This is a genomic window from Metapseudomonas boanensis (genome assembly GCF_042232855.1).
Lineage (GTDB): Bacteria > Pseudomonadota > Gammaproteobacteria > Pseudomonadales > Pseudomonadaceae > Metapseudomonas > Metapseudomonas boanensis.
Window position 1 is genome coordinate 1,546,858 of sequence record NZ_CP113889.1, and the last position, 225,955, is coordinate 1,772,812.

General features: G+C 63.5%; 215 protein-coding genes and 1 other RNA gene (2 of these 216 running past the window's edge). 97 read left to right on the forward strand and 119 right to left on the reverse strand.

Features of this window, described 5'->3' with window-relative positions; genetic code table 11:
* Positions 1–138, forward strand: partial view of a multiheme c-type cytochrome gene (locus tag OXH74_RS07035; protein WP_375740627.1) — the end only. 2,172 nt of this gene lie to the left of the window's left edge; the window shows 138 of its 2,310 coding nt (coding positions 2,173–2,310); its start codon lies beyond the left edge, outside the window; its stop codon occupies positions 136–138.
* A gap of 106 nt (positions 139–244) precedes the next feature.
* Positions 245–553: a DUF2388 domain-containing protein gene (locus OXH74_RS07040; RefSeq protein ID WP_375740628.1), complete on the forward strand. Its 309-nt coding sequence runs from the start codon at positions 245–247 to the stop codon at positions 551–553.
* Positions 554–1,037: 484 nt separating this feature from the next.
* On the opposite strand, the gene gcvP is transcribed toward OXH74_RS07040, so the two are convergent.
* The 9 genes from gcvP to OXH74_RS07085 form a co-directional block, all read right to left on the reverse strand.
* Positions 1,038–3,914 carry an aminomethyl-transferring glycine dehydrogenase gene (gene gcvP / locus OXH74_RS07045; protein ID WP_375740629.1) on the reverse strand — a complete coding sequence of 959 codons (2,877 nt, stop codon included), beginning with the start codon at positions 3,912–3,914 and terminating at the stop codon, positions 1,038–1,040.
* Positions 3,915–3,977: 63 nt separating this feature from the next.
* Positions 3,978–4,367, reverse strand: a complete 390-nt coding sequence (gene gcvH / locus OXH74_RS07050; protein WP_375740630.1) for a glycine cleavage system protein GcvH — start codon at positions 4,365–4,367, stop codon at positions 3,978–3,980.
* A 43-nt stretch (positions 4,368–4,410) separates the two neighbouring features.
* Positions 4,411–5,493 (reverse strand): glycine cleavage system aminomethyltransferase GcvT, encoded by a 1,083-nt coding sequence (gene gcvT / locus OXH74_RS07055; protein WP_375740631.1) that lies wholly within the window; start codon positions 5,491–5,493, stop codon positions 4,411–4,413.
* 156 nt (positions 5,494–5,649) lie between these two features.
* Complete coding sequence (locus OXH74_RS07060) at positions 5,650–7,269, reverse strand: ABC transporter permease (RefSeq protein WP_375740632.1); 1,620 nt, start codon at positions 7,267–7,269, stop codon at positions 5,650–5,652.
* A gap of 71 nt (positions 7,270–7,340) precedes the next feature.
* Entirely contained in the window at positions 7,341–8,342 is a 1,002-nt protein-coding gene (locus OXH74_RS07065; protein ID WP_375740633.1) for an extracellular solute-binding protein, read from the reverse strand.
* A gap of 311 nt (positions 8,343–8,653) precedes the next feature.
* Positions 8,654–9,871 (reverse strand): 2-octaprenyl-3-methyl-6-methoxy-1,4-benzoquinol hydroxylase, encoded by a 1,218-nt coding sequence (locus OXH74_RS07070; RefSeq protein ID WP_375741577.1) that lies wholly within the window; start codon positions 9,869–9,871, stop codon positions 8,654–8,656.
* A gap of 52 nt (positions 9,872–9,923) precedes the next feature.
* A complete protein-coding gene (ubiH, locus tag OXH74_RS07075; RefSeq protein ID WP_375740634.1) occupies positions 9,924–11,108 on the reverse strand; it encodes a 2-octaprenyl-6-methoxyphenyl hydroxylase in 1,185 nt (394 codons plus the stop codon).
* 1 nt (position 11,109) lies between these two features.
* Positions 11,110–12,444: a Xaa-Pro aminopeptidase gene (gene pepP / locus OXH74_RS07080; protein WP_375740635.1), complete on the reverse strand. Its 1,335-nt coding sequence runs from the start codon at positions 12,442–12,444 to the stop codon at positions 11,110–11,112.
* A 44-nt stretch (positions 12,445–12,488) separates the two neighbouring features.
* Positions 12,489–13,043, reverse strand: a complete 555-nt coding sequence (locus OXH74_RS07085; protein ID WP_375740636.1) for a YecA family protein — start codon at positions 13,041–13,043, stop codon at positions 12,489–12,491.
* A 202-nt stretch (positions 13,044–13,245) separates the two neighbouring features.
* Between OXH74_RS07085 and OXH74_RS07090 the strand changes: the two genes are divergently transcribed.
* The 4 genes from OXH74_RS07090 to OXH74_RS07105 all read left to right on the forward strand — a co-directional run bounded on the left by OXH74_RS07090 (position 13,246) and on the right by OXH74_RS07105 (position 14,593).
* Positions 13,246–13,452, forward strand: coding sequence for a TIGR02449 family protein (locus OXH74_RS07090; RefSeq protein WP_375740637.1), 207 nt, complete (start codon positions 13,246–13,248; stop codon positions 13,450–13,452).
* Entirely contained in the window at positions 13,452–13,766 is a 315-nt protein-coding gene (locus tag OXH74_RS07095) for a cell division protein ZapA (protein WP_215372127.1), read from the forward strand. The genes OXH74_RS07090 and OXH74_RS07095 overlap by 1 nt, the downstream gene beginning before the upstream one ends.
* Before the next feature lie 34 nt (positions 13,767–13,800).
* Positions 13,801–13,980, forward strand: a non-coding RNA gene (gene ssrS / locus OXH74_RS07100) — 6S RNA.
* A 7-nt stretch (positions 13,981–13,987) separates the two neighbouring features.
* Positions 13,988–14,593, forward strand: coding sequence for a 5-formyltetrahydrofolate cyclo-ligase (locus tag OXH74_RS07105; protein ID WP_215372129.1), 606 nt, complete (start codon positions 13,988–13,990; stop codon positions 14,591–14,593).
* 39 nt (positions 14,594–14,632) lie between these two features.
* On the opposite strand, the gene OXH74_RS07110 is transcribed toward OXH74_RS07105, so the two are convergent.
* Positions 14,633–14,764: a hypothetical protein gene (locus OXH74_RS07110; protein ID WP_285899527.1), complete on the reverse strand. Its 132-nt coding sequence runs from the start codon at positions 14,762–14,764 to the stop codon at positions 14,633–14,635.
* A gap of 202 nt (positions 14,765–14,966) precedes the next feature.
* On the opposite strand from OXH74_RS07110, the gene OXH74_RS07115 reads away from it, so the two are divergent.
* The gene (locus OXH74_RS07115) at positions 14,967–15,416 is read left to right on the forward strand and encodes an EVE domain-containing protein (RefSeq protein WP_375740638.1); all 450 of its coding nucleotides are present in this window, start codon (positions 14,967–14,969) and stop codon (positions 15,414–15,416) included.
* Positions 15,417–15,467: 51 nt separating this feature from the next.
* Complete coding sequence (locus OXH74_RS07120; RefSeq protein WP_375740639.1) at positions 15,468–17,312, forward strand: diguanylate cyclase; 1,845 nt, start codon at positions 15,468–15,470, stop codon at positions 17,310–17,312.
* Here the strand turns inward: OXH74_RS07120 and OXH74_RS07125 are convergent.
* On the reverse strand, positions 17,303–17,710 hold the full coding sequence (locus OXH74_RS07125; RefSeq protein WP_375740640.1) for a flagellar basal body-associated protein FliL: 408 nt from the start codon (positions 17,708–17,710) through the stop codon (positions 17,303–17,305). The two genes, OXH74_RS07120 and OXH74_RS07125, sit on opposite strands and share 10 nt — an antisense overlap.
* 193 nt (positions 17,711–17,903) lie before the next feature.
* On the opposite strand from OXH74_RS07125, the gene OXH74_RS07130 reads away from it, so the two are divergent.
* A complete protein-coding gene (locus OXH74_RS07130; RefSeq protein ID WP_375740641.1) occupies positions 17,904–18,881 on the forward strand; it encodes an NADPH:quinone oxidoreductase family protein in 978 nt (325 codons plus the stop codon).
* Positions 18,882–19,006: 125 nt separating this feature from the next.
* On the opposite strand, the gene OXH74_RS07135 is transcribed toward OXH74_RS07130, so the two are convergent.
* The 4 genes from OXH74_RS07135 to trxA all read right to left on the reverse strand — a co-directional run bounded on the left by OXH74_RS07135 (position 19,007) and on the right by trxA (position 23,424).
* Positions 19,007–19,975 carry a CDP-6-deoxy-delta-3,4-glucoseen reductase gene (locus OXH74_RS07135; RefSeq protein ID WP_375740642.1) on the reverse strand — a complete coding sequence of 323 codons (969 nt, stop codon included), beginning with the start codon at positions 19,973–19,975 and terminating at the stop codon, positions 19,007–19,009.
* Positions 19,975–21,441 carry a 4-hydroxy-3-polyprenylbenzoate decarboxylase gene (ubiD, locus tag OXH74_RS07140; RefSeq protein WP_375740643.1) on the reverse strand — a complete coding sequence of 489 codons (1,467 nt, stop codon included), beginning with the start codon at positions 21,439–21,441 and terminating at the stop codon, positions 19,975–19,977. The genes OXH74_RS07135 and ubiD overlap by 1 nt, the downstream gene beginning before the upstream one ends.
* Positions 21,442–21,571: 130 nt before the next feature.
* A complete protein-coding gene (gene rho, locus OXH74_RS07145; RefSeq protein ID WP_215372145.1) occupies positions 21,572–22,831 on the reverse strand; it encodes a transcription termination factor Rho in 1,260 nt (419 codons plus the stop codon).
* A 266-nt stretch (positions 22,832–23,097) separates the two neighbouring features.
* Positions 23,098–23,424, reverse strand: a complete 327-nt coding sequence (trxA, locus tag OXH74_RS07150; protein ID WP_375740644.1) for a thioredoxin TrxA — start codon at positions 23,422–23,424, stop codon at positions 23,098–23,100.
* A 364-nt stretch (positions 23,425–23,788) separates the two neighbouring features.
* Between trxA and ppx the strand changes: the two genes are divergently transcribed.
* On the forward strand, positions 23,789–25,291 hold the full coding sequence (gene ppx, locus OXH74_RS07155; RefSeq protein ID WP_375740645.1) for an exopolyphosphatase: 1,503 nt from the start codon (positions 23,789–23,791) through the stop codon (positions 25,289–25,291).
* A gap of 52 nt (positions 25,292–25,343) precedes the next feature.
* Here the strand turns inward: ppx and ppk1 are convergent, their stop codons facing one another.
* Positions 25,344–27,584 carry a polyphosphate kinase 1 gene (gene ppk1 / locus OXH74_RS07160; RefSeq protein WP_375740646.1) on the reverse strand — a complete coding sequence of 747 codons (2,241 nt, stop codon included), beginning with the start codon at positions 27,582–27,584 and terminating at the stop codon, positions 25,344–25,346.
* Between the two features lie 20 nt (positions 27,585–27,604).
* Positions 27,605–28,618 carry a porphobilinogen synthase gene (hemB, locus tag OXH74_RS07165; RefSeq protein ID WP_375740647.1) on the reverse strand — a complete coding sequence of 338 codons (1,014 nt, stop codon included), beginning with the start codon at positions 28,616–28,618 and terminating at the stop codon, positions 27,605–27,607.
* Between the two features lie 226 nt (positions 28,619–28,844).
* On the opposite strand from hemB, the gene OXH74_RS07170 reads away from it, so the two are divergent.
* A complete protein-coding gene (locus OXH74_RS07170) occupies positions 28,845–29,402 on the forward strand; it encodes a DedA family protein (protein WP_375740648.1) in 558 nt (185 codons plus the stop codon).
* Here OXH74_RS07170 and OXH74_RS07175 read toward each other — a convergent pair whose 3' ends face one another.
* Positions 29,403–30,638 carry a sterol desaturase family protein gene (locus OXH74_RS07175; RefSeq protein ID WP_375740649.1) on the reverse strand — a complete coding sequence of 412 codons (1,236 nt, stop codon included), beginning with the start codon at positions 30,636–30,638 and terminating at the stop codon, positions 29,403–29,405. It lies immediately after the preceding gene.
* Positions 30,639–30,755: 117 nt separating this feature from the next.
* On the opposite strand from OXH74_RS07175, the gene OXH74_RS07180 reads away from it, so the two are divergent.
* From OXH74_RS07180 to OXH74_RS07190, 3 genes are all read left to right on the forward strand, one after another.
* Positions 30,756–31,586: a dienelactone hydrolase family protein gene (locus OXH74_RS07180; protein ID WP_375740650.1), complete on the forward strand. Its 831-nt coding sequence runs from the start codon at positions 30,756–30,758 to the stop codon at positions 31,584–31,586.
* A gap of 13 nt (positions 31,587–31,599) precedes the next feature.
* Positions 31,600–32,256 carry an isoprenoid biosynthesis glyoxalase ElbB gene (elbB, locus tag OXH74_RS07185; RefSeq protein ID WP_375740651.1) on the forward strand — a complete coding sequence of 219 codons (657 nt, stop codon included), beginning with the start codon at positions 31,600–31,602 and terminating at the stop codon, positions 32,254–32,256.
* Positions 32,257–32,389: 133 nt separating this feature from the next.
* Positions 32,390–32,860 (forward strand): thioesterase family protein, encoded by a 471-nt coding sequence (locus OXH74_RS07190; RefSeq protein ID WP_215372165.1) that lies wholly within the window; start codon positions 32,390–32,392, stop codon positions 32,858–32,860.
* Between the two features lie 6 nt (positions 32,861–32,866).
* Here OXH74_RS07190 and OXH74_RS07195 read toward each other — a convergent pair whose 3' ends face one another.
* The 5 genes from OXH74_RS07195 to OXH74_RS07215 form a co-directional block, all read right to left on the reverse strand.
* The gene (locus OXH74_RS07195) at positions 32,867–33,319 is read right to left on the reverse strand and encodes a YaiI/YqxD family protein (protein ID WP_215372168.1); all 453 of its coding nucleotides are present in this window, start codon (positions 33,317–33,319) and stop codon (positions 32,867–32,869) included.
* A 62-nt stretch (positions 33,320–33,381) separates the two neighbouring features.
* Entirely contained in the window at positions 33,382–35,271 is a 1,890-nt protein-coding gene (locus OXH74_RS07200) for an FTR1 family protein (RefSeq protein ID WP_375740652.1), read from the reverse strand.
* A 130-nt stretch (positions 35,272–35,401) separates the two neighbouring features.
* Positions 35,402–36,034: a homoserine/homoserine lactone efflux protein gene (gene rhtB / locus OXH74_RS07205; protein ID WP_215372172.1), complete on the reverse strand. Its 633-nt coding sequence runs from the start codon at positions 36,032–36,034 to the stop codon at positions 35,402–35,404.
* Between the two features lie 76 nt (positions 36,035–36,110).
* Positions 36,111–36,650 carry a mechanosensitive ion channel family protein gene (locus OXH74_RS07210; protein ID WP_215372175.1) on the reverse strand — a complete coding sequence of 180 codons (540 nt, stop codon included), beginning with the start codon at positions 36,648–36,650 and terminating at the stop codon, positions 36,111–36,113.
* A complete protein-coding gene (locus OXH74_RS07215; RefSeq protein ID WP_375740653.1) occupies positions 36,650–38,560 on the reverse strand; it encodes an ATP-binding cassette domain-containing protein in 1,911 nt (636 codons plus the stop codon). The genes OXH74_RS07210 and OXH74_RS07215 overlap by 1 nt, the downstream gene beginning before the upstream one ends.
* A 51-nt stretch (positions 38,561–38,611) precedes the next feature.
* On the opposite strand from OXH74_RS07215, the gene OXH74_RS07220 reads away from it, so the two are divergent.
* A complete protein-coding gene (locus OXH74_RS07220) occupies positions 38,612–39,076 on the forward strand; it encodes a TIGR02444 family protein (RefSeq protein WP_215372180.1) in 465 nt (154 codons plus the stop codon).
* Here the strand turns inward: OXH74_RS07220 and OXH74_RS07225 are convergent.
* The 3 genes from OXH74_RS07225 to OXH74_RS07235 all read right to left on the reverse strand — a co-directional run bounded on the left by OXH74_RS07225 (position 39,073) and on the right by OXH74_RS07235 (position 41,535).
* Positions 39,073–40,086, reverse strand: coding sequence for an AlgP family protein (locus OXH74_RS07225; RefSeq protein ID WP_375740654.1), 1,014 nt, complete (start codon positions 40,084–40,086; stop codon positions 39,073–39,075). The two genes, OXH74_RS07220 and OXH74_RS07225, sit on opposite strands and share 4 nt — an antisense overlap.
* Before the next feature lie 240 nt (positions 40,087–40,326).
* On the reverse strand, positions 40,327–40,797 hold the full coding sequence (rsd, locus tag OXH74_RS07230; protein WP_215372185.1) for a sigma D regulator: 471 nt from the start codon (positions 40,795–40,797) through the stop codon (positions 40,327–40,329).
* A 246-nt stretch (positions 40,798–41,043) separates the two neighbouring features.
* A complete protein-coding gene (locus OXH74_RS07235; protein WP_215372187.1) occupies positions 41,044–41,535 on the reverse strand; it encodes a disulfide bond formation protein B in 492 nt (163 codons plus the stop codon).
* A 108-nt stretch (positions 41,536–41,643) separates the two neighbouring features.
* Between OXH74_RS07235 and OXH74_RS07240 the strand changes: the two genes are divergently transcribed.
* Entirely contained in the window at positions 41,644–42,720 is a 1,077-nt protein-coding gene (locus OXH74_RS07240; protein ID WP_375740655.1) for a PQQ-dependent sugar dehydrogenase, read from the forward strand.
* 193 nt (positions 42,721–42,913) lie between these two features.
* Here the strand turns inward: OXH74_RS07240 and OXH74_RS07245 are convergent, their stop codons facing one another.
* From OXH74_RS07245 to OXH74_RS07270, 6 genes are all read right to left on the reverse strand, one after another.
* Positions 42,914–44,164: a heme biosynthesis protein HemY gene (locus OXH74_RS07245; protein ID WP_375740656.1), complete on the reverse strand. Its 1,251-nt coding sequence runs from the start codon at positions 44,162–44,164 to the stop codon at positions 42,914–42,916.
* Complete coding sequence (locus tag OXH74_RS07250) at positions 44,161–45,288, reverse strand: uroporphyrinogen-III C-methyltransferase (RefSeq protein ID WP_375740657.1); 1,128 nt, start codon at positions 45,286–45,288, stop codon at positions 44,161–44,163. Before OXH74_RS07250 ends, OXH74_RS07245 begins: the two co-directional genes overlap by 4 nt.
* Before the next feature lie 16 nt (positions 45,289–45,304).
* Positions 45,305–46,075, reverse strand: coding sequence for a uroporphyrinogen-III synthase (locus OXH74_RS07255; protein WP_375740658.1), 771 nt, complete (start codon positions 46,073–46,075; stop codon positions 45,305–45,307).
* Entirely contained in the window at positions 46,072–47,010 is a 939-nt protein-coding gene (gene hemC / locus OXH74_RS07260; protein WP_375740659.1) for a hydroxymethylbilane synthase, read from the reverse strand. The genes OXH74_RS07255 and hemC overlap by 4 nt, the downstream gene beginning before the upstream one ends.
* Positions 47,011–47,282: 272 nt before the next feature.
* Positions 47,283–48,029 carry a LytTR family DNA-binding domain-containing protein gene (locus OXH74_RS07265; protein ID WP_215372200.1) on the reverse strand — a complete coding sequence of 249 codons (747 nt, stop codon included), beginning with the start codon at positions 48,027–48,029 and terminating at the stop codon, positions 47,283–47,285.
* A complete protein-coding gene (locus tag OXH74_RS07270; RefSeq protein WP_375740660.1) occupies positions 48,026–49,108 on the reverse strand; it encodes a sensor histidine kinase in 1,083 nt (360 codons plus the stop codon). The genes OXH74_RS07265 and OXH74_RS07270 overlap by 4 nt, the downstream gene beginning before the upstream one ends.
* 218 nt (positions 49,109–49,326) lie before the next feature.
* Here OXH74_RS07270 and argH point away from each other — a divergent pair, with 218 nt between their 5' ends.
* The 4 genes from argH (at position 49,327) to OXH74_RS07290 (ending at position 54,397) form a co-directional block, all read left to right on the forward strand.
* On the forward strand, positions 49,327–50,721 hold the full coding sequence (argH, locus tag OXH74_RS07275) for an argininosuccinate lyase (RefSeq protein ID WP_215372204.1): 1,395 nt from the start codon (positions 49,327–49,329) through the stop codon (positions 50,719–50,721).
* A gap of 60 nt (positions 50,722–50,781) precedes the next feature.
* A complete protein-coding gene (locus OXH74_RS07280) occupies positions 50,782–51,057 on the forward strand; it encodes a hypothetical protein (RefSeq protein WP_375740661.1) in 276 nt (91 codons plus the stop codon).
* 139 nt (positions 51,058–51,196) lie between these two features.
* Positions 51,197–51,439 (forward strand): TIGR02647 family protein, encoded by a 243-nt coding sequence (locus OXH74_RS07285; protein WP_215372209.1) that lies wholly within the window; start codon positions 51,197–51,199, stop codon positions 51,437–51,439.
* Between the two features lie 108 nt (positions 51,440–51,547).
* Positions 51,548–54,397: a class I adenylate cyclase gene (locus OXH74_RS07290; protein ID WP_375740662.1), complete on the forward strand. Its 2,850-nt coding sequence runs from the start codon at positions 51,548–51,550 to the stop codon at positions 54,395–54,397.
* Positions 54,398–54,425: 28 nt separating this feature from the next.
* Here OXH74_RS07290 and rnk read toward each other — a convergent pair whose 3' ends face one another.
* From rnk to OXH74_RS07310, 4 genes are all read right to left on the reverse strand, one after another.
* Positions 54,426–54,833, reverse strand: coding sequence for a nucleoside diphosphate kinase regulator (gene rnk, locus OXH74_RS07295; RefSeq protein WP_215372213.1), 408 nt, complete (start codon positions 54,831–54,833; stop codon positions 54,426–54,428).
* A 143-nt stretch (positions 54,834–54,976) separates the two neighbouring features.
* Positions 54,977–55,180 carry a DUF1289 domain-containing protein gene (locus OXH74_RS07300; protein ID WP_215372215.1) on the reverse strand — a complete coding sequence of 68 codons (204 nt, stop codon included), beginning with the start codon at positions 55,178–55,180 and terminating at the stop codon, positions 54,977–54,979.
* Complete coding sequence (gene cyaY, locus OXH74_RS07305) at positions 55,161–55,493, reverse strand: iron donor protein CyaY (protein ID WP_375740663.1); 333 nt, start codon at positions 55,491–55,493, stop codon at positions 55,161–55,163. Before cyaY ends, OXH74_RS07300 begins: the two co-directional genes overlap by 20 nt.
* A gap of 10 nt (positions 55,494–55,503) precedes the next feature.
* Positions 55,504–56,547, reverse strand: coding sequence for an AraC family transcriptional regulator (locus OXH74_RS07310; RefSeq protein ID WP_375741578.1), 1,044 nt, complete (start codon positions 56,545–56,547; stop codon positions 55,504–55,506).
* Positions 56,548–56,707: 160 nt separating this feature from the next.
* On the opposite strand from OXH74_RS07310, the gene OXH74_RS07315 reads away from it, so the two are divergent.
* The 6 genes from OXH74_RS07315 to OXH74_RS07340 are packed head-to-tail and all read left to right on the forward strand — an operon-like array spanning position 56,708 to position 61,285.
* Positions 56,708–56,848, forward strand: coding sequence for a lipoprotein (locus OXH74_RS07315; protein ID WP_375740664.1), 141 nt, complete (start codon positions 56,708–56,710; stop codon positions 56,846–56,848).
* A gap of 14 nt (positions 56,849–56,862) precedes the next feature.
* Positions 56,863–58,110, forward strand: coding sequence for a diaminopimelate decarboxylase (gene lysA, locus OXH74_RS07320; protein ID WP_375740665.1), 1,248 nt, complete (start codon positions 56,863–56,865; stop codon positions 58,108–58,110).
* Positions 58,111–58,120: 10 nt separating this feature from the next.
* Positions 58,121–58,951: a diaminopimelate epimerase gene (dapF, locus tag OXH74_RS07325; RefSeq protein WP_375740666.1), complete on the forward strand. Its 831-nt coding sequence runs from the start codon at positions 58,121–58,123 to the stop codon at positions 58,949–58,951.
* Complete coding sequence (locus OXH74_RS07330) at positions 58,948–59,655, forward strand: DUF484 family protein (protein WP_375740667.1); 708 nt, start codon at positions 58,948–58,950, stop codon at positions 59,653–59,655. The genes dapF and OXH74_RS07330 overlap by 4 nt, the downstream gene beginning before the upstream one ends.
* A 30-nt stretch (positions 59,656–59,685) precedes the next feature.
* Entirely contained in the window at positions 59,686–60,615 is a 930-nt protein-coding gene (xerC, locus tag OXH74_RS07335; protein WP_375740668.1) for a tyrosine recombinase XerC, read from the forward strand.
* Positions 60,581–61,285, forward strand: a complete 705-nt coding sequence (locus OXH74_RS07340; protein ID WP_215372228.1) for an HAD family hydrolase — start codon at positions 60,581–60,583, stop codon at positions 61,283–61,285. Before xerC ends, OXH74_RS07340 begins: the two co-directional genes overlap by 35 nt.
* A 221-nt stretch (positions 61,286–61,506) precedes the next feature.
* Here the strand turns inward: OXH74_RS07340 and sutA are convergent, their stop codons facing one another.
* From sutA to glnK, 4 genes are all read right to left on the reverse strand, one after another.
* Positions 61,507–61,827: a transcriptional regulator SutA gene (gene sutA, locus OXH74_RS07345; RefSeq protein WP_215372231.1), complete on the reverse strand. Its 321-nt coding sequence runs from the start codon at positions 61,825–61,827 to the stop codon at positions 61,507–61,509.
* Positions 61,828–61,903: 76 nt separating this feature from the next.
* Positions 61,904–62,329: a secondary thiamine-phosphate synthase enzyme YjbQ gene (locus tag OXH74_RS07350; protein WP_375740669.1), complete on the reverse strand. Its 426-nt coding sequence runs from the start codon at positions 62,327–62,329 to the stop codon at positions 61,904–61,906.
* A 131-nt stretch (positions 62,330–62,460) separates the two neighbouring features.
* Complete coding sequence (locus OXH74_RS07355) at positions 62,461–63,777, reverse strand: ammonium transporter (RefSeq protein WP_375740670.1); 1,317 nt, start codon at positions 63,775–63,777, stop codon at positions 62,461–62,463.
* 34 nt (positions 63,778–63,811) lie between these two features.
* On the reverse strand, positions 63,812–64,150 hold the full coding sequence (glnK, locus tag OXH74_RS07360; protein ID WP_003457590.1) for a P-II family nitrogen regulator: 339 nt from the start codon (positions 64,148–64,150) through the stop codon (positions 63,812–63,814).
* A 409-nt stretch (positions 64,151–64,559) separates the two neighbouring features.
* Here glnK and OXH74_RS07365 point away from each other — a divergent pair, with 409 nt between their 5' ends.
* The 6 genes from OXH74_RS07365 to OXH74_RS07390 all read left to right on the forward strand — a co-directional run bounded on the left by OXH74_RS07365 (position 64,560) and on the right by OXH74_RS07390 (position 71,496).
* Complete coding sequence (locus OXH74_RS07365; RefSeq protein WP_215372237.1) at positions 64,560–64,820, forward strand: accessory factor UbiK family protein; 261 nt, start codon at positions 64,560–64,562, stop codon at positions 64,818–64,820.
* A gap of 283 nt (positions 64,821–65,103) precedes the next feature.
* Complete coding sequence (locus OXH74_RS07370; RefSeq protein ID WP_375740671.1) at positions 65,104–66,807, forward strand: AMP-binding protein; 1,704 nt, start codon at positions 65,104–65,106, stop codon at positions 66,805–66,807.
* A 101-nt stretch (positions 66,808–66,908) separates the two neighbouring features.
* On the forward strand, positions 66,909–68,420 hold the full coding sequence (locus OXH74_RS07375; protein ID WP_375740672.1) for a CoA-acylating methylmalonate-semialdehyde dehydrogenase: 1,512 nt from the start codon (positions 66,909–66,911) through the stop codon (positions 68,418–68,420).
* Positions 68,421–68,543: 123 nt separating this feature from the next.
* Complete coding sequence (gene mmsB, locus OXH74_RS07380; protein ID WP_375740673.1) at positions 68,544–69,440, forward strand: 3-hydroxyisobutyrate dehydrogenase; 897 nt, start codon at positions 68,544–68,546, stop codon at positions 69,438–69,440.
* Positions 69,441–69,509: 69 nt separating this feature from the next.
* Entirely contained in the window at positions 69,510–70,661 is a 1,152-nt protein-coding gene (locus OXH74_RS07385) for an acyl-CoA dehydrogenase family protein (protein ID WP_375740674.1), read from the forward strand.
* 154 nt (positions 70,662–70,815) lie between these two features.
* A complete protein-coding gene (locus tag OXH74_RS07390; protein ID WP_375740675.1) occupies positions 70,816–71,496 on the forward strand; it encodes a TetR/AcrR family transcriptional regulator in 681 nt (226 codons plus the stop codon).
* Here the strand turns inward: OXH74_RS07390 and OXH74_RS07395 are convergent.
* Positions 71,478–72,428 carry a LysR family transcriptional regulator gene (locus tag OXH74_RS07395; RefSeq protein ID WP_375740676.1) on the reverse strand — a complete coding sequence of 317 codons (951 nt, stop codon included), beginning with the start codon at positions 72,426–72,428 and terminating at the stop codon, positions 71,478–71,480. The genes OXH74_RS07390 and OXH74_RS07395 overlap by 19 nt on opposite strands.
* A gap of 165 nt (positions 72,429–72,593) precedes the next feature.
* Here OXH74_RS07395 and OXH74_RS07400 point away from each other — a divergent pair, with 165 nt between their 5' ends.
* The 3 genes from OXH74_RS07400 to OXH74_RS07410 all read left to right on the forward strand — a co-directional run bounded on the left by OXH74_RS07400 (position 72,594) and on the right by OXH74_RS07410 (position 77,170).
* Positions 72,594–74,090 carry a YifB family Mg chelatase-like AAA ATPase gene (locus OXH74_RS07400; RefSeq protein ID WP_375740677.1) on the forward strand — a complete coding sequence of 499 codons (1,497 nt, stop codon included), beginning with the start codon at positions 72,594–72,596 and terminating at the stop codon, positions 74,088–74,090.
* Between the two features lie 123 nt (positions 74,091–74,213).
* Entirely contained in the window at positions 74,214–76,190 is a 1,977-nt protein-coding gene (betT, locus tag OXH74_RS07405; RefSeq protein WP_375740678.1) for a choline BCCT transporter BetT, read from the forward strand.
* A gap of 164 nt (positions 76,191–76,354) precedes the next feature.
* Positions 76,355–77,170 carry a redoxin family protein gene (locus tag OXH74_RS07410; RefSeq protein WP_375740679.1) on the forward strand — a complete coding sequence of 272 codons (816 nt, stop codon included), beginning with the start codon at positions 76,355–76,357 and terminating at the stop codon, positions 77,168–77,170.
* On the opposite strand, the gene OXH74_RS07415 is transcribed toward OXH74_RS07410, so the two are convergent.
* Positions 77,167–78,084, reverse strand: a complete 918-nt coding sequence (locus OXH74_RS07415; RefSeq protein WP_375740680.1) for a LysR substrate-binding domain-containing protein — start codon at positions 78,082–78,084, stop codon at positions 77,167–77,169. The genes OXH74_RS07410 and OXH74_RS07415 overlap by 4 nt on opposite strands.
* 137 nt (positions 78,085–78,221) lie before the next feature.
* On the opposite strand from OXH74_RS07415, the gene OXH74_RS07420 reads away from it, so the two are divergent.
* A complete protein-coding gene (locus tag OXH74_RS07420) occupies positions 78,222–79,616 on the forward strand; it encodes a NorM family multidrug efflux MATE transporter (protein WP_375740681.1) in 1,395 nt (464 codons plus the stop codon).
* Here OXH74_RS07420 and OXH74_RS07425 read toward each other — a convergent pair.
* Both OXH74_RS07425 and OXH74_RS07430 read right to left on the reverse strand, forming a co-directional pair.
* Positions 79,563–81,023 (reverse strand): hypothetical protein, encoded by a 1,461-nt coding sequence (locus tag OXH74_RS07425; protein ID WP_375740682.1) that lies wholly within the window; start codon positions 81,021–81,023, stop codon positions 79,563–79,565. The genes OXH74_RS07420 and OXH74_RS07425 overlap by 54 nt on opposite strands.
* Before the next feature lie 151 nt (positions 81,024–81,174).
* Positions 81,175–82,824 carry a putative bifunctional diguanylate cyclase/phosphodiesterase gene (locus OXH74_RS07430; RefSeq protein ID WP_375741579.1) on the reverse strand — a complete coding sequence of 550 codons (1,650 nt, stop codon included), beginning with the start codon at positions 82,822–82,824 and terminating at the stop codon, positions 81,175–81,177.
* 284 nt (positions 82,825–83,108) lie between these two features.
* Here OXH74_RS07430 and rep point away from each other — a divergent pair, with 284 nt between their 5' ends.
* Entirely contained in the window at positions 83,109–85,121 is a 2,013-nt protein-coding gene (gene rep, locus OXH74_RS07435) for a DNA helicase Rep (RefSeq protein ID WP_375740683.1), read from the forward strand.
* Positions 85,122–85,178: 57 nt separating this feature from the next.
* On the forward strand, positions 85,179–85,751 hold the full coding sequence (locus tag OXH74_RS07440; protein ID WP_375740684.1) for a xanthine phosphoribosyltransferase: 573 nt from the start codon (positions 85,179–85,181) through the stop codon (positions 85,749–85,751).
* Between the two features lie 81 nt (positions 85,752–85,832).
* On the opposite strand, the gene OXH74_RS07445 is transcribed toward OXH74_RS07440, so the two are convergent.
* From OXH74_RS07445 to dadA, 5 genes are all read right to left on the reverse strand, one after another.
* Positions 85,833–86,255: a c-type cytochrome gene (locus OXH74_RS07445; RefSeq protein WP_349814428.1), complete on the reverse strand. Its 423-nt coding sequence runs from the start codon at positions 86,253–86,255 to the stop codon at positions 85,833–85,835.
* A 130-nt stretch (positions 86,256–86,385) separates the two neighbouring features.
* Complete coding sequence (locus OXH74_RS07450) at positions 86,386–86,934, reverse strand: cupin domain-containing protein (protein WP_375740685.1); 549 nt, start codon at positions 86,932–86,934, stop codon at positions 86,386–86,388.
* 184 nt (positions 86,935–87,118) lie between these two features.
* Positions 87,119–88,186 carry an alanine racemase gene (gene alr / locus OXH74_RS07455; protein ID WP_375740686.1) on the reverse strand — a complete coding sequence of 356 codons (1,068 nt, stop codon included), beginning with the start codon at positions 88,184–88,186 and terminating at the stop codon, positions 87,119–87,121.
* 59 nt (positions 88,187–88,245) lie between these two features.
* Positions 88,246–88,599 (reverse strand): RidA family protein, encoded by a 354-nt coding sequence (locus OXH74_RS07460; protein WP_375740687.1) that lies wholly within the window; start codon positions 88,597–88,599, stop codon positions 88,246–88,248.
* Positions 88,574–89,872 (reverse strand): D-amino acid dehydrogenase, encoded by a 1,299-nt coding sequence (dadA, locus tag OXH74_RS07465; RefSeq protein ID WP_375740688.1) that lies wholly within the window; start codon positions 89,870–89,872, stop codon positions 88,574–88,576. The genes OXH74_RS07460 and dadA overlap by 26 nt, the downstream gene beginning before the upstream one ends.
* A 157-nt stretch (positions 89,873–90,029) precedes the next feature.
* Between dadA and OXH74_RS07470 the strand changes: the two genes are divergently transcribed.
* Entirely contained in the window at positions 90,030–90,518 is a 489-nt protein-coding gene (locus OXH74_RS07470) for an Lrp/AsnC ligand binding domain-containing protein (RefSeq protein WP_016495366.1), read from the forward strand.
* 99 nt (positions 90,519–90,617) lie between these two features.
* Positions 90,618–91,940, forward strand: coding sequence for an NAD(P)/FAD-dependent oxidoreductase (locus tag OXH74_RS07475; protein WP_375740689.1), 1,323 nt, complete (start codon positions 90,618–90,620; stop codon positions 91,938–91,940).
* 47 nt (positions 91,941–91,987) lie between these two features.
* Here OXH74_RS07475 and OXH74_RS07480 read toward each other — a convergent pair whose 3' ends face one another.
* On the reverse strand, positions 91,988–93,139 hold the full coding sequence (locus OXH74_RS07480; RefSeq protein WP_215372276.1) for an MFS transporter: 1,152 nt from the start codon (positions 93,137–93,139) through the stop codon (positions 91,988–91,990).
* A 138-nt stretch (positions 93,140–93,277) separates the two neighbouring features.
* Positions 93,278–94,771, reverse strand: a complete 1,494-nt coding sequence (locus tag OXH74_RS07485; protein ID WP_215372278.1) for an aldehyde dehydrogenase — start codon at positions 94,769–94,771, stop codon at positions 93,278–93,280.
* Between the two features lie 230 nt (positions 94,772–95,001).
* Between OXH74_RS07485 and OXH74_RS07490 the strand changes: the two genes are divergently transcribed.
* Both OXH74_RS07490 and OXH74_RS07495 read left to right on the forward strand, forming a co-directional pair.
* Positions 95,002–96,342, forward strand: a complete 1,341-nt coding sequence (locus OXH74_RS07490) for an aspartate aminotransferase family protein (protein ID WP_375740690.1) — start codon at positions 95,002–95,004, stop codon at positions 96,340–96,342.
* A gap of 14 nt (positions 96,343–96,356) precedes the next feature.
* The gene (locus OXH74_RS07495) at positions 96,357–96,722 is read left to right on the forward strand and encodes a cupin domain-containing protein (RefSeq protein ID WP_215372282.1); all 366 of its coding nucleotides are present in this window, start codon (positions 96,357–96,359) and stop codon (positions 96,720–96,722) included.
* A 166-nt stretch (positions 96,723–96,888) separates the two neighbouring features.
* Here the strand turns inward: OXH74_RS07495 and rpmG are convergent, their stop codons facing one another.
* Positions 96,889–97,044 (reverse strand): 50S ribosomal protein L33, encoded by a 156-nt coding sequence (gene rpmG, locus OXH74_RS07500; RefSeq protein WP_215372284.1) that lies wholly within the window; start codon positions 97,042–97,044, stop codon positions 96,889–96,891.
* A 10-nt stretch (positions 97,045–97,054) separates the two neighbouring features.
* Positions 97,055–97,291 (reverse strand): 50S ribosomal protein L28, encoded by a 237-nt coding sequence (gene rpmB, locus OXH74_RS07505; RefSeq protein ID WP_039806568.1) that lies wholly within the window; start codon positions 97,289–97,291, stop codon positions 97,055–97,057.
* A gap of 361 nt (positions 97,292–97,652) precedes the next feature.
* Between rpmB and OXH74_RS07510 the strand changes: the two genes are divergently transcribed.
* A complete protein-coding gene (locus OXH74_RS07510) occupies positions 97,653–99,230 on the forward strand; it encodes an ABC transporter substrate-binding protein (protein ID WP_375740691.1) in 1,578 nt (525 codons plus the stop codon).
* On the opposite strand, the gene radC is transcribed toward OXH74_RS07510, so the two are convergent.
* The gene (gene radC, locus OXH74_RS07515) at positions 99,227–99,901 is read right to left on the reverse strand and encodes a DNA repair protein RadC (RefSeq protein ID WP_375740692.1); all 675 of its coding nucleotides are present in this window, start codon (positions 99,899–99,901) and stop codon (positions 99,227–99,229) included. The two genes, OXH74_RS07510 and radC, sit on opposite strands and share 4 nt — an antisense overlap.
* A 135-nt stretch (positions 99,902–100,036) precedes the next feature.
* Between radC and coaBC the strand changes: the two genes are divergently transcribed.
* The 5 genes from coaBC to OXH74_RS07540 all read left to right on the forward strand — a co-directional run bounded on the left by coaBC (position 100,037) and on the right by OXH74_RS07540 (position 105,792).
* Positions 100,037–101,245, forward strand: coding sequence for a bifunctional phosphopantothenoylcysteine decarboxylase/phosphopantothenate--cysteine ligase CoaBC (coaBC, locus tag OXH74_RS07520; RefSeq protein WP_375740693.1), 1,209 nt, complete (start codon positions 100,037–100,039; stop codon positions 101,243–101,245).
* Positions 101,246–101,251: 6 nt separating this feature from the next.
* A complete protein-coding gene (dut, locus tag OXH74_RS07525) occupies positions 101,252–101,707 on the forward strand; it encodes a dUTP diphosphatase (RefSeq protein WP_375740694.1) in 456 nt (151 codons plus the stop codon).
* A gap of 1,234 nt (positions 101,708–102,941) precedes the next feature.
* Positions 102,942–104,339: a phosphomannomutase/phosphoglucomutase gene (algC, locus tag OXH74_RS07530; RefSeq protein ID WP_375741580.1), complete on the forward strand. Its 1,398-nt coding sequence runs from the start codon at positions 102,942–102,944 to the stop codon at positions 104,337–104,339.
* A gap of 21 nt (positions 104,340–104,360) precedes the next feature.
* Positions 104,361–105,266 carry an acetylglutamate kinase gene (gene argB, locus OXH74_RS07535; RefSeq protein WP_215372295.1) on the forward strand — a complete coding sequence of 302 codons (906 nt, stop codon included), beginning with the start codon at positions 104,361–104,363 and terminating at the stop codon, positions 105,264–105,266.
* An 82-nt stretch (positions 105,267–105,348) separates the two neighbouring features.
* Entirely contained in the window at positions 105,349–105,792 is a 444-nt protein-coding gene (locus tag OXH74_RS07540) for a thioesterase family protein (RefSeq protein WP_215372297.1), read from the forward strand.
* Position 105,793: 1 nt separating this feature from the next.
* On the opposite strand, the gene OXH74_RS07545 is transcribed toward OXH74_RS07540, so the two are convergent.
* Complete coding sequence (locus OXH74_RS07545) at positions 105,794–106,387, reverse strand: DUF4124 domain-containing protein (RefSeq protein ID WP_375740695.1); 594 nt, start codon at positions 106,385–106,387, stop codon at positions 105,794–105,796.
* Positions 106,388–106,410: 23 nt separating this feature from the next.
* Positions 106,411–107,052: an orotate phosphoribosyltransferase gene (pyrE, locus tag OXH74_RS07550; RefSeq protein WP_375740696.1), complete on the reverse strand. Its 642-nt coding sequence runs from the start codon at positions 107,050–107,052 to the stop codon at positions 106,411–106,413.
* Positions 107,053–107,132: 80 nt separating this feature from the next.
* Here pyrE and OXH74_RS07555 point away from each other — a divergent pair, with 80 nt between their 5' ends.
* On the forward strand, positions 107,133–107,912 hold the full coding sequence (locus OXH74_RS07555) for an exodeoxyribonuclease III (RefSeq protein WP_280289145.1): 780 nt from the start codon (positions 107,133–107,135) through the stop codon (positions 107,910–107,912).
* 105 nt (positions 107,913–108,017) lie between these two features.
* Here the strand turns inward: OXH74_RS07555 and OXH74_RS07560 are convergent, their stop codons facing one another.
* Together OXH74_RS07560 and rph are read right to left on the reverse strand one after the other, a co-directional pair.
* A complete protein-coding gene (locus tag OXH74_RS07560) occupies positions 108,018–108,383 on the reverse strand; it encodes a DUF4870 domain-containing protein (RefSeq protein ID WP_375740697.1) in 366 nt (121 codons plus the stop codon).
* 25 nt (positions 108,384–108,408) lie between these two features.
* Positions 108,409–109,128: a ribonuclease PH gene (rph, locus tag OXH74_RS07565; protein ID WP_215372308.1), complete on the reverse strand. Its 720-nt coding sequence runs from the start codon at positions 109,126–109,128 to the stop codon at positions 108,409–108,411.
* Between the two features lie 138 nt (positions 109,129–109,266).
* On the opposite strand from rph, the gene OXH74_RS07570 reads away from it, so the two are divergent.
* The 6 genes from OXH74_RS07570 (at position 109,267) to OXH74_RS07595 (ending at position 114,592) form a co-directional block, all read left to right on the forward strand.
* Positions 109,267–110,130 carry a YicC/YloC family endoribonuclease gene (locus OXH74_RS07570; protein ID WP_375740698.1) on the forward strand — a complete coding sequence of 288 codons (864 nt, stop codon included), beginning with the start codon at positions 109,267–109,269 and terminating at the stop codon, positions 110,128–110,130.
* Positions 110,131–110,142: 12 nt separating this feature from the next.
* The gene (gmk, locus tag OXH74_RS07575) at positions 110,143–110,763 is read left to right on the forward strand and encodes a guanylate kinase (RefSeq protein WP_215372312.1); all 621 of its coding nucleotides are present in this window, start codon (positions 110,143–110,145) and stop codon (positions 110,761–110,763) included.
* Positions 110,764–110,885: 122 nt separating this feature from the next.
* Positions 110,886–111,149, forward strand: a complete 264-nt coding sequence (gene rpoZ, locus OXH74_RS07580; protein ID WP_215372315.1) for a DNA-directed RNA polymerase subunit omega — start codon at positions 110,886–110,888, stop codon at positions 111,147–111,149.
* Between the two features lie 60 nt (positions 111,150–111,209).
* Complete coding sequence (spoT, locus tag OXH74_RS07585; RefSeq protein WP_375740699.1) at positions 111,210–113,318, forward strand: bifunctional GTP diphosphokinase/guanosine-3',5'-bis pyrophosphate 3'-pyrophosphohydrolase; 2,109 nt, start codon at positions 111,210–111,212, stop codon at positions 113,316–113,318.
* 99 nt (positions 113,319–113,417) lie between these two features.
* Positions 113,418–113,798, forward strand: coding sequence for a RidA family protein (locus tag OXH74_RS07590; RefSeq protein ID WP_215372320.1), 381 nt, complete (start codon positions 113,418–113,420; stop codon positions 113,796–113,798).
* Between the two features lie 59 nt (positions 113,799–113,857).
* Positions 113,858–114,592, forward strand: coding sequence for a hypothetical protein (locus OXH74_RS07595; protein ID WP_375740700.1), 735 nt, complete (start codon positions 113,858–113,860; stop codon positions 114,590–114,592).
* On the opposite strand, the gene OXH74_RS07600 is transcribed toward OXH74_RS07595, so the two are convergent.
* The 3 genes from OXH74_RS07600 to OXH74_RS07610 all read right to left on the reverse strand — a co-directional run bounded on the left by OXH74_RS07600 (position 114,575) and on the right by OXH74_RS07610 (position 116,933).
* Positions 114,575–115,204 carry a LysE family translocator gene (locus OXH74_RS07600; protein WP_375740701.1) on the reverse strand — a complete coding sequence of 210 codons (630 nt, stop codon included), beginning with the start codon at positions 115,202–115,204 and terminating at the stop codon, positions 114,575–114,577. The genes OXH74_RS07595 and OXH74_RS07600 overlap by 18 nt on opposite strands.
* Before the next feature lie 68 nt (positions 115,205–115,272).
* On the reverse strand, positions 115,273–116,073 hold the full coding sequence (locus OXH74_RS07605; protein WP_375740702.1) for an AraC family transcriptional regulator: 801 nt from the start codon (positions 116,071–116,073) through the stop codon (positions 115,273–115,275).
* A gap of 2 nt (positions 116,074–116,075) precedes the next feature.
* Positions 116,076–116,933, reverse strand: coding sequence for an SDR family oxidoreductase (locus OXH74_RS07610; protein ID WP_375740703.1), 858 nt, complete (start codon positions 116,931–116,933; stop codon positions 116,076–116,078).
* Positions 116,934–117,138: 205 nt separating this feature from the next.
* Here OXH74_RS07610 and exbB point away from each other — a divergent pair, with 205 nt between their 5' ends.
* From exbB to OXH74_RS07640, 6 genes are all read left to right on the forward strand, one after another.
* A complete protein-coding gene (exbB, locus tag OXH74_RS07615) occupies positions 117,139–118,110 on the forward strand; it encodes a tonB-system energizer ExbB (RefSeq protein WP_375740704.1) in 972 nt (323 codons plus the stop codon).
* A gap of 3 nt (positions 118,111–118,113) precedes the next feature.
* Positions 118,114–118,539, forward strand: coding sequence for a TonB system transport protein ExbD (gene exbD / locus OXH74_RS07620; RefSeq protein ID WP_375740705.1), 426 nt, complete (start codon positions 118,114–118,116; stop codon positions 118,537–118,539).
* A complete protein-coding gene (locus OXH74_RS07625; RefSeq protein WP_375740706.1) occupies positions 118,536–119,279 on the forward strand; it encodes an energy transducer TonB in 744 nt (247 codons plus the stop codon). The genes exbD and OXH74_RS07625 overlap by 4 nt, the downstream gene beginning before the upstream one ends.
* 84 nt (positions 119,280–119,363) lie before the next feature.
* Positions 119,364–120,302: a hydrogen peroxide-inducible genes activator gene (locus OXH74_RS07630; protein ID WP_215372358.1), complete on the forward strand. Its 939-nt coding sequence runs from the start codon at positions 119,364–119,366 to the stop codon at positions 120,300–120,302.
* Positions 120,299–122,374 (forward strand): ATP-dependent DNA helicase RecG, encoded by a 2,076-nt coding sequence (recG, locus tag OXH74_RS07635; protein WP_375740707.1) that lies wholly within the window; start codon positions 120,299–120,301, stop codon positions 122,372–122,374. The genes OXH74_RS07630 and recG overlap by 4 nt, the downstream gene beginning before the upstream one ends.
* 91 nt (positions 122,375–122,465) lie before the next feature.
* Positions 122,466–123,869 (forward strand): HDOD domain-containing protein, encoded by a 1,404-nt coding sequence (locus tag OXH74_RS07640; protein WP_375740708.1) that lies wholly within the window; start codon positions 122,466–122,468, stop codon positions 123,867–123,869.
* A gap of 101 nt (positions 123,870–123,970) precedes the next feature.
* Here the strand turns inward: OXH74_RS07640 and OXH74_RS07645 are convergent, their stop codons facing one another.
* The 5 genes from OXH74_RS07645 to OXH74_RS07665 all read right to left on the reverse strand — a co-directional run bounded on the left by OXH74_RS07645 (position 123,971) and on the right by OXH74_RS07665 (position 126,689).
* Complete coding sequence (locus OXH74_RS07645; protein ID WP_375740709.1) at positions 123,971–124,363, reverse strand: helicase; 393 nt, start codon at positions 124,361–124,363, stop codon at positions 123,971–123,973.
* A gap of 134 nt (positions 124,364–124,497) precedes the next feature.
* A complete protein-coding gene (locus tag OXH74_RS07650; RefSeq protein ID WP_016495401.1) occupies positions 124,498–124,770 on the reverse strand; it encodes an HU family DNA-binding protein in 273 nt (90 codons plus the stop codon).
* A 187-nt stretch (positions 124,771–124,957) separates the two neighbouring features.
* Entirely contained in the window at positions 124,958–126,106 is a 1,149-nt protein-coding gene (locus OXH74_RS07655; RefSeq protein ID WP_375740710.1) for an NAD(P)/FAD-dependent oxidoreductase, read from the reverse strand.
* A gap of 69 nt (positions 126,107–126,175) precedes the next feature.
* Complete coding sequence (locus tag OXH74_RS07660) at positions 126,176–126,343, reverse strand: rubredoxin (RefSeq protein WP_375740711.1); 168 nt, start codon at positions 126,341–126,343, stop codon at positions 126,176–126,178.
* Between the two features lie 178 nt (positions 126,344–126,521).
* Complete coding sequence (locus OXH74_RS07665) at positions 126,522–126,689, reverse strand: rubredoxin (protein WP_215372372.1); 168 nt, start codon at positions 126,687–126,689, stop codon at positions 126,522–126,524.
* 174 nt (positions 126,690–126,863) lie between these two features.
* Between OXH74_RS07665 and OXH74_RS07670 the strand changes: the two genes are divergently transcribed.
* Together OXH74_RS07670 and ubiA are read left to right on the forward strand one after the other, a co-directional pair.
* Positions 126,864–127,418, forward strand: a complete 555-nt coding sequence (locus OXH74_RS07670; protein ID WP_215372511.1) for a chorismate lyase — start codon at positions 126,864–126,866, stop codon at positions 127,416–127,418.
* A gap of 172 nt (positions 127,419–127,590) precedes the next feature.
* Positions 127,591–128,481 (forward strand): 4-hydroxybenzoate octaprenyltransferase, encoded by an 891-nt coding sequence (ubiA, locus tag OXH74_RS07675; RefSeq protein ID WP_375740712.1) that lies wholly within the window; start codon positions 127,591–127,593, stop codon positions 128,479–128,481.
* Between the two features lie 30 nt (positions 128,482–128,511).
* On the opposite strand, the gene OXH74_RS07680 is transcribed toward ubiA, so the two are convergent.
* The gene (locus tag OXH74_RS07680; RefSeq protein ID WP_375740713.1) at positions 128,512–128,898 is read right to left on the reverse strand and encodes a hypothetical protein; all 387 of its coding nucleotides are present in this window, start codon (positions 128,896–128,898) and stop codon (positions 128,512–128,514) included.
* Positions 128,899–129,133: 235 nt separating this feature from the next.
* On the opposite strand from OXH74_RS07680, the gene phoB reads away from it, so the two are divergent.
* From phoB to OXH74_RS07695, 3 genes are all read left to right on the forward strand, one after another.
* A complete protein-coding gene (phoB, locus tag OXH74_RS07685) occupies positions 129,134–129,823 on the forward strand; it encodes a phosphate regulon transcriptional regulator PhoB (RefSeq protein ID WP_215372379.1) in 690 nt (229 codons plus the stop codon).
* A gap of 37 nt (positions 129,824–129,860) precedes the next feature.
* A complete protein-coding gene (phoR, locus tag OXH74_RS07690) occupies positions 129,861–131,165 on the forward strand; it encodes a phosphate regulon sensor histidine kinase PhoR (RefSeq protein WP_375740714.1) in 1,305 nt (434 codons plus the stop codon).
* Between the two features lie 98 nt (positions 131,166–131,263).
* Entirely contained in the window at positions 131,264–132,604 is a 1,341-nt protein-coding gene (locus OXH74_RS07695; protein WP_375740715.1) for a hemolysin family protein, read from the forward strand.
* A gap of 109 nt (positions 132,605–132,713) precedes the next feature.
* On the opposite strand, the gene OXH74_RS07700 is transcribed toward OXH74_RS07695, so the two are convergent.
* From OXH74_RS07700 to OXH74_RS07735, 8 genes are all read right to left on the reverse strand, one after another.
* Positions 132,714–133,610: a peptidoglycan DD-metalloendopeptidase family protein gene (locus OXH74_RS07700; protein ID WP_375740716.1), complete on the reverse strand. Its 897-nt coding sequence runs from the start codon at positions 133,608–133,610 to the stop codon at positions 132,714–132,716.
* A gap of 103 nt (positions 133,611–133,713) precedes the next feature.
* Complete coding sequence (locus tag OXH74_RS07705) at positions 133,714–134,619, reverse strand: response regulator (protein WP_375740717.1); 906 nt, start codon at positions 134,617–134,619, stop codon at positions 133,714–133,716.
* A 141-nt stretch (positions 134,620–134,760) separates the two neighbouring features.
* Positions 134,761–135,489 (reverse strand): phosphate signaling complex protein PhoU, encoded by a 729-nt coding sequence (gene phoU / locus OXH74_RS07710; protein WP_375740718.1) that lies wholly within the window; start codon positions 135,487–135,489, stop codon positions 134,761–134,763.
* Between the two features lie 131 nt (positions 135,490–135,620).
* The gene (gene pstB, locus OXH74_RS07715; protein WP_215372393.1) at positions 135,621–136,454 is read right to left on the reverse strand and encodes a phosphate ABC transporter ATP-binding protein PstB; all 834 of its coding nucleotides are present in this window, start codon (positions 136,452–136,454) and stop codon (positions 135,621–135,623) included.
* Between the two features lie 103 nt (positions 136,455–136,557).
* Entirely contained in the window at positions 136,558–138,174 is a 1,617-nt protein-coding gene (pstA, locus tag OXH74_RS07720; protein ID WP_375741581.1) for a phosphate ABC transporter permease PstA, read from the reverse strand.
* A 172-nt stretch (positions 138,175–138,346) separates the two neighbouring features.
* Positions 138,347–140,632 (reverse strand): ABC transporter permease subunit, encoded by a 2,286-nt coding sequence (locus tag OXH74_RS07725; protein ID WP_375740719.1) that lies wholly within the window; start codon positions 140,630–140,632, stop codon positions 138,347–138,349.
* 212 nt (positions 140,633–140,844) lie between these two features.
* Complete coding sequence (locus OXH74_RS07730) at positions 140,845–141,816, reverse strand: phosphate ABC transporter substrate-binding protein PstS family protein (RefSeq protein WP_215372403.1); 972 nt, start codon at positions 141,814–141,816, stop codon at positions 140,845–140,847.
* A 260-nt stretch (positions 141,817–142,076) separates the two neighbouring features.
* Positions 142,077–143,366 (reverse strand): MFS transporter, encoded by a 1,290-nt coding sequence (locus OXH74_RS07735; protein WP_215372405.1) that lies wholly within the window; start codon positions 143,364–143,366, stop codon positions 142,077–142,079.
* A gap of 275 nt (positions 143,367–143,641) precedes the next feature.
* On the opposite strand from OXH74_RS07735, the gene OXH74_RS07740 reads away from it, so the two are divergent.
* Positions 143,642–144,049 carry an acyl-CoA thioesterase gene (locus OXH74_RS07740; RefSeq protein ID WP_016495420.1) on the forward strand — a complete coding sequence of 136 codons (408 nt, stop codon included), beginning with the start codon at positions 143,642–143,644 and terminating at the stop codon, positions 144,047–144,049.
* Positions 144,050–144,181: 132 nt separating this feature from the next.
* Here OXH74_RS07740 and OXH74_RS07745 read toward each other — a convergent pair whose 3' ends face one another.
* From OXH74_RS07745 to OXH74_RS07760, 4 genes are read right to left on the reverse strand one after another with little or no spacing between them, the layout of a single operon-like run.
* Entirely contained in the window at positions 144,182–145,378 is a 1,197-nt protein-coding gene (locus OXH74_RS07745; RefSeq protein WP_375740720.1) for an ABC transporter permease, read from the reverse strand.
* Entirely contained in the window at positions 145,378–146,589 is a 1,212-nt protein-coding gene (locus OXH74_RS07750) for an ABC transporter permease (protein WP_375740721.1), read from the reverse strand. Before OXH74_RS07750 ends, OXH74_RS07745 begins: the two co-directional genes overlap by 1 nt.
* Positions 146,589–147,272 carry an ABC transporter ATP-binding protein gene (locus OXH74_RS07755; RefSeq protein WP_375740722.1) on the reverse strand — a complete coding sequence of 228 codons (684 nt, stop codon included), beginning with the start codon at positions 147,270–147,272 and terminating at the stop codon, positions 146,589–146,591. Before OXH74_RS07755 ends, OXH74_RS07750 begins: the two co-directional genes overlap by 1 nt.
* Positions 147,269–148,426 carry an efflux RND transporter periplasmic adaptor subunit gene (locus OXH74_RS07760; protein WP_375740723.1) on the reverse strand — a complete coding sequence of 386 codons (1,158 nt, stop codon included), beginning with the start codon at positions 148,424–148,426 and terminating at the stop codon, positions 147,269–147,271. Before OXH74_RS07760 ends, OXH74_RS07755 begins: the two co-directional genes overlap by 4 nt.
* Positions 148,427–148,853: 427 nt before the next feature.
* On the opposite strand from OXH74_RS07760, the gene OXH74_RS07765 reads away from it, so the two are divergent.
* Positions 148,854–149,753: a D-hexose-6-phosphate mutarotase gene (locus OXH74_RS07765; RefSeq protein ID WP_375740724.1), complete on the forward strand. Its 900-nt coding sequence runs from the start codon at positions 148,854–148,856 to the stop codon at positions 149,751–149,753.
* 92 nt (positions 149,754–149,845) lie between these two features.
* Here the strand turns inward: OXH74_RS07765 and OXH74_RS07770 are convergent, their stop codons facing one another.
* The 4 genes from OXH74_RS07770 to purE all read right to left on the reverse strand — a co-directional run bounded on the left by OXH74_RS07770 (position 149,846) and on the right by purE (position 152,387).
* A complete protein-coding gene (locus OXH74_RS07770) occupies positions 149,846–150,382 on the reverse strand; it encodes a DUF3299 domain-containing protein (RefSeq protein ID WP_375740725.1) in 537 nt (178 codons plus the stop codon).
* Between the two features lie 85 nt (positions 150,383–150,467).
* Positions 150,468–150,713: a GlsB/YeaQ/YmgE family stress response membrane protein gene (locus tag OXH74_RS07775; RefSeq protein ID WP_375740726.1), complete on the reverse strand. Its 246-nt coding sequence runs from the start codon at positions 150,711–150,713 to the stop codon at positions 150,468–150,470.
* 93 nt (positions 150,714–150,806) lie between these two features.
* Positions 150,807–151,892, reverse strand: a complete 1,086-nt coding sequence (locus OXH74_RS07780) for a 5-(carboxyamino)imidazole ribonucleotide synthase (RefSeq protein ID WP_375740727.1) — start codon at positions 151,890–151,892, stop codon at positions 150,807–150,809.
* Between the two features lie 3 nt (positions 151,893–151,895).
* On the reverse strand, positions 151,896–152,387 hold the full coding sequence (purE, locus tag OXH74_RS07785) for a 5-(carboxyamino)imidazole ribonucleotide mutase (RefSeq protein WP_375740728.1): 492 nt from the start codon (positions 152,385–152,387) through the stop codon (positions 151,896–151,898).
* Positions 152,388–152,648: 261 nt separating this feature from the next.
* Here purE and adhP point away from each other — a divergent pair, with 261 nt between their 5' ends.
* Together adhP and OXH74_RS07795 are read left to right on the forward strand one after the other, a co-directional pair.
* Positions 152,649–153,671 carry an alcohol dehydrogenase AdhP gene (adhP, locus tag OXH74_RS07790; protein WP_375740729.1) on the forward strand — a complete coding sequence of 341 codons (1,023 nt, stop codon included), beginning with the start codon at positions 152,649–152,651 and terminating at the stop codon, positions 153,669–153,671.
* A 376-nt stretch (positions 153,672–154,047) separates the two neighbouring features.
* Positions 154,048–155,064 (forward strand): fimbrial protein, encoded by a 1,017-nt coding sequence (locus OXH74_RS07795; protein ID WP_375740730.1) that lies wholly within the window; start codon positions 154,048–154,050, stop codon positions 155,062–155,064.
* A 96-nt stretch (positions 155,065–155,160) separates the two neighbouring features.
* Here the strand turns inward: OXH74_RS07795 and OXH74_RS07800 are convergent, their stop codons facing one another.
* Positions 155,161–156,087, reverse strand: a complete 927-nt coding sequence (locus tag OXH74_RS07800) for a LysR substrate-binding domain-containing protein (protein ID WP_375740731.1) — start codon at positions 156,085–156,087, stop codon at positions 155,161–155,163.
* A 178-nt stretch (positions 156,088–156,265) separates the two neighbouring features.
* Between OXH74_RS07800 and aspA the strand changes: the two genes are divergently transcribed.
* On the forward strand, positions 156,266–157,690 hold the full coding sequence (gene aspA / locus OXH74_RS07805; RefSeq protein ID WP_375740732.1) for an aspartate ammonia-lyase: 1,425 nt from the start codon (positions 156,266–156,268) through the stop codon (positions 157,688–157,690).
* A gap of 154 nt (positions 157,691–157,844) precedes the next feature.
* Here aspA and OXH74_RS07810 read toward each other — a convergent pair whose 3' ends face one another.
* Positions 157,845–159,311, reverse strand: coding sequence for a PLP-dependent aminotransferase family protein (locus tag OXH74_RS07810; RefSeq protein WP_375740733.1), 1,467 nt, complete (start codon positions 159,309–159,311; stop codon positions 157,845–157,847).
* 100 nt (positions 159,312–159,411) lie between these two features.
* Here OXH74_RS07810 and OXH74_RS07815 point away from each other — a divergent pair, with 100 nt between their 5' ends.
* The 3 genes from OXH74_RS07815 to OXH74_RS07825 are packed head-to-tail and all read left to right on the forward strand — an operon-like array spanning position 159,412 to position 161,209.
* Positions 159,412–160,047: an FMN-binding negative transcriptional regulator gene (locus OXH74_RS07815; RefSeq protein WP_375740734.1), complete on the forward strand. Its 636-nt coding sequence runs from the start codon at positions 159,412–159,414 to the stop codon at positions 160,045–160,047.
* A gap of 20 nt (positions 160,048–160,067) precedes the next feature.
* Positions 160,068–160,520 carry a GNAT family N-acetyltransferase gene (locus OXH74_RS07820; protein WP_375740735.1) on the forward strand — a complete coding sequence of 151 codons (453 nt, stop codon included), beginning with the start codon at positions 160,068–160,070 and terminating at the stop codon, positions 160,518–160,520.
* A 14-nt stretch (positions 160,521–160,534) separates the two neighbouring features.
* Positions 160,535–161,209, forward strand: a complete 675-nt coding sequence (locus tag OXH74_RS07825; protein WP_375740736.1) for a GNAT family N-acetyltransferase — start codon at positions 160,535–160,537, stop codon at positions 161,207–161,209.
* 160 nt (positions 161,210–161,369) lie between these two features.
* Here OXH74_RS07825 and OXH74_RS07830 read toward each other — a convergent pair whose 3' ends face one another.
* Positions 161,370–162,188, reverse strand: coding sequence for a helix-turn-helix transcriptional regulator (locus tag OXH74_RS07830; protein WP_215375523.1), 819 nt, complete (start codon positions 162,186–162,188; stop codon positions 161,370–161,372).
* Positions 162,189–162,379: 191 nt separating this feature from the next.
* Here OXH74_RS07830 and OXH74_RS07835 point away from each other — a divergent pair, with 191 nt between their 5' ends.
* The gene (locus OXH74_RS07835) at positions 162,380–163,825 is read left to right on the forward strand and encodes an alanine/glycine:cation symporter family protein (RefSeq protein ID WP_375740737.1); all 1,446 of its coding nucleotides are present in this window, start codon (positions 162,380–162,382) and stop codon (positions 163,823–163,825) included.
* Between the two features lie 96 nt (positions 163,826–163,921).
* Entirely contained in the window at positions 163,922–164,905 is a 984-nt protein-coding gene (locus OXH74_RS07840) for an asparaginase (protein WP_375740738.1), read from the forward strand.
* 257 nt (positions 164,906–165,162) lie between these two features.
* Here the strand turns inward: OXH74_RS07840 and oadA are convergent, their stop codons facing one another.
* Both oadA and OXH74_RS07850 read right to left on the reverse strand, forming a co-directional pair.
* Positions 165,163–166,968 carry a sodium-extruding oxaloacetate decarboxylase subunit alpha gene (gene oadA, locus OXH74_RS07845; RefSeq protein WP_375740739.1) on the reverse strand — a complete coding sequence of 602 codons (1,806 nt, stop codon included), beginning with the start codon at positions 166,966–166,968 and terminating at the stop codon, positions 165,163–165,165.
* Between the two features lie 16 nt (positions 166,969–166,984).
* Entirely contained in the window at positions 166,985–168,400 is a 1,416-nt protein-coding gene (locus OXH74_RS07850; protein WP_375740740.1) for an acetyl-CoA carboxylase biotin carboxylase subunit, read from the reverse strand.
* A gap of 208 nt (positions 168,401–168,608) precedes the next feature.
* On the opposite strand from OXH74_RS07850, the gene OXH74_RS07855 reads away from it, so the two are divergent.
* Complete coding sequence (locus tag OXH74_RS07855) at positions 168,609–169,556, forward strand: LysR family transcriptional regulator (RefSeq protein WP_215376219.1); 948 nt, start codon at positions 168,609–168,611, stop codon at positions 169,554–169,556.
* Here OXH74_RS07855 and OXH74_RS07860 read toward each other — a convergent pair.
* On the reverse strand, positions 169,498–169,713 hold the full coding sequence (locus OXH74_RS07860; RefSeq protein ID WP_375740741.1) for a PA3496 family putative envelope integrity protein: 216 nt from the start codon (positions 169,711–169,713) through the stop codon (positions 169,498–169,500). The two genes, OXH74_RS07855 and OXH74_RS07860, sit on opposite strands and share 59 nt — an antisense overlap.
* 157 nt (positions 169,714–169,870) lie before the next feature.
* A complete protein-coding gene (gene hexR, locus OXH74_RS07865; RefSeq protein ID WP_215375544.1) occupies positions 169,871–170,737 on the reverse strand; it encodes a transcriptional regulator HexR in 867 nt (288 codons plus the stop codon).
* 175 nt (positions 170,738–170,912) lie between these two features.
* Between hexR and zwf the strand changes: the two genes are divergently transcribed.
* Positions 170,913–172,337 carry a glucose-6-phosphate dehydrogenase gene (gene zwf / locus OXH74_RS07870; protein ID WP_251702082.1) on the forward strand — a complete coding sequence of 475 codons (1,425 nt, stop codon included), beginning with the start codon at positions 170,913–170,915 and terminating at the stop codon, positions 172,335–172,337.
* Between the two features lie 172 nt (positions 172,338–172,509).
* On the forward strand, positions 172,510–173,859 hold the full coding sequence (gene yegQ / locus OXH74_RS07875; protein WP_375740742.1) for a tRNA 5-hydroxyuridine modification protein YegQ: 1,350 nt from the start codon (positions 172,510–172,512) through the stop codon (positions 173,857–173,859).
* Between the two features lie 106 nt (positions 173,860–173,965).
* On the opposite strand, the gene OXH74_RS07880 is transcribed toward yegQ, so the two are convergent.
* Entirely contained in the window at positions 173,966–176,842 is a 2,877-nt protein-coding gene (locus OXH74_RS07880; RefSeq protein ID WP_375741582.1) for a putative bifunctional diguanylate cyclase/phosphodiesterase, read from the reverse strand.
* A gap of 212 nt (positions 176,843–177,054) precedes the next feature.
* Between OXH74_RS07880 and uvrD the strand changes: the two genes are divergently transcribed.
* The 3 genes from uvrD (at position 177,055) to OXH74_RS07895 (ending at position 180,965) form a co-directional block, all read left to right on the forward strand.
* A complete protein-coding gene (gene uvrD / locus OXH74_RS07885; RefSeq protein WP_375740743.1) occupies positions 177,055–179,235 on the forward strand; it encodes a DNA helicase II in 2,181 nt (726 codons plus the stop codon).
* Positions 179,236–179,425: 190 nt separating this feature from the next.
* The gene (locus tag OXH74_RS07890; protein ID WP_375740744.1) at positions 179,426–180,001 is read left to right on the forward strand and encodes a TetR/AcrR family transcriptional regulator; all 576 of its coding nucleotides are present in this window, start codon (positions 179,426–179,428) and stop codon (positions 179,999–180,001) included.
* 112 nt (positions 180,002–180,113) lie between these two features.
* Entirely contained in the window at positions 180,114–180,965 is an 852-nt protein-coding gene (locus tag OXH74_RS07895; RefSeq protein ID WP_375740745.1) for a Tim44 domain-containing protein, read from the forward strand.
* A gap of 228 nt (positions 180,966–181,193) precedes the next feature.
* On the opposite strand, the gene OXH74_RS07900 is transcribed toward OXH74_RS07895, so the two are convergent.
* Entirely contained in the window at positions 181,194–181,658 is a 465-nt protein-coding gene (locus tag OXH74_RS07900; protein WP_215375565.1) for an aminoacyl-tRNA deacylase, read from the reverse strand.
* Between the two features lie 222 nt (positions 181,659–181,880).
* Between OXH74_RS07900 and OXH74_RS07905 the strand changes: the two genes are divergently transcribed.
* Positions 181,881–182,288, forward strand: coding sequence for an SMI1/KNR4 family protein (locus OXH74_RS07905; protein WP_375740746.1), 408 nt, complete (start codon positions 181,881–181,883; stop codon positions 182,286–182,288).
* Between the two features lie 18 nt (positions 182,289–182,306).
* On the opposite strand, the gene OXH74_RS07910 is transcribed toward OXH74_RS07905, so the two are convergent.
* The 3 genes from OXH74_RS07910 to OXH74_RS07920 all read right to left on the reverse strand — a co-directional run bounded on the left by OXH74_RS07910 (position 182,307) and on the right by OXH74_RS07920 (position 185,748).
* Positions 182,307–184,070, reverse strand: a complete 1,764-nt coding sequence (locus tag OXH74_RS07910) for a cation:proton antiporter (protein WP_375740747.1) — start codon at positions 184,068–184,070, stop codon at positions 182,307–182,309.
* Between the two features lie 164 nt (positions 184,071–184,234).
* Positions 184,235–184,900 (reverse strand): GntR family transcriptional regulator, encoded by a 666-nt coding sequence (locus tag OXH74_RS07915; RefSeq protein WP_215375574.1) that lies wholly within the window; start codon positions 184,898–184,900, stop codon positions 184,235–184,237.
* Between the two features lie 68 nt (positions 184,901–184,968).
* Positions 184,969–185,748, reverse strand: a complete 780-nt coding sequence (locus OXH74_RS07920; protein ID WP_375740748.1) for an SDR family NAD(P)-dependent oxidoreductase — start codon at positions 185,746–185,748, stop codon at positions 184,969–184,971.
* 122 nt (positions 185,749–185,870) lie between these two features.
* Here OXH74_RS07920 and OXH74_RS07925 point away from each other — a divergent pair, with 122 nt between their 5' ends.
* From OXH74_RS07925 to OXH74_RS07940, 4 genes are all read left to right on the forward strand, one after another.
* Entirely contained in the window at positions 185,871–187,262 is a 1,392-nt protein-coding gene (locus OXH74_RS07925) for an aspartate aminotransferase family protein (protein ID WP_375740749.1), read from the forward strand.
* Between the two features lie 109 nt (positions 187,263–187,371).
* Complete coding sequence (locus OXH74_RS07930; protein ID WP_375740750.1) at positions 187,372–188,739, forward strand: glutamine synthetase family protein; 1,368 nt, start codon at positions 187,372–187,374, stop codon at positions 188,737–188,739.
* Between the two features lie 50 nt (positions 188,740–188,789).
* Positions 188,790–189,590, forward strand: a complete 801-nt coding sequence (locus tag OXH74_RS07935) for a substrate-binding periplasmic protein (protein ID WP_375740751.1) — start codon at positions 188,790–188,792, stop codon at positions 189,588–189,590.
* A gap of 130 nt (positions 189,591–189,720) precedes the next feature.
* Complete coding sequence (locus tag OXH74_RS07940) at positions 189,721–190,203, forward strand: acyl-CoA thioesterase (RefSeq protein WP_375740752.1); 483 nt, start codon at positions 189,721–189,723, stop codon at positions 190,201–190,203.
* A gap of 2,052 nt (positions 190,204–192,255) precedes the next feature.
* On the opposite strand, the gene OXH74_RS07945 is transcribed toward OXH74_RS07940, so the two are convergent.
* From OXH74_RS07945 to OXH74_RS07955, 3 genes are all read right to left on the reverse strand, one after another.
* Entirely contained in the window at positions 192,256–192,726 is a 471-nt protein-coding gene (locus OXH74_RS07945; RefSeq protein ID WP_375740753.1) for a copper chaperone PCu(A)C, read from the reverse strand.
* A gap of 69 nt (positions 192,727–192,795) precedes the next feature.
* The gene (locus OXH74_RS07950) at positions 192,796–194,169 is read right to left on the reverse strand and encodes a PepSY-associated TM helix domain-containing protein (protein ID WP_375740754.1); all 1,374 of its coding nucleotides are present in this window, start codon (positions 194,167–194,169) and stop codon (positions 192,796–192,798) included.
* A 133-nt stretch (positions 194,170–194,302) separates the two neighbouring features.
* A complete protein-coding gene (locus OXH74_RS07955) occupies positions 194,303–194,686 on the reverse strand; it encodes a DUF2946 domain-containing protein (RefSeq protein ID WP_375740755.1) in 384 nt (127 codons plus the stop codon).
* A 213-nt stretch (positions 194,687–194,899) separates the two neighbouring features.
* Here OXH74_RS07955 and OXH74_RS07960 point away from each other — a divergent pair, with 213 nt between their 5' ends.
* Both OXH74_RS07960 and OXH74_RS07965 read left to right on the forward strand, forming a co-directional pair.
* Positions 194,900–196,435: a diguanylate cyclase gene (locus tag OXH74_RS07960; protein WP_375740756.1), complete on the forward strand. Its 1,536-nt coding sequence runs from the start codon at positions 194,900–194,902 to the stop codon at positions 196,433–196,435.
* Positions 196,436–196,481: 46 nt separating this feature from the next.
* Positions 196,482–196,886: a DUF3301 domain-containing protein gene (locus OXH74_RS07965; protein ID WP_375740757.1), complete on the forward strand. Its 405-nt coding sequence runs from the start codon at positions 196,482–196,484 to the stop codon at positions 196,884–196,886.
* Here the strand turns inward: OXH74_RS07965 and blaOXA are convergent.
* The gene (blaOXA, locus tag OXH74_RS07970; protein ID WP_375740758.1) at positions 196,883–197,668 is read right to left on the reverse strand and encodes a class D beta-lactamase; all 786 of its coding nucleotides are present in this window, start codon (positions 197,666–197,668) and stop codon (positions 196,883–196,885) included. The genes OXH74_RS07965 and blaOXA overlap by 4 nt on opposite strands.
* Positions 197,669–197,699: 31 nt before the next feature.
* Positions 197,700–198,578, reverse strand: a complete 879-nt coding sequence (locus OXH74_RS07975; protein WP_375740759.1) for an alpha/beta fold hydrolase — start codon at positions 198,576–198,578, stop codon at positions 197,700–197,702.
* Between the two features lie 57 nt (positions 198,579–198,635).
* Between OXH74_RS07975 and OXH74_RS07980 the strand changes: the two genes are divergently transcribed.
* From OXH74_RS07980 to OXH74_RS07990, 3 genes are all read left to right on the forward strand, one after another.
* A complete protein-coding gene (locus OXH74_RS07980) occupies positions 198,636–200,462 on the forward strand; it encodes an ATP-binding protein (RefSeq protein WP_375740760.1) in 1,827 nt (608 codons plus the stop codon).
* Positions 200,447–201,787, forward strand: a complete 1,341-nt coding sequence (locus OXH74_RS07985) for a sigma-54-dependent transcriptional regulator (RefSeq protein WP_375740761.1) — start codon at positions 200,447–200,449, stop codon at positions 201,785–201,787. The genes OXH74_RS07980 and OXH74_RS07985 overlap by 16 nt, the downstream gene beginning before the upstream one ends.
* Before the next feature lie 400 nt (positions 201,788–202,187).
* A complete protein-coding gene (locus OXH74_RS07990; RefSeq protein ID WP_215375620.1) occupies positions 202,188–203,495 on the forward strand; it encodes an MFS transporter in 1,308 nt (435 codons plus the stop codon).
* A 206-nt stretch (positions 203,496–203,701) separates the two neighbouring features.
* Here OXH74_RS07990 and OXH74_RS07995 read toward each other — a convergent pair whose 3' ends face one another.
* Entirely contained in the window at positions 203,702–204,667 is a 966-nt protein-coding gene (locus tag OXH74_RS07995; protein WP_375740762.1) for a CobW family GTP-binding protein, read from the reverse strand.
* 79 nt (positions 204,668–204,746) lie between these two features.
* On the opposite strand from OXH74_RS07995, the gene OXH74_RS08000 reads away from it, so the two are divergent.
* The gene (locus tag OXH74_RS08000) at positions 204,747–205,091 is read left to right on the forward strand and encodes an NADH:ubiquinone oxidoreductase (RefSeq protein ID WP_375740763.1); all 345 of its coding nucleotides are present in this window, start codon (positions 204,747–204,749) and stop codon (positions 205,089–205,091) included.
* 127 nt (positions 205,092–205,218) lie between these two features.
* Here OXH74_RS08000 and OXH74_RS08005 read toward each other — a convergent pair whose 3' ends face one another.
* Genes OXH74_RS08005 through dksA form a run of 3 tightly spaced genes read right to left on the reverse strand, consistent with a single transcriptional unit; the run spans position 205,219 to position 207,498 of the window.
* A complete protein-coding gene (locus tag OXH74_RS08005) occupies positions 205,219–205,863 on the reverse strand; it encodes a DUF1826 domain-containing protein (RefSeq protein ID WP_375740764.1) in 645 nt (214 codons plus the stop codon).
* Positions 205,863–207,068 (reverse strand): zinc metallochaperone GTPase ZigA, encoded by a 1,206-nt coding sequence (gene zigA / locus OXH74_RS08010; protein WP_375740765.1) that lies wholly within the window; start codon positions 207,066–207,068, stop codon positions 205,863–205,865. The genes OXH74_RS08005 and zigA overlap by 1 nt, the downstream gene beginning before the upstream one ends.
* 10 nt (positions 207,069–207,078) lie before the next feature.
* Positions 207,079–207,498: an RNA polymerase-binding protein DksA gene (gene dksA / locus OXH74_RS08015; protein ID WP_375740766.1), complete on the reverse strand. Its 420-nt coding sequence runs from the start codon at positions 207,496–207,498 to the stop codon at positions 207,079–207,081.
* A gap of 70 nt (positions 207,499–207,568) precedes the next feature.
* Between dksA and folE2 the strand changes: the two genes are divergently transcribed.
* On the forward strand, positions 207,569–208,459 hold the full coding sequence (gene folE2 / locus OXH74_RS08020; protein WP_375740767.1) for a GTP cyclohydrolase FolE2: 891 nt from the start codon (positions 207,569–207,571) through the stop codon (positions 208,457–208,459).
* Here the strand turns inward: folE2 and cfaB are convergent.
* Entirely contained in the window at positions 208,450–209,637 is a 1,188-nt protein-coding gene (gene cfaB, locus OXH74_RS08025; RefSeq protein WP_375740768.1) for a C17 cyclopropane fatty acid synthase CfaB, read from the reverse strand. The genes folE2 and cfaB overlap by 10 nt on opposite strands.
* A 554-nt stretch (positions 209,638–210,191) precedes the next feature.
* Here cfaB and OXH74_RS08030 point away from each other — a divergent pair.
* Both OXH74_RS08030 and OXH74_RS08035 read left to right on the forward strand, forming a co-directional pair.
* Entirely contained in the window at positions 210,192–211,826 is a 1,635-nt protein-coding gene (locus tag OXH74_RS08030) for a multicopper oxidase family protein (protein WP_375740769.1), read from the forward strand.
* Positions 211,823–212,464, forward strand: coding sequence for an SCO family protein (locus OXH74_RS08035; protein WP_375740770.1), 642 nt, complete (start codon positions 211,823–211,825; stop codon positions 212,462–212,464). The genes OXH74_RS08030 and OXH74_RS08035 overlap by 4 nt, the downstream gene beginning before the upstream one ends.
* Positions 212,465–212,588: 124 nt before the next feature.
* Here the strand turns inward: OXH74_RS08035 and OXH74_RS08040 are convergent, their stop codons facing one another.
* Positions 212,589–213,125 (reverse strand): GntR family transcriptional regulator, encoded by a 537-nt coding sequence (locus OXH74_RS08040; protein WP_375740771.1) that lies wholly within the window; start codon positions 213,123–213,125, stop codon positions 212,589–212,591.
* Between OXH74_RS08040 and OXH74_RS08045 the strand changes: the two genes are divergently transcribed.
* Positions 213,093–213,824, forward strand: a complete 732-nt coding sequence (locus OXH74_RS08045; protein WP_375740772.1) for an aspartate aminotransferase family protein — start codon at positions 213,093–213,095, stop codon at positions 213,822–213,824. The genes OXH74_RS08040 and OXH74_RS08045 overlap by 33 nt on opposite strands.
* Positions 213,825–213,959: 135 nt before the next feature.
* Here the strand turns inward: OXH74_RS08045 and glmS are convergent, their stop codons facing one another.
* The 13 genes from glmS to OXH74_RS08110 form a co-directional block, all read right to left on the reverse strand.
* Complete coding sequence (gene glmS / locus OXH74_RS08050; protein ID WP_215375667.1) at positions 213,960–215,795, reverse strand: glutamine--fructose-6-phosphate transaminase (isomerizing); 1,836 nt, start codon at positions 215,793–215,795, stop codon at positions 213,960–213,962.
* A gap of 16 nt (positions 215,796–215,811) precedes the next feature.
* Complete coding sequence (locus OXH74_RS08055) at positions 215,812–216,579, reverse strand: DeoR/GlpR family DNA-binding transcription regulator (protein ID WP_215375670.1); 768 nt, start codon at positions 216,577–216,579, stop codon at positions 215,812–215,814.
* 114 nt (positions 216,580–216,693) lie between these two features.
* Complete coding sequence (glmU, locus tag OXH74_RS08060) at positions 216,694–218,058, reverse strand: bifunctional UDP-N-acetylglucosamine diphosphorylase/glucosamine-1-phosphate N-acetyltransferase GlmU (RefSeq protein ID WP_375740773.1); 1,365 nt, start codon at positions 218,056–218,058, stop codon at positions 216,694–216,696.
* A gap of 97 nt (positions 218,059–218,155) precedes the next feature.
* Positions 218,156–218,581, reverse strand: a complete 426-nt coding sequence (locus tag OXH74_RS08065) for a F0F1 ATP synthase subunit epsilon (RefSeq protein ID WP_215375676.1) — start codon at positions 218,579–218,581, stop codon at positions 218,156–218,158.
* Positions 218,582–218,624: 43 nt separating this feature from the next.
* On the reverse strand, positions 218,625–220,001 hold the full coding sequence (atpD, locus tag OXH74_RS08070) for a F0F1 ATP synthase subunit beta (protein WP_215375680.1): 1,377 nt from the start codon (positions 219,999–220,001) through the stop codon (positions 218,625–218,627).
* Positions 220,002–220,031: 30 nt separating this feature from the next.
* Positions 220,032–220,892 (reverse strand): F0F1 ATP synthase subunit gamma, encoded by an 861-nt coding sequence (gene atpG / locus OXH74_RS08075; RefSeq protein ID WP_215375683.1) that lies wholly within the window; start codon positions 220,890–220,892, stop codon positions 220,032–220,034.
* A 50-nt stretch (positions 220,893–220,942) separates the two neighbouring features.
* Entirely contained in the window at positions 220,943–222,487 is a 1,545-nt protein-coding gene (gene atpA, locus OXH74_RS08080) for a F0F1 ATP synthase subunit alpha (protein ID WP_215375686.1), read from the reverse strand.
* A 21-nt stretch (positions 222,488–222,508) separates the two neighbouring features.
* Complete coding sequence (locus OXH74_RS08085) at positions 222,509–223,045, reverse strand: F0F1 ATP synthase subunit delta (RefSeq protein ID WP_215375689.1); 537 nt, start codon at positions 223,043–223,045, stop codon at positions 222,509–222,511.
* Positions 223,046–223,057: 12 nt separating this feature from the next.
* On the reverse strand, positions 223,058–223,528 hold the full coding sequence (locus OXH74_RS08090) for a F0F1 ATP synthase subunit B (RefSeq protein ID WP_215375692.1): 471 nt from the start codon (positions 223,526–223,528) through the stop codon (positions 223,058–223,060).
* A 49-nt stretch (positions 223,529–223,577) separates the two neighbouring features.
* On the reverse strand, positions 223,578–223,835 hold the full coding sequence (gene atpE / locus OXH74_RS08095) for a F0F1 ATP synthase subunit C (protein ID WP_003457994.1): 258 nt from the start codon (positions 223,833–223,835) through the stop codon (positions 223,578–223,580).
* A 194-nt stretch (positions 223,836–224,029) separates the two neighbouring features.
* Positions 224,030–224,899 (reverse strand): F0F1 ATP synthase subunit A, encoded by an 870-nt coding sequence (gene atpB / locus OXH74_RS08100; protein WP_215375697.1) that lies wholly within the window; start codon positions 224,897–224,899, stop codon positions 224,030–224,032.
* A 16-nt stretch (positions 224,900–224,915) separates the two neighbouring features.
* A complete protein-coding gene (locus OXH74_RS08105) occupies positions 224,916–225,323 on the reverse strand; it encodes a F0F1 ATP synthase subunit I (RefSeq protein WP_215375702.1) in 408 nt (135 codons plus the stop codon).
* 147 nt (positions 225,324–225,470) lie between these two features.
* On the reverse strand, positions 225,471–225,955 hold the 3' portion of the coding sequence (locus OXH74_RS08110; RefSeq protein WP_375740774.1) for a ParB/RepB/Spo0J family partition protein. Its footprint extends 388 nt past the window's final position; the window shows 485 of its 873 coding nt (coding positions 389–873); its start codon lies beyond the right edge, outside the window; the stop codon is at positions 225,471–225,473.

The window sequence follows — 225,955 nt, forward strand, 5'->3', positions numbered from 1 at the left end:
CGTGAGCCCGCCAACCGCGAAGCGCGCCTGGCGCTGATCAACTATTGGCGCGAGGCCGGGCAGATCCAGAAGGTGCAGGCGCTGCTCGCAGAACTGGAACAACTCAACCCGGACGATCCTTCACTGCGTCGCGAATGAACCGGAGCGCAGGCTGGCGCTACGCGCCGGCTGGCGATTTGCTGGAACTCAACGCCGGGCAGATGAATCTGATACGCGAGTCCACCTGTGTTTTGGAGTTGTTCCCATGCGTACTCGACTTTTTGCAGCGACCCTGGCCCTGATCGCCATTCCCGTCGGCTCGGCGATGGCCGACGACGACTTCTGGAAGAGTGTCATTTCCTCCGGCGCGACGACCGCGTCCACCTACGTCACCTTCAAGGACGACAAACTCATCGTCGCGGCCCAGGACGATGCCAGCAGCTTTGTGGCCAGCGGCGGCGAAATTCGCGGCCCGTACCTGGAGGCTGCGCTCAAGCAGATTCGCTCGGAAAACCCGGGTCTCCAGGCCAGCGACGAAGAGCTGGCCAGCGCGATCCTCGCGACCGAGAAGTGATCCCCGGAGCGCCAGCCAGGCCTGAGCATGCGGGCGTTTAACCACAGACTCGACGGAATGAGAGCCGGGCTGCCCCATAGTGCAGGCACCTCGATCACTACGGAGGCAGTTTCTTGCTCCGCTGAGTGCTTCAGGTCAGTGTGAATCTCTCGGCACACTGGCCTTGCGCCTGTGCTTCGGTGCGAACCTGGTCATTCTTGCCTGGCCATTGCCCGACGAGCTTTCGTAAAGGACCTAGTGGCCTGTCTGGTTAATTCGTTTATCTATCGCGGTCTTTGCAGGCTGCTTGCACTTCCCTCATCCGAACGCGGCCCGCCCCCTCTCCCGGAGGGAGAGGGGGGACCAGCGCTTGCTCGGATTAAAGTCAACGAACTTAGCCAACAGGACACCAGTGGCCCTGATTATCGAAGGGGCAGGCATCCAAAAAGGTTGACGCAGGCCAGGAACCGGCCTGCGGTAGCGAGCACTCCCGTGAATACGCATGTCACTCCCGGTACTCGTCCACTGGCACGCAGGCGCAGAACAGATTGCGGTCGCCGTAGACGTTGTCCACCCGGTTCGCCGATGGCCAGTACTTATGCGCGCGGGTATGCGCGGAGGGGGTCACGGCCTCTTCGATGCTGTACGGGCGCTCCCACACGCCAATGACATCCGCCAGAGTATGCGGCGCACGCTTGAGCGGGTTGTCCTCGGCCGGCCAGTCGCCGGCCTGGACCTTGGCGATCTCTGCACGAATGCTCAGCATCGCCTCGATGAAGCGATCCAGCTCGTGTTTGTTCTCGCTCTCGGTCGGTTCGATCATCAGCGTGCCGGGCACTGGGAAGGACATGGTCGGGGCATGGAAGCCGTAGTCCATCAGGCGCTTGGCCACGTCCTCCTCGGTGATGCCGGTTTCTGCCTTGAGCGGACGCAGGTCGAGGATGCATTCATGGGCCACGCGACCATTGCGACCGCTGTAGAGCACCGGGAAGGCATCGCCTAGCTGCTTGGCCAGGTAGTTGGCACTGAGGATCGCCACCTCGGTGGCATCGGCGAGCTCGGGCCCCATCATGGCGATGTACATCCAACTGATCGGCAGGATGCTGGCGCTACCCCAGGGTGCCGCGCTGACCGCGCCGTTCTCAGGGTTGGGCCCCTTGAGTTCGATTACCGGGTGATTGGCGACGAAGGGCGCCAGGTGCGCGCGCACACCGATCGGTCCCATGCCGGGTCCGCCGCCGCCGTGGGGGATGCAGAAAGTCTTGTGCAGGTTCATATGCGAGACGTCGGCACCGATGTCCGCCGGCCGAGCCAGGCCGACCTGCGCATTGAGGTTGGCGCCGTCCATGTACACCTGCCCGCCCTGGCTGTGGATAACCTCGCAGATCTCGCGGATGCCCTCTTCGTACACACCATGGGTCGAGGGGTAGGTCGCCATCAGGCAGGACAGTTGGCCGCCAGCCTCAGCGGCTTTGCGCTTGAGGTCCTCGAGGTCGACGTTACCCTCGGCGTCGCACTCGACGATGACCACACGCATGCTCGCCATCTGCGCCGAGGCCGGGTTGGTGCCGTGGGCCGAAGCCGGGATCAGGCAGATGTTGCGGTGCCCTTCGCCACGGCTCTCGTGGAAACGGCGAATCGCCAACAGACCAGCGTACTCGCCCTGGGCACCGGAGTTGGGCTGCATGCAGATGGCGTCGAAACCGGTGATGGCGCGCAGCCAGGCTTCCAGCTCGTCGATCATCAGGCTGTAGCCCAGTGCCTGGTCGCGTGGAACGAAGGGGTGCAGATGGGCGAATTCCGGCCAGGTGATAGGGATCATCTCGCTGGTGGCGTTGAGTTTCATGGTGCAGGAACCGAGCGGAATCATCGCCTGGTTCAGCGCCAGATCCTTGTTCTCCAGTTGCTTGAGGTAGCGCAGCATCTCGGTTTCGCTGTGGTGGGCGTTGAACACCGGATGGCTGAGGTAGTCGCTGGTCCGTGCGAGGTCGGCCGGAATGCCGGGAACGATCACCGCTTCGTCTAGCTCAGCGACGCTGAGGCCGTGGTCGGCGCCGAGGAAGATGCAGAACAGCTGCTCGACGGTCTCGGGTGTGCTGGTTTCGTCGAGGCTCACACCCAGCTTGCCGCGACCGAGGATGCGCAGGTTGATGCGCGAGGCCTTGGCCGACTCGATGATGGCAGTCTGGCTGCCGCCCACGTCCAGGGTCAGGGTGTCGAAGTAATACTGGTTGTCGCGATGCACGCCCTTGCGCGCCAGGCCCTCGGCGAGGATCGCAGTGAGCCGGTGCACGCGCTGGGCGATGCGTTTGAGCCCCTCCGGACCGTGGTAGACGGCGTAGAAGGCGGCGATGTTGGCCAGCAGCACCTGTGCAGTGCAGATGTTGGAGTTGGCCTTCTCGCGGCGAATGTGCTGCTCGCGGGTCTGCAGGGCCATGCGCAGGGCCACATTGCCGCGCGCATCCTTGGAGACACCGATGATGCGCCCGGGCATGGCGCGTTTGAATTCGTCGCGGGTGGCGAAGAAGGCTGCGTGCGGACCGCCGTAACCCATGGGCACACCAAAGCGCTGCGCGGAGCCGAATACCACATCGGCGCCCAATTCGCCAGGCGGGGTCAGCAGCAGCAGGCTGAGTAGATCGGTGGCGACGCAGACCAGGGCCTGTTGCCCGTGCAGGTGCGCGATCAGCGGACGCAGATCGCGAATCTCTCCGTGGGTATCGGGGTACTGCAGCAGGGCTCCGAACACCTGGTGCTGCGCGAGGTTATCCACAGCGTCGATCACCAGCTCGAAGCCGAAAGCATCGGCGCGGGTCTGCACCACCGAGATGGTTTGCGGGTGGCAATCCTCGTCGACGAAGAACAGGTTGCTCTTCGACTTGGCCACCCGCTTCGACAGGGCCATGGCCTCTGCGGCGGCGGTGGCTTCGTCCAGCAAGGAGGCACTGGCGAGATCGAGGCCAGTGAGATCGATGGTCAGCTGCTGGAAGTTCAGCAGCGCTTCCAGGCGCCCCTGGGCGATCTCCGGCTGATAAGGCGTGTAGGCCGTGTACCAGCCGGGGTTTTCCAGCACGTTGCGCAGGATCACGGTCGGCGTGATGGTGCCGTAATAACCCATGCCGATCAGGCTGGTCCAGACCTGGTTCTGTCCGGCATATCCGCGCAGCTTGGCCAGGGCACCCTGCTCGTCCAGCGCTGCCGGTAGCTCCAGCGTGCGATTGAGGCGGATTGCCGGAGGCACCGTCTGCACGATCAGCTCGTCACGGTTCGCCAGGCCAAGCTTCTCGAGCATGGCCTGCTGTTCGCGTTCGTCCGGGCCAAGATGCCGGCGAAGGAAGGCGTCGGGCTGGTGGAGCTGGGACAACGAGGGCGTCTGGGACATGTTCGTGGCCTCTAGAAAACACAAAGCCTCGACTAGCGAGGCTTTGAAAGGATAGCGGGAGAATCAGCTATCGGCGTCGGCGGCTGCCTTGTAAGCGGCAGCGTCGAGCAGTTTGTCGAGCTCGGCGACGTCGCTCGGCTTGACCTTGAAGAACCAGCTGCCGTAGGGGTCGCTGTTGACGCTCTCAGGGGCGTCGCTGACGGCGTCGTTTACCGCGATCACTTCACCGCCGATCGGCGAGTAGATGTCGGAGGCGGCCTTCACCGACTCCACCACGCCTGCTTCCTGACCGGCAGCGAGGGTCTTGCCAACTTCCGGCAGCTCGACGAAAACCACGTCGCCCAAGGCTTCCTGGGCATGGTCGGTAATGCCGACGGTGACGGTGCCATCGGCTTCCAGGCGGGCCCATTCGTGACTGGGGGCGTAACGCAGTTCAGCGGGAATGTTGCTCATAGTGAGGTCCTCAGAGACTTTGGCGGATGGCCCGCCTGAAAATTTAGATCAAGGCTTTGCCATTGCGCACGAAGTTCGCTCGCACGACACGCACCGGATACCACTTGCCACGGATTTCCACCTCGGCGCGCTCACCGGTCGCCGCCGGCACTCGGGCCAGGGCGATGGATTTACCGAGGGTAGGCGAAAAACTGCCGCTGGTGATTTCGCCTTCGCCAACGCCCTCAACTCGCACCACCTGGTGGGCACGCAGCACGCCGCGCTCCTCAAGCACCAGGCCGACCAGCTTGCTGGCCACACCGGCATCACGCTCGGCCTCCAGGGCCTTACGGCCGATGAAATCGCGATCAGCCGGCTCCCAGGCGATGGTCCAGGCCATGTTGGAGACCAGTGGCGATACCGCTTCGGTCATGTCCTGGCCGTAGAGGTTCATCCCGGCTTCAAGGCGCAGGGTGTCACGGGCGCCAAGGCCGATGGGGGCGATGCCGGCACCGACCAGTTCACTGAAGAAGCCGGCTGCCTGATCGGCGGGCAGCATGATCTCCAAGCCGTCCTCGCCGGTGTAGCCAGTGCGGCAGATGAACCAGTCGCCCTCGGGCAGTCCCTGAAAGGGTTTGAGCTCGTGGATCAGCGCGGCGCGCTCGGTGCTCACCAGCTCGGCGGCCTTGGTCCGGGCGCTGGGTCCCTGGATGGCCAGCATGGCCAGTTCCACGCGCTCGCGGAGCTGGACATCGAAGCCCTGGCTACGCGCCTCCAGCCAGGCCATGTCCTTGTCGCGCGTCGCAGCATTGACCACCAGGCGGTAGCCGAAATCGGTGAGGTAGACGATGAGGTCGTCGACGATGCCGCCCTGCTCGTTGAGCATGGGGCTGTAGAGGGCCTTGCCAAGCACCTGCAGGCGCCCGACATCGTTCGCCAGGAGGATCTGCAACCAGGCCTTGGCCTGAGACCCGCTGACATCGACCACGGTCATGTGGGAGACGTCGAAGACGCCACAATCGCGGCGCACCTGATGGTGCTCCTCAACCTGGGAACCGTAGTGCAACGGCATGTCCCAGCCGCCGAAATCGACCATCTTGGCTCCCAGTGCCACGTGCTGGTCGTGCAGTGGAGTGCGCTGTCCCATGGGTTTCTCCTTCCGGGCTTGGCGAAGATGCGGTGGGCCGTCCTGGCCGGCTGGGCGGGTTGCCGCAGCGTGGTTCTGACGGGGTGGGCCGCAACGAATGGCGCGCATTGTAGCCGCAAGGTCGGAGACTGGACACTCCGGCCGGCGGCCGGTGATTCAGTGGCCGATTCGTCGCGCCGAGCGGCGTATCAGGCTGATTACCGGCAGCAGGCCAACCAGCACCAGCGTCAGCGCCGGCAGCGAGGCGCGGGCCCATTCGCCTTCGCTGGTCATCTCGAAGATGCGAACGGCCAGAGTGTCCCAGCCGAACGGACGCATCAGCAGGGTGGCCGGCATTTCCTTGAGTACGTCGACGAACACCAGCAGCGCCGCGCTGAGGGCGCCCGGCACCAGCAACGGAACGTAAACGCGGAAGAACAATCCGCTGCCGCCGACACCGAGGCTGCGTGCGGCCTCCGGCAAGGAAGGACGAATCCGCGCCAAGCTTCCTTCCAACGGGCCGTAAGCCACCGCCATGAAGCGCACCAGATAGGCCAGCAGCAAGGCCAGCAGGCTGCCCAGCAAGAGCGGCTTGCCGGCACCGCCGAGCCAGCTGGACAGTGGGATCACCAAGTGGGTGTCGAGGTAACTGAACGCAAGCATGATGGAAACCGCCAGCACAGAACCCGGCAGCGCGTAGCCGACATTGGCCAGCCCTACCGCCGCGCGGACGGGCCGGGTCGGCGCCAGGCGTCGGGCGAACGCCAGCAACAGCGCCACGCAGACCGTGATCAGCGCTGCCATGCCACCCAGGTAGAGGGTGTGCAGGATGAGTCCGGCGTAGCGCTCGTCGAGGTCGAAGCGGCCACGCTGCCAGAACCACACCAGCAGTTGCAGCACAGGGATGACGAAGGCACAGGCGAATATCAGGCCGCACCAGGTGCTGGCTGCCAGGGCCTTGACTCCCTTCAGCGGGTACAACGCCTTGCCCCGGGGACGCTCGCTCGCCGGCCGACTGGCACCGCGCGCACGACGTTCGCCGTAGAGCACCAGGCAGACGCCGAGCAGCAGCAGGCTGGCCAGTTGCGCGGCGCTGGCCAGGCTGAAGAAGCCGTACCAGGTCTTGTAGATGGCCGTGGTGAAGGTATCGAAGTTGAACACCGCCACCGCACCGAAATCCGCCAGGGTTTCCATGACCGCCAGCGCAAGGCCTGCACCAATGGCCGGACGCGCCATTGGCAGTCCCACGCGCCAGAAGGCCTGCCAGGGCGACTGGCCAAGCACGCGCGCCGCCTCCATCAAGCCCTTGCCCTGGGCCAGGAAGGCACTGCGCGCCAGCAGGTAGACGTAAGGGTAGAAAACCAGCACCAATACCAGAATGACGCCGCCCGTGGAGCGTACACGCGGCAGCCGCAGCCCGCTGCCGAACCATTCGCGTAGCAAGCTTTGAACCGGGCCGGCAAAGTCGAACAGACCAATGAAGACAAAGGCCAGAACATAGGCCGGTATCGCGAAGGGCAGCATCAGCGCCCAGTCCAGCCAACGCCGCCCCGGAAAATCACAGAGGCTGGTGAGCCAGGCCAGACTGACACCGAGCAGGGTCACGCCGACCGAAACGCCCAGCACCAGCACCAGGGTGTTGCTCAGGAGCCGCGGCATCTGGGTATCCCAGAGGTGGGTCCAGATCTCGCCATCCACTTCACCCCAGGACAGCACGAGCACGCTAAGCGGGAGCAGTACCAGGACGGCGACGGCAAAGCTGATGGGATACCAGCGAAGCTGGGCGGAATGGGCCACGCGGAACCTCTCGGATCAAAACCAGACGCCCCGGATTAACCGGGGCGCCGAGTATGAAGTAGGAACCTCGATCAGTTCCAGCCGACGCGGTCCATCATCTTGATGGCTTCGGCCTGGCGTTTGCCGGCCACCTCCACTGGAATGCTGTCGGCCTTGAAGGTGCCCCAGGCGGCGACCTCGGCAGATGGTTTGACGGCCGGGTTGGCCGGGAACTCCTGGTTGATGCTGGCGAACAGGCCCTGTGCCTCGTCGGTGGTCATCCACTCCACCAGGGCCTTTGCAGCTTCCGGATGCGGGGCATGCTTGGTCAGGCCGATGCCGGACAGATTGACGTGCACGCCACGATCGGCCTGGTTCGGCCAGAAGATCTTCACGCGCAGGTCCGGGTTCTCCTTGTGCAAGCGGCCGTAGTAGTAGGTGTTGACGATGCCGACGTCGCACTGGCCAGCGTCCACGGCCTGGATCACCGCGTTGTCGTCGGCGAATACGTCGGTGGCCAGGTTATTCACCCAGCCTTTGAGAATCTCTTCGGCCTTGGCGGCGCCGTGGGTCTCGATCAGTGTCGCAGTCAGCGATTGGTTGTAGACCTTCTTGGCGGTCCGCAGGCACAGGCGGCCTTCCCAGTTCGCGTCGGCCAGGGCCTCGTAGGTCGACAGTTCCTCGGGTTTGACGCGCTCGGTGGAGTACACGATGGTCCGTGCACGCAGCGACAGGCCGGTCCAGCCTTGAGTGCTGGAGCGGTACTGGGAAGGAATATTGGTCTCGATCACCTTGGAGGTGAACGGCTGCAGGATACCCATCTGCTCGGCCTGCCAGAGGTTACCGGCATCGACGGTGAGCAGCAGGTCGGCCACGCCGTTCTCGCCTTCGGCCTTGATCCGCTGCATCAGCGGGGCTTCCTTGTCGGTGATGAATTTGATGGGCACGCCAGTCTTGGCGGTATAGGCGTCGAACACCGGTTTGATCAGCTCGTCGATGCGCGAGGAATAAACCACCACCTCGTCGGCAGCCTGGACCGATGTGGCAGCGGCGGTCAGCGCCAGCAGCGCGAAGAGGGATTGACGTACCTGCATTGCGGGAGCCTCTGGATAGCAACGAAGGCCTGAATGATAGTCAACCTCAGTTGCGGACAGAAGCGGTTTTTACGTCGGGGGTGTTTCCATTTTTCTCCCCTCTCGCTGAGAGAGAGGGGATCGGTCCAGATCCCGGCGAGGCCTTCCCTGTGTTCAAGAGCGACTTGAACGAAGAACAAGATACAAGGTTGGTGCAGGGCAAAGCGAAGCCCAACCAGCAGCTCTGCGGAATACGCTTTGGCTTGGCTGAAGCCTCCCTCACCCCAACCCTCTCCCGGAGGGAGAGGGAGCTGCTCGTGCAGGCCCGAACCTCAGGCCCGAGCCAGCTCTGGCAAGTCACCGGAAAGCCCCAGCGCCTGGCGCACGAACATCGCCTTGGCCTCGGGCATGCCGTCGACCCATTTCAGGCCGCTGTTGCGGAGCCAGCGTACGGGTAGCGGGTCAGCCTGGAAAAGGCGTTCGAAGCCCTCCATGGCCGCCATCATGGCCAGGTTGTGCGGCATGCGGCGGCGTTCGAAGCGGCTCAACACACGCTCATCGGCCAGGCGCTCGCCGCGACCGATGGCATGCAGCAGCACTTCAGCGAGCACCGCAGCATCGAGGAAACCCAGGTTGACACCCTGCCCCGCCAGCGGATGGATGGTATGGGCAGCATCGCCGATCAGCACCAGGCCTTCCTCCACGTAACGCTTGGCATGGCGCTGGCGCAGCGGGATGCACAGCCGCGGATCGGCGGCCAGCACCTCGCCAAGACGCCATTCGAAGGCCTTGCCGAGCGCCTGGCAGAACGCCGCATCGTCCAGTGCCATCAGGCGTTCGGCTTCTGCCGGAGTGGCCGACCAGACAATCGAGCACCAATGTTCGTCGCCTTCCCGGTCGAGCGGCAGGAAGGCCAGCGGACCGTCATCGGTGAAGCGCTGCCAGGCGGTACGCTGGTGCGGTTCGGCGCAGCGCACGCTGGTGACGATGGCGTGGTGCAGGTAATCCCACTCACGGGTGGCGCAACCGGCGAGACGACGCACGGCCGAGTTGGCGCCGTCGGCCGCCACCACTAACGGCGTGCGCAGCTCGCGGCCATCCACCAGGGTCAGCAGCCAGTCATTGCCGGAACGGCGCAGGCGCTCCAGGCGCGAGCCGGGCATCAGGCCGATGTCGGTGTCATGCAGTGGCTCCATCAATGCATCCTGCACGACACGGTTCTCGACGATGTGACCAAGCACTTCGGCATGCACGCTGGATGCGGAAAAGTGAATCTGCCCGGTGCCTGAGCCATCCCAGACGTGCATGTCGCTGTAGGGACTGCTGCGCCGCGCCTCGACACCGCGCCAGGCTCCCAGCCGCCCGAGAATCCGCTGGCTGGCAGCGGACAACGCGCTGACCCGCGGTTCGAAGGACGCCGCGCGATCGAAGGGTTTGACGCTGAGGGGGCTGCCGTCGATCAGCAGGATGTCCAGGCTGCTGTCTTTGAGGGCAAGTGCCAGGGCACTGCCGACCATGCCGGCGCCGACGATGATCAGATCCGCTCGCATTTCCATATCAGGCCTGATGGCTCCCGTTTAGTCCGAATCGAGGCAAACCCGGTCAACCCGGGCGAGTCCCCAGGCCCATGGCCTGGCGGGCGAACCAGCGTTTCGCCGGTGGCAGCAGGTCGAGGCCGAGCAGGCCCAGGTTGCGACCAGCGGTAAGCAGCGGTTCGGCGTTGGAGAACAGTCGGGTCACCTGGTCGGAAAAACCCACCGTCAGTTGCTGGTCCAGCCGCTGGCGTTGCAGGTAACCCTGCAGCGTGGCGAAGTCGCCCAGCGGTGCCGCGCCGGCCAGCAGCGTCTCAGCCAGGGCCAGGGCGTCACGCAGCGACAAGTTGTAACCCTGACCGGCGATCGGGTGCAGGCTGTGGGCGGCGTTGCCGAGCACCACCAAGTGCGAGCGCACTTGCTCCTCGGCCTCCACCAGTTCCAGCGGATAGAGGTTCCGCGCACCGACCTGCTGGAAAGCGCCGAGGCGATAGCCAAAGGCATCCTGCAGCTCATCGAGGAAGCGCCGCTCATCGAGCTTGGCGAGGCGCTCCGCATCGTTGCCGGGGCGACTCCAGACCAGCGCACAGCGGTTTCCCGGCAGCGGCAGCAAAGCCATTGGGCCAGCGTCGGTGAAGCGTTCGAAGGCCTGGCCACGATGGGCCTCAAGCGGGCTGACGTTGGCGATCAGCGCCGTCTGGCGGTAAGGCGTGCGCCGTACGCCGATGCCCAGCTGCTCACGCAGACTGGAGCGGCCACCGTCAGCGAGGATAGCCAGGGCGCAGTCGAGCTCGGTTTCGTCATTCAGGGTCAGGCGGTAGCCGTCCTCCAGGGCCTGCATGCGGGCGACCTCGGCCGGGCAGTGCCAGCTGACCACCTCGCTGTCCAGCGCCTGCCAGAGACACTGGCCCAGCCAGGCGTTTTCCACCACATAGCCCAGTGCCGGGACGCCCTCCTCAAGCGCCGAGAGACGCGCCGCGCCGAAGCGCCCGCGATCGGACACCTGGATCTGCAGGATGGGCTCGGCGCGCCGCGCGATGTTCTGCCAGAGGCCGAGGCGCTCGTAGATCTGCCGGCTGCCGAACGACAGCGCAGAAGATCGCGCGTCGTAGCTCGGCTGGAAGCTGTCGCCGGGGGCGAAGGGCTCGATCAGGACGATCTTCCAGCCCCGCGCCCGGGCGCCGTCCTGCAGGGCCAGGGCGAAACTGGCGCCGACCAGGCCTCCACCAATGATCGCAATCTGGTTCCGGTGCATGTCAGGCAGCCTGGGACCGCGCTGCAGCCATCAGCGCCTCGATCTCGGCGACGGTCTTGGGCACGCTGCCGGTAAGGATCTCGCAGCCCGTGCGGGTCACCACCACATCGTCCTCGATGCGCACACCGATGCCGCGCCATTTCTTCGGCACGTTCTGGTTGTCCGCACCGATGTAGATGCCCGGCTCAACGGTCATGGCCATGCCGGGTTCCAGCACGCGCCATTCGCCGCCGACCTTGTAGTCGCCGACGTCGTGCACGTCCATGCCCAGCCAATGGCCGGCGCGGTGCATGTAGAAAGCCTTGTAGGCTTCGCTGGCGATCAGCTCATCAACCTCGCCCTTGAGCAGACCCAGCTCCACCAGGCCGGAGGTGATTACCCGCACCGTGGCTTCATGGGCCTCGTTCCAGTGCTTGCCAGGGGCGATCTGCTCGAACGCCGCCTCCTGCGACTTGAGCACCAGCTCGTAGATCGCCTTCTGCTCAGGGCTGAAGGTGCCGCTGACCGGGAAGGTGCGGGTGATGTCACTGGCGTAGCAATCGAGCTCGCAGGCGGCGTCGATCAGTACCAGGTCGCCATCCTTGAGCGGCGCGTCATTCTCGCGGTAGTGCAGGATGCAGGCGTTCTTGCCGGCGGCGACGATGGAGCCATAGGCCGGCATCTTCGCCCCGCCACGGCGAAACTCGTATTCCAGCTCGGCTTCCAGGTGGTATTCGTAGAGTCCGGCACGCGCGGTCTGCATGGCGCGAACATGAGCGCGGGCGGATACCTCCGACGCCTCGCGCATCACCTTCACCTCGGCCGCAGACTTGTACAGGCGCATGTCATGCAGCAGGTGGTCGAGGGCGACGAACTCGTTCGGCGGCTGAGCGCCCTGGCGAGCCTTGGAGCGGATCACGTTGACCCACTCCATCAGGTGCTGGTCGAACTCGGTGTTGGTACCGATGGAGTAGTAGACGCGGTTGCGCCCTTCGATCAGCCCGGGAAGGATGTCGTCGATATCGCCAATGGGGAAGGCATCGTCCGCGCCGTACTCACTGATCGCGCCGTCCTGGCCCGCACGCAGGCCATCCCAAAGCTCACGCTCGGGATCACGTTCACGACAGAACAACACATACTCGCCGTGCTCGCGACCGGGGATCAGTACCAGCACTGCTTCCGGCTCGGGGAAGCCGCTGAGGTACTGGAAATCGCTGTCCTGGCGGTAGACGTGCTCGACGTCGCGGTTACGGATGTAGACCGGCGCCGCAGGCAGGATGGCGATGCTGTTGGCCTCCATCTCGGCCATCAGCGCCTTGCGCCGGCGAGCGTACTCGGACTTCGGGATACGGGTCATGCGCGCTCCTTCTCGACGGGCGCCGTAGCGCCCGCGACACGGGTTCAATGCAACGAGGGTTTCGGCACCGGCGCAGCCGCCTTGGCGCACTCGGTAAACAGCAGCAGCGGGGCGACGCGCAGATACTCCATCACCTCCATGTAGTCGGACTCGCCGTCGTCGGAGTCCTCGAGTGCGCTCTGCACCTGGGCAATCGACGCGAGGTCCTGCAGCACTTCGACGGCCTCACCGGACAACGCACCTTCACGCGCGGTCAGGCCGAAGCCACCGAGGAAGCCCTGGCACCATTGGCCCAGCGCGGCAGCTCGCTCGGTCAGGGGCACATCGTCGCCCGGGAGCAGGAGCACGACAGCCATCTCGGTGCCGGTAAGCTCGGCCTTGACCATTTCCTGGAGGCCGATCAGGGCCTGGCGCACGTTGTCCTGCGGAGCGCTACCGAGCAGCTCGGCGGCATCCTCCAGCCAGGGCTCGGGCTCGAAGCCAGCACCAGCACAGCTGCGACCGAGCAGCATGCCGTGCAATTCGGCAGGGGAAACTGGCTGACCACTGGTGGCGAGCAGTGCGGAAAAAGCAGCGTAAGGGGAGTTCGAACTGGGCATGGTGGCTAGGCGCCAGAAGGCGCAATCACTAGAATGGAGGCCTCGTATCCTAGCAGCCTGGCGCGGTGAAGGCAGCATCGGTCGCCCGGGTACCCGCCCCGACGATTGAGTGTGCAATGTGTCATGCCAGCCGCCGACGGGTTTGACCCATCCCCGCGCCGGTCCTATATAGTCCCGGTCACTCCCAATCAAGTAGACGCCCATGGAAGACGCCGAACTGCATGCGCTGACCACCAAGCTGGAACTGCTGATCCAGCGAGTCGAGCAGCTGAAGGCCCAGAACCGGCTCCTGCTTGCCAGCGAGAAGGCCTGGCGCGAAGAGCGCGCCCATCTGATCGAAAAGAACGAAATGGCCCGGCTGAAGGTCGAAGCGATGATTTCGCGCCTCAAAGCCCTGGAGCAGGATTAATGAGCCAGTCCAATACCGTCACCGTCCACATCCTTGACAAGGAATACTGCATCGCCTGCCCGGCGGACGAGCGCGCCAACCTGGAAAGCGCAGCCCGTTACCTGGACGGCAAGATGCGAGAGATCCGTTCCAGCGGCAAAGTGATCGGCGCAGATCGCATTGCCGTCATGGCCGCTCTGAACATCACCCACGACCTGCTGCATAAGCAGGAGCGCCTAGATCAGGAGGCCACCTCCACCCGGGAGCACGTGCGTGACCTGCTCATGCGGGTCGACCACGCGCTCGCCGCTGATCCGGACAGCCAAGAAGCCTGACGCCAGAGCCATTGCTTGGGGTATACTCGCGGCCAGCTCCCTGGTGTGTTGGCCAGTCGGTGACGTCCCTGAGCCGATACGCACAACCACGGGGGGTGCATGTTGGGGCCGGTGTGCATGTCCGCCTGACGGAAAGCCTTAACGCCTCCTGCATCCTCCACCTTGAACTTTCGGGTTCAAGGGCTAACCCGACAGCGGCACAACCGGGGAGTCTTTTTTTCATGATCAGCGCCGGCAATCTCTCCCGCCAGGCACTGCGCCGCCTGCTTCGCCAGGCTCGACGCGCACTTACCCCCACTCAGCAGAAGCAGGCCGCCAAGGCACTCTACCGCCAGCTCGCGCAGGATCCGCTATTCCGCCGCTCCCGCCATGTCGCGCTGTACTTGCCGACCAATGGCGAGATCGACCCGCGCCCGCTGCTGCGTGAAGCGCAACGCCGGGGCAAGCGGACCTACCTGCCCGTCTTGAACGCATGGCCGGCCGAAAAGATGGTCTTCCAGCGCCTGCATCCTGGGGAAAAACTGCGAAAGAACCGCTTCCGCATCCTCGAGCCGCGCGCCAATCCGGCGCTGCAGCGCAAGGTCTGGGCACTGGACCTGGTCATGCTTCCGCTGGTCGGGTTCGACGAGCAGGGCGGTCGCCTGGGCATGGGCGCCGGCTTCTACGACCGCAGCCTGGCTTATCTGGCGCGACGCAAGCAATGGCGCAGCCCCACCCTGCTGGGGCTGGCGCATGAGTGTCAGAAGGTCGACAGGCTGGAACTCGCGAGCTGGGACGTAGCCTTGCAGGCGACGGTAACGGACAAGGGGTGGTACGAGAGGCGCTGATGCGCACACCGCGATCCTTGCGGTGCGCACCAGGTGGAATCAGGGCTGCTGGGTCACGATCGTGGGTTCGCTGCTCTGGCGCTCCCACAGGCTCTGCGTGTAGCCGGTAGTAACCACGCCCAAGCCGAAAATAATGACCAATACCCAGAGAATGTCTGGCTTGCGTTTCATCGATTGCCTCCCCCTTGCAGGCAAACTTCGCACGATGACCGATTGCGATTTGTTGTTTTGGTAGGCCGTGCGGCGGCGATCAGCTTAAAGTGCGGCATTCTCAGGCAACGTGATCGAACACGCAATTTATGATGCCAACCGGCCGACAGCCGGGCCAAGCTTTGATGTCCGCAGAAATGACTTACGAGCAGGAGCAAAGTTCATGCCTTATTGGCTGATGAAGTCAGAGCCCGACGAGCTCTCCATCCATGACCTCCAGCGGCTCGGCACAGCGCGCTGGGATGGCGTGCGCAACTACCAGGCGCGCAACTTCCTTCGCGCGATGCAGCCCGGCGACCTGTTCTTCTTCTACCACTCCAGTTGCCCCGAACCGGGCATTGCCGGAATCGCCCGCCTCATCGGGGAGCCGTATCCGGACCCGACTGCACTGGACCCGCAAAGCCACTACCACGACGCCAAGGCCAGCGCGGAAAAGAACCCCTGGAGCGCGCGCGACGTGGAGTTCGTCGAGGCCTTCGCTCGTGTGATCCCCCTCGCCCGCCTGCGCGAACAGGCAGTCCTGGCGGGTATGCCGCTGGTGCAAAGAGGCAGCCGCCTGTCAGTGATGCCGGTCACCGAAGAAGAATGGAGCGGCGTGCTCGCATTGCGTTGAGTCGCCCATGGCCCTGTGCTATGACGAAGCTGTATTCCCAGGGGCTTGCCGATGCTGCATTCACCTCCCGTTTGGCTGCTACGACTGGCACTGGCCCTGTTGCTCCTGGTCCTGTCAGGCACCAGCCTGCTGCTCTTCCAGCAAATGGAGCGCGCCCAGCAGGACGCCATCGGGGAACGTGTCGGATTCCAGGCCAGGACCCTGGCCATCCGACTGGAAAACAGTCTGACCGATGAGGTCGAAGCCCTGCGCCGCATGGCGCTGCTATGGAACCATCGCGGACGCATCCCCCATGATGAGTGGATGCTGGAAGCCCAGTTCGCCCTGGACCACTTCCAGGGCTATCAATCCATCCAGTGGCTGGACTCCACCCTGAAGCTCCGCTGGGTGCAGCCGCTCAAGGGCAACGAGGCAGCCCGCGGCTTCCGCCTGACGCCCAACCACCCCAATTTCAACCTGGCCATGCAGGCCAAGGCCAGTGGCCAGCCACAGCTCTCCAATAGTGTCGAGCTGGTTCAGGGGGGGCGCGGCTTCGTCCTGTACACACCGCTCTATATCGCCAACGACCAAAATGCGCAGACATTTGACGGCTTCCTCCAGGGCGTGTTTCGCGTCGAGCGCCTGATGGACAAGCTTCTCGAGGGCCTGGACAACGAAGATTTCAGCGTTCGCCTGCTGGAATCCGGAAAACCGCTATATCACCGTGAGCGCCCCCAGAGTCTGAACGAGCTCGAGCAGCAGGTCCCACTGCACCTGCTGAACAATCGCCATTTCGCGCTGCAGCTCAGCCCCACCTCCGCGCTGGTCAAGCAACTCAGCTCGCCCCTGCCCCGCTTCGTCTTCGGTGCCGGACTGCTCACCAGCCTGCTGCTGGTCGCTGCCCTGGCCCTGGCCCTGGAGAACGCGCGGCGCGCCGATGCCTTGCAAACGGGCTATCGACGGCTCAACCAGGAGGTCAGGCAACGCGAGGAAGCCGAGCAGGAGCTACGCGAAAGCCGCGAGCGCCTGCAACTGGTCCTGGATTTGACCGACTCCAGTCGGGACGGGCTGTTCATCCTCGACCTCGCCAGCCGGGACGTGCTGCACATGAACCAGGCCACTTACAGCAGCCTGGGCTACAGCGCCGAAGATTTCCGCCAGCGCCTGAAGGACGACCCTGAACACTTGCTGCCAGGCTTCCACGCCTGGCTGGAGAGCGTCCATCAGGCCCATCTGGATAAGCAGTCCACCATCTTCCAGCGCGAAATGCGACGCAGCGACGGCAGCCTGCAGGCAGCCGAGATCAGCGCCCAACTGGTCAAGCGCAACGGGCGCGAGTACCTGATCGGCGTCTCGCGAGACAATCGCGAACGGCTCGAACTGGAAGCGCGGCTGCAGCGGCTGTCGCATCAGGATGGCTTGACCGGGCTGTACAACCGACGCCATTTCGACCGTCAGCTAAGCGGCGAATGGCGACGCCTGCGCCGAGTCGGCGCGCCGCTGGCCCTACTCATGCTGGACGTGGACCATTTCAAAGCCTTCAACGATCGCCTGGGTCACCAGGCGGGCGACGATGCATTGCGCCGAGTCGCCGTGGTCCTTCAGGAGAGCCTCCAGCGAGAAGGCGATGTGGCCTGTCGTTACGGTGGCGAAGAGTTCGCGATCATCCTCGCCAACACCTCGGAACAGGGTGCGCTGAATGTGGCCGAGCGAGTCAGACAACAGGTCGAGATGCTGTGCATACCGCACCCGGACGGTATCGATGGCCGGCTGACCCTGAGCATCGGGATTGCGGTGTCAGACCCCGCACGCGAGGAGCAACCCGACAGCCTCGTTGCGCGTAGTGACGCTGCGCTCTACCGGGCCAAGCACGAGGGGCGCAATCGCACCTGCCTGTGGGGGCCGAATCAGGGCTGAAAGATCAGGTTGTTGAACAGCAGGTCATCCACCAGCGGCTGCCCTTCCTCGCTGTGCAGGACCTGCTGGACCTGCTTGAGCGCCTCCTGGCGGAGTTGCTCCTTGGCCTCGGGAGAACCCAGCGTCTCATCGGTCTGCTGTGAAAACAGCATAATCAGTTGGTTGCGAATCAACGGCTCGTGACGGGTAACCTTGATCTCGGCATCAGTGCTGGCGACACGCAGCGAGATATCCGCCTTGTAGTACTTCAGACGCGGCCCGATGCCATAATTGCCCACCAGCGACGGGACCAGGTCGATATAGGCGACCTTGGGCGCCTCGTCCCCTTTGGGCTCTTCCTCAGCCATGGCCAACAGGGGAAGGGTCAGGGCCAGCAGTAATGCAGTCAGTCTTTTCACCAGGGTCATTCCTCGGGACGAATGGCGCCTAGCATAGCCACAGCCGCCAGCGGGCCCAAGACCGAATGTTTATGCCGCCCTATCAGATCCGGGCATGCTGATTGACCCTAAAGGCCCGCCACCTACACTGCAAGGCCATGCGCCCGGGACCAAAGATTGCGGGCACACTTGCCCAACGCCCAGGAGCCTCCCGATGAAAGCCGTCCTCTGCAAAGCCTTCGGGCCCGCCGACACGCTGGTGCTGGAAGAAATCGCCAGTCCGGAACTGAAAAAGAACGAGATTCTGATCGACGTCTTTGCTGCCGCCGTCAACTTCCCCGATACGCTGATCATCGAAGGCAAGTATCAGTTCAAACCGCCCTTCCCCTTCTCGCCGGGCGGCGAAGCGGCCGGCATCGTCGCGGCAGTAGGTGAAAAGGTCAGCCATCTCAAGCCGGGCGACCGTGTGATGGCGCTGACCGGCTGGGGCAGCTTCGCCGAGCAGGTTGCCGCGCCGGCATACAACGTGATGCCGATTCCCAAGGGAATCGACTTCAACACCGCGGCTGCGTTCGGTATGACCTACGGCACCTCGATGCATGCGCTCAAACAGCGCGCGAACCTGAAGGCGGGCGAGACACTGCTGGTGCTTGGCGCATCGGGTGGTGTCGGGCTGGCCGCTGTTGAAATCGGCAAGGCCATGGGCGCGCGCGTGATCGCTGCGGCCAGCAGTGCGGACAAGTTGGCGGTAGCCAAGGCAGCCGGCGCCGACGCGCTGATCAACTACAACGAAGAGAACCTCAAGGAACGCGTGAAGGAACTTACCGGTGGCCAGGGCGCGGACGTGATCTACGACCCGGTGGGCGGAGACCTGTTCGACGCCGCAATCCGCAGCATCGCCTGGAATGGCCGCCTGCTGGTAGTGGGCTTTGCCAGCGGGCGTATCCCGGAACTGCCGGTGAACCTCGCGTTGCTCAAGGGTGCGTCGGTGGTCGGCGTGTTCTGGGGCTCCTTCGCCCAGCGCCAGCCCCAGGACAACCTGGCCAACTTCCAGCAGCTGTTCGCTTGGTACGCCGAAGGCAAGCTGAAGCCGCTGGTGTCCCAGACCTTCCCCCTCGAGCGTGCGGCCGACGCCATCAACGCCCTGGCCACGCGTCAGGCTGTGGGCAAGGTGGTGGTGGAGGTGCGCTGAGGCAGATCCATAGGGCACGCCACGCGCACCAATGGCTCCGAGAAGGAGTGCAGGTGCGCGCACGCATCCTACGAAGCACCAAGATTGAAGGCCGCCCTCCGGCGGCCTTTGTCATTTACGAGGCATCAGGCCCTAGGCGCATAGGCGAACACATCCGCGCGCATCTGATGGGCATCCATGCCGGCCGCCACCAACGCATCCAGAGTGGCGTAGACCATGGCGGGAGAGCCGCTGGCGTAGACGTGCAGTGACTTGAGATCGGGGAAATCCTCGCAAACCGCCTCATGCAGCAAGCCGCAGCGCCCGGTCCAGCCGCACTGGTCGCTGACTACCTGGTGCAGGCTGAGGTTGTCCAGTTCCTGCCACTCGGCCCAATGCGTCAACTCGTAGAAATCTTCCGGCAGGCGCACACCCCAGTAGAGATGCACTGGGTGCTTGAAGCCCGCTGCGCGGCAATGCTCGATCAAGCTGTGCATCTGCGCCATACCCGTGCCTGCTGCAATCAGCACCAGTGGGCCATTCGGCAATTCGGCGAGGTGGGTATCGCCGAAGGGCATGCGCACGCGCGCCATGCCGCTGCGTTGCAGTTGCTCGATCAAGGCCTGGGCGCTGGGTTCGCGGGCAAGGATGTGCAGCTCAAGGTCGCGCCCCTGCCATGGTGCCGAGGCCAGCGAAAACGCAGCGCAATCGCCACTGTCGCGCTCGATCAGAAGGTACTGCCCGGCGTGATAGCGCGGCAGTTTCCCCGCCGGGGTCCGCAAACGGACCCGCCAGACATCGCCGCCCACCGGCACACACTCGCTGAGCTGGCAGTTGAGCTCGCGCTCCGGCAGCTTGCCCGGCGCCAGCACACCATCCCAATGCAGCACGCAATCCTCGAGGGGTTCGGCCAGACAGGTGAAGAGCTCGCCCTGGCTCAGTTCGACGCCGTTCTGGCGGACTCGTCCCTCCACCAGCAGAGCGGCGCAGATATGGCAGTTACCATTGCGACAGCTCTGCGGGCAGTCATAGCCGAGGCGGCGCGCGGCATCGAGGATGCGCTCGCTGGGAGCCGCCTCGATGATTGCGCCGGAGGGTTGCAGGGTGACACGCATCACTCGATTCCCAAAGATGACCAGAGTTCGTCGACGCGACGCTTGACCGCCTCGTCCTGGACGATCGCCCTGCCCCATTCGCGATTGGTTTCGCCCGGCCACTTGTTGGTGGCGTCCAGGCCCATCTTCGAACCCAACCCAGAGATCGGCGAAGCGAAATCGAGGTAGTCGATCGGCGTATTGTCGATCATCACCGTATCGCGTTTGGGGTCCATGCGCGTGGTGATGGCCCAAATCACATCGTTCCAGTCCCGCGCATTGACGTCGTCGTCGGTAACTATGACGAACTTGGTGTACATGAACTGTCGCAGGAACGACCACACGCCCAGCATTACGCGCTTGGCGTGCCCCGGGTACTGCTTCTTCATGGTCACCACCGCCATGCGGTAGGAGCAGCCTTCAGGCGGCAGGTAGAAGTCGGTGATCTCGGGAAACTGCTTTTGCAGGATCGGCACGAAGACTTCGTTCAGCGCCACGCCGAGGATTGCTGGCTCATCCGGCGGCCGCCCGGTGTAGGTGCTGTGGTAGATCGGCTTCTGCCGGCGAGTGATGCGCTCCACGGTGAACACCGGGAAGCGGTCGACTTCGTTGTAGTAGCCGGTGTGGTCGCCATAGGGACCTTCGTCTGCCATCTCGCCGGGGTAGATCAAGCCCTCCAGGACGATTTCGGCAGTGGCCGGGACCTGCAGGTCATTACCCAGGCACTTCACCAACTCGGTGCGGTTGCCGCGCAGCAGACCAGCGAAGGCGTACTCGGAGAGGCTATCGGGAACCGGGGTGACAGCGCCCAGGATGGTCGCCGGGTCCGCGCCCAGGGCAACGGCCACCGGGAACGGCTGACCAGGGTGTTTCTCGCACCACTCACGGTAGTCGAGCGCACCGCCACGGTGGCTCAGCCAGCGCATGATGACCTTGTTGCGGCCAATCACCTGCTGGCGATAGATGCCGAGGTTCTGCCGATCCTTGTTCGGGCCACGGGTTACCGTCAGACCCCAGGTGATCAGCGGGCCCACGTCGCCGGGCCAGCAGGTCTGCACTGGCAGTTTCGACAGGTCGACATCGTCGCCTTCCTCGACCACTTCCTGGCAGGGGCCATCCTTTTGCACCTTCGGTGCCATGGCAATGACTTTTTTGAAGATCGGCAGTTTCGACCAGGCGTCCTTCAGCCCCTTGGGCGGCTCGGGCTCCTTGAGAAAGGCTAGCAGCTTGCCGATCTCGCGCAGCTCCGAAACCTCTTCGGCGCCCATGCCGAGCGCAACGCGCCCAGGTGTGCCGAACAGATTGCCAAGCACCGGGATGTCATAGCCCGTGGGTTTCTCGAACAGCAGGGCCGGGCCCTGCTTGCGCAGGGTTCGATCACAGATCTCAGTCATTTCCAGCACAGGCGATACCGGGACGCCAATGCGTTTCAGCTCGCCACGCTTTTCCAGGCCGGTGATAAATTCGCGCAAGTCGCGATACTGCATGCTTGAGCCTCTTGGGGCGTGCAGGTCGGGGCGCAAAGTTTAGCGCCGAACTGGGTTATTCAGAAGGTCAAAGCGCTATTACGGAAACACAAAGGCCGGGTTTCCCCGGCCCTTGCGGCATATCCAAGACTTACTTGCGTCGCATCGACAGGAAGAATTCTTCGTTGGTCTTGGTGTCTTTCAGTTTGTCGAGCAGGAACTCGATGGCGGCGATTTCGTCCATCGGGTGCAGCAGCTTGCGCAGGATCCACATGCGCTGCAGCTCGTCCTCGGCGGTCAGCAACTCTTCACGGCGGGTGCCGGAGCGGTTGATATTGATCGCAGGGAATACGCGCTTCTCGGCGATTCGACGGTCAAGCGGCAGCTCCATGTTGCCAGTGCCCTTGAACTCTTCGTAGATCACCTCGTCCATCTTCGACCCAGTCTCGACCAGCGCGGTAGCGAGGATGGTCAGCGAACCACCTTCCTCGATATTGCGCGCGGCACCGAAGAAGCGCTTGGGCTTCTCCAGGGCATGGGCGTCGACACCACCGGTGAGTACCTTGCCGGAGCTCGGGATCACGGTGTTGTAGGCACGCGCCAGGCGGGTGATGGAGTCCAGCAGGATGACCACGTCCTTCTTGTGCTCGACCAGGCGCTTGGCCTTCTCGATCACCATTTCGGCAACCTGCACGTGGCGGGTTGGCGGTTCGTCGAAGGTGGAGGCAACCACTTCGCCGCGCACGGTGCGCTGCATCTCGGTCACTTCTTCCGGGCGCTCGTCGATCAGCAGGACGATCAGGTGGCACTCCGGGTTGTTGCGGGTGATGTTGGCCGCGATGTTCTGCAGCATGATCGTCTTGCCCGCTTTCGGCGGCGCCACGATCAGGCCACGCTGGCCCTTGCCGATCGGCGCACACAGGTCGATCACGCGGCCGGTGAGGTCTTCGGTGGAGCCGTTACCGGCCTCCATCTTCAGGCGCTCATTGGGGAACAGGGGCGTGAGGTTCTCGAACAGGATCTTATTCTTGGCGTTCTCCGGTCGGTCGTAGTTGATCGAGTCGACCTTGAGCAACGCGAAGTAGCGCTCGCCCTCTTTCGGCGGGCGAATCTTGCCGACAATGGTGTCGCCGGTACGCAGGTTGAAGCGGCGGATCTGGCTGGGCGAAACGTAGATATCGTCGGGGCCGGCCAGGTAGGAGGAGTCGGCGGAGCGCAGGAAGCCGAAGCCGTCCTGGAGAATCTCCAGCACGCCGTCACCGGATATCTCCTCGCCGCTCTTCGCGTGCTTTTTCAGCAAGGCGAAGATGATGTCCTGCTTGCGCGAACGGGCCATGTTCTCCAGGCCCATGGCTTCGGACATTTCCAGAAGTTCGGCAATCGGCTTTTGCTTGAGTTCGGTCAGATTCATAGGAATGACGTAGATAGATATGGAGAGAGGAAAGCATTGAGCTTTGGAGGCCGCGCCGCCGAGAAGGCGACAGGATCGCTGTGCTTATTCGAGTTAGGAGTGCGTCGGCGACGGCATGCAGGGGGCTGCGTAGATGAAGCAGCGGTCCGAATGTAACACCAGTGCAACGGGTCGTCTAGTAGTGAAGTACGAAAAAGCCCCACTCAAGGCGGGGCTTTTTCGTACGATTCGATCACGTTCAGGCGACGCACAGGCCGCCCTGGCAATCAGATGTTGGCGTCAAGGAAAGCCGCCAGCTGGGACTTGGAGAGAGCCCCTACCTTGGTGGCCTCGACGTTGCCGTTCTTGAACAGCATCAGGGTCGGAATGCCACGCACGCCATACTTCGGCGGGGTGTCCTGGTTCTCGTCGATGTTCAGCTTGCAGACCTTCAGTTTGCCCTGGTAATCCTTGGCGATTTCGTCGAGGACCGGCGCAATCATCTTGCACGGACCGCACCACTCGGCCCAATAGTCGACCAGCACCGCGCCTTCGGCACTAAGCACGTCCTGCTCGAAGCTGGCATCGGTGACGTTGGTGATGAACTCGCTCATGGAAAATCTCCGTGGTTCGGAAGCAAAAAAGTGGAGCCATCATAGCCCGGCTTTCAGATGACCGAAAGCCGAGGGCGATTGAGCTTGCCTATGGCTGTACGGGTAAAAACTGATCGAGCGGCGATTGCGCGTCAATTTCCTTGACGACGATCAGGCCCCGATACACGACCAACAGGCAACCTTGGCCCACACTCGCAGGTTACAGCCCGCCTATAGTGAGCTCTGCAAGCCAAATTCCAGAGACCCGCACCAGCCGCAGTCCTGTCCCGCCAACAGAGCTAGTGGTACTGACGTACCGCTATTCACGTTGGCTCGACAAGGCAACCGTGGCAGGATTGCGCGGTTCAGCCTCGAGACCCAGACCATGCCCGATATCCCTGCCGAAACCCCATCCCTGATCGCTGCCATTGACCTTGGCTCGAACAGCTTCCACATGGTGCTGGCCAAGGTCGACCATGGTGAGATCCGCATTCTTGAGCGGCTGGGGGACAAAGTGCAGCTGGCTGCCGGCCTGGATGAGGAGCGCAACCTGAGCGAAGAGGCTATCCAGCGCGGCCTCGACTGCCTGCGCCGCTTCGCCCAGTTGATCATCGGCCTGCCGGAGGGTTCCGTACGGATCGTCGGGACCAACGCCCTGCGCGAGGCTGTGAACCGCAGCGAGTTCATCCGCCGCGCCGAGGAAATCGTCGGCCACCCGGTAGAGGTCATCTCCGGGCGTGAGGAAGCCCGCCTGATCTACCTCGGCGTCTCCCATACCCTGCCCGACAACCCCGGACGTCGGCTGGTCGCTGATATCGGCGGCGGCAGCACCGAGTTCATCATCGGCCAGCGCTTCGAATCGCAACTACGGGAAAGCCTGCAGATGGGCTGCGTCAGTTACACCCAGCGCTATTTCCGCGACGGCAAGATCACGCCGGCACGTTATGCACAGGCCTATACGGCCGCGCGCCTGGAACTCATGGGCATCGAGTACAGCCTGCGCCGCCTCGGCTGGCAGGAGGCCGTTGGCGCATCCGGCACCATCCGCGCGGTGGGCCTGGCGATCCAGGCCGCCGGTCTCGGCGGTGGCGAAATCAACCCTGAAGGCTTGGCCTGGCTGAAGCGCAAGATCTTCAAGCTAGGTGAGGTGGACAAACTGGAACTGGAGGGCATCAAGCCTGATCGCCGTCCGATTTTCCCCGCTGGCCTGGCGATCACCGAAGCGATCTTCGAGGCGCTCGAACTCAAGCAAATGACCCATTCCGAGGGCGCACTGCGCGAAGGCGTGCTGTATGACCTGCTGGGCCGCCACCACCATGAGGATGTTCGCGAGCGCACGCTGAGTGCACTGATGGAACGCTGCCATGTGGACATCGAGCAGGCGGCACGGGTCGAAGCGAAGGCCCTGAAGGCCCTGGAGGAAGTGGCATCCAGCTGGGAGCTGGACGACGACTGGCACCGCGACCTGCTGTTGTGGGCTGCACGCGTTCACGAGATTGGCATGGACATCGCCCATTACCACTACCACAAGCACGGTGCCTACCTGATCGAGCATTCCGACCTGCCCGGTTTCTCCCGCCAGGACCAGCAGATGCTGGCGCTACTGGTGCGCGGCCACCGCCGCAACATCCCCAAGGACAAGTTCGCCGAGTTCGGCGACGAAGGCACCAAACTGCTGCGCCTGTGCGTGCTGCTGCGCTTCGCCATTCTCTTTCACCACATCCGCGGTACCTCGGCCATGCCCCAGGTGAAACTGAAGGCCGATGGCAACATCTTTGCCGTGCAGTTCCCCAAGGGCTGGCTGGAGGCAAATCCGCTGACCCAGGCCGATTTCGAGCAGGAGGCCCAGTGGCTGAAGCGCATCGACGTGGTGCTTAAGGTCAGCTGACCGCAGCTGCAACGAATAACGGGGCCCAAGGGCCCCGTTATTCATGGCTGGCTCAACGCACGCTGATCGGCGGGTTGGTCAGCTTGTCCAGCAGGAGCATCTGGGCATTGCGCGAGTTCTGGTTGCCGCTCGGGCTGTTGCGCAGATAGCGGCCGTCCGGTTGCAGCACCCAGCTCTGGGTGTTGTCGGCGATATAGGCTTCCAGCTCTTTCTTCACGCGGGTAAGCAGCTTCTTGCCCTCGACCGGGAAGCAGGTCTCGACGCGCATGTCGAGGTTGCGTTCCATCCAGTCGGCACTGGAGAGGTACATCTTCTCGTCACCGCCGTTGAGGAAGTAGTAGATGCGGCTGTGTTCGAGGAAGCGGCCGATGATCGAGCGCACCTGGATGTTGTGCGACACCCCCGGGATGCCCGGGCGCAGGCAACACATGCCGCGCACCACCAGGTCGATGCGCACACCGCTCTGGCTGGCCTTGTATAGGGCGCGAATGACCTTCGGATCGGTCAGCGCGTTGACCTTGACCATGATGTGCGCAGGCTTGCCTTCACTGGCGTGCAGGGTCTCGCGGGCGATCATGTCGAGGATGGTCTTCTTCAGCGTGAAGGGCGCATGCAGCAGCTTCTTCATACGCAAGGTCTTGCCCATGCCGATCAACTGGTTGAACAGCTTGTGCAAGTCTTCGCAGAGGGCATCATCGGCGGTCAGCATGCTGTAGTCGGTGTACAAGCGCGCGTTGCCGGCGTGGTAGTTGCCAGTGCCGAGGTGCGCATAGCGGCGCAGCTCGCCGTTTTCGCGACGGAGGATGAGCATCATCTTGGCGTGGGTCTTGAAACCGACCACACCATAGATCACCACCGCACCTGCCTGCTGCAGGCGGCTCGCCAGTTGCAGGTTGGACTCTTCGTCGAAGCGCGCACGCAGCTCGATCACCGCGGTGACTTCCTTGCCGTTGCGCGCGGCCTCCACCAGGGAGTCGACGATTTCCGAGTTGGCACCGGCGCGATACAAGGTCTGCTTGATCGCCAGGACGTTCGGGTCCTTGGCCGCCTGGCGCAGGAAGTCCACCACCGGGGTGAAAGACTCGAAGGGATGCAGAAGCAGGATGTCCTGCTTGCCAACCACGTTGAACAGGTTCTCGGCTTTCTGCAGCAATTTGGGAATCACTGGGGTGAAGGTGGCGTGCTGCAGCTCCGGATGGCTTTCCAGGCCAGTGATGCTGAACAGGCGGGTCAGGTTCACCGGACCATTGACCTGGTACAGCTCACTTTCCGCCAGGCCGAACTGCTTGAGCAGATAGTCGGACAGGTTCTTCGGGCAGGTGTCGGCCACTTCCAGGCGCACCGCATCGCCATAGCGACGGGAGAACAGCTCGCCGCGCAGGGCGCGGGCCAGGTCGTCGACATCCTCGGTGTCCACCGAGAGGTCGGCGTTACGGGTCAGACGGAACTGGTAGCAGCCCTTCACCTTCATGCCAGGAAACAGGTCGTCGGCATGGGCGTGGATCATCGAGGAGAGGAAAACGAAGTTATCCCCGGCCCCGCCGATGTCCTCTGGCACGCGAATGACCCGCGGCAGTAGGCGCGGAGCGGGGATGATCGCCAGACCGGAGTCACGGCCGAAGGCGTCGACCCCCTCAAGCTCGACGATGAAGTTGAGGCTCTTGTTCACCAACAACGGGAAGGGGTGCGTCGGGTCCAGGCCGATGGGGGTGATGATCGGCGCGATCTCGTCGCGGAAGTAACGACGCACCCAGCTCTTCAGCTTCGCGGTCCAGTAGCGACGGCGAATGAAGTTGACCTGGTGCTTGGCCAACTCGGGCAACAGGATGTCGTTGAGAATGGTGTACTGCCGCGCCACCTGCTCGTGCACCAGCTCGCTGATGCGTGCCATCACCTGGTGCGGCAGCAGGCCGTCAGCGCCGGCCTGCTCACGGGCGAAGGTGATCTGTTTCTTCAACCCGGCAACGCGAATCTCGAAGAATTCGTCCAGGTTGCTGGAGAAGATCAGCAAGAACTTCAGACGCTCGAGAAGTGGATAGGACTCGTCCAGCGCCTGCTCCAGCACGCGGATGTTGAACTGCAGCTGGGACAGTTCGCGATGGATGTACAGGCTGCTGTCATCCAGGCTGGGCACCACCAGCGGGGCGGGGGCCGGCGCGGGCGCAGGTGCAGGTGCAGGTGCAGGGGCAGCGACGGGCGCCACCAGAGCCTCCTGAGGCGCCGGCTCAGGGGTGATCTGAGCCTCGGCAACGGGTTCTAGCAATGCGCTGGGATTGAGTCCTTCGGTGTTCATCTGCAGTTCCTGGGGGGAGTTCAGGCTCCCGTCTTGAGCATTTCTGCGGCGCGTTTGGCGAAGTAGGTGAGAATGCCATCAGCACCGGCGCGTTTGAAGGCCACCAGGGATTCGAGGATGACCGCCTCGCTCAGCCAGCCGTTCTGGATGGCGGCCATGTGCATGGCGTACTCGCCGCTGACCTGGTAGGCAAAGGTCGGCACGCGGAATTCATCTTTCACCCGGCGCACGATATCAAGGTACGGCATGCCCGGCTTGACCATCACCATGTCGGCACCTTCGGCCAGGTCGGCCGCCACTTCATGCAGGGCTTCGTCGGTGTTGGCCGGGTCCATCTGGTAGCTGGCCTTGTTGCCCTTGCCGAGGTTGGCGGCCGAGCCGACGGCATCGCGGAAGGGGCCGTAGTAGGCGCTGGCGTACTTGGCCGAGTAGGCCATGATGCGCACGTTGGGGAAGTCGGCCAATTCCAGAGCTTCGCGGATGGCTTGGATGCGACCGTCCATCATGTCGGATGGCGCCACTACCTGAGCGCCGGCTTCGGCGTGGGACAGCGCCTGCTTGACCAGCGCATCGACGGTGATGTCGTTCTGCACGTAGCCGTTGTCGTCGAGGATGCCGTCCTGGCCGTGGGTGGTGAAGGGGTCCAGGGCCACGTCGCTGATCACACCCAGCTCCGGGAAGCGCTCACGCAGGGCGCGAATGGCACGCTGGGCGATACCCTCCGGGTTCCAGGCCTCGGCGCCATCGAGGGACTTCTTCTCCAGCGGCGTCACCGGGAAGAGCGCCAGCGCCGGAATACCCAGGTCCACCCATTCGGCGGCTTCTTCGAGCAGCAGGTCTATGGACAGGCGCTCCACCCCGGGCATCGAGGGCACGGCTTCACGGCGGTTTTCGCCATCGAGCACGAACACCGGCAGGATCAGGTCATCGACCGTCAGGACGCTCTCGCGCACCAGGCGACGGGAGAAGTCGTCACGACGATTACGGCGCAGTCGGGTGGCGGGGAACAGGCGGTTGGCGGGGGTAAAGCTCACAGCAAACTCCAGGGCCCGGATCGGACGCAGTCTGACAATATAAGCTCCGATTATGACCGAATGGTAACAATCCGCGACAGCGACCCTTGGTCGCGTTAGCACGGCCCACGTCAGGCGCCGCAAGGGACAGCCAGCCGACGACGGATCCGCTCCGGGGAGCCAGAAGCTTTTCCCCAGACGCCATCCCGGTTAGGCTGCGCGTTCATTTCGCTGCCCAGCCCATTCCATGCTGCAACAAGCTCTTCAGGATTTCGGCTACCTCGCCCTCTTCCTCGGCACCTTCTTCGAGGGTGAGACCATCCTGGTCCTGGCCGGGTTCCTCGCCTTCCGCGGTTATATGGACATCAACTACGTGGTGGCCACAGCCTTCTTCGGCAGCTATGCCGGGGACCAGCTGTGGTATTACATGGGACGCCACAAGGGCCGCCAGCTCCTGGCCCGCCGGCCACGCTGGGAGGCGATGGGCGAACGTGCGCTCAGGCACATTCGCCGCCATCCGGACATCTGGGTTCTCAGCTTCCGTTTCGTTTATGGGCTGCGCACCGTCATGCCAGTGGCGATCGGCCTGTCCGGTTACCCTCCACTGCGCTACCTGATCCTCAATGGCATCGGCGCCATCATCTGGGCGCTGGCCCTGGGCTTTGCCGCTTTCCACTTCGGCGCCGTGCTCGAGGGCATGCTGGGCAATCTGAAGCGCTATGAGCTGATGGTCCTTGGCGGCCTGCTGGCAATCGGTGGGATGCTTTGGTTGCGCCGCCGATTGCGCAGCAATGGCCGGCGCTGATCAGAGCACCAGCGCCGTTTTTCGCCGAGGCAAGCCAAACAGTCCGGCCAGGCTGACCAGGCTGTAGGCCAGCAACAGCCATGCAGCGATGGCTCCGAATGGCAACAGCCCCAGGTCCATGGCCAACCAGAGCACAGGCCAATTCGCCAGCAGGCGAGCCAGTTCCAGGGCACACGCCCAGGGGCGGTTCTCCAGCCAGGCACCGATCACATAAAGACCGAACGCCATCCAGGCCAGCCCCAGCCACATTGTTCCGCTGACCAGTTCAGCCCCCCTGCCCAACAGATAAGTACCCGCCACCACGTAGGGCACAAATTGCAGCACGGCGTAACACGTCTGCCCCAGCCCCAGGGGCACCTCGAATTTGACGAACTGTCCGAGGTCCGGCTTGGCCTGTGGATACTTCGCGGCCACGTCCGCCGGCCGCCAGCCGGTGCGCATGAACCAGATGCGCAGCTTGTCCCAACGGGACTCGGCACGCATCGCGTCGTGCCACAGATGCACATAGAACTGCAGGTTGGCCCACAGCGGATTCCAGCTGGCCAGCGGTGTGGTCACACCGAAGACCACCGGGTCTTCGGTCAGCTCCTCCTGGAAAGTGCCGAACAGCCGGTCCCAGAGAATGAACACCCCGCCGTAGTTGCGATCCATATAAACGGGATTCTGCGCATGGTGCACCCGATGATTGGACGGCGTGATGAACCCCCACTCGAACCAGCCGAGCTTCGGCACATGGCGGGTATGCACCCAGAACTGGTAGAGCAGGTTCAATGCGCCCACAGTGAGAAAAACCAGCGGCGGCACGCCGACGATGGCCATCGGCAGGTAGAAGATCCAGCCCAAGAGGAAGCCGGTACTGGTCTGCCGGAGGGCAGTGGACAGGTTGTACTCCTCACTCTGGTGGTGCACCGAGTGGGCTGCCCAGAGCACATTACGCTCATGCCCGAGGCGGTGGTTCCAGTAGTAGCAAAAATCGTAGAAGACGAACGCCAGCAGCCACATCCACAGGCTCTGCGCCGACAGATCGAACAACGCCAGGTGCTGCCAGGCAATACTGTAGGTCAGCAGGCCCAGCCCCTTGGTCAACAAGCCACTGGTGGTGGACAGCACCCCCGCGCCGAGGCTGCTAAGCGTGTCGGCGGTGCGGTAATTGCGCATCCCGCGCAAGCGGTCGGCCAGCAGTTCGAGCCCGATCAGCAGGAAGAAGAAAGGCACTGCGTAGAAGATGTAATTCATGGGCCTGCCATATCGTTATGCGTATCCAAGGACTAGGATTGCTCGTTAGGATGCTACCCCGCAGCCGGGCCAGGCCCTCGGCATGGCGTGCCAACACAACCGGCATATGACGACAGCATGCGCAGACTCCTGAAGCCCCTACTGATCTTCCTGACAATCGCCGCTGGCGTCGCCCTGCTCGGGCTTTACCCCTATCGCAATGCTCTCTGGCCTCAGGCGGCCGACCTCGACGCCGCCAGCGCCCGCTTGGCGCCGCACCTGACGCTGCGCGCACCTGTCGGCAAGGGCCCCTTCCCTACGGTGTTGGTGTTCCACGGCTGCAGCGGCCAGAGCCCCGGATTCGTCAAGAACGTGACCAGCTGGCTGCTGCCGGCCGGTTATGCCGTGCTCTTCGTCGACAGCCATGCCGCCCGTGGCATCAACGACTGGCACCCGGTCTGTGACGGCAAGCAGTTATGGGGCAACGAACGCGCACTTGACGTGTATGCCGCCCTGGCCCTGGCCCATGGCTATCCGGAAATCGACCAGCAGCGCCTGGCCCTGCTCGGTTACTCCCATGGCGGCTGGACCATCCTCGACGCGCTGGCTTACGACGGCGCCGCCGGCCACGGTTTCCCCGCCACTGGCAAGGCGACGCTGGGTGGCGTGCGAGGCGTCGTTGCCTTCTACCCCTACTGCGGCTTCCCGGCGCATCTGCGTGACGGCGTGGGCAACACGGCGCCCGTCCTGATGTTCCTTGCCGGCAAGGACAGCGTCACCGATCACCAGCAATGCCTGTCCGCGCTCGACAGCCTGGACGGCGGCCGATTGCAACTCGTGCAGTACGGCAATGCCGACCATGTCTTCGACCAGCGCAGCGACTTGAATACCTACCAACCCGGGCTGGCCCAGGATGCCCAGCGGCGTACGCTGGCCTTCCTGCGGGAAACCCTCGGCCCCACCCCATGACCTGGAGATACCTATGACCAAGAAAGTTGCCGTGATCCTGTCCGGCTGTGGCGTATACGACGGCGCAGAAATCCACGAGAGCGTGATCGCCCTGCTGCGTCTGGATCAACGCGGCGCAAAGGTGCAGTGCTTTGCACCGAACATTGCCCAGCACCATGTGATCGATCACACCACCGGCGACGAAATGCCGGAAAGCCGCAACGTCCTGGTGGAGTCGGCGCGCATCGCCCGCGGCGAAATCAAGGACGTGCGCGAACTGAAGGCCGAGGACTTCGATGCGCTGATCGTGCCCGGCGGATTCGGCGCTGCGAAGAACCTTTCCGACTTCGCCCTCAGTGGTGCCAGCTGCACAGTGCAGCCCGACGTGCTGGCCGCAGCCCGTGGCTTTGCTGAAGCGCACAAGCCGGTTGGCCTGATCTGCATCTCCCCGGCCCTGGCGGCGAAGATCTATGGCGCGGGCGTCTCCTGCACCATCGGCAACGACGCCGGCACTGCCGCCGCCCTCACCGAAATGGGTGCCCAGCACGTCGAGTGCGAGGTCAGCGAGATCGTCCAAGATGAGAAGCGCAAGCTGGTGACCACCCCGGCCTACATGTTGGCTCAATCGATCAGCGAGGCCGCCGCAGGCATCAACAAGCTGGTCGACCGCGTGCTCGAGCTGACGCACTGACCACCCTGGACGGGCAGTTCACGCTGCCCGTCCGCGTGCCGATCCGGCCAATCCTCCAGCCACTCCCGCCAAGCCACTGGCACAGCACCTCATCCTGCGGCAGCGTCGGGCAATCGGGCATACAGGAGGCACCATGACCCCATCCGACTTCACCCTCACCCCTGAGCTTCATCAGGCCGTGAGCGGCTTCTTCGAACGCATTCCGTTCAATCGCGTGCTGGGGATCCAGTTGGGCGAGATGTCCACCGAGAAGGTGGTCATGCACCTGCCGATGAAGGACGAGCTGATCGGCAACTTCGTGCACGGCATTCTCCACGGAGGGGTGATTTCCAGCCTGCTCGATGTAGTAGGAGGCGCAATGGCGCTGATCGGCGCCTTCGAACGCCATCAGCACTTGACCGGCACGGAGCGCATGGCTCGGCTGTCCAAGCTCGGCACCATTGACCTTCGGATCGACTACCTGCGGCCCGGGCGTGGCAAACACTTCACCGCCACCGCCGTACTGCTGCGCTCAGGCAACAAGGTTGCGGTGGTGCGCTCGGAACTGCACGCGGATGACGGCACTCTGGTTGCGGTCGGGACCGGCACCTACCTCTGTGGCTAGGCAGGATCAGCTACGGCTGAGGCGCGTCAGCACTCGGTCGAGGGCATTGGCGAAAGCCTGGCGATCGCGCTCGCCATAGGCGGCCTGGCCGCCGCCCATCTGCCCCTGATCACGCAGGTCCGTCAGCAGATTGCGCACCGCCAGGCGCTCGCCCATGTTGCGCTCATCGAACTCCTTGCCGCGCGGGTCCAGCGCCGCCACGCCTTTCTTGATCAGACGATCGGCCAGCGGCACATCACTACAGATCACCAGCTCCCCGGGCATGGCGCTTTCCACCAGATAGTCATCGGCCGCATCCGGGCCGCTGGGCACGACGATCAGGCGCACGCACGCAAAAGCCGGCTTGACCTGACTCTGCCCGGCCACCAACAGCACCTCGAACTTGCGCTTCAAGGCGAACTTGATCACCTGGTCCTTGGCCGCCCGAGGGCAGGCATCGGCATCGATCCAGACACGCATGCTCGGCTTCACACCTTTCACAAACAGACAGGGCGAGGAGTATGCCACTCCCCGCCACCGGCTCAAGCCTGCGCCGTGCTCCGCTCGCGCAGCCGGCTGCGACCATAGAGCATGGCGATGGTCAACAGCGCCAGGCCCTGGGCCGACAGGCTGTAAGCGTCAGGATGGATACCTAGCCAGTCGAACTCGAAGAACGGCACCGGACGCGTGCCCAGGACACCTGCCTCCTGCAGGGCGGCTACACCATGGCCGGCAAATACCACGGACAGGGCGCAGAGCAGTGCCGCGTTGGCGCTGAAAAAGGTCCCCAGCGGCAACTTCGCCGAGCCACGCAGAATGATCCAAGCCAGCCCCACCAGCAGCACCAGCGCGGTCAAGGCCCCAGCCACCACCATGCCATGGCCGGCCGGACCCGCCTGCAGCCAGAGAGTCTCGTAGAACAGGATCACTTCGAATAGTTCGCGATACACCGAGAAGAACGCCAGCACCGCGAACCCAAAGCGTCCGCCGCCAGTGATCAGGTTCCGCTGGATGTAGTTCTGCCACGCCGCCGCATGGCGTCGGTCATGCATCCACACGCCGAGCCAGAGCACCATGACGGCAGCGAACAAGGCCGTGCAGCCCTCCATCAGCTCGCGCTGAGCGCCACCGACATCGATTACGTAAGCGGCCAGCGCCCATGTGCCAACACCTGCCAACAGCGCTACGCCCCAGCCGATATGCACACTCCGGGCGGCATGTTCCTGGCCGGTATTGCGCAGGTACGCAAGGATAGCGGCCAGCACCAGGATGGCCTCCAGCCCTTCACGCAGGAGGATCAGCAGGCTGGAGAAGAAACTCAGGGAGCCGCCAAGAGCATCGCCATCCAGGAGTTCGGCGGACTTGCCCAGCTCAGCCTTGGCCTGCTCCAGAAACTGCGCCGCCTTGCCAACCGGCTGGCGATCCTGCAGGGCTTGGCGGTAGGCCATGAGGGCGCGCTCGGTGGTCTTGCGCTGTGCCGTATCGAGGTTATCGAGGGAGTTCTCCACCAGCTCGAAACCTTCCAGGTAAGCCGCCACCGAGAGGTCGTAAGCCTGCTCCGCATCACCGGTGCGATAAGCCTTGAGGCTCTGCTCCAGGGTCGCTTGGGTATGCCCGATAAGCTCCTTGGGCCCGCGCTGCTGCAGCGGCGGCTGGGCGCGTTGCGCACGGAACAGGGCTATTGCCTCGACGCCCTGGTTGGCACCGATCTCCTCCGGCGTACGTCCCGCCAGCTCTGCCAGCGAGATGGGCGCACCTTTCACGGCAGCATCGGCACTGAAGCCGGCAATGTAGCTGGCCAGGTCCCAGCGCTGCCGATCATCCAACTGGTCGGCGAACGCCGGCATATCGGTGCCTTCGACACCGAGGCCGATGGTGTTGTAGAGGTCATAGAGGCTCAGCCGGTCAAGCCTGGCCTGGTCGCGCAGGTTGGCCGGCGGGGGCTCCAGGCCAACCCCTGCCGGTCCATCACCAGCACCCATGTCGCCATGGCAGACGCTGCAATGCTGGGCATACAGCGGCGCGCCGCGTGCAGGGTCAGGCGTAATGGCCGGTATCTGACTGACGTCGTAGGCCGCGGCCAGATGAGCGGCCAATTGGCGCGTCTGACGAGCCACCTTGTCACCCTCCTGACGAGCTTCGACGGCTTGGCGCAGGCTCGCCACGCCGGATACCAGGTCCCTCTGTTCGGTGCGCGCCGGCAGGGCCACGATCAGGCCCTGCAGGACGCCAAGAAATTCAAGTTGTTCGCGGTACTCGCCCTGATCAATCACGTCGCCATTGGCGACAGTGGCCGGGTAGTCGGCACCGATATAACCCAGTAGATGCAGCGCCTGAGCGGCGCCGTCGGCCGGATCGGCCAGGAGGTTGAAGCTGCAAATGGCCAACAACGGCAGTAGCAGGCAGCTGAGAAGCCGGGAAAACGGGAACATGTTTCAATCTCAAATGAGAATGGGGATCGAGATTGTTACGCTCCCAACAATTCAGCTCAACCCCCAATTTCCACGTCCCTTGTGACGCTTTGCCGCAACGCCCCTCTGAAACGATGCCAGCAAGGCCGTGCTAGACGGTGGCGCGACGCACGGTGGCCAGCAAGGCTGCGGCACCGACGAACAACGCGGCAAAACTGCGATTCATCATCCGCTGTTGGCGCGGCGTCCGCAGCAGCCGCAATACGCGGGCAGCCAGGCCGGTGTAGCCGGCCATCACGATCAGGTCGACGGTGATCATGGTCGCGCCCATGACCAGGTACTGTTCAACCAGAGGTGCATGCGGATCGATGAACTGCGGCAGCACCGCGAGCATGAAGACGATGGCCTTGGGGTTGCTGAAGTTGACCAGGAAGCCGCGCAGCACCAGCGTCAGCGGGCGCCCCAGGGGACGTTCGGCGGAATCGTCGGCGAGGTCGCTCGGCAGCGCCTGCCATTGCTTCAAGGCGAGGTAAACGAGGTAGACCACGCCGAACCATTTGATCAGACTGAAGGCCAGGGCCGAAGCCGCGAGGATGGCGCCGACGCCGGCCGCGACAATGGCGATCTGCAAGGCCAGGCCCAACTGCAGGCCGATGGCGTTCCAGTAGCCGCGCCAGAAACCATATTGCAGGCCGGACGACATGGAGGCGATGGCACCGGCACCCGGTGACAGGCTGATCACCCAGCAGGCGACCAGAAAAGCGAGCCAGGTTTCGAGCGCCATGGCACTTACCTCGGAAATGAAAAAGGGCAGGCCGCACAGCCTACCCCTTGTCATCCGTACTGCACAGAGCCTTGCGTCAGCGCCAGCGGCGCACAGCCTTCTGGAAGAACAGGCTGTTGGGCACCTGAACCATGGCACCGTGATTGTCCGTACCGAGGTCTTCCAGGGTGGTGTAGAAGAGGTTGATGGAGACCACACGCCCCTTCACCCCCAGCTTGTCAGCGCTTTCCACCACTTCCACCGTATCGCCCAGGCGGAACGGGCCGAGGGAGAAGATCAGCACCGCGCAGAACATGTTCGACAGCACGCTCCATATAGCGAAGAACGCCACCGCAGCAACGGCGGTGAAGCCGGTGAGCGCCGCCCAGAGCACCTCGGCGGAAACGCCAAAGCGCTCCAGCACCAACATGAAGGCACTGCCCAGGATGATCCAACGCAGCAGCCCGCGCAGCGGCAGCAACAGCTCCTGCGGCAGCTGCGGGTAGCGCGCACCCAGGCGGGAGATGCCACGAGTGACGATGCGCTGAACCAACCAGGCCAACAGTAGAATCAGCAATACCTGGGCGGCGCGGATCAGCGGTTCGCTCCAGGCGGTGAGGAGTTGCAGTTCATCCATCAATCGGCTGCCTCCAACTGACGCTGCAGTTCCTCCAGGCTCTCCAGGGCTTCCAGCCAGCGTTCTTCAAGCTCGGCTTCACGACCTTTCAATTTCGCTTGCTCAGCCAGCAGGTCGCGCAGCTCGTCCTTGCACGCGACTTCGTAGAGGGCGGAATCGCCCAACCGGGTCTCGATCTCGGCGAGTTTCTCGTGCACCTTGCCGAGCTCTTTTTCCAGCTTCTCCGCCTCGCGCTTGTGCGGGGCCAGCTGCTGGCGAAGGGCGGCGGCAGCCTGACGCTGCGCGCGCTTATCGGTCTTGTCCGGGCTTGCTGTCGCCGATGCAACCGGGGCCTGCCGCGCACGGAAATCCACCAGCCAGCGCGCGTAGTCGTCGAGGTCGCCATCGAACGGCTGTACGCGACCGTCGGCCACGAGCAGGAACTCGTCCGTGGTGCTCTTGAGCAGGTGCCGGTCGTGGGACACTACCAGTACAGCACCGGCAAAATCCTGCAGGGCCATGGTCAGGGCCAGGCGCATTTCCAGATCGAGGTGGTTGGTCGGTTCGTCAAGTAGCAGCAGGTTGGGCTTCTGCCAGGCGATCAGGGCCAGGGCCAGGCGCGCCTTTTCGCCACCGGAGAAGTTCAGCACTGGCTCGTCGCAGCGGTCGCCACGGAAGTCGAACCCACCCAGGAAGTCGCGTAGGGTCTGCTCACGCTCGCCCGGCGCGATGCGTTGCAGGTGCAACAGCGGGCTGGCCTGCGGGTCCAGGGCATCCAACTGGTGCTGGGCAAAATAGCCAATGGCCAGGTTTTCGCCGCGCGCCAGACGCCCGCCGAGCGGCTCGAGCTCGCCGGCCAGGGTCTTGATCAGCGTCGACTTACCGGCTCCATTGGGGCCCAGCAGACCAATACGTGCACCCGGCACCAGTTGCAATTTGACCTGTTCGAGCACGGCCTTTGAGCCGTAACCCAGGCGACCTTCCGCAAGGTCGAGCAACGGGCTGGAGACCTTGTCCGCCTCACGGAAGCTGAAGTCGAAAGGCGAGTCGACGTGGGCCGGCGCCAACTCTTCGAGGCGTTCCAAGGCCTTGATCCGGCTCTGCGCCTGGCGGGCCTTGGTGGCCTTGGCCTTGAAACGGGCGATGAAGCTCTCCATGTGGGCCCGCTGCGCCTGCTGCTTCTCGTAGACCTGTTGCTGCTGCGCAAGGCGCTCGGCGCGGGTGCGCTCGAAGGCCGAGTAGCCGCCGCGATAGAGCGTCAGCTTGCGTTGCTCGAGATGCGCTACATGGTCGACGACGGCGTCGAGGAAGTCCCGGTCATGGGAGATCAGCATCAGGGTGCCGGGGTAACTCTTGAGCCACTCTTCCAGCCAGAGGATGGCGTCCAGGTCAAGGTGGTTGGTCGGTTCGTCGAGCAGCAGCAGCTCGGACGGACACATCAGCGCTTGCGCGAGGTTCAGACGCATCCGCCAGCCACCAGAGAAGTCGCCGACGCGGCGATCCATCTGCTCTGCGGTGAAACCCAGACCGGCCAGCAGCTTGCGGGCACGGGCATCGGCAGTGTAGCCATCGGCGCTGTCCAGCTCGATGTGCAGGCGGGCGATGGCGGTACCGTCGTGGCCTGCCTCGGCCTCGGCCAGCGCTCGCTGGACCTGACGCAGGTGCAGGTCGCCGTCGAGGACGTAGTCCACTGCCAGACGTTCGAGGTTGTCCACTTCCTGGCGCATGTGGGCAATGCGCCAGTCAGGCGGCAGGCGGCAATCACCGGCGTCCGGCCCCAGCTCGCCGCGCAGTAACGCGAACAGGCTGGATTTGCCAGCGCCATTGGCACCGATCAGGCCGACTTTCTGGCCGGCATGTAGGGTCAGCTCAGCGCCTTCTAGCAGGCGCTGCGGACCACGCTGTAGAGTGAGGTTTTGCAGTCGAATCATGATGGCGGCGGAGTGTACCAGCTTCGCCGCACCGTCGCCCGGGGGAGCGCAATGCCTTCAGACCTGTGGACCTTTTCCCTGAAGCTCTATGCCCGCCCTGGTATCGAGCAAGCCTGCCTGTACCTGCAGGATCAGGGCGCTGACATCTGCCTGCTGCTATGCGCCTGCTGGCTTGGACGACGCGGCACCCCCTTCGAGGAGACCTACCTGGACACCCTCGAGCAACTTGCCGGACCTTGGCAGGAAAGCGTCGTGGGTCCACTGCGGGCCCTGCGTCAGGAGTGGCGTGCAGAAGCGCAAGTGGATAGCGCACTGGCGACGTTGCGCAAACGAGTCAAGGAGCTGGAGCTGGATGCGGAGCGCGAGCTGCTGACGCGCCTGGAGCAGGCCGCACAACTCTGGCCGCGAGCAACGGCGGACGACCTGGGCGAATGGCTGCTCAACAGCGCCCCAGCGCTGGAGAAGTCAGGCCACGACGCGCTTGATCAACTGCGCGCCGCGGCCTTTGCGCTTTAGTTCGACGACGAAGTCGGTGCAGCGCTGTTGCCACTGGCCGACGCAACGCTGGCAACCGGCGCAGCTGCGGCGACAGGTGCCGGAGCAGGAGCGGCAGGTGCGGGAGCCGATGCAGGAGCTGCGGGCTTCACTGCGGGTGCCGGAGCGGCGGCCTTGGTGGCGGGCTCGGATTTCTTGGCCGCTGGCTTGGCCGGCGCTTTCTTGGCAGCAGGTTTCGCAGCACTGGCCGCAGGTGCGGTTTTAGCTGCCGGCTTGGCGGCTGGGGCAGCAGGCTTGGCTGCAGTCTTGGGTGCTGCCTTGACAGCAGGCTTGGCGGCAGCGGTCTTGGCGGCAGGTTTGGCTGCAGCAGCCTTGGCTACCGGTTTAGCCGCTGGCTTGGCCGCAGGTTTCGCCGCAGCAGCCTTGGCTACCGGTTTAGCCGCTGGCTTGGCTGCAGGTTTGGCCGCAGCAGCCTTGGCTACCGGTTTGGCCGCAGCAACCTTGGCCACCGGCTTAGCGGCTGGCTTGGCTGCAGGTTTGGCGGCAGCAGTCCTGGCCACCGGTTTGGCTACTGGCTTGGCAGCAGCCTTGGGAGCTGGTTTGGCGGCGGCTTTCGCGGCTGGTTTGGCTTCACGAGCAGTCAATGCTTTGGCAACCGCCTCTTTCACCTTGCCGACGCCTTGGGCGAGTTTCAGACTTTCCTGAGCGTCACGCTTGAGTTGGCCGATGTAGTCGCGGGTCTCGGACTGACGAGCCTTGAGGGCTTCCAACAACTCCTCCAGCTCTGCAATTGCGTCCTTGGCCTTGACTTGCGCCTTGGCCTTTCCGGCCTTGGCAGCATCCTGCAACTTGGCACGGGCAGCATGGAGTTTTTCCTGAGTCTTGCCGCGCTGTTTTTCCAGCTTGGTCAGCAGCTTTTCAGCATCGACCATGGCTTGGCTGCAAGCGCTTTCAAGGTGTTCAAGCAGGCTATGGGACAGTTGGTGCAACAGGTGCAGCGGAGTGCTGACGGGCTTCTTCTTGGCCGACATGGTATGCCTCCTGGCGGGCGTTATTTGGCCCATACTAGTCGCCATATCGCCTAGTCGCCAGAGCCGGCGCCACTGCAGATCACTTAGGCATTCGCCAGGTGATCTGCACGCACAAAAAACGCCCCCGAAAAGCATCCGGTCATTGACTGGCGAGTGCAGCCATAAACGGCCATGCGGGCGGGCGGGAATGCGTTCAGGAAGGGAGCCCGGCGACGTCTCCGTACCGGGCCGCTGGCCAGCTCAGACCGGCAAGGCGCTCTGGCCTTGATGGGCGTTGTGCAGCACTTCGATCAGGCAGTCTTCCAGTTCGAAACGCTCGTGGAGCAGCTGGCCCAGGTTGTTGAGCTCGGAGGTCAGGCAGATGTCGCGGCAATCGCCGTTATCGCAGCGATCGTTGAACGCCAGCGCGACTTCGGTAATGGCCTCGATGCGCGGATAGATCTGCTTGGCAAGCTCAAGGCCTCGCTGGTCACCGAATGCCTTGGCTTCATTCAGCAATTGTTCGTAGACCTCGAAGTGGCCGGCGGAAACGTAGTCGACGAGGACTTCGCAAAACCTCTGCAGGTCTTGCTCATTGGCACTGGGGGCCTGTGGTTTGTCGCTCAATGAACGGAACACCTTGACCAGTTCCTGGCGCTCCTGCAACCAGCGATCGATCAGCCGGTGCACGCCACCCCATCGTTCCTGAGCGTTCTGGCAACTTTCAAGCATGGTGACGACCTCACTTCCCTAATTCGGTAATGCCGTTATACGTCTGCTCCGAGACGGTTTTTTGTCGACCGGTGCAAGATCATGGGAAGACGACACCAAAACGGCAAGTTTCCGGCGTCGTGTGCGGGCCAGATTATGCCCGCCGGGCAGTGCCTTCAAGGCATCACCGCGAAAAAATTCATACATGCGTTTGATCGGTGGCCCGCGCCCTGTCTGGCTCGCGGCATGGCCATCACTTGGGTCAAATCAGGCGCGGCGAAGCATCTGGAACAGGGCGAAGAGAATGCAGCCGGCAAACGCGAGCAGGCTCCACTCCGGAATGCTCATACCGAAGAGCGTCCAGGTTACTTCCGCGCAATCGGCGGTGCCATGCAGCATCAGCCTGACGATGTCCTGGAAGGGCAGCGCCTCCATCATGTAATCAAGGCTTGGCAGGCACGCCGGCAGTTGATCAGCCGGAATTCCCTGCAGCCAGACCTGGCGGCCGGCTGAAGCCGCTCCGCCCGCCGCGAAGAGCAACGCCAAGCCGGCGTAAACGCGTCGGCCACGCGCTTGCGGACCGTGCAGTGCGGCAACCAGGCAGACCAGACCGAAGGCGATGATGAAAACTCGCTGAACGATGCACAGTGGGCAGGGCTCGAGCCCAAGCGCATGCTCGAGGTATAGCGCGCCCCCCATTACGGCGACACAACCAAGGAATGCAATCAGGAACAGCGAACGCGGGCTGGCCAGGGACATGGCGGCTCCGTTGGGTGATGAGAAAGGCCGATACGGTAGAGGAAAGCGCCCCAGCCTTTCAAGGCGAGTGTCTAGGCTGTTTCGGGCAGCCCTCAGGAGACCACGCTCATGTACAGGCTACTTTTTGCCTTGCTCCTACTTCCACTTCTGGCGAGCGCCGGGCTCCCCCTGGAGCGCATTCGGCTTCCTGAAGGTTTCCGCATAAGCCTGGTCACCGATGAACTGCCCAACGCCCGAGAGATGGCCTGGGGAGCCCATGGGACCTTATTTGTCGGCAGCAACGCCGCCGGCAAGGTCTATGCACTGGAACCCGCCAGCGGGCGGGTCCGGGTGGTTGCAAGCGGCCTGCAGTTGCCCGTTGGCGTCGCCTTCAAGGATGGTGACCTGTATATCTCGGCCGTCAGCCAGATCCTGCGCCTGCGTGAGATCGAGTCGCGGTTGGACGCGCCCCCCGAACCCGAAGTGGTCCGCGGTGACTTCCCTCGCGAAACCCATCACGGCTGGAAGTTCATCGCCTTCGGCCCCGACGGCAAGCTCTACGTGCCGGTCGGCGCACCTTGCAACGTTTGCGCGAAGGACCCAGAACGTTACGCCACCATCCACCGCATGAACCCCGATGGCACTGAGCTGGAGCTCGTCGCACGGGGAGTGCGCAATACCGTGGGCTTCGACTGGCATCCGCAGACCGGGGAGCTGTGGTTCAGCGACAACGGCCGCGACCTGATGGGTGATGACGTGCCGGATTGTGAGCTGAACCGGCTGACCCGTCTCGGTCAGCACTTCGGCTTTCCCTTTTGCCATGCAGGCAATGTCGCTGATCCGAGGTTCTCTCAGCGCCCTTGCAGCGACTTTGTCGCCCCGGTCGCCAGGCTCGGTCCCCACGTTGCGCCGCTGGGTATTCGCTTCTACACGGGCCGGCAATTCCCAAAGGAATATCGGAACAATCTCTTCATCGCCGAGCATGGTTCTTGGAACCGCAGCGAAAAGATCGGATACCGCATCAAGCGCGTCGAGCTCAACGAAAACGGAAGCCTCAAGCGCCAGACGGTATTCGCCGAGGGCTGGCTGGAAGACGGGGATGTGTGGGGGCGTCCGGCGGATGTGCTGGTCGCCCCGGATGGCGCGCTGCTGGTCAGCGATGACTACGCCGGTGCCATCTACCGTATCGAGTACGTGGGGCGCTGAGCCTGACGTTAGGCAGGCCTGTGGCCTGCTTGGCGAATAAATTCGCCCTCACAGGAAAGGCGCACCCTGCACAACGGCGGCCGGCTTAAGTCACCCCTCTCCTACCGAGAGGGGTGGCCGGGGTGAGGGACGTTGGGCTGACAGGCCGTCGCCCGCCTCGCGAATGAGTTCGCCCACTGGGCTGCAGCCGGGATCAGGCAATTCGCTCGGTCGGCAAAGGCAAGACGGGCAAACGCTGATCGAGCAGGCCAAGGCCTTCCTGGAACAGCTGGTTGCTGCGCTCCACCTCGCCCATCTGCGACAGCAACCGCGCGAGTTCAGCGCAGGTTTCAGGATCGCGCTTGAAGCTCAGGCTGCTTTCGAAATACTCCCGCGCCTTGCCCCACAATTGATTGCGCAGGCACAGGCGGCCCAGGGTCAGGAGCAAGGCGCTTTCGCTGGGATGCTCCTTGAGCCAACCTTCGGCCGTCTGCAGCTGGCGAGCCGCATCGCGGCCGCGCAGCAGGCCGTAGAGGCGCACCAGGGCGCTGTCGTAGCTGCGTTTGATGGCATTACGAACAGCCTCTTCGGCCTCTTCCTGCGCACCCAGCCGACGCAGCTGCTCGGCAAACGCCAGGACCAGTCGGGGTTCGTTGCGCTGGCTGGAGGAGAGCTGCTGCCAGGCCTGGGTCAATGGCTGCAGTGCGATTTCACCCTTGTTCAGGCCCTCTTCTCCCGCCTGGTGCAGACGAGCACTCCAGACCCGGAGCTCCAGTTCCGCCAGTTGCGCTTCAGGCAATGCCTTCTCCTTGCGCAGGTCAGGCAACAGACCGACCAGTGCGGACCAGTCGCCACGGGACTCATGCAGTGCCAACAGTTGGCGCAGCACCTGGTGATGGCGCGGATGGCGTTCGTGCATGAGCTTGAGGGTCTCCAAAGCCCCATCCACCTCACCACGCTCCTGCTGAAGCTCGGCATGGGTCAGCGCAATGGCCCGCTCGGCCTTGGGCTGACGCTCGAGCGCGAGCTCCAGCAACTGATCGCTTTCTTCATGCAGACCCAGCTTGTGCGCTGCGCGGGCCGCACCAAGGTAATACATCAGGGGTTGCGGGTCGGCATCGGCAGCCCGGCGCAGATGACGCAGGGCCCGTGCCCAGCGCCCCTCGGCGAGATCGAGCAAGCCCTGTTCGGACGCCAAGCGTGCTCGACGGCGGTTGTTGCGTCGCGACCAGGGATTGACCACTCCGCCGGAAGCCAACAGCAACGTCAGCACCAGGCGTAGACCGCGATACAGCAGCCAGACAGCTGCCAGCAGGGCCAACGTCGCCCACAAGGTGGATTCGTAGCGGAAGCCCTTGAAGGCGATGAGCACATAGCCTTTGTGCTGGGCGACTGCCGCAGCGACCAGGGTGATGGCTGCGCCGATCACCAGCAGCACCAGCAGGATCTTGAGCACGCGTTTCATTGCTCCGCCCCCTCGCCCGGATCGGCGGCCTCGGGCCCTGCACCGCCTGCTGCTTCCGGGCTGCGCTGCAGATAAGCCTGCAAGGCCGTCAGGGTCGGAGCCAGGTCAGGGACTTTCACCTCGACCGGCTGGCTGGACAACTCGTCGATACGCGCAAGCAGTGCGCGGCTGTCCGGATTTTCTTTGTTGAAGTGTCCATCCAGTACTTCGCGCGCCTGGCTCAGTGACTGCAGGTAAACCTGGGTCTGGCCATGCAGCGCCCCCCATTGAGCTTGCTCAAGGGCTAGCGAAAGTGCCAGGCGAACCTGGGACAGGCTCTGTCCCGCCAACAACGGTTTGATGTTCTGGTCAGCGTTGAGCTGGATACGGAAGTAATGCGACAGGGTTTCCAGCCATTCTGACCAGCGACTGCGACCATCGCCTTCGGCGGCCATGTCGAGGAGCACGCCGCCTTTGTCTTCGAAGGCAGGTACCAGCGGATTGAGCTGGGCAGCCTGGTCGCGCAGCGCGCCCAGCTGCAGGAAGAGCCCGGTACGGTCCGGCTGAGTGGTGGTGCGCAGCTCCATGAGGCTCTTCGCCAACTGCTGGCGGGCTGCATAGGCTGCGGGGTCGTCCTGCTCACGCAGGATGTCGTCGGCAGCCTGGACCAGAGCAGTGGCGCTGGTGATGTCCTGCAAGGCGGACAAGCGCAGGCTGGCCAGACGCAGCAGGTGTTCAGCCTCGGCCAGGCGCCAGTCCTTGCGGCTGGCGCCGAGGATCGTTTCCAGGCGCTGCCGGAGCTGCTGCTGGTCGCCTTGCAGGTCGACCAGCAGACGCCGGCGTTCGTCGAGCTCTGCGGCGCTGGGCAGTTCGGCAAGACGGGCCGAAAGCAGCTGTTCACGCTGAACGAGTGCCTGGGTTTGGCCACGGGCTTCCTCGACCATGCCGAGTTGCTGCTGATCGCGGCTTTCCAGGCTACGCACCTGCCAGAGTCCCCAGCCGGCCACGGCGACGCCGGCAGCGCCAACCAGCAGGGCCAGCAACGCCAGGCCATTGCCCCGCGGCGCGGGGGCAGTGCCGACGGGGGGAGCAGATTCAGCGGAGGGGGTGTTTTGCTCTTGTTTCGGGAGGTCTGCTTCGCTCACGTATCCATCCTTCGCATCAGAGGGCAGGCGCCGGCTGTTGCATCAGCGCTGCCAGCAATGCCGAGGCATTCGCGCCACGACAATCCACAACATTCGTAGCCCCCGCCGCACGGGCCTGCTCAGCCACCCTTGGGCTGGGCACGAACAGCACCAGGCGGGACACTTCCGGCCAGGCCTCGGCGGCGAGCCGCTGCAGGTTTTCCAGCCCTTGGCCACTGCTGACCACCAGGCCGTTCAGGTGTTCCGCCTCGATTCGCTGCACCAGGGCACCGGGGGGGTAGTCCGGCATCTGACGACGGTAGAGTTCCAGATAGTCGACCGCGATGCCTTGGCCGCGCAAGCGCTCGGCGAGGAACTCTCGGCCACCCTCGCCGCGCATGATCAACACGCGCGCCCCGGGTTCCGCCAGGGCTTCGGTGAACTTGGGCAGTGTCAGCAGGGCCTCGCTGTCGTCACCTGTGTCCGGCCAATGAACGGTAAGACCATAATCCGCGAGCAGCTTGCCGGTAGCCGCGCCTACACTGAACCAGGCCTGCTGGGTTGGCGGCTGCGGCCAGTAGCGGTCGAGCAGATCGAGCCCGAGCCGCGCGGCAGGTTTGCTCACGACGATGACCGCGCAGTAGCGATCAAGCTCGAGGATGATCGCCCGCTGGCCGGGGCTCTCCACCAGCGGCTCGATCGCGAGCAAAGGCAGGCTGCTGCTGAAAATACCCTGCTCGGCCAGGGTCGCCGACAACACTTCGCACTCCTCGACCGGGCGGGTCAGCAAGAGACGCCATTCCGTCACGGGTGGCCGGCCTCGCCGTAGACCGCCTCGAGGATTTTCCCGGCGCCTTTCTCCAGAAGTTCATCCGCCACCTTCACACCCAGCGCCTCGGCATCGGAGGCAGTCGCGCGAGCCTCGGCCCGCAGCAGTTGGCCACCATCGGGCTGGCCAACCAGGCCGCGCAGCCAGAGGGTCTCGCCCTCGAGCACGGCGTAGCAGGCAATGGGCACCTGGCAACCACCGTTGAGACGTTTGTTGAGGGCACGCTCGGCGGTCACGCGCACGGCCGTATCCCGATGGTGCAAGGGCGCGAGCAAGGCGTGGATTTCACTGTCGGCAGTGCGGCATTCGATACCCACGGCGCCCTGGCCGCCGGCGGGCAGGCTGTCCTCGACGCTGATGGAGGAGCGGATGCGCGCCTCGAAGCCCAGACGGATCAGGCCGGCAGCGGCGAGAATGATAGCGTCGTACTCACCCGCATCGAGCTTGGCCAGGCGGGTGTTCACGTTGCCGCGCAGGAACTGGATCTTCAGGTCGGGGCGCTTGGCCAGCAATTGCGCTTGACGTCGCAAGCTGGAGGTGCCGACAACACTGCCGGGAGGCAGGGCGTCGAGGCTGTCGAAACGGTTTGAAACGAACGCATCACGCGGGTCTTCGCGCTCGCAGATGCAGAAAAGGCCGAGCCCCTCGGGGAAGTCCATCGGCACGTCTTTCATCGAGTGCACGGCAATGTCCGCTTCCTGCTCGAGCAGGGCGGTTTCCAGTTCCTTGACGAACAGGCCTTTGCCGCCAATTTTCGCCAGCGGCGCGTCCAGCAGCTTGTCCCCACGGCTGACCATGGGCACCAGGTTGACCTTGAGACCGGGATGGGCCTGCTCCAGGCGGGCTTTGACGAATTCGGCCTGCCACAGGGCCAGGGCACTTTTGCGGGTGGCGATGCGGATCTCGCGGGACATGGTCACTTCCGGGAAAAGAACTGACCGAAATCATAACAGGCCAGGACGCCCGCGGCGCGTGGGATGGTTCTGGAGCAGATCAGCCCGCCCGGCGCCGAACCCGGCGCCACGACGCATCAGCACTGGGATCGGCACTGAATCAGTGCCCGAGTGGATCAATCGGGCAGGTCGAAATCGCGCAGTTATGGGTCGCAAATGGACAGTTGCCGGCGGCGCTACGGCCCGTCCGGAGAGTACCGGGATGCCGAACGCCCGAGATCCACAGCCACCGTTCAGAGATGGTTCATCAACTTGCGTACCCCGGCCACGTGGCGCCGACTCACGGTCAGGGCATCGCCACCCAGCCCCTTCAGGAACAGCTGAAAGTGCCCCAGCGCCGTGCGCTGCAAGCGCTCGATGCGCTCACGGGCCACCAGTGCGTTGCGGTGGATCCGCACGAATCGATCCCCGAATTCATCCTCCAGCGCTTTCAAAGGTTCGTCCAGCAGCACCTCGCCGTGCTCATGACGCAAAGTCACGTACTTGTGGTCGGCGATGAAGTAGACAACCTGGTCCAGCGGGATCAGCTCGATGCCTTTCCGGGTCCGCGCGCTGATGTGGCTTCGGGGGCCACTCCCACTGACCGCAGCCGGACGGGTCAGCGCAGCAAGTTGGACACGGTTGGGCCTCTCGGCTTTCTTCAGGGCCTCGGCCAGCGACTCGGAGCGCACCGGCTTGACCAGGTAGCCCACAGCGCTCACCTGGAAGGCCTCGACGGCGAACTCGTCGTGCGCTGTACAGAAGATCACCGCAGGCGGTGCCTCGCGCTCGCAAAGCTTGGCAGCCACTTGCAGGCCATCTAGGCCAGGCATTCGAATGTCGAGCAACACGACATCCGGCTTCAGGCTGTCGATCAGTGTAAGTGCCTCCTCGCCATTGCTGGCGGAAGGCTCCAGTACCCGGTAACCATCGAGCTCGCCGACCAGGCGGCTGAGGCGCTCACGGGCAAGTGGTTCGTCATCGACGATCAGGACATTCATATTGCTCGGGCTTCCTGCGTGAGTCTCGCACAAGGATAGCGTAGACAGGTGAAGTGGCGGCCGTCACGGCGCTCCACGCTGAGACTTGCCCTCGGCCCGAAAAGTGCCGTCAAGCGGGCGTCAATATTGCGCAAAGCCTGCTGGGTGCCGCGCTTGGGAGACTGCTCCGGGTCTTCGTCATAAGGGTTGCTTACGCAAAGACTGAACATGCCCTCCCGGTAACTCGCCTCGATTCGTACCAACCCACCTTCGATGCGTGGCTGGATGCCATGGATCAGGGCATTCTCCAGCAAGGGCTGCAACGTCAGTTGAGGAATGGGCAGATCCTCTGGCACTTCATCCACCTGCCACTCCAACTGTAGCCGGTCTCCGAGACGGTATTGCTCAATCGACAGATATCGCTTGGCGAGTTCCAGTTCCTCGCCCCAGTCCACCAGCGTGCCTGGCTTGGCCAGGCTGGCCCGGAAGATGTCGGAAAGGTCGAGGACCGCTTGCTCGGCCTTGTCCGGATCGATCACCACCAGACTGGCGATGCTGTTCAGACTGTTGAACAGGAAGTGTGGTCGGATGCGCGCCTGCAGCGACTCGATACGCGCCCGCAATTCGGCCTGCTGCTGCTTGCGCCACTGGCTTTGCAGGTAGAAGTAACGCAGCAACAAGGCAGACATGATCAGGCTGATCAGCCCATGACGCAGGTAGAGATTGACCTCGCCGCTACGCGGCAATGGTCCACCGAGATCGAAATAGTCAGCCAGCCCGGTGCCCGCCAGGGTTAGCGTGACCACCAAGGCGCAACACAGGCCGCCGGCCAGTGATGCGCGCATGCGCGCCAACACCGGCCGCAATTGGCACAACATTGCCGCCGAAAGCAGCACGATCCACTGCACGAACAACGAGGTCAGCGCCAGGCGAACCCAGTTGAAGTTCGGCAACATCGGTTCGGCCAGCACCAGCACCAGCACCAGCAACTCGGCCAGCAGCACCAGACCAAGCAGGGCCTCGGGCAGGCACAACTCCGGCAAGAAGAAATCGTCGGCGGCGGTTCTGGAGCGCGTGCTGTTGTTCTGACGCTTCGGCATCCTGGCTACATCCCCATGGCCCGGCGAACGACTAGCCTCGGCCGTCGGGCAAAAAACTGTTCTGAAACAGCAAACCCACCGCAGCGTCATGGCTTCACGGTAGCGCCACGCCGAACCGCAACCGGACCACGCGCGCCGGTTTTACCGGCAACACTGTTATTATCGACGGTATTTTCCAGCCCAGTGGCTTTCTTTCACCTTCTGCATCGAGTGAACCCATGAGCACCGAAAAGACCAACCAGTCCTGGGGCGGCCGTTTCAGCGAGCCAGTCGACGCCTTCGTTGCCCGCTTCACCGCGTCCGTCGACTTCGACAAGCGCCTCTACCGCCATGACATCATGGGCTCCATCGCCCATGCCACGATGCTGGCACAAGTCGGCGTGTTGAGCGATGCCGAGCGCGACGCCATCATCGACGGCCTGAAGCAGATCCAGAACGAGATCGAAGCCGGAAATTTCGACTGGCGCGTCGACCTGGAAGACGTGCACATGAACATCGAGGCACGCCTGACCGATCGCATCGGCGTGACCGGCAAGAAACTGCACACCGGCCGCAGCCGCAACGACCAGGTCGCCACCGACATCCGCCTCTGGCTGCGCGATGAAATCGACACCATCCTGGCCGAGGTCAGCCGCCTGCAGCAGGGCCTGCTGGAGCTGGCGGAGCGCGAGGCGGACACCATCATGCCCGGCTTCACCCACTTGCAGACCGCGCAACCGGTGACCTTCGGCCACCACCTGCTGGCCTGGTTCGAGATGCTCAGCCGCGACCACGAGCGCCTGGTCGACTGCCGCAAACGCGTCAACCGCATGCCGCTGGGCAGCGCCGCCCTTGCCGGCACCACCTACCCGATCCAGCGGGAAATCACCTGCAAGCTGCTGGGATTCGAGGCGATCTCCGGCAACTCCCTGGATGGCGTATCCGACCGCGACTTCGCCATCGAATTCTGCGCTGCCGCCTCGCTGGCAATGATGCACCTGTCGCGCTTCTCCGAAGAGCTGGTGCTCTGGACCAGCGCCCAGTTCCAGTTCATCGACCTGCCTGACCGCTTCTGCACCGGCTCCTCGATCATGCCGCAGAAGAAAAACCCCGACGTCCCTGAACTGGTTCGCGGCAAGTCCGGCCGGGTGTTTGGCGCGCTGACCGGCCTGCTGACCCTGATGAAGGGCCAGCCACTGGCCTACAACAAGGACAACCAGGAAGACAAGGAACCGCTGTTCGACGCCGCGGACACGCTGCGTGACTCGCTGCGGGCCTTCGCCGACATGGTCCCGGCGATCAAGCCCAAGCGCGAAATCATGCGCGAAGCGGCACGCCGAGGTTTCTCCACGGCCACCGACCTCGCTGACTACCTGGTACGCAAGGGCCTGCCCTTCCGCGACTGCCACGAGATCGTCGGCCATGCGGTGAAGTACGGCGTCGACAGCGGCAAGGACCTTGCCGAAATGAGCCTCGATGAACTGCGCCAGTTCAGCGACCAGATCACCGACGACGTCTTCGCCGTACTGACCCTGGAAGGCTCGGTAAATGCCCGCGACCACATTGGCGGCACCGCGCCGAACCAGGTCCGGGCGGCTGTGCAACGTGGCCGGGAATTGCTCGCGACCCGCTGACCCCCCCACCGTGCGGCCCCGACCGGGCAGCCGCACGATGCCCCTATGCAGGAAGACACCATGAGCGAACTAGATGATGGTGAAGAAGCCTTCGCCGAAGCGACCCTGACCCAAGCCATCGAAAACCAGATCGAAGCCGACGACCCGCCCGCAGCTCGGGCAACCTTCAATAAGCTCACCCTGGTGGGTTACGAGCGTGAGGAAATCCTCCAGTTGATGGCCCTGGTGCTGGCCCATGAAATCGACGCCATGCTGCGTGCCGACCGTGCCTTCGACACAGCCTGGTACGAACAGGCCTTGCGCGCGCTACCCGAACTGCCGGAGGATCAGGCCTGACGCCCGGGTAACCGGACCTCGCCAAGGCGCTATAGGAAAAGTCGTCGAGCGACGGGACTTTTCGTACAGAGCCTAAACTGCACAGACGCTGGCCGGTATTTGCCTGGCCCGCGCCTAATGACAAGAACAAGGAGCGACCATGGTCTTCACCCCCGAGCTGATTGCCGAGTTCGAACTGCTGGCCCTGTTCAACCTGGACAACACCCAGGAAGGCATCAAAGTGCACAACAGCGCCAACCCCCGCGTTCAGGCCGCAGTGACGCGGCTGTTCCAGAAGGGCCTGATCACCCAGGCCGACGGTGGCTACCTCACCAGCCTCGGCCTGGATGCCGCCGAGCACGTCCAGGCATTGCGCACCATCCTCCTGCCCACCCCCGCCTGACCCCACCTACGCCGCTCAAGTTGGCGGCATACCGGGCGATACAGTGCCATGGCCTGCTGCCAGTGACCGCTGCCTGGCAGGCCACTGGCATCGGGGCATGAAGTGAGCATGAGGCGTACCCAGGAAATCCACCCGGACATCGACGAGGGCATCGACCGCAAGGTCCTGGCGCAGCTTCGCGCCCGCTTTCTCAAAGTCAACAGCGGCCGGCTGGAACGTGCGGTGCAGGGACTGTCGACGCGCCAGCAACAGGCACTCAAGCTATTGCCACTGCTGTTCCACGTCAACCACCCGCTACTGCCAGGCTACGTGTCAGGCAGCACGCCAGCAGGGCTCTCGGGCTACGAACCGGATAACGAACTGCTCGCCGAGGCCCAGCGGCTGACCCGCTCTTTCGTCTACAAGCCACGCCGAGGTTCAAGCCCTCAACCAATTTACGGCCTGTTCCTGATGGGCAGCCTGGGTACGTTTGCCCAAGCTGAACAGAGCGATATGGATATCTGGGTGTGCCACGCGCCGGATCTGGACGCCCAATCCCTCGCAGAGCTGCAACGCAAATGCACACTGCTGGAAGCCTGGGCCACGAGCCAGGGCGCCGAGGCTCACTGCTTCCTGGTCGACCCGGCACGCTTCGCTCTCGGCGAGCGTGAGACACGCCTGACGTCCGATGACTGCGGCACGACCCAGCACTACCTGCTGCTCGACGAGTTCTACCGTACCGCCATCTGGCTCGGTGGACGCACGCCGCTCTGGTGGCTGGTGCCGACCTACGAAGAGCCCCGCTACGAGCAGTACGTGGAGACCTTGCTGTCCAAGCGTTTCATTCGTGCCGACGAAGTGCTGGACCTCGGGCACCTGGCGCGGATCCCGCCGGGCGAGTTCATCGGCGCCAGCATGTGGCAGCTGTACAAGGGCATCGAGTCACCGCACAAGTCGGTGCTCAAGCTCCTGCTGACCGAGGTCTATGCGAGTGAACATCCCCGGGTGGCGTGCCTGTCGCTGCGCTTCAAGGAAGCGATTTACGCCAACCGCCTCGACCTTGACGATCTGGACCCCTACATCGCCGTGTACCGACGGCTAGAGGAATACCTGCTGGGCCGAGGGGAACGCGAACGCCTTGAACTGATTCGCCGCTGCCTCTACCTCAAGGTCGACAAGAAGCTCAGCCGACCACCGCACAATCGCCGCAAAAGCTGGCAGTGGCTGTTGCTGGAACGCCTAACCGCCGACTGGAAATGGGAGGCCCGCCAGCTGGCGGTGCTCGACAGCCGCAGCCAGTGGAAAGTCCGCCAGGTGCTGGCAGAGCGTCGCGCCCTGGTCAACGAGCTGACCCACAGTTATCGCTTCCTTTCCCAGTTCGCACGTAGCGGACAGTTCAGCGGCACCCTCAGCAACCGCGACCTTGGCGTACTGGGCCGCCGTCTGTATGCCGCCTTCGAGCGCAAGGCTGGCAAGATCGAAGTCATCAACCCCGGTATCGCCCCCGACATCGCCGAGGACGCCCTCACCCTGGTGCAGCGCCCCAGTCCTGGAGGTGCCAGTGAAAGCCTCTGGGCCCTGTTTGCCGGCAGCCTGAATGGGCTGGAATGGCAGGACTTCGCCCCGCTGAAACGCTCCCGTGACCTGGCCAGCCTGCTTGCCTGGTGCCATCGCAACGGAGTGATCGATGCCGGTACAGGCATGTCACTGCACCCTGGCGACAGCGACCTCGGCGAGCATGAGCTGAGCAACCTGCTGGCCAGTCTGCAACAAGCCTTTCCCCTGCCCTTGCCACCGATCGAAGAAAGCGCCCTGCTCTGCGCCAGCGCACCCGTTGAAGTGCTGTTATTGATCAATGTCGGGGTCGACCCACTGAAACAGCACAGCTTGAAGAACATCCACCTGACCAGCGGCCGAACCGACGCCCTGAGCTATTCCGGTGCCCGCGACAATCTGGTGCTGACCCTCGACCAGGTCACCTTGAACAGCTGGAACGAGCTGCTGGTGAGTCGCTACGACGGCCCAGACGCACTCCTCGACTGCCTGCGCGACTACCTCAACGCACTCCCCGCCACAGGCCCAAAGCCGCGATTGCGAATCCGTTGCTTCTGCCGCAATCGCGCCCAGACCATTGTCTCACGCGTCGAGGAGCTCTTCGGCGAGGCCCAGGCATTGCTGGAAGACAGCGGCTCGACCCGCTATCTGCTGCAGGTTCAGCAACACTTTCATGTCCTGCGCCTGGAGCGCGGCCAGGTCAGCCATGCCAGCCTCACGGACCTGCATGCGCTTGTAGAGCACCTTGGCCGCGATCAACCGAGCTACAGCCCGTTGCAACTGGACCGGCACGCCCTGGCGGACAGGGACTTGGCGCTGATCCTGCCACTTGGCAGGCCCGACTGCATCCACGTCTTCTACCAGGTGAACGACAACCGGGCCAAGCTCAGTGTGCTCGACGAGCACAATGCACTGTGGTGCCAAATCCTGCCGTTCCACGACGAGCAGTCACTGCTGGCACCGCTGCAGCGGTTCCTGCAGTCCCTGCTCTACCGGCGCAACGCCATGCTCCCGCTGGAAGGCCAGCAACCCGCAACCCCTCTGGAGATCACCTACTACGAGGTGGTGACGCCAACGCCCAAGCGCGACCGCCATCTGGAGCGCCGCAGCCCGCCGGCCGCGGCGGTCAGTCACCCCTATTACGACGTGCAGGTGATCGTCGAGCCGGCGGCACAGGACAAGGTGCATGTCACCCTTTACTGCAACCACCGGGAGTTTTCCGAATTGGAATATGGAGCGGGCCTGTACGCCGCGGTCGCCCGTCACATCCTGACCCAGCGCAGCGGAGCGCAACGCTACCCGTGCTACATAACCGACCTCGACCTGTCGAGGGTGCTGCCCACGGGCCAGGCGCAGACTGTCCATTATCTGCGTTACAAAACCAGCCTTGAGGAGCGGTTGAACCAGGCACTACAGGACGGCTGAGCGCCGCAACGGCGCCCAGCCAAGGGAGTCAGCGGCTGTATTCACCAGCTGCTTCAGGCTGGTATTCGACAGCCAGGAGAGTCAGCTTGAGGGTCTTGCCACCCGGAACCGGCCAGTCGATATGCTGCCCGACGGAGAGCCCGAGCAAGGCACTGCCAACAGGTGCCAGGATGGAGACCTTGCCTTCTCCACCCGCATTTTCCGGGTAGACCAGCGTCAAGTGATAGTCCTTGCCACTGCCTTCTTCGCGGCAATGTACACGCGAGTTCATCGTCACCACGCCCGGCGGCACCTCATCGAGGCCAACCACCTGGGCGCGCGCCAACTCCCGCTCCAGCGCCTCGGCACCGGGGCCGTAGTCCTCCAGGCTATCGAGCAGACGTTCAAGACGCTGCAAGTCGAGACGGGTAATGGTGATGGCGGGCTGGCTGTTCATGATGAACGCGGAACTCCTTGCACGTGACTCGAAAAAAGCGAAACCCCGCCCGAAGGCGGGGTTTCAGAAATTGTCGTACGAGGGCTTGGCCCTCGATGACCCGACACTACGTCAGGGGGAAGGCAGTTGGCAATACCGGCGGGTCAGCTGACGGACGGATGCAACCGTTGCTGCGCAGCTCCGCAGATTTCTCGGCGCCGCTGTTCGCTGGCCTGGCCCCACTCGCAAATTTCGGCCAACGTGCGACCACACCCCACACAGACGTCAGCGTCATTCAGGCAGCAGCGTCGGACACAGGGCGACGGATGGCGGCCCGGGGTGACCGGTTCAGAGTTCGTCGAACTCAAGCGACTCACCTGCCTGCTCGCTGGTTACGCGGCTCAGCAGTTCGCCCAGGGGCTCTTCGCTGCTGTCGCAGATCCACAGGCCGCTTGCCTCGTCGTAATCGAAGTGGAAGCCGCCCGAACGGGCCGCCACCCAGAGCTGGCGCAGGGGGGCCTGGCGACTGAGGATCAGCTGGGTGCCGTTCTCGAAGCGTACGGTCAGCACGCCACCGCTGTTCTCCAGGTCAAGGTCCAGGTCGCTATCATCGAACACGTCTTCCACGCTCTGCTGGACGGCATCGACCAGGTCATGGAAACGGGCTTCGCTCAAACTCATCGGGGCTACCTCAGGATAAAGGGGGAATCGGGCGACGGTACTCGCCCAGGCTCTGTCCGGTCCAGCGCCGGAAGGCCCTGGCCAGCGAGCTTGGCTCACTGAAGCCGACCAGCAAGGCAATGTCTGCCAGTTCCAGGGCCGGGTCAGGCAGATAGTGCAGGACCAGTTGCTGGCGCGTCTCGTCCACCAACTGGCTGAAGGATAACCCGGCCTCACGCAAACGGCGCTGCAACGTGCGCGGACTCAGCTCCAGCGCCTCGGCTAGGCGCTCAAGGCCCGTGCCAGGACCGGACAGCTGGCCGGCCAACAGCTCACGAGCACGGTCGAGTACGTGAGCGCCCTGGCGGAGTTGCGCCAGCAGGCCTTCGGCATAGCCGTCAAGCATCCGTCTGACCTGAGCGTCGGCCTGCCCCAGAGGCGTTGCCAGCAGCCGCTTGGGGAAAACCAGGGCGTTATCCGACTGGCCGAAGAGCGCCGGGCAGCGAAAGATTCGTGCGTACTCGGAGGTGTCTGCCGGCGCAGCGTGCTGGAAGCGCACTTCGGTGGGTGGGATATCCAGGCCGGTGATCCAGCGACCGAAGGTCACCCAGCCGGCCAGCGCCTCCTCCGCCAATTGGCGCCGCTGCTGGGGCAGCAGGGATTGCCAGCTGAGCGCCACCTGCAACTCCAGGCCGGGACGTGGCGGCTCGTCGGCCAAGTCCACCCGCCCCAGGTCACCAACCAGCGCTGCATAACGCGCTTGGCGGTGCAGGGCATCGGCCAGAGTCGCGCAGCTCATCAGCAGGTAGCCGAGCACACCGTAGGTGCCGGGGCGGACCGCCTCGCCCAGATGCAGGCCAAGGTTCTCGTCACCGGACAGGCACACTGCCCGCGCCAGCAACTCCAGGTACGCGCTGGCGGCAATGCGCTGGTCGCGCTGGGCAAGAACAGTCGGGGCCAGTTGCACGTACGCCAGCATTTCAGCGGACGAGAAACCGCGCTGGTCCATATGGTCCAGCAGGCCATGCAGGTAGGCGACCGACACCGAGCCGGCAAGGGTCGCGGCTGTGTCCAGGGGCATTCCACTCATGGCTGACAATGCTACGACCAAGGCCTCCGACTGACCAGCCACACATGCCCACAAGCCACGTCCGGCGGGAGCTTCGGCGCATAGGCAAGGCGTCGGGGGGTCGGTATACTCCGAAACAATTCACGTTTTCTGCAAGGATTCCGTCATGAAGCGACTGCACGCACCCTTCGTCGCCCTGCTCGCCGTTGTCTGTCTGCTAGCCGGCTGTGGCCAGAAAGGCCCGCTTTACCTGCCGGATGACGAAAAAGCAGCGAAAGAACACCAGAAAGACGTGTATATCCGCTAACCGGGGGAGCCACCATGGACGCTTTCACTTACCGCGACGGCGAGCTGTTCGCGGAAGGCGTAGCGCTGTCCGATATCGCTGCCCGTTTCGGCACGCCGACTTATGTCTACTCGCGTGCTCAGATCGAGGCCCGTTACCGGGCCTATGCCGACGCGCTGGCCGGTATGCCGCATCTGGTCTGCTACGCGGTCAAGGCCAACTCCAACCTGGGCGTGCTGAATGTGCTGGCCCGTCTGGGCGCCGGCTTCGATATCGTTTCCAGCGGCGAACTCGAGCGCGTCCTCGCTGCCGGCGGTAAGGCTGAGCGAATCGTTTTCTCCGGTGTCGGCAAGAGCCGTGACGACATGCGCCGCGCCCTGGAGGCCGGCGTGCATTGCTTCAACGTCGAATCGCGCAACGAACTGGACCGCCTGCAGAACGTGGCCGCGGCCATGGAGGTGAAAGCCCCGGTTTCGCTGCGGGTCAATCCGGACGTCGACGCCGGCACCCACCCGTACATAGCCACCGGTCTGAAGGAAAACAAGTTCGGCATCGCCGTCGACGAAGCGGAAGCCGTGTATGCCCACGCCGCGACTTTGCCGAACCTGGACGTGATTGGCGTCGATTGCCATATCGGCTCCCAGCTCACCAGCCTGGCCCCTTTCCTCGACGCCCTCGACCGCCTCCTGGCGCTGATCGACCGTTTGGCCGAACGCGGTATCCCAGTGCGTCACCTCGACCTCGGTGGTGGCCTGGGCGTGCGCTACCGCGACGAGCAACCGCCGCAGCCAGAAGACTACATCCGCGCCGTGCGCCAGCGCCTGGGCGGCCGCAACCTGACCCTGCTGCTCGAACCCGGTCGCTCCATCGTCGCCAATGCTGGCGTGTTGCTGACTCAGGTGGAATACCTCAAGCACACTGAACACAAGGACTTCGCCGTGATCGACGCGGCCATGAACGACCTGATCCGCCCGGCGCTCTACGACGCTTGGATGGACGTGGTGCCGGTGCAACCGCATGCCGGTGATGAACGTATCTACGACCTGGTCGGCCCGATCTGCGAAACCGGCGACTTCCTCGCCCGCGAGCGCAATCTGGTGCTGGCCGAGGGCGACCTGCTGGCGGTCCGGTCCGCTGGCGCTTATGGTTTTGTGATGAGTTCCAACTACAACAGCCGCGGCCGAGCAGCCGAAGTGCTGGTGGATGGAGAACAGGCCTTCGAGGTCCGTCGCCGCGAAACGATCGAAGACCTTTACGCCGGCGAAAGCCTGCTGCCGCAGTGAGGGCGCATCCATGCTATTGCGCTTCACCAAGATGCACGGCCTCGGCAACGACTTCATGGTCCTCGACCTGGTCAGCCAGCACGCCCATATCCAGCCCAAGCACGCCAAGCAGTGGGGCGACCGCCACACCGGCATCGGCTTCGACCAGCTGTTGATCGTCGAGGCACCGACCAATCCGGATGTCGATTTCCGCTACCGCATCTTCAACTCCGACGGTTCAGAGGTCGAACAGTGTGGCAACGGTGCCCGCTGTTTCGCCCGCTTCGTCCTCGACAAGCGCCTGACGGTGAAGAAGCGCATCCGCGTGGAAACCAAGGGTGGGATCATCGAACTGGACGTTCGCCCCGATGGCCAGGTGACCGTGGACATGGGTCCGCCCCGCCTGGTGCCGCAGCAGATCCCCTTCATCGCCGACGGCGAAGCCTTGAGCTACCCGGTCGAGGTCGATGACCAGATGGTCGAACTGGCGGCCGTGTCCATGGGCAACCCCCATGCTGTGCTGCGCGTTGATGACGTCGCCAGGGCCCCGGTGCACAGCCTGGGACCGAAGTTGGAACACCACTCGCGCTTTCCGCAGCGGGTGAATGTCGGTTTCCTGCAAATCGTCGACCGCAAATTCGCCAAGCTGCGTGTCTGGGAACGCGGTGCCGGGGAAACCCAGGCCTGCGGCACCGGTGCCTGCGCCGCTGCCGTGGCCGCGATTCGCCAAGGCTGGATGGATTCCCCCCTGCAACTGGAACTGCCGGGCGGGCGGTTGTGCATCGAATGGGCAGGCCCTGGCCACCCCGTTATGATGACTGGACCCGCCGTCCGCGTGTATGAAGGACAAGTACGTCTATGACCGATCAGCACCAGGAACAGGAACAGCCGCATCACCTTGATTCCGAAGTGGTGGCAGCGTACCTGCGCCACCACCCGGAGTTCTTTGTCCATCACGAAGAGCTGATTCCCGAGCTGAGCATCCCGCACCAAGCTGGTGATGCTGTATCGCTGGTAGAGCGGCAGGTCAAGCTGCTGCGCGACCGTAACATCGAGATGCGTCATCGCCTCTCGCAGTTGATGGATGTCGCTCGCGAGAACGATCGCCTCTTCGACAAGACCCGCCGCCTGGTGCTCGATCTGCTCGACGCCGGTAGCCTCGAAGAAGTGGTCGGCGCCGTGCAGGACAGCCTGCGCCATGAGTTCCAAGTGCCCTTTGTCAGCCTGATCCTGTTCAGCGAATCAGCCCTGCCGGTAGGCCGCTGGGTCAGCACCGCCGAAGCCCACCAGAGCATCGGCGGCCTGCTCACCGGCGGCAAGACCATTTGCGGCGTGCTGCGCACCCACGAGCTGGAGTTTCTGTTCGGTGCCGATGAACACGGTCAGGTCGGTTCCGCCGCCGTGGTCACACTCGCTCATCAGGGCATGCACGGGGTGCTGGCAATTGGCAGCCCGGATCCGCAACACTACAAGAGTTCCCTGGGCACCCTGTTCCTCGGTTACATCGCCGAAGTCCTGGCCCGGGTCCTGCCGCGCTTCGCGATGCCCCTGCGCTCGGTCAGATAAGCAGAGGCTCGCGCATCCCAAGGAAGTCCCATGCAAGCCGACCTGGATGCCTACCTCCACCACCTGCGCAACGAACGCCAGGTCTCGGCACATACCCTGGACGGCTACCAGCGTGACCTGCTGAAGGTTCTGGTGCTCAGCGAGAAGGCCGGCGTTGTCGAGTGGGCGGCACTGGACGGGCGCAACCTGCGCAGCTTCATCGCACGCCTGCATCTGGACGGGCAATCGAGCCGCAGCCTGTCCCGCTTGCTCTCGGCGGTCCGTGGTCTCTACCGCTACCTGATGCGCGAAGGCCGCTGCCGCCACGACCCCGCCGCCGGGATCGCTGCACCAAAGGGCGCGCGCCGCCTGCCCAAGGCACTGGATGCCGATCGCACCCTACAACTGCTGGAAGGGGCCGTGGAGGACGATTTCATCGCCCACCGCGACCAGGCCATGCTCGAGCTTTTCTACTCCTCCGGCCTGCGTCTGTCCGAACTGGTGGGCCTCGACCTGGAAGGTCTGGACCTCGCCGCAGGGCTGGTACGGGTGCACGGTAAAGGCAACAAGGTTCGTGAGCTACCGGTCGGACGAAAGGCCTGTGAGGCGCTGGAAACCTGGTTGCCGATCCGCGCGTCCGCGCGCCCCGCGGACCAGGCCGTGTTCGTCAGCCAGCAGGGCCGACGCTTATCTCCACGCGCGGTGCAGCTGCGCGTTCGCGAGGCCGGCGTGCGTGAACTGGGCCAGCATTTGCACCCGCACATGCTGCGCCATTCCTTCGCCAGCCATATGCTGGAGTCCTCCCAGGACCTGCGCGCGGTCCAGGAGCTGCTCGGTCATGCGGACATCTCCACCACGCAGATCTACACCCACCTCGATTTCCAACACCTCGCCGCGGTCTATGACCAGGCCCATCCCAGGGCCAAGCGGCGGGGGGAGCTGACGAATGAGCATCCGGCTGATCACCTTCGACCTGGATGACACCCTCTGGGATAACCGCCCGGTCATCGAGGGTGCCGAAACAGCCATGCGCGACTGGCTGCTGGAACACACACCGGCCTTGGGCGCCTTGCCTGTGGAACACCTGTGGGGCATTCGCGCCGAAGTGCTGGCCGCCGAGCCCACGCTCAGGCACCGCCTCAGCGAGCTGCGTCGGCGCACCTTGCGTCGCGCCCTGGAAGGTGTCGGCTACCCCGCCGACGAGGCGCTGGACCTGGCCGAGGGCGCCTTCCAGGCGATGCTGCACGCCCGCCACCGCATCACCTTCTACCCCGACACCGTGCCAACCCTCGAGCGCCTGGCCAACCAATACGCCCTGGGCGTCATCACTAATGGCAATGCCGATGTACGCCGCCTGGGGCTGGCCGATTACTTCCAGTTCGCCCTTTGCGCCGAAGAGCTCGGCATTGGCAAACCCGACCCCACGCCCTTCCTTGAGGCGGTGCGCCGCGCAGGGGTCGGCGCGGCGGAAGCGGTGCATATCGGCGACCATCCCGCCGACGATATCGAGGGCGCCCGCGGTGCCGGCCTGCGCGCCATCTGGTTCAACCCCGAGGGAAAGATCTGGACCGGCGATCGTCTACCGGATGCAGAGATCAACAGCCTCGCCGAACTACCAAGCGTCCTGGCGCGCTGGGCACGCTGGCACTGAACGCAAGCGCTGCGGGATGCATGGAGAATGCATTCGCCCCCACAAGGAAACGAATTGCCGGAGCACAGAGCGGTCCCCTCTCCCTCCCGCAGAGGGCGAAAGGTGAGAGAGGCTGGACTCCTTCCCAGCCCGCCATGGGGAGCCTGCAGTCTGCTTCGCGAATGACTCCGCTCACCCATGAAAAAGCCCGCCGGAGGGCGGGCTTTTTCGACGGGGCGGCCTCAGATCGGGCGGCTGCCGTACTTGCTGTCCGGCTTCTTGGGTGGGTCGGCGACCACATTGGGTTCGACTTCCTGCACCTTGCCGCCACGCGCGAGGAATTCTTCCATCGCCCTGGCCAGCGCATCACGCTCTTTCTGCTTGGCTTCGATACTGGGCAACTCTTCGACTTCGACTGCAGCCTTGGCCTTGCCCTTCCCGGAGGAAGGGGCAGCAACCTCGCCATCGTCGTCGCTGTCACCGTCTTCAGCAGCAGCCAGCTCCTCGCCGTCGTCCTCGTCGGCCGCTTCCAGCTCGTCTTGTTCCAGTTCTTCGTCGCTCATGTTCTACCTCATGCCTTGCCAAAGCAGGTTAGTTATAGCCCAGCTGCGCCAGCTTTCTAACGCCGCTGAAAAAAAATCAATTCGCCTCGCCGTGGAGGGTCGCCAACACCCGTCGCGGACCGCCCTGGTCGCGATGCTCGCCCAGGTAGACTCCCTGCCATGTCCCCATCGCCAGCTGTCCATCCTGTACCGGCAGACTCAGTTGGCAACCCAGCAGGCTGCCCTTGAAGTGTGCCGGCAGATCATCCGGACCTTCATAGTCATGTTCATAGCCGCTTTCGCCCTGTGGTACCAGGCGATTGAAGAAACGCTCGAAATCTCGCCGCACAGCAGGGTCCGCATTTTCATTGACGGTCAATGAAGCCGAGGTGTGCTGGAGCCACAGGTGCAACAGACCCACGCGGCAGCGCCGCAGTTCCGGTAACGCTTCGAGGAGTTCGTCAGTGACCAGATGGAAGCCACGCGATCTCGGGCGCAAGGTAATCAGGGTCTGCTGCCACATTCGCAAATGCCTGTCTCGGCTCGTCCGGCGGGCATTCTAGCGCGGCGTGTGAAAAAGCAAAGGGCGCCTTTCGGCGCCCCTTGGCTTGGTTGCGGCCTCCCCCACCGGCAAGCGCCGGCAGAGACGGTAAATCAGAGGTTGTAGCCGCGCTCGTTGTGCTCGGCGAGGTCGAGACCGACGGACTCTGCCTCTTCATTGACCCGCAGGCCAATGACCACATCCAGAACCTTGAGGATCACGTAAGTGACGATAGCGGTGTAGGCCACAGTGAAGGCCACACCCTTTAACTGGGTGAAGAGTTGCGCGCCGATGTCTTCCACGGTACCGAAGCCGCCGAGGGCCGGGGCCGCGAATACGCCGGTCAGCAGGGCACCGACGATGCCACCGATACCGTGTACGCCGAAGGCGTCCAGGGAGTCGTCATAGCCCAGCTTGCGCTTCAGGCTGGTGGCGCAGAAGTAGCAGACCACGCCAGCCACCAGGCCGATGATCAGTGCCCCCATCGGGCCGGCAGTGCCAGCAGCCGGGGTGATGGCGACCAGACCGGCGACCACACCGGAAGCGATGCCCAGCGCGCTCGGCTTACCGTGGGTCAGCCACTCGGCGAACATCCAGCCCAGGGCAGCAGCAGCTGTGGCGATCTGGGTGACCAGCATGGCCATGCCTGCGGTGCCGTTGGCGGCTACGGCAGAACCGGCGTTGAAACCGAACCAGCCAATCCACAGCATGGCGGCGCCGACCAGGGTATAACCCAGGTTGTGCGGGGCCATCGGGGTAGTCGGGTAGCCTTTGCGCTTGCCCAGCACCAGGCAGGCCACCAGGCCCGCGATGCCGGCGTTGATATGCACCACGGTGCCTCCAGCGAAGTCCAGCACGCCCCAATCCCACATCAGGCCGCCGTTGCCGCTCCACACCATGTGGGCGATCGGGGCATAGACGAGGGTGAACCAGACGGCCATGAAGATCAGCATGGCGGAAAACTTCATGCGCTCGGCGAAGGCACCGACGATCAGCGCCGGGGTGATGATGGCGAAGGTCATCTGGAAGGTGATGAAGACGCTCTCCGGCACTGCGTACACCAGGCTGCTGGTGTTGAGGCCGCTGAGGAACGCCTTGGACAGGCCGCCGATGAAGGAGTTGAAGTTGACGACGCCCTGTTCCATGCCAGTGGTGTCGAATGTCAGGCTGTAGCCGTAGACGACCCAAAGGATGCTGATCAGGCCGGTGATGGCGAAGCACTGCATCATCACCGAAAGAACGTTCTTGGACCGCACCATGCCGCTGTAGAACAGGGCCAGGCCGGGAATGGTCATGAACAGCACGAATGCGGTGGCAACGATCATCCACGCCGTGTCGCCGCTATTCAGCACAACCTCGTCAGCCATGGCCAAGCCAGGGGTTACAAGGGACAAAAGGGCTCCTAGCCCTGCGATCTTACGCAGAGTCATGTTGTTTTCTCCTGGGGCGTTGGGGTTCGGCGGCTTAAATCGCGTCGGTGCCGGTTTCGCCGGTACGGATGCGGATGGCCTGTTCCAGATTGACGACGAAAATCTTGCCGTCACCAATCTTGCCGGTATTGGCGGCCTTGGTGATGGCTTCGATGACGCGATCCAGCTGGTCGTCGGCGATGGCCACGTCGATCTTCACCTTCGGCAGGAAATCGACGACGTACTCCGCTCCACGGTACAGCTCGGTGTGACCCTTCTGGCGGCCGAAACCCTTGACCTCGGTCACGGTGATGCCCTGCACGCCGATCTCGGACAACGACTCGCGCACGTCGTCGAGCTTGAACGGCTTGATGATGGCAGTGACTAGCTTCATGAAACTCTCTCCCGTATTGGTGGACTTGCCCCAGGAAAAACGAACCCGGCTCAAGTCTAAGCGCAGTGTCTGGCTTTGTAACGCGTCGGTCGGCCATCGCCCGGCACCCGACGCTAACCATCCGCGTCTGGCGAAACATTCCCCCGCCTCGCCCGGCGCACCGGAACTGCATCCGATGCATGCGTCGCCTTGCACTAAGCAGAAAGCTTGCCAGCTCGGCACAACCCTCTATTTTTCAACCAGATAGTGGCCGGATGCCCTATCTGGTGCAGGATTGCCCTGCATGCAGTGCACGAAATCGGTGCAGTGCACCATCGTGCATTGCTCAAAAATCGTGCACTGCCAGGCTCGAACTCCCCAGCACGGAGCGCGTGATAAACTGCCACCCAATCATCTCTGGACAATCACCATGCTGCCGCCCAAAGCCCTGCTCGATACCCTCGCCACTCACGCCTCGCGCTTGTTCAGCGGTGACAGCCCGCTGCCCCGCGCCGAGTTCGAGGCTCAGTTCAAGGTCCTGCTGCAAAGCGCATTCAGCAAGCTCGATCTGGTCAGCCGCGACGAGTTCGACAGCCAGATGGTCGTGCTCGCCCGCACCCGTGCGCGACTGGAAGCCCTGGAAGCCAAGGTCGCGGAGCTGGAAGCCAAGCTGAACCCGCCCACCGAGTGATCGACGCGGCCACCGATCGCGTTGCTGAAACAGCCAGTGCAGGCGCGAACACCCTCGCGCCTGCTCGGCGTCCGCCCTACACGCCCCCTCCCCCCTCATCCCCGCCCCCCGCAATACCGCGGACCTGACTGAGTACCGGCCGCCCTCCCTAGTATTTTTTTGCACAACGCTCCGGTTTTTTTGCGCATTCTTACCTGATTAACGCCCACCTATACTCGAGCCCAACCCGCTTGGTCGCCCCTCGGACCAGGCACGTCGGACAACAATAAAAAGGGCTCCCACCATGACCCGCACCTGCCAGAGCTTCCTGGACGCCCGGGACTTCCTGCTCAAACATCGCACCGACTACACCACCGCCACGCGCGACTTTCGCTGGCCAGAACTGCACGAATTCAACTGGGCGCTGGATTATTTCGACGCCATGGCCCGTGGCAACCAGGCGCGCGCCCTGTGGATAGTGGAGGAGAACGGCGAAGAGCAGCACTACAGCTTCCAGCAGCTGTCCGAGCGTTCCAACCGCGTCGCCAACCACCTGCGCGCGCTGGGTGTGAAGCGCGGCGAGCGCATCCTGCTGATGCTGGGCAACCACATCGCCCTATGGGAAACCATGCTGGCGGCCTTCAAGCTCGGCGCCGTGGTGATTCCCGCCACGGCGCTGCTGACCCCGGACGACCTGCGCGATCGCATCGAGCGCGGCGATGTCCGCCACCTTGTGGTCGGCGGCGACCACCTGGACAAGTTCGACGGCCTCGCCGAAGGCTGCACCCGCATCTGCGTGGGACAGCCCACCACCGGCTGGGCCGAGCACGCCGCCGCACGCAACTACCCCGCAGAGTTCCAGGCAGAGGGCATCACCCTGGCCAGCGACCCGCTGCTGCTCTACTTCACCTCGGGCACCACCTCCAAGCCGAAGATGGTGCTGCACAGCCACCAGAGCTACCCGGTCGGCCACCTCTCAACCATGTACTGGATCGGCCTGCAACCCGGCGACCTGCACCTGAACATTTCTTCTCCGGGCTGGGCCAAGCACGCCTGGAGCTGCTTCTTCGCCCCGTGGAATGCCGGCGCCTGCGTGTTCATCCACAACACCGCACGTTTCAGCGCCCCCGCGCTGCTCCGGGTACTCGAACGTTACGGCATCAACAGTCTGTGCGCGCCGCCGACGGTCTGGCGGATGCTGATCCAGGAAGACCTGGCCAGCTACCGTGGACGATTGCGCCTGCGCGAGCTGGTAGGCGCCGGTGAGCCGCTCAACCCGGAGATCATCGAGCAGGTCCAGGCGGCCTGGGGCCTGCTGCTGCGCGACGGTTTCGGCCAGTCGGAAACCACTGCGCTGATTGGCAATACCCCGGGCCAGGTGCTCAAGCCCGGCTCCATGGGCCGGCCGCTGCCTGGCTATCGCGTCACCCTGCTGGACCCGGACGGCCGGCCGGCCAGCGAAGGCGAGGTGGCGCTCCCCCTGGCACCGCGCCCGCTCGGCTTGATGCTCGGCTACGAAGACAGTCCGGAGAAAACCGCCGAGGTGATGCGCGATGGCTACTACCGCACCGGGGACACCGCAGCCATCGACGCAGACGGCTACATCACCTTCGTTGGCCGCGCCGATGACGTATTCAAGGCTTCCGATTACCGCATCAGCCCCTTCGAGCTGGAAAGCGCGCTGATCGAGCACCCGGCGGTGATGGAAGTGGCCATTGTGCCCAGCCCCGATCCGCTGCGCCTGGCGGTGCCCAAGGCCTTCCTGATTCTCGGCCACGACCAGGTGCCTGGGCCGGAACTGGCCGGGGCCATCCTCGCCTTCGCCCGGGAACAGTTGGCGCCCTACAAGCGCGTGCGACGGCTCGAGTTCGTCAGCGAACTGCCCAAGACCATCTCCGGGAAGATCCGCCGCGTGGAGCTGCGGCAGATGGAAGTGCAGCGGCGCCAGGGCAACCAGCGCGGGCTCTACGAGTACTTCGAAGACGACTTTCCACAGCTCAAGGGCTGAACCGGCCGGGCACTGCCCGGCCTCCACACCAGAGCATCAACTACTCGGGTCTAGGCCCGAGGGCCCCTTCTCGACCCACTGACCGCAAGCAGGACTCGAACATGACCACCTCCAACGTCATTCCCAGCGTCAAGCTGCTCATCAACGGCGAATTCGTCGAATCGCGCACCAGCCAATGGCGCGATGTCGTCAACCCGGCCACCCAGCAAGTGCTGGCCCGCGTCCCCTTCGCCACCCTGGATGAAATGAACGCGGCCGTCGCCAGCGCCAAGGAAGCCTTCAAGACCTGGCGCAAGACCCCCATCGGGGCCCGCGCGCGCATCTTCCTCAAGTACCAGCAGCTGATTCGCGAAAACATGAAGGAGCTGGCGGCCATCCTCACCGCCGAGCAGGGCAAGACCCTGCCGGATGCCGAGGGCGACATCTTCCGCGGTCTGGAAGTGGTGGAGCATGCGGCCAATATTGGCACCCTGCAGATGGGCGAACTGGCCAACAACGTTGCCGGTGGCGTCGACACCTACACCCTGCTGCAACCGCTCGGTGTCTGCGCTGGCATCACCCCGTTCAACTTCCCGGCGATGATCCCGCTGTGGATGTTCCCGATGGCCATCGCCACCGGCAACACCTTCATCCTCAAGCCTTCCGAGCAGGACCCGATGGTCACCATGCGCCTGGTGGAACTGGCGCTGGAGGCCGGCGTACCGCCGGGCGTGCTCAACGTCATCCACGGTGGCGCCGACGCGGTGAACCTCTTGTGCGACCACCCGGACATCAAGGCCGTGTCTTTCGTCGGCTCGACCAAGGTCGGCACCCACGTCTACAACCGCGCCACCCTCAACGGCAAACGTGCCCAGTGCATGATGGGCGCGAAGAACCACGCCATCGTGCTGCCCGACGCCAATAAGCAGCAGACCCTCAACAACCTCGCCGGTGCCGCGTTTGGCGCCGCCGGTCAGCGCTGCATGGCGCTCTCGGTGGTGATCCTGGTGGGTGAGGCGCAGGCCTGGCTGCCAGAGCTGGTGGAGAAGGCCAAGTCGCTGAAGATCGGTGCCGGCGTCGAGCCGGGCGCCGATGTCGGCCCGGTGATTTCCTGCGCCGCCCTGGACCGCGTCAGCAGCCTGATCGCCACCGGTGAGCGCGAAGGCGCGCGCCTGGTGCTGGATGGCCGCAATCCCGAGGTCAACGGCTACGCCCAGGGCAACTTCGTCGGCCCGACCATCTTCGATGGCGTCACCGCCGAGATGAGCATCTACCGCGAGGAAGTCTTCGGCCCGGTGCTCTGCGTCATGCACGCCGCGACCATGAACGAGGCCATCGCCCTGATCAACGCCAATCCCAACGGCAACGGCACCGCCCTGTTCACTCGCTCTGGCGCTGCAGCCCGCCACTTCCAGGAAGAGATCGACGTCGGCCAGGTGGGCATCAACGTACCGATCCCGGTACCGGTCCCGCTGTTCTCCTTCACCGGCTCGCGCGCCTCCAAGCTCGGCGACCTCGGGCCGTACGGCAAGCAGGTGGTGCAGTTCTACACCCAGACCAAGACCGTGACCCAACGCTGGTTCGACGAAGACGAAGTCGGCGGTGCGGTGAATACCACCATCACCCTCAAGTAACGCCATTGCCCTTGTAGGAGCGAGCTTGCTCGCGAATGCCCACAACGCTTCGCCAGCAAGCTCGCGCCTACGGCCAGGCGAACCGCAGCAGAACCCCCAATCCAGATTCAAGCGAGGACAACCATGAATATCGGCTTTCTCGGCCTCGGCAACATGGGCGGCCCCATGGCCCGCAACCTGCTCAAGGCTGGCCACGCGCTGACCGTCTTCGACCCCTCGAGCCAAGCGGTCGCCGGCCTGGTGGAGGCAGGCGCCAAGTCTGTTGCGTCCCCCGCCGACGTGGCCCGCGCACCGGTCGAGGCGATCATCACCATGCTGCCGGCGGCCGCCCACGTGAAGCACGTCTACCTCGGTCAGGACGGCCTGCTGGCCAACGTCCGCCCGGGCGTGCTGCTGATCGACAGTTCCACCATCGACCCACTGAGCGCCCGAGAAGTCGCCAAGCTGGCCACCGCCCAAGGCAACCCGATGCTCGACGCCCCTGTCTCCGGTGGCACCGGTGGTGCCACGGCCGGCACCCTGACCTTCATGGTCGGCGGCCCCGACAGTGCCTTCGACCAAGCCCAGCCGCTGCTCGCCGCCATGGGCAAGAACATCGTGCACTGCGGCGACACGGGCAACGGTCAGGTGGCCAAGATCGCCAACAACATGTTGCTCGGCATTTCCATGGTCGGTGTGGCTGAGGCCATGGCCCTGGGTGTTGCCTTGGGGATGGACGCCAAGGTGCTGGCCGGCATCATCAACACCTCCAGTGGCCGCTGCTGGAGCTCGGAGATCAACAACCCCTTCCCCGGCGTGCTGGAAAACGCCCCCGCCTCGCGCGGCTACAGCGGCGGTTTCGGCAGCGACCTGATGCTCAAGGACCTGGGCCTGGCCACCGAAGCAGCACGCCACGCGCGCCAGCCGGTGATCCTCGGCGCCGCCGCCCAGCAGCTGTACCAGAGCTTCAGCCTGCAGGGCCATGGCGGCCTGGACTTCTCCGCAATCATCAACCTGTACCGCCGGGACCCCGTGGCCTGAGCCCACAAGCCGTCCCGGGCAGCCGGGGCGCCCACGCACAACCGCAATAGCCGGCAGGAGACACTTGTAATGCTCGATATCGAACTCACCGAAGAACAACGCATGATCCGCGACATGGCCCGGGACTTCGCCCGCAGCGAAGTCGCGCCCAAGGCCCAGGCCTGGGAAAAAGCCGGCTGGATCGACGACTCGGTGGTGATGCAGATGGGCGAGCTGGGCCTGCTCGGCATGGTGGTGCCGGACGCCTGGGGCGGCAGCTACACCGACTACGTGGCCTACGCCCTGGCCGTGGAAGAAATCTCCGCCGGCGACGGCGCCCTCGGCGCACTGATGAGCATCCACAACTCGGTCGGCTGCGGTCCTCTGCTCAAGTACGGTACCTCGCAGCAGCAGGACACCTGGCTGCCCCGCCTGGCCTCCGGTCAGGCCATCGGCTGCTTCTGCCTCACCGAGCCGCAGGCCGGGTCCGAGGCCCACAACCTGCGCACCCAGGCCGAACTGCGCAACGGCCAGTGGGTGCTCAACGGCACCAAGCAGTTCGTCAGCAACGGCAAACGCGCCGAACTCGCCATCGTCTTCGCGGTGACCGACCCGACGCTGGGCAAGAAAGGTCTCTCAGCCTTCCTGGTGCCCACCCGCACGCCCGGCTTCCAGGTCGAACGTACCGAACACAAGATGGGTATCCGCGCCTCGGACACCTGCGCGGTGACCCTGACCGACTGCCGCATCCCCGAAGCGAACCTGCTGGGCGAGCGCGGCAAGGGCCTGGCCATCGCCCTGTCGAACCTGGAAGGCGGCCGCATCGGCATTGCCGCCCAGGCTCTCGGCATCGCCCGCGCAGCCTTCGAGGCGGCCCTCGGCTACGCCCGTGAACGCGTGCAGTTCGGCAAGCCGATCATCGAACACCCGAGCATCGCCAACCAACTCGCCGACATGCACACTCGGCTGAATGCCGCACGCCTGCTGATCCTACATGCTGCCCGCCTGAAGAGCGCCGGTCTGCCCTGCCTGAGCGAGGCTTCGCAGGCCAAGCTGTTCGCCTCGGAAATGGCCGAGAAGGTCTGCTCCAGCGCCCTGCAGATTCATGGCGGCTATGGCTACCTGGAGGACTTCCCGGTGGAGCGTTATTACCGAGATGCGCGCATCACCCAGATCTACGAAGGCTCCAGCGAAATCCAGCGGCTGCTGATCGCCCGCGAACTGGCCAACTACGCGCTCTGATCGTGTTCGCGGGTGCCCGACCAGCACCCGCGCATTGGCCAAAACGCTCCATCAAAAAGAGCGGCGGGGACGTGGTAGGCCAGCGCCCGAGACGTCATCGTCCGGGCTGGAATACACCGTTCGAAGCAGCACCATCGATGGAGGTCCGGCATTCATGCCTACCGCCCTGCACATCTCGCCACCAACAGTCCACCGATCTGGACGGGCTGCCTCCGCCGACGGCGCCCACGCGCGCTACCAGGAGACCCGCACCAAGGCTCTGGAGCTATTCGCCCGCTGCGGCTTCAGCCGCGTCAGCATGCGCGACCTGGCCGACTTCCTGGGGATTCGCGCCGGCTCCATCTACCACCACATCGAAAGCAAGGAAGCGCTGCTTTTCGAGCTGATCGAGGAGCTTTACGAGAACCTGCTGCAGGGCGCGCTGCTGCTGGCCCGACGGGAGTCCTCGCCGGCCGCGCGGCTGCCGCGCCTGGTGGAGGCCCATCTGCAATTGCATGAGAGCATGGGCGCCTATTTCCGCCTGGCGGAGTACGACCTGCACTGCCTCGGCAGCGAACACCAGGCGCGGATCCAATCGCTGCGCCAACGCTACGAAACCGTGCTGGAAGTTACCTTGGAGCAGCTCACCGGCGAGCCTGCCTGCGCGGTCAGGCGAGCCGCCGTGGCAGGCATCGTCTCCCAGCTCAACCAGTTACCGGCCTCGGTGGGAGACACCCCGACAGACGCCAGAGTGCGGCTCGAGTTGCTGCGCGAAATGGTGATGGGCTCGCTGCGCGGGGTGCTACTGGCCACCCGGCGCGTGGCAGACCCGGCCACTCAGGCCGCGGGCAAGTAAGCCATCGACGTCGACTCGCCCATCAGCAGCGGCTGGTTGAGCTCGACGCAGGCCCTCAGGTATTCGGACACCAGGCTAATGCGCCTGAGCTTGCGCAAATCCTCGCTGTAGTAGATCCAGAACTGCCGGACCACCTCCACCTCGTCCGGCAACACTTCGCGCAGACGCGGGTCCGGGCGGGCGAGAAAGCACGGCAGGACCGCCAGCGCCCGTCCTTCCAGTGCGGCATGGTAATGGGCGATCACGCTGGTGCTGCGCAGCTGGCGCTGGGCACCGGGCACCAGGTCATTGAGGTAGAGCAGCTTGGAGCTGAACGCCAGGTCCTCGACGTAGGAAATGAACGGATGGCCGACGAGGTCATCCCGGCTGCGGATCGGTGCGTGGTTGGCCAGGTACTCCGGCGTGGCGTACAGGCGCAGGCGGTAGTCGCAGAGCTTGGAGCAGACATAGGGCCCGCGTTCTGGACGCTCCAGGGTGATGGCGATGTCCGCCTCGCGCCGCGACAGGCTGACGAAGTGCGGCACCGGCAGGATATCCAGCGAGATATGCGGATAGCGATCCTGGAAGCGGCTCATGTGTGGCGTGACGAAACAGGATCCAAAGCCCTCGGTGCAGCCGATACGCACGTGCCCAGACAGCTCCAGCCCGGCTCCGGAAACCTGCTCGCAAGCTGCCTGCAGGGTGCTCTCCAAGGTTTCGGCATAGCTCAGCATGCGCTGGCCTTCGATCGTGAGCACGAACCCCGCCGACCGCGATTTTTCGAACAGCAAGGCGCCCAGGCTCTGCTCCAGCGCCCGGATGCGCCGCGACACAGTGGTGTAGTCGACACCCAGGCGCCGGGCCGCGCCGCTGGCCGTACGGGTCCGCGCCACTTCGAGGAAGAAGCGCATGTCGTCCCAGTTCAGGCGTTCTTGATTCGTGCTTTTTTGCATGATCAGCAGGCTTTGATAGGCATCGCCAGTGGAAATACGCCCACTTATACGCGTCTCGTCTGGACCGGGCCACTCGGACCATAGGCTGGACTCAGGCCCTCGGGACTCCCTAGACTCCCTGCGACCAGCCGCAGGAAGCGGTTGTCGAACGATCAAGGAGTGATCATGTCCCTTGCCATTGTCCACAGCCGCGCCCAGGTCGGCGTTGAAGCCCCATCCGTGACCGTCGAGGCACACCTGGCCAACGGCCTGCCCTCGCTGGCCCTGGTCGGCCTGCCGGAAGCGGCAGTGAAAGAAAGCAAGGACCGAGTGCGCAGCGCCATTCTCAATAGCGGCTTCGATTTCCCACCCCGGCGCATCACCCTCAACCTGGCCCCTGCCGACCTCCCCAAGGACGGTGGCCGCTTCGACCTGGCCATTGCCCTCGGCGTCCTCGCCGCCAGTGGCCAACTCCCGGCCGCAAGCCTGGAGCAGGTGGAATGCCTCGGCGAGCTCGCCCTTTCCGGTACCCTGCGCCCGGTGCAGGGCGTGCTGCCAGCGGCATTGGCTGCCCGCGCAGCAGGACGCACCCTGGTGGTGCCGAGAGAGAACGCCGAGGAAGCCAGTCTCGCCAGCGGCCTGAACGTATTGGCGGTCGGACACCTGCTGGAACTGACTGCGCACTTCGCCGGCCACACTCCACTGGCGCCTTACCAGGCCCAGGGGCTGATGCAGGAACGACCGCCCTATCCCGACCTCGCCGACGTTCAAGGCCAGGCATCGGCCAAACGTGCCCTGCTGGTGGCCGCCGCCGGATCGCACAATCTACTTTTCTGCGGTCCACCCGGCACCGGCAAGACCTTGCTGGCCAGCCGCCTCCCCGGCCTGCTGCCGCCCCTGGAGGAAGACGAAGCGCTGGAAGTGGCGGCTATCCACTCTGTGGCCAGTCACGCTCCGCTGCAAGCCTGGCCCCAGCGTCCCTTCCGTCACCCGCACCACAGCGCCTCGGGTGCGGCGTTGGTGGGGGGCGGCAGCCGACCGAAACCGGGCGAAATCACCCTGGCGCATCAGGGCGTGCTGTTCCTCGACGAATTGCCGGAGTTCGACCGCAAGGTCCTGGAAGTGCTGCGCGAACCGCTGGAAAGTGGCGAGATCGTGATTGCACGCGCCCATGACAAGGTGCGCTTCCCGGCACGCTTCCAGCTCGTCGCGGCGATGAACCCCTGCCCCTGTGGATATCTCGGTGACCCCGGAGGGCGCTGCCGCTGCTCACCGGACCAGATCCAGCGCTACCGCGCCAAGCTCTCCGGGCCACTGCTCGACCGCATTGACCTGCACCTGACCGTTGCCCGCGAGGTCACCGCCCTGGAGCCCATCACCCAGAACGGTTCCAGCAGCCTCGAGGCAGCCACCGAAGTCGCCCGGGCCCGCCGCGTGCAACTCCAGCGCCAGGGCTGCGCCAATGCCTTCCTCGACCTAAAGGGACTGCGCCTGCACTGCGTTTTGGTCAAGCAGGATCGCGAGTGGCTGGAAAGCGCCTGCGAGCGCCTCAACCTGTCGCTGCGCGCGGCCCACCGCATCCTCAAGGTGGCCCGCACCCTGGCAGACCTGGAACAGACCACGAGCATCGGCCGGCCCCACTTGGCCGAGGCACTGCAATACCGTCCGGAGCCCCAGGTGTGAAACGAGCGGACAACCAACAAAACTATCAGGATATACCCAGCAAGAGGCTGGCTCTATCGAATGTGCTAGGATGCTGCGCCTTCCGCCCTTGGCGGCCATCCGATTACAAGGAGAGCTAGCTCAATGGAGGCACGTTCGTCTTCGCAATCCACCCTCAACCCGCCGGTCTTTTTCGGCTCCGCCCTGCTCATCATCGCCCTGGTCATGTTCAGCACCCTGGCCCAGGAACAGGCTCAGACGCTGTTCGTTCACATCCAGGACTGGATCGTGGTCAACGCCAGTTGGTTCTATGTCCTGAGCGTCGCGTTGATCCTTATCGCCGTGGTCTTCCTGGCCATCAGCCGTTTCGGCGACATCAAGCTCGGCCCCGACCATAGCCAGCCCGATTACCGCAATCGCACCTGGTTCGCCATGCTGTTTTCCACAGGCATGGGCATCGGCCTGATGTTCTTCGGCGTCGCCGAACCGCTGATGCACTATGCCAACCCACCGGTGGGCGATGCCAACACGGTGGCCGCCGCGAAGGAGGCGATGACGCTCACCTTTTTCCACTGGGGCCTGCATGCCTGGGCGATCTACGCCATTGTCGCGCTGATTCTGGCCTACTTCTGCTTCCGCCATGACTTGCCGCTGACCCTGCGCTCGGCGCTCCATCCGTTGATCGGCGAACGGATCCACGGCCCCATCGGCCACGCTGTGGATATCTTCGCGATCCTCGGCACGGTGTTCGGCGTGGCCACCTCACTGGGCTATGGCGTGCTGCAGATCAACAGTGGCCTTAACCACCTGTTCGGCCTGCCAGTCAACGTGCCGGTGCAACTCGTCCTGATTGCCGTCAGCTGTGCCCTGGCCACGCTGTCGGTGGCCAGCGGACTGAACAAAGGCATCCGCATCCTCTCCGAGCTGAACCTGGTCCTGGCGGTGATCCTGCTGCTGGTGGTATTGGTCCTGGGGCCAACCGTGTTCCTGCTGAAGACGTTCGTGCAGAACACCGGCGGCTACCTCTCGGATATCGTCAGCAAGACCTTCAACCTGTACGCCTACGAATCCACCGACTGGATCGGCGGCTGGACCTTGCTCTATTGGGGCTGGTGGCTATCCTGGTCGCCTTTCGTCGGGCTGTTCATCGCCCGTATCTCCCGTGGCCGCACCATCCGCGAATTTGTCTGTGGCGTGCTCTTCGTCCCGGCCGGCTTCACCTTACTGTGGATGACGGTATTCGGCGATACGGCCATCCACATGGTGCTCCACCAGGGCCTGACGGGCCTCAGCGAGACCGTCGTCCGGGATAGCTCGCTGGCACTGTTTGTCTTCCTCGAGCAGTTCCCCTTCGCATCGCTGCTGTCGCTGGTGGCGGTGATGATGGTGGTGGTGTTCTTCGTCACCTCGGCCGACTCCGGCGCCTTGGTGGTGGACATGCTGGCCTCCGGCGGGCGTGAGAACACGCCGCTCTGGCAGCGCCTGTTCTGGTCGATCCTGATCGGCGTGGTGGCCATGGCCCTGCTGCTGGCCGACGGCCTCAAGGCCCTGCAAACCGCCACCATCGCCAGTGCCCTGCCCTTTGCAATGGTGCTATTGGCCGCGACCTGGGGACTGCTCAAGGCCCTGCGCCGAGATGCCACCAAGCGCGGCATCCGCTACCAGGCGCTGAACCTCTCTCACCCCGCCCATCGCCAGCAAGGTGGCTGGCAGCGGCGCCTGCGCAACATCCTGATGTTCTCGCGCCGTCCACACGTCACCCGGTTCATCGGCGAAGTGGTGCAACCTGCCTGCGATGAAGTAGCCGAGGAGCTGCGCAAGCATGGTTACGAGGTGCAGGTGAAGAACGGCGAAGATGGTCGCTGCAAGCTCATCGTCGGGCACGGCGGGGATGTGGACTTCAGCTACGAGGTGCGTCCTCGCACCTTCCTCCTGCCGCGCTTCGCCCCCCGCGACAACAACGATGAGGGCAGCGATGCGCGCAAATACTTCCGCGCCGAGGTCTACCTGCGCGAAGGCGGGCAGGATTACGACGTGATGGGCTGGAGCCGCGAGGAAGTGATCGGCGACCTGCTAGACCAGTACGAGAAGCACCTGCACTTCCTGCATGTGGTGCGCTGAGCCTGAGAAGCCCGACAAGGGCGGCAACGCCGCCCCATGGGCTTGCACGCAACCCGCTGAGCTTCGCTCAGCTCAGTGCCAGGCCGAAACATTTATCCACAGCCTGACGCTGGCCTGCTCGCGCCAGGCTGCGATACTCGGCGGCTTTTCCAGCGGAAACCGGCATGACCAGCTTCACTCTCGGCCCCCTCGCCATTCCCACGCCGCACGCCCTGCTGTACCTGGGCTTCTTCGTCGCACTGTTCAGCGGCTGGCTGGCCGGGCGCAAACGCAAGGCCAATCCCGAGGCGGCGCTGTTCGCCATGCTGCTCGGCGGCCTGCTGGTGGCACGCCTGGCATTCACCGCGCGCTACTTCGAGCAGTACGCGGCAGCACCCATCGGCCTGCTGGATATCCGCGATGGCGGCTTCATGCCTTGGCCTGGCGTCCTGGCAGCGGCGACGATCGGCGCCGTGCTGGCCTGGCGCTCACCGGTCCTGCGCCGTCCGCTGGCGATCGCCCTGACTGTGGGCGGCCTGCTCTGGGGCGGCGCGAGCGCTATCCTCTCGGCCCTCGACCAGGGTCGGCAGTTGCCCAAGCTGGCCCTGCACGACCTGCACGGTAACCCGATCGCCTTGCACGATCTGGACGGCCGGCCGCTGGTGGTGAACCTCTGGGCCACCTGGTGCCCGCCGTGCCGCCGCGAAATGCCGGTGCTGGAAGCCGCCCAGCGAAACCATCCCGAGGTGCGCTACGTGCTGGTGAACCAGGGGGAGCACGCCGAAGCGGTGGCCCGCTTCCTGACCGTGCAGGGCTTACAGCCCAGGGACGTGCTGCTCGACAGCGGCAACCGCCTGGGCCAAGCCACCGGCTCATTTGGTCTACCCACAACGCTGTTCTACGATGCCCAGGGCCGTTTGCAGCACAGCCACATGGGCGAGCTCTCAGCCGCGAGCCTGGCGCATGGGCTGCGCCAGTTCCCCGATCCCGTCAAGCGCTAGCCCAACAGTTCCACCGCTGGCAGCACCAGGGAGGTCACCTCTGCCTGCAGGAAATCCCGCAACCGGCGCAAGCGGTCCTGGCCGCTGCGGGCGCGGGGCCAGACCAGGTAGTAACTCTCACCGCTGGCCACTGCGGTGGGCCAGGGCAGACCGATGCGTCCCAGGGCCACGTCCTCGGCCACCATCACCAGATCGCCAATGGAAACGCCATAGCCGCGGGTCGCGGCGACTATCCCCAGCTCCAGGGTGTCGAACACCTGGCCGCCCTTGAGCGACACCTGATCACCCAGCTCCATGCGCTGCAACCACTTGCGCCAGTCACGGCGGTCCGGCGTCGGGTGCAGCAGCTCGGTCTGCTGCAGACGCTCCAGGCTCCAGGGCTCGACCGCCTGCGAAGGCTCGCACACCGGGATCAGCCATTCACTGAACAGCAGGGTCACCTCCCAGTCCTGATTGAAGTGGCCGTCGCTGAGCAACACCGCGCAATCGAAGGGCTCATGCTGGAAATCCACCTTATCCACATCCATCCAGGCGCTGGTGAGCTGCACCTCGATATCGGGGTTGAGGTGGCGGAAGCGGCTGAGACGCGAGAGCAACCAGCGCATGGTCAGGGTCGAGGGCGCCTTGAGGCGCAGGGTTGCATCGTCGACCCGTAGCGTCGTGCAGGCGCGCTCCAGGGCATCGAAGCCATCGCGCAGGCCGGGTAAGAGCATGCGTGCCGGCTCAGTCAGTTGCAGATTGCGCCCCTGGCGCTCGAACAGGCGGCAGGAAAAGTGCTCCTCCAGGGTGCGAATGTGGCGGCTGACCGCACTCTGGGTGATGGCCAACTCCTCGGCGGCGCGCGTGAAGGAGGTATGGCGGGCGGCGGCCTCGAAGGCGCGCAAGGCATAAAGTGGAGGAAGGCGGCGCGACATGTCCCTTTACCTATGAGTTTGACTCATGAATGGCATCATTTTTTTCCTTTTGTGCCGCCGCTTCAAGCTCAGGAGAATTGCATGATCCTCAATTGGTCGCAGGCAGCGGCTAAGGCACCTGGAAGTGAGCGTTACTCATGCCACAAAACCTGCGCAACGAACTCCTGGCGATCCTCCGCCTGGCCGGCCCGCTGATCGCCGCCCAGTTGGCGCACGTGCTGATGGTGTTCACCGATACCGTGATGATGGGTCTGATCGGACCCGAGGCCCTGGCCGGTGGCGGCCTGGGCGCGGCCAGCTATTCCTTTGTGTCGATCTTCTGCGTCGGGGTGATTGCCGCTGTCGGTAACCTGGTCGCGATCCGACATGGAGCGAGCGATACCCTGGGCGCGGCGCGGCTGACCCAATCCGGCCTGTGGCTGGCAGGCGGCATGGCGCTGGGCGCCGGCATTCTGCTGTGGAACCTGGGGCCCATCCTGCTGGCCTTCGGCCAAGCGCCGGACAGCGTCACCGGTGCCACCCAGTTCCTCTCCACGCTGGTGTTCGCCCTGCCCGGCTACCTCGGCTTCATGGCCCTACGCGGCTTCACCAGCGCCATCGGTCGGCCGGGGCCGGTGATGGCCATCAGCATCGGCGGCGCGTTGGCCAACTTCCTTCTCAACTACGCGCTGATCCACGGCCTGTTCGGCCTGCCGCGCCTGGGGCTGGCCGGTATCGGCCTGGTCACGGCGATGGTGATGAACGCCATGGCCCTCCTGCTCGCTTGGCACATCGTGCGAAACCCCATCTACGCCGCCTACCCGCTCGCGCGCGGCCTGTTACGCCCGTCCCGCGAGGCGCTGAAGGAATTGCTGCGCCTCGGGCTACCGATCGGCGGCACCTATGCGGTGGAGTCCGGCCTGTTCGCCTTTGCTGCCTTGTGCATGGGCGCCCTGGGCAGCACCCAGCTGGCGGCACACCAGATCGCCATCCAGTCGGTGTACGTGGCCTTCATGGTGCCAGTGGGGATTTCCTACGCGGTGACGTTCCGTATCGGCCAGCACTACGGCGCGGGCCGACTGGAGGATGCCCGCCGCGCCGGGCGCCTGGGTATCGGCTTCGGCGCCGGCTGCATGCTGGCCTTCGCCGGGCTGTTCTGGCTGGCGCCGGAATGGGTGGTCGGGTTGTTCCTCGATCACGAGGCGGCGGCGTATCAGGAAGTGGTGCAATTGGCCGTGAGCCTGCTGGCGGTGGCCGCCTGGTTCGAGCTGTTCGACGGCACCCAGACTATTGCCATGGGCGCCATCCGTGGACTGAAGGATGCCAAGACCACGTTCCTCGTCGGCCTCGGCTGTTACTGGCTGGTGGGTACGCCCGCAGCCTGGATGTTGGCCTTCCCGCTCGGCTGGGGCGCGGAGGGCGTCTGGTGGGGCCTGGCACTGGGCCTGGCTTGCGCGGCGGTTAGCCTGACGCTGGGCTTCGAATGGAAGACAGCGCGGCTACTGCGGCCGGCAGCGCATGCCACTGAAAAAAACATCTGCAGGGCGAGTTAGGTGCGGTTCTGCTCCAGGGAAGGCTTGCGCATGGCCATTCGTGCCGACGCTATGCGCGGCCGGCCCACAGCCTGTCGCGGGGGCCGGATAAACCGGGGCGAAGCCGCCACCGGGGGTGCGGAAATTGGTGGTCTGGCCCTGATAGACCCGCGCCGCCACCCACTGCACCTCGCCCAGATAGGCGTAATTGCGCAGATCGAACTTCAGTGCCGGGCCGGCATTTGCCATCACGCGCTGGCCGGGTTGCACCACGGCCTGCGCCACGTAGTCGCCAGCAAGGATGTCCTGCCAGACCCGCTGAGTAAGCTTGTCGCCACGATAGGCTGCGCGGCTACCGTATCCCCCGCGCGGCTTGAAGAACAGGCGCCGCCGTTCCTGCCACAGGCGCTCGGCATCCTCTGGCGTTACCACCTCGGTATGCGGGATGGCAGCCGCCAACACCTCGGCCTCGGCTGCCGGCAGCCCGGCACGGCGCAAGAAACCACTATCGCCCAGCAGCGCCAGGTTGCGCTTGTCGGCATACAGCGCATGACTTTGCGGGTGCGGTGTAAGCACGACCGCGCCCTGTAGATAGGCCTTCTGCAGCACGGCATTGGCTGCCTCGTCGAGGGCGAAATCGGTCAGGCGGTTGTAGACCAGGTCGATGGCCAGCTCGCCGCACCACAGGCGCCCTTCGCGCAATTCCAGGTCGGCCGGATCGGCGATCACCGCTTGCAGGCCGTGCGCCTGGAACAACTGCTGGAACAACAGGAACTCCGGGTAAAGGTATTGCTGTGCCGGCGCCGCATCGACAATGGCGATGCTTGCCAGCGGCCTCGCCTGCCCGGCCAGCGCCCACTCGCGGCGGAACATGGCGAGGATCGCCGCCTCCAGGATCTCGGCCCGTCCCGTGGGTGGCAACAGTTGCTCGATTGCGGGACAGCAGGCGCGCTGCGCCCTTGCCAGGACCGCATTGAGCAGCGCACCGCCGGCATTGCTGTTGATCTCGATCAGGCCGAAGGCATCGCCATCAAGGTGGAAGTCGTAGCCGAAAAACACCCCGCGCGGCCCCATCGCCATCCGAGCAATGGCCGGCGCCCTGGCCAGCACCTCTTCGCGATAGGCCGGCAGGGCTATGGCAGCCTCTGCGGCGCGAACCACATCAGCCATTCGCGTCAGCTCAGCCGGCGCAACGAACACCGGATGACTGGCGAACAGGTAAGGGCAGCGCTCGCGTACCAACTCATACAGCCCCGGCAGACCCAGGTGCGTCTCCAGCGCCGCGCGCAGTGCCTGTTCGTCCAGGCCGATGCAGAAGCACCGGCTGTTCAGGGCCTGCACCGAAACCTCGGCGAAGGCCGACTGCACGGCCGAGGGCACAGAGTCCGTGGTGGCGGCGCACGCCGGCAGATCGGTGGAATCGGACATGGATCGGCTCGTCATGCGGGGATTTGTTCTTACGATAGCCAGCAGCGGCGGGGCTGGAAAGCAGGACGTCGGGGCACGCGGCAGGTTGCACGCTTCACGACAGGCGCAAAGCCAAATACAGCCGATGAGGCCGACCTGACCCGGCGGTTCCCTAGGCGGAGGGCAAGCTGGCAAACATCGGCTGGCGCGTGCCGAAAACGAGGAAACGTGCCAACTCGGCCAGTGGCAACGGCCGACTGATCCAGTAGCCCTGGGCCTGGTCGCAGCCAAAGTGCCGCAACAGGGCTAACTGCTCGGCGTTCTCCACACCTTCCGCAACCACTTCCAGCTTGAGATTCTGTGCCAGGTTGATCATCGCCTTGACCAGTTGGCGATTCTCCGAGCGTTCGTGCATGTCGCCTACGAAGCTCTTGTCGATCTTGAGCAGCGCGATGGGCAGGCTGCTGAGGTGGACGAATGACGAGAAGCCGGTTCCGAAGTCATCCAGCGAAAAGCGCACGCCAAGTTTGCCGAGGGCATCCATTGTCTGCCGGACCTGGTCGCTGCGGCGCATCACGGCTGTTTCGGTGAGCTCGAACTCCAGCCATCTGGCATCGATGCCGCGCTCGCTGATCAGCCGACTCAGGGTCGGTAGCAGTTGGCTGTCCTGGAACTGCCGGAACGACAGGTTCACCGCCATGTGCAGCGGTGGCAGCCCCCGACCGCGCAACCATTGCATGTCGCGCAGGGCGCGGGAGATCACCCAGTAACCCAGCGGGACGATCAGGCCGCTCTCCTCAGCCAGCGGGACGAACTCGTTGGGGGTCAGCAGGCCGCGCTCGGCGTGCCGCCAGCGCACCAGCGCCTCCAGGCCGACGATGGTGCCGGTCTTCAAGCACAGGCGTGGCTGGTAGTGCAGCTCCAGTTCGTCCCGACGCAAGGCGCGGCGCAGCTCGCTTTCCAGGTCGGCCCGGCTGCGCGCGCTGCGGTTGATCCGCTCGTCGAATATGTGGAAAGTGCAGCCCTGGGTCGCCTTGGCCTGCTGCATGGCAATGTGCGCATGCCACATCAGCGGGTCTGCGCCCTCGCGGGAGCGCGCCTGCGCCAGGCCCAGGCTGCAACCGAGGAGCAGGCTTTCACCGTCCACCCAGTAAGGTTCGGCCAGCGCCTCGACGATATGCTCGGCAAGGCGTGCGAGTCGCGTTGGATCGCGCCGAGTATCCAGCAGCAAACCGAATTCATCGCTACCCAGACGCGCCAGCTGGTCGCTGGACCCTAGCTGTGCCTTCAGGCGTGCCACCACCTGCCGGATCAGACGGTCACCGGCCTGGTAGCCGAGGGCGTCGTTGGCGTGGCGAAAGTTATCCAGGTCAAGATGGCCGAGCGCCAACCCACGCCCCTCATACTCCATCAGCCGGGCGGCCAGAAGTGTCTGGAAACCCTGGCGGTTGGCGATGCCGGTCAGCGGGTCCTGCTCGGCCAGGCGTTCCAGCGCCCCCTGCAAGGTGCGCCGCTCACGGACATGGCGCAAAGTCCTGCGCACGACATCGACGCTGAGGTGCTCGCGCACCAGCCAATCACAGGCACCCTGCGGGGGCTCGCTCGGCTCACTCTCGAGCAACAGGATGACCGGCAGCGGGCAACGACCGGCGGGCGGCACATGGCTTGGAGTGCAGAGGATCACCGCTGCGCCCGGATCATCGAGCAGATCGCGGGCAGCTTCCCAGGAGACGGCGGTGATCAATGGGGATGCGCTGCCCATCGCGGCCAGAAGCTCGCGGAGACGTTCAGCCCAGACTGGCGATTCGGCCAGCAGGAGCATGCGCAAGGGCTCTGAGAGCGCGGACAAATGACCTCCCCGGGGTCAAGGATTCTGCAGCGTGATAACGCCACTTTGCGCCGTTATCGGCGTCGTTCTCGTCAGGCATCCTTGCCCGCCCCGTCTGGCTCAAGCTATCCGGGGCGGATCAATCCTACTTGATGCGGGGAAATATCCAAGCACAACCCTCGTGCAAAGGGTGATGGATCACAGAGCGTCCGGATACGCTTCGGTAGAAACCGCCGGCCTGCTAGAATGCGCGGCCATTCGCCTCGATCCATTCCAGTATGTCCCGACTCAATCCTCGGCAGCAGGAAGCCGTGAACTATGTCGGTGGTCCCCTTCTGGTGCTCGCCGGTGCTGGCTCCGGCAAGACCAGCGTGATCACCCGCAAGATTGCCTACCTGGTCCAGCAGTGCGGGATCCGCGCCCAGTACATCGTCGCAGTGACCTTCACCAACAAGGCCGCACGCGAGATGAAGGAGCGCGTCAGCTCACTGCTGCGCGGCGGTGAAGGCAAGGGCCTGACCGTCTCCACCTTCCACAACCTCGGGCTGAACATTATCCGCAAGGAACACGCCCGACTGGGCTACAAGCCCGGTTTTTCGATTTTCGATGAGTCGGACATCAAGGCGCTGCTCAGCGACATCATGCAGAAGGAGTATTCCGGGGATGATGGCGTCGACGAAATCAAGGGCTACATCGGCAACTGGAAGAACGACCTGATCCTGCCCGAAGAGGCCCTGGCCAAAGCACGCAACCCCAAGGAGCAGACCGCCGCCATCGTCTACCTGCACTACCAGCGCACGCTCAAGGCGTACAACGCGGTGGACTTCGACGACCTGATCCTGCTACCGGTAAAGCTGTTCCAGGACAACCCGGACATCCTGGAGAAATGGCAGAATCGCGTGCGCTACATGCTGGTGGACGAATACCAGGACACCAACGCCAGCCAGTACCTGCTGGTGAAGCTGCTGGTGCAGCACCGTGCCCAGTTCACCGTGGTCGGCGATGACGACCAGTCGATCTACGCCTGGCGTGGCGCGCGGCCGGAAAACCTGATGCAGCTGAAGGAAGACTTTCCCTCGCTGAAGGTGGTGATGCTGGAGCAGAACTACCGCTCCACCAGCCGCATCCTCAAGTGCGCGAACATCCTCATCGCCAACAATCCGCACGTGTTCGAGAAACAACTGTGGAGCGAAATGGGCGTGGGCGATCCGATCCGGGTGATCCGCTGCCGCAACGAGGACGCCGAGGCCGAGCGCATCGCCATGGAAATCCTCACCCTGCACTTACGCACCCAGCGCCCGTACAGCGAGTTCGCCATCCTCTACCGGGGCAACTACCAGGCCAAGCTGATGGAGCTCAAACTGCAGCACCACCAGATTCCCTATCGCCTGTCCGGCGGCACCAGCTTTTTCGGGCGCCAGGAAGTGAAGGACCTGATGTCCTACTTTCGCTTGCTGGTGAACCCGGATGACGACAATGCCTTCCTACGGGTGATCAACGTGCCGCGCCGCGAGATCGGCTCCACCACCCTGGAAAAGCTCGGTAACTACGCCACCGAACGCGGCATCTCGATGTACGCCGCCAGCGATGAGATGGGCCTTGCCGGACACCTCGACAGCCGCTTCAGCGAACGCCTGCAGCGCTTCAAGCGTTTCATGGACGGAGTGCGCCAGCAGTGCGCGCAGAACGATCCCATCGCCGCCCTGCGCAGCATGGTCATGGACATCGACTACGAGAACTGGATTCGCCAGAACGCCTCCAGCGACAAGGTCGCGGATTTCCGCATGGGCAATGTCTGGTTCCTCATCGACGCCCTGAAGAACACCCTGGAGCGCGACGAAGAAGGCGGCATGACCATCGAAGAGGCTATCGCCAAGCTGGTGCTGCGCGACATGCTCGAACGTCAGCAGGAAGAAGAGGAAGGCGCCGATGGCGTGCAGATGATGACTCTGCACGCATCCAAGGGTCTGGAGTTCCCCTACGTCTTCATCATGGGCGTGGAGGAGGAAATCCTGCCCCACCGCTCCAGCATCGAAGCGGACACCATCGAAGAAGAACGCCGCCTGGCCTACGTGGGCATCACCCGCGCGCGGCAGAACCTGGCGATGACCTTCGCCGCCAAGCGCAAGCAATACGGCGAGATCATCGACTGCTCGCCAAGTCGCTTCCTCGAGGAGCTCCCGCAAGAGGATCTCGAGTGGGAAGGCCTGGACGACGCACCAGTCGAGGTCAAGGCCGCACGTGGCAACACGGCATTGGCAGATATCCGTGCAATGCTGAAGAAATCCTGATCAGTCACCAATAATCCCGGCACAGACCGGGCTCCAACTTAGAACGAGGGTACGGGCGTGGAAGCGCTGAAACAGAAGATTCGCGACGAGGGCATTGTCCTCTCCGACCAGGTATTGAAGGTCGATGCCTTCCTCAACCACCAGATCGACCCGCAGCTGATGCAGCAGGTCGGCCACGAATTCGCCGAGCGCTTCCGCGGTCAGGGCATTACCAAGATCGTCACCATCGAGGCCTCCGGCATTGCACCGGCCGTGATGGCAGGCCTGGAACTGGGCGTACCGGTGATCTTCGCTCGCAAATACCAGTCGCTGACGCTGAAGGACAACCTTTACATCTCCAAGGTGTTCTCCTTCACCAAGCAGAGCGAAAGCACTATCGCCATCTCCGCCAAGCATCTGACCGCTGCCGACCATGTGCTGGTGATCGATGACTTCCTCGCCAACGGCCACGCGGCCAAGGCGCTCATCGACCTGATCCAGCAGGCCGGGGCGAGCATCGCCGGGATGGGGATCGTGATCGAGAAGTCGTTCCAGGAAGGTCGCAGCCTGCTGGAAAGCGAAGGCTATCGGGTCGAGTCACTGGCGCGGGTCAGTTCGCTTGCCGACGGCCAGGTCAGTTTCGTCGACTAAGCACCAGCCGCGACAACAGGTCGCAGCCGGCAGGCACAAAAAAACCGCCCTTGGGCGGCTTTTTTGTCGCTGTCGGGTCTATTACAGACCGGACATCTTCTTGATGGTGGCTTTCAGCTCATCATCGGTGCAGTCAGCACAGGTGCCTTTCGGCGGCATGGCATTGATTCCCGTGATGGCCTTGGCCAGGATGCCATCAAGGCCGCCCTGGTGGTCAGCACGCTCTTTCCAGGCTGCCTTGTCGCCGATCTTCGGCGCGCCGAGCACGCCAGCGGTGTGGCAAGCGCCACAATGTTTGGCAATGATGTCGTCCGGAGTACGAGCACCGCCGCCAGCGGCAGCAGCCACGGCACCGACGCCCTTGCACTCTTGCCCCATCACGCAGACTTCACCGACCGGCTTGATGCGTTCGGCGATGGCATCGTCGGTCGCGGCCTGAGCGCTGACAGCCCACAGGGCCAATACGGCGGCATGGGCCGCCAGCATTTTCTTGATTAGGTTCACCCTTACACCCTCATCGTGGCTAGAGACGCCCGCGGCCACGGTTTCGCGGGCGGGCGCAAGTATAACGGTAAGCCCGTCACGCTGAAATAACCCTGCAGGGCTCAATGCCAAGGCGTGACGGGAGAGCTTTTCAGAAATTCGCTGGCGAGGTGGCACTGATCAGTCGAGCAGGCACATCGTACGGGTTGCGAAAACGATGCGGTTTGCTGCTTTCGAAGTAGTAGCTATCGCCTGGCTCTAGCACGTAGACATCGCTGCCCACCGTGAGCTCCAGTCGCCCTTCCACCAGCATGCCGGCTTCCTCGCCGTCGTGGGCATACATCTCATCACCGGTATCGGAGCCTGGCGGGTAGGTTTCGTCCAGGAAGGCGATGGCCCGGCTCGGATGGGCCTTGCCCACCAGTTTCATGGTAATGGCGCCGCTACAGATGTCAGTGAGTTCGGAGGCCCGGTAGACGACCTGGACCTGATTGTCCTGCTCCAGGTCGAGCGAGAAGAATTCCACCAACGACATCGGAATACCGCCCAGCACCTTCTTCAGCGAACTGATGGAGGGGCTGACACTGTTCTTCTCGATCATGGAAATCGTGCTGTTGGTGACGCCCGCCCGCTTGGCGAGTTCACGCTGGGAGAGGCCTTTCAGCTTGCGAATGGCTTGCAGTCGAACACCAACGTCCAATGGCGGGATCCTCCTTGGGGATCAGGGGTGGTCACGGTCGCCGTATCATGGCAACAGCGTTCAGTATTTACAACACTCCGGTTGTCAATACTGCGCCAACTTTCCCTGCTCCAAAGAAAATCTTCGTAAAAGCAGTCACTTGGATAAACGATCAGAAACGATGATCGATTTCCTGATCACCCGCTCAGCTGTAAACCAACGGCACCCGGCGCAGGTTGCAGAAAATCTGGTACGGGATGGTGCCGGCGTGTGCCGCCACTTCGCTGGCCAGCACCTGCTTGCCCCACAGCTCGACACGGCTGCCCAGGCCCGCCTGCGGCAGGTCGGTCAGGTCAACGGTGAGCATGTCCATGGACACCCGGCCGATTAGGCGGCTGAACTGCCCGCCGATGGCCACCGGCGTCCCGGTCGGCGCGTGGCGCGGGTAGCCGTCGGCGTAACCCATGGCGACCACGCCGACACGGGTCGGACGATCAGTGACGAAACGCGCGCCGTAACCCACCGGCTGGCCCGCCGGCAGTTCGCGTACGCTGATGATCTTCGACTCCAGCGTCATGACCGGCTTCAGGCGCTCGGCCAGCGGATGCGCCTGCTCGAACGGCGTGGCGCCGTACAGCATGATGCCCGGGCGCACCCAATCGCTGGGGACTTGCGGCCAGCCCAGCACAGCCGGCGAGTTGCGCAGGCTCACTTCAGCCGACAGGTCGGCGCGGGCCCGCTCGAAGACGGCGACCTGCTCTTCGCTACTGGCGCAATCGAGCTCGTCGGCTCGGGCGAAGTGGCTCATCAGCACGATCCTCTCGACCTTGCCGCTGGCCTGCAGGCGTTGGTAAGCGTCGCGGTACTCGGCCGGGTGCAGGCCGACCCGGTGCATCCCAGAGTCCAGCTTGAGCCAGACCGTCAGCGGCTTGCGCAGTTCGGCCCGCTCGATGGCCTCGAGCTGCCAACTGGCGTGCACTACGGTCCAGAAATCATGCTCCTGGATCAGGCTGAGTTCGTCCGCCTCGAAGAACCCCTCAAGCAGCAGGATCGGTTTGCGGATGCCGGCCGCGCGTAGTTGCAGGGCCTCCTCGATACAAGCCACGGCGAATCCATTGGCCTCTCCCTCCAGCGCTTCGGCGCAGCGCACCGCGCCATGGCCGTAGGCATCTGCCTTGACTACGGCCAGCGCCTTGGCGCCGCTGACTTCACGGGCCAGACGATAGTTGTGGCGAAGGGCTTCGAAATCGATCAGGGCACGAGCGGGACGCATGGCGAGCTTCTTCTCTTATCGGAAAAAACCCGGCGCGAACGCCGGGCTGAGCAAGTTCGTTAAGGCAGGGCGGCGATAACCGTCATTTCCACCAGTACGTCAGGCGAGTACATCGCCGCCTCGACGCAGGCGCGGGCTGGCGCATGGCCGGCCGGCACCCAGGCATCCCATACCGCGTTCATCGCGGCGTAGTCGGCCGCCATGTCCTTGAGGTAGATGGTCACCGAGAGGATGCGGCTCTTGTCGGTGCCAGCCTCGGCCAGCATGCGGTCGATGCTGGCGAGGGTCTCGCGAGTCTGCTGTCCGACTCCCGCACTGTGGTTCTCATCCAACTGGCCGGCCAGATAGACCGTGCCGTTGTGGATGACGATTTCGCTGTAACGGGTTTCAGTGCGCAGGCGCTGGATTGACATTGTTCGGGGTCTCCTTGGAATTGCCATAGCGGAAGATGTCCAGGCCTTCGGCGCTGATCTGCGGACGCTTGCGCGCCATCAGGTCGGCCAACAGGCGGCCAGAGCCGCAGGCCATGGTCCAGCCAAGGGTACCGTGTCCAGTGTTGAGGAACAGGTTGCGGAACGGCGTCGCGCCCACGATTGGGGTGCCGTCCGGAGTGGCCGGGCGCAGGCCGGTCCAGAATTCGGCCTGCTCGAGTTCGCCGCCCTGCGGATAGAGGTCGGCGGTGATCATTTCCAGGGTCTCGCGGCGGCGCGGATTGAGCGACAGGTCGAAGCCTGCGATCTCGGCCATGCCGCCTACGCGGATGCGGTTGTCGAAACGGGTGATGGCGACCTTGTAGGTCTCGTCCAGGATGGTCGAGGTCGGGGCCATGGCCGGATCGGTGATCGGTACGGTCAGCGAGTAGCCTTTCAGCGGATAGACCGGTGCCTTGATACCCAGAGGTTTGAGCATCTGCGGGCTGTAGCTGCCAAGGGCGAGCACATAGCGGTCGGCGGTTTCCAGCTTGCCGTCGATCCACACGCCATTGATGCGATCACCGGCGAAATCCAGGCTCTGGATGTTCTGGCCGAAGCGGAATTCAACACCCAGTTGCACTGCCATCTCGGCGAGGCGAGTGGTGAACATCTGGCAGTCGCCGGTCTGGTCATTGGGCAGGCGCAGGGCGCCGGCCAGCTTGTGCTTGACGTTGGCCAGGGCCGGTTCGACGCGGGCAATACCATCGCGGTCGAGCAGTTCGTAGGGCACGCCGGAACGTTCGAGCACGGCGATGTCCTTGGCAGCAGCGTCAACCTGGGCCTGGGTGCGGAACAGTTGGGTGGTGCCGAGCGTACGGCCTTCGTAGGTGATGCCGGTTTCAGCGCGCAGCTCGTCGAGGCAATCGCGGCTGTACTCGGACAGGCGCACCATGCGCTCCTTGTTCACCGCGTAACGGGCAGCGGTGCAATTGCGCAGCATCTGCGACATCCACAGGTACTGGTCGATATCGCCAGTAGCCTTGATAGCCAGCGGGGCGTGCTTCTGCAGCAGCCACTTAATGGCTTTCAGCGGAACGCCGGGCGCGGCCCAGGGCGAAGCGTAGCCGGGGGATACCTGGCCGGCGTTGGCGAAGCTGGTTTCCTTGGCCACGGCGTCCTGACGGTCGACGACGACCACTTCAAAGCCGGAACGGGCCAGGTAATAGGCACTCGCGGTACCGATCACGCCACTGCCAAGAACCATCACTCGCATGTTTGCCTCCAGCGCAACGAGGAATTCGCTGCGTTTGTTATTTTGAGCGTTGATGGCGCGAAGTATATGGAGACAAGGCCAGTGATATTCACTATATAGATAGCTATATTTGGCGATAATTCTTGGCAAAATGCGCTTCAACGGAGGGGCATCCACCATGCGCACACAGCATCAATCCCGGCGTGAACTGGACAAGATAGACCGGAATATTTTACGAATCCTGCAGGAAGACGGCCGGATCTCCTTTACCGAACTAGGTGAGCGCGTCGGCCTCTCGACCACCCCCTGCACCGAGCGCGTTCGCCGCCTGGAGCGCGAAGGCATCATCCTTGGCTACAACGCGCGGCTTAACCCGCAACACCTGAAGGCCAGCCTGCTGGTGTTCGTCGAAATCAGCCTGGACTACAAGTCCGGCGACACCTTCGAGGACTTCCGCCGCGCCGTGCTGAAGCTGCCACACGTGCTCGAATGCCATCTGGTCTCTGGCGATTTCGACTACCTGGTGAAGGCCCGGATCAACGAGATGGCCTCGTATCGCAAGCTTCTCGGAGACATCCTGCTGAAGCTGCCACACGTGCGTGAATCCAAGTCCTACATCGTCATGGAAGAAGTGAAGGAGTCCCTCAACCTGCCCATTCCGGATTGAGCGCAACCTGGACGACCTACCCCCTTGGCAGCGCCGAGGGGTTCGACTTATCCTGCCCGGGCGTTTAATTTTAACAACACAATAATCAGGATTTCGCACATGAACGCCCGCGTTCGCCTCCCGGTGCACACCGATCAGCACGCCCCCTCCTATTACGCTGCGAGCGCCAATCGGCGCATCGACTACCCGCCGTTGGCAGGTGAGGAGCTGGCTGATGTTTGCATTGTCGGTGGCGGATTTTCCGGGCTGAACACTGCCATCGAGTTAGCCCAGCGCGGCCTCTCAGTGGCGCTGCTCGAAGCCCGGCAGATCGGCTGGGGTGCCAGCGGGCGCAACGGCGGACAATTGATCCGCGGCGTCGGCCATGGCGTCGAGCAGTTCGAGCCAGTGATCGGTGCCGAGGGCGTCCGCGCCCTCAAGCTGATGGGCCTGGAGGCGGTAGAGATCGTCCGTCAGCGGGTCGAGCAATTCGCCATCGACTGCGACTTGACCTGGGGCTACTGCGATCTGGCTAACCGCCCGCGTGACCTGGAAGGCTTCGCCGAGGACAAAGCAGAGCTCGAAAGCCTGGGCTATCGCCATGAGCTGCGCCTGGTGCAGCCCGGCGAGATGCGTAGCGTGGTGGGCTCCGACCGCTATGTCGGCGGGCTGATAGACATGGGCTCCGGGCACCTGCATCCGCTCAACCTGGCCCTCGGTGAAGCGGCTGCGGCCGCCTCGCTGGGCGTGCGACTGTTCGAGCACTCGACGGTGACGAGGATTGACTACGGCGCAGAAGTGAAGGTGCACACTGCGCACGGCCACGTTCGCGCCAAAACGCTGGTGCTTGGCTGCAACGCCTATCTGAACAATCTCAACCCGGCCCTGGGCGGCAAGGTGCTGCCAGCCGGCAGCTACGTCATTGCCACCGAGCCCCTCTCCAGGGAGCTCGCACATGAGCTGCTGCCGCAGAACATGGCGGTTTGCGACCAACGCGTCGCACTGGATTACTACCGCCTGTCCGCCGACCGCCGCCTGCTGTTCGGCGGTGCCTGCCATTACTCCGGGCGCGACCCGGCCGACATCGAAACGTACATGCGGCCGAAGATGCTCAAGGTGTTCCCGCAGTTGGAGCACGTGCGAGTCGACTTTCAGTGGGGCGGGATGATTGGCATCGGTGCCAACCGCCTACCTCAGATCGGTCGACTGGCGGACCAGCCCAACGTCTACTTCGCCCAGGCCTACTCCGGCCATGGGCTGAACGCTACTCACCTGGCCGGCAAGCTCCTGGCCGAAGCCATCAGCGGGCAACAGAGCCAAGGCTTCGACATCTTCGCCAAGGTACCGCACATGACCTTCCCCGGCGGCCGCTACCTTCGCTCGCCATTGCTGGCGCTAGGTATGGCCTGGTACCGCTTGAAGGAAGCCGTTGGGGTGGTTTGATTCTGTAGGGTGGACGGGCTCTGCAGGAAAGCAGAGCCTGGCTTAGCTCAGTCAGCAGCAGTTGCCGCTTCATCCTCGAACAGCTCCCGGTTCCAGGCCAGCCAGACGAAGCCGGCCGCGCCCAAGGCCATCATCAGCGGCAGTGCGTGACCGCTGATCCACTGGCTCGCGGCCCCGGTAGCCAAGGGCCCGACCAGGCAACCGATGCCCCAGAGCTGGGCGACGTGGGCGTTGGCGCGGACCAGTTCATCATCGCGATAATGCTCGCCGATCAGGATCAGTGCCAGGGTGAAGAGACCGCCAGCACTGGCACCGAACAGCACCCAGATCGGCCAGATCACTGGTGTGTGCAGCAACAGCGGAATGGCCAAGCTGCTGACCAGCAAGGTCAGGCCACAGGCCCGAAACAGAGTGCGGCGGGACATGCGATCGGCCAACCAGCCAATCGGCAACTGCAGGGCGGCGTCACCCACCACCACCACACTGGCCATGAGCAAAGCGACTTCCTGGTTGAAGCCCTGGCGCAAGCCATAGATCGGCAGCAGGGTCAGCATCATCGCTTCGAACGCAGCGAACAGCACCACGGCCCAAGCGATGGTCGGCAAGCGACTACAGAAGGCCCACAGACCGCGACCGGATGCGCTATGGGCGTCGACACTGGGCGCCCCGGCACGGCCAAGTAGCAGCAGCGAGCCGCCAATCAGTAAGCCGGTGCCAGTCCAGAAACCGAGGTCGTTGGTCGTGCCCAGTGCGCTGAGCAGCAGCGGGCCAGAAAGTTGGCTGAGCGCATAGCCCGTGCCATAGAGCGCCACCAGCCGACCGCGCCACTCTTCCACCGCGAGCTGGTTGATCCAGCTTTCGCCGAGGATGAATACCACCGTCAGGGCCACGCCGATCAACAGGCGCAGCGCTACCCAGACCGGGTAGCTCTGTACCACCGCCAGCAGGGCCACGGAGAGCGCCCCCACCAGCAGGCACATCTGCATCAGCGAGGTCGTGCCGAAACGCGCGGCCAGTCGCCCGGCGAGGCTGGCCCCGAGCAGCACGCCGACGGCCGGGGTCGCCGCCATCACGCCAATGGCGAAGGTGCCGTGGCCCCAACTCTCGAGACGCAGAGAGACCAGTGGCATGGTCACCCCGAGAGCGAGTCCGATGCTGATGACTGCGCCGCACACGGCGAAGTAGGTTCCCCAACGCATTGCCAACGACCTCCATTCCGTAAAGGACGCATTTAACGGGTGATACAAGCGCCTGCGGCCGGGTCCCTTGAGGGAACCCGGCCGCAGGCGTGGCTCAGATGAGCCGGCCCCTCAGAAGAGGGACGGACCTTACCTAGCTCAGAGCTTGATCCAGGTAGCTTTCAGCTCAGTGTACTTGTCGAAGGCGTGTAGCGACTTGTCACGGCCGTTGCCGGACTGCTTGAAGCCGCCGAACGGTGCGGTCATGTCGCCGCCATCGTACTGGTTGACCCAGACGCTGCCGGCACGCAGGGCCTTGGAGACCAAGTGAGCCTTGGACAGGTTGCTGGTCCACACCGCAGCGGCCAGGCCGTAGACGGTATCGTTGGCGATCTGCACCGCTTCTTCGACGTCGTCAAAGGCGATGACCGAGAGCACTGGTCCGAAGATCTCTTCCTTGGCGATGCGCATGGCATTGTCCACGCCGTCGAAGATGGTCGGCTCGACGTAGGTACCGCCGGTTTCCTCCAGCACGCGATGACCGCCGGCCACCAGTTTGGCGCCATCGTCATGGCCAGCCTGGATGTAGGACAGCACGTTGTTCATCTGGGTGGTGTCAACCAAGGCACCGACGTTGGTCGCCGGGTCCAGCGGGTTGCCCGGTTTCCAGGCCTTGATCGCTTCGACCACCATCGGCACGAACTGGTCCTTGATCGAACGTTCCACCAGGAGTCGCGAACCGGCAGTGCAGACTTCGCCCTGGTTGAATGCGATGGCACCAGCAGCAGCCTCGGCGGCCGCCTTGAGATCAGGCGCGTCGGCGAAAACGATGTTCGGGCTCTTGCCGCCGGCTTCCAGCCAAACGCGCTTCATGTTGGACTCGCCGGCGTAGATCATCAGCTGCTTGGCGATCTTGGTTGAACCGGTGAACACCAGGGTATCGACGTCCATGTGCAGGGCCAGGGCCTTGCCCACGGTGTGGCCGAAGCCTGGCAGCACGTTGAGCACGCCCGCCGGGATGCCGGCCTCGATGGCCAGCTGGGCCAGTCGAATGGCGGTCAGCGGAGACTTCTCGGACGGCTTGAGGACCACCGAGTTACCGGTGGACAGCGCCGGACCGAGCTTCCAGCAGGTCATCAGCAGCGGGAAGTTCCACGGCACGATGGCGGCAACCACGCCGACCGGCTCGCGAGTCACCAGGCCCAGCTCGTTGTGCGGGGTGGCGGCGACTTCGTCGTAGATCTTGTCGATGGCTTCGCCATTCCAGCGAATCGCGCGGGAGGCGGCATTGACGTCGACGCTCAGCGAGTCGCTGATCGGCTTGCCCATATCCAGGGTTTCCAGCAGGGCCAGTTCTTCGCCGTGGGCGTCGATCAGATCGGCGAAGCGAATCATCACTTCCTTGCGCTTGACCGGCGCCAGGCGCGACCACACGCCGGATTCGAAGGTCGCGCGGGCGTCCTTGACCGCCAGTTCAGCGTCAGCCAGGTCGCAACTGGCCACCTTGCCCAGCAGCCGGCCATCGACCGGGCTGATGCAATCGAAGGTGTCGCCGGAAACAGCGTGGGTGTACTCGCCGTGGATGAAAGCGCGCGTCTCGATCTGTACGGACTTGGCGCGCTGTTCCCAGTCTGCTCGGGTCAGGGTGGTCATGGAGTTTTCCTCTTATTAGTAGAAGCGCGGCTGGATTCAGGCACGCACTGTCAAAAATTCTGCAAGGTCGACCTATGAATCGCCATGTTCGCAACCCTAAACCAGAGGACCCAGCCTTTTCAATATATTTGACAAAAATCCGCCAAACACCCTTGTCATGTTCGTTTTATTAAACATAGACTTCGTCAGAATCAGCCCTACAGCCTTACCTCGCCTTTCTGGTGGCCATAATGACGAACAACACCTCACCTCAACCGGGCAGAATAACCAACAGCCTCGACGATTTCTGGATGCCATTCACGGCCAACCGCCAGTTCAAGGCAAAGCCGCGCCTGCTGGAAAGCGCCGAGGGCATGTACTTCACCGCCACCGATGGGCGCAAGGTGCTCGATGGCACCGCTGGTCTCTGGTGTTGCAATGCCGGCCACGGCCGCCGCGAAATTACCGAAGCAGTGAGCCGGCAGATCGCCAAGCTCGACTTCGCGCCGACCTTCCAGATGGGCCACCCGCTGCCTTTCGAGTTGGCCGAACGCCTGGCAGAGATCGCGCCAAAGGGCCTGAACAAGGTTTTCTTCACCAACTCCGGCTCCGAGTCCGCAGATACCGCCCTGAAGATCGCCCTGGCTTATCAGCGCGCCATCGGCCAGGGCACCCGCACTCGCCTGATCGGTCGCGAGCTGGGCTACCACGGCGTGGGCTTCGGCGGCATTTCAGTCGGAGGGATGGTCAACAACCGCAAGGCTTTCAGCACACTACTGCCCAACGTGGATCATCTGCCGCACACACTGGATATCCAGCGCAACGCCTTCAGCCGTGGGCTGCCGGAGTTCGGCATCGAGAAGGCCGACGAGCTGGAGCGCCTGGTGACGTTGCACGGTGCCGAGAATATCGCTGCGGTGATCGTTGAGCCGATGTCGGGTTCCGCGGGCGTGATCCTGCCGCCGGTGGGCTACCTGCAGCGCCTGCGCGAAATCACCCGCAAGCATGGCATCCTGTTGATCTTCGATGAAGTGATCACCGGTTTTGGCCGCATTGGCGAAGCCTTCGCCGCCCAGCGCTGGGGCGTCACGCCGGACATCATCACCTGTGCCAAGGGCCTGACCAACGGCGCCATCCCCATGGGCGCGGTGTTCGTCGACGAGCAGATCTACCAGGCTTTCATGCAAGGCCCGGAAAGCAACATCGAGTTCTTCCACGGCTACACCTATTCCGGCCATCCGGTGGCCTGCGCCGCCGCCCTGGCCACCCTGGACATCTACCAGAACGATCGCCTGTTCCAGCAGGCCATCGAACTGGAAGGCTACTGGCAGGAGGCGCTGCTCAGCCTTCGCGACCTACCCAACGTCATTGACATTCGCGCCATCGGCCTGGTCGGCGGCCTGCAACTGGCACCGAGCGCCGAAGGTGCTGGCAAGCGCGGCTTCCAGGTCTTCGAACAGTGCTTCCAGGACAACGTGATGGTCCGCGTGACCGGCGACACCATCGCCATGTCGCCACCACTGATCGTCGAGAAAGCCCAGATCGATACGCTCATCGCCACGCTTGGCGATGCTATCCACAAAGCTTCTTGAACAGGAACGCTGCCATGAATGTGCAACAGATCGTCGACTTCGCCCAGGCCACCACCGCGCCCGAACATTACCGCCCCGCCGCCGAAAAAATCCTCAAGGGCGATCCCGAGCAGAGCGTACGCAACCATTACGCCAGCCCCTGTGGGCAGTTCAATGCCGGTGTCTGGGAAGGTGCCGTCGGTCACTGGACGGTGAACTACACCGAGCATGAATACTGCGAAATCCTGCAGGGCGTGTCGGTCATCCGCGACAAGGATGGCAATGCCAAGACCTTGCGCGTCGGCGACCGTTTCGTGATCCCGGCCGGATTCTCCGGCACCTGGGAGGTGCTGGAGCCCTGTCGCAAGGTTTACGTGATGTTCGAGCAGGCGGCCAAATAGTCCCGCTCATCCCCTGATGCTTGTCACCCTTCAGCCCGCGCTTCGCGGGCTTTTTTATGGGCGCGGATCGGGATCCGGCCTTTTCCTGCCCTCATTCAAAGGGAGAAATCGCACACATGAAAAAGCCCGCCATATAGGCGGGCTTTTTCGACAAGGGCCGGATCAATTACTTGATCTTGGCTTCCTTGTAGATCACGTGCTTACGCACAACCGGATCGAACTTCTTGATCTCGATCTTTTCGGGAGTGGTGCGCTTGTTCTTGTCGGTGGTGTAGAAGTGGCCGGTACCGGCGCTGGACACCAAACGGATCAGTTCACGCATGATTAGCTCCTTAAACCTTTTCGCCGCGAGCACGCAGCTCGCTCAGCACGACGTCGATACCGCGCTTGTCGATGATACGCATGCCCTTGGCGGAAACGCGCAGACGCACAAAGCGCTTCTCGGACTCGACCCAGAAGCGATGGTGCTGCAGGTTCGGCAGGAAACGACGACGGGTTTTGTTGTTAGCGTGGGAAATATTGTTCCCGGTAACCGGACCCTTACCGGTTACTTGACAGACTCTCGACATGCCTCAGCCCTCTAAACCACATGCCCAACCCGGCATGGGTTGGCCGCTTGAACTCTAACTTGGGTGGGCGCTTCAGCGCCCGTCTCGTCAGGGTCTTACCGGCCGCATAATGAATGCGAAAGACCGGGCCCCCAGAAAAGAGCGCTGCTTTATATCAGAAACCCCCTAGTGCAGCAAGGGCCGTAGCGATTTACCCACAGGCCCGGAACGCGCCCAAAGCACGCACAGCCGCTACTTCGGGAGGCACAGGGCAGGGCGACCGCTCGTCGCCCGCCGCCGATTGTCCTGTATCCGGCATTGGTCTAGGGTTAGGCCCTTGGCCCGCCGCTGGCCGCCCCTCTTCCCCGCAAAGGAGTTTGCCATGCGTTTCGCCGCCCTCCCGCTGCTATTCGCCCCGCTGCTGGCCCAGGCCGCCAATCTCAGCGTCTGTACCGAGGCGAGCCCAGAAGGCTTCGACGTGGTGCAGTACAACTCCCTGACCACCACCAATGCTTCGGCAGACGTGTTGATGAACCGCTTGGTGGAGTTCGATGCCGAACGTGGCCAGCTGGTACCCGGCCTGGCAGAGCGTTGGGAGGTTTCGTCCGACGGTCTGGTCTACAGCTTCCACCTGCACCAGGGCGTGGCCTTCCACACCACGGACTACTTCACCCCGAGCCGCCCACTGACTGCGGACGATGTCGTCTTCAGCTTCCAGCGCATGCTCGACCCGGCCCACCCTTGGCACAAGGTTGCGCAAAGTGGATTCCCTCATGCCCAGTCGATGCAGTTGCCGAGCCTGATCAAGGGCGTCGAAAGTGCCGGCGACCGAGAAGTGCGCTTTACCCTGACCAAGCCTGACGCCACTTTCCTGGCCACCCTGAGCATGGGCTTCGCCTCTATCTATTCGGCAGAGTACGCCGATCAGTTGATGAAATCCGGGACGCCGGAGAAGCTCAACGCCTACCCCATTGGCACCGGCCCTTTCGTCTTCAAGCGCTTCCAGAAGGATGCCTCTGTGCGCTACGCGGCCAACCCGACCTACTTCGCCGGTAAGCCAGGTGTCGACGGGCTAGTTTTCGCCATCACCCCTGATGCCAATGTGCGCCTGCAGAAGCTGCGCCGGGGCGAGTGCCAGATTGCCCTTTCGCCCAAGCCGCTGGATGTTCAGGCCGCGTCCGGCGACACCGCGATCCGGGTCATCCAGACACCCGCCTTCATGACCGCCTTCGTCGGCATCAACAGCCAGCATGCCCCGCTGGACCAGCCCAAGGTGCGCCAGGCGATCAACATGGCCTTCGATAAGGTCAGCTACCTGAAGGCGGTATTCGACGGCAGCGCCAGCGCTGCGGATGGCCCCTTCCCACCGAACACCTGGAGCTACGCCAACCAGCTGCCGGCCTATCCGCATGACCCGGCGAAAGCCAAGGACTTGTTGGCCGAGGCCGGTCTCAAGGACGGCTTCAAGACCACGATCTGGACGCGCCCGTCCGGCAGCCTGCTCAACCCGAACCCCAGTCTCGGCGCTCAGCTGCTGCAGGCCGACCTGGCCAAGGTGGGCATCCAGGCGGAGATCCGCGTGATCGAATGGGGCGAACTGATCCGCCGCGCCAAAGCCGGCGAGCATGACCTGCTGTTCATGGGCTGGGCTGGCGATAATGGCGATCCGGACAACTTCCTCACACCGCAATTCTCCTGCGCCTCGGTGCAGTCCGGACTGAACTTCGCGCGATTCTGCAATCCCGAACTGGACAAGCTGATCAGCGACGGCAAGACCCACAGCACCCAGGCCGAACGCGCTGCGCTCTACGAGAAGGCCCAGCAGATCATCCGCGAGCAGGCACTGTGGCTTCCCCTCGCTCACCCCACCGCCTTTGCCCTGACCCGTGCGAGCGTCGAGGGTTATAAGGTCAGTCCGTTTGGCCGGCAGGATTTCTCCAAGGTCAGACTCGCGCCTTAAACCCAGCCATACTCCGCCATCGACAGCGGCTCGCCATCGCCGACGATGAAGTGATCGAGCACCCGCACGTCGATCAGCGCCAGCGCCTCCTTCAGGCGCTGGGTCAGCTGCCGATCAGCCTCGCTGGGCTCGGCGACCCCGGAGGGGTGGTTGTGCGTCAGGATCAAGGCTGCGGCGTTGTGTGCCAACGCGCGCTTGACCACCTGGCGCGGATAGACGCTGGCACCGTCGATGGTGCCGTGAAACAGCACCTCGAAGGCCAGCACCCGGTGCTTGGAATCCATGAACAGGCAGGCGAACTGCTCGTGATGCGCATGCCGCAACTGTGCCTTCAGGTAAGCGCGTACAGCCTGAGGACTCTCCAGCGCGGAATCGCGGCGTAGCCCTTCGGCCAGGTGGCGCCTGGCTATTTCCAGCACCGCCTGCAACTGGGCGAACTTGGCCGGCCCCAGGCCCAGATGCTGGCAGAAGGATTCTAGGTCCGCCTCCAGCAGCGGACGCAGACCGCCGAATTCGCTGAGCAGCTGGCGGGCGAGATCCACCGCGCTACGGCCGGCGACGCCAGTACGCAAGAAGATGGCCAGAAGCTCGGCATCACTGAGGGCTGCCGCGCCCTGGTCGAGAAGTTTCTCCCGCGGACGCTCCGCCGCGGGCCAATGTCGAATGCTCATGAGACCTCCCTGGTTGAGCTGCGCCGCTGTTCCGATGCGGGCGCTGTGCTATCTTACCCCACCCTTTTTGCGCGGCGGCCGGTCTGGGGAGGCCCCGCCGCAGCGCATCGTCAACATCCATAGAAAGGCAGGCCTATGCAGCGGCTCTATCGGAAACGCATCCTCCTGGGCGTGGGCGGCGGCATTGCTGCCTACAAGAGTGCTGAGCTGGTCCGCCGACTGCGTGACCAAGGCGCGGAAGTCCGCGTGGTGATGACCCAGGGCGGCCGTGAGTTCATCACACCGCTGACCCTCCAGGCCCTCTCCGGTCACCCGGTCCACCTGGAATTGCTAGACACCGCCGCCGAAGCGGCCATGGGTCATATCGAACTGGCCCGCTGGGCCGACCTGGTGCTGATCGCGCCGGCCACCGCCGACCTGATTGCGCGCTTGGCCCAGGGCATGGCCGACGACCTCCTGAGCACTCTGGTACTGGCCACCGATGCGCCGGTCGCCCTGGCCCCAGCCATGAACCAGGCGATGTGGCGCGACCCGGCCACCCAGGCCAACCTCGAACTGCTGGGTCAGCGCGGTTTCCGCCTGTTCGGCCCGGCATCGGGCAGCCAGGCCTGCGGTGACGTCGGCCTCGGCCGCATGCTGGAGGCCGAGGAGCTGGCACAACGCGCCGCCGACTGCTTCGAGCATCGCGCCCTGACCGGCCGCCATGTGCTGATCACCGCCGGACCGACCCAGGAAAACATCGACCCGGTGCGCTACATCACCAACCACAGCTCCGGCAAAATGGGCTTTGCCCTGGCTGAAGCCGCAGTGGAGGCTGGTGCCAAGGTGACGCTGATCACCGGCCCAGTGCACCTGCCGACGCCGGATCGGGTCAACCGCATCGATGTGATCAGCGCGCGTGACATGCTGGCGGCCTGCGAAGCGGCGATGCCCTGCGACTTGCTGATCGCCGCGGCCGCCGTCGCCGACTACCGCCCCGAAGTGGTGGCCCAGCACAAGATGAAGAAGGACCCGACCAGCGGCGAAGGCCTGTTGCTGCAGCTGGTACGCAACCCCGATATTCTCGCCACCCTTGCCGGCCGTCCCGATCGCCCCTTCAGCGTCGGCTTCGCCGCCGAGACCGAGAACCTGCTCGAATACGCTTCGCGCAAACTCAAGGACAAGAACCTCGATCTGATCGTCGCCAATGATGTGGCCAACCCCACCATCGGCTTCAACAGCGAGGAAAACGCCATCACCATCATCGACCGCGACCTGGGCCAGACCAGCTTTGCCCAGACCAGCAAGGGCAAGATCGCCCGTCAGCTGATCATCTTCATCGCCGACCGCCTCAACCAGGCCTGAGACCTCATGCATTCCCTGCAAGCCAAGATCCTCGACCCCCGCCTGGGCAGCGAATTCCCGCTGCCGCAATACGCCACCCCCGGCTCCGCTGGCCTCGACCTGCGCGCCATGCTCAAGGAAGAGGTCGCCCTCGAACCGGGCCAGACGCTGCTGATCCCCACTGGCCTGTCGATCCATATCGCCGACCAGGGCCTCGCAGCCATGATCCTGCCGCGCTCCGGGCTGGGTCATAAACACGGCATCGTCCTCGGCAACCTGGTGGGGTTGATCGACTCCGACTACCAGGGCGAGCTCATGGTTTCCTGCTGGAACCGTGGCCAGACGACCTTCCGCATTACAATCGGTGAGCGCATCGCGCAACTCGTGTTGGTGCCCGTGGTACAAGCTCACTTCGAGTTGGTCGAGGAATTCCACCAAAGCCAGCGCGGTGCAGGCGGCTTCGGCCATACCGGCAGTCAGTAATCGCCCGCCCTCAGGACAAACCGCCGAGGAGACCTCAGTGAAACTCTTCAAGCGCAGTAGCAAGGATGCAGCGTCCACAGAGCAGCCAAATGCGCAGCCCATGGCCAAGGCTCGGGCGCAACCTCGGCCCGGCGAACTCCTGCCGGGCGTCATCGCAACGCTGGGCGGCCTGGCAGCCGCCGGCGCCATTCTCTGGTTCGGCGTGCTCGCCCCTGCCGATGCGAACCGCGTCGCCCAGCTGAGCCAGGTATGGGGCAGCAGCCAAGCCTCTGCCGTCCAGCAAGCCATTGCGCAAATGCAGGCCGAAACTGCCGCCGCGGCGCAGAACCCGGCACTGATCGAGGCCCTGGAAAGTGGCGACGCCACCCGGCTCCAGATGGCCGAACGCAATCTGACCCACTGGAGTGGCGTGGTAGACGCACACCTCAACTTGCCCGGCCAGGCGCAGCCGGATGGGCAGCGCGCGGCCCCGATGAACTTCGCCGCCCTGGACCTGCTGCGCCGCGCAGAGGAAGGCCAGAAGCCAGCGCTGGAGGCTTACAAGAACGACCAACGCTGGCTGGTCTATAGCGCCATCCCCCTGCGAGCGAGCCCCGACGCACCACTGCAGGGCACCCTGCTGCTGGCATTCGACCTTCAGCACCTGCTCAATGCCCTGCCGGTGCTGCCGGCCGACATCGGCCAGTTGCAGCTGGCCCAGCAATTCAGCAAGGCGCCGCCCCAGATCCTGGCGACACGCGGCCAGGCAGCAGCCGTCGCGCCGATCACCTTCGACAGCGGCAACCCGAACTGGCGCCTCAGCTTCACCCCAGGGCCGGCGCTCGCCCAGTCTTCCGGCTCACCGTTGCTCCTGGCCCTGGCCGCCCTGCTCGCCCTGGCCGGTGCCGTGCTCGGACTCTACCTCAGCCGGTCTGCCCTGCATCGCACGCTGCGCGAGGACGCCCAGCAGTTGAACCAACTGCTGCTCGAACTCTCGAACGGCAAGAGCGTCAAACCATGCAACCTGCGCCTGCCGGCGCTGGATAGTCTGGCCCAGGCGCTCGCTCGCCAGCCCGGACGCAAAGCTGAACCGCTGCCGGAAAACGGCCAAGCCACGGCGCCCGCCAAGCAGACGCCACCCACGACAACTGTGTCAGCCGAGCCGGCCGACCCGTTATTCCAAGATACCGACATCCTCGATATCGACATCCTCGACGAAGACCAGGACCTCCTGGGATTGGAGCAAGCCCCCGCCATGACCAGCATCGAAAAGATCGCACCCGCCCTCCCCGCCAGTATTTTCCGCGCCTATGACATCCGCGGCGTGGTAGGCGACACCCTGACCACCGAGACCGCCTACTGGGTCGGACGCGCCATCGGCTCGGAAAGCCTGGCCCGCGGCGAGCCCAATGTCTCGGTCGGCCGTGACGGCCGCCTGTCCGGCCCCGAGCTGGTACAAAGCCTCATCCAGGGCCTGGTGGACTGCGGTTGCCAGGTCACCGATGTCGGCATGGTGCCGACTCCCGTCCTGTACTACGCCGCCAACGTGCTGGCCGGCAAGTCTGGCGTCATGCTCACCGGTAGCCACAACCCGCCGGACTACAACGGTTTCAAGATCGTGGTCGCAGGCGAAACCCTCGCCAACGAGCAGATCACCGCTTTGCACACCCGCATCAAGAACAACGACCTGGCCAGCGGCACCGGCAGCGTCGAGCAGGTCGAGATTCTCGATCGCTACTTCAGCCAGATCCGCGATGACATCGCCATGGCGCGGCAGATGAAGGTCGTGGTCGATTGCGGCAACGGTGTAGCCGGCGTGATCGCTCCACAACTGATCGAAGCCCTGGGCTGCACCGTGATCCCGCTTTACTGCGATGTCGACGGTACCTTCCCGAACCACCACCCGGACCCTGGCAAGCCGGAAAACCTCGCAGACCTGATCGCCAAGGTGAAAGAAGAAAATGCCGACCTGGGCCTGGCCTTCGACGGCGACGGAGACCGCGTCGGCGTGGTGACCAACGCCGGCACCATCATCTACCCCGACCGCCTGCTGATGCTGTTCGCCAAGGACGTGGTCTCGCGCAATCCGGGCGCCGATATCATCTTCGACGTCAAATGCACTCGTCGACTGACGTCGCTGATCAGCGGCTACGGCGGCCGTCCGGTGATGTGGAAAACCGGCCACTCGCTGATCAAGAAGAAAATGAAAGAAACTGGCGCCCTGCTCGCGGGCGAAATGAGTGGCCACATCTTCTTCAAGGAACGCTGGTTCGGCTTCGACGACGGCATCTACAGTGCCGCCCGCCTGCTGGAAATCCTCAGCCAGGAGAAGCAGGACGCCGAACAGGTGTTCGCGGCCTTCCCGAGCGACATCTCTACGCCGGAAATCAACATCACCGTCACCGACGAGAACAAGTTCCGCCTGATCGAGCGCCTGCAACAGGAAGCCAGCTGGGGTGAAGCCAACCTCACCACGCTGGACGGCGTGCGCGTCGATTATCCGAAGGGCTGGGGCCTCGTCCGCGCCTCCAACACCACGCCGGTGCTGGTATTGCGCTTCGAGGCCGACTCGGAAGAAGAGCTTGAGCGCATCAAGCAGGTCTTCCGCAGCCAGCTCAATGCCATCGCCCCTGAACTCACCCTGCCGTTCTGATCCGTGTTACTGGAGCCCAGCATGACCCTCAGCCTCGACGCCGCTTCCCAAGTCGCCCAGGTCCTGTCCGAAGCGCTGCCCTATATCCGCCGCTTCGTCGGCAAGACCCTGGTGATCAAATACGGCGGCAACGCCATGGAAAGCGACGAGCTGAAAGCCGGCTTCGCCCGCGACGTGGTGCTGATGAAAGCCGTCGGCATCAACCCGGTGGTCGTGCATGGTGGCGGCCCGCAGATCGGTGACCTGCTCAAGCGCCTGTCCATCGAGAGCCACTTCATCGACGGTATGCGCGTCACCGATGCGCAAACCATGGACGTGGTGGAGATGGTCCTCGGGGGCCAGGTGAACAAGGATATCGTCAACCTGATCAACCGCCACGGCGGCAGCGCGATTGGCCTGACCGGCAAGGACGCTGAGCTGATCCGCGCGAAGAAGCTCACCGTCACCCGCCAGACCCCGGAGATGACCCAGCCGGAAATCATCGACATCGGCCATGTAGGCGAAGTCACCGGCGTCAACACTGACCTGCTGAACATGCTGGTCAAGGGCGACTTCATTCCGGTGATTGCTCCCATCGGCGTTGGTGCCAATGGCGAGTCCTATAACATCAACGCCGACCTGGTGGCCGGCAAGGTCGCCGAGGCGCTGAAAGCCGAGAAGCTGATGCTGCTGACCAACATTGCCGGCCTGATGGACAAGCAGGGCCAGGTGCTCACTGGGCTTTCCACCGAGCAGGTCAACGACCTGATCGCCGACGGCACCATCTATGGCGGCATGCTACCGAAGATCCGCTGCGCACTGGAGTCGGTGCAGGGCGGGGTGAACAGCGCGCACATCATTGATGGCCGTGTACCTCACGCAGTGCTGCTGGAGATCTTCACCGACACCGGTGTCGGCACCCTGATCACCAACCGCAAGCGTTCCTGAGCAGCGAAACCCCGATACGGAAAGGCCGGAGCGATCCGGCCTTTCCGTGTCCAGACCTTGCAAGCAACCCCGGGAGCCCTTCATGGCCAGCCTGTCACGCACGGATTTCACCTACTTTCACAACCTGCGCGTGCGCTGGGCGGAAGTGGACCCGCAGGGCATCGTCTTCAACGGTCACTACCTGACCTATGTGGACGTTGCCACGACTGAGTACTTTCGCACCCTGGATGTGGCATATCCGGCCGACCTGCAACGTGATGGCGGCGATTTCTTCGCGGTAAAGGCCCTTCTCGAGTATCACGCCCCGGCCCGGTACGACGACCTGCTGGACATCGGCGTCCGCGTCAGCCGCCTGGGTGGCGCAAGCTTGAACTTCCAGATCGGCATCTGGCGCGATGACTTGCAGCTGACTTCCGGGGAGATGGTCTATGTGCACGCCGACACCCATAACCGAACGAGCCGACGGCTACCCGACTGGCTGAGGGAGAGAGTCTTGCGCTTCGAGGGCCACGCCCCACAATTCTGACTCAGGGAGTGGAGCCCAACAGCTCGGCTAGGCGGGCACGGTCAGCGGCGTAGCCGGTCTTGGCTTTTTCACTCTCAGCCTGGTAACGGGCGATCTCCTTGTCCAGTCGCTTCTGCTCTTCACGAAGGCGCTCCATCTGCGTCAGCAGATGCGCCGGAACGTCCCGCCCGCTCCGTTCGCTTTCGGCCGCCTGGCTCTGCAATCCGGTCAATTGCTTGCGCAAGGACTGCTGGTTGCCTCGCACCACCCCAATCAGGCCATCCAGCTCGGCGAGCTTGCGTTCCAGCGCACGATCAACGTCCTCGACGCTGGTGTAAAGACGCAGCAGCTGGGCATCTGAGCTGGCTCGCGCCTGCTCGTCCAGTTGACGCTGCATCTCCTCGCGACTGGGCGCGGGCGGTACGACCCGAACCACGCGCCCCTGGTCGTTGAGCACTTCATAGCCCTTGCCGATGTACTCCGGCGGTACGCCCTGCCGATCGAGCACTGTCACGCCCTTGTCGTCGACATACCGATAAAGCTCGGCGGCACCGGCCAACGGGGCGATGGCCAGGCACACCAGCAGGCTGACGCGAAGGGCATGTCGCTTCTGCATGTGGACATCCCGCCCGGGCGGGCTCAGATCCCGAAGTTCGCGCGATAGGTTTCCACGGCGGGCAGGTGCTTCTTCAGCTCGGAATCACCTGCCAGATACTCCAGTACCCGCTCCAGGGACACGATGCTGACCACCGGCATGCCGAAGTCACGCTCTACTTCCTGTATAGCTGAAAGTTCACCCTGGCCGCGCTCCTGACGGTTCAGCGCGATCAGCACGCCCGCCGCCTGGGCGCCCTGGGCCTGGATGATCTGCATGACTTCACGGATGGCGGTGCCAGCGGTGATCACGTCATCGACGATCAGCACACGCCCCTGCAAAGGGGCGCCTACCAGGGTGCCGCCCTCGCCGTGATCCTTGGCTTCCTTGCGGTTGAAGCACCAGGGCAGATCGAGCTGGTGATGCTCGGCCAGCGAGATCGCCGTTGCTGCTGCGAGCGGAATACCCTTGTAGGCCGGCCCGAACAGCACATCGAAAGAAATGCCACTATCGACCACGGCAGCTGCGTAGAATCGCCCGAGCTGCGCCAGGGCAAGCCCGCTGTTGAACAGACCGGCATTGAAGAAGTAAGGGCTGGTACGCCCGGATTTGAGAGTGAACTCACCGAAACGCAGTACTCCGCGCTCGATGGCAAAGCGAATGAATTCGCGCTGATACGCCTGCATGTAAAGCCTCGGACGGCACGGATTTAGCTAAATAGAAAGAGCTCGGGTATCATACACGCACGTGTTTTTGGGGGCCATTTATGCGGATCATCAGTGTGAACGTGAATGGTATTCAAGCTGCCGCCGAGCGAGGACTCCTCAGCTGGCTGCAAGCGCAGAATGCCGACGTGATCTGCCTGCAAGATACCCGTGCCTCCGCCTTCGACCTGGACGACCCTGCCTTCCAACTGGATGGTTATTTCCTCTACGCCGGCGATGCTGAAGTTCCCACCCAAGGCGGTGTGGCGCTCTATTCACGGTTACAACCAAAGGCGGTGATCTGGGGGCTCGGATTCGAGTCCTGTGATCGATACGGACGCTACCTGCAGGCAGATTTCGACAAAGTGAGCATCGCCACCCTGCTGCTGCCTTCCGGGCAAGGCGGGGACGAGAATCTGAACCACAAGTTCAAGTTCATGGACGACCTCACCCATTATCTGAACAAGCAACGGCGCAAGCGCCGCGAGTACATCTACTGTGGCTCGCTGTACGTTGCCCACCAGAAGCTGGACGTGAAGAACTGGCGCGACTGTCAGCAGCTTCCAGGCTTCCTGGCGCCCGAGCGCGCCTGGATGGACGAAGTGTTCGGCAACATGGGCTATGTGGATGCGCTGCGCGAAGTGAGCCGCGAGGGCGACCAGTACAGCTGGTGGCCGGACAGCGAACAGGCCGAGATGCTCAACCTCGGCTGGCGCTTCGACTACCAGGTACTGACGCCCGGCCTGCGCCGTTTCGTGCGCAGCGCGCGCCTGCCACGGCAGCCGCGCTTCTCACAGCATGCGCCGCTGATCGTGGACTACGACTGGTTGCTGAGCGTCTGACGCACGAAAAAGCCGGCTTTCGAGCCGGCTTTTTCTTTGCTGGAGATATGTATCCCGGAGGATGGGCTCGGCCCACCAGCCACCATCACGCTAGGCTGATACGCTTTATTTCACCAACCGCCAGCAGAACGGATAACGGTAGGCTTGGCCTTCATTGGCCTTGATGCCCGCGATGATGGTCAGCACCAGCGCACCAATGCTGACCAGACCGAGCAGCGGGAATCCGATCACCACCAGCATCAGCAGGAAACAGAGCACTACCGCCAAGGCGACGGTGATCTGGAAGTTCAGTGCTTCCTTGCCCTGGGCATCGACGAACGGATCGAGGTCCTTCTTGATCTGCCAGACGATCAACGGCCCCAGCAGGTTGCCGAAGGGGAAGACCAGCCCGAGGAAGGCGGAGAAATGGCAGAACATCGCCCACTGCCGCACTTCCTTGCTTGGAGGCTGAGTTTGAGTGAGTTCGTCCATGTACCTGCCCCTCCTCTGCTGATGGTCAGTCGGCCAGCACAGCCCGCTGGAGTTCGAAGAGCTCGCCGAGGCCCTTGCGCGCCAGGTCCAGCATTGCGGTCAGTTCCTCGGGCTGGAAGGGCGTGCCCTCAGCCGTGCCCTGTACTTCGATGAAGCCGCCAGCGCTAGTCATTACCACGTTGAGATCGGTCTCGGCAGCCGCGTCTTCCAGATAGTCCAGGTCCAGCACCGGCTCGCCCTGGTAGATGCCCACGGATACGGCGGCAACCATCTGTTTCAACGGCTCGCCCTTCAGCGCACCACGCTTTTTCAGCACCTTCAGCGCGTCAACCAGGGCCACCATAGCGCCAGTGATGGAAGCGGTACGGGTACCGCCATCAGCCTGGATCACGTCGCAATCGAGGTAGATGGTGTTCTCGCCCAGCTTGCTCATGTCCAGGGCAGCACGCAGCGAGCGGCCGATCAGGCGCTGGATTTCCAGCGTGCGGCCGCCCTGCTTGCCACGGCTGGCCTCACGCTGGTTACGCTCGCCAGTGGAGCGCGGCAACATGCCGTACTCAGCCGTCAGCCAGCCCTGCCCTTGCCCCTTGAGGAAGCGCGGCACACCGGACTCGACGCTGGCCGTGCAGATCACTTTGGTATCCCCGAACTCAACCAGCACCGAGCCTTCTGCATGCTTGGTGTAATTGCGGGTGATGCGGATCGAGCGCAGCTGATCAGCTGTGCGGCCACTGGGACGTTTCATCGGGGAATACCTGTACGGGAGGAGTCTGCCGGCCATTATAGAGACGTCTCGCCCGGTGGGACATCGCCACGTTGGGAGTGGTGGGTCCGGCTGGGCTACAATCGGCTCCTTCGATCGACCACACCAGAAGGAAATCCCATGGTGCACAGCATGACCGCTTTCGCCCGCGTTGAACGGGCCGGCCCCAACGGCACCCTGAGCTGGGAACTGCGCTCGGTCAACCATCGCTACCTCGAACCCCACCTGCGCCTGCCCGAAGCCTTTCGCGACCTCGAAGGCCCGGTGCGCGATGCACTGCGCCAGGGCCTCTCGCGCGGCAAGGTGGAGTGCACCCTGCGCCTCGCCGAGGAGACCGCCGGCAAGCCGCTGCAGGTCGATCGCGAGCGTGCCGGGCAGCTGATCCAGGCCGCCGAAAGCGTCGCCGCACTGATGCAGCAGCCAGCGCCGATCAGCCCATTAGAGGTCCTGGCCTGGCCTGGCGTGCTGGTAGCCGACGCTACCGACCCTCAGGCACTGAATGCCGCCGCCCTGGAGCTTTTTGCCCAGGCGCTGGTCGAGCTGAAGAACGGCCGCTCCCGCGAGGGCGCCGAACTGGCGCGACTGCTCAACGAGCGCCTCGACGCGATGGATGAAGAAGTCACCGCCCTGCGCGCGCTGGTTCCGCAGATGCTGGCCGGCCAACGGCAGAAGATCCTCGACCGCTTCAACGAGATGAAGGCCGAACTGGACCCGCAACGCCTCGAGCAGGAGCTGGTGCTTCTGGCTCAGAAAAGCGACGTTGCCGAGGAACTGGACCGTCTTGGCACCCATATCGCCGAAGTTCGCCGGGTGCTCAAGGCCGGCGGCGCAGCGGGACGCCGCCTGGACTTCCTCATGCAGGAGCTCAACCGCGAAGCCAATACCCTCGGCTCCAAGGCCTTCGACCCGCGCTCGACCCAGGCCGCCGTGAACCTCAAAGTACTGATCGAGCAAATGCGCGAGCAAGTGCAGAACATCGAGTAAGAGACAGTCCCCATGACCGCCACCCCCGGCACCCTGTACATCGTTTCAGCGCCTTCCGGCGCCGGCAAGACCAGCCTGGTCAAAGCCCTGGTCGACGCCGAGCCCAACATCAGCGTCTCCATCTCCCACACCACCCGCGGCATGCGCCCGGGTGAAGTGGACGGGCTCAACTACCATTTCGTGAGCCGCGAAGAGTTCGTGCACATGCTGGACCACGGCGACTTCCTGGAACATGCCGAGGTCTTCGGCAATCTCTATGGCACGTCGCAGCGCTGGGTCCTGCAGGCCCTCGCCGACGGACATGACCTGATCCTCGAGATCGACTGGCAGGGCGCACAGCAGGTTCGTCACCTGATGCCCCAGGCCAAGTCCATCTTCATCCTCCCACCCAGTCAGCACGCCCTTCGCCACCGCTTGAACAACCGCGGCCAGGACAGCGACGAGATCATCGACCGACGCATGCGCGAAGCCGTCAGCGAGATGAGCCACTACGTCGAGTACGACTACCTGGTGATCAACGATGATTTCGCTACTGCGCTCGACGACCTCAAGGCCATCTTCCGCGCCAACCAGCTTCGCCAGGGATCGCAACAGGTCCGTCACGGCGCATTGCTGGCCAGCCTGCTAGCCTGATGATCAAGGGGAGGCGCTGAAATCAGCGCTTCCCTTAATGCTGGTGATTTTTTAGACTATTCAGTCCGCTCGCCCTTTCGGGCAAAGCATTTGCCATTCAATTCTGTGCTACGAGGAACACCATGGCCCGCGTTACCGTTGAAGACTGCCTGGACAACGTCGATAACCGCTTTGAGCTGGTCATGCTTGCCACCAAGCGTTCCCGTCAACTGGCCACCGGCGGCAAAGAGCCCAAGGTAGCCTGGGAAAACGACAAGCCTACCGTCGTTGCCCTGCGTGAAATCGCTGCAGGCCTGGTCGACTATGACGTCATAGCCCAGGAAGACATCGTCGAAGATGAACCGCTGTTCGCTGCTTTCGAGGACGAGGCCAACGAGGCCCTCTGAGCCCATGCCTGGTCGACGTCGTAAAGCCCAGGATCGCAGCGGCCGGCCAGGAGTGATGCCTTGCCGAGCATAGATGCCCTCGCCGAGCGACTTTCGACCTACCTCGGCGCCGATCAGGTCAACCTGGTGCGCCGAGCTTACTTCTATGCCGAGCAAGCCCATGATGGGCAACGCCGGCGTAGCGGTGAAGCCTACGTCACCCATCCCCTCGCCGTAGCCAGCATCCTGGCCGACATGCACATGGACCATCAGAGCCTGATGGCCGCGATGCTGCATGACGTGATCGAGGACACAGGCATTGCCAAGGAAGCCCTCAGCGGGCAATTCGGCGAAACCGTCGCCGAACTGGTGGACGGGGTCAGCAAGCTGACCCAAATGAACTTCGAGTCCAAGGCCGAGGCCCAGGCCGAGAACTTCCAGAAGATGGCCATGGCCATGGCCCGCGACATCCGCGTGATCCTGGTCAAGCTGGCGGACCGCTTGCACAACATGCGCACCCTGGAAGTGCTTTCCGGCGAGAAGCGTCGCCGCATCGCCAAGGAAACTCTGGAAATCTACGCCCCTATCGCCAACCGGCTGGGCATGCATAGCATGCGCGTGGAGTTCGAGGACCTCGGCTTCAAGGCCATGCACCCGATGCGTTCGGAGCGCATCCGTGCCGCTGTGCGGCGTGCACGCGGCAATCGCAAGGAAATCGTCAACAAGATCGAGGAATCGCTGACCAACTGCCTGCGTCGCGAAGGCATGGAAGGCGAAGTGATCGGTCGCGAGAAACACCTGTACAGCATCTACAAGAAGATGCGTGGCAAGCGCCGGGCGTTCAACGAGATCATGGACGTCTACGCCTTCCGCATCATCGTCGACAAGGTCGACACCTGCTACCGCGTGCTCGGCGCGGTGCACAACCTGTACAAGCCGCTGCCCGGCCGCTTCAAGGACTACATCGCGATCCCCAAGGCGAACGGCTACCAGTCACTGCACACCACCCTGTTCGGCATGCACGGAGTGCCCATCGAAATCCAGATTCGCACCCGCGAAATGGAAGAGATGGCCAACAACGGCATCGCCGCGCACTGGCTGTACAAGTCCAGCGAGGACGACCAGCCCAAGGGTACCCATGCCCGCGCCCGTCAATGGGTGAAAGGCGTGCTGGAACTCCAGCAGCGCGCAGGAAACTCGCTCGAGTTCATCGAGAGCGTGAAGATCGACCTGTTTCCGGATGAGGTCTACGTCTTCACGCCGAAGGGCCGCATCATGGAGTTGCCGAAAGGCTCCACCGCGGTCGATTTCGCCTACGCGGTGCACACCGATGTCGGCAACACCTGCATCGCCTGCCGCATCAACCGACGCCTGGCACCACTCTCCGAACCACTGCAGAGCGGCGAGACGGTCGAGATCGTCACTGCACCGGGCGCCCGCCCGAACCCGGCCTGGCTCAACTTCGTGGTCACCGGCAAGGCGCGCACGCATATCCGCCATGCGCTCAAGCAACAGCGCCGCTCCGAATCCATCAGCCTGGGCGAACGCCTGCTGAACAAGGCCCTGGCCGGCTTCGAGAGCCATCTGGACAAGATTGCCCCCGAACGGGTCCAGGCCATCCTCACTGAGTATCGCCAGGAAGTCATCGAAGACCTGCTCGAGGACATTGGCCTCGGCAACCGCATGGCCTATGTGGTGGCTCGCCGCCTACTGGCCAGCGACGGAGAGCAGTTGCCGAGCCCTGAAGGCCCGCTGGCTATTCGCGGCACCGAGGGTCTGGTGCTGAGCTATGCCAAGTGCTGTACGCCAATCCCTGGCGACCCCATCGTCGGGCATCTGTCCGCCGGCAAGGGCATGGTCGTGCATCTGGAGAGCTGCAAGAACATCGGTGAGATCCGCCACAATCCGGAAAAGTGCATCCAGCTGTCCTGGGCCAAGGATGTGGCAGGCGAATTCAATGTCGAGCTGCGCGTCGAGCTGGAACACCAGCGCGGGCTGATCGCCCTGCTCGCCAGCAGCGTCAACGCCGCCGACGGCAACATCGAGAAGATCAGCATGGACGAGCGCGATGGCCGCATCAGCGTGGTCCAGCTGGTGGTCAGCGTGCATGATCGCGTGCACCTGGCCCGCGTCATCAAGAAGCTGCGCGCACTGAAGGGTGTGATCCGCATCACCCGTGTACGCGCCTAGCAACCTATCGATAAACGTAGCGAACGCAGGCTGTGTGCAGCCCGATGCCGCCGTTTTTCAATAGACTGCCAAGCCTTAAACAAGACCAAGGAGTTCCACATGAGCAAGACCGTCATTACCAGCGACAAGGCCCCTGCAGCCATCGGCACTTATTCCCAGGCGATCAAGGCCGGTAACACCGTCTACATGTCCGGCCAGATCCCGCTGGACCCCAAGACCATGGAGCTGGTGGAAGGATTCGAAGCCCAGACCGTCCAGGTGTTCGAAAACCTGAAAGCCGTCGCTGAAGCCGCTGGCGGCTCCTTCAAGGACATCGTCAAGCTCAACATCTTCCTCACCGACCTGTCCCACTTCGCCAAGGTCAACGAGATCATGGGCCGCTACTTCGAGCAGCCCTACCCCGCCCGCGCAGCCATCGGCGTCGCCGCCCTGCCGCGCGGCTCGCAAGTGGAAATGGACGCCATCCTGGTGCTGGAGTAAGCCCCACCGGCGGGGCCCCGCGCCCCGCCTCCCCTGTAGTTCGCGGAAAGGACACCTTCATGCGTCACGCCCTCACCTTGCTGGCCAGCGCCCTCATTCTGGGCGGCTGCTCCAGTGCTCCCTCCGACCCCAGCGGCATCTGGATCAACCAGGCAGCGATCGATGCTGCCTCCCAGGACGGTAAGCTGCGTGAATCGCTCCTGGCCTACGGACCCAACCTCGAGTGGCAGATCGACGGAAAAACCGGGGAGGCCAAATACAGCAATGGCTTCGAACTGGGTGAAGGTCGCCTGGTACCGCACGATGACGGCAACTGGCAGGTGGACTTCTACGGCGATTACCACGAAAGGCTCGAAGTCGACGGCGACGAGCTGGTCCAGCTCGCCAGTGAAAACCTGCCAGAGCAGCGTTTCGTTCATCCCGAGCAGGCCCCGGCAGAGGGTGCCCCGCCAGGCAGCAGCTTCGAGCACGCGCTCTATGCCTCTTATCTAGGAGGCACCTGGACCATCAGTGAGGGCCAAGGTCAGGGCGGCTTGGTGAAGTTCAATGCTGACGGCAGCCTGGAAGGCCTGCCCGGCGCTGATCGCTATGCCCTCTGCCTGGCAGGTGATTGCGCAGCGATGAGCGGCGAAAACGACAGCATCTGGCTGCAACAGGGCAATCAGGGGCGCGCCTGGATCTTCGTCCATGACGGCGACGAACTGGAAATCCTCGAAGCACGCAACAGTGCCCAGACCGACGAGATGCCCGAATACACGCCCGGCAAGCGCGCCTGGCTACTGGAACGCGACTGATGCGCTGACCATCAGCCAGCCACCAAGCAGCAGCAACAGGCAGCCGCACAGCCTATCCAGCGTGCCGACCCGCTGCTGCAGCCATCGACGCCAGCGTCCATGGCCAAGCAACCGCACCAGGGCCATATCCCACACCAGCACCACCGTGGTCATCCAACCCATGCTGAGCAGCAGCCCCCACTCCGGCATCGCGCTGTTGCGCAGGACACCGAACAAGCCGGCGTAGAAGATCGGCAACTTGGGGTTCAGGCTGCTGGCCAGGAATCCCTCTCCAAGCCCTACACGCCAGGAGCCTTGTCCCACAGGCAGGGCCTCCGGCAGCTCGAGCATGCGCTGCGCCAGCAGGGCCCGCCCGCCAATCCAGACGAAATAGGCCCCGCCTAGAATCTGCAGCACCATCCACATAGCACCTTCAGAAGACGGCATGGCACTGATCGCCAGCAATACCAGCAGCATGCTCGAAAGGTTGGCCAGGGCGATCCCGACCGCGCAGCCATCAGCGTGACGGACACCTTTGAGCAACGCGGAGCGGAGTAACAGGAAGAAGTCAGGACCGGGAGACAGCAAGGCGACGAAATGGGTGCTGGCAACCAGCAGAAACAGTGCAAGCAAGGCACGACCCTCCGAAGAAGAGGGCGACCAGTATCGAAACTCGGCGGATGGTCGGTCTTGGAAGAAACTCAGGTCCTGGCGACGCGTCGGAAATGACCGGGCGTCACGCCCGTAAAGCGCTTGAAGGTGGTGGAGAAATGCGCTTGGTCGTAGAAACCCAGCGCCAGCGCGACGTCCAGCGGCGACTGGTCGCCCAATAGCAGCCGCTTGGCCTCGCGTACCCGGCGCTGCAGCAGGTACGTGTGTGGCGGCACCCCATACACTCGCCGAAAGGCCTCGATCAGGTGTCGAGGATGGCGATGTACCAGTCCGGCCAGCTGGTCGAGGCTGACCGCCTCCGCGAAGTTCTCTTCAAGGTAATCACGCAGGAAGGTCGTCACCCCACCATCCCGAGGTGACAGTGCGGCAGCCCGCAAGCCACCATGGAGGACAAACACCCGCTCGAGCACCTCCAGCAATTCGCTTTCCAGCGCCAGTGCATCGCCGCGCTCGAACTCCACAGCCAGGCGCTCCAGTCCAGCCGCGACGGAGCCGTCATCAGCCGGGTTCAGCTCGAGGAACCCCCCCGGCAGCTGTTTGCGCCCGAGCAGGGCTGGCAAGCGGGATTCCTCGACGTAGAGCATGCGATAGACCAGGCGTGGCGATACCGCGTGGCCCGTGTGTGGCTCTTCAGGGTTCATCAGCGACAGCGTTCCAGCCGGCAGCGCGTGGCGGCCCCCTCGGCACTGGTAGCCGCCGACGCCTTGGAGAATCGCCCCCACGGCGAAAGCATCATGACTGTGCCGACCGAACGGCTGTCCGGAGAAATCCGCATGGAACAGCTCAACGCCGGGCAACCAGGGGCGCGCCTGCAGGCGGTTGCCATCCATGCTCAGTGAGCCTTGAGCAACTCGCTGTAGCCTTCGCGGTAACTCGGGTAACGCGGCACCCAGCCCAAGGCCCGGGCACGCGCGTTGCTGCAGCGTTTGCTGCCGGAGCGGCGCACAGCGGACTCCTCAGCCCAGCCACTGACCCCCAACTGCTCACGCAGCCAACCCACGACTTCATGAAGCGGCGCGGGCTCGTCATCGACACCCAGGTAACAGTCGGCCAAGGCCTCGCCACGGGCATCGGCCTGCAGCAGGAACGCTACCAGCCCCGCTGCATCCTCGACATGGATGCGGTTGGCGTAGAGTGGCGGCTCGCTGACCACGCGGTAACCCATTTGCACCTGCTTGAGCAGCCACTCGCGCCCGGGGCCGTAGATACCGGTCAGGCGTACTACGGTGGCCGGAATCCCGCTCTCCAGGGCCAACTGCTCTGCCTCGCGCATGATCCGGCCAGAAAAACGCCCAGCTTCGGCTGGCGAGTCTTCATCAATCCACTCGCCATCCTGCTGCCCATAGACGCCGCTACTGGAGACGAAGATCAACCTGCGCGGACGTTGTCCACGCTGCGCCAGCCAGTCGAGCACATGGCGCAGGCCTTCGACGTAAGCGGCCCGATAGCCCGGCTCGTCTGACTGACCAGCCGCGGCGCAATACACCAGGTAATCCAGCTGGCCCGTCGGCCAGGCCGACGGACATTCAGCCTGCTGCAGATCGGCAGGTACGGGAAGGACACCGGCGGGCAGTGCGCCGACCTGGCGACGAAGGCCATGGACGGTCCAGCGGGCTTGCAGCATCTGGCGGGCAAGGCGGCCGCCAACATCGCCGCAACCGGCGATCAGTAAGGAGGCAGGGGCTGACATCTCATGGGCTCCAACGGAAAACATCAGGATAGGGACAGGTCCGGCAATCGCCAACCGGCCCCGTCAGGGATTGGGACAAATCTCGATTGATATATTGTCGCCTTTACAAACAAGAATTACTTGCAATAATGCACAGCCTTCAGTCCCGCCCCGCACTTACGGGGCGATGAACGAAACCGCTTCCCTTCCTGCAGGTCCGGTCAGCATGAAACCAACCGCCCCCACCGCACAACCCACCCTTGCCTCCCGTCTGCACCGCGCGCTTACAGCGGTGATGCTCAGCCTGCTGCTCGCACCGGGCGCCAGCTTCGCGGAGGAACCGACCACCCCGACTGCGCCGCCCTCGGAAACCAGCGCGCCGGCAGCGTCCACCGGCGCGGTACAGGGCAGTGTTGCAGCCGATGGGGCAACGCCGATTGCTCCCGCACTGCCCGGCGACCCGGTGGCTACCGGACAAGTTGGCATGGCAGAACTGACCCATGATCTCTCGCCCTGGGGCATGTACCAGAACGCCGACATCGTGGTGAAGGCCGTGATGATCGGTCTGGCCCTGGCCTCCGTGCTGACCTGGACCGTCTGGATCGCCAAGAGCATCGAGCTGCTGGGCGCCAAGCGCCGTCTGCGCCATGAGCTGCTGACCCTGAAGGCGGCTCGCACCCTGAACGAAGCCGGTGACAAGGTCAGCGATGGCCCCTGCGTCTCGAAGCTGCTGGTCCAGGACGCCCAGGAGGAGCTCAAACTGTCGACCAATACCCGCGAGAAGGAAGGCATCAAGGAGCGGGTGAGCTTCCGCCTGGAACGCCTGGTCGCTGCCAGCGGCCGGCAGATGAGCCAGGGCACCGGCGTGCTCGCCACCATCGGTTCCACCGCTCCCTTCGTCGGCCTGTTCGGCACCGTCTGGGGCATCATGAACAGCTTCATCGGCATCGCCAAATCCCAGACCACCAACCTGGCCGTAGTCGCCCCCGGTATCGCCGAAGCCCTGCTGGCCACCGCCCTGGGCCTGGTTGCCGCGATTCCGGCCGTGGTGATCTACAACGTCTTTGCGCGTTCGATCGCTGGCTACAAGGCCCAAGTGGCCGACGCCTCCGCCCAAGTCCTGCTGCTGGTCAGCCGCGACCTCGATCATCTGCCGGCCGAGCGCAGCCAGGCTCCACAAATGGTGAAAGTGGGCTGAGCCATGGGAATCCATCTGAACGAAGGTGGCGATGATCTCCAGGAAACCCACGAGATCAACGTCACCCCCTTTATCGACGTCATGCTGGTGCTGCTAATCATCTTCATGGTTGCGGCGCCGCTGGCCACCGTCGACATCAAGGTCGACCTGCCCGCCTCCACGGCCAAGCCAGCACCACGCCCGGACAAGCCGATCTACCTGAGTATCAAGGAAGACAAGAGCCTGTACCTGGATAACGCACAGGTCACCGACGAGCAACTGGGCAGCTCGCTGGACAAGCTGACCAATGCCGACAAGGACAAGACCATCTTCGTCCGCGGCGACAAGCGGGTGGATTACGCCCGGCTGATGGAGGTCATGGATACCCTTCGCGGCGCCGGCTACCTGAAGATCGGCCTGGTGGGCCTCGAGACGGTCGGCACTAAATGAGTCAAACGAGACGAAAGCTGTCGCGTTGGGGCGTCAGCCTGATCACCGTGCTCGGGCTGCATATCGCATTGGGTCTCTGGGCGCTTTACTGGCGGCCGCAGGCCCAGCCGGTCGAGCTGCCGCCAGCCGCCATGATGGTCGAACTGGAGCCGTTGCCAGCCCCGGCGCCAAAGCCCGCTCCTCCGCCCCCGCCGCAGGTGGAGCCCGAGCCTGAGCCTGAGCCGCTACCGAAGCTGGTTGAAGCGCCCAAGCCGAAGATCGCCATCGCGCCCAAACCCAAGCCGAAACCGCAGCCGCCCAAGCCGAAGCCGCCGGAGCCCAAGCCGGATAAGCCGCGCGAAACCGAACCGGTCAAGGAAAGCGTTGCCGCTCCGACCACGCCGGCGCCCAGCGATGCCAAGCCGGCCGCTCCGCAACAAGCCGCAGCGAGTGCGCCATCCGACGCCAAGCCGACCTGGCAGAGCAAGCTTCTCAGCCACCTGGCCCGCTACAAGCGCTACCCGGATGACGCACGCAGACGCGGCTTCGAGGGCGTCAACCGCCTGCGTTTCGTGATCGACGGCAATGGCAAGGTGCTGTCCTATTCGCTGGTCGGAAAGTCCGGAAGCGCCTCGCTGGACCGCGCCACGCTGGAGATGATACGCCGCGCCCAGCCTCTGCCCCCGCCCCCGCGGGAGTTGCTCAACAACGGCACCCTGGAAGTGGTCGCACCCTTCGTCTACTCGCTCGACCGTCGCTGATCGAACGCCTGCACCCGGTGGGGCAGGCGCTTGGTTCCATTGACTGCAGCCGCTATGCTTGCCGCACCTCAATGGAATTCTGCTATGACCCTCACCGAACTGCGCTACATCGTCACCCTTGCCCAGGAACAGCATTTCGGTCGTGCCGCCGAACGCTGCCATGTGAGCCAGCCGACCTTGTCCGTCGGGGTGAAGAAGCTTGAAGACGAGCTCGGTGTCCTCATCTTCGAGCGCAGCAAGAGCGCAGTTCGCCTGACGCCGGTCGGAGAGGGCATCGTGACCCAGGCCCAGAAAGTGCTGGAGCAGGCCCAGGGCATCCGCGAAATGGCCCAGGCCGGCAAAAACCAGCTGGCCGCCCCGCTCAAGGTCGGCGCCATCTATACCGTCGGCCCCTACCTGTTCCCGCATCTGATCCCGCAGCTGCATCGGGTTGCCCCGCAGATGCCGCTGTACATCGAAGAGAACTTCACCCACGTCCTGCGCGACAAGCTGCGCACCGGCGAGCTGGACGCGATCATTATCGCCCTGCCCTTCGCCGAAGCCGACGTGCTGACCAAGCCGCTCTACGATGAGCCTTTCTACGTGCTGCTGCCCTTCGGCCATCCCTGGGCCGAGCGCGAGACCATCGACAGCGAGATGCTCAACGACAAGAGTCTGCTGCTGCTGGGCGAGGGTCATTGCTTCCGCGACCAGGTACTGGAAGCCTGTCCGAGCCTGCGCAAAGGAGGTGAAGACAGCGCCAAGCACACCACGGTCGAGTCCAGCTCGCTGGAGACCATCCGCCACATGGTCGCCTCGGGCCTCGGCGTTTCCATCCTGCCGTTCTCGGCGGTAGATAGCCACCACTATGCCCCCGGCGTGATCGAGATTCGTCCGCTGACCCCGCCGGTGCCCTTCCGCACTGTCGCCATCGCCTGGCGCGCCAGCTTCCCGCGGCCACGCGCCATCGAAGTGCTCGCCGACTCCATCCGTCTTTGCTCGGTGGCCCGCCCGCAAACCCAGGGCGAACCTGAGCCCGCATGACCGAGCTGGCACAGGTCCCGGTCACAGCACTCAAGGGGGTGGGTGCGGCCCTGGCGGAGAAACTTGCCAAGGTTGGCCTGGAGAACCTGCAAGACATCCTCTTCCATCTGCCGACGCGTTATCAGGACCGCACCCGCATCACGCCTATCGGTGCACTGCGCCCTGGCCAGGACGCAGTGGTCGAGGGCATCGTGGCCGGCGCGGACATCGTCATGGGACGGCGACGTAGCCTGCTGGTCCGCCTACAGGACGGTAGCGGCACCCTCAGCCTGCGCTTCTTCCACTTCAGCCAGGCGCAGAAGGAAGGCCTCAAGCGCGGCACCCAATTGCGCTGCTACGGCGAAGTCCGTCCCGGCGCTACAGGCCTTGAGATCTACCACCCGGAGTATCGCTCCCTCAGCGGCGACGAAGCCCCCCCGGTGGAACAGACCCTAACGCCGATCTACCCCACCACCGAAGGCCTGACCCAACAACGCCTGCGCTCCCTCAGCCAGCTCGCCCTCGCGCGTCTCGGCCCGCACAGCCTGCCGGACTGGCTGCCGAAAGAGCTGGCCCGCGACTACCAGCTCGGCGCACTCGACGAAGCCATTCGCTACCTGCATCGACCACCGCCAGACGCCGACCTCGAGGAACTCGCCGAAGGGCAGCACTGGGCCCAGCAGCGTCTGGCATTCGAGGAGCTGCTGACTCATCAGCTTTCCCTGCAACGCCTGCGTGAAAGCCTGCGCGCTCAGCACGCACCGCAATTGCCACCAGCACACAAGCTGCCGGCCCAGTACCTGGCCAACCTCGGCTTTGCGCCCACTGGCGCGCAGCAGCGGGTCGGCGCCGAGATCGCCTATGACCTGGCCCAGCAGGAACCGATGCTGCGTCTGGTCCAGGGTGACGTTGGCGCCGGCAAGACCGTGGTCGCTGCCCTGGCTGCACTCCAGGCCCTGGAAGCCGGCTATCAGGTGGCGCTGATGGCGCCCACGGAAATCCTCGCCGAACAGCACTACCTCAACTTTCAGCGCTGGCTGCAGCCGCTCGGACTCGAAGTCGCCTGGCTCGCCGGCAAGCTCAAGGGCAAGGCGCGTGCCGCCGCCCTCGAGCAGATCGCCGGCGGCGTGCCCATGGTCGTCGGTACCCATGCGCTGTTCCAGGACGAGGTCAAGTTCAAACGCCTCGCCCTTGTGATCATTGACGAGCAGCATCGCTTTGGCGTGCAACAGCGCCTGGCCCTGCGCCAGAAAGGCGTGGACGGGCGCCTCTGCCCGCACCAGCTGATCATGACCGCGACCCCCATCCCCCGAACCCTGGCGATGAGCGCCTACGCCGACCTGGATACCTCGATCCTCGACGAGCTGCCGCCCGGGCGGACGCCGGTCAATACCGTGCTGGTAGCCGACATCCGCCGCATCGAAGTGATCGAGCGAGTGCGTGCCGCCTGCTACGAAGGGCGCCAGGCCTATTGGGTCTGTACGCTGATCGAGGAGTCCGAGGAGCTGACCTGCCAGGCCGCGGAAACCACTTTCGAGGAGCTCTCCTCCGCGCTGGGTGAGCTGCGCGTCGGCCTGATCCACGGCCGCATGAAGCCGGCCGAGAAGGCTGCAGTGATGGCCGAGTTCAAGCAAGGCGCGCTGCAACTGCTGGTGGCGACCACGGTGATTGAGGTGGGCGTCGACGTCCCCAATGCCAGCCTGATGATCATCGAAAACCCGGAACGCCTGGGCCTGGCCCAACTGCACCAGCTGCGCGGCCGTGTCGGCCGGGGCAGTGCGGCCAGCCACTGCGTGCTGCTGTATCACGCGCCGCTGTCGCAGCTGGGCCGTGAGCGCCTGGCGATCATGCGCGAAACCTGCGATGGCTTCGTGATCGCCGAGAAGGACCTGGAGCTGCGCGGCCCCGGCGAGATGCTCGGTACCCGCCAGACCGGTCTACTGCAGTTCAAGGTGGCCGACCTGATGCGCGATGCCGCCCTGCTGCCCGCAGTACGTGACGCCGCCCAGGCGCTGCTGGCACATTGGCCCCAGCACGTCAGCCCGCTGCTTGAGCGCTGGCTGCGCCATGGCCAGCAGTACGGACAAGTGTGAATCAGATCACGGTGCACCCGTCGCCCGCGAACGCTGCCACCCTACCTGCTCGTTATACTGCCGGCAGAAAATTCTGACGCTGGATGCCGCCATGACCGAAGTCGCACGAGTTCCCGACGATACACATCGCCCCCCAGCGGTGATCCTGCAGTTGCTCGATAAGCTTGGCCTGGCGTTCCAGATTCGCCTGGACCATCCGAGCCTGAGCCCCGCCCAGCGCGTCCAGGCAGTACTGCTGGAGGACTCGGTGGGGGCGTTGCTGGTGCTCTATCCGCGCAGCCAGCTGCTCGACCTCAATCGCCTGGCCGAACTCATCGGGCGCAAGCTGTTCGCCATCAAGCCTGAACGCCTGGAGCGGATGCTCGGCAAGCACAACCTGGGCAGCCTTCCCGGCCTGCCGCCGCTGACCAGTTCGCCCTGCCTGTATGACGAGCGCCTGCTGCAAGAGCCGCGGCTGCTGGTGGAGTCCGGCCAGCCTGGCGTTCTCCTGGAGCTGCACTGCGAGGCCTTCCGCAGCTTGCTGGGCAAGGCCAGCGCCGCGCGCTTCGGCGAGCCTGTGGCCAGCATCCGGCCCAACCTGGACCGCCCGAACGACGACCGCGCCGAGATTACCCAGGCCGTGCAGGTCTTCACCGCGCGACGCATCCAACAGCGACTGGAAGAAACCATCGAGATCCCGCCGCTGCCGGAATCGGCCCAGAAGATCATCAAGCTACGAGTCGACCCCAATGCCACTGTCGATGACATCACCGGCGTGGTGGAGACCGACCCGGCCCTCGCCGCGCAGGTGGTCAGTTGGGCCGCCTCACCCTACTACGCAGCGCCAGGCAAGATCCGCTCGGTGGAGGACGCCATCGTCCGCGTACTCGGCTTCGATCTGGTGATCAACCTCGCGCTGGGCCTGGCCCTCGGCAAGACCCTCAGCCTGCCCAAGGACCAGCCACAACACACCACCCCGTATTGGCACCAGGCGATCTATACCGCCGCAGTCATCGAGGGTCTTACCCGCGCCATGCCGCGAGCCCAGCGCCCCGAGGCGGGTCTCACTTACCTGGCCGGCCTGCTGCACAACTTCGGCTACCTTGTGCTCGCCCACGTATTCCCACCGCACTTCTCGCTGATCTGCCGCCATCTGGAGGTCAATCCGCATCTGCCCCATAGCTTCATCGAGCAGCACCTGTTGGGCATCACGCGCGAGCAGATCGGCAGCTGGCTGATGCGCCACTGGGACATGCCGGAAGAGCTATCCACTACGTTGCGCTTCCAGCATGACCCTGACTACCAGGGCGACAACGCTGCCTACGCCAACCTGGTTTGCCTGGCTGTGCGCCTGCTGCGCAATCGGGGCATTGGTTCGGGGCCACAGGAGGAAATACCCGAAGACCTCTTTGAAGCCCTGGGCCTGAGCCGCGAGAAAGCCGAGGACGCCGTGAGCAAGGTCTTGCAGGCCGAGGTGGCATTGCGCGAACTAGCCCTGCAGCTCAACACGCACTGACCCAAGGCGAAAATGAAAATGAAGAAGGGGCGCTGTGCGCCCCTTTCTTGTTGGGCTTCGCTGTGCGAAGCACCAATCTACCTGGCTATCTCTGAACGCGTTCAGGCTGCGCGCTTCTCGGTGGCCTTCTTCTTCGGCATCAAGTACTTGGTCAGGCCCTGGAACCAGATCACCAGCGCCGGGTTGCCCTGGATCTGGATGTCCTTGTTCTGGATACCCTGCATGAACGCCAACTGCTTGTTCTTCGCGCTCATGGTGGCGAAGCCGTAGGCGCCATCTTTGAAGCCAATGGCGAACGCCGGCTGGCTGGCCTGGCCGCGACGGCTATGCACGCGCTGGTCCTTGACGATGAAATGGCGAGCGATCTTGCCATCCAGGGTGTGCAACTGGAACACCAGGTCCTTGCCGGCCAGCTGCTGCTGGAACTCGGCATTGTCACGGCTGGCCTTGGCCATCAGCCGACCCAGCATCCAGAGGAGAAAGCGGAATTTCATGCGCGCGGCCTCGAAGGGAATAACAAAGCGGCGCATTGTAGCGGTTTGCCGACGGGACTACAGCCAGCTAAAGGCGGGTGTGACGATACAGGGCCGGGCTGCCCGGAACCTCCCCGGCTCCGGGCAATGGAGCCTTAGTTCACGGCTTCTTTCAGCGACTTGCCCGGCTTGAAGGCCACGGTGTTGCTGGCCTTGATCTTGACCGGTTGGCCGGTCTGCGGATTCTTGCCAGTGCGAGCACCGCGATGGCGTTGCAGGAAGGTGCCAAAGCCCACCAGGGTCACGCTGTCTTTACGGTTCAGCGCATTGGTGATTTCTTCGAGCACCGCGTTGAGTACCCGATTGGCCTGGTCCTTGGTGAGATCGGCCTTCTCGGCGATTGCAGCGGCGAGTTCCGGTTTACGCATAAATGCCTCTTTGACGGTTTGTTGTTTTTGTGTCCGTGCTGTTCGTCCAGAACAGCGCCAAGGCGCCGCAACGGCTCTACGCTGCGGCAGACCACGGGGAGGATGGCATGCGATTGGGTGCCGCGCCAGTCTTGCAGGAGGGTTTTCCCTACAAATTTAAGGACTACTCCGACAGAAGGACCGGCATTTACGCCAAAAGTGGCGGTAGTTCTCGATTCAGCGCCAATTTCTCCTGCACAGCGGCCCCGGTCAGGGCGTAACCCAGCAGACGCCCGGCGGCGTCGCGGCAGAGGGCCTTGATGTCCGCGCCAGAGCCTTCCACCGTCCAGTTGCCGTCCAGGCCGCGAGGAGGCGGCGACACCACCAGCGGGCAGACCGGGGTCTTGACGGTTACCGGCATGGCGCCGTAGCTGACGGCCGTCGGCGTACCCGCGAGGGTCTGGGCCAACGCGCGAGCACAGGCCATTAGCGGCATCACATAAAGCAGGTTGAGGCCGGCCACCTCGGCGCAGTCGCCCACAGCGTAGATGTTGGCGTGGGAAGTCTGCAGCTGTCGGTTCACCACCACCCCGCGATTCACCGCGAGTCCGGCCACAGCAGCCAGTTCGACGCGCGGCCGCAGGCCAACGGCAGACACCACCAGGTCACAGGGAATTCGCGTGCCGTCGGACAGATGGGCCTCAAGCTCGTCGCCCGCGTGATCGAGGCGGGCCAGCACCGGTCCCAGGTGGAAACGCGCACCGAGGCTTTCCAGGCCAGCTTGCACCGCTGCAGCCGCGGCCGGGTGCAACAGGCCCGGCATGACCTGCTCACAAGGCGCCACCAGTTCGACCTGCAAGCCGCCGAGGCTGAGATCGTTGGCGAACTCGCAGCCGATCAGCCCGGCGCCCAGGATCAACACGCGGCGCTTGCCGGCGGCCGCAGCGCGGAAGCGGGCGTAATCCTCCAGGTCGTTGATGGGAAAGACCGCGTCCTGGGCATTGCCCTCCACCGGCACGCGAATGGTATCCGCGCCCCAGGCCAGCACCAGGTCGCGGTATTCCACAGCCTCTTCGCCAATCCACAGGCGCTTGTGGCCGGGATCGATGCCAGTGATGCGTGTATGGGTACGCACCTCCGCCTTGAGTTGGTCGGCCATGGCCCCCGCCTCGGCAATGGCCAGGCCGTCGGCGTCCTTGTTCTTGCCGAAACCGGTGGACAGCATCGGCTTGGAGTACGAGCGACCGTCATCGGCGCTGATCAGCAACAGCGGGGTCTCGCTGTCCAGCTTGCGGAATTCCTTGGCCAGGTTGTAGCCGGCCAGACCGGTACCGACGATTACCACGGGTGCACTCATCACTCACTCCTGCTCGGGCAAAAACGACGTGACGGCCCGCAGGCCGTCACTTGAATGGGGACTGACGGCTCAGGCTGTTTCGATCATCTCGAAGTCGATCTTGCCGACACCGCAATCGGGGCAGACCCAGTCCGGCGGGATATCCTCCCAGCGCGTGCCTGGGGCGATGCCCTCTTCAGGCAAACCTTCGGCTTCGTTGTAGATGAAGCCACAGACGATGCACTGCCACTTGCGCATGACCACCCCCGCGAACGCGGAAACTCGATGTGAAACTACTCCAAAGCCCGATTACCGCCAAGCATCGACGGAAGGCGCCAATCAGAGGGTAGGCTGCGAAGGCGCAGCGCGGCGCCTGATGCTTCATGCCCCCTCTCCATTGCGGGAAAGGGCCAGGAAGAGGGGGACACCCTTTAGATCAGGCGATCTCGATCATCTCGAAGTCCAGCTTGCCAACGCCACAGTCAGGGCACAGCCAGTCTGTCGGCACATCCTCCCAACGGGTACCCGCAGGGATGCCCTCGTCAGGCCAGCCCTGGGTTTCGTCATAGACCAGGCCACAGACAACGCATTGCCACTTCTTCATCACTCGCTACCTCAGTGTTCAGACTTTCCCGACCTGCGCGCCTGAAGGCGCTTGCTCGGTCGCTTCGGGGCGTTTTACTGGTTCGACCGTCCCTTCGCAAGCCCCTGCGGAGGGCGCCGGCGTTGGTTAGCATGCTAAGATCTGCGCCGTCGTCCACCGCCCATGTCCACCACCGTGCCCCACGCCGTCCTTGCCCATCCCCCCCGCTGGCTGAGTGCCGCGCAACTGCATCCCACGCCCGCGGCCTGCGTGCGTGACTGGCTGTTCGACCAGGGTTCCCTGACCCGCCGCCTGACCGCCCTCTCCGACAATGCCTTCAGCGTAACGCCACTGGTGGAAGGCTGGCAGCCCCTGCGCGCGGACGAGTGCACAGCGCTCGGCATCCCCTGCGGCAGCCTCGGCTGGGTCCGTGAGGTATACCTGCGCGGTCACGGGGAGGTCTGGGTATTCGCCCGCAGCGTAGCGGCGCGCAGTGCCCTCGAAGGCTCTGGTCTTGACCTGCACCAACTCGGCAGCCGCTCCCTCGGCGAGTTGCTGTTCAGCGACCGTGCCTTCGACCGGGGGGCCATGGAAGTCGCCCGCTACCCGGCCGCTTGGCTGCCCAGCGAGGTCCGCGATGAACGCCTGTGGGGGCGTCGCTCCTGCTTCACGCGCGGCGAGCTCGGGGTGCTGGTGGCGGAAATCTTCCTTCCGGCCCTCTGGCGCGCGGCGGGGATCGAGACCGTATAATCCGGCCCTTCGAGCCTGTTTACGATCTCGCGAGCTAGAGAAGAACAAGGCGAGAATGGCTGAGGGCGCGGAGTTTACGAGCTGTAAATGAGCAAGCCCGATGCCATTCTCAACGCAGTTATTCCGACGCGCAGCAGATCGTAAAGCAGGCTCTTCGAAGGGAGAGCCGTCGATGTACCTCACGCTGCTGCAATCGCTGAACCGCCTGCATCCCCGCGCCATGGACTTCATCCAGCTGGCGCGCCTGGACAAGCCCATCGGCATCTACCTGCTGCTCTGGCCGACCCTCTGGGCCCTGTGGGTTGCTGCTGAAGGCATACCCAGCCTGAAGAACCTGGTGATCTTCGTCCTCGGCGTGAACCTCATGCGCGCTGCCGGCTGCGTGATCAATGACTTCGCCGACCGCAAGGTCGATGGCCACGTCACACGCACCAAGGCGCGCCCGCTGGCAAGCGGCCGCATCACCCCCCGCGAGGCCCTGGTGTTCTTCGCCGTGTTGGTGGCCGCAAGTTTCGTCCTGGTGCTCTTCACCAACAGCACGACCATCTGGCTGTCCTTCGGCGGACTTGCGCTGGCGGCCTGCTATCCCTTCATGAAGCGCTACACCTACTACCCACAGGTGGTGCTGGGAGCTGCATTTTCCTGGGGCATGCCGATGGCCTTCACCGCCGAAACCGGCGAGCTGCCTGCCGCCGCCTGGCTGCTGTACATCGCCAACCTGCTGTGGACGGTCGCCTACGACACCTATTACGCGATGACCGACCGCGAAGACGACCTGAAGATCGGCGTGAAATCCACCGCCATCCTGTTTGGCGATGCCGACCGGCTGATCATCGCCACCCTCCAGGGGCTGGCGCTGTTGTGCCTGCTACTGGCCGGAAACCGCTTCGGTCTGGGGCTGGCTTTCCACCTCGGCCTGCTGGTGGCCGCAGCCTGCTTCACCTGGGAATACTGGAGCACCCGAACGCCAGAACCCCAGGCCTGCTTCAAGGCCTTCCTGCACAACCACTGGGCGGGGCTGGCGATCTTGCTGGGTATCGCCGCCGACTACGCGCTGCGCTGAGCAGCGCGTAGCACCCACCTTGCTATCTGGTCAGTAGGCTTCCGGCTTGGCAACGTGCCAGACGCCCATCTTGCCGTCGCCGGTGACATCTCCCGGCTTCTTGTCCATGACAAAGGTATAGAGCGGCTTGTTGTCGTAAGCCCACTGCATCGAGCCGTCGTCACGCTTCACCAGGCTCCACTCACCTTCGGCCTTAGCGCCAGCCTCGGCCATCAAGGGCGGCCAGTTCTGCGCACATTGCCCATTGCAGGCAGACATGCCACTGGTGTCCTTGTCGTAGGTGTAGAGCGTCATGCCCTTGGCATCGACCAGCATGCCGTCCTTCTCCATCGCAGGCTCGGCCGCCAGACCAATCAGCGAAAAGCTCAGCAGCGCACCCACAAGCAATGGAGCGATTCGGCAGTGATTCTTTTTCATTTTGTGCCTCTTCTCGGAGTGGGAAACAACAGCCCGGCGGCTGCGATCACAACCGGAGGTCACAGCGAGCACTGCAGCGATCAAGCTTCTCGCCAGGCTCCCGGTCGCCCCTTTCCCAACGGCGACCTCCTTCAGCATAGACAAGGCAGCGACTACATTCAGGTGTCACATGCCTGCAATAATTCCGTTATCTAATGCGGCGCAATCAGTCATACATGCGACCCGAGGCCTGAACATGGTTGGCAAGAACATCCTGATAGTCGACGACGAAGCGCCGATTCGCGAGATGATCGCCGTGGCCCTCGAAATGGCCGGCTACGACTGCCTGGAGGCGGAGAACACGCAGCAGGCCCATGCCATCATCGTCGACCGCAAGCCCGATCTGATCCTCCTCGATTGGATGCTGCCCGGTACCTCCGGCATCGAACTGGCCCGCCGCCTGAAGCGCGACGACCTCACCAGCGACATCCCGATCATCATGCTCACCGCCAAGGGTGAAGAGGACAACAAGATCCAGGGCTTGGAAGTCGGCGCTGACGATTACATCACCAAGCCCTTTTCCCCGCGCGAGCTGGTTGCCCGCCTCAAGGCCGTGCTGCGCCGTGCCGGCCCCAGCGACGGCGAAGCGCCAATCGCCATCGGCGGACTGCTGCTCGACCCGATCAGCCATCGCGTGACCATCGACGGCAAGCCCGCCGAGATGGGCCCGACCGAATATCGACTGTTGCAGTTCTTCATGACCCACCAGGAGCGCGCCTACACACGCGGCCAGTTGCTCGACCAGGTCTGGGGCGGCAACGTCTATGTCGAGGAGCGCACGGTGGACGTGCATATCCGCCGGTTGCGCAAGGCCCTGGGCGATGCCTACGAAAATCTGGTTCAGACTGTCCGCGGTACAGGCTATCGTTTCTCCACCAAAAGCTGAAACCCGGGCCTTCGGGCCTTCGACAAGGATGCGATAGGTGAATCAAGACTGGCGCGGCGCTCTCATCCGCCGCCTGCTGTTGCTGATCGCCGCCTGCCTGTTGGTGGGCCTGGTCACAGGCGAATATGGCTGGGCGCTGGCCGTCGGCCTCGGCGCTTATCTGGGCTGGACCCTGGTACAACTTCTGCGCCTCTACAAGTGGCTGAAGGAACACACCCCCGACGAACCGCCACCAGATGGCTACGGCCTGTGGGGCGAGGTGTTCGACAGCATCTATCACCTGCAACGCCGCGACCAGCGCGTACGTGGCCGCCTGCAGGCCGTCATCGACCGTGTCCAGGAGTCCACCGCTGCCCTCAAGGACGCCGTGGTGATGCTCGACAGCGAAGGCAACCTGGACTGGTGGAACCGCGCCGCTGAGACCCTGCTCGGCCTCAAGACACCGCAGGATAGCGGCCAGCCGGTGACCAACCTGATTCGCCATCCGCGCTTCAAGGAATACTTCGAGCAAGGCAACTACCAAGAGGCCCTGGAACTGCCTTCACCCGTCAATGACCGTGTGCGGCTGCAGTTCTACATCACCCGATACGGCAACAGCGAACACCTGATGCTGGTACGCGACGTGACCCGCATTCACCAGCTGGAGCAGATGCGCAAGGACTTCGTCGCCAACGTTTCCCACGAACTGCGCACCCCACTGACGGTGATCGCCGGTTACCTGGAAACCCTGCTCGACAACGTCGAAGACGTGAACCCGCGCTGGACCCGTGCCCTGCAGCAGATGCAGCAACAGGCCGGGCGCATGCAGAACCTGCTCAACGACCTGCTCCTGCTGGCCAAGCTGGAAGCCACCGACTACCCCTCGGACAACCAGCCGGTCGCCGTCGATCTGATATTGCTCTCGATCAAGGCCGATGCCCTCGCGTTCTCCGGCAACCGTCACCACCGCATCAGTCTGGAGGCCGACCACAACTACAAGCTGCGTGGCAGCGAGGCAGAGCTGCGCAGTGCCTTCTCCAACCTGATCTTCAACGCCGTCAAGTACACCCCGGACGAAGGCGAGATCCGCATCCGCTGGTGGGGTGACGAGCAGGGTGCGCACCTCAGCGTGCAGGACAGCGGCATCGGCATCGAAGCCAAGCACCTGCCACGCCTCACCGAGCGCTTCTATCGCGTCGACTCCAGCCGCAACAGCAATACCGGCGGCACCGGCCTGGGCCTGGCCATCGTCAAGCATGTGCTGATCCGCCACCGTGCCCGCCTGGACATCAGCTCCGTGCTGCACCACGGCAGCACCTTCACCTGCCATTTCCCAGCCACCCAGGTGGTCAAGCGCAACTGATCCAGGCGGTGAGCCCGCCCGCTCGCACACCCCGATCACTTGCAAACTCGGGGCCCAGCCTTCACCCTTAGCCGGTCATTCGCACACAACAGCCCCCAATGGACCCTTCCCCCAGTACCAGCTTCCTGAGTTACTTCGCCGATTTCGGCCTCATCCTGTTTGCCCTTTTCCTCGTGCTGCTGAACGGCTTCTTCGTGGCGGCCGAGTTTGCCATGGTCAAGCTGCGCTCCACCCGGGTGGAGGCTATTGCCGACCAGCACGGCTGGCGCGGGCGCATCCTGCGCACGGTGCACAACCAGCTGGATGCCTACCTTTCCGCCTGCCAGCTGGGCATCACCCTGGCCTCCCTTGGCCTTGGCTGGGTCGGTGAGCCGGCCTTCGCTCACCTGCTGCAGCCGCTGCTCGGCTACATCGGGATCGAGTCGGAGAAGCTGGTCCACGGCATCGCCTTCTTCACCGCGTTCTTCATCATCTCCTACCTGCACATCGTGGTCGGCGAGCTGGCGCCCAAGTCCTGGGCGATCCGCAAGCCCGAGCTGGTGTCGCTATGGACTGCTGCGCCGCTGTATGCCTTCTACTGGCTGATGTACCCAGCGATCTGGCTGCTCAACGCCAGCGCCAACACCATCCTGCGCATCGCTGGCCAGGGCGAACCCGGTCCGCATCACGAGCATCACTACAGCCGCGACGAACTCAAGCTGATCCTCCACTCCAGCCGCGCCCGCGACCCCAGCGACCAGGACATGCGCGTGCTGGCCTCGGCAGTCGAGATGGGCGAACTGGAAGTCGTCGACTGGGCCAACTCGCGGGAGGACCTGATCTTCCTCGAGCATGATGCCCCGCTAGCCGACATCCTCACGATCATCCGTCGCCACAAGTACAGCCGCTATCCGGTCTTCGACAGTCGCAAGGGCGAGTTCATCGGCATCCTGCACATCAAGGACCTGCTGCTGGCGCTCGCGGCCCTGGACAGCCTGCCGGAGACCTTCGACCTGGCCGAGCTGACCCGCCCGGTCGAGCACGTCACCAAGCACATGCCGCTATCACGCCTGCTGGAGCAGTTCCGCCAGGGCGGCGCGCACTTCGCCCTGGTCGAGGAGGCGGACGGCAAAGTGGTGGGCTTCCTGACCATGGAAGACGTGCTGGAAGTGCTGGTCGGCGATATCCAGGACGAACACCGCAAGACCGAACGCGGCGTGCTTGCCTATCAGCCAGGCAAACTGCTGGTGCGCGGCGACACCCCGCTGTTCAAGGTCGAGCGCCTGCTGGGTATCGACCTGGATCATGTCGAGGCCGACACCCTCGCCGGCCTGATCTACGAAAGCCTCAACCGCGTCCCGGAAGAGGAAGAAGTGCTGGAAACTGAAGGCCTGCGCATCATCGTGAAGAAGATGAAGGGTCCGAAGATCGTCCTGGCCAAGGTGCTCAAGCTGGATTGAGCACCAGACCCTGAGGGCCGCAGGCCGCCCCTCCAGGCCCCTGCGATTCCCAGCTGCCCCAACCCTCTTCCGGAGGGCAAGGGGGCAGGTTGTGCATGGGATCCGCTCCCTACTCCCCACCCACCGCGAAGTTCGGCAAGGTGTCCACCGGCTGGGCGAACTGGAAGGGGATCGACTCCAGCGCGAGGCCCATGTTGCGCTGCACGACGAAGTGCAGGTGTGGGCCGGTGCTATTGCCGGTGTTTCCCGAGCGTGCGATATGTTCGCCAATCATCACGTGCTGCCCTTCCTGCACCTGCACTGAGCCACGCATCAGGTGCAGGTAGACACCCATGGTGCCGTCGTCATGCAGGATGCGCACGAAGTTGCCCGAAGGATTATTGCCCCGACCGCTCTGGTTGTTCTCGGTCTTCACCACCACGCCGGGGCGCGCGGCAACGATCGGGGTGCCCTCCGGCATGGCGATGTCCAGGGCATAGCGGCCCTTGGGCGTGAAGTGGCTGTAGCGACCGTTGGCGCCCTGGGTGAGGCGAAAGGGGCCACCGCGCCAGGGTAGCGGGTAGCGGTAGAGCGCCGGCTGCTGCCGCGGATCGCCCAGGGCATAGCGTAGCTTGGGCTTGTAGTGCATGGGGCGAGAGGCGTCCGCAGGTGCCAGCGTGGCCATGCGCATGGAGCTGCGCGGCGCCAGCACCCAGCGAATCGGCTTGCCCGGCGCACCGGAAACGTTCTGAGCCTGCTCGATGCGCAGCTCCACTTCCACTGGCGCGTACAGCTCGTTGCGCAGCAGCAGGGTTTCACCCGCAGCATGCTTCTTGGTTTCCAGTTTCACCGCGAGGTCGAGGCGTTCGACCATACGGTCGCGGAAGACGAACACCTGCGCACCGGCCACGGCCTGGTCGGTATAGGTCACCACACCATTGGCGTCGGTGTACTTGTAAATGGTCAGCGCCGAGGCAGGCAGTGCCGCCGTCAGCAGAACCGAAAGGAAGAAGAGTCGTCCTGGCATCTCGGATTGTTTTTTCCTGAGCTCCCGAAAGCCGAAGACTAGCAGCGCCGCCAGCCGTCCGCGAGACACTGGCAGTCCAGCTGTGACGCGGTTGGCTTGGTGTTCACGCCCCGGGGACGAAATGCTTCTGCGTCGTGCCTCGGGCAATCAGGCGCGACAGGTAATCCAGCTTCTGCGGATCGCGGTCGACGAAGCGGAAGGTCAGTTGCAGCCATTCGCTGTCCGGCCTGGGCTCCAGCGCCGCCACGGCATGCAGGTAGCCATTGAGCCGAGCGACTTCGCCGCCCTCGCCCTGCTCCAGGTCGAGCACCGCGCTTTCAAGCACCTGCGGCAGCAGCTCGCTGCGCTTCACCACCAGCTGGGCATCCTTCAGGCTGAGCGCCTTGATCAAGCACCCAAGAACCCCTGCGGGCAAGCGCAACTGGGCCTGGCCACGCCCACCGGGAGCCTGTGCGGCAGCCTTGGCCGAAGGGGCTGGCGCAATGGGCCGGGCAACGGGAGCTGCAGGGTTAACCGCAGGCTTGATCACCTCGGCCTTGCCGCCCGTCAACGCTGCCAGGGAGTCGTTGGCGAAGCCTCCGGCATTGGGCAGCCTGGGTGCAGCAGACGCAGCCAGACGTTCGAGCTTGCCAGTGCGGGCCAGGGCCTTCTTGACCTTGGTGACCAGCTGATCGTTGGAAAAGGGTTTGCCGATGTAGTCGGTGACACCAGCCTGGATGGCCTGGATGACATTTTCCTTGTCGCCACGGCTGGTCACCATGATGAAGGGCGTAGTCTTCAGGGCGTCCTGCTCACGGCACCAGCTGAGCAGCTCCAGGCCCGACAGTTCGGGCATTTCCCAGTCGCAGAGAATCAGGTCGACGGTTGCGCGCACGAGGAACTGCTGGGCCTTGCGCCCATTGATGGCTTCCTCGATCTGGATGCCGGGCAAGTGATCACGCAAGCCTTTTTTCACGAGATCGCGAATAAACGATGCGTCATCCACCACCAGCACATTGACCTTGCTCATCGACCGCCCCCCCGGAAAACGGCCCTAAGCATAGCCTCGCCTGATAGCTATTTGCCAAGCCTGTTTCCGTTCTCGACCTGCCAATCACCTGCCAGAAACGAAGACGCCCGGCCAAGGCCGGGCGCTTCTGTACGAAGGCGATCAGTTGCCGCCGTTGCCCTGCACTTCTTCCTGCATGCGGGCCAGCCCCAAGTGCCGGACGTCTGTGCCGCGCACGAGGTAGATCACCAGCTCGGCGATGTTGCGCGCATGGTCGCCGATCCGCTCCAGCGAACGCAGCGCCCAGATGACATTGAGCACACGGCTGATGGCGCGCGGGTCCTCCATCATGTAGGTGACCAGTTCACGCAGCGCGGTCTTGTACTCGCGGTCGATGGTCTTGTCGTACTTGGCCACCGAGAGCGCCAGGTCGGCATCGAAGCGGGCGAAAGCGTCCAGGGCTTCCTGAACCATCCTGCGCACCTGGTCGCCGATATGCCGCACTTCGACATAGCCGCGCGGCGACACACCTTCCTCGCAAAGCTGGATGGCGCGGCGGGCGATCTTCGAGGCTTCGTCACCGATGCGCTCGAGGTCGATCACCGACTTGGAGATGCTGATGATCAAGCGCAGGTCGGAGGCCGCAGGCTGACGGCGGGCGAGGATGCGCACGCACTCTTCGTCGATGTTGCGCTCCATCTGGTTGATCTGGTCATCGACCTCACGAACCTGCTGGGCCAGACCGGAGTCGGCATCGATCAGTGCGGTGACGGCATCGTTGACCTGCTTTTCGACGAGGCCGCCCATCGCCAGGAGGTGGCTGCGCACTTCCTCCAGTTCGGCGTTGAACTGCTGGGAGATGTGATGGGTGAGGCTGTCTTTGTCGATCATCTTGATGTCCTTGGGCGTGCGTCTGTCTCCTCACTCCCGTCGGGAGTGGGGCCGGGGGCGAGGGATACCCGGCACGGCCTGCGATATCCCTCACCCTAACCCTCTCCCAGAGGGAGAGGGGACGGTCCTGGTTAACCGTAACGACCGGTGATGTAGTCTTCAGTCTGCTTCTTGGCCGGGTTGGTGAACAGCGTATCGGTATCGCCGAACTCGATCAGCTTGCCCATGTACATAAAGGCGGTGTAGTCGGAAACGCGCGCCGCCTGCTGCATGTTGTGGGTCACGATGACGATGGTGTACTTGTTCTTCAGCTCGTAGATCAGCTCTTCCACCTTAAGGGTGGAGATCGGGTCCAGGGCCGAGCAGGGCTCGTCGAGCAGCAGCACCTCGGGCTCGACCGCAATGGTGCGGGCGATGACCAGACGCTGCTGCTGGCCACCAGAGAGGCCAAGGGCGGATTCGTGCAGGCGGTCCTTGACCTCGTCCCACAGCGCCGCGCCCTTGAGGGCCCATTCGACGGCTTCATCGAGCACGCGCTTCTTGTTGATGCCCTGGATTCGCAAGCCGTATACGACGTTCTCGTAGATGCTCTTGGGGAACGGGTTGGGCTTCTGGAACACCATGCCCACGCGGCGGCGCAGCTCGGCCACGTCTTCGCCCTTGCGGTAGATGTCCTTGCCGTCCAGGCGGATCTCGCCGTCGACGCGGCAGCCATCGACCAGGTCGTTCATGCGATTGAAGCAGCGCAGCAGGGTGGACTTGCCGCAGCCGCTCGGGCCGATGAAAGCGGTAACGCGCTGTTTCGGGATGTTCATGGCGACGTTGTGCAGCGCCTGCTTGTCACCGTAGAACAGGCTCAGGCCCGGGACTTCCAGGGCGACGGTTTCTTCCGCCAGACGCAGGTTCTGCTTGTCGCGGCCGAGGGCGGAGATGTTGACGCCGTGGCTGTGGGATTCGTGTTGCATGCTGTGCTCCACTTTCTAACTCGGTTTCTACCGCCAGGCGCGAGCGCTGCTCAGCGCCTGTGGGTCGATATTGTGCGAGCCCGAGCTCGCGTCTTTGAATGTCTTAGCTGTCCAGCGCCTTGTACTTCTCGCGCAGGTGGTTACGGATGGCCACGGCGGAGAAGTTGAGCAGCGCGATCACCAGCACCAGCAGCAACGCGGTGGCGTACACCAGCGGCCGCGCGGCCTCGACGTTCGGGCTCTGGAAGCCGACGTCGTAGATGTGGAAGCCCAAGTGCATGATCTTCTGGTCCAGGTGCAGGTAGGGGTAGTTGCCATCCAGCGGCAGGCTGGGGGCCAGCTTCACCACACCCACCAGCATCAGCGGGGCCACCTCACCGGCAGCACGGGCCACGGCGAGGATCAGGCCGGTCATCATGGCCGGGCTGGCCATGGGCAGCACGACTTTCCACAGGGTCTCGGCCTTGGTCGCGCCGAGGGCCAGGGAGCCCTCGCGCACGGCACGCGGAATCCGCGCCAGGCCTTCCTCGGTGGCGACGATCACCACCGGCACGGCGAGGATCGCCAGGGTCAGCGAAGCCCAGAGCAGGCCCGGCGTACCGAAGGTGGGCGCCGGTGCCGCTTCGGGGAAGAACAGTCGGTCGATGGAGCCGCCCAGTACATAGACGAAGAAGCCAAGACCGAACACGCCGTAGACGATAGCCGGAACACCCGCCAGGTTGTTCACCGCGATACGGATCACGCGGGTCAACAGGCCCTGTTTGGCGTACTCGCGCAGGTAGATGGCAGCGATCACGCCGAACGGGGTCACGATCACCGCCATGATCAGGGTCATCATCACGGTGCCGAAGATAGCAGGGAAGATACCGCCCTCGGTGTTGGCCTCACGCGGGTCGTCCGCGAGGAACTCCCAGAGCTTGGTGAAGTAGAAACCCAGCTTATCGAACAGGCCCATGCCGTTGGGCTGATAGGCGTGCACCACCTTGCCAAGAGTGATTTCCTGCTCCTGGCCACCCGCTTCGCGCACCACCACGCTGTCGCGGTTGAATTCCTGGTGCAGGGACATCAGCTGGTTTTCCAGCGCCTTGTAGCGGGCATCCAGCGCGGCGCGTTCGGCAGCGATGTCGGCCTGGGCCGCATCATCCAGCTCCCCCTTGAGTTCCAGCTTGCGAGTTTCCAGACGCAAACGCTCGAGGCCATGGTTGATGGCGCCGATTTCCTTCTTCTCCAGCCTGTAGAGTTGGTCGTACAGATCATTGACCCGCTGCAGGCGTTTCTGCAGCTCCGGCATCGCGGCCTCGCCCTCTGCGACGACCTTGCCACTTTCCTTGACGCTCACCAGACGACCGTAGAAGTTGCCCCACTCGCGGCGCTCCATGGCCACCAGTTCGCCCGGGGTCTTCTGCTCTTGCAGCCAGTCACCCACCACCCAGGTAAAGTCGCTGCCGTAGACGTCGCGGTTACCGACCTTGAGCAGCTCTCGAGTCATGAACTCCGGGCCATCCTCGGGTACCGGAAGGCCGGCGCCCTTGAGGCGGGCACGCGAGACTTCCTCGACCTGCACCGCCTCGGCAATCACCTGCTTGGCGGGCTGGCCCGGCACCACGTAAGTGGCCTCCACCAGATCGGCCGGCCAGAAGTGGCCAAGGCCACGCGTGGCGATCACAGCTAGCAGGCCGATGGTCATGATGACCGCGATGGATACCGCGCCACCGCTCATCCAGACGCCTGGTGCGCCGCTCTTGATCCAGTTTTTCAGGGAAACCTGCTTCACGGATTTCTCCAACTCTTTAGGCTTTCAACTCCTCCCGCCCAAGGGCCGGAGGATTCATGTTTTGTTCCCTTCTCACACCGGGGGAGAAGGTCAGAAGCGCCTCTGTCGAGGCGCGTTTTCATAGAGACGCGTACTTCTTGCGCAACCGCTGGCGAATCAGCTCGGCCAGGGTGTTCATCACAAAGGTGAAGGTCAGCAGCACCAGCGAGGCGAGGAACAGCACGCGGTAGTGAGTGCCGCCGACTTCGGACTCGGGCATTTCCACGGCCACGTTGGCGGCCAGGGTGCGCATGCCTTCGAAGATGTTCAGTTCCATCACCGGGGTGTTGCCGGTGGCCATTAGCACGATCATGGTCTCGCCCACGGCACGGCCAAGGCCGATCATCAGCGCCGAGAAAATACCCGGGCTGGCAGTGAGCAGGACCACGCGGGTCATGGTCTGCCACGGCGTGGCGCCCAGTGCGAGGGAACCGTAGGTGAGGCTCCGTGGCACGCTGAAAACGGCGTCTTCGGCAATGGAGAAGATGTTCGGGATCACCGCGAAACCCATGGCCAGGCCGACGATCAGCGCGTTGCGCTGGTCGTAGGTGATGCCCAGGTCGTTGCTGATCCACATACGCATGTCACCACCGAAGAACCAGTTCTCCAGCAACGGGCTCATGCCCAGGGCGAACCAGGCGGTGAAGCCAACGACAGGAATCAGGATCGCCGCTTCCCAGCCATCCGGCACACGCAGACGAATCGACTCCGGCAGACGGCTCCAAATGAAACCAGCCAGCAGGATGCCGATCGGCGTCAGCAGCAGCAGGCTGAAGATGCCCGGCAGGTGACCTTCCACATAAGGTGCCAGGAACAGGCCGGCGAAGAAGCCGAGGATCACGGTCGGCAAGGCTTCCATCAGCTCAATGACCGGCTTGACCTTGCGGCGCATGGCCGGAGCCATGAAATAAGCGGTATAGATCGCCGCGGCAATGGCCAGCGGCGCGGCCAGCAGCATGGCGTAGAAAGCCGCCTTGAGGGTGCCGAAGGTCAGCGGGGCCAGGCTCAGCTTGGGCTCGAAATCGGTGTTGGCCGCAGTGGACTGCCAGACATGCTTGGGTTCGTCATAGCTCTCGTACCACACCTTGCCCCACAGCGCGCTCCAGGATACTTCCGGGTGCGGGTTGTGCAGGCGGAACGGCAACAGCAGGTTGCCCTCCTCCACCACCACGCGGTTTGCGCGCGGCGACAGGGCCATCAGACCGGCACCATCGGTGACCTGCTCAGTCAGCAGGGTCCGGCCGGCGGTGCTGTGGAAAACTCCCAGCTTGCCGCTGGCATCCAGGGCGATGAAGCCTTTGCGACGCTCTTCCGGGCTGATCTGCACGATGGCCGCATCGCCCAGCTGGAAGTCGCGGATGCGCTTCAAGCGCGGCTCGCCATCCGGATCGCGGGCCATGAACCACTGGGCGATTCCGCCCTTGGAGTCACCGACCATCAGCGAGATACCGCCCAGCAGCAGACCGCTGGCAGTGACGTCGCTATCGCCATCCTCGAGCAGTTTGTAGCGGCCGTTCAGGGATTTGCCGCTGAGGCTGAACACGTCCACCTGGGAGCGGCCGTTCAGGACATACAGCCATTGCTGGCGTGGGTCGGCGAAGATCGCCTTGATCGGCTCGACCATCTGCGGCAGCAGGATGCTGTTCTGCTCCAGGGTGGTTTCCCCGGTCAGCATGTTTTCCACGCTGGCCAGCTCCTGGACGTGCAGCTCGTTGCCGCTGGAGCCAGCCAGCAGCAAGGTGTCGTCATTCACGCTGACCGCTACGTGTTCCAGTGCGTGCCCGTTCGCATTCAGGGCAACCGGGGCCTCGCCGTAGGGGAAGCTCACCTGCGGGGTGATCACACGCTGGTTGTCGGGGTAGGTGACCTTGTAACTGTGCTTGAACAGCAGCACCTGGCCATTGGACAGGCCCAGAGCCACCAGCGGGCTGCCGGGCTGGTCCTGGCCGATCGAGGAAACGACGACGCCGGCCGGCAGGGGTAGCTTGACCCGATTCAGTTCAGCCCCGTCCTTGACGGCGAAGAACAGCGCCTCGCCCTTGTCGGATACGCGCACGCCGACCTGGTTCTGCTCTTCCACCGCCAGCAGCAGCGGCTTGCCGGCGTCCTGCTGCAGCCAGGCCGGGCTCTGGGCCTTCTTTGCGGTCAGCTCGGCGCCCTGGAAGAGCGGCAGCACCACATAGGCCAGGTAGAAGAAGATCAGGGTGATGGCCCCGAGAACGGCAAGGCCACCAACCAGCACATACCAGCGGGTCAGGCGGTCCTTCAACGCACGGATACGACGCTTGCGCTGCAGGGCAGGCGTATTGAAGTCGATCCGGGCGGGGTTCTTCGGGGTCGTGATGGAGTTGGCCAGGTCAGTCATGGATTCGGGCTCTGTTGCCACAGGCTGCTCGTGGGGGCTCTTGGATTCGCGAAGAGCCTACGACCAGCATGTGACAGAAAAATTACAGCGAGTTGACGTGGCGAAGCCCACCCTGAGCGACATGCCGGGCGGGCCTCTGCGTCGGGGGTCTCCCGCCGCCTTTGCGTCCTTGCGGAGCGGCACATGTGGGCCGCTCCCCTATCCGGGCTGGATTACAGGCCCAGATCCTTCAGCGTCTTCTCGGCCACCTTGGCCGGAACCGGGATGTAGCCGTCCTTGACGACAACTTCCTGGCCTTGCTTGGACAGCACCAGCTTGACGAACTCAGCCTCCAGCGGGGCCAGCGGCTTGTTCGGCGCCTTGTTCACGTACACGTAGAGGAAACGGGACAGCGGGTAGCTGCCGTTCAGCGCGTTCTGCTCGTTATCCTCGACGAACGGACCACCTTCCTTCTTGGCCAGGGCAACAGTCTTCACGCTGGAAGTCTTGTAGCCAATGCCGGAATAGCCAATGCCGTTCAGCGACTGACTGATGGACTGCACCACGGAAGCGGAGCCCGGTTGTTCGTTCACGTTAGCCTTGAAGTCGCCTTTGCACAGGGCTTCTTCCTTGAAGTAACCGTAGGTGCCGGACACCGAGTTACGGCCGAACAGCTGGATCGGCTTGGAGGCCAGGTCGCCTGTCACACCGATGTCGCCCCAGGTCTTGGCGTCGCTCTTGCCACCGCACAGACGGTTGGCGGAGAAGATCGCATCAACCTGCTGCATGGTCAGGCCTTTGATGGGGTTGTCCTTGTGCACGAAGATCGCCAGGGCGTCCACGGCCACCGGGATGGCAGTCGGCTTGTAGCCATATTTCTCTTCGAACGCCTGCAGCTCGACGTCCTTCATCTTGCGGCTCATCGGGCCCAGGTTGGCGGTACCTTCGGTCAGAGCCGGCGGCGCGGTGGAAGAACCGGCGGCCTGGATCTGAATGTTCACGTTCGGGTACTCGCGCTTATAAGCCTCGGCCCACAGGGTCATCAGGTTGGCCAGGGTATCGGAGCCAACGCTGGAGAGGTTGCCGGAGACGCCAGTGGTTTTCTGGTAGGCCGGAATGGCCGGGTCGACAGCAGCGACCGCGCTGGCGGTAGCAACGCCGGCGGCGACGAAGGTCAGGGCCGCCATCAAACGCTTCAGTTTCATGCCTTGCTCCTAAGCAGGACGGAGTTGAATGGAACGGGGGCCAGTATCGGCAGGCCGCATGAACACTCTATGAATGGATTGTGACAATTGGATGAAAGGCCATCACTCCGATGTCAGCAACTATGCAGAGGGATGCAAAGGCAGGCCGGCTCCCCTCTACCACTTGCGGGAGAGGGGGCGGGGGAGAGGGGCTAGTGTCGGAACGGCATAAAGGCAGAAAGCGCCGCGGGCAACCTGGCGTTGTCTGCGACGCAGGACGATCAGCGTCCTTTCTTCAGCAGGTACAGGCCGATCAACATGGCCACGCCGCACAGGGTGGCCACGTAGTAAGCCGGGCCCAGGCTGTCCCACTTCATCAGCAGGGATACCACCATCGGCGTCAAGCCACCGAAGATGGCGTAGGCCAGGTTGTAGGAAAACGACAGCCCGGAGAAACGCACGACCGGCGGGAACGCCTTGACCATAACGTACGGCACGGCGCCGATGGTGCCGACGAACAGGCCGGTCAGCGCATAGAGCGGGAACAGCCAGTCCGGATGCGCCTTCAGGCTGGTGTAGAAGGTCCAGGAGCTGATGGCCAGCAGCAAGCCGCCGACCAGGAAAGTACGCCCGGCACCGACGCGGTCAGCCAGCGCACCGGAGGCCACGCAGCCAATCGATAACAGCACGATGGCTAGGCTGTTGGCCTTGAGTGCCGTGGCGGCATCGAAGCCATAAACGGTCTGCAGCAGGGTCGGGGTCATCAGGATCACGACGACGATGCCGGCCGACAGCACCCAGGTCAGCAGCATGGACAGCGCAATCGCGCCACGATGCTCGCGCAGCACTGTCTTCAGCGGAACCTCATCGGCCAGCGCCTTGCGCTGCTGCATTTCGGCGAATACGGGTGTCTCATGCAGCCAGCGGCGCAGGTACACGGAGAACAGGCCGAACACGCCACCAACCAGGAACGGCAGGCGCCAGGCCCACTCCTGCACCTCGGCCGGGGTGTAGAGCGTGTTGATCAGGGTCGCCATCAGCGAGCCCAGCAGGATCCCGGCAGTCAGGCCCGAAGTCAGGGTGCCGCAGGCATAGCCGGTATACCGTGCCGGTACGTGCTCAGCCACGAAAACCCAGGCACCTGGCACCTCACCGCCAATCGCCGCGCCCTGCACCACGCGCATCGCCAACAGCGCCAGCGGGGCCCAGATGCCGATCTGATCAAAGGTTGGCAACAGGCCCATCACCAGGGTCGGCACCGCCATGAGGAAGATGCTCAGGGTGAACATGCGCTTGCGCCCCAGCAGGTCGCCGAAGTGTGCCATGACGATGCCACCCAGCGGACGCGCCAGGTAGCCTGCGGCGAAGATCCCGAAGGTCTGCAGCTGGCGCAGCCATTCCGGCATTTCCGCGGGGAAGAACAGCTTGCCGACCACCGCCGCGAAGAACACGAAAATGATGAAGTCGTAGAATTCCAGGGCACCGCCCAGTGCGGACAGCGACAGGGTTTTGTAATCGCTACGGGTCAGTGGGCGCGAAGCGGGCGCCTCGGAGGCAAGCACGGAAGACATGTTGGAATTCTCGAGGTAAGGCAGGGGCCGTGTATCCGCTGCATGGGCGGAAAATCGCTTCGCAACATATCAAAAAGCGCCAGATGTACACAGTCTTCGCCACAAATGCCTCCACGGCGCGACCCAGCGGTCGTCTCGCGCCGCCCCGACCTATATACTGCGCAGAGTTCAGCGCGGGTCGACGTGCAGTGGGTCGGCTGGCGCACCGGGTAGCTGGGGCAGCACGCCCCCGCTCCATGCATTGGCGCCACAACCTTTATTCAGGCAATCCCCGCATGATCGACATCGAAGAAGAAGAAAACCTTACTCCCCAGGGCGACCTGGCCCTGCAGATCACCGCGCTGCCGCGCGAAACCAACGGTTTCGGCGACATCTATGGCGGCTGGCTGGTTTCCCAGATGGACCTGGCCGGCACTGCCATGGCCAGCAAGGTGGCCGCCGGCCGCGTGGCCACGGTGGCCATCGACCGCATGGCCTTCCTTGTGCCAGTGGCAGTCGGTGCCCAGCTCTCCTTCTATACGCAAGCCCTGGAAATCGGCCGCAGCTCGATCCAGATGCTGGTCGAAGTGTGGAGCGACGACCCGCTATCCAGCGAGTGGCGCAAGGTCACTGAGGCGGTCTTCGTGTTCGTCGCCATCGACGGCAGCGGCCGCACCCGCCCGGTCCCGCCGCGCCGGGGCTGATACCCCCACAAGAATCCGCCCCAACGCCGCCCCTCTCCCTCCGGGAGCGAGGCAGGGGCGGGCCACGTTCGGGTGAGGGAATTCGGGTTCGGCACCGTTACGGTCACTGGCACCTGCCCTTCCCTTACGCCCCTATTCAAACCTCAGCGCCACCACCGGATGCAGCCGTGCTGCCCGCCGTGCCGGAGCCAGGCCGGCCGCCATGCCTACCAACGCCGACAACAACAACGCCAGCAGCACCAGCGGTGGACTGAGACTGAGCGGCAGCCCCGGCACCAGCCAATGCAGCAGCACCAGCAGGCCCCCGGCAAGCAACACGCCCAGCACCCCGCCCAGTAGCGACAGCAGCGTCGCCTCCGCCAGGAACAGCCCCAGCACCTGCCGAGGCGCAGCGCCCAAGGCTCGCAACAGGCCAATCTCGGCGGTCCGCTCGCCCACGGTGGTCGTCATGATGGTGAGGATGCCCACCGCCCCCACCAGCAGCGAAATACCACCCAGGGCGGAGATTCCCAGGCTCAGCGTGGCGAGGATCCGGTTCAGGCTGCCCAGCAGGTCGCTTTGCGAGGTCAGCCGGAAGTCCTCGCGGCCGTGGCGGGCAATCAACAGCTGACGCACCTGCTCGCTGAAGCGCTCTGCCTGGATGCCGCTATCGAACAACACATGGGCCTTGACCAAGCCATTGCGATTGAACAGGCGCTCCGCCCGGTCGACCGGAATATAGGCAATGTCATCGAGGTCGAAGCCGAGCAGGTTGCCCTTCTGTTCGATCACCCCGATCACCCGAAAACGCATACCGCCGACACGCACTCGCTGCCCCACCGGATTACGCGTACCAAACAGCTCCTGGCTCAAGCGATGGCCCAGGACCACATAAGGCGGCGTGCTACCAGATTGTGACTGGGGCAAAAACTGCCCCAGCGCCACCCGCGTCCTCCAGGCCTGCGCCAATTGGTGGCCGGTGCCCAGAATGTCGACCCGGCGCTTGCGCTGCCCGGCCTGGATATCGCCGTTGCCCTGGATGATAGGCACCACCGCTTCCACATGGGGCAAACGCCGCAGGGCCTCGGCGTCGGCCAGGGTCAGCGGCCGGGCGCTAGCCAGCAGGCCACCGATGCCGCCGGTCTGCACGGCACCCGGACGCACCGTCACCACTCGCGTGCCGAACTGGGCGAAGCTGTCCAGCACGCGACCGCGCAGCCCTTCGCCCATGGCGGTGAGCAGAGTGACGGCGGCGATGCCGATGGCGACCCCGAGCAGGGTCAACAGGCTGCGCAGCGGCTGACTGGTCATCGAGGAGCCGCACAGTCCCAGCCCATCACGCCAGCGCATCAACGACTGCCTTGCGGCCGCAAGGCGCGCACTGGCGCCTGCGCCGCCGCGTGGCTGGCCGGCAACCAGGCGAACAACACTGCCACAGTGACCGCCAATGCTGGCGCGCCGAGCCGCGCCCACCACGGCGAGATCAACGGCAGGTCGCTGGTCAGCCGCCCGATCCACAGCAGGCCTTCACCCAGCAGCAGACCCAGGCCGGAACCGAGCAAGGCCAGCAGCACAGCCTCACCCAGAAACAACAGACGCACCTGCCCGGCGCGCGCTCCGATGGCCTTGAGCAGGCCGATCTCGGCCGTGCGCTGCAACACGGCAATCCAGGTGACATTCATGATCAGGATGCCGGCGACCAGCAGACTCACCGCCGCCACCCCAGCCAGGGCCAGGGTCACGGCGCCGAGGATGCCGTCGAAGGCCGCCAGCATGGAGTCCTGGCTGATCACGGTGACGTCCTCCTCGCCCTGGTGACGGTCCGTAAGGGTCGCCAGGATCTGCCGGCGGGCGCTCTCCTGATAGCTGGGGCCGCGCGTTTCGACGAAGACCCGGAACAACCCTTCGCGGTCGAACAGCGATTCGGCACTGGCCACCGGGATGATCACGGCTTCGGCGAAGTCCATGCCAAGGGACTCGCCACGGTCGTCGAGGATACCCACCACGCGGAAGCGCCGGTCACCCGCGCGCAGCCACTGGCCCAACGCAGGAGATTTGCCGAAGAGTTCAGTACGCAGGCGACTGCCAATTACACAGACATTCTCTTCCCGATTGGCTCTGCGCTCCGGCAATGGCTGGCCCTGGGCCAGCTGCAGTTGGCGGATGGCGAAGAAGTCGCGGGTCGTGCCGAGGGTCAGGGCCTCGCGGTTGCGGTTGTTGCGGCTGATTTCCAGCAACCCGGCATGCAACGGCGCCACCCGGCGCACCGCCGGGAGCCGGCCGAGGGCGGCAGCATCGGCGCGGGTCAGCTCCCGCGGTGCCATGCCGGTGATCGGCGGCACGCCGCCGGTGGTTTCATTGCGACCGGGCAGGACGATCAGGATGTCCCGGCCCAGCAGGGAGAACTCGCCGAGGATATAGGTCCTGGCACCCTCCCCCAGCCCGCCGAGCAGCGTGACCGCAAAGACGCCGATGGCGACCGCCAGCAGAAGCATGGCGCTGCGCCGGGCATGGCCACGCAAGGCTCCCAGCCACAGGTGCCAGGTGTCGCCAGCGCCCATCAAGCCGCGCCCGGCCGACTGTCGCTGAGGATGCGTCCGTCACGCAACTGCACCTGCCGCGTGGCGCGCTCAGCGTAGTGGCTGTCGTGAGTCACCAGGATCAGCGTCAGGCCATCTCGGTTCAGTTCCTCCAGCAGCGCCACCACTTCGGCGCCAGACTGGCTGTCGAGGTTGCCGGTCGGCTCGTCGGCCAGCAGCAAGCGCGGCTGCATCACCATTGCCCTGGCGATGGCCACCCGCTGACGCTGGCCACCGGAAAGCTCGGCCGGATGGTGATTCAGGCGATCACTCAGCCCCAGGCGCTCTGCCAGGTCTCGGCTGCGCTTGTGCCGCTCGGCCAGCGGTACGTTGGCCAGCAGCATGGGCAGTTCGATATTCTCGAGCGCCGTCAGCCGCGGGATCAGGTGGAAGGACTGGAACACGAAGCCGATCTCGCGCCCGCGCAAAGCCGCCCGGTGGACTTCGTCGAGGCTCGCGGTGGGGGCCTCGTCGAACCAGAATTCGCCGCTGTCCGGGGCATCCAGCAAGCCGAGGATATTCAGCAGGGTCGACTTGCCCGAACCGGATGCGCCGGTCACCGCCACGTATTCGCCATCCGCCACAGCCAGGTCGAGGGCATCGAGCCCCAGGATCCGTTGATCGCCCAGTTGGAAGCAGCGACTGACCTGATGCAGGCGGATCACGGCGCCACCTTCTCGCCTGGTTCCGGCTGTGGGCTGACCACCGCGCCATCTTCGACGCCATCGTCCTGCAGGCTGGCGATGATCCGGTCTCCAGCGGCCAGGCCACCCTTCACTTCGCTCCAGCGCCAGTTGGTCAGACCGATCTCCACCTTCTGCTCACGCAGGTGGCCATTGCCAGGGTCATAGCGCAGCACCCTGCCGCCCTCGAGCAGACTCTCTGTAGGCACCCGCAGCACCTGCGGGCGTTGCGCCAGGAGTATCTCCACATCAGCGCTATAGCCGGTGAGCAACGGGAGATCCGGTGGTACCTGTTCGAAACGCACCTCGACATCGACAGTACGCGCCTGCTTTTCCAGCTCGCGCACGAAGGGGGCGATGCGGCTTATCCGGCCTTCGAAAGTGCGTTCGCGGAACGCATCCAGGGTTATGCGCACGGGCATGCCCGGCCGCACCCGGGCTGCATCCACTTCATCTATAGGTGCTTCGACGAACAGGCATTGGTCATCGATCAGGTCCACCGCAGGCGGCGTCGGAATACCCGGAGGCGAAGGCGTGACCACCTCCCCCAGTTCGCCATTGATCTCGGCGACGATGCCGGCGAAAGGTGCGCGCAGAGTGGCTTGGTCCAGCTGTGCCAAATGCAACGCCAGACTGGCTTCGGCCTCACGAATCTTCGCCTCGCTGCCCGTGCACAGCAGTTGCGACAGGCTCGAGCGGGTCTCGCTCTGGTCAAGCACATCCTGGGAGGCCAGCTTGCGTTCGGCCAGATGGCGCAGGCGTTGCAAGTCACGCTGGTCCTGGGTGGCCTGACGGCAGCTCTGGTCGCGCAGGTTGTATCGGGCATCCAGACGCGCGCGGGCCTCGTCGACCCGCGCCTGCAGGTCGTCCTGGCGCAACCGCATCAAGACATCTCCTGCCTCGACCCGCTGGCCGGCATGGATCAGCAGCTCGCTGACCTGGCCACCCTGCTTGAACGACAAGTGCGAGCGCCGGCAGGCCTTGACCGTGCCTGCGCGGGTATTGGCCACCAGCGTTTCCACAGGGCCGTCGGCGACCTCGACAAGCTGCACAGGAATCGGCTTCGATCGGGCCCAGAAACCAAGCAGCACCATCAAAACCGCCACAATAGGAATAATTATCAATACCTTGCGCATGCCGGCGTGCTCCCGATGCGAGCAGGTAAGCTGAGTCTAGGCCAGCCGTCGTAGCCACTTTTTGCGGCAAAAGTGCGCCAACGGTGCCTGCGAACGACCAGCTCCGAAGAATTTTCCCGATGATTCAATGGTGCGGAGCCAGGTCCTGTAGCTGAATGTGCTGCGGGCGGTATCGGGGGCAGAGAACTTCAGGCGATTATCCGTTCTGAATACCCGACAAAAGGACTCGGGAAATGATCATCAAGGGCCGCTCCTGCTTGGAAACGGCAATCAAATCAATAGGAAACTGGTACCAACGTACGCCTCGGCCACGAACAACGGAGTACCGGCACGGGGCATGGCAAGGAGATGCCGGACGTTTTTGCGCTTGGAAAAGCCGCATCGGCGCGGTCCAATAGGTTTCATGAATCCGAGAAGGAGCAACACGATGTCCAGTCCCCAGGTTGAACGCACCGAACTCGACGAATTGACCTGCTGGCGCGTTCGCACCGCAGAAGCAGAACTGCTGATCGCCCAGCAGGGCGCTCAGGTTCTGAGCTACCAGCGCGATGGCGAACAACCGCTGATCTGGCTCAGCGAACAGGCGGCCTATCGGCAAGGCCAGGCCGTGCGCGGCGGCGTGCCAGTCTGCTGGCCCTGGTTTGGCGATCTGCGACGCAATCCGCCGGAGGTCCAGGGGATGCATCAGGGCGGCCCCATTTGCCCGGCCCACGGCTTGGTACGTGAGAGCGACTGGGAGCTGTTGAACATCGACAGCGACGGCCCGGCGGTTCACCTGGCGTTCGTCCTCGACACCCGCGCCCAGCCTCTGCCCGGCTGGCCGCACGCGGCTGAGCTGAGACTCGACATCCGCCTCGATGAGCGCCTGCAGCTGAACCTGGCCACCGCTAACCATGGCGATGCGCCCCTGGCCCTCAGCCAGGCGCTGCACAGCTACTTCGCTGTCAGCGATATCCGCCAGGCGCAGGTCGAAGGTCTGGACGGCTGCCGCTATATCGAGACTCTCGAAGACTGGCAACTGCGCAAACAAAACGGAAACATCGCCTTCAGCGGCGAAACCGACCGCATCTACCTGGGTACGCCCGACCGCATGAGCATCCTCGATCCGGGCTGGGGCCGACGCATCGACCTGGAGGTCAGTGGCTCGAAATCGGCCGTGGTGTGGAACCCCTGGATCGACAAGGCCAAACGCCTCAGCCAATTCGCCGATGACGCCTGGCAGCGCATGCTGTGCATCGAAACCGCGCGGGTGATGGACGACTTCCTCGTCTTGAAGCCGGGCGAGAACCACAGCATGAGCCTCTCCATCGCCAGCCACTCACTGTAAGTGGGCCCAGCTACGGCCCTGTGCATAACTTCGGGCATCCCTCCTCCACCCCCTCTCCCAACGGGAGAGGGGCCAAGAAGAGCACCTCGGCTTCAGAGGTCCCCTTCCTCCACCAGTCGCACCACGCCAGCGTCCATGGCGTAGGCCGCGTCCGCGAGGTCGTTGCTGACCTGTTCGACCTTCAGCGGCCCCTCGATCCAGATCGGCGCATAGATGTCATCCAGGGCTATGCCCTTCGGGTAGCGCACCAGCACGATCTGGTTGGGCGGCGGCGGCGGCACGTGGATGCAGGCGCCGGCATAAGGCACCAGGAAGAACAGCGTGCTGTGCCCCTTGGCATCCGTCTCCAGCGGCACGGGATAGCCACCCAGGCGAATCTGCTTGCCATCGAGGGCCGCCACCGTCTTGGCCGAATACATCACCGCGGGCAGATTCTTGTCCCGCTGCTTGAGGCCGCCTTGCTGGTCGAAGGTGCCGTCGGCCTCGGGAGTGTCATGGCTGATCTCCGGCATCTCCTCCAGAGCCTTGCGGTCCTCGGGAGGCATCAGCTCCAGCCAGTCGGTTTCCGGGGTTTCGGCACGGGCGAGGGTGCAGCACAACAGCAGGACAAAACAGGCAAGACGGCGCATGGAAAGGGCTCGCGGGCAACGGCAGAAAAACAGGGGCTAAGACTAACGCCCGTACTCGGCAGTTCCCAGCCCTGCCCGCGAGCGGTCAGCTCTTCCTGATGAAGGACAGCACCACCAGCAGGATCACCGCACCGATCACGGCACCGATGAAGCCGGCCGTCTGCCCGACCTGATAGATGCCCAGCGCCTGCCCGCCGTAGGTAGCTGCCAATGAGCCGCCAATGCCGACCAGGATGGTCATGATCCAGCCCATGCTGTCATCGCCGGGTTTGATGAAGCGTGCAATCAGGCCGACGATCAGGCCGATGAGGATGGTTCCGATGATGCCCATGGCATGCCCTCCGTTGGGTTGGGTATGCCTGAGCCTAGTAGTCGGAAGCGAGCGCCGCCATCGGCCGCCCGATCACGGGCGGCCGAGGTTGGATCAGGCCTTGGCGATCAGCGACTCGACCTGGGCGATCTGGCGATCGAGGGTGGCGCGATCGGCGCAGCGCAGTGTGGCGTGGCCCACTTTGCGACCGGCCTTGAAGGCCTTGCCGTAGTGGTGCAGGTGGCAGTCGTCGACGGCGATCACTTTATCCACAGGCGGAACTTCGCCGATGAAGTTCAGCATCGCGCTCTCGCCCACCTTGGCGGTCGAGCCCAGCGGCAGGCCGGCAACGGCGCGCAGATGGTTCTCGAACTGGCTGCATTCGGACCCTTCGATGGTCCAGTGACCGGAGTTGTGCACGCGCGGGGCAATCTCGTTGGCCTTCAGGCCGCCATCCACCTCGAAGAATTCGAAGGCGATAACGCCCACGTAGTCCAGCTCCTGCAGGACGCGGCTGACGTAATCCTCGGCCAGGGCCTGCAGTGGATGCTCGGTGCTGGCCACGGAGAGGCGCAGAATGCCGTTTTCGTGAGTGTTGTGCACCAGCGGGTAAAAGCGCGTTTCACCGTCGCGGCCACGCACCGCCACCAGCGAAACCTCGCCGGTGAAGGGCACGAAACCTTCGAGAATGCAGGGTACGCTGCCCAGTTCGGCGAAGGCACCGACCACGTCTTCAGGCTGGCGCAGGACCTTCTGGCCCTTGCCGTCGTAGCCCAGGGTGCGGGTCTTCAGCACAGCCGGCAAGCCGATGCTGGTGGCTGCCGCATCGAGGTCGGCCTGGGACTGGACGTCGGCGAAAGCCGGCGTGGGGATGCCGAGGTTCTTGAACATCGACTTTTCGAACCAGCGGTCACGGGCGATGCGCAGCGACTCGGCGCAGGGATAGACCGGCACGAATTGCGAAAGGAATGCCACCGTCTCAGCCGGCACGCTCTCGAACTCGAAGGTCACCAGGTCCACCTCGTCCGCCAGCTGCCGCAAGTGGTCCTGATCACTGTAATCGGCACGGATGTGCTCGCCGAGAGCAGCGGCACAGGCGTCCGGAGCCGGATCGAGGAAAGCGAAGTTCATGCCCAGGGGAGTCCCCGCCAAGGCCAACATGCGGCCCAGCTGGCCGCCACCGATAACGCCGATTTTCATGGGTCAGGCCTCACGCGGGTCCGGGTTGTCCAGCACCATGTCGGTCTGTTCGCGACGGAAATCCTTCAGTGCCAAGTGGTATTTCGGGTACTTGCCGCCGAGGATGCTCGCTGCCAGCAGCGCGGCGTTGATCGCGCCGGCCTTGCCGATGGCCAAGGTGGCGACCGGGACGCCGGCGGGCATCTGCACGATCGACAGCAACGAGTCGACGCCCGACAGCATGGACGACTGCACCGGCACACCGAGCACCGGCAGGTGGGTCTTGGCCGCGCACATGCCCGGCAGGTGGGCTGCACCGCCGGCACCGGCGATGATCACTTCGATGCCACGGCCTTCAGCCTCTTCGGCGTACTGGAACAGCAGGTCCGGGGTGCGGTGGGCGGAAACCACCTTCACTTCATGAGGAATGCCCAGCTTGTCCAGCATATCGGCGGTGTGGCTGAGGGTGCTCCAATCGGACTTGGAGCCCATGATCACGCCTACCAGTGCGCTCATCGTCGTGCCTCTTCGTAAGTACGAAAACCAACAAGCCACGCAATGGCGTGGCTTGTAGCAAGGTAGGCCGGGCTGCGCGGGTGCGCGACCGGCCGAAGGCCGCGCAGTATAACGCAAAGCCGCGCCAGGCGTGCATCTGCCGTGACCACTCGTCCAGGCTCTGGCCGCGGGCGGCGCCTGAGCCGCAAAACCTTGCGCTGGCGCAAGATACGTCAGGGGCAGGCCGGCACAATCCAACCTCCAACCATGGGGGTTCATGTCATGCCCAAGACCATGAAAGCCGCGGTGGTCCACGCCTTCGGCGAACCGCTGCGCATCGAGGAAGTGAAGGTCCCCCTGCCCGGCCCCGGGCAGATTCTGGTGAAGATCGAAGCCTCGGGCGTCTGCCATACCGACCTGCACGCCGCTGAAGGCGACTGGCCGGTGAAACCCAGCCTGCCCTTCATTCCCGGCCACGAGGGCGTTGGCTATGTCGCCGCCGTGGGCGCAGGCGTGAGCCGCGTCAAAGCGGGCGACCGCGTCGGCGTGCCCTGGCTGTACACCGCCTGCGGCTGCTGCGAGCACTGCCTGACCGGCTGGGAAACCCTCTGCGAGGGCCAGCAGAACACCGGCTACTCGGTCAACGGCGGCTATGCCGAGTACGTGCTGGCCGATCCAAACTACGTAGGATTGTTACCGAAAAACGTCGAATTCGCTGAGATTGCGCCGATTCTCTGCGCCGGCGTCACCGTCTACAAGGGCCTGAAAGTGACGGGCGCACGGCCTGGTCAGTGGGTTGCGATTTCCGGCATCGGCGGCCTCGGCCACGTGGCGGTGCAATACGCCCGCGCGATGGGTCTGCACGTCGCTGCGATCGACATAGACGATGCCAAACTGGAGTTGGCGCGTAAACTCGGCGCCAGCCTTATCGTGAACGCCCGCAATGAGAATCCGGCCGAGGTTATCCAGCGCGACATCGGCGGTGCCCACGGGGTGCTCGTCACCGCCGTCTCCAACAGCGCATTCGGCCAGGCCATCGGCATGGCTCGGCGCGGCGGCACCGTGGCCCTGAACGGCCTGCCACCGGGGGATTTCCCGACGCCGATCTTCGATGTGGTGCTCAAGGCGATCAGCATCACCGGCTCCATCGTCGGCACCCGCGCCGACCTGCAGGAAGCCCTGGACTTCGCCGAGGAAGGCCTGGTGAAAGCCACCATCCACCGCGACAAGCTGGACAACATCAACCTGATCTTCGAGCAGATGCGCGCCGGGCAGATCAAGGGCCGCATCGTGCTGGAAATGTAAGCCCCTGAGGCTGGCCTCCCAAGGGCGGGTGACAGATTTCGGTCATCCGCCCTTTCCATGCCTGAAACACAATGGCGACCGCACTCCGCGCGACTGATCCCGTGCCGCCGCCACCGCTGCTCCCCACTGATTCCCCCCGACGCGCCAGCGACAAGGCGGCGACGCCCAATCGATACCGACTCAGATCCTCGTCAATTCCTACAGAGAATTAGGGCGTCACTTACACGTCCAACACAGATGGTCATCCAATCACCACGAGCCCCAGCCCATAAAATAGCCGGCCGATAATTCAAAGCCTGAATAGCCAACCACCGGCACTCGGGACGTAGAACGTCCTCAGCGCTCGATTCCACAAGACCACAAGTGTGACCAGTTCATGAATATCACCTCGAAGACACTACCGGCAGTGGCCTTGTTCTTGTCATATCTGACCTCAAATGTTGCCCAGGCCAATCTGCCACCGAGATGCGGCAACGAACCAGTCCAGGTACCCCTGGAACTCCGGTTTGATGGACCTACCGACATCAAGGTGACCAATGACACGACCAATGGCACGGTCCTTTACGAAGAGACGATCACGGCAGGCCAGGTCGACTTTCGCTGCGACTTGATCGGACACTCCATTGGAGTGAATGACAAGCCATCATCCCCCTCACACCCAGTGCAGGGTGGGGACACTCGATTCCCGCTGCTCGGTAACAGCGCCATCTCCTGGGAAATCGTTGCGCCCGGCAATTTTTCGGTCAGCGGACCGCTGTCGCGCCCTTACGGCCAGGTGAACCTGCCCGCGAACCAGCAATACCGATTGGGCCCCGGCAAATTCACACTGCGACTGGTCAAGACCGGCTCGATCACCAACGGCATGAAAATTCCCGCCGCCCAGATTGGGCTCATCAATGGCGGATCGGGCTATGGCAACACCCTCGGAATTCTTGCAAATATCTATATCAGCCGTGAAAGCGACCCTGCTCAACTTGCCACCTGCAAGACTGCGCCCATCATTCCCGTCGAAATGGGTGGTCACCAACCATCAAGCTTCTTGAATACTGCGGGTCTGTCACGCCCAACCCACTTCAGCATCAAGCTGACCGAGTGCGATGCCGGGATCGCCAACATCAAGTACAAACTTCGGGCCAATACCACTGTTCTCGACAAGAACGCCGGACTGGTATCGCTCAACGCTGCGTCAACGGCTAAAGGCGTTGGCCTGAAGCTGATGGACCAACAGGGCAATGCCATCGTCCTGGATCAGGACTACAACGTTGAGGGTTACACACTCGACGACAAGACCGGCGAGGTCCCGCTGAGTGCCGCCTATGCGCGCCTCACCGCCTACACGCCGGAGCCGGGCACCGCGAACGCCGAAGTGACCTTCATCATGACCTACGAGTAGGTTCGAAGCATCGAGGTAGCGCCGCCCCCTCAGACCAAGTCGGGGCCCGCAATGGTTCGTCATCCAGTGTTTCATTCAGCCGCTGCCAAGGCGATTTCAATGGTTGGCCGAGGCCTCAGCGGTCGAGCCCGCGCCGGTTTCCAGTTTGCGCCAGAGCAAGCGCACCGCCGCCTTGCGCACCAGGGCGCAGCGGTACAGGCGGATTTCCAGCGGTACGTGCCACTGGCTCCCGCCGCACACCACCAGATCGCCCCGGGCGAGTTCGGCCTGGGCGCTGAAGTGCGGTACCCAAGCCACACCCAAACCCTGCAGGGCCATGCTCTTCAGGCTGTCGGCCATCGCCGTTTCGTAGATGGTGGTGGCACGCAAAGCGCGCTGGCGTAGCAGCAGGTTCACCGAACGACCGAGAAACGCGCCGGCGCTGTAGGCCAGCAGGGGCACGCTCTGCCCGCTGTCGAGGTCGAACAAAGGCTTGCCCTCCCCATCGACGGCACATACCGGCAGCATCTCAGTGCGCCCCAGGCTCATCGACGGGAAGATTTCCGGGTCCATCTGCAAGGCGGCATCCGGATCGTAGAACGCCAGGATCAGGTCACAGCCGCCCTCGCGCAGCGAGTGCACCGCCTCACCGACGTTGGTAGCGATCAGCCGGCTGGCAATGTTCAGGCCGTCGGCCCGCAGGCGTGCGATCCACTGCGGGAAAAAGCCCAGGGCCAGGGAGTGGGCGGCGGCGAACTGCAGCACCTCACCCTGCTGGCCTTCCAGGTGGTGCAGGTGACGCACCACCTCGCCCAATTGCTCGACCATGCTGCGCGCCGTCACCAGGAACAGTTGGCCGGACTCGGTGAGTTCCACCGGCGTACGTGCGCGGTTGACCAGGGTCAGCCCCAGCGCCGACTCCAGGCTGCGAATACGCCGACTGAAGGCCGGCTGGGTGACGAAACGCCGCTCGGCGGCCTGAGAGAAGCTGCGGGTACTGGCCAGGGCGACGAAATCTTCCAGCCATTTAGTTTCCAGGTTCATGGTGAATTCCGGGGTGCTCTGTTTTGGTGCACACGTTTGCGGGGCAATCCGCGTCACACGGACATTATGCCGATTTTGCATACCCCAGCGAATAACAGCATTGGCCGCCAAACGGCTACAGGCCTAGATTATTGGGCATCGCGGCGCTAGCCGTGCTCCTTCAGAGATGAATTGCATCATGTCCGCTGCTGCATCCTTCCGCATCGAAAAAGACCTTCTCGGCACCCTTGAAGTACCTGCCGAGGCCTACTACGGCATCCAGACCCTGCGCGCAGTCAACAACTTCCGCCTGTCCGGCGTACCGCTGTCGCACTACCCGAAACTGGTCATCGCCCTGGCCATGGTCAAGCAGGCCGCCGCCGATGCCAACAAGCAGCTCGGCCACCTCAGCACCGAGAAGCACGCCGCTATCAGCGAAGCCTGCGCACGCCTGATCCGTGGCGACTTCCACGACCAGTTCGTGGTGGACATGATCCAGGGTGGCGCCGGCACCTCGACCAACATGAACGCCAACGAGGTGATCGCCAACATCGCCCTGGAGGCCATGGGCAAGCAGAAGGGTGAGTACAAGTATCTGCACCCGAACAACGACGTGAACATGGCGCAGTCGACCAACGACGCCTATCCGACTGCCATCCGCCTGGGCCTGCTCCTCGGCCACGACGCTCTGCTGGCCAGCCTCGACAGCCTGATCCAGTCCTTCGCTGCCAAGGGTGAAGAGTTCGCCCACGTGCTGAAGATGGGCCGTACCCAGCTGCAGGACGCCGTGCCCATGACCCTGGGCCAGGAATTCCGCGCCTTCGCCACCACCCTGGGTGAAGACCTCGACCGCCTCAAGCGTCTGGCACCCGAGCTGCTGACCGAAGTGAACCTGGGCGGTACCGCCATCGGCACCGGCATCAACGCCGACCCCGGCTATCAGCACCTGGCCGTCCAGCGCCTTGCCGCCATCAGCGGCCAGCCGGTGGTTCCGGCAGCCGACCTGATCGAAGCCACCTCCGACATGGGCGCCTTCGTATTGTTCTCCGGCATGCTAAAGCGTACCGCGGTGAAGCTGTCGAAGATCTGCAACGACCTGCGCCTGCTCTCCAGCGGCCCGCGTACCGGCATCAACGAGATCAACCTGCCGCCGCGCCAGCCGGGCAGCTCGATCATGCCGGGCAAGGTCAACCCGGTGATCCCGGAAGCGGTCAACCAGGTGGCCTTTGAAGTCATCGGCAACGACCTGGCCCTGACCCTGGCAGCCGAAGGCGGTCAGCTGCAACTGAACGTGATGGAGCCGCTGATCGCCTACAAGATCTTCGACTCGATCCGCCTGCTGCAGCGCGCCATGGACATGCTGCGCGAACACTGCATTAACGGTATTACCGCCAACGAAGCCCATTGCCGCCACCTGATGGAAAACTCCATTGGCCTGATCACCGCGCTGAACCCGTACATCGGTTACGAGAACGCCACCCGCATTGCCAAAGACGCGCTGGAAAGTGGCCGCGGCGTGCTGGAACTGGTGCGTGAGGAGAAGCTGCTGGACGAATCCATGCTGGCCGACATCCTGCGCCCGGAAAACATGATCGCCCCGCGCCTCGTGCCGCTGAAGGCCTGATCAGCCAACGAACTCACCAGGAGGGGCCTCGCCCCTTCATCCTTCGAGGATGGCCACCGGCCATCCTTTTTTTTGCCTGTGGAAAACCTAGCCGTAGGAGCGAGCTCTGCTCGCGAATGAGCCCGGCCAGAAAGCTTCGCGGGCCAGCTCGCTCCTACAAGCGCCAGGCCGTCCTGAGGGTGCGAATCGCCTCAGCGATCTGCGCCTCCGGTACGGCGGCGAAGCCCAGCACCAGTCCGGCACGGTTATCCACAGGGACTTCCGACTCTTCCAGCCAGTAATCACTGAGGCCGTTCAGCTCCACACCAACCTTCTGCGCAGCCGCAATCAGTTCGCGCTCACGGGCCAAGCTGTCGACGCGCACGCACAGGTGCAGCCCCGCCTCAACCGGCGGCATTGGGGCACAACCGGGAATCGCCACGGGCCAGTCCCGCAACAGCGCGTCGCGGCGGGCGCGGGCGGCCTTGCGCATGCGACGAATATGGCGCTGGAAGTGGCCGGCGGCGATGAACTCGGCCATCACCGCCTGGGTACCGATCTCGGAATGGCGCATATCCAGCGCCCGTCGCTGGGCGAAAGCCCCGGCAAGGCGCTTGGGCAGCACCAGGTAGCCAAGGCGCAGGGCGGGGAAGGCAATCTTGCAGAAGGTGCCGACATAGAGCACCCGCCCTAGGCGGTCGAGAGCGGCCAGGGGCGCCAGTGGCGTGCCGCTGTAGCGGTACTCGCCGTCGTAGTCGTCCTCGACTATCCAACCATCGCAACGCTCGGCCCACTCCAGCAACTCCAGGCGCCGCGCCAGGGACAGGGTGACGCCGGTGGGGTATTGGTGCGAGGGCGTTACATAGGCCAGCCGGCAAATGCCCAGCCGCGCCAGTTCGGCAGTGTCCAATCCATCGTCATCCACAGATACGCCGCAGAGCTGAGCGCCCGCCACGGCAAAGGCATGACCGGCGGCCCGGTAGCCGGGGTTTTCAACGGCCACGCGATCGCCGGGTTCGACCAGCAGCTGGGCACACAGGCTGATAGCCTGTTGCGCGCCGCAGGTGATCACCACCTGGGTCGGATCGCAGTCCAGCCCACGGGTGTTGCGCAGGTAGGCAGCAACCAGTTCGCGCAGCACCGGGTCGCCAGCCGGGTCGCCATAGCCCAGTCGGGCCGCAGAAGGTTTGCGCCAGAAGCGCGCCTGCAACCGCGCCCAGGTGTCGAAGGGAAACAGGTCGAAGGCTGGCACGCCTACACGGAAGGCACGGGGCGGGCCCGCCACGGGTGCGGGCAGATGGTGCCGTTGCAGACGCTGCAACGCCGTGCCCGGCGCAGGGCCGCTGGCTTCCGGCGCGGGCGGGCGTTGGCCACCGGCGAGTTCGGCGACATAGGTGCCATCACCCACGCGGCCGTCGATGTACCCCTCAGCGTAGAGCTGGTCGAAGGCACGGGTCACCGTATTCCGCGACACGCCGAGCAGCGTCGCCAGGTCACGGCTTGCGGGCAAGCGTGAGCGGCTGCGAAGACGACCGTCGAGGATACGTTCGCGCAATGCCTGATAGAGCTGGCGGGCAAGGCGCTGGTTCGGATCGAGCCGGATACCTGACAGGTCAATGGGAAGCGGTGGCGTGACCGGCATGGTGCGACCTCAAATTGGCACTCTCGATCTGACAGAAATTGGATCTTACAACAGACCAATATCCTGCCTAGCATGGACCCATGTCGCCAGGAGATCCGCCATGTACCTGCCTGCTGCCTTCCGCCAGGACGATCTGACCCAACTGCACGCGCAAATCCGCCAGGCGCCGCTGGCCATCCTCACCAGCGTGGGTAGCCAAGGCTTGCAAGCCAGTCACCTGCCGCTGCTGCTGGAGGCCGGAGAAGGCGAATTCGGCACCCTCTACGGCCACTTCGCCCGAGCCAATCCGCATTGGCGCGACCTGTCCTCGGGGGCTGAAGCGCTGGTGGTGTTCCCCGGTCCGGACGCCTACGTCAGCCCATCCTGGTATCCGGCCAAGGCCGAGCACGGCAAGGTGGTTCCAACCTGGAACTACATCAGCGTGCATGCCTGGGGCCAAGCCGAGATCTTCGACGAGCCGGAGCGCCTGCTGCAGCTGGTCAGCCGCCTCAGCGCCCATCATGAAGCCGACCGGCCGCAGCCCTGGTCCGTGGAGGATGCGCCACGCGATTACCTGGACAGCATGCTCCGCGCCATCGTCGGCTTCGCCCTGCCGATCCGTCGCCTGGAAGGCAAATGGAAGCTCAGCCAGAACCGCTCCGCCGCCGACCAGGCCGGCGTGCGCGAAGGCCTCGGCGCCTCGGCCAAGGTCCGCGACCACGAACTGGCGGCGCGCATGGCTGAAGCCAACGACTGAACCCACCAGAAGGAACGACCATGTCCTCCACGCCGCTCGAAATCCGCCCCGTCAGTGCAGCCAACCACGCCGCCTGGCTGCCGCTTTGGCAGGGCTACCAGCAGTTCTACAAGACCGCCATCGCGGAGGAAACCAGCGCCGTGACCTGGCAGCGCTTCCTCGACCCAGCAGAGCCGATGCACGCCGCGCTAGCCTGGCGAGAAGGTCGCGCCGTGGGTCTGGTGCATTGGATCTTCCATCGTTCCTGCTGGACAGTCGGCGACTACTGTTACCTGCAGGATTTGTATGTAGCCGAAGGCCTGCGCGGTGAAGGCGTTGGCCGTCAGTTGATCGAGCACGTCTATGCCCAGGCTCGCGCGGCGGGTGCTTCGCGAGTGCATTGGCTGACTCATGAGACCAACACCGACGCCATGCAGGTCTATGACCGCATCGCCGATCGCTCGGGCTTTATCCAGTACCGCAAACTGCTTTGAACAGGAGTGACGCCATGAACTTGCAAGCCCTGCCCAACTGGCAGCCCCGCCCTTGCCCGGTGCGCGAACCACTGGAGGGCCGCTTCGTGCGCCTGGAGCCTCTCGACCCTGCCAAACATGGCGACGATCTGTGGCTGGCGCTGCAAGGCCCTGACCCGGCCCTCTGGGACTATCTGGGCTACGGTCCCTTCGCCAACCGCGAACCCTTCGATGCCTGGCTGGCCAGCAATGCAGCCAGCGCCGACCCGCTGTTCTTCACCGTGATCGACCGCGCCAGCGGTCGTGCGCTGGGCGTGCTGAGCTACCTGCGCATCGCGCCGAAGGATGGCTGCATTGAGATCGGACACATCGCCTTTGGCAAGGCCATGCAACGAACGCCAGGCTCTACCGAGGCGGTCTGGCTGCTGGCCCGGCACGCTTTCGACGACCTCGGCTATCGACGACTGGAGTGGAAGTGCAATGCCGAGAATGCTCGTTCCATACGCGCCGCCGAACGCCTGGGCTTTACCCACGAGGGCCTGTTTCGCCAGCACATGGTGATCAAGGGGCACAACCGCGACACGGCCTGGTTCGCCATCATCGATGGGGAATGGCCGGCGCGGCGCGAGGCCTTCGAGCGCTGGCTGGCTGTGGATAACTTCGATGGGGAGGGCAACCAGAAGCGGCGGCTGGAGGAGCTGCGGGGCTGAGCCCTTCCGGGACCGCTGCACGGTCCTTGGCGAAGGATCCGATTGTACGGAGCCAAGCCCAACAGCGAGCCTTCCCCGTAGGAGCGAGCTTGCTCGCGAAAAGACACCCTGCCTACCCATTCGCGAGCAAGCTCGCTCCTACATCGTTCCCGCCGCCTGCTTACTCGATCTCGAACAGACCGTTCTTCAGCGGCGCGACATTCAGGCGCTGGCGCACGTCGTCGTCGATGCGCGGGTCGTCGGGGCGGTAGAGCTTTACCTGACGGTAGGCGGCGACGCGGTTGATCTCCGGACCGAGGAACTCCCAAACCACGCGGGTGCAGGCCGGGTTGCGCCGGTCACCGCTGGAGACGCCGGTCTTCAAGCCGTTGAGGCGGGTGATGCGGCTCTTGTAGCTGGGAATGAGGATGGTCTGGCTCATCTCATTGAGCGTGAGCGACTCGTAGTCCACCAGGAACAGCCGGTCCTGCAACTGGAAGGCCGCGCCCCGGTAGCAGCAGCGCACCCAATCCGCGGCCTCCACGTTGGTGCTGCTGGATCGCTCTTGCCGCTCCTGGCGCTCGAAGAGGAAGTTGCCGTCGTCTTCCCACAGGCGCACCAGCGACAGCAGGACGGTGCCGGGCACCGACATGCAGTTGGAGTATTCGAAGTAGAAGCCGCAGTAGCGCGACAGGTCGCCGGATTGTTCGCGCAGCGGGGCGAGCAGCTCCAGCAGCGGGTCGCTCCGGCTGGAAGAATCCTGGCCCGGAGCGCGCGTTCCCAGCAGGCGGGCGAACGGCTCCGGCGGCAGCGCCAATTCGTAGTCCTCGACGCCGAAGAAATCACAGATGCGCTTGAGGTTGTAGGTGGTCGGCCGGCTTTGCCCGTTCAGGTACTTGTTGAATTGGGCACGGTTGATTCCGAGTTTGCGACAGACTTCCGCGATCGAGCGGTAATGGCTGCAAAGAAGCTTGAGATTGTTGCCGAGATACTCCGCCATACCACCGTCCTGCCTGATGCGAATGGCGCGATTATAGCGTCAACTCGCGCCAACTCGGTGCAACCCGCGAAATTGTTCTCAGCCCGCATATGCACAACCATTCGCCTCCCTTCCAGCGATTCGCGCCATCGCGCCTGGCTTGTCTCGCTGCCGGTCCCAACAACAATTCAAACTGGATCAGGTGAATCGTCATGCTCGATATCCTCAACGATTTCCTCTGGGGCAAGCTGCTGATCGTCGTCCTCGTCGGTCTCGGCCTGTTCTTCTCCATCAGCTCGCGCTTCGTACAGTTCCGCTACTTCAGCGACATGTTCCGCATCTTCGGCCAGGCACTGCAGCGCAAGGAAGGCCAGCTGAGCGGCTTTCAGGCACTGATGCTGTCGGTTGCCGGCCGCGTCGGCGCGGGCAACATCGCGGGCGTCGCCGTCGCCATCATGCTCGGCGGCCCCGGCGCGGTGTTCTGGATGTGGGTGGTGGCGCTGCTCGGTATGGCGACCAGCTACTTCGAATGCTCCCTGGCCCAACTCTACAAACGTCGTGAAGCCGACGGCACCTACCGAGGCGGCCCGGCTTTCTACATCCTCCACGGTCTGGGCCTGCGCTGGCTGGCGGTGGTGTTCTCGATTCTGCTGCTGGTGACCTTCGGCTTCGGCTTCAACGCCGTGCAGTCTTTCACCGTCGCGACCTCCTTGCACGACACCTTCGGCCTGCCGACCTGGATCAGTGGGGTCGCCCTGGTGGGCGTGATCGGCCTGATCGTGTTCGGCGGCATCAAGCGCATCGCCAGCATGGCCGACGTGCTGGTGCCGATCATGGCAGGCAGCTACATCGCCATGGCCCTGTTCGTGCTGGGCAGCAACATCAGCGAAGTGCCGGCGACCCTGGCGCTGATCGTCAAGAGTGCCTTCGGCCTGGAACCGGCCTTCGCCGGCGGCATCGGCGCAGCGATCCTGATGGGCGTCAAGCGCGGCCTGTTCTCCAACGAAGCGGGCCTGGGTAGTGCGCCCAACGTTGCCGCGGTTGCCGAGGTCAAGCACCCGGCAGCCCAGGGCATCGTTCAGTCCCTCAGCGTATTCATCGACACCCTGCTGGTCTGCACCAGCACCGCACTGATCATCCTGCTCTCCGGCGTCTACCAGCCGGGCAGTGAAATGGCAGGCGTGGTCCTGACCCAGACTGCACTGGCGGCCGAGGTCGGCGAGTGGGGTCGTGTGTTCGTGAGCATGGCACTCCTGCTCTTCGTCTTCACCACCCTGGTCTACAACTACTACCTCGGTGAAAACGCGCTGAGCTTCTTCAGCACCAAGCGCCCGCTGCTGATCGTCTACCGCGTCCTGGTCATGGCTCTGGTGCTGTGGGGCTCGATGCAGGACCTTTCCACCGTGTTCGGTTTCGCCGACGTCACCATGGGCCTGCTGGCGCTGGTCAACCTGGTGGCCCTGACGCTGCTGTTCAAGGTGGGCAAGCGCCTGATGCACGACTATGACGCACAGGTGAAGGCCGGTATCGAGTCCCCGGTATTCGACGCCGCCAAATTCGCTGATCTCGACCTTGACCGCGCTGCCTGGCCGACCAACCCGGCTGCACCGACCCCGGTAGCCGAACCCGTCGCCGGCCTGGCGCAAAGCCACCGCTAAGCGCGCGATCCTGCAATACTTAGGTGCCGCTCCCCGCTTGGCGCGGGGAGCGGCACCGTCGTTTCTGCATCTCCACTTCCTGAGTTATCCACACCCATGAATGCTGTGAAGAACCTTTTCGTGCTCTACACCGGCGGCACCATCGGCATGCTGCAGACTCCCGAAGGCCTGGCCCCCGCCAGCGGCTTCGAGGCACGCATGCGCGAGCAGCTGGACAGCCAGGGTACGGTGCTGAATTGGCACTTCCAGGAACTGCTGCCGCTGATCGATAGCGCCAACATGCGCCAGGCCAACTGGCTGGCCATGCGCGATGCCATAGTCGAGGCCGTGGCGCGCGGTCACGACGGCGTGCTGCTGCTGCACGGCACCGACACCCTGGCCTACAGCGCCGCCGCCTTGAGTTTTCTGCTGCTCGGCCTGCCTGTGCCAGTGCTATTGACCGGCGCCATGCTGCCCGCCGGCGCCGAGGGCAGTGATGCCTGGCCCAACCTCAACGGCGCCATCGCTGCTTTGCAACAGGGCGTGCAGCCGGGCGTACACCTCTACTTCAATGGCCGGCTGCTGCATGGGGCGCGGGTCAGCAAGCTGCGCTCCGACGCCTTCGATGCCTTCACCGTGCTGCCACGCCAGCGTCAGGGCGAACGCGCCGAATCCATTCCCGCCAGCCTCGACTACCGCCAGCCGCGCAAGCCGGTGAACCTCGCCGTGCAGCCGCTGTTCCCCGGCCTCCAGGCCGGTCATGTGCAGGCGCTGCTGGACAGCGGCGTGCGCGGACTGCTGCTGGAGTGCTACGGCAGCGGAACCGGCCCTTCGGACGATGCCGAGCTGCTGACCGTGCTGAAGGAGGCCCATGCTCGCGGGGTGGTGCTGGCCGCCATCAGCCAGTGCCCGCAGGGCCATGTGGAATTCGGCATCTATGCCGCCGGCAGCCAGTTGGCCGCAGCCGGTTTGGTTTCGGCGGGCGGCATGACCCGCGAAGCGGCGCTGGGCAAGCTGTTCGCCCTGCTCGGGGCCGGCCTTGACCAGGCGGAGGTGGAGCGCTGGTTCGGGCTGGACCTTTGCGGGGAGCGGGTGGAGTAAAGAGAACTCGCCCGCCCCGGCCTGTTCGATCCGCGCTCAGGCGCTCATCGGCGCCGAAGGCAGTGCTTTCGAAAGCGTGCCTCTTCGCCCCGGAGGGAGAGGGGTGACTCGCGCCGAGTACTACTGCCAATTCTGCTCGGACTGCCCCCTCTCCCCCTGGGAGAGGGTTGGGGTGAGGGGTGTGGGCTCCGCACCTGTTCCCCACAAACAAAAAAGGGGAGCCTCACGGCTCCCCCAGGGACTTGCTCTTTCGCGGGTCAGACGATTTCCACCAGGACTTCGCCCGGGTTCACGCGGTCGCCCTTGGCGACATGGATGGCCTTGACGGTACCGGCGATGGGCGCCTGGACCTCGGTTTCCATCTTCATCGCTTCGGTGATCAGCACGGCCTGGCCTGCCTTGACCTTATCGCCTTCCAACACCAGCACTTCGACGATGTTGCCCGGCATGGTGGTGCTGACGTCACCCGGTGCGCTGGCGCTCTTGCGCTTGTTGCCTGTACCGGCGACGAACTCGTTGAGCGGCTCGAACACCACCTCTTCCGGCATGCCGTCGATGGACAGGTAGAAGTGGCGCTTGCCATCGGTCTTCACGCCGACGCCGGTGATGTCGACCCGGTAGCTTTCGCCGTGCACGTCGACGACGAACTCGGTCGGCACGCCCTCGCCTGGAGCGGTCTTCACGCCACCGGCTTCAGGGATCGGCAGCAGCACTTCCGGGGTCAGGGTGCCGGCAGCACGCTCCTCGAGGAACTTGCGGCCGATGTCCGGGAACATGGCGTAGGTCAGTACGTCTTCTTCGGACTTGGCCAGGCTGCCGATCTCGCCGCGCAACTTGTCCAGCTCCGGCTTGATCAGGTCGGCCGGACGCACGTCGATGACTTCTTCGTTGCCGATTGCCTGGCGGCGCAGCTCTTCGTTGATCTCACCGGCCGCCTTGCCGTAGCGACCTTGCAGGTAGAGCTTCACTTCGTTGGTGATGGTCTTGTAACGCTCGCCGGCCAGCACGTTGAAGAACGCCTGGGTGCCGACGATCTGCGAGGTCGGGGTCACCAGCGGTGGGTAGCCGAGATCAGCACGCACGCGCGGGATCTCTTCCAGCACTTCGTTCATGCGGTTGAGTGCGCCCTGCTCCTTGAGCTGGTTGGCCAGGTTGGAAATCATCCCGCCCGGCACCTGGTTGACCTGCACGCGGGTGTCGACGCCGGTGAAGTCGCTCTCGAACTGGTGGTACTTCTTGCGCACGGCGTAGAAGTACAGGCCGATCTCCTGGATCAGTTCCAGGTCCAGGCCGGTGTCGTACGGGGTGCCACGCAGGGCCGCGACCATCGATTCGGTGCCCGGGTGGCTGGTGCCCCAGGCCAGGCTGGAGATGGCGGTGTCGATGTTGTCGGCGCCGTTCTCGATGGCCTTCAGCTGGCACATGCTGGCCACGCCAGCGGTGTCATGGGAGTGGATGAACACCGGCAGGCTCAATTCGGCCTTCAGTGCCTTGACCAGCTCGCCAGTGGCGTACGGGGTCAGCAGACCGGCCATGTCCTTGATGGCGATGGAGTCGACGCCCATGGCAGCCATGGCCTTGGCCTGGCTGACGAAGGCATCGATGGTGTGCACCGGGCTGGTGGTGTAGCAGATGGTGCCCTGGGCATGTTTGCCGGCAGCCTTCACCGCCTCGATGGACACACGCAGGTTACGCACGTCGTTCATCGCATCGAAGATGCGGAAGACGTCGATGCCGTTGACCGCGGCCTTGGCCACGAAGGCACGCACTACGTCGTCGCTGTAGTGACGGTATCCGAGCAAGTTCTGCCCGCGCAGGAGCATCTGCAGGCGAGTGTTGGGCAGGGCAGCCTTGAGTTGGCGCAGGCGCTCCCACGGGTCTTCCTTCAGGAAGCGCACGCAAGAGTCGAAGGTGGCGCCGCCCCAGACTTCCAGGGACCAGTAGCCGACTTGGTCGAGCTTGTCGCAGATCGGCAGCATGTCTTCCAGGCGCATGCGGGTGGCCAGCAGGGACTGGTGCGCGTCGCGCAGGATGGTATCGGTAACGGTGATCTTCTTGCTCATGGTCTGAATCCTTCCCCTACAGGCCGGCGTGGGCGGCAATGGCGGTGGCGATGGCGATGGCCAGGTGCGACGGGTTGCGCTTGATCGAGTACTGGGTCAGCTCCGGATGGCTCTCGACGAAGCTGGTGTTGAACTCGGCGCTGCGGAACTCGGGGTCGCGGAGAATTTCCTGGTAATAAGGCGCAGTGGTCTTCACGCCCTGTACGCGCATGTCGTCGAGCGCGCGCAGGCCACGGTCCAGTGCCTCTTCCCAGGTCAGTGCCCAGACGATCAGCTTCAGGCACATGGAGTCGTAGTACGGCGGGATGGTGTAGCCGGTGTAGATCGCCGTATCGGTCCGCACACCAGGGCCGCCGGGAGCGTAGTAGCGAGTGATCTTGCCGAAGGACGGCAGGAAGTTGTTCTTCGGGTCCTCGGCGTTGATGCGGAACTGCAGGGCGAAGCCGCGGTGGATGATGTCGTCCTGCTTGACCGACAGTTCCAGGCCCGAGGCGATACGGATCTGCTCGCGGACGATGTCGATGCCGGTGATTTCCTCGGTGATGGTGTGCTCCACCTGCACCCGGGTGTTCATCTCCATGAAGTACACCTCGCCTTCGGCAAGGAGGAACTCCACGGTCCCGGCGTTCTCGTAGCCCACAGCCTTGGCCGCACGCACGGAGAGGTCGCCGATGTAGGCGCGCTGCTCGGGGGTGAGCTGCGGGCTCGGGGCGATTTCGATGAGCTTCTGGTTGCGGCGCTGGATCGAGCAGTCGCGCTCGAACAGGTGCACGGTGTTGCCGAAGCTGTCGGCCAGCACCTGCGCCTCGATGTGCTTCGGGTTGACGATGCACTTCTCGAGGAACACTTCGGCCGAGCCAAAGGCCTTGGTGGCCTCGGAGATCACCCGTGGGTAGGCCTGTTCCAGTTCCTCACGGCTGTTGCAGCGACGGATACCGCGGCCACCACCACCGGAGGTGGCTTTGAGCATGACCGGGTAACCGATGCGCTCGCCCTCGCTCAGGGCCTCTTCGAGGTCCGCGACGTTGCCTTCGGTGCCGGGAGTGACCGGCACGCCGGCCTTGATCATGCTGCGTCGGGCTTCGGTCTTGTCACCCATGCGGCGGATCACTTCCGCGCTTGGTCCGATGAACTTGATCCCACGCTCGGCGCAGATCTCCGCCAGTTCAGCGTTCTCCGAGAGGAAGCCATAACCCGGGTGGAGGGCATCGCAGCCCGTCTCGACCGCCAGGTTCACCAGTTTGCGCGGATTCAGGTAGCCGGCCAGCGGGTCGGCACCGATGCTGTGGGCTTCGTCGGCACGCTTGACGTGCAGGGCGTGCCGGTCGGCATCGGAGTAGATGGCCACCGAGCGGATACCCATTTCGGCGCAAGCGCGCACGATGCGGACGGCAATCTCACCACGGTTGGCGATCAGGATTTTCTTGATCACGAGCTTTCCCTCGACCAAGTGAACAGGCGAACGGCAAGGCCGGTCGGCGGGTGACCGCAGATCGTGTAGCGGTCGCGTCATTACCCTACGCCGCAGACGTGATTACCCCAAATCAATAATTATTGGGGTATCCATTAGGATTGGCTTATAGTTGCCGCCACGCCCCATTCACAGAGGCCCCAGACCCATGCGAATGCGCAAGACTTTGCTGCGGATGACCCTGCGCCAGCTACAGGTTTTCCGTGCCGTGTTCGAGAGCCGCTCCTACAGCCGTGCGGCGGAGGAGATGGCCCTGACCCAACCGGCCGTCAGCCTGCAGATCCGCCAGCTCGAGGAGCTGGTGGGCCAACCGCTGTTCGAATACGTTGGCAAGAAGCTCTACGTGACCGATGCCGCCGAGGCATTGATGCGCGCCAGCAGCGATATTTTCCAGCGCCTGGCCAGCCTTGACATGCAGCTTTCCGACCTCCAGGGCTCGCTGCAGGGGCAGCTCAACCTGGCGGTGGAATCCAGCGCCAAGTACTTCGCGCCACACCTGTTTGCTGCGTTCAAGGAGCAGCATCCTGATGTCAGCCTGAGCCTGGTAGTGGTGAACCGCGCCCAGGTGATCAAGCGCCTCTCGGACAATCGCGACGATCTGGTGATCATGTCCCTGGTCCCCCAGGACATGGCCCTGGAGTTCCTGCCCTTCCTGAACAACCCCATCGTCGCCGTAGCGCCGCCCACGCATCCGCTGAGCAGTGCTGCCAAGCTGGCGCTCAAGGACCTGGAGCCTTATACGCTGCTGGTGCGCGAGGCCGGTTCCGGCACACGCAAGGCCTGCGAGGAATACTTCCAGCAGAAACGCGCGCACTTCGCCCAGACGATGGAAGTGGCCTCACTGGATGCGCAAAAGGAGTGCGTGGTTGCAGACCTCGGGATCGCCCTGCTGCCTCGCCACGCCGTCAGCCTGGAGCTGGCCACCGGCTTGCTGCGCGAGCTGCCGGTAGAGGAGTTGCCACTCTATCGCAGTTGGTGTGCAGTGCACGCCAAGGGCAAGCGGCTGTCGCCGGTTGCCCAGGCATTTCTGGCCTTTATCCGCGAAGAGCGCGCCCAGATCAGCGCACTTTCCCACCGGTTTTCCGGCGCACTGCCTTTGACGACAACAGGTAGTTAGCGGCGATGAGCTCGGGGTAATCCGACAGCTCCATCCGTAGGCGCCGCTGTTCGCAGTGGTCCTCGATGGCGCGACGAAACTGCATGCGTCGCTGGTCTTCCAACTTGCGCCGGGCCTTGCTGTCCAGGTGGATGAGGTCGTCGTGAGCACGGTTCATGGCGTTACTCCCTGGGTCGATGCGGTAAGCGCAGCATCCCCCGGGCTGGTTACGCTTTCGCGGCAGCTCAATGAACGTGTGGTGAAGGCAAGGCTTCAGGCGATCGACCGATACCTCGACTGCGCGCGGCTTCTGGCGTCCGGTCGTGCCGTCACACTCAATCCTCGGCGGCTTTCACCGACTTGGGCGACAGGCGCAGGCTACGCAGGCTGCGCTTCACGCTCTTGAGGTGGTTGACCAGGGTTGGGCCACGCGCCATGGCAACGCCCATGGCCAGCACGTCGATTACAACCAGGTGGGCAATACGCGAGGTCAGTGGCGTGTAGATCTCGGTATCTTCCTGGACGTCGATGGCCAGGTTCACCGTGGCCAGGTCAGCCAGCGGGGTTTGGCTCGGGCACAGAGTGATCAGCGTCGCACCGGCCTCACGAACCAGGTTGGCGGTGATTAGCAAGTCTTTCGAACGACCCGACTGGGAGATGCAGATGGCCACATCGGAAGGCTTCAGCGTGACTGCCGACATCGCCTGCATGTGCGGGTCGGAATAGGCCGCCGCGGTAAGCAGCAGGCGGAAGAACTTGTGCTGGGCATCCGCCGCCACCGCGCCGGACGCGCCGAAGCCGTAGAACTCCACCCGCTGGGCTTGGGCGCAGGCAGCGATGGCGCGCTGCAGGGCTTCCGGATCAAGTTTCTCGCGCACCTCCATCAGGGTGTGCAGCGTAGTGTCGAAGATCTTCAGGCTGAAGTCGGCGACCGAATCGTCTTCATGGATGGCGAACTGGCCAAAGCTGGCACCGGCAGCCAGGCTCTGCGCCAGTTTCAGCTTGAGGTCCTGAAAGCCGCCGCAGCCAATAGCGCGACAGAAGCGCACGATGGTCGGCTCGCTGACCCCGACACCCTGGGCCAGGTCAGCCATGGAGCTGTGCATCACCGCGGCGGGATCGAGCAGGACGTGATCGGCGACTTTCAGTTCCGACTTGCGCAGCAGGTGGCGCGACTGGGCGATATGTTGCAGCAGATTCACAGGGCAGGCTCTGTCTGGAAAGAGGGTTTGCCGTCTGCTCCGATCCTGTTTCGAGCCGCAACTCGGTTATGATCGGCGGACATCGGGCTGTAGCGTGCTTGTAGTTATACTACATGAGCCGCTTTCCCGCCCACTTGAACCGTGCACGGAGAGCGATTTGACTACCCTTTGTGACATGCTCGTCTTCGGCGGCACCGGTGATCTGGCCTTGCACAAACTGTTGCCAGCCCTCTTCCACCTGCATCGTGACGGGCGCCTGCACCCGAAGATGCGCATCCTGGCCCTGGCCCGCAACGCACTTGACCGCCAACGTTATCTCGCCCTGGCCGAACGTCACTGCCGCGCCCAGGTGGCCCGTGCCGATTTCTCCAGTGAAGCCTGGCGCAGTTTCTCTGAACGCCTCGATTATTTCGCCATGGACGTTTCGCAAAGCGCCGACTTCGGCCGGCTGGCCCGCTACCTGGGGCCTGACCAGGGCTGCGGTCGCGTGCACTACCTCGCGACCGCGCCCCATCTCTTCGAGGACATCGCCGCGCACCTGGCCATCGCTGGACTGGCCGGCCCGCAGTCACGCATCGTGCTGGAGAAACCCATCGGCCATTCGCTGGAGTCGGCCCGGGCGATCAACGCCGCCATCGGCAAGGTGTTCGACGAGTCCCAGGTCTTCCGCATCGACCACTACCTGGGCAAGGAAACCGTGCAGAACCTAATGGCTCTGCGCTTTGCCAACGCGCTGTTCGAGCCGATCTGGCGAGCCGGGCACATCGACCACGTGCAGATCAGCGTTTGCGAAACCCTGGGGGTGGAAAACCGCGGCGCCTACTACGACCGCTCCGGGGCCATGCGCGACATGGTGCAGAACCACCTGCTGCAGTTGCTTTGCCTGGTGGCCATGGAAGCGCCGGTGCGCTTCGACGCCGAGGCGGTGCGCAACGAGAAAGTGAAGATCCTCGAGGCGCTGCAACCCATCTCCGGGCTCGACGTGCGCGACAAGACGGTGCGCGGCCAGTACAGCGCCGGCAAGATCGGCGGGCAGGAAGTGCCGGCGTATTATTTCGAGAAAAACGTCGACAACGACAGCGATACCGAGACCTTCGTCGCCATCAAGGCAGAGATCGACAACTGGCGCTGGGCTGGCGTGCCGTTCTACCTGCGCACCGGCAAGCGCCTGGCGCGCAAGTATTCGGAGATCGTCATCCAGTTCAAGCCCGTGCCGCACCGACTGTTCGCCGATGGTGAGGCCAATTGCCTGCTGATCCGCCTGCAACCCGAGGAACGCATCAGCCTGCAACTGATGGCCAAGACACCGGGCAAGGGCATGCGCCTGGAGCCTGTGGAGCTGGACCTCAACCTGGCCCAGGCCTTCAGTCGGCAACGTCGCTGGGACGCCTACGAACGCCTGCTGCTGGATGTGATAGAGGGCGACTCGACCCTGTTCATGCGCCGCGACGAAGTGGAAGCCGCCTGGCGCTGGGTGGACCCGATCCTCGAGGGCTGGCACGAGTATTATCAGAGCCCCCGCCCCTACGCGGCCGGCACAGCGGGGCCGGAGCAGGCCCACAGCCTGCTGGAACTGCATGGACGGCAGTGGCATGACTGAACAGGCAACAGCGGATTGACGTAGGAGCGAGCTTGCTCGCGAAAACCTGACGCCCCCCTTCGCGAGCAAGCTCGCTCCTACAGGCGAAGCTCACCTGGAATTGCTCTGGAGCAATAACGGCCCGAGCGGTTCTCCCTAGAATCCGCGGCTTTGCGTTCCACCGAGCCCCGCCATGCACAGCCTCCAAGCCCCCGAACTGCTCTCCCCCGCCGGCTCCCTGAAAGCCATGCGCTACGCCTTCGCCTATGGCGCCGACGCCGTGTATGCGGGCCAGCCGCGTTACAGCCTGCGGGTTCGCAACAACGAGTTCGACCATGCCAACCTGGCCTTGGGCATCGCCGAGGCCCACGCGCAGGGCAAGCGCTTCTACGTGGTAGTGAACATCGCACCGCACAACGCCAAGCTGCGCACCTTCCTCAAGGATCTGGAGCCGGTGGTGGCCATGGGGCCGGATGCGCTGATCATGTCTGATCCGGGCCTGATCATGCTGGTTCGCGAGCACTTCCCGCAGATGCCGGTCCACCTTTCAGTGCAGGCCAACGCAGTCAACTGGGCCAGCGTCGAGTTCTGGCGTCGCCAGGGCCTGACGCGGGTGATCCTCTCTCGTGAGCTGTCGCTGGATGAAATCGGCGAAATCCGCCAGCAGGTCCCCGGCATGGAGTTGGAGGTGTTCGTCCATGGCGCGCTGTGCATGGCCTACTCCGGACGCTGCCTGCTGTCCGGCTACCTCAACCATCGCGACCCCAATCAAGGCACTTGCACCAATGCCTGCCGCTGGCAGTACAGCGCGCAGCCGGCCGCACAGGACGAGCAGGGCCAACTGGTCCCCGCTGTGCAGCCAACCCTGGGTTGCGGTTCATCCAGCGAGCGCCTGTTCCTGCTGGAGGAAGCCAACCGGCCTGGAGAGCTGATGCCCGCCTGGGAGGACGAGCATGGCACCTACATCATGAATTCCAAGGATCTGCGCGCCGTGCACCACGTCGAACGGCTGATGCGCATGGGCGTGCACTCGCTGAAGATCGAAGGCCGCACCAAGTCGCACTTCTACGTAGCGCGCACGGCCCAGGCCTACCGCAAGGCCATCGACGACGCCGTCGCCGGGCGCCCCTTCGACCGAAGCCTCATGGAAGACCTCGAGTCCCTGGCCAACCGTGGCTACACCGAAGGATTCCTGCGCCGCCACGTGCACGACGAATACCAGAACTACGAGCACGGCTATTCCCTGTCGGAACGCCAGCAGTTCGTTGGAGAGCTCACTGGGGCATCCCGCCATGGCTTGGCAGAAGTGCGGGTGAAAAACCGATTTGCGGTCGGCGACCGGCTGCAGCTGATGACCCCGGCCGGCAACCTGGACTTCCGCCTGGACGCCCTGGAAAACCGCTTTGGCGAACGCCAGGTGGTCGCACCGGGAGACGGCCATACCCTCTACCTGCCGCAACCGGTCGGTACGGACCTGGATCATGGCTTGCTGCTGCGCTACTTCGGCAGTGGCAACAGCCGCACGCCACAGGTGGCCCTGTAGGGCCGGTCACGCTTGATCGAGCCACCACGGTTGCCCGGCCAAGCGCCGCTGCTGGATGTGAAAAGCGCCATCCTCCCTACGCTGGGCCCCGTGCATCTGCGGGCCCTCAGCGCCAGGGGGCCGTGGCCTGCTCCCTGACCAGTCGCGCAAATTGCGGTGCCTCCACCGGAGGGCTGATCAGGTAGCCCTGGATCTCGTCGCAACTCTGGCTCCTGAGGAAGTTGAGCTGTTCCTGGCTCTCGACACCCTCGGCCACCACCTTGAGGTCAAGGCTATGGGCCATGGCGATGATGGCGCGGGTGATCGCCGCGTCCTCGCTGCCCACCGAGAGGTCGCGGATGAAGGTCTGGTCGATCTTCACGTAGTCCACCGGGAAGCGCTTGAGGTAGCTGAGTGACGAGTAGCCGGTGCCGAAATCATCAATGGCCAGCTTCACCCCCAGCTGGCGTAGCTGGTGGAAGGTGGCGATCACGTTTTCCACATTCTCCAGCAAGTGGCTTTCGGTCAGCTCTAGTTCCAGCAGACGCGCCGGTAGGCCGTTCTCCTCCAGCACCTCGCGCACCAAGCTGGTGAGGTTGCCCTGGCGCAGTTGGTGCATCGACAGGTTCACCGAGACGCGGATGTCCGCTAGCCCCTGGCGCTGCCACTCGCGGGCCTGCTGACAAGCCTGGCGCAGCACGAACTCGCCGATGGGGGCGATCAGCCCGGTTTCTTCGGCCAGGCCGATGAAGTCGCCCGGCGGCACCAGACCCTGTTGTGGATGACGCCAGCGCACCAGCGCCTCGGCGGCGTTCAGGCCGTTGTCAGCGAGGTTCAGCTTGGGTTGGTAGAAGACCTCCAGCTGACCTTCCTCGATGGCCTTGCGCAGCTGGTTTTCCAGTTGCAGGCGCTCCAGGGTGCAGGCCTGGAGGTTGTCGGTGAAGAACTGGAAGGTATTGCCGCCCAGGTGCTTGGCATGTTGCATGGCCATGTTGGCTTGGCTGATCAGGGCGGAAATGTCGCGGGCATTGTCCGGCAGCAGGCTGATGCCCAGCGAGCCGCTGATCACCAACTCATGGCCACCCACGGTCATCGGCATGCGCAGCTTGCCAAGCAAGCGACTGGCTTGCCGCGCCAGGCTGGAGAGGCTGCCATAGGCATCCAGCAGCACGGCGAACTCGTCACCGGATATCCGCGCAATGGTGTCGGCTTCGGGCACCGCTTGGGTCAGGCGGCGGCTGACCTGGCGCAGCAACTGGTCGGCCACATCATGGCCGAGGCTGTCGTTGAGCACCTTGAAACGGTCAAGGTCGATGTGCAGCAGGGCCAGGCTGCGCCCGCTCTGGCGTGAACGCTGGCTGGCTTCCATCAGGCGATCCTTGAACAGGGTGCGGTTGGCGAGCCCGGTCAGCTCGTCATAGCTGGAGAGATAGCGCAGGCGTTCTTCCGCCTCGCGGCGTGCGGTCAGATCGGCGAAGAAGCCCACGATATGGCTGACGTTGCCCCGCGAATCTCGCACCACATTCAGCTGCAGCCATTGAGGGTAAAGTTCGCCGTTCTTGCGGGCGTCCATCAGCTCGCCGCGCCAGCTGCCGGTCTCCTCCAGTTCCTGGCGAACCTGCAGATACTGGCGACGAGCCTCGCGGCTGCCAATCAGCGTGGCCACGCTCTGACCCTGCACTTCATCCTGACAATATCCGGTGAGCTCGCTGAAGGCCTGGTTCACCTGAATCAGCCGGTACTCCGGATCGAGAATGACGATGCCTTCGCTGGCCGCCTCGAATACCGTGGCAGCCAGGCGCTGCTCCTCTTCGCGCGCCTTGCGCGCGGTGATGTCACGGCGGGTGCCGAGCATGCGCAGCACGCGACCCTCGGCGTCGCGCTCGACGCCCCGCCCGCGATCCTCGAGCCACACCCAGCGGCCATCGCTGTGGCGCACCCGGTAATCGATGGAGTAGCCGTCGGTACGGCCTTTGAGGTGCTCGACCAAGGCCCGGCGCAATAGCGGCAGATCGTCGGGATGCAGACGCGGCTTGAGGTCGCTGAGGACCCGGGTAACGTCCTCCTGCTCAATGCCGAAGATCTCCTGCAGTTGCGAGTGGTGCACCTCGTCGGTTTCCAGGTTCCAGTCCCACAGGCCCAGTTCGCTGGCTTCCAGGGCAAGCGCCAGGCGCGCCTCGCTCTTGCTCAGGGCATGGCTGGTATCGGCCAGTTCCAGGGTGCGCTGCGCGACGCGCATCTCCAGCTCGGCCTGGGCGCTACGTAACTCGCGTTCAACCCGGCGGCGTTGCTCCACTTCCCGCGCCAGCTCTTCGTTCAGGCCTTCAGCGCGGGTCTTGGCATGCTCCAGGTTGAGAATCAGCGCCTGGTTCTGAAAACGCTGCAGCAGGCTGCGCAGCACCAGCCGATTGACCTGGAGAGCCACCACCATCAGGGCAATAAGCAGGATCAGCCCGAGCAGGCCCCAGCCCTGCTGCAGTGGCGCATCGCTGAGCAGCAGGTAGCCGATTGAAGGCACCAGGCATGGCAGGGCAAAGGTCAGGAAGGCCGAGAGGCTGACGGCATAGGCAACACTGGCGGAGAGGATAGCGGCGGCGATCAGCCCATAGACCACCGCCTGCTGCAGGAAGGCGTCGGGCGGCACCAGGGCGACAGCAGCAAAGGCCAGGGTCAGGCCGGAAGCACCGGCCCCCAGCAGGAAGGTGCGTCGCCAGTAAGGGCCAGCCTGCAGCGACGGCAATGCGTCTTTGAACGCCGCCACCTGGGTCAGGCGCAGCACCGCCAGCAACACCAGCCAGGCGAGCCAACCGCCCAGCAGCAGGCGGTTACCGGGCTGCCACAGGAGATAGGCACAGACCAGACCGTTGAGCAGCATGAACAGGGTCGGCACCTGCGAACCCTGGTAAAGCAGGCGTGTGCGTTCGGCAGCGATGTCCGTGGCGAACTGCTGACGGATGTCACGAGTGTCGGCGTGCGCAGGGAGCGGATTGGACAGCATTGGCATAACGGTCATAGGCGCTTTTTTTGTATTGGATCTGCCTAAGCGAGGCCCGGAGCTTACCCGAGCGAATCGGTCAGCCAAAGCTTTATGTGCGAGGTTTGGCTCGGTTGCTGTCCAACTTTCGGCGAGTCTCGGCTGCTCTAATCTGCGACCGTCCGGCTGACCGTCCAGTCGTCGGTTTGCCCTCCCGCACCCCCTGTCCCTAAAATGCCGCGATGCGCGACGATCTCTCCCTACTCCTGAACTCCCTCAACGATGCCCAACGCCAGGCCGTAGCAGCCCCGCTTGGACGTCAACTGGTGCTTGCCGGCGCCGGTTCCGGCAAAACCCGCGTGCTGGTGCACCGCATCGCCTGGCTGATCCAGGTGGAGCAGGCCTCGCCTCACTCGATCCTGTCGGTGACCTTCACCAACAAGGCTGCCGCGGAAATGCGCCAGCGCATCGAGCAGCTGCTGGGCATCAACCCGGCCGGTATGTGGGTCGGCACCTTCCACGGCCTGGCGCACCGCCTGCTGCGCGCCCATTGGCAGGAGGCCGGGCTGGCCGAGAACTTCCAGATCCTCGATGGCGACGACCAGCAGCGCCTGGTGAAACGGGTGATCCGCGAACTGGGCCTCGACGAACAGCGCTGGCCTGCACGCCAGGCCCAGTGGTTCATCAACGGGCAGAAGGACGAGGGCATTCGCCCGCAACACATCCAGGCCGGCGGTGACCTGTTCCTCGGCACCATGCTGAAAATCTACGAGGCCTATGAGGCCGCCTGCGCCCGCGCCGGCGTGATCGACTTCTCCGAGCTGCTGCTGCGCGCCCTGGACCTGTGGCGCGACCGCCCGAGCCTTCTGGAGCACTATCAGCGGCGCTTCCGCCATGTGCTGGTGGACGAGTTCCAGGACACCAACGCCGTGCAGTACGCCTGGCTGCGACTGCTCGCCCGCAATGGCGAAAGCCTGATGGTGGTGGGCGACGACGACCAGTCCATCTACGGCTGGCGCGGCGCGCGGATCGAAAACATCCAGCAGTTCTCCTGCGACTTCGCCGATGCCGAGGTCATCCGCCTGGAGCAGAACTACCGCTCCACCGCGAGCATCCTCAAGGCTGCCAACGCCCTGATCGCCAACAACCAGGGCCGCCTCGGCAAGGAGCTCTGGACCGAAGGCGAAGACGGCGAGCCGATCGGCCTCTATGCCGCCTTCAACGAGCACGATGAAGCGCGCTATGTGGTGGAAAGCATCGAAAGGGCGCTGAAAGACGGCCTGGCGCGGAGCGAAATTGCCATTCTCTATCGCTCCAACGCCCAGTCGCGGGTGCTGGAAGAAGCGCTGCTGCGGGAAAAGATCCCCTACCGCATCTACGGCGGCCAGCGTTTCTTCGAGCGTGCCGAGATCAAGAACGCCATGGCCTACCTGCGCCTACTCGACGGCCGCGGCAACGATGCGGCGCTGGAGCGGGTGATCAACGTGCCGGCGCGCGGTATCGGCGAGAAGACGGTCGAGAGCATCCGCGAGTTTGCCCGCGTCAATGAAGTCTCGATGTGGGAAGCGATGCGCCTGATGATCGCCAACAAGGCCCTGCCCGGTCGCGCCTCCAGCGCCCTGGCTGCCTTCATGGAGCTGATCGAGAACCTCGCCGCCAAAGTCCTCGCGATGCCGCTGCACCTGATGGCCCAGACCGTCATCGAGCAGAGCGGCCTGATCGCCTACCACAAGGACGAGAAAGGCGAGAAAGGCCAGGCCCGGGTCGAGAACCTGGAGGAACTGGTCAGCGCCGCCCGTGCCTTCGAGAACAACGAAGACGACGAAGAGCTCAGCCCGCTGCAGGCCTTCCTCAGCCACGCCTCGCTGGAAGCTGGTGAAACCCAGGCCGACGCGTTCGAGGACAGCGTGCAGCTGATGACCCTGCACAGCGCCAAGGGCCTGGAATTCCCCCTGGTGTTCCTGGTAGGCATGGAAGAGGGCCTGTTCCCGCACAAGATGAGCCTGGAAGAACCCGGCCGCCTTGAAGAGGAGCGCCGCCTCGCCTATGTCGGCGTCACCCGCGCCATGCAGCGCCTGGTGATGACCTACGCCGAGACCCGCCGCCTCTATGGCAGCGAGACCTACAACAAGGTCTCGCGCTTCGTCCGCGAAGTGCCGCCGCAGTTCATCCGCGAAGTGCGCCTGAACAACAGCATCAGCCGACCGATGGGTTCGGGCGGTCGCAGCGGCTCGATCTTCGCCGGCGCGGAAGTTCCGGAAACGCCGTTCTCGCTGGGCCAGCGTGTGCAGCACGCGCTGTTCGGCGAGGGCACCATCCTCAATTTCGAGGGCGCCGGCGCCCAGGCCCGCGTACAGGTGAAGTTCGAAAGCGAAGGCAGCAAGTGGCTGATGCTGGCCTACGCCAAGCTGCAGCCGCTCTGATCCGGTAACTCGCAGCCACGTCGGGAGGATGTCGCTTTTCAAACTCACGAGCGGCGGTCTGGTCGCATGCCACTGGTGGACCGATCAAGCGCAATACCCGACAACCTTGCCTGACAGGCGCCATGGCCGCCCGTCAGGTGTGCCTGCCACCTCCCGCACCTTGGCCATACTCAGATGCGGAGGTAACGCCATGGCTCGCGCGCCCAGCGCCCAACAGATACTCGACAGCGCCCTGCATCTCGCCGACACGTGCGGTTGGGAACGCTTGCACCTGTTCGACGTCGCCAACGATCTCGGTGTCGGCCTGGACGCCATCGCCAAGCACTTCGCGCAAAAGGACGACCTGGTGGAGGCGTGGTTCGACCGTGCCGACAAAGCCCTGCTCGTACGCGGCGAAGCCAGTGACCTGGCGGCCCTGAGCCCGGAGAAACGCCTGGAGGAACTGCTTATCGCCTGGCTGAAGAGCCTTGGCGGGCACCGTGCCGTGACCGGGCAGATGCTGCTCTACAAGCTGGAACCCGGGCATATCCACCTGCAGGTGCTCGGCGTGCTGCGTATCAGCCGTACCGTGCAGTGGTGGCGGGAGGCCGCGCGGCGGGAAACCCTGCACCTCAGCCGAATCATCGAAGAAGGGCTGCTGACCACCGCCTATCTGCGCACCTTCATTCACTGGCTGCGCCATCCGCAGGAGGATGACGCCGACCTGCGCGCCTTGCTCCGCCGTCAACTGCGCTGTGGGCCGCTGGCCTTGCTGTTGCGCGAATGAAGATCCGCGTCGGGCCTGTCCGACAAAATCCCGAAACACTCTGCCACTAGCCATCGTCAGCGCGACTGTGCAGCATGGCGCGCGTAGATTCATAACCAAGAGAAGCCCTGTGATGCGCCGATTTCTCAGTATTGCCCTGGCCCTTTGCGTCGGCCTGACGCTCAGCCTGGATATCAACGCCGCCAAGCGTATGGGCGGTGGCAAGTCCTTCGGCTCCGCGCCGACTCACCAGACCCGCCAGGCACAACCCGCCCAGGCCCCGAATGCCGCCACCGCGCCGGCCGCTGGCCGTCAGCCCGCCGCTGCCAGCGGTGCTTCGCGTTGGCTCGGTCCGCTCGCCGGCATCGCCGCAGGCGGCCTGCTGGCGTCCATGTTCATGGGCGACGGCTTCGAAGGCATGCAGATCTTCGACTTCCTGATCATCGGTTTGATCGCCTTCCTGCTTTTCCGCTTCCTCGCCGCTCGCAAGCGCCAGCAGCAAGGTCACCCGGCCGTTGCGGGTCATGCGCCATTCCAGCGTGAAATGCCGCAGCAGCAGGCGCCTATCTTCGGCAGCACCGCTCCGGCGGCCCAACCGACACCAGCCTTCAATGCTCCGAGCTGGTTCAACGAGCAGCGTTTCATCGAAGCCGGTCGCGAGCACTTCATGGCCCTGCAACAACACTGGGATGCGGCCGAGATGGACAAGATCTCCGAATTCGTCACTCCGCAGATGCTCAGCTTCCTCAAGGAAGAGCGCGCCAGCCTGGGTGATGCCTACCAGTCCACCTACATCGACAACCTGCAGGTCCAGCTGGACGGCATCGACGAACTGGGCGACAAGACCGTCGCCACCCTGACTTTCAACGGGATCTCCAAGTCTTCCCGCTTCGACCAGGGTGAAGGCTTCAGCGAAAGCTGGCGCATGGAGCGTGTGCACGGCGACAACCAGCCCTGGCTGCTGGCCGGCATCCGCCAGAACTGATTGCGCAGTGGTTCACCAGAACCCCGGGCTTGCCCGGGGTTTTTTATGGTTATCTCCATCCCAGACGCAGCCCACGTTTAGCCCAACGGCGGCCCCGACAGTGCGCTGGAGAGTGGGGCGCCGTCCGGCTTGCCCTACGAGGCCATGCGCTTTCCGCGCCGCCAATGGCGGCAGGCAATCGACCGGCGGAAGTAGAAGCGCGCCGGCACGGGCGGCGGCTTCACACCCTTAATGGCAGAGCTCGCAGACTTCGGCATCGGGCACCAGCTTGAGGAACTCGTCCATGCGCATGTGCACCAGGTTTTCGTGATCCCCGGACTCCATGTAGATGTCTTTCTGCCGGGTCAGTGTCGGGTCCACCAGCATGTTCATCCCATAAGGCTCGCCCACCGCCGGTACGGCGCCCAGTTCGCAGTCCTTGAACAGGCCACTCAGGGTTGCCTCATTGGTGAGCTGCCATTGCCTGGCGTCCTTGCGCACTTTGCCGACATCAAGATGGCGGCTGGCAGGCACTACTGCCATCAGGAAGTGGCCATGGCGGTCATCGAGGATGACCGATTTGGCCAAACGTTCTGCAGGGATGTTAGCGACCCGTGCCGACTCAAGGCTGGTGGCCGAATGCGGGTGCGGGACCAGATCGAACTGACAATGCGCACGCTCCAGGCTGCGCTGCAATGTAGCGGCCATTCGCATGATGCACCTCCTGTAGATAAGCAGATTTTCGGGCGTCATTGAGCAACATTGTTTCAGTGCTCAAAGTTTAGACAGCAGCAACAGGCCAGGCTGGAGCGCTTGGTGCTGAAAAAGCGCGCCAACCGCAGCTCCTGGCCTAAGCCTGCGCAGTGCTGGTGTGCGTTTCACCCCGAACGCCGGCTACTGTATAAAGCGCATCCCAAACCATGAGGGCCTGTTGCCGTGGAAGAAGTCATCGAACAGCTGCGCGAACTCAATGAGACGGTGCCCGTTCCCCTGGAGCTGCCGGACGAGGAACTGCTGGTGGAGATCGAGGAGCAGCTGCTGATCAACCTGCCCTTCGAGCTGCGCGAGTTCCTGCTCAAGGTCAGCGATGTGGTCTACGGTCGTCTGGAGCCGGTGACCGCCACCGACCCGCAGTCCCATACCTATCTGCCCGAGGTCGCGGCCGTTGCCTGGGATCTGGGCGTACCCCGCGACCTGGTACCGCTCTGTCAGGATGGCCGCGACTACTATGTGGTCGACGGCGAAGGCGAAGTGCTGCTCTGGTCCGGAGAAGAAGGCGAACTCACCGACGAAAGCTGGGACTCGGTCTGGCACTGGGCTCGCGACGTCTGGCTGACGAGCTGAGCCCCGCCCGCCTGGCCTTTACCGATGATGGTTATCCTGGCTCTGTTCCAGGGTCTCCATCAGAGCGATCTGCATACGCGAGTGCACGCGGATCAGCCAGCGCCAGAGCAAGGCACTGACACCCGCAGCCAGCAGCGCAATCATCACCAGCAACTCCAGCGTCGGCAGGATGCTCGCCGACAATGCCATCAGCAGCAACAAGATGCCCAGCAGGGACAACAGCGGAATCACCTCGGCGATCACCTTGCGCACCCGCTCGGTATGGCGACCGGCCTTGTCCGGCGTCACGCCCATTTCTGCCAGGAGCATCGAGAGCGCCTTCAGCTTGCGATAGGCCGCAATGAGGAAGGGCAGCGACAACAGCAGCGCACAGCCCCAGATCAAAGCCTTCTGCTGGTTCGGTGAAGCCACCCAATCGCTCAGCCGACTGGCAAGGGGATCGGCGAAGTAAGCGCCGCCCAAGAAAATCGCCACCACCAGGGCCAGGTTCACCCCGACCTGCAGCAGGATCTTGCGGATCATCCCGGCCAAGACGGCGTTCTGCCCCTGCGGCTGGATACTGCGCAACCACTCGCCATACATGCCGAATACGCGAGCGATGCGCTGCGGCATCACATTCGCGAGCCGCGCCGATAGAGGGTCCGCCGCCCGAATCAGGTAAGGGGTCAGCAGCGTGGTGATCGCCGAGACCGCAACCGCCACCGGGTAAAGGAAGTCACTGGTGACCTGCAGGCTGATGCCCAGCGCGGCGATGATGAAGGAGAACTCGCCGATCTGTGACAGCCCCATGCCGACCCGCAGCGACGTACGTCCATCATTACCGGCGATGAAGGCTCCCAGCCCGCACGAGAGCATCTTGCCCAGGACCACTGCGAGGGTGATCACGGCGATCGGCCAGGCGTAATCCAACAGGACCTTGGGGTCGATGAGCAGGCCGATGGCCACGAAGAAGATCGCGCTGAACATGTCGCGCACCGGCTCCACCAGCCGCTCTATCTGCGCCAATTGGCGCGACTCCGCCATGATCGCGCCGATCAGGAACGCGCCCAGAACCATGCTGTACTCCAGCTTCACCACCAGCAGGCAAAATCCGAAGCAAAGGCCGAGCACCGTCACCAGCAGCACCTCGTTGCTCTCGAACTTCGCCACATAGGCCAGCAGGCGCGGCACCAGCAGGATGCCAACGACCAGCGCGACGATCATGAACAGGCTCAGCTTGCCCACCGTGGCAAAGACCTGCCCCGGCTCCACGGAGCCACTGACGGCGATGCCGGAAAGCAGGGCGATGATGCCGATGCCGAGGATGTCTTCAACGATGAGGACGCCAAAGATCAGTTGCGCGAAGCGTTCGTTCTTCATCTTCAGGTCGCTGAGGGCCTTGACGATGATGGTCGTGGAGGAAATCGCCAGGATCGCACCGAGGAACAGAGAATCCATGGCGCCCCAACCGAAATAGCTGCCGATCTGGTAACCAATCCAGATCATCAGGACGATCTCCAGGAATGCGGCGATGAACGCCGTGGCGCCGACCTGTAACAGCTTGCCCAGGCTGAACTCGAGGCCTAAGCAGAACATCAGGAAGATCACCCCGAGTTCAGCGAGGATCTTGATCGTATCCTCGTCATGAATCAGCTCGAAGGGGGGGGTGTGCGGGCCGATGATGAACCCAGCGACGATGTAGCCCAGCACAACCGGTTGTTTGAAGCGGTGAAAGAGGATGGTCACCATGCCCGCGACCAGCATGATCACGGCAAGATCCTGAATGAAACTGATGGCATGCATGGCGACGACCTCCTTGAATCAATACGCAGCACAGCAGGCCCAGGCGAAGTACTCGCTTGGTTCCAGTGGGGCCCTTGTCAGAAATATGGATGTTCTGCTGAAGAATTTTCGGAGAGTACCATCGGCGGATACTGCGCCAGGGCGGCGCAATATGCCGATACAGTTCAACCGTTTCTGCGCGCCTGGATGTTGTCGAGTTCGAGAAGGTTGAGCAGGAACTGGCCGAAGTAGCTCAGGTCCTGCTCGATGGCTGCCCGGGCGGCCTTGCCGTCACCGGCCTGGAGCGCCTTGAAGGCATCCTCGTGGAAGTCGTTCAGGCGCAGCGACAGGTCCGCTTCGGTGAACAGACGATTGAAGAAGGGCCCGACCTGCAACCACAGCGTCTCAATGGTGCGCAGCAGGATGGGATTGGCGCAGGCGCGGTAAAGAGTCATGTGGAACAGGCTGTTGTCATTCAAGTAGCCCTGTACATCGCGGCCTTCGATGGCAATGTCCATGCGTCTCATGCAGCCCTGCAGCGTTTCCAGCTCGGCCGCGGACAAGCGCGCTGCGGCAGCTTCCACGGCCAGGCCTTCCACGGCCATGCGCACCTGGAATATCTGCGTGAAGCGCTCGCGGGTCATGGGCGGGACGCGCACCGAGCGCTGCGGCTCGCCCTCCAGGGCGCCTTCTGCCACAAGGCGCTGCAAGGCGGCGCGCACCGGCATCGGGCTGGTCCCCCAGGCGGCCGCGAGATCACGGATCTTCAAGCGTTCGCCGGGTTTGAACTGGCCTGCCAGCAGGCCTTCGCGTAGTCGTTGGTAAAGCTGTTCCTGCAGGTTCTCGGCCATGGGCATATCACCGTGCAAGGGCCGGTGGTGCCGGCAGTTGGTTCAGGGTCAGGCTGCAGTTGCGCATATCAGGGGGCCTTGTTCTCGATCAGACAATTGCCACCGTCCACTACCAGCATTTCACCGGTGATGTAGCTGGCTTCGGGGGAGGCGAGGAACGCCACGGCGGCGGCCACTTCTTCAGGGCGGCCGGCGCGGCCGAGCGGAGTGTATCGCGCGGCCTCGATTTCTTCTTCCGTACTGGAAGCTGTGCCGATCCAGCCCGGCGCCACGCTGTTCACAGTGATGCCCTGGCGCGCCACCTCCAGCGCCAGGCCCATACTCATGCCCAGCATGCCAGCCTTGGCCGCGCTGTACGCAGCCTCGCCGATATTGCTGCCACGGGTGCCGGTGGTGGAGCTGATGTTGACGATGCGGCCGTAGCCACGCGCACGCATGCCCGGCAGCACGGCGCGGGTCAGCAGGAAGGCGGTGGAGAGGTTGCGCGCCAGCGACAGGTTCCAGGTCGCGAAATCCATGTTGGCGAGTTCGGCGAAGGGTTCCGGGCTGCCCTGCATGGCCATGCCGGCATTGTTTACCAGGATATCTACGCGGCCCCAGACGGATTCGGCCCAGGTAACCAGATCAGCTACCTGCTGCTCGTCGGTCAGGTCCGCCGGACGCCCTTCGACCTCGAAGCCTTCAGCACGCAGTTCAGCCACGCGCTCGGCGATCCGTGCGCTGCTTGCGGTGATCAAGAGCCGCGCACCAGCCTGACCCAGGCGCCGGGCAATGGCCATGCCGATCCCCGACGCACTGCCCGCTCCGCTCACCAGGGCCACCTGGCCCTGCCATACTGCTTGTGTCATCTCGACCTCTTTGTGATCACAAATATGAGCTCAGGCTAACTGATCTGAGTGATTACGCCAATTCTTGACATGATTGTGATCACAAATGCAGGATGTGCAAAAATTCGAACGAGGTGTTCAACATGACTGCCAGTGGAATCAGCCAAGCCAGCGTAGAAACGTTCGCCGCCCGCGAGCGCGCCCGTTTCCTCGAGCGCAACCCGAAATCCGTCGCCCTCGCCGAACGTGCGCGAAAATCCCTCTACGCCGGCGTACCGATGCACTGGATGGCCGACTGGTCCACCCCTTGCCCGCTGTTCGTAGAGCGCGCCAAAGGCGCTCGCTTCTATGACGTTGACGGCCACGAGTACATCGACTTCTGCCTGGGCGACACCGGTACCATGTTCGGCCACTCGCCGGACCCCGTAGCCCGCGCCATTGCCGAGCAGGCCAACAACGGCCTGACCACCATGCTGCCGGGCGAGGACGCGGTGGTCTGCGGTGAGTTGCTTGCCGAGCGCTTCGGTCTGCCTTATTGGCAGGTGACCGCCACCGCTACCGACTCCAACCGCTACGTGCTGCGCTGGGCCCGCGCCATCACCGGGCGCAAGACCCTGCTGGTGTTCGACGGCTGCTATCACGGCACCGTGGACGATGTAATGGTGCGCTACCGCGACGGTCAGACCGTGCAACGCTCAGGCCTGGTCGGCCAGGCCTACGACCTGACCCAGTACAGCCGCTCGATCCCCTTCAACGATGTCGAGGCGCTGGAAGCCGCGTTGGCCCAAGGTGACGTCTGTGCCCTGCTCTGCGAGCCAGCCATGACCAACATCGGCATGGTGCTGCCCGATCAGGGCTTCATGCAGAAGTGCCGCGAACTCACCCGCAAGTACGGCAGTCTGCTGATCATCGACGAGACCCACACCATCTCCACCAACATCGGCGGCTGCACCAAGCTGTGGAACCTCGACCCGGACTTCTTCGTGGTGGGCAAGCCCATTGCCGGCGGCGTGCCCTGCGGCATCTTCGGCTGCAGCGCGGAGATGGCTGAGCAGATGCTCGCCTCGCGCAGGAAGGCCCAGGAAGACAGCCATGGCCACGGCCACAGCGGCATGGGCACCACCCTTTCGGCCAATGCCCTGGCAATGCACTGCATGCGCGCCAACCTCGAGCAGGTGATGACCCAGGCGGCCTACGACCACATGCTGCCACTGGCCAAGCGCCTGGCCGACGGCTTCCGTCGACTGATTGCCAAGCACGACCTGAAATGGTCCGTGACCGAACTGGGCGCGCGCAGCGAATTCCAGTTCTGCCCCATATCACCGCGCACCGGTGCCGAGGCCGAGGCCGCCTTCCATGACGAACTGCAGATGGCCCTGCACCTCTACCTGATCAACCGCGGCATCCTGATCACACCGTTCCACAACATGACCCTGTGCTGCCCGGACACCCTTGAGTCCGACGTGGACAAGCTGATCACCACCCTCGACGAAGCGCTGAGCGAGCTGCTGGCCATCCCCGGCGCCCGACTTTGAACCTGCCTTCTCCCTCTGGGAGAAGGTGCCCGAAGAGCGGATGAGGGGAGCCCGGCTTCCCTCACCCCGCCCCTCTCCCAGGGGGAGAGGGAAAACCAAGGACATCACCATGCAATTCGCCAATATCCAGGAAGCCCGTGACTTCCTCGACCAACACCCCGAAGTGCGCAGCTTCGAGCTGATCCTGATCGACGCCAACGGCGTACCGCGCGGCAAGCTGCTGCACCGCGACGAACTGCTGGCCATTTACGAGAACGGCCGCCCGTTGCCCAGCTCCATCCTCGCCCTGACCATTCGTGGCGAAGACGTGGAAGACACCGGCCTGGTCTGGGAAGTGGCCGACGCCGACTGCTGGACTTATCCCCTGCCCGGCAGCCTGACCCTGCAATCCTGGCGGGCAACACCGACCGGGCAACTGCAGGTCAGCATGCATCCGACCCAGGGCCTGCCGGCCTCCCCGGCCGATCCGCGCCACGTTCTGGTGCGAGCCATCGACCGCCTCAAGGCCGATGGCTACCACCCGGTGATGGCCGTGGAGCTGGAGTTCTACCTGCTGGACAAGAACCGTGACGCCAACGGTCAGCCACAACCCGCCGTGCAGATGAACGGTGTGCGCCCGGCCGCACCACAGGTCTACGGCGTGTATGAGCTGGAGCAACTACAGCCGTTCCTCGACGACCTCTATGCCGCGTGCGAAGTGCAGGGACTGCCCGTGCGCACCGCGATTTCCGAGTACGCACCCGGCCAGCTCGAACTGACCCTGGAGCACCGCTTCGACGCCTTGCAGGCAGTCGACGAGGGTGTGCGCTACAAGCGCCTCGTCAAGGGCGTAGCCAACAAGCACGGGCTGCAGGCCTGCTTCATGGCCAAACCCTTCGGCGACCGCGCGGGCAGCGGCCTGCACATGCACGTCAGCTTGGCCGATGCCGAGGGCAACAACCTCTACGCCAGCGAAGATCCGTACGGCACACCACTGCTGCGCCACTCGATCGGCGGCATGATGGCCAGCCTGCTCGACTCGCTGGCGATCTTCTGCCCCAATGCCAACTCTTTCCGCCGCTTCCAGGCCAACAGCTATGCGCCGCTGGCCAAGAGCTGGGGCGTGAACAACCGCACCGTGTCGTTCCGCGTTCCGGGCGGACCCGCCAAGAGCCGGCACATCGAACACCGCATCTGCGGTGCCGACGCCAACCCCTATCTGGCCGCTGCGGCGATCCTCGCCGGCATCCACCGCGGTATCCGCGAGCAACTGGACCCGGGGGAAGCCATCACCGGCAATGGTTATGCACAGGCCAAGGAATTCCTCCCCACCGACTGGCTCACCGCGCTGCGTGCGCTGGAGTCATCCGAATGGGCAAAAGAAGCCCTGGGCGAGGATTTCCTCAAAGTGTTCCTGGCCATCAAGCAAGAGGAATACCGCCAGTTCATGGGCGAGGTCGGTGAGCAGGACTGGCGCTGGTACCTGACCCATGCCTAAGCAGGAGGAAATCGGCTAGGCTGACCTCAAACCTCATCCAGGCCTGCTCGATGAAGGCGTGTACCCTCGCATTGCTGTTGTTGATCCTCGGCACCTGTGAGGCCGAGCCACTGCGCGTGGGCCTGGAAAGCCAGGATTACTTGCCCTATTACCGCGCCCTGCCCGGGCGCCCCGCCGAGGGCTATGCCATCGCCCTGCTGCAGCGCTTCGCCAGCAGCCAGGGCATGACACTGGAACTCGAAGCGCTGCCGATCAATCGCCTGCACCGCAACCTGCAAACCACCGACCGGCTGATGCTGGTGTTCCCCGACAACCCCGACTGGTCCCGCCAGCTCAAGGGTAGCCAGCACATGCAATACAGCCGCCCGGCCATTCGCATCATCGACGGCAGCCTGGTGCTGCGCGAGCACCTCGGCCGTGGCATCGACAGCGTTCGCCGTCTAGGTACCGTGCGCGGCTTCACCCCGGAGGCCTGGCGTGAACGCCTGCAGAATGGTCAGGTGCAGTTGGTGGAGGCCAGTGATATCGGCAGCCTGGTGCGAATGATCCTGCGCCTGCGCATCGACGCGCTGTATGCCAACCCCGAAGTGCTGCGCCATTACCTCAAGCAGCAGACCGACCTGGGCGGTGATCGCCTGGTGCTCGACCCGGATCTGCCCCTGGCGCGCACCGCCTTCCATGCCAGCAGCCTGAAACACCCGGAGCTCCTGGAAGCTTTCGACCGCTTCCTCGCCGAGCATGCCGATGAACTGGCGCAGCTACGCCGTACCCATGGCCTGGCCTGCAGTCCCAGCGACCTCACTGAGGACAGCCCGGCGTGCACCGCCCCCGCGGCGGCAGGAACACCCTGACGCAAAGGGTTATCCACCGCGATTGCCTCGCCGGGCGATTTGGTCAGGGAATTGCACGGAATCGGCACCTGTGGCGCCAACCGCACAGGCCGCGTCTACTTGTTCCAGCCACCAGACTGATGAGGCCATCATGGAACCCGGAACCGCCCAGCTGTCGATGACCGTGCTAATGACCCCGGACATGGCCAACTTTTCAGGCAATGTCCACGGCGGCACGCTGCTCAAGTACCTTGATGAAGTGGCCTACGCCTGCGCAAGCCGCTACGCCGGCCGCTACGTGGTCACACTTTCGGTTGACCAGGTGATCTTCCGCGAGCCGATCCACGTCGGCGAACTGGTCACCTTTCTCGCATCCGTGAACTACACCGGCAATACCTCGATGGAGATCGGCATCAAGGTAGTCACCGAAAACATCCGCGAACGCTCGGTGCGCCATACCAACAGCTGCTTCTTCACCATGGTGGCCCTCGACGACGAGCGTCGCCCAGCCCAGGTGCCGCCCCTGCAGCCACTTACCGCCGACGAGAAACGCCGCTACGTCCAGGCCCAGCAGCGCCGCCAGATCCGCCAGGAGCTGGAAAAGCGCTACCAGGAAATGCGCGAGGGCAGCTGAGCCCTCACTTCCCGCCTTGTACCCAAAACCCGTGGATGGTGCTGTGGGTAACTTGTAGAGCAAGCGCTGCAGCCCAGAGGCTGCGCGCCCTCTTGGGATTCGACTATTTTTTGAGCGTTTTCAATAAGTTGGGTGATGCACTACGCACAGATACTGTGCGCCAGCCTGTGGACAACCTGTGAGGCCAGGTCTCCAACCCGCGTCGTTCCTGACGTCCAAATCCATGCTTATCTTTTGATCAGTGCTGTTCCGCGGATTGGGCCCAAGCGCAGGAAAAACCAACAAGCCAAGCCTCCAGCCCAGCAACAGGGCCGTAGCGACACCTTCTCCCCCAAATTCCGTGGATAGCACTGTGGATAAGTTGTCCATGGATGCCCAGGAGCGACTCCAGCCGGTACTTTCCACTGAATGGGCATTTTCTGAACAAAATCATAGGGATAACTCCTGCCTTGCACACAGAATCTGTGCAGGCAGCTGTGGATATACTGTGAGGGCATTGCTGTAAGCCTTGTTGTCTATGGCCCACAGCGATCAGGGTGTTTTTTGATCAGCTCCGTCTTCCTCCCCCTGAGTGTGGATGTCCACGGAGTCGAGGCCAGGCTCAACGAATCCGAATGATCCGGGAAGCTGCTTGGCACCGGCTGTCGGGCTTCGCAAAGCTGAGGCCAAGCATATGAATCAAGCGACGAGCGGTGAACTGTTCACAGGAGAGGGAAAACTCTCCATCTTTTACCCAAATACCGTGGATGCAATTGTGGATAACCTGTAGTTCAACCCTTGGGATCGAGGCTAGCCGTGACTTACAGGACTTTGTGCATTTTTCGTTCTACTTCAACTAGTTATGCCAAACATTGCGCACAAAAACTGTTGGGGCATTTGTGGATAATCTGTGAGGGAATGCCTAGATCCCTTGTGCTATGTGGCTTTAAACAGCTTGAACATTATTTGATCAGGCGAACCATACACTGCCAAGACTGTGCATAAGTCGCCAGGCTGCGCTGTTCGGCAGCGAAGTCTGAGATTTCCTGTGGCCCATGAAATCCAGACTTTGCCCTTTATTGGGCTTCGCAAAGATCAACCAAACCTGCAATTCGCGCGGCAAGCGGCGAACTGTTCACAGAACACGGAGAAGTTTTCCATCTTTTGCCCAAATCCCGTGGATGCAATTGTGGATAAGCTGTAGTTCGTCTGCTGCGACTGATGCCAGCCTTGGCTTGCATGCCTTTGATCAATTTTCGTTCTATTTCAACTAGTTAAGCCAAACATTGCGCACAATAACTGTTAGGCCATCTGTGGATAATCTGTGAGGGAATGCCTAGACCCCTTGTCGTACGGGGCTTTAAGCCTACTGATCACTATTCGATCAAAGGAGCGATACGTGGCCAAGACTGTGAATAATCCGCCAACTTGGTGCTGTGCTTCAGTGCAGCCTGATATTTCCTGTGGCCATCAAGTCCAGAATTTACCCGTTGGTGCTCATCGCAAAACGAAACGCATCCTGCAAGCGATGCAGCGAGCGTCGATCTATTCACAGGCAACCGGGTACTTTCCCCGTTTTCTACCCAAATTCCGTGGAAGGAACTGTGGGTAAGTTGTCCATGGAACTCCAGGGCCCACGGCTGCCATGGGCTCCAGGCTTTTGAATGTTTTTCGAGCAATTTCAACAAGATAGCGAAGTGGCTGCACACAGAATCTGTGCAGCCGCCTGTGGACAAGCTGTGCGGGCATTGCTGGAAGCCCGATGTGGCGTGGCCTCCATAAATCTGTTCATTTTCTGATCATCCTCTCCGACCTGACCGTTAACCCCCGAAACAGCCGAAAACCTGGATGCTGCCCGTCTCGGTCATCTGCCAATTGCCGTTCCAGCTACCCTGGCTCTGCCATACCCGCGCCGGCGGGTGCTCCTTGCAATAGATGGAAGCTAGGAGGGGGCGGTAATTACCGGTAGATCAAGCCACCGAACGGCCGCTGTGGATAACCCTCTCCCTCCGTCAGCGGAGGGAGAAGAAGTGGTCCGGCCAGAAACGCTCGGCCCGCGCGCTGGGCATAACGTCAGTGCTGGTGCTGAGCCACAGCAGCCGGCGCTTCCTTCTGCACATGGATTTCCACTTCCAGGTCACCGGCCTTCTGGAAGTGCAGGGTCAGGGGGAATTTGTCACCGTCGTTCAGCGGCTGCTTGAGGCCGAACATCATCAGGTGGTAACCGCCCTGCTCCAGGCGCACTTCACCACTCGGGGGAATCTCCACACCGCCCTGGACCTGCTGCATCTTCATCATGCCGTCCTTGTGCAGGTGCTCGTGGATCTCCGTCTTGCCGGCGCGAGCGGTATCGGCACCGAGCAGCTTGTCGACCTGCTCGCCCTTGTTGTGGATAACCAGGAAAGCAGCGCCGTTGGGTGAAACCGCGGGTACCGCCAGGGCCCAGGGATGCTCGATATGCAGCGAGCCAAAGTTGTAGTCATGGGCGGCCAGGGTGGCGGAACAGCTCAGCAAGGCCCCCAGGGCCAGCAATGTCTTACGCATGTTGGAACTCCATTCGTTCGATTGACTGGCGCCCACCCCAGCGGGCGCCAACTGCTTTCCATTCACGAGCTAGCTCGCGATCGCCTTGCTCACGCCGATGCGCGACAGCACCAGCCGGTCCAGCGCCCAGACCGCCAGCAGAGACATGCCTACCAGCGGAAAGACAATGCCGAGGCCGATCATGATCATCACTGCGGTTTTCCACAACGGCAGGTCATGGCGCAGCGGCGGCACGCCCAGGCTCCCCTGTGGACGGCGCTTCCACCACATCACCAGTCCGCTCACGGCACTGAGCAGAATCAGCAGGCACACGCCGAACATCAGCAGTTGGTTGGCCAGCCCGAAGAACTTGCCTTCGTGCAGAACCACGCCCATTTCCACGCTTCTGGCCACAATGCCGTAGTCCTTCCAGCGGATATCGGCCAGGACCCGGCCGCTGTACTGGTCGATATGCAGGGTCGCGTCGTTGCGCGGATCATTGGCGAACACGGCAATGGTAAACACACCTGTAGCGTCGGCTGGCAAGGTGATGCTGTAGCCAGGCAGCACGCCACGCTCGCGAGCGGTGTCGACCACTTGCCGCAGGCTGACCTGACTGGCAGACGGAGCATCTTCCTGGGTCACATGCCCCTTGTGCGCGGCATGAGGGTCGGAGACCGGCAGCGGAGTGTTCTCCACCGCCCAGGCCACCGTCTGGTCGGTAGCGCTGTTGAGGGTACGAGCCTGCAGCCCGGACTTCGGTACCTCGTTCCACATCGCCGCCGGGAAGCGGTTCCAGACGGCAGCGAAGGACTCGCCCCAGTACCCCGTCCAGGTCATGCCGGTCAGTAACATGAACAGCAGCAGCAATGAACCCCAGAAGCCGGTCACTGCATGCAGATCGCGCCAGAACAGCCGACCGCGGCTGGCCAGGCGTGGCCAGAACACCCCGTGCACGGCTTGCCCACGCGGCCACCAGAGGTAAAGTCCGGAGACCACCAGGACTACCGCCCAACCTGCCGCCAGCTCGATCAGTCGGTCACCCAGGGTGCCAATCAGCAACGTGCCGTGTAACGAACGCGAGATGGCCTGGAGATTGTTCTCCGCATCCTGAATACCCATGATCTTGCCGCTGTAGGGGTCGACGAAGACATTCTGTTTGCGGCTGTCCAGCGTGGCCACGAACTGCGCGCTGCGGTCGACGTCCGCCGGTGGCAGGTACTGGCTGACAGCGGCCTGTGGATAAGCCTGCCGCAGGCGCTCCAGCTGCTGATCGGCGCTGAGCGCCTGGGAACCCGGCTGGACGCTCATCAGGTCGCTGTAGAGCAGATTGTCCAGCTGCGGTTTGAACAGATAGATGCCGCCGGTCACGGACAGCATGATCATGAACGGAATGACGAAAAGCCCGGCATAGAAATGCCAGCGCCACGCCAGGTTATAGAAGGAGACCCTGTTGTTGGCCATTGTCGTACTCCCGGATAAGGATGTGCCCCCGCCTGGCCGTGGCTCACGAGCGGCCACGCAGGTACGCGGAGCAGCCCACGGCAGCGCCAGGACCAGGTTGCTCATGTCCAGCTGCGGGGCGGATCGGTTCTATTCAGGCGAGTACGGCAGGAGGAGCGCGGGTCAGCGCATTGGGGAACACCGCTGAAGCGGCATGGCCGCGGTGGACGGCCGCAAAGATCCGGGGGCTGGCAGGATTCGTCAGAAAACCGGCCAGCAACGGTGCAGGGCTGAGGGCCGGCGAATTGAACAACAGCGTGCAGTAGCCGCATTTGGCCCAGGTTGTCTCGTGTCCGGGCTGCGCCGGCTGCTCGGTCGAGAGCTGATGATCCGTGGCACAGGCCAGTTCGCCCATCCACGCGGGTACAGCCTGTCGAGGGGGCGTCAGCGACTGGGACAATAAGGGACCGGCGAACACCAGCAGCATGGCCAGAAGGCCAAGCCAGGCACCACGCTGATGTCGTCTGCCGTAGGTCACAGGAGCTCCCGGGCCGGTCCGTCGGAAGGGCGCTTATGCTAGCCAAACGCCTCGCTGGGAAAAAGCCTAGCCGCTGGGGCAGATGGCCGCAGGCCGTACATGAAGAAATCCGCACCGACCGGCAGCGTGCTTCACGGCGGGAGTCCCAGGACAGCTGGAGCGCGCAATGCGAGAATCCCTGGCTTTTGCTGGAGCGCCAAGGAGGTGTGCCCCGTGGAAATCCTTTACTTCTCGCCGATGCTGCTGGGGCTGAACCTGATGCTGGCCAGCGCGGTAGCCTGCACGGGCCTCTGGTACTTTTCGAGGCCTTACCAGGGGCCTGGATTCTGGATGACCGGCACCTGGACACTGATCCTCGGCATCCTCTTCTTCATGGGCTTCATGGCCAGCGGCAGCCGAACGCTCAACGTGTTGGGCAATGCCACCCAACTGGCTGGGGAAGCGATCCTGCTGCTGGGTGTCTTCCGCTTTCTCGGACGTCGCCTCCCGTACTGGACGGTGCCGCTCAGCGCCGGTCTGATGGCTGCCGTAAACACCTGGCACTGGTTCAGCCCACTTAATTCGGAGCTGCTGATCGCGATCTATGCCGGCATCGCCGGTATTCTGCCCTTGCAGGCCTGCTGGGCACTGTTCATCGAATGCAGCGAAGCCGAGCTGCGCAGTGCACGTCTGTTCGTCGCCATCACGCTTTCTGGCTATGCGCTGGTGACCCTTCTGCGCGGTGCCATCGGTTTGTACGACTGGCAGCAACACATCGAGCATGCCGACGTCACCCGCTCGGTGAGCTACCTTCTGCCCTACAACTTCGGCATCCCGCTCTGGGTTATCGCCCTGGTGGGCCTGGCCCTGCTGACAATGCGCCGTATCCTTAGCGACAGCCAACGCAACGCGCGCCAGGCCGAAGCCAGTGCACGCCGGTTCGAGCGTCTGATGAATGTGGCCAATGCAGGGATGCTAGTGGTGGAGCAAGGCCGTATCCAGGACGCCAACCCCATGCTTGAACGGCTGGTTGCGCTTCGCCGTGATGCGCTGCTCGGCCAACCGCTCAGCCTGCTCTTCAACGCCGGCCAGGCGCCTCTGGTGCATGACCTGCTGAGTCGGGCCGATGGTCGCCCACATGACGTAGAAGCTTTGCGTGGCGATGGTGCAGGCTTTCCCGCCGAACTGGCCGTCGCGGCACTGGACGACACCTGCCAACGACTGGTGGAGATTCGCGATGTCAGCCATCGCAAGGCCCTGGAGAACAAACTGCTGCACCTCGCGACCACCGATCCCCTGACCGGCGCCCTGAATCGTCGGGCATTCGAGGAGCGCGCCGAACAGGAGCTGCAGCGCGCCCGGCGGCAGCGCACGGCGCTGTGCCTGGCCCTGCTCGACCTTGACCATTTCAAACGCATCAACGATCGGCATGGCCACCAAACCGGTGATGAGGTACTCCGCCAGTTCAGCCACCTCTGTCAACAACAGGCCCGACGTACTGACCTGTTCGCCCGCTACGGGGGCGAAGAGTTCATCCTCGTGCTCCCGGACACGGCGGCGGAATCTGCCAAGCACCTGCTGGAGCGCATCCGCCAAACCCTGGAGTGCTTGGAACTGCAAAGCCCCGACGGCCCGCTGCGGGTCAGCGTCAGCATCGGCCTGGCCGCACTCACCGAGGACCAGAACCTGCTGGGCTTGCAGGCAGCTGCCGATGCGGCCCTTTATCAGGCCAAGGAGCGGGGACGAAACCGCGTCGAACTGGTCCGCTGAATTCCCCTGGATGAGTTAAGCTTTTGCCTAGGTTCCTGGAGTCATCATGCTAAGCCTCGCCGACCTCTTCCTCTTCATGCTGTTCGCCGCAGGCGCGGCCTGGTTGTGGCGCAGCCATGGCGTGCGTGAACGCGCACTGCAGTTGGCCAAGCAACATTGCGCTCGCCTGGATGTGGAATTGCTCGACGGCAACGTCGCCTTTCGCCGTCTGGCCATGGTCCGCGACGCCAAGGGCAACCGACGCCTTGCCCGCCTCTATGACTTCGAGTTCACCGTGACAGGCGAACAGCGCCTGACCGGCAGCATCCAGATGTTCGGCCAGCGGCTCGGACGCATCGAGCTTCAGGCCCACCCTTTCCAGGCCCAGGCACAGCATGACAGCAAGGTCATCCAGATGACCGAGTGGCGCCGCACCCACCCCAAGGCGGATGAGCAGCGCCGGGTCGATTAGAGCAGCCCCAACGCCTTCAGGCTTGCTTTACCCAACTCGATACGCTTTGGCGCATCGCTAAGCTGGGACATGTCGATGTTGAGGGCGAAGGCGTAAACCTTGTCGTCCTGCTTCACCCAGCCCACCCACCAGCCGATCGCCGGTGTGCTGCTGTCAGCCCAACCGGTCTTGCCGTGCAGCTGCCAGCCCGGGCCCTGCTCCAACAGGGTGATCTGGCGGACCGCGGCCTGGGCCTCCTCCGGGAACGGCAGCTGCCCCTGAGCCAGACGGGCGAGGAAACCGGTCTGTTCCATGGCGCTGATCGCCAGGGGGCCATCCAGCCAAAATCTGTCCACAACCTGACCAATCTCGCCATTGCCATAACCGAGCTGACGGACGCCCGCCTGGATTCGTTCCAGGCCCACCCGACGCGCTAGCTCCTGGTAAATCGCCACGTTGGAGATCCGAATAGCCTCGCGCAGGCTCATGTCGCGCTCCCACGCTTTCATCCATTGCGGCTTGCCGCCATAGGGCAACACCTCGTCGAAACTCTTCACCGCACCTGTGGATAAACCAATTAGGCTGTTGGGGATCTTAAAGGTAGAAGCCGGCGCGAAGCGCGTTTCGGCCCGCGCCCGATCATGGCCGATGTAGCGATCGGCGCCGACGTCGTAGACCACGAAGGTCCCGCGTAGCTTCGCCTCGCTGAACAGCTGCGCCACTGCCGGGCTCTCCAGCCAGGTGGGCGCAGCCAATACGTGGCTGGCAAACAGGACCAGCAGCCCTGTGAATAACTTTTTCATAGTCGAGTTCCCTTCTGGATAGTGCGATTGATCATGCAGGCCGGAGCAGGAACGCCGCAGTGCGTTCCGCACTGGATGCGGGGAACTCCTGCATGAAGCAATGTCCACCGTCCACCACCAGGGCGCTGACATGGCCGTTCTGCGCGGTCAGGCGCGCCACCGACTTGGCCACGAACGGATAGCTGTTCTGCCCGTGGAGCACCAGCGTCGGCGTAACGATCCGGCCCAACGAAGGCCAAAGACGCTTGGGAAACGAGCTGAAGATCTCGGCCTCGCGGCTTGGTCGGCATTTGAGCTCGACGCCGCCATCCACCTCCTTGAGCGCATGGTCGATGTAACCCTGGAAGGCTTCCTCCGCCCAGCCCTTGAAGATGCCGCGTCCATGCAGGTTGGCCCAGGCCGCCCGGCGATCCGCCCAATGGTGGCGACGGGCCCTGGCGCGGCTAGCCATGGTGGTGCGACGGTGCAGCCCTAGCACCTCGGAGAAAGCCATGGCGCCAATCATCGCCGTGGTGAAAAACACCGGGTCGAGCAGCACTGCGCGCCGGAACAGGTCGGGGTGGCGGGCCATGATCAGACTGCTCAGAACCCCGCCGAAGCTATGCCCGGCAGCGAAGCGCGGCACCTCGCCAAAACGGGCGCGCCCTACCTCGAAGGCTTCCACGGCCAACTCGGCATTGCGATTCCAGCCAAGGAAGCGGCCACCGTGGTCGCTGTCGCCATGACCCTGGATATCGCAGAGCCAGAGGTCGAAGTCCTGCGCCAGCAGCTGCAGCATGGGCGCGTAGGTGCGGCCGCAGAAACCATTGCCGTGCAGGAAGTGCAGCAGCGGCTTGCCGGATACCGGGCTGTGCCAGCCACGCAGGGTGAATCCAGCCGAACTCGAATGGGACCAGGGGATCAATTGCATCGAACAGGCCTCGAAATGACAGCGCGCAGTTTAGCCATAGCGCTGCGTTGAAGGCAGATGCAGAGGGCACCCGTGGTATCGTTTCAGCCCCAAACCCAAGGACTGCTGGCCTTGCTGACCCGCCCCCTGCGCATCGCACTGCTCATCCTGCTGCTGCTCGCTGGCCTGTTCACGGTGATGCACCTCGCCGGACGCCACGCCGAACAGCAAGCATTGCATGAGGAAGGCAAGCTGGCCCGTGAACAACTGGCGCTCTATGCCGGAACGCTGCAGACGCTGATCGACCGTTATCGCGCCCTGCCCGCCGTGCTGGCCCTGGACCCGGAGTTGCGCACTGCGCTCGATGGCCCTGTGGATAACCTCTTGCAGCGCCAGCTCAACCTGAAGCTGGAGCGCACCAACGAGGCCGCTGGCTCCACCACCCTGGAACTGTTGGACCGGACCGGCCTCGCGGTCGCAGCCAGCAACTGGCGTCTGGCCACCAGTTTCGTTGGGCACAACTACGGCTTTCGTCCCTACTTCCAGCAAACCCGCACACGGGGCAGCGGACGTTTTTATGCGGTGGGAGTGACCAGCGGCATCCCTGGCTATTTTCTCTCCCAGGCCGTGCGCAACGAGCAGGACGAATTCCTCGGGGCCGTGGTGGTCAAGCTGGAGTTTCCGGAACTCGAGCAGGAATGGAGTCAGCGCCCGGATATCATCCTTGTCAGCGATGCCAAGGGTGTAGCGTTCATCGCCAACCAGCCGGGCTGGCGTTACCGCGAGCTGCAGCCACTCTCCGCGCAAAGCCGGGCCGAGTTGGCCACGACCCGGCAGTATGACAAGCAGCCCCTGGCGCCGCTGGCCCATCGCACTCTGCAGACGCTGGGCGAAGGCAGCCGGATGGTACGCGTTGACGGCCCGGTCGGAAGCGCCGACTACCTATGGGAAAGTCTGCCCTTGCCCAGCGAGGGCTGGACGCTGCACCTGCTGCGCAACCCGCAAAGCGTTGCCAGCAGCGGCCGCAGTGCGGCGCTGGCGGCGGGTGGTGCCTGGCTCGCGCTGTTCTTCCTCGGCCTCTTCCTGCACCAGCGCTGGCGCATGGCCCGTCTGCGCCAGCGCAGCCGTGAGGAACTGGAGCGCCTGGTTGAACAGCGCACAGCCGCTCTTCGGACAGCACAGGATGGTTTGGTGCAGGCAGCCAAACTCGCGGCGCTCGGGCAGATGTCCACAGCACTGGCCCATGAGATCAACCAACCACTCACTGCTCTGCAGATGCACCTGGCCAGCCTGCGCCTGATGCTCGATAACAATCAGCTGGAACAGGCGCGCAAGGCCCTGCCCAGGCATGAGGAGCTGTTGCAGCGCATGGCAGCACTCACCAGTCACTTGAAAACCTACGCCCGCAAGACACCGGGCGGGCTACGCGAATGCCTGGAACTGGGCAGCGTTGTGGATAAGTCCCTGCAACTGCTGGCACCCAACCTGCGCGATGCCCAGGTGAAGATTCACCAGGAGCTGAACGTGCCGGCCTGGATTTCCGGCGATGCCATCCGCCTTGAACAAGTCATGGTCAACCTGTTGCGAAACTCCCTGGACGCCGTAGCGGACAAGCCCCACCCAGAGTTGTGGATAACCCTGTGCCGCGAGGAAGACTCCTGGTTGCTCAGCGTCGCGGACAATGGCGGCGGGATAGCCGACGCCGACTTGCCGCAGATATTCGACCCCTTCTTCACTACCAAACCGGCGGGTGCCGGTTTGGGCATCGGACTGGCGGTATCCTTCGCCATCGTCCATGAGCTGGGAGGCACCCTGAGCGCCGCCAACCAGGGCGAAGGCGCCGTGTTCAGACTGCGCCTGCCTGTGGATAAAACCCGAGAGGACTCCCTATGCCCGTCCAGGTGATTTTCGTCGATGACGAAGCGGCCATCCGCGAGGCCGTTCGTGAATGGTTGGAGCTGTCCGGCTACCTGGTACGCACCGAAGCCAGCGCCGAGGAGTGCCTGAAACATCTGGACGCCGACTTCGCCGGAGTGGTGATCAGCGACCTGCGCATGCCCGGCATGGACGGCATGGCCCTTTTGCAAGCCATCCAGGCCCTGGACCGGGAGCTGCCGGTGCTGATGGTCACCGGCCATGGCGACGTACCCCAGGCGGTCGAGGCCATGCGTTTCGGCGCCTACGACTTCATCGAGAAGCCTTTCACCGCCGAGCGTCTGCTGGAAAGCCTGCGCCGTGCCCTGGAAAAACGCCGGCTGGTGCAGGAAAACCGTCATCTGCGCCTGCAGGTCGACCTCAAGGATCAGCTCGATGGTCGCCTGCTGGGGATATCCCGCCCCATGGTCCACCTGCGTCGGCAGGTATTGGATCTGGCGCAGACGCCGGTCAACGTCCTGCTGCGCGGCGAAACCGGCAGCGGCAAGGAAATGGTAGCCCGCTGCCTGCACGACTTCGGACCGAGGGCCGGCAAGCCCTTCGTCGCACTGAACTGCGCCGCCATCCCGGAGAACCTCTTCGAGAGCGAACTGTTCGGCCACGAGAGCGGCGCCTTCACCGGTGCCCAGGGCAAACGCATCGGCAAGATCGAGCATGCCCACGGCGGCACCTTGTTCCTCGACGAGATCGAGAGCATGCCTCTTGCACAGCAGGTCAAGCTGCTACGGGTGTTGCAGGAACAGCGCCTGGAGCGTCTGGGTTCGAATCAGAGCATCGCTGTGGATATCCGTGTGATCGCCGCCACCAAGCCAGACCTGCGCGACGAAGTCCGCGCGGGGCGATTCCGTGAGGATCTGCTCTACCGCCTCAACGTCGCCGAGCTGCAGTTGCCAGCCCTGCGCGACCGCCGCGAAGACATCCTGCTGTTGTTCGAGCACTTCGCCCACGCCGCCAGCGAGCGACTCGGCCGCCCCTCCCCAACGCTGACACCGGCTGAGCTGGCACATCTGCTGGCGCATGACTGGCCGGGCAACGTGCGCGAACTGGCGAACGCCGCTGAACGCCATGTGTTGGGGTTATCCACAGGGAGTACGCAGGGTGCCGAGGCCGAACCGTCCCTGGCTGAACTGATGGAATCCTACGAAGCCCAGTGCCTGCGCCAGGCGCTGGCTCGCTCACAAGGTGATATCAAGGCGGTCATGAGCCTGCTGCAACTGCCCCGCCGCACCCTCAACGAGAAGATGGTGCGCCACGGCCTGGCGCGCAGCGAGTTCCTGCGCGGCGAGGACGACTGACCCTGTGGAAAACTGCTGATTTAGAGGGTTGCTGAGCGAAGCGAAGCCAACGACCCCGGATAGGGACCGCGCAATGTTGGTTTTGCAGAGCCAGCGCCAACCTACGCAGCGTAATAGTCTGCTGATCCTGGCGACTCTGTAGGACAGGTCATCGGCCTGCTTTACGAATGTATTCGCACCTGCAAGCGAGCACGGCCATCACATCACCGACTGATCGGCGGAATCTTGCTCATCGGCTTGTAGGCATCGGCAATATTCCGCGCATGCCCCCTGAAAGAAGCCGCTAAAACCCCTCTATTCCGGGCCTTTCCTCCCCTGGCACAGGTCCTGCTAAGTGCTCATCGCTCATGCACCGCCCAGCGCTGTGCCCACAACAACAACGATGACTCGAGGAAAGATGATGGATAACTCCAGCACCCTGACTGCCTCAGCTGTACACCGCACCACATCGCAACGCATCAAGTCCATTTTCAGCGGCTCGGTCGGCAACCTGGTCGAGTGGTACGACTGGTACGTCTACGCCGCCTTCTCGCTGTACTTCGCCAAGGCGTTCTTCCCCCAGGGCGACTTGACCGCCCAGTTGCTCAACACTGCCGCGATCTTCGCCGTGGGCTTCCTGATGCGGCCCATCGGTGGCTGGCTGATGGGCATCTACGCCGATCGCAAGGGCCGCAAGGCTGCGCTGTTGGCCTCTGTTCTGCTGATGTGCTTTGGCTCGCTGATCATCGCGCTGACCCCCAGCTATGAATCCATCGGCATTGCCGCGCCCATCCTGCTGGTGGTCGCACGCCTGCTGCAGGGTCTGTCGGTAGGCGGTGAGTACGGTACTTCTGCCACCTACCTGTCAGAAATGGCGACCCACGAGCAACGCGGCTTCTTCTCCAGTTTCCAGTACGTGACGCTGATCTCCGGCCAGCTCATCGCGCTGGCGGTGCTGATCGTGTTGCAGCAGTCCCTGAGCACCGAACAGCTGGAAAGCTGGGGCTGGCGCGTACCCTTCCTGATCGGCGCCCTTTGCGCGGTGGTGGCCATGTTCCTGCGTCGCGGCATGGAAGAAACCGACTCCTTCACCAAGAAGAAGGAGAAGTCGAAGGAAAGCCTGATGCGCACCCTGATGCGCCATCCGAAGGAGCTGCTCACAGTAGTCGGACTGACCATGGGCGGTACCCTGGCCTTCTACACCTACACCACCTACATGCAGAAGTACCTGGTGAACACCGTGGGCATGAGCAAGGGCGACTCGACCATGATCTCGGCCGCCACGCTGTTCCTCTTCATGCTGTTGCAGCCAATCGTGGGCGGGCTTTCCGACAAGATCGGCCGTCGCCCGATCCTGATCGCCTTCGGCGTCCTCGGTACTCTGTTCACCTACCCGATCCTGAGTACCCTGCACACCATCGAAACCTGGTGGGGCGCGTTCTTCCTCATCATGGCGGCGCTGATCATCGTCAGCGGCTACACCTCGATCAACGCCGTGGTGAAGGCCGAGCTGTTTCCCACCGAGATCCGCGCCTTGGGCGTAGGCCTGCCCTATGCGCTGACCGTGTCGATCTTCGGCGGCACCGCTGAATACGTGGCGCTGTGGTTCAAGAGCATCGGCATGGAAAGCGGCTTCTACTGGTACGTCACCGCGTGCATCGCCTGCTCTCTGCTGGTGTACGTCTTCATGAAGGACACCCGTACCCACTCCCGGATGAACCAGGAATGAAGGAGCCCTGAAGGCTCATGCCCCAGCACTCTCCAGGGGCCTTTTTATCGCAATCAACGGGCCCTTCGGGGCCCGTTTTCGTTTTGGGGTCAGTAGGTGGCCTATAGGCCGCCAGGGGAATGAATTCGCTCCAACAAAGCGCGACCGCCTCGGTGTGGGGGAAAATTCACTGGCCTAGGGCCGGCAACAATCGTGATTCCCTACAGCTACACGAGGCGACAGGCCTCGAACGCGGCCTTCAATGCCGCCTCGTCCTGAGCCTCGGCAAAGATCAGCTCCAGCCGCGAATCCTTGCGCCATTCACTGGCCTGCCAATGGATCGCCGCCCCCTCCAGCGCATTGCCAGATAGCCAGCCGGCATTGGTGTGCAGCACTAGCTTGGCCCGTCGCCACGGCAGTCTGGAAAGCCATATCTGGACCCGCATCAACTCGAAATACTGGCTCGGATGCCAGCGCCAACCAATGCTCCAACCCTCGTTTTGGGACTGGATCTGGCAGATCGGTTGTGCCGGATTTGTCCACAAAGTCGGAGTTTCACCCACAGCTGTTGGTAACTGGTTGATATCTACAGCTTTTCCACTTTGTGCATGGATACCCGGTAGCTCCGAGATATCGAGCCTTCCCCAACTTGCCCACAGCACCTTGATAGGGGGCAATTGCTTGAGAAGTTTTCCACATGTGGATGAGTCCAGGTGTTCCGACTTGTTTAATATCAATAGGCCAGCACCCGGTAGGGCCTCCCGCTGGCTGTCCGGTAGGGCTTGGCCTGTAGCTAAGGCCGCTGCGTCCAGCACCATGACGCTGGGTTGAAGCGCCAGTACCCCTTCCCAGGGGGGTTCACGTAGCTGACGCTGAATCTCGAGGGGATGGCCGAGTCCGGAGGGTTCTATCAGTAGCCGGTCCGGCCTCGCCTTGCGTAGCAGGCGCGCAAGCCCAACCTGGAATGGCGCGCCATTGACGCAGCAGACGCAACCGCCTGCCACCTCCGCAAGACTGATGCCGTCGTCATCGCTGCTAAGAAGGGCGGCATCCAGACCGATCTGGCCGAATTCGTTGATTAGCACTGCCCAGCGTTCGTGGGCAGGACGTTGTGCCAGCAACTGACGGATCAGACTGGTCTTGCCAGCCCCCAGGGGGCCGGCAATGAGATGGGTGGGGATATGTGTAAGCATGGCTCCATGGTGCTGCGTCACAGCCCTCGAGGAAAGCTGCGTGTTAGAGTCGCCGCCATTCAGTTCAGGAGCGATCCCAATGCGTGTGTGGTTGCTGATGTTGCTGGCCCTGTCCTCCGAGGTGCACGCCGAAGCCTGCGTCGTGCATACCCAAGCCGAGCGGCTGGAAGTGAAGCTTTGCCAGGAAAACCGCAGTATTCCTCCGACACTCTTCCGCGAAGGCTTCTGCCAACCGCAAATACAGGGGCAGAAAGTCGAGGTCAGCTTCGCCCCGCACTGCCCCTCCGGCGCCTTCGGCATCTGCCGCAATGCCCAAGTGAGCAACCAGCCTTACCGCCAGGATATCCACTACTATGGTGTAGCCAGCGATACCCGTTACCTCAAGCCGTTTTGCGAAGGGCAGAGCCAAGGAACGTGGGAGTAGCACTGGCATCGCGTCCTTGTAGGGCCGAATTCATTCGCCAAGGGCTGCGCCCTAGCCTCAACTCGAGGGTCAGCCTTGGTGTCCTCGCGGGGCGCTATCTTTGGCTCCGCGTCGACCCACCATCCGTTCAGCCCAGCCAGTCCAGGGTAAGCAGCAGGCGGCTTTCCCCGGGCGCCGGCCGCGGGGACCTGTGGATAATTCCCCGCCCCTCATTCCCCAGCCACTTTTCTCCCTTGAACAGCGCCACGTCGCCTGCAGCTAACTGCTGGTTATCCACAACCTGGAGGAGTTCGGCTGACGAGTCAGCAAGGCGGGCTCGCGGAAAGTCATCCTCGCGCAACCATTGGCTTGCGCAACCGGCGTAGGTGGTGATCAAGCGCAGCGGCACGTGGTCGACGTGAAAGCGTGGGCACATGGCCTTGTCCAATCGGCGCAGCCGTAAGCCTATATGTCGGGCGTCCACCAGGCAGGCAAATCCACGCACCAGCCAGGCGACGTCCGCAACGAAACCTGCGTAGCCGTCCAGGTGGGCAAAGCCGGTCGCCAGCCCGTCAAGCGAAGGCTCACTGTCCGACGTTTGCAGCTCGATCGTCATGGACTCGCTTAGCGGTTCGCCAAGCGCTACCAAGGCGCTGGCGAACCCGGCGACGTGCAACGGCAGGCGGCGTTGCCAGACGGCCAGGTTGGTCCCGTCTCGCAGAACTTCGCTGAGTACCTCCGGACTATCACCCAGCACCTGTCGCGGCGCAGCCTCCCGCTGCCACGCCAGCATCAGGCGAGCTCCTCATGCCAGGGGCCGAATGGATCAGCGAACTGCCCCCAGGCTTCACGACCCAGGGCCATCTCACCATCGTCCAGCAAGCAGGCATCAAGCTCGGCGGTAAGGCGAGCAAAGTCGATGCCCTGGCCGATGAACACCAGCTCCTGACGGCAGTCTCCAACATCGGGCATCCAGTTCTTCATGACCTGCTGGAGCCCCTCTCCATCCTGCGGCCAATGTGCCTGGGGCACAAAGCGCCACCAGCGCCCCGCGTACCCGTGACGCATCAACCCACCGGCCTGGGACCAATTGCCTGCCTCTTCCGGTTTGCTGGCCAGCCAGAAGAAGCCCTTCGAGCGCAGCAGGCGGCCATTGGTCCACTCCCGATTCAGGAAAGCGAAGAAACGCTGTGGATGGAACGGCCGGCGTGCGCGGTAGCCGGCGGAGGCGATGCCGTATTCCTCGGTTTCCGGCACATGCTCGCCGCGCAATTCCTTGAGCCATCCGGGCGCTTGGGCCGCGCGCTCGAAGTCGAAATGGCCAGTATCGAGAATCTGCTTCAGATCGACCTGGCCCATGATCATCGGCAGGACTCGGGCACCGGGATTGAGACGTTGCAGGATCGCCGTCAGCTCCTCGCGTTCAGCGCTGGAAATCAGGTCGACCTTGCTGATCAGGATGACGTCGGCGAACTCCACCTGCTCGATCAACAGGTCGCTGACGGATCGCTCATCCTCATCACCCAAGGTCTCGCCGCGGCTGGCAAGGCTGTCAGCCGCCTGGTAGTCGGCAAGGAAATTGACCCCGTCGACTACGGTGACCAAGGTGTCCAGCCGCGCCAGATCGGACAGGCTGCGGCCCTGTTCGTCACAAAAGGTGAAGGTCTCAGCTACTGGAAGCGGCTCGGAGATGCCGGTGGACTCGATCAGCAGGTAGTCGAAACGCCCCTCGCGGGCCAAGCGGCTGACCTCCTCCAGCAAATCTTCGCGCAGGGTGCAGCAGATGCAGCCGTTGCTCATCTCGACGAGTTTCTCGTCGGCACGGTTCAGACTGACGTCGCGTTGCACTTCGCTACCGTCGATGTTGATTTCGCTCATGTCATTGACGATGACCGCCACGCGCAGTTGTTCGCGGTTCTTCAGCACATGGTTGAGCAGCGTGCTCTTGCCGGCTCCGAGGAAGCCGGACAGCACGGTTACGGGAAGTCGGGATGGCATTGGGGTCTCCTCAGGCATGGCGCTGGTGGCGCTCTCGTTGTTCCTGGCGCTCTTTGGCTTCGATGCACAGGGTTGCGGTGGGGCGTAACAGCAGGCGCTGCAGGCCGATCGGTTCACCAGTTTCGGCGCACCAGCCGTATTCGCCGCGAGCCAGGCGCTCCAACGCCTGGTCGATCTTGTCCAACAGCTTCTTCTCGCGCTCGAGGAGGCGCAGTTGCCACTGGCGTCGTTCTTCACGGCAGGCGAGGTCGGCCTCATCACTCGCCGGCTCGACATTCCGCAACTCACCAAACTCATCCTCGATGCGCTGCTGCAACTCCTCGCGCTGGCCCTGCAGCAAGGTTCGGAAGTACGCCTGCTGGGCCTCATTCATGTAGGCATCGGCAGGTTGGGCGAGCAGGTCTTCCTGGCTGAACTGGGTATCGGACATGGTCACGTTCGCTTGGTGTTTTAATTGTTATAACATAACATGTGGAATTCATTCCAAGCCGAGGTTCTCGATGAACGCCCTCACCCTTCCGGACATCGCAGCCCAATCCACCACCGAACCAGCCTCGCTGGATTGGGTCGGCATGTGCGACATCGCCGTGCCACTGTTGCTGGAAGATCAGCGCATCAACGCGCGTGCCGACGCCGGCGTGAGCCTTGATGACCCCGGCGCACGAGGCATTCACATGTCGCGTCTGTACCTGGCACTGGGTGCTCTGCAACACCAAAGACTGACGCCGGCCGTGCTGCAAGGGCTGCTAAGGCAGTTCCTCGACAGCCACCAGGGCCTTTCCAGCAACGCTTACCTTCGCCTGCGTGGGGAGGCTCTGTTGAGTCGCCCAGCTCTGGTCAGCCCGCTGTCCGGGTGGAAGGCTTACCCCTTCGAGATCGATGCACGCCAGGACTCATGGGGGTTTCACGTGGAACTACGACTGCAGGTGGCCTACTCCTCCACCTGCCCATGCTCTGCGGCTCTCGCCCGCCAACTCATCCAGCACCGCTTCAAGGAGGACTTCGCCGGTAAGCCGCTGGACCCTGAGGCGGTCCTCGAATGGCTCGGCAGCAGCCAGGGGATAGTCGCCACGCCGCACAGCCAACGCAGTTGCGCGCAGATCCAGGTCCGCCTGACCGCCATAAACGAGCTACCTCTGCAACGGCTGATCGACCTCGCCGAGCAGACCCTGGGCACGGCGGTGCAGACGGCAGTCAAGCGGGCGGACGAACAGGCATTCGCCCTGGCCAATGGACAGAACCTGATGTTCTGCGAGGACGCGGCGCGCCGCCTGGATCAGGCGCTACGCGGGGAAAGCTGGCTGGATGGTTTCCACCTCAGGGTCGTGCACGCGGAGAGCCTCCACGCACACGACGCCGTCGCCGAAAGCCGCTGGACCCACTATGCGTAGATATCCGCACGACTCCACGGCAGCTCATGGGAGCCGTCCACATGGGGCTTCAGCGCAAGGATCTGGTGCAGGTTGATCCAGCCCTTCTGAAAGGCATGGGAACATCCGGCGAGATAGAGACGCCAGATCCGTAGCGCCTGCTCCGGAACCAGCTGTGCCGCCTGTTCCAACCTGGCCTCCAGGTTGCCGCTCCAGAGCTCCAGGGTACGCGCGTAGTGCAGGCGCAGGCTTTCGACATCAACCACCTCCAGCCCCGCCAGACTGAGCTGCGCCACCATCGTGGACAGGTGCGGCAACTCGCCATGGGGAAAGACATAGCGATCGATGAATTCGCCGGCGCCACGAGCCACCGGGCGTCCATCCGGATGCCGGGCAGTGATGCCGTGATTCATGATCAAGCCGCCGTCACGCACTGCACCAAACAACCGCTGGCAGTACCCGAGCAGGTTGGCGTGGCCAACATGCTCGAACATGCCAACGCTGACCGCCTTGTCGAAGCGGCCGTCCTGAGGCAAGTCGCGGTAGTCCAGCAGCTCCAGCTCCACCTGTCCTTCCAGTCCCTCAGCCTTGACCCGCTCACGTCCCAGCGCCAGCTGCTCACGGCTCAGGGTGATACCAAACACCCGCACACCGTACTCACGCGCTGCAAAGCGCGCCAGGCCTCCCCAGCCGCAGCCTACATCCAGCAAGTATTCACCAGCCTTGAGCCGAAGCTTACGGCAGAGAAGGTGCAACTTGGCCACTTGGGCAGTATCCAGGTCTTCGCTCCCCGTGGGGAAATAGGCGCAGGAATAGACCATCTCGCGGTCTAGCCAGAGCTGGTAGAAGTCGTTGGACAAGTCGTAATGATAGGAAATGGCCTTGGCGTCGGTGTCCTTGTCGTGGGCCGCATACTCGGGCGGTGCCCCGTTGTCTTCGCTGCTCACCAGCGCTTCGGTCAGCGCATCGCCGACCCGGATCACCTCGAGAATCGGCCCTTCAAGCTCCAGCCGGCCCTCCACGTAAGCGGACCCCAGCGTGTCCAGGCTGGGATTGGCCAACAACGACACCAGGCCGGGATCCTTGACCACCATCGTGACTGTTGGATCCGGCCCGAACTGAACCTCCTTGCCATCCCACAAGCGCAGGCGAAGTGGCAGTTGCAGTTCCCGAAGGACCGGAGGAAGTTGCGCCAGCATGTGATTCCCTCCTTAGCAAAGACACTTGAAAGGTAGACCACCTTGTTCAGTTGTCAGGCTATCGAGTTGATAGTTCAACTCTATCCCGCCCGATGGCGACGACTGGCTCTTAGAAAGTCAAAGCCCACCTGATAGGCAGCCCGCGTGTCGGGACGAACTGACTTTCGACATTAATTAGCCATTAATTTGACTAAAATTCATTTTAGAGTAATTAGATTTGACAAATGTCAACTTAATGACTTTCGGCGGGTTTGGAGTACTCCTTTTGATTCATCAATACCTAACCGCCTCGAGAAACACTAGAAGCCATAGCTTGGGGGGAAGGAGTCCCCATGAAAACGCCAACACGCCGCAGCCAGGGAGATTACACGCCCCCTCCAGCAAGACGGATATTTCTCAAGGCTACAGCGGTCGTCCTGGCTATACCCGCAATCACCCAATCCTTCTTGGTCGAAGGGAGACACAGGCGAGATGATGATGAGCGCAGCAATTTCGTCATCCCCCCCAGTCCACCCACCATTCCTTGGGTGATCCGGCTACCCGACGAGATCACCGTGCTCCAACCTGTGGTCCTGGATCCCCCCCCGACCGAAGCCGCGAATACCGCAGCAGGTGAGGCGGGGAGGGCGCCCCATCAGCGCTTCAACGAACTGGGCGTCGCAGTGGCTTGTGAACTGCGGGCTAAGGAGCGTCCAGACTGGCTGTTCAACCCCGCATATCCCCTGCAACGAATCTGGGGCTATGAAGGCAACGTTGTAGGCGCCACCACACCCGGCCCGACAATCTTTGCCCACTACGGGCAGCCGATGGTGCTGCGTATTCACAACGAGCTACCCCAGGACCATGTCGGATTCGGCTCGCCGGAAATCGCCACTCACCTGCATAACGCCCACGTCGGCTCGGAGAGCGACGGTTTCCCCGGCGACTTCTACAGCGCCAACAAGGCCGGACCGACACTGGCCTCGCCAGGCGAGTTCCAGGACCACCACTACGGAAACATCTACGCAGGTGTGGACGAATTCCAGAACGCTATAGGCGACCCGCGCGAGGCACTGGGCACGCTCTTCTACCATGATCATACGTTCGACTTCACAGCGCCGAACTTGTACCGCGGCCTGTTCGGATTCTTCTTCCTGTTCGACGACATCGACTCCGGCAACGAGCGAGACCCGAACCCCGGCGCCCTGTGCCTGCCCAGCCACCCCTTCGACTATCCGCTGAGCTTCAGTGACAAGCGCTTCGATCCCAACGGCATCCTGTACTGGGATCAGGTAAATCCTGAAGGCGTGTTGGGCGACAAGGTCTGCGTCAACGGCTACATCGAACCGGTGCTGCAGGTCGCTGCTCGCAAATACCGCTTCCGCCTGCTCAACGCCGGCCCGAGCCGCTTCTACGAGCTCTACCTGGTGTCGCCACAGGAGAGGGAGCAGACCTTCACCTACATCGCCAATGACGGCAACCTGCTGCCGGCGCCCCTGCTCGACCAGACCAAGGTACGTCTCGGTGTTGCCGAGCGGGCCGACATCGTGGTCGACTTTTCGCGCTACCCGGTTGGTACAGAGCTGTATCTGGTGAACCGCCTCACCCATCGACCGGAAGATACTCGCCAACCCAAGGACGTGCGGGAGCCGGGCGTGCGGGTCCTGAAGATCATCGTCGATCGCTTCCCGGCCGAGCAGGACGTCAGCCAAGTGCCGCCCGTGCTACGTCCACTTCGCCCACTGGATCCTGCAGAAATAGCCTCGGCTCCGGTCCGGCGCTGGGTCTTCGATCGCCGTAATGGCCTGTGGGCCGTGAACGAGCAGTTCTTCGACCCGGCCTTCATCAGTGCGCGGATCCGCCAGGGCAGCGCGGAGGTCTGGGAACTGGTCAACCCCGAAGACGGATGGGACCACCCGATCCATATCCACTTCGAGGAAGGCCGAATCCTCAGCAAGACGGTCAATGGCCAGAACGTGCCTATCCCTTCCCATGAGCAAGGCCGCAAGGACGTCTACGTGCTGGGCGAGAACATGACCATCCGCGTGTTCATTCGCTTCCGCGATTTCCTCGGCAAATACCCCATGCACTGCCACAACCTGATCCACGAGGACCACGCCATGATGGTGCGGTTCGATATCGAGAGCGATGCCAGCAGCCCATCAATGAGCGGTGAAAGCCGCACCACGACAACAGGAGGCCAGTCATGAACACTCGCCGCAACCTGCTGGCCGGGATGGGTCTTGCCGCATTGGGCGGCGCGTTCTGGTATGGCGTGCCTGAAGTAATTGGCGGCTCGAATCCCCGCAAAGTTCCCCACCCGCCGTTCGCCAACGTCACGCTCTACACCCAGGATGGAGAAGAAGTGCATTTCTACGACGATCTGGTTCGCGGAAAAGTCGTCGCCATCAACATGATGTACGTCCACTGTGAAGGCATCTGCCCAACCATGACCGCCAATCTGCGCAAGGTTCAGGAGCTCCTCGGCAGCCGTCTGGGCAGGGACATTTTCATGTACTCCATTACCCTGCAGCCACACTTGGACACCCCACAAGTGCTCAAGGCTTATGCCGAGAAACACGGGGTCAAGCCTGGCTGGTTGTTCCTCACCGGTGAGCCCGATGATGTCAGGCGACTGCGCTACAGCCTTGGCTTCTTTGATCCAGTTCCGGAGGTGGATGACGACCTCTCGACCCACACCGGAATGCTTCGTATCGGGAACGACCGCACCCAGCGCTGGACCATGGCTCCGGCCCTCTGCGAAGCGCCGCGCATCATCGCCACCATCAACCATGTAGACACGTCGATGGTCGTTACGCGTTACAGGCAACTGGAAGCCACTGGGTAGCTGGGCCAGGGCACATGCCACCCGGAAGCGGGTCCCGATCGTGGCCGCAGCAAAGCTCGGTCGCGCGGCCCGGTGGGCACCTCGAAATGTGAAGGGAAGGCCCGGAGCCTGCCTTCATTTCATTTCATTTTTCTGAGTGGTCATTGCGCTCGATGAAGGCGAGCAGATGTTCATTCCCGTCCAGGATCTCAGCACATATCGCCGCCCTCGACGCTACGCCGTCTCCGTTCTTCAAAGAGCCAAGGACCTCCCAGTGGTGCTCGATGGCGATCTGCTCGGAGAAGTTATGGTAAGCCTGGGCAATCAGCGGCCCAGTGCGCATCCATAGACTGTCGAGGAAGCTCCGTAACAAGGGCATGGCGGCAATATCGGCAAGTGCAAAGTGGAAAGCCTGGTTGAGCTTGAGCGCCTCGACGAAGTCGCCACTCTTTATCGCCCGCAAATTGGCATTGATGTTGTCCTCCAGCAGGGTCAACTCCTGTGCCGTCGCACGCGTGGCCGCGGTTTCTGCTGCCAGTCCTTCCAGCGCGAGGCGGATGCTTCGAATCTCCAGATACTGCTCTTTGCCAAGCACCGGAACGCGGATGTCCTTGGGTGTCTTCAGCACCGGCGCCTGCTCCTTGGCGAGTTGCAGAATGGCATCGCGGACCTGCGCGCCCATGGCGTCAAGCCTGCTGCGCTGCTCCTGGACGGCATCTTCGCCAGCGATGGCGTATTCGCCGACCCCGCTGGTTTCCTCGCCGAAGCGGTAGCGGTTGCTCGCTCCGAGGGACTGCTCTACATCGCCGATGAAGTCCAGTCCGGATTTGCCCGCACCGGCGCGACTATGTGGGGTTTCCAGAGGCACGCCGTGCAGCCGGACATCGTCACCCTGGGCAAGCCCATGGGGAACGGTCAGCCCATCGCCGGAGTGGTGGCCCGCGCAGAGGTGATCGAAAGCTTCGGCCGCAGCGTGCGCTACTTCAATACCTTCGGTGGGAATCCGGTTTCCTGTGCTGCCGCCAAGGCGGTGCTGGACGTCATCCAGGAAGAAGGCCTGCAGCAGCGCTCGGCAGAGCTCGGCGGCTACCTGTTGCAGGGTTTCCGCCGCCTCGCCGAACGCCACGAGCTGATTGGTGACGTGCGTGGAGCAGGGATGTTTTTCGGGATCGAACTGGTCAGCAATCGGGAGACAAAAGAGCCGGCTGCACTGGTTACCCGATACATCGTCAACGACCTACGCGAGCGCGGCGTGCTGATCAGTGCAGCAGGCCCTCGGGAGAACATCCTCAAGATTCGTCCGCTTCTCGCTTTCAAGAAGAAGCATGCCGACCTGATGCTTGATGCTCTGGATCAAGCACTCGGTGTGAGCATGAATTGAGAGTGGAGCGGCTGGTGTGCGACTTCGCCACATTCACCCGAATTCAGTTGAAAAATCAGAAGCCGGTGGAGGCGCAAACCTAAACCGGCTTCTGTTTTTGTTGCTGATGAACGCTTCGACGCGGCAGTGGCCGCTTTACTCGACCGTCACCGACTTGGCGAGGTTGCGCGGCTGGTCGACGTCCGTCCCCTTGAGCACAGCGACGTAGTAGGACAGCAGCTGCAGCGGGATCGTGTAGAGGATCGGCGCCAGGGCATCGTCGATATGCGGCATGTTGACCACGTGGGTGCCTTCGCCGTTGTCGATTCCGGCCTCACGATCAGCGAAAACGATCAGCTCGCCGCCCCGCGCGCGGACTTCCTGCAGGTTCGACTTGAGCTTCTCAACCAGCTCGTTGTTAGGCGCAACCGTAACCACTGGCATGTCGCTATCCACCAGGGCCAGCGGGCCGTGCTTGAGTTCGCCAGCCGGGTAGGCCTCGGCGTGGATGTAGGAGATCTCCTTGAGCTTGAGGGAACCCTCCATTGCCACCGGGTACTGGGCGCCGCGGCCGAGGAACAGGGTATGGTTCTTCTCGGCGAACAGTTCGGCGACCTTCTCCACCGTCTTGTCCATTGCCAGGGCTTCACCCAGGCGGGTCGGCAGGCGACGCAATTCCTCCACCAGACCGGCTTCCACGCCCTGCTCCAGGGTGCCATGTACTTGGCCCAGGGATAGGGTCAGCAGCATCAGCCCCACAAGCTGGGTGGTGAAGGCCTTGGTCGAGGCCACGCCGATTTCCGGACCTGCCTGGGTCAGCAGGGTCAGGTCCGATTCGCGAACGAGGGAGCTGGTACCGACGTTACAGATGGCCAGGCTGCTCAGGTAGCCCAGTGCCTTGGCATTGCGTAGGGCGGCCAGGGTATCGGCGGTTTCGCCCGACTGGGAAATGGTGACGAACAGGGTGTCCGGTTGCACCACCACCTTGCGGTAGCGGAACTCGCTGGCCACTTCGATCTGGCAGGGAATACCGGCCAGCTCTTCAAGCCAGTAACGTGCAACCATGCCAGCGTGATAACTGGTGCCGCAGGCGACGATCTGCACATTGCGCACCTTGGCGAACAGCTCGGTAGCGCGCGGGCCGAAGGCATTTACCAGCACATGGTCAGTGCCCAGGCGGCCTTCCAGGGTGCGCTGGACCACTTTGGGCTGTTCGTGGATTTCCTTGAGCATGAAGTGGCGGTATTCGCCTTTGTCAGCGGCCTCGGCACCTTCGTGGTACTGGACCTGCTCACGCTGCACCGGATGGCCGGCCTGGTCCCAGATCTGCACGCTGTCTCGACGGATCTCGGCGATATCGCCTTCTTCCAGGTAGATGAAGCGGTCAGTGACCTGTCGCAGAGCCAGCTGGTCCGAAGCCAGGAAGTTCTCGCCGATCCCCAGGCCGATGACTAGCGGGCTGCCGCTACGAGCGGCCAGCAGGCGATCAGGTTGCTTCGCGCTGATCACCGCCAGGCCGTAGGCACCGTGCAGTTCGGCAACGGCAGCCTTGAGCGCGACGGTCAGATCGCCCAGCTCGGCTAGCTTGTGGTGCAGCAGGTGGACGATGACTTCGGTGTCGGTATCGGAGCTGAATACATAGCCGAGCCCCTTGAGCTGCTCGCGCAGGGCCTCATGGTTTTCGATGATGCCGTTGTGCACCACCGCCAATTCGTCACCGGAGAAGTGCGGGTGAGCATTACGCTCGCAAGGGGCCCCATGGGTTGCCCAGCGAGTATGGGCGATGCCCAGTCGACCTGCGGCTGGTTCTGCGGCCAGGGCTTGTTCCAGCTCGGCCACCTTGCCGGCGCGACGACGGCGCACCAGCGTGCCCTCGCCATTGAAGAGTGCAACGCCAGCGCTGTCGTACCCACGGTACTCAAGGCGCTTCAGGCCCTCGATGAGGATTGCGGTGATGTTGCGCTCAGCGATGGCGCCAACGATGCCACACATGCTTGTTTCTCCTATTTCAATCGACACTCGCGCAGATCAACTTGACCCCGCGCGCAGTGATCTGGTCGCGCGCTTCCTGCGAAAGGCGCTCATCGGTAATCAGAGTGGTGATGCTGTTCCAGGGCAGCTCGAGGTTAGGCATCCGCCGCCCGACCTTGTCCGCTTCCGCCATCACGATGACTTCGCGGGCAACTTCGGCCATGACGCGGGACAAGCCCAGCAGCTCGTTGAAAGTGGTGGTGCCGCGCTGCAGATCGATGCCGTCGGCACCGACGAACAGTTGGTCAAAGTCATACGACCGCAGGACCTGCTCGGCAACCTGCCCCTGAAATGACTCCGAATGCGGGTCCCAGGTTCCACCGGTCATCAACAGCACAGGTTCGTGCTCCAGCTCGCGCAGGGCATTGGCCACGCTAAGGGAGTTGGTCATGACCACAAGTCCGGGCTTGCGGCCCAGCTCCGGAATCATCGCTGCGGTGGTGCTGCCACTGTCGATGATGATCCGTGCATGCTCGCGTATGCAGCCTACGGCCGCGCGGGCGATGGCCAGCTTGTATGAGGAAACGGGATGGCTACCCTCACCAATCAGCTCCTGCGGCATGGGTACAGCCCCACCGTACCGCCGCAGCAGCAGGCCGTTCTTCTCCAACGCAGTGAGGTCCTTTCGGATCGTCACTTCCGACGTGGAAAAAGCTCTGGCCAGTTCATCGACGCTCACTTCGCCCTGCTCATTGAGTAGCGCGAGGATTGCATGGCGACGCTGGGGAGTGTTCCGTTTCGTCATTAGCTAAGTTTCGATTCGAAAGATAATAGAGCAAATCAAAACCTAACAGCACGGATACGTCAACCCTGGAAACGACAAAAGGCGGCCTGAGCCGCCTTTTGTGAGAGATAAGCCTTACTTCTTGATCTTTTCCGGGCGCTTCCAGCCATCGATATTGCGCTGCTTAGCGCGGCCAACCGCCAGGGTGTTGGCCGGCACGTCCTGGGTAATGGTGGAACCCGCCCCTGTAGTCACGCCGTCACCCAGGGTCACCGGAGCGACGAGGGCGCTGTTGGAACCAATGAAGACGTCTTCGCCCATGACGGTCCGAAACTTGTTCGCACCATCGTAATTGCACGTGATGGTGCCGGCGCCAATGTTGGTCCGTGCGCCAATCTCGGCGTCACCCAAGTAGCTCAGGTGGCCAGCTTTGGCGCCCTCACCCATCACGGCATTCTTCAGCTCGACGAAGTTACCCACATGAGCCTTTGCACCCAGCACCGCGCCAGGACGCAGGCGGGCGAACGGACCGCAATCGGCGCCTTCACCCAGCTCGGCACCTTCTAGGTGACTGTTGGCTTTGACCACGGCTCCGCGGCGCAGGGTGCTGTCCTTGATCACGCAGTTGGGACCGATCAGCACTCCATCTTCGATCACCACCTTGCCTTCGAGGATCACGTTGATGTCGATCTGCACGTCCCGGCCCACAGTCACTTCACCGCGCAGGTCGAAGCGTGCCGGGTCGAGCAGGGTCACCCCCTGGGCCATCAAGCGGCGGCCTGCACGCTTCTGGTAGTGCCGCTCGAGCTCTGCGAGTTGGATGCGGTCGTTGGCACCCTGCACTTCCATCGTGTCGTGAGGATGCTCGGTGGCCACCACCAGCCCATCGGAAACAGCCATGGCGATGACGTCGGTCAGGTAGTACTCGCCCTGGGCATTGTCATTTGACAATCGTCCCAGCCAGTCAGCCAAACGCTTACCCGGTACCGCCAGGATGCCGGTGTTGCCCTCGCGAATGGCGCGCTGCTCCGGCGAGGCATCTTTGTGTTCGACGATGGCCTTCACTACGCCAGCCACGTCGCGGACGATGCGGCCATAACCGGTGGGGTCATCCAGCTCCACTGTGAGCAAGGCAAGTTGATCCTCGCTGACTTTCTGCAGCAGGCGCTCCAGGGTTTCCACTTCGATCAGCGGCACATCTCCGTAGAGAATCAGCACCCGCTCAGCACTCAACTGCGGCAACGCCTGGGCGACGGCATGGCCGGTTCCCAGCTGCTCGGTTTGCAGGACGAAGCTCAGGTCGTCTGCTGCCAAGCGCTCACGCACGGTCTCGGCGCCGTGGCCGATCACCACATGGATGCCTTGCGGCTGCAGCTTGCGAGCAGTGTCTATGACGTGACCCAGCATGGCTTTGCCGGCCACCGGATGCAGGACTTTGGGCAGCGCGGAACGCATACGCGTGCCTTGGCCGGCCGCGAGGATGACGATATCGAGGGACATAACGTGAATCACCGAGTCAGGCTGTTAACAAACAAGCGGAAAAGAAAAAGGGTAGCCAAGGCTACCCTTTAACTCGATTGCAATGAAGCCTGCGGGATTAGCCGCCGAACTTCTTGCGGATCTGCTGGACGGTGCGCAGCTGGGCTGCAGCCTCGGCCAGACGAGCAGATGCGTTGGAGTAATCGAACTCCGCGCCTTTCTCGTGCAGGGCCTTTTCAGCAGCCTTGAGGGACTCCTGAGCAGCAGCTTCGTCCAGATCGCTGGCACGCAGCACGGTGTCGGCCAGGACCTTCACCATGTTCGGCTGGACCTCGAGGAAACCACCGGAGATGTAATACACCTCTTCCCCACCACCCTGCTTGACCAGGCGGATGGGACCCGGCTTGAGGTCAGTGATCAGCGGGGCGTGGCCCGGAGCGATACCCAGATCGCCCAGGTTGCCGTGCGCAATCACCATCTCCACCAGACCGGAGAAGATCTCCGCTTCGGCGCTGACGATATCGCAATGGACAGTAATAGCCATACGCTTGCCTCACGTAAGCGCCCGTTGCCGGGCGCTCAGGGGGTTACAGTTTCTTCGCTTTCTCGATGGCTTCTTCGATGCCGCCGACCATGTAGAACGCCTGCTCGGGCAGGTGGTCGTAGTCACCGTTAAGGATGCCTTTGAAGCCAGCGATGGTGTCCTTCAGGGACACGTACTTGCCCGGCGAACCAGTGAAGACTTCTGCCACGAAGAACGGCTGGGACAGGAAGCGCTGGATCTTACGAGCACGGGATACCAACTGCTTGTCCGCTTCGGACAGTTCGTCCATACCCAGGATCGCGATGATGTCCTTCAGCTCTTTGTAACGCTGCAGAACATACTGTACGCCGCGAGCGGTGTCGTAGTGATCCTGACCAATCACCAGCGGGTCCAGCTGACGGGAGGTCGAGTCCAGTGGGTCGACAGCTGGGTAGATACCCAGGGAGGCGATGTCACGGGACAGTACGACCGTGGCGTCCAGGTGGGCGAAGGTGGTCGCTGGGGACGGGTCGGTCAGGTCGTCCGCAGGTACGTACACGGCCTGGATGGAGGTGATCGAACCGGTCTTGGTGGAGGTGATGCGTTCTTGCAGAACGCCCATTTCCTCGGCCAGGGTCGGCTGGTAACCCACAGCGGACGGCATACGACCCAGCAGCGCGGACACTTCGGTACCGGCCAGGGTGTAACGGTAAATGTTGTCGACGAACAGCAGAACGTCACGACCCTCGTCACGGAACTTCTCAGCCATGGTCAGGCCGGTCAGTGCAACGCGCAGACGGTTGCCCGGCGGCTCGTTCATCTGGCCGTATACCAGGGCCACTTTGTCCAGAACGTTGGAGTCCTTCATCTCGTGGTAGAAGTCGTTACCCTCACGAGTACGCTCACCCACACCAGCGAACACGGAATAACCGCTGTGCTCGATGGCGATGTTACGGATCAGTTCCATCATGTTCACGGTCTTGCCGACACCGGCACCACCGAACAGACCGACTTTACCGCCCTTGGCGAACGGGCAGACCAGATCGATAACCTTGATACCGGTTTCCAGCAGCTCATTGGAGCCAGCTTGTTCGGCATAGGTCGGTGCAGGGCGGTGGATTTCCCACTGCTCTTCTTCACCGATCGGGCCAGCTTCGTCGATCGGGTTGCCCAGCACGTCCATGATCCGGCCCAGGGTCGCTTTGCCCACCGGTACGGAAATGGCTTTGCCAGTGCTGTTGACGTCCAGGCCGCGTTTCAGGCCTTCGGTCGAACCCATCGCAATGGTACGGACCACGCCGTCGCCCAGCTGCTGCTGGACTTCCAGTGTGGTTTCAGCGCCTTGTACTTTCAGCGCCTCATAGACGTTCGGCACCTGGTCACGCGGAAATTCCACGTCGATAACGGCGCCGATGATTTGAACGATACGTCCGCTACTCATATCTGGTTCCTCTGAATATTTGAACCGTTCTTAAACCGCAGCAGCGCCGCCGACGATTTCCGAGATCTCTTGGGTGATCGCAGCCTGACGGGCCTTGTTGTAGACCAGCTGAAGTTCGCTGATCAGGTCACCGGCGTTGTCAGTGGCGTTCTTCATCGCGATCATCCGCGCCGCTTGCTCGGCTGCGTTGTTCTCGACGACCGCCTGATACACCTGGGATTCCACGTAGCGCACCAGCAGCCCTTCGAGGAGCTCCTTGGCGTCGGGTTCGTAGAGGTAGTCCCAGTGATGCTTGAGCTCTTGATCCGGATCGGCCACCAGCGGAACCAGTTGGTCCACGGTCGGCTTCTGCGTCATTGTATTGACGAACTTGTTGGAGACCACGAACAGGCGATCAACACGGCCTTCCAGGTATGCATCGAGCATCACCTTGACGCTGCCGATCAGATCGTTGATCGACGGCTCTTCGCCGATATGGCTGATAGCTGCAACGACGTTACCGCCGAAGTTGCGGAAGAAGGCCGCACCCTTGCTACCAATCACGCAGAGGTCGACCTCTACGCCTTGCTCGCGATAACCCGCCATGTCCTTGACCAGGGCCTTGAACAGGTTGGTGTTCAAGCCGCCGCACAAACCACGGTCACTGCTCACCACGACATAACCGACGCGCTTCACTTCGCGCTCAATCATGAACGGATGGCGGTACTCCGGGTTGGCGTTGGCCAGATGACCGATCACCTGGCGGATGCGCTCCGCGTAGGGACGGCTGGCAGCCATGCGCATTTGAGCTCTGCGCATCTTGCTGACCGCCACCTTTTCCATGGCGCTGGTGATCTTCTGCGTGCTTTTGATGCTCGCAATCTTGCTGCGAATCTCTTTTGCGCCTGCCATTTGACACCTATCAGGTTAGCAGGCGGGGGTCTTGCGACCCCCGCTGCGGCTTACCAGGTTTGGGTGGCTTTGAACTTCTCGATACCGGCTTTCAGGCCTGCGTCGATTTCGTCATTGAAGTCACCCTTCTCGTTGATCTTCGCCAGCAGAGCGGCGTGATCCCGGTTGAAGTAAGCAATCAGGGCCTGCTCGAAAGCGCCGATCTTGGCGACTTCGATGTCCTGCAGGAAACCACGCTCGGCGGCATACAGGCTCAGCGACATGTCGGCAATCGACATGGGCGCATACTGCTTCTGCTTCATCAGCTCGGTGACGCGCTGACCATGCTCAAGTTGCTTGCGGGTAGCCTCGTCCAGATCAGAAGCAAACTGGGCGAAAGCCGCCAGCTCGCGGTACTGCGCCAGAGCGGTACGGATACCACCGGAGAGCTTCTTGATGATCTTGGTCTGGGCTGCACCACCAACACGGGATACCGAGATACCGGCGTTTACGGCCGGACGGATACCCGAGTTGAACATGGCCGATTCCAGGAAGATCTGACCGTCGGTGATGGAGATCACGTTGGTCGGAACGAACGCGGAAACGTCGCCAGCCTGGGTTTCGATGATCGGCAGAGCGGTCAGGGAACCGGTCTTGCCAGTCACGGCGCCATTGGTGAACTTCTCGACATACTCTTCGGAAACGCGGGAAGCGCGCTCCAGCAGACGACTGTGGAGATAGAACACGTCGCCCGGGTAGGCTTCGCGGCCCGGCGGACGGCGCAGCAGCAGGGAGATCTGACGGTAGGCAACGGCTTGCTTGGACAGATCGTCATAGACGATTAGTGCGTCTTCGCCGCGGTCGCGGAAGTACTCGCCCATGGTGCAGCCGGCGTACGGTGCAATGAACTGCAGTGCAGCGGATTCGGAAGCACTGGCAGCCACCACGATAGTGTTGGCCAGGGCGCCGTTTTCTTCCAGCTTGCGAACCACGTTGGCGATGGTCGATTGCTTCTGACCGATGGCAACGTAGACGCAGCGGATGCCGCTGTTCTTCTGGTTGATGATGGCGTCGACTGCCAGTGCGGTCTTGCCGATCTGACGGTCACCGATGATCAGCTCGCGCTGGCCACGGCCTACCGGAATCATGGCATCGACCGACTTATAGCCGGTCTGTACCGGCTGGTCGACCGACTTACGCCAGATCACACCCGGTGCGACCTTCTCTACAGCGTCGGTGGCGACGTTGTTCAGAGGGCCTTTGCCATCGATCGGGTTGCCCAGGGCATCGACTACGCGGCCCAGCAGTTCCGGACCAACCGGTACCTCGAGGATACGGCCGGTGCACTTGGCGCTCATGCCTTCAGCGAGGGTCAGGTAGCTACCGAGGACCACGGCACCGACGGAGTCTTGTTCCAGGTTCAGCGCCATACCATAGACGCCGCCAGGGAACTCGATCATCTCGCCGTACATCACGTCGGCCAGGCCGTGGATGCGCACGATACCGTCGGACACGCTAACGATGGTGCCTTCGTTGCGGGCTTGCGAAGAGACGTCGAGTTTCTCGATACGTCCCTTGATGATTTCACTAATTTCGGAAGGATTGAGTTGCTGCATTGCTCTGCTGCCCCTTCAAACTCAAGATTTCAACGCTTCGGCCAGTTTCGCGAGCTTGCCGCGAACCGAGCCATCGATAACCAGGTCGCCGGCGCGGATGACGACGCCGCCTATCAGGCTGGCATCCTCCGCGGCGTGCAGACGCACTTCTCGGCTGAGCCGTGCGCTGAGAACCTTGGCGAGTTTGTCTTGCTGTTCATCGCTCAATGCGAAGGCACTGGTGACCTCCACGTCTACCGACTTCTCCTGCTCGGCCTTGTAAAGCTCGAACAGTTCGACGATTTCCGGCAGCAGCACGAGGCGGCCATTCTCGGAAAGGACGTGGATGAAATTGCCTACCTGGGCATCAAACTTGTCGCCAACTACCTCGACAAAGGTGTTGGCTTTCTCTGCGCTCGTCAGTCGCGGGGCTTTGAGCACTTGCTGCATGGTGTCGTCCTGCGACACCGCAGCGGCCAGGCCTAGCATGGCCGACCAAGCGGCCAGCTGCTGATGGGCCTGGGCGTACTCGAAAGCAGCCTTGGCGTAAGGTCGGGCCAGCGTGGTCAGTTCTGCCATGATCGCCCTCGCTTAAATTTCGGCTGCCAGTTTGTTAACCAGCTCCGCATGCGCGTTTTGATCGATAGTGGCACCCAGGATCTTCTCGGCGCCATTAACGGCCAGGCTACCCAGTTGGGCGCGCAGCGCGTCTTTGACACTGTTCAGTTCCTGCTCGATCTCGGCCTGAGCCTGCGCCTTCAGGCGCTCGCCTTCGGCGCGTGCCTGATCGCGAGCTTCGTCGACGATCTGGGTACCGCGCTTTTTGGCTTGCTCGATGATTTCAGCTGCCTGAGTCTTGGCTTCGCGCAGTTGCTGACCCACTTTCTCATGGGCCAGCTCCAAGTCACGAGCCGCACGGTTGGCAGCGTCCAGGCCATCGGCAATCTTCTTCTGACGGTCCCGCAGAGCAGTGATGACCGGAGGCCACACGAACTTCATGCAGAACAGTACGAAGATGAAGAAAGCAACGGACTGGCCGATCAGGGTTGCATTAATGTTCACGCCAACACCTCGCTCGTTCGTTGTCAGTCGAATCCTCGATCAACGAGGATTACTGGGCTACCTGAGCAATGAACGGGTTAGCGAAGGTGAAGAACAGAGCGATACCAACGCCGATCATGGTTACGGCGTCGAGCAGACCGGCAACGATGAACATTTTGACTTGCAGCATCGGAACCATTTCCGGCTGACGCGCAGCGCCTTCCAGGAACTTGCCACCCAGCAGACCGAAGCCAATGGCAGTACCCAGGGCACCCAGGCCAATCAGCAGAGCTACGGCGATCGCGGTCAGACCTACTACAGTTTCCATTTTTCCTCCCGACTTTATGTCGTGTTGGTTAAGGGTTAAGTGAAGCGGTAAAGCGAAATCGTTTATTCCCACTGCCCTTTCGGGCTTTCCCACGCTGGTTGGCGTGGGACCATCTCGAACTTGAAGACACCCTCTTGCGCCCTTCGGGCGCCTCCTCCCGGAAGGGAGAAGGTCGTCAGGTGCGCTTCGCGTTCTTAATGGTTGTCCTCATGCGCCATCGACAGGTAGACGATGGTCAGCATCATGAAGATGAAGGCCTGCAGGGTGATGATCAGGATGTGGAACACAGCCCACGCCCACTGCAGTGCAATGCCCAGGCCGCTCAGCAGCAGAATGCCCGCGCCGAACATCACAGCGATCAGGATGAACACCAGCTCGCCGGCGTACATGTTGCCGAACAGACGCAGGGCCAGGGAGATCGGCTTGGCCACCAGGGTCACGAACTCGAGCAGGAAGTTGACCGGGATCAGAATGATCTGAACCAGGATGTTCTTGCTGCTGAACGGGTGCAGGGTCAGTTCGCCGAGGAAACCGCCGATACCCTTCACCTTGATGCTGTAGAAAATGATCAGGCCAAATACCGAGAGGGCCATGCCCAGGGTGGCGTTCGGGTCGGTGGTCGGCACAGCGCGGAAGAACAGGTGCTCGTTACCAGTGATTTTTGCAGCGAGGACCGGAATCCAATCCACTGGCACCAAGTCGATGGCGTTCATCAGGAAGATCCAGACGAAGATGGTCAGCGCCAGGGGAGCGATCAGCGGGTTACGGCCGTGGAAGGTGTCTTTCACGCTGCTGTCGACGAAGCTGATCATCACTTCGACGAGGTTCTGCAGGGCGCCCGGCTGGCCGGAGGTGGCCTTCTTGGCCGCCATACGGAAGAGCAGGACGAAGATCAGACCCATGGCCACGGACCACCCCAGGGTGTCCACATGGAAGGCCCAGAAGCCCATTTCCTTGGCTTGCTCAGCGGTGTGGGCAAAGCCCCACTCGCCCGAAGGCAGTTGACCGAAGGTCAGGTTCTGCAGGTGATGCTGGATATAGCCCGAAGCGGTTTGCTCTGCCATGTTTGCCTCAAACGCCCTAAGGTTTCGAATATCTTGTTCTCATCAGCAGGGGCGCGAACCAGCTGACCGCCTGGGTCAGCAGGAAGACGCCGAATACCGCCAGCGCCTCCAGGGGTTTCACTCCTGCGAACGTCAGCGCAAACAGCACTGCCGTCAAAATCAGCTTGCCCATCTCACCGGCATAAAAAGACCGGACTATCGCTTGGGCGGCCCGGGCTCCGCTAAAGCGGAAAGCCTTGTGGGCGAAATACAGGTTCGGCAACCAACAGATCAGGCCACCACACAACCCAGAGTATCCAGCGACCGTGCCTCGCCACTGCCAGAGAACGACGGCGGCAATCAACAACACGACCAACTGGGCCAGCAGCACCGGAAAAACCGGCAAACGATGGAAGGGCAGGCGGTTTGGCGTGCGGGTATCCATCGCGGCGAATCCTCTGGCGTCGGCGCCTTGAATCAATAACTTGGCATAGTTTGTGCCGACAAAATTGCGCGCAGAGTATAGGGGGGGGAATCCCCCCGTTCAACTGTCGGGTAGTGAATTCCGACTGTCGCTACAGCACCAATTGTTTCAGCGGATGTGGGCCAGGACGCCCTGTAATTCGTCGAGGGAGTTGTAGCGGATGACCAGTTGGCCTTTGCCTTTCTGGCCATGCTTGATCTGCACGGGAGCGCCCAGCCGCTCAGCCAGGCGCTGTTCAAGGCGGCTGATGTCCGGATCCGATTTGACCGGTTCGACAGCTTTCTCCTTGCTGGTCAACCAGTGCCGGACCAGTGCTTCGGTCTGGCGCACAGTCAGGCCCCGTGCGACAACATGTCGCGCCCCTTCTACCTGCCGCTCAAGGGGCAGACCGAGAAGCGCCCGTGCATGTCCCATCTCGAGGTCACCATGGGAGAGGAGGGTCTTGATCTCCTCCGGCAGGCCGATCAGGCGCAGCAGGTTGGTGATGGTGACGCGTGATTTACCGACTGCTTCCGCGACCTGCTGCTGCGTCAGCTGGAACTCCTGCTGGAGGCGTTGCAGGGCAATGGCTTCCTCGATCGGGTTGAGGTCCT

Excerpts from the sequence above, each read along its gene's own strand:
- OXH74_RS07990 (WP_215375620.1), top strand. The coding sequence starts at position 202,188 with ATGGATAACTCCAGCACCCTGACTGCCTCAGCTGTACACCGCACCACA.
- ubiH (WP_375740634.1), bottom strand. The coding sequence starts at position 11,108 with ATGCACCGGAACCAGATTGCGATCATTGGTGGAGGCCTGGTCGGCGCC.
- OXH74_RS07570 (WP_375740698.1), top strand. The coding sequence starts at position 109,267 with ATGGTGCACAGCATGACCGCTTTCGCCCGCGTTGAACGGGCCGGCCCC.
- OXH74_RS07460 (WP_375740687.1), bottom strand. The coding sequence starts at position 88,599 with ATGTCAATCCAGCGCCTGCGCACTGAAACCCGTTACAGCGAAATCGTC.
- sutA (WP_215372231.1), bottom strand. The coding sequence starts at position 61,827 with ATGAGCGACGAAGAACTGGAACAAGACGAGCTGGAAGCGGCCGACGAG.
- OXH74_RS07130 (WP_375740641.1), top strand. The coding sequence starts at position 17,904 with ATGAAAGCCGTCCTCTGCAAAGCCTTCGGGCCCGCCGACACGCTGGTG.
- OXH74_RS07215 (WP_375740653.1), bottom strand. The coding sequence starts at position 38,560 with ATGATTCGACTGCAAAACCTCACTCTACAGCGTGGTCCGCAGCGCCTG.
- rpoZ (WP_215372315.1), top strand. The coding sequence starts at position 110,886 with ATGGCCCGCGTTACCGTTGAAGACTGCCTGGACAACGTCGATAACCGC.
- purE (WP_375740728.1), bottom strand. The coding sequence starts at position 152,387 with ATGAGCGCACTGGTAGGCGTGATCATGGGCTCCAAGTCCGATTGGAGC.
- OXH74_RS07485 (WP_215372278.1), bottom strand. The coding sequence starts at position 94,771 with ATGACCACCCTGACCCGAGCAGACTGGGAACAGCGCGCCAAGTCCGTA.
- ubiA (WP_375740712.1), top strand. The coding sequence starts at position 127,591 with ATGTACCTCACGCTGCTGCAATCGCTGAACCGCCTGCATCCCCGCGCC.
- zigA (WP_375740765.1), bottom strand. The coding sequence starts at position 207,068 with ATGCCATCCCGACTTCCCGTAACCGTGCTGTCCGGCTTCCTCGGAGCC.
- OXH74_RS07705 (WP_375740717.1), bottom strand. The coding sequence starts at position 134,619 with ATGAGCAAGGTCAATGTGCTGGTGGTGGATGACGCATCGTTTATTCGC.
- cfaB (WP_375740768.1), bottom strand. The coding sequence starts at position 209,637 with ATGCTGGCGCAACTTCCTCCGGTCCTTCGGGAACTGCAACTGCCACTT.
- OXH74_RS07175 (WP_375740649.1), bottom strand. The coding sequence starts at position 30,638 with ATGAATTACATCTTCTACGCAGTGCCTTTCTTCTTCCTGCTGATCGGG.
- OXH74_RS07490 (WP_375740690.1), top strand. The coding sequence starts at position 95,002 with ATGACGAACAACACCTCACCTCAACCGGGCAGAATAACCAACAGCCTC.
- OXH74_RS07650 (WP_016495401.1), bottom strand. The coding sequence starts at position 124,770 with ATGCGTAAACCGGAACTCGCCGCTGCAATCGCCGAGAAGGCCGATCTC.
- OXH74_RS07780 (WP_375740727.1), bottom strand. The coding sequence starts at position 151,892 with ATGAAAATCGGCGTTATCGGTGGCGGCCAGCTGGGCCGCATGTTGGCC.
- OXH74_RS07330 (WP_375740667.1), top strand. The coding sequence starts at position 58,948 with ATGACCGATCAGCACCAGGAACAGGAACAGCCGCATCACCTTGATTCC.
- OXH74_RS07910 (WP_375740747.1), bottom strand. The coding sequence starts at position 184,070 with ATGCATGCCATCAGTTTCATTCAGGATCTTGCCGTGATCATGCTGGTC.
- OXH74_RS08085 (WP_215375689.1), bottom strand. The coding sequence starts at position 223,045 with ATGGCAGAACTGACCACGCTGGCCCGACCTTACGCCAAGGCTGCTTTC.
- gcvP (WP_375740629.1), bottom strand. The coding sequence starts at position 3,914 with ATGTCCCAGACGCCCTCGTTGTCCCAGCTCCACCAGCCCGACGCCTTC.
- OXH74_RS07510 (WP_375740691.1), top strand. The coding sequence starts at position 97,653 with ATGCGTTTCGCCGCCCTCCCGCTGCTATTCGCCCCGCTGCTGGCCCAG.
- OXH74_RS07395 (WP_375740676.1), bottom strand. The coding sequence starts at position 72,428 with ATGCAAAAAAGCACGAATCAAGAACGCCTGAACTGGGACGACATGCGC.
- OXH74_RS07095 (WP_215372127.1), top strand. The coding sequence starts at position 13,452 with ATGAGCCAGTCCAATACCGTCACCGTCCACATCCTTGACAAGGAATAC.
- OXH74_RS07975 (WP_375740759.1), bottom strand. The coding sequence starts at position 198,578 with ATGCAATTGATCCCCTGGTCCCATTCGAGTTCGGCTGGATTCACCCTG.
- pepP (WP_375740635.1), bottom strand. The coding sequence starts at position 12,444 with ATGACCCGTATCCCGAAGTCCGAGTACGCTCGCCGGCGCAAGGCGCTG.
- OXH74_RS07115 (WP_375740638.1), top strand. The coding sequence starts at position 14,967 with ATGCCTTATTGGCTGATGAAGTCAGAGCCCGACGAGCTCTCCATCCAT.
- OXH74_RS07995 (WP_375740762.1), bottom strand. The coding sequence starts at position 204,667 with ATGCTTACACATATCCCCACCCATCTCATTGCCGGCCCCCTGGGGGCT.
- OXH74_RS07915 (WP_215375574.1), bottom strand. The coding sequence starts at position 184,900 with ATGGCCGAGAACCTGCAGGAACAGCTTTACCAACGACTACGCGAAGGC.
- uvrD (WP_375740743.1), top strand. The coding sequence starts at position 177,055 with ATGCGCGACGATCTCTCCCTACTCCTGAACTCCCTCAACGATGCCCAA.
- OXH74_RS07225 (WP_375740654.1), bottom strand. The coding sequence starts at position 40,086 with ATGTCGGCCAAGAAGAAGCCCGTCAGCACTCCGCTGCACCTGTTGCAC.
- OXH74_RS07725 (WP_375740719.1), bottom strand. The coding sequence starts at position 140,632 with ATGACTGACCTGGCCAACTCCATCACGACCCCGAAGAACCCCGCCCGG.
- OXH74_RS07315 (WP_375740664.1), top strand. The coding sequence starts at position 56,708 with ATGAAGCGACTGCACGCACCCTTCGTCGCCCTGCTCGCCGTTGTCTGT.
- pyrE (WP_375740696.1), bottom strand. The coding sequence starts at position 107,052 with ATGCAGGCGTATCAGCGCGAATTCATTCGCTTTGCCATCGAGCGCGGA.
- OXH74_RS07495 (WP_215372282.1), top strand. The coding sequence starts at position 96,357 with ATGAATGTGCAACAGATCGTCGACTTCGCCCAGGCCACCACCGCGCCC.
- OXH74_RS07090 (WP_375740637.1), top strand. The coding sequence starts at position 13,246 with ATGGAAGACGCCGAACTGCATGCGCTGACCACCAAGCTGGAACTGCTG.
- OXH74_RS07760 (WP_375740723.1), bottom strand. The coding sequence starts at position 148,426 with ATGCGCAAGGTATTGATAATTATTCCTATTGTGGCGGTTTTGATGGTG.
- OXH74_RS07860 (WP_375740741.1), bottom strand. The coding sequence starts at position 169,713 with ATGAACCGTGCTCACGACGACCTCATCCACCTGGACAGCAAGGCCCGG.
- OXH74_RS07430 (WP_375741579.1), bottom strand. The coding sequence starts at position 82,824 with ATGCTCCTGCTGGCCGAATCGCCAGTCTGGGCTGAACGTCTCCGCGAG.
- OXH74_RS07200 (WP_375740652.1), bottom strand. The coding sequence starts at position 35,271 with ATGTTCCCGTTTTCCCGGCTTCTCAGCTGCCTGCTACTGCCGTTGTTG.
- algC (WP_375741580.1), top strand. The coding sequence starts at position 102,942 with ATGACCAGCATCGAAAAGATCGCACCCGCCCTCCCCGCCAGTATTTTC.
- exbB (WP_375740704.1), top strand. The coding sequence starts at position 117,139 with ATGAAACCAACCGCCCCCACCGCACAACCCACCCTTGCCTCCCGTCTG.
- OXH74_RS07770 (WP_375740725.1), bottom strand. The coding sequence starts at position 150,382 with ATGCGCCGTCTTGCCTGTTTTGTCCTGCTGTTGTGCTGCACCCTCGCC.
- ppk1 (WP_375740646.1), bottom strand. The coding sequence starts at position 27,584 with ATGAACACCGAAGGACTCAATCCCAGCGCATTGCTAGAACCCGTTGCC.
- ppx (WP_375740645.1), top strand. The coding sequence starts at position 23,789 with ATGCCCGATATCCCTGCCGAAACCCCATCCCTGATCGCTGCCATTGAC.
- zwf (WP_251702082.1), top strand. The coding sequence starts at position 170,913 with ATGCTCGTCTTCGGCGGCACCGGTGATCTGGCCTTGCACAAACTGTTG.
- OXH74_RS07390 (WP_375740675.1), top strand. The coding sequence starts at position 70,816 with ATGCCTACCGCCCTGCACATCTCGCCACCAACAGTCCACCGATCTGGA.
- glmU (WP_375740773.1), bottom strand. The coding sequence starts at position 218,058 with ATGTCCCTCGATATCGTCATCCTCGCGGCCGGCCAAGGCACGCGTATG.
- OXH74_RS07985 (WP_375740761.1), top strand. The coding sequence starts at position 200,447 with ATGCCCGTCCAGGTGATTTTCGTCGATGACGAAGCGGCCATCCGCGAG.
- OXH74_RS07730 (WP_215372403.1), bottom strand. The coding sequence starts at position 141,816 with ATGAAACTGAAGCGTTTGATGGCGGCCCTGACCTTCGTCGCCGCCGGC.
- phoB (WP_215372379.1), top strand. The coding sequence starts at position 129,134 with ATGGTTGGCAAGAACATCCTGATAGTCGACGACGAAGCGCCGATTCGC.
- exbD (WP_375740705.1), top strand. The coding sequence starts at position 118,114 with ATGGGAATCCATCTGAACGAAGGTGGCGATGATCTCCAGGAAACCCAC.
- rpmB (WP_039806568.1), bottom strand. The coding sequence starts at position 97,291 with ATGTCGAGAGTCTGTCAAGTAACCGGTAAGGGTCCGGTTACCGGGAAC.
- glmS (WP_215375667.1), bottom strand. The coding sequence starts at position 215,795 with ATGTGTGGCATCGTTGGCGCCATCGCTGAGCGCAACATCACCGCAATC.
- OXH74_RS07040 (WP_375740628.1), top strand. The coding sequence starts at position 245 with ATGCGTACTCGACTTTTTGCAGCGACCCTGGCCCTGATCGCCATTCCC.
- OXH74_RS07630 (WP_215372358.1), top strand. The coding sequence starts at position 119,364 with ATGACCCTCACCGAACTGCGCTACATCGTCACCCTTGCCCAGGAACAG.
- OXH74_RS07425 (WP_375740682.1), bottom strand. The coding sequence starts at position 81,023 with ATGTCCGATTCCACCGATCTGCCGGCGTGCGCCGCCACCACGGACTCT.
- OXH74_RS08000 (WP_375740763.1), top strand. The coding sequence starts at position 204,747 with ATGCGTGTGTGGTTGCTGATGTTGCTGGCCCTGTCCTCCGAGGTGCAC.
- OXH74_RS07415 (WP_375740680.1), bottom strand. The coding sequence starts at position 78,084 with ATGTCGCGCCGCCTTCCTCCACTTTATGCCTTGCGCGCCTTCGAGGCC.
- OXH74_RS07265 (WP_215372200.1), bottom strand. The coding sequence starts at position 48,029 with ATGAATGTCCTGATCGTCGATGACGAACCACTTGCCCGTGAGCGCCTC.
- OXH74_RS08035 (WP_375740770.1), top strand. The coding sequence starts at position 211,823 with ATGAACACTCGCCGCAACCTGCTGGCCGGGATGGGTCTTGCCGCATTG.
- OXH74_RS07740 (WP_016495420.1), top strand. The coding sequence starts at position 143,642 with ATGATCGACATCGAAGAAGAAGAAAACCTTACTCCCCAGGGCGACCTG.
- OXH74_RS07830 (WP_215375523.1), bottom strand. The coding sequence starts at position 162,188 with ATGGCGGAGTATCTCGGCAACAATCTCAAGCTTCTTTGCAGCCATTAC.
- OXH74_RS07765 (WP_375740724.1), top strand. The coding sequence starts at position 148,854 with ATGTCCAGTCCCCAGGTTGAACGCACCGAACTCGACGAATTGACCTGC.
- OXH74_RS07745 (WP_375740720.1), bottom strand. The coding sequence starts at position 145,378 with ATGCGCTGGCGTGATGGGCTGGGACTGTGCGGCTCCTCGATGACCAGT.
- OXH74_RS07680 (WP_375740713.1), bottom strand. The coding sequence starts at position 128,898 with ATGAAAAAGAATCACTGCCGAATCGCTCCATTGCTTGTGGGTGCGCTG.
- OXH74_RS07835 (WP_375740737.1), top strand. The coding sequence starts at position 162,380 with ATGCTCGATATCCTCAACGATTTCCTCTGGGGCAAGCTGCTGATCGTC.
- OXH74_RS07935 (WP_375740751.1), top strand. The coding sequence starts at position 188,790 with ATGAAGGCGTGTACCCTCGCATTGCTGTTGTTGATCCTCGGCACCTGT.
- OXH74_RS07950 (WP_375740754.1), bottom strand. The coding sequence starts at position 194,169 with ATGGCCAACAACAGGGTCTCCTTCTATAACCTGGCGTGGCGCTGGCAT.
- OXH74_RS07800 (WP_375740731.1), bottom strand. The coding sequence starts at position 156,087 with ATGAACCTGGAAACTAAATGGCTGGAAGATTTCGTCGCCCTGGCCAGT.
- OXH74_RS07840 (WP_375740738.1), top strand. The coding sequence starts at position 163,922 with ATGAATGCTGTGAAGAACCTTTTCGTGCTCTACACCGGCGGCACCATC.
- glnK (WP_003457590.1), bottom strand. The coding sequence starts at position 64,150 with ATGAAGCTAGTCACTGCCATCATCAAGCCGTTCAAGCTCGACGACGTG.
- OXH74_RS07350 (WP_375740669.1), bottom strand. The coding sequence starts at position 62,329 with ATGTGGCAGCAGACCCTGATTACCTTGCGCCCGAGATCGCGTGGCTTC.
- OXH74_RS07890 (WP_375740744.1), top strand. The coding sequence starts at position 179,426 with ATGGCTCGCGCGCCCAGCGCCCAACAGATACTCGACAGCGCCCTGCAT.
- atpD (WP_215375680.1), bottom strand. The coding sequence starts at position 220,001 with ATGAGTAGCGGACGTATCGTTCAAATCATCGGCGCCGTTATCGACGTG.
- OXH74_RS07270 (WP_375740660.1), bottom strand. The coding sequence starts at position 49,108 with ATGCCGAAGCGTCAGAACAACAGCACGCGCTCCAGAACCGCCGCCGAC.
- OXH74_RS07590 (WP_215372320.1), top strand. The coding sequence starts at position 113,418 with ATGAGCAAGACCGTCATTACCAGCGACAAGGCCCCTGCAGCCATCGGC.
- mmsB (WP_375740673.1), top strand. The coding sequence starts at position 68,544 with ATGAATATCGGCTTTCTCGGCCTCGGCAACATGGGCGGCCCCATGGCC.
- OXH74_RS07195 (WP_215372168.1), bottom strand. The coding sequence starts at position 33,319 with ATGCGTGTCTGGATCGATGCCGATGCCTGCCCTCGGGCGGCCAAGGAC.
- OXH74_RS07665 (WP_215372372.1), bottom strand. The coding sequence starts at position 126,689 with ATGAAGAAGTGGCAATGCGTTGTCTGTGGCCTGGTCTATGACGAAACC.
- OXH74_RS07170 (WP_375740648.1), top strand. The coding sequence starts at position 28,845 with ATGCTGCAACAAGCTCTTCAGGATTTCGGCTACCTCGCCCTCTTCCTC.
- xerC (WP_375740668.1), top strand. The coding sequence starts at position 59,686 with ATGCAAGCCGACCTGGATGCCTACCTCCACCACCTGCGCAACGAACGC.
- trxA (WP_375740644.1), bottom strand. The coding sequence starts at position 23,424 with ATGAGCGAGTTCATCACCAACGTCACCGATGCCAGCTTCGAGCAGGAC.
- OXH74_RS07965 (WP_375740757.1), top strand. The coding sequence starts at position 196,482 with ATGCTAAGCCTCGCCGACCTCTTCCTCTTCATGCTGTTCGCCGCAGGC.
- atpA (WP_215375686.1), bottom strand. The coding sequence starts at position 222,487 with ATGCAGCAACTCAATCCTTCCGAAATTAGTGAAATCATCAAGGGACGT.
- OXH74_RS07560 (WP_375740697.1), bottom strand. The coding sequence starts at position 108,383 with ATGGACGAACTCACTCAAACTCAGCCTCCAAGCAAGGAAGTGCGGCAG.
- OXH74_RS07895 (WP_375740745.1), top strand. The coding sequence starts at position 180,114 with ATGCGCCGATTTCTCAGTATTGCCCTGGCCCTTTGCGTCGGCCTGACG.
- phoU (WP_375740718.1), bottom strand. The coding sequence starts at position 135,489 with ATGATCGACAAAGACAGCCTCACCCATCACATCTCCCAGCAGTTCAAC.
- OXH74_RS08105 (WP_215375702.1), bottom strand. The coding sequence starts at position 225,323 with ATGGATACCCGCACGCCAAACCGCCTGCCCTTCCATCGTTTGCCGGTT.
- rpmG (WP_215372284.1), bottom strand. The coding sequence starts at position 97,044 with ATGCGTGAACTGATCCGTTTGGTGTCCAGCGCCGGTACCGGCCACTTC.
- folE2 (WP_375740767.1), top strand. The coding sequence starts at position 207,569 with ATGAACGCCCTCACCCTTCCGGACATCGCAGCCCAATCCACCACCGAA.
- OXH74_RS07810 (WP_375740733.1), bottom strand. The coding sequence starts at position 159,311 with ATGCCGGTCACGCCACCGCTTCCCATTGACCTGTCAGGTATCCGGCTC.
- blaOXA (WP_375740758.1), bottom strand. The coding sequence starts at position 197,668 with ATGAAAAAGTTATTCACAGGGCTGCTGGTCCTGTTTGCCAGCCACGTA.
- gcvH (WP_375740630.1), bottom strand. The coding sequence starts at position 4,367 with ATGAGCAACATTCCCGCTGAACTGCGTTACGCCCCCAGTCACGAATGG.
- OXH74_RS07625 (WP_375740706.1), top strand. The coding sequence starts at position 118,536 with ATGAGTCAAACGAGACGAAAGCTGTCGCGTTGGGGCGTCAGCCTGATC.
- OXH74_RS07645 (WP_375740709.1), bottom strand. The coding sequence starts at position 124,363 with ATGAAATTCCGCTTTCTCCTCTGGATGCTGGGTCGGCTGATGGCCAAG.
- ubiD (WP_375740643.1), bottom strand. The coding sequence starts at position 21,441 with ATGCAGTATCGCGACTTGCGCGAATTTATCACCGGCCTGGAAAAGCGT.
- gcvT (WP_375740631.1), bottom strand. The coding sequence starts at position 5,493 with ATGGGACAGCGCACTCCACTGCACGACCAGCACGTGGCACTGGGAGCC.
- OXH74_RS07595 (WP_375740700.1), top strand. The coding sequence starts at position 113,858 with ATGCGTCACGCCCTCACCTTGCTGGCCAGCGCCCTCATTCTGGGCGGC.
- OXH74_RS07245 (WP_375740656.1), bottom strand. The coding sequence starts at position 44,164 with ATGAAACGCGTGCTCAAGATCCTGCTGGTGCTGCTGGTGATCGGCGCA.
- dapF (WP_375740666.1), top strand. The coding sequence starts at position 58,121 with ATGCTATTGCGCTTCACCAAGATGCACGGCCTCGGCAACGACTTCATG.
- OXH74_RS07605 (WP_375740702.1), bottom strand. The coding sequence starts at position 116,073 with ATGGATGGCAACCGCCTGCAGGCGCGCCCCTGGTTGCCCGGCGTTGAG.
- OXH74_RS07475 (WP_375740689.1), top strand. The coding sequence starts at position 90,618 with ATGAACGCCCGCGTTCGCCTCCCGGTGCACACCGATCAGCACGCCCCC.
- OXH74_RS07180 (WP_375740650.1), top strand. The coding sequence starts at position 30,756 with ATGCGCAGACTCCTGAAGCCCCTACTGATCTTCCTGACAATCGCCGCT.
- atpG (WP_215375683.1), bottom strand. The coding sequence starts at position 220,892 with ATGGCAGGCGCAAAAGAGATTCGCAGCAAGATTGCGAGCATCAAAAGC.
- OXH74_RS07470 (WP_016495366.1), top strand. The coding sequence starts at position 90,030 with ATGCGCACACAGCATCAATCCCGGCGTGAACTGGACAAGATAGACCGG.
- OXH74_RS07930 (WP_375740750.1), top strand. The coding sequence starts at position 187,372 with ATGCAATTCGCCAATATCCAGGAAGCCCGTGACTTCCTCGACCAACAC.
- rph (WP_215372308.1), bottom strand. The coding sequence starts at position 109,128 with ATGAAACGTCCCAGTGGCCGCACAGCTGATCAGCTGCGCTCGATCCGC.
- OXH74_RS07660 (WP_375740711.1), bottom strand. The coding sequence starts at position 126,343 with ATGCGCAAGTGGCAGTGCATCGTCTGTGGCTTCATCTACAACGAAGCC.
- OXH74_RS07190 (WP_215372165.1), top strand. The coding sequence starts at position 32,390 with ATGACCCCATCCGACTTCACCCTCACCCCTGAGCTTCATCAGGCCGTG.
- OXH74_RS07940 (WP_375740752.1), top strand. The coding sequence starts at position 189,721 with ATGGAACCCGGAACCGCCCAGCTGTCGATGACCGTGCTAATGACCCCG.
- coaBC (WP_375740693.1), top strand. The coding sequence starts at position 100,037 with ATGCAGCGGCTCTATCGGAAACGCATCCTCCTGGGCGTGGGCGGCGGC.
- OXH74_RS07925 (WP_375740749.1), top strand. The coding sequence starts at position 185,871 with ATGACTGCCAGTGGAATCAGCCAAGCCAGCGTAGAAACGTTCGCCGCC.
- lysA (WP_375740665.1), top strand. The coding sequence starts at position 56,863 with ATGGACGCTTTCACTTACCGCGACGGCGAGCTGTTCGCGGAAGGCGTA.
- OXH74_RS07220 (WP_215372180.1), top strand. The coding sequence starts at position 38,612 with ATGCCTTCAGACCTGTGGACCTTTTCCCTGAAGCTCTATGCCCGCCCT.
- OXH74_RS07210 (WP_215372175.1), bottom strand. The coding sequence starts at position 36,650 with ATGGATGAACTGCAACTCCTCACCGCCTGGAGCGAACCGCTGATCCGC.
- OXH74_RS07285 (WP_215372209.1), top strand. The coding sequence starts at position 51,197 with ATGGTCTTCACCCCCGAGCTGATTGCCGAGTTCGAACTGCTGGCCCTG.
- OXH74_RS07240 (WP_375740655.1), top strand. The coding sequence starts at position 41,644 with ATGTACAGGCTACTTTTTGCCTTGCTCCTACTTCCACTTCTGGCGAGC.
- OXH74_RS08065 (WP_215375676.1), bottom strand. The coding sequence starts at position 218,581 with ATGGCTATTACTGTCCATTGCGATATCGTCAGCGCCGAAGCGGAGATC.
- OXH74_RS07700 (WP_375740716.1), bottom strand. The coding sequence starts at position 133,610 with ATGCCAGGACGACTCTTCTTCCTTTCGGTTCTGCTGACGGCGGCACTG.
- yegQ (WP_375740742.1), top strand. The coding sequence starts at position 172,510 with ATGCACAGCCTCCAAGCCCCCGAACTGCTCTCCCCCGCCGGCTCCCTG.
- OXH74_RS07820 (WP_375740735.1), top strand. The coding sequence starts at position 160,068 with ATGTCCTCCACGCCGCTCGAAATCCGCCCCGTCAGTGCAGCCAACCAC.
- OXH74_RS07385 (WP_375740674.1), top strand. The coding sequence starts at position 69,510 with ATGCTCGATATCGAACTCACCGAAGAACAACGCATGATCCGCGACATG.
- argB (WP_215372295.1), top strand. The coding sequence starts at position 104,361 with ATGACCCTCAGCCTCGACGCCGCTTCCCAAGTCGCCCAGGTCCTGTCC.
- OXH74_RS07370 (WP_375740671.1), top strand. The coding sequence starts at position 65,104 with ATGACCCGCACCTGCCAGAGCTTCCTGGACGCCCGGGACTTCCTGCTC.
- OXH74_RS07695 (WP_375740715.1), top strand. The coding sequence starts at position 131,264 with ATGGACCCTTCCCCCAGTACCAGCTTCCTGAGTTACTTCGCCGATTTC.
- OXH74_RS07980 (WP_375740760.1), top strand. The coding sequence starts at position 198,636 with ATGCAGAGGGCACCCGTGGTATCGTTTCAGCCCCAAACCCAAGGACTG.
- OXH74_RS07065 (WP_375740633.1), bottom strand. The coding sequence starts at position 8,342 with ATGCAGGTACGTCAATCCCTCTTCGCGCTGCTGGCGCTGACCGCCGCT.
- OXH74_RS07610 (WP_375740703.1), bottom strand. The coding sequence starts at position 116,933 with ATGTCAGCCCCTGCCTCCTTACTGATCGCCGGTTGCGGCGATGTTGGC.
- OXH74_RS07825 (WP_375740736.1), top strand. The coding sequence starts at position 160,535 with ATGAACTTGCAAGCCCTGCCCAACTGGCAGCCCCGCCCTTGCCCGGTG.
- OXH74_RS07815 (WP_375740734.1), top strand. The coding sequence starts at position 159,412 with ATGTACCTGCCTGCTGCCTTCCGCCAGGACGATCTGACCCAACTGCAC.
- OXH74_RS07420 (WP_375740681.1), top strand. The coding sequence starts at position 78,222 with ATGCCACAAAACCTGCGCAACGAACTCCTGGCGATCCTCCGCCTGGCC.
- dut (WP_375740694.1), top strand. The coding sequence starts at position 101,252 with ATGCATTCCCTGCAAGCCAAGATCCTCGACCCCCGCCTGGGCAGCGAA.
- OXH74_RS07555 (WP_280289145.1), top strand. The coding sequence starts at position 107,133 with ATGCGGATCATCAGTGTGAACGTGAATGGTATTCAAGCTGCCGCCGAG.
- rnk (WP_215372213.1), bottom strand. The coding sequence starts at position 54,833 with ATGAACAGCCAGCCCGCCATCACCATTACCCGTCTCGACTTGCAGCGT.
- rep (WP_375740683.1), top strand. The coding sequence starts at position 83,109 with ATGTCCCGACTCAATCCTCGGCAGCAGGAAGCCGTGAACTATGTCGGT.
- adhP (WP_375740729.1), top strand. The coding sequence starts at position 152,649 with ATGCCCAAGACCATGAAAGCCGCGGTGGTCCACGCCTTCGGCGAACCG.
- OXH74_RS07540 (WP_215372297.1), top strand. The coding sequence starts at position 105,349 with ATGGCCAGCCTGTCACGCACGGATTTCACCTACTTTCACAACCTGCGC.
- OXH74_RS07640 (WP_375740708.1), top strand. The coding sequence starts at position 122,466 with ATGACCGAAGTCGCACGAGTTCCCGACGATACACATCGCCCCCCAGCG.
- pstB (WP_215372393.1), bottom strand. The coding sequence starts at position 136,454 with ATGCAACACGAATCCCACAGCCACGGCGTCAACATCTCCGCCCTCGGC.
- atpE (WP_003457994.1), bottom strand. The coding sequence starts at position 223,835 with ATGGAAACTGTAGTAGGTCTGACCGCGATCGCCGTAGCTCTGCTGATT.
- gmk (WP_215372312.1), top strand. The coding sequence starts at position 110,143 with ATGACCGCCACCCCCGGCACCCTGTACATCGTTTCAGCGCCTTCCGGC.
- OXH74_RS07110 (WP_285899527.1), bottom strand. The coding sequence starts at position 14,764 with ATGAAACGCAAGCCAGACATTCTCTGGGTATTGGTCATTATTTTCGGC.
- rhtB (WP_215372172.1), bottom strand. The coding sequence starts at position 36,034 with ATGGCGCTCGAAACCTGGCTCGCTTTTCTGGTCGCCTGCTGGGTGATC.
- OXH74_RS07750 (WP_375740721.1), bottom strand. The coding sequence starts at position 146,589 with ATGGGCGCTGGCGACACCTGGCACCTGTGGCTGGGAGCCTTGCGTGGC.
- OXH74_RS07365 (WP_215372237.1), top strand. The coding sequence starts at position 64,560 with ATGCTGCCGCCCAAAGCCCTGCTCGATACCCTCGCCACTCACGCCTCG.
- OXH74_RS07900 (WP_215375565.1), bottom strand. The coding sequence starts at position 181,658 with ATGCGAATGGCCGCTACATTGCAGCGCAGCCTGGAGCGTGCGCATTGT.
- OXH74_RS07655 (WP_375740710.1), bottom strand. The coding sequence starts at position 126,106 with ATGAGTGCACCCGTGGTAATCGTCGGTACCGGTCTGGCCGGCTACAAC.
- OXH74_RS07920 (WP_375740748.1), bottom strand. The coding sequence starts at position 185,748 with ATGACACAAGCAGTATGGCAGGGCCAGGTGGCCCTGGTGAGCGGAGCG.
- recG (WP_375740707.1), top strand. The coding sequence starts at position 120,299 with ATGACCGAGCTGGCACAGGTCCCGGTCACAGCACTCAAGGGGGTGGGT.
- OXH74_RS07355 (WP_375740670.1), bottom strand. The coding sequence starts at position 63,777 with ATGACTCTGCGTAAGATCGCAGGGCTAGGAGCCCTTTTGTCCCTTGTA.
- hemC (WP_375740659.1), bottom strand. The coding sequence starts at position 47,010 with ATGTCCCGCGAGATCCGCATCGCCACCCGCAAAAGTGCCCTGGCCCTG.
- radC (WP_375740692.1), bottom strand. The coding sequence starts at position 99,901 with ATGAGCATTCGACATTGGCCCGCGGCGGAGCGTCCGCGGGAGAAACTT.
- OXH74_RS07340 (WP_215372228.1), top strand. The coding sequence starts at position 60,581 with ATGAGCATCCGGCTGATCACCTTCGACCTGGATGACACCCTCTGGGAT.
- rho (WP_215372145.1), bottom strand. The coding sequence starts at position 22,831 with ATGAATCTGACCGAACTCAAGCAAAAGCCGATTGCCGAACTTCTGGAA.
- OXH74_RS07410 (WP_375740679.1), top strand. The coding sequence starts at position 76,355 with ATGACCAGCTTCACTCTCGGCCCCCTCGCCATTCCCACGCCGCACGCC.
- OXH74_RS08040 (WP_375740771.1), bottom strand. The coding sequence starts at position 213,125 with ATGGGCGCGCAGGTCCGCGATGCCATTCTGCAACTCGCCAAGGAGCAG.
- OXH74_RS07545 (WP_375740695.1), bottom strand. The coding sequence starts at position 106,387 with ATGCAGAAGCGACATGCCCTTCGCGTCAGCCTGCTGGTGTGCCTGGCC.
- OXH74_RS07135 (WP_375740642.1), bottom strand. The coding sequence starts at position 19,975 with ATGCGTGTCACCCTGCAACCCTCCGGCGCAATCATCGAGGCGGCTCCC.
- atpB (WP_215375697.1), bottom strand. The coding sequence starts at position 224,899 with ATGGCAGAGCAAACCGCTTCGGGCTATATCCAGCATCACCTGCAGAAC.
- OXH74_RS07105 (WP_215372129.1), top strand. The coding sequence starts at position 13,988 with ATGATCAGCGCCGGCAATCTCTCCCGCCAGGCACTGCGCCGCCTGCTT.
- OXH74_RS07795 (WP_375740730.1), top strand. The coding sequence starts at position 154,048 with ATGAATATCACCTCGAAGACACTACCGGCAGTGGCCTTGTTCTTGTCA.
- OXH74_RS07120 (WP_375740639.1), top strand. The coding sequence starts at position 15,468 with ATGCTGCATTCACCTCCCGTTTGGCTGCTACGACTGGCACTGGCCCTG.
- dksA (WP_375740766.1), bottom strand. The coding sequence starts at position 207,498 with ATGTCCGATACCCAGTTCAGCCAGGAAGACCTGCTCGCCCAACCTGCC.
- rsd (WP_215372185.1), bottom strand. The coding sequence starts at position 40,797 with ATGCTTGAAAGTTGCCAGAACGCTCAGGAACGATGGGGTGGCGTGCAC.
- argH (WP_215372204.1), top strand. The coding sequence starts at position 49,327 with ATGAGCACCGAAAAGACCAACCAGTCCTGGGGCGGCCGTTTCAGCGAG.
- cyaY (WP_375740663.1), bottom strand. The coding sequence starts at position 55,493 with ATGAGTTTGAGCGAAGCCCGTTTCCATGACCTGGTCGATGCCGTCCAG.
- OXH74_RS07280 (WP_375740661.1), top strand. The coding sequence starts at position 50,782 with ATGAGCGAACTAGATGATGGTGAAGAAGCCTTCGCCGAAGCGACCCTG.
- OXH74_RS08055 (WP_215375670.1), bottom strand. The coding sequence starts at position 216,579 with ATGACGAAACGGAACACTCCCCAGCGTCGCCATGCAATCCTCGCGCTA.
- pstA (WP_375741581.1), bottom strand. The coding sequence starts at position 138,174 with ATGAGCGGTGGCGCGGTATCCATCGCGGTCATCATGACCATCGGCCTG.
- OXH74_RS07480 (WP_215372276.1), bottom strand. The coding sequence starts at position 93,139 with ATGCGTTGGGGAACCTACTTCGCCGTGTGCGGCGCAGTCATCAGCATC.
- OXH74_RS07235 (WP_215372187.1), bottom strand. The coding sequence starts at position 41,535 with ATGTCCCTGGCCAGCCCGCGTTCGCTGTTCCTGATTGCATTCCTTGGT.
- betT (WP_375740678.1), top strand. The coding sequence starts at position 74,214 with ATGGAGGCACGTTCGTCTTCGCAATCCACCCTCAACCCGCCGGTCTTT.
- OXH74_RS07945 (WP_375740753.1), bottom strand. The coding sequence starts at position 192,726 with ATGCGTAAGACATTGCTGGCCCTGGGGGCCTTGCTGAGCTGTTCCGCC.
- OXH74_RS07400 (WP_375740677.1), top strand. The coding sequence starts at position 72,594 with ATGTCCCTTGCCATTGTCCACAGCCGCGCCCAGGTCGGCGTTGAAGCC.
- alr (WP_375740686.1), bottom strand. The coding sequence starts at position 88,186 with ATGCGTCCCGCTCGTGCCCTGATCGATTTCGAAGCCCTTCGCCACAAC.
- OXH74_RS07085 (WP_375740636.1), bottom strand. The coding sequence starts at position 13,043 with ATGCCCAGTTCGAACTCCCCTTACGCTGCTTTTTCCGCACTGCTCGCC.
- OXH74_RS07775 (WP_375740726.1), bottom strand. The coding sequence starts at position 150,713 with ATGGGCATCATCGGAACCATCCTCATCGGCCTGATCGTCGGCCTGATT.
- dadA (WP_375740688.1), bottom strand. The coding sequence starts at position 89,872 with ATGCGAGTGATGGTTCTTGGCAGTGGCGTGATCGGTACCGCGAGTGCC.
- oadA (WP_375740739.1), bottom strand. The coding sequence starts at position 166,968 with ATGAGCAAGAAGATCACCGTTACCGATACCATCCTGCGCGACGCGCAC.
- OXH74_RS07070 (WP_375741577.1), bottom strand. The coding sequence starts at position 9,871 with ATGCGAGCGGATCTGATCATCGTCGGCGCCGGCATGGTCGGCAGTGCC.
- OXH74_RS07375 (WP_375740672.1), top strand. The coding sequence starts at position 66,909 with ATGACCACCTCCAACGTCATTCCCAGCGTCAAGCTGCTCATCAACGGC.
- aspA (WP_375740732.1), top strand. The coding sequence starts at position 156,266 with ATGTCCGCTGCTGCATCCTTCCGCATCGAAAAAGACCTTCTCGGCACC.
- OXH74_RS07290 (WP_375740662.1), top strand. The coding sequence starts at position 51,548 with ATGAGGCGTACCCAGGAAATCCACCCGGACATCGACGAGGGCATCGAC.
- OXH74_RS08005 (WP_375740764.1), bottom strand. The coding sequence starts at position 205,863 with ATGCTGGCGTGGCAGCGGGAGGCTGCGCCGCGACAGGTGCTGGGTGAT.
- OXH74_RS07735 (WP_215372405.1), bottom strand. The coding sequence starts at position 143,366 with ATGTCTTCCGTGCTTGCCTCCGAGGCGCCCGCTTCGCGCCCACTGACC.
- elbB (WP_375740651.1), top strand. The coding sequence starts at position 31,600 with ATGACCAAGAAAGTTGCCGTGATCCTGTCCGGCTGTGGCGTATACGAC.
- OXH74_RS07880 (WP_375741582.1), bottom strand. The coding sequence starts at position 176,842 with ATGCCAATGCTGTCCAATCCGCTCCCTGCGCACGCCGACACTCGTGAC.